Genomic DNA, 200,104 nt, shown 5'->3' with positions numbered 1-200,104 from the left:
CAGTGTTCACATCGGTGTTCACGTCGGTGTTCTCCGCAGTGTTCACATCGGTGTTGTCCGCGGTGTTCACATCGGTGTTCGAAACAACGACCGTGAATGAAACTTCGTCTGTAGACTCTTCGTCGTCGTCGCCATCGGTGGCAACGGCAGTATGAGGACCTTCGGTCAGGCCCTCAAACGTAGCCGTCCACTTGCCGTCGTCGCCAACAATGACTTCCTGAGCCGCTGCATCGTCGCCGTCGAGAGTCACAGTAATGGTCTTACCTGGCTCTGCCGTACCGGAGACATCGACAGGATCACCCTCGGTAAATTCCTGTCCATCAGTTGGTGTTTCAATGACCACTGGGGCTTCAGTTGGCGCTTCGTCCGCTGCGCGGACTTCCGAACGGGCGAAAGATACCTTGTTCGCAGCTTCGCCCATTGCTGGCAATAGCTCTACTGACAAAGCAGTGACAAAGTCACCCTCCTCAGTGGAGTCAGGATCGCTATTTGGATCGTCAATTACCGTGGTTCCCTGCTCGTTGACGGTAATCTCAACAATTTCGTTAAGCACACCTTCGATAACGGGTTCCAGAGGATCAGTAACGCCATCAACTACTCCGGTAATAACTCCTGGCAATCCGTCGATAACTGGGTTAACAACGGTACCCAATGCGTCGCCAACTACGCTTACAACACCTGCAGTCAGTGGGGTGATCAGCGAGCCTAGATTCAAGCCGGCCAGTGTCAAGTCAACGTTGGTAGTTGGTTCTTCTGGTACCAACCCCAGGAAGCTGGCAACGCTGCCTTCCACCGTTGCCGTACCGTCGGCGAGTGGAACGAGCAAGCTAGCTTCCAGACCGAGGTTGACCACAATGTCAATCTGATCAAGTGAAGCAACAAGGCTATCGCGAAGGTCAGTGACCAAATTGGACAGTGCGAGAGTAATCTCGTCTGCGATTTCTTGAACAGCGGTCGCGCTTAGCACTTCATAGTTGGCCGGCTTGCCGTTGAGCCCACCGGTGGTGATCTTGGACAGATCGACGCTGATGTCACCCGTACCGAGGTCGATGCTCACCAAGCCGGTATCCGAGGTAATAACACCCGTAAGGATGTCATCCTTGACTTGCTGCAGTGCAGCGTCGACGCCATTGAGCGCAACCGTGGAATCAGTGACACCAATGCGGGCCAGCGGGCGCAAATCAATATCGATCGCGTCAAGACCCGAAGTGATGGTGCCGAGCACACCATCGGAAGACAGAGCCGTGTTGAGCGTAGTGCCCAGACCATCAACGACAGTTCCCAACGAGCTGGTCAGACCGCCAACAGCGGGGCTGCTAACGGTTGCAGTGGCACCAGCAACCAAGTAGTCAGTCGACAGGGTTCCGTCAGTCTTGTCGGCCTTGGACCCGAGGGCGCCGATTTCCAATGATGCTTCATCTACAAGCTGGTCAGTTAGCCCGCTGACTTGCAGCTGATCCAAAAGCCTAGTCAAATCAACATTTGCAGTCATCGCGCCAGAATTTGCCGAATCGACGGCAATCGTTCCGTCCGAGCTAACTGCACCAGCTGCTGATTTTGCGCTCGTGGAGCTAGGCGCCTCAGCATACGAGCTGAGCAATCCGGCTTCGCCCAGAGTCAGAAGTCCTGACCCGTCGGAATTTATTAGTGGAAGTGCACTTAGTCCTGAACCCAGGTTCAGGTTCAAAGCTCCCAGCGCCTCAACGTTCAGAGGGTTATGCTTTGCATCTGGCGAGCTCGGGTTTCCCGCGTATGCGAACCCCGCATCGGCAACAGGAATGTCTAGAAGATTTAGATCGAGGACTCGTCCAAGAGCCTCAGAGCCATCGGCTGGTGCCGCGTACGCGGCTGTTACGGTCGGCGCCACGAATAGGCTGGCCACTACCGCCCCAGAAAGTACGCGCCTCGCCGTACGGCGACCGGTTCCCTTCGATGGTGGCAAATTAATCGCTTGCACCAATGTCCTCCAAAAGTTGGTTGTGATCTTGAACCCTTGTTAAAGTCCCTATTTGACTCTACGGAAGCACTGCTTGCACTCACAGGATTCTTTCAGCTATTTCTTGGCATACTCAGGTCAATTTTTTTGACCAAACGGCCATTTTCGTTAGCTTTCAGGTCATACCGGTCAGTAATTTATTATCTACTTTTTGTAAGAATCCAAGTTGATATGGGACTTGACCTAAGGATTTACTAGAGGTTCCACTTAAAACAGTTCCGATTGTTGTCAGATTGTTACTCATCAAGCAAAACAACTTGTCTAACTGGTTATAAACTGGGCGTACCTGCAGACGACTAGCTAAGCAGGGGTACGGTTGGGGTTTCCGACCAGGTTTGTAGCTTTTTAGGACGAGGTTTCTTGAATGTCGCGTATTCGCGTTCATCTAGCCGATAGCGATTATTTTTCGCGTGCAGGCATCTCCACGGTTCTCTCCAACACTGAGGACTTCGATCTAGAAAACATCACGGACTCAATGGCAGATGCCATCGCTGGAGCCCTTGAACAGAAGCCAGACATTATCTTGATTGAGTCGACGCTGGACGGCCAGAACCTATACAGCGCCATTCGCGAGATCTCTGAAGCAACACCGCAAACAAAAGTAGTCGTGATGGCTTCGCGCTACAAGCGCAGTGAACTCGCGCAGGCTTACGATGCCGGTAGCGCTGCGCTCATTTCCAAGAGCTCAATCAGCTCAGAATTGCCTTGCGCACTGCGAATGCTTGTCGCGGGATACCAGCTCTTCGCGGCGCCAACTGACGGTTGGGAGCCCGCTTCACGCGTCGTTCGCCGCTCAATTCATCAAGAAGCGTTCCGCGAATTAGGAGACCGGGATCGCGGATTAGTTCGCCACGTTGCGGCGGGCCTGACCAATGCTCAGATTTCGCGTCTTGCGCATATCTCCGAGGGATCGGTCAAGCTTCACCTTGCCCGTGTCATGGACGAGCTCAGCGTTTCAAATCGCGTTCAGTTGGCAGTCATTGCGGCCGAAGCAGGCCTGGTTACCTCGGCTGATCTCAAAATCGCTTAATAAACCGTCCGCAATTGGCTGGCGGGGATCCACATTTCCTCGCCATCGCGATCAATACGGCGCCAAGCACCCTGACGCGCCACGATAACGACTGCAGTGTCCGCAGGAAGAATGCGTACGAGCGAGTAATGGTCGCCCGGTCCGCGACGGGCATTAAGACGAATTGTGGTTAGCGCCCGCTGATTGGGTACTGCGATCAAGCCGCCCTTGGCGGGTCTCGAAGGGATCTCTTGCAGATACATGCTGGGAACCCAGCCTAATAGCTTGCCTGCCTGGACCTGAGACCATAGGCCTTGCTGAAGCATGGAACGAACCTTGCTTCCCTGGTCAATGACCTTGAGAACCGGATAACCGGTCCCGCTGCCCTTGCGCAAGTTCAGAGTGGCCGTAGTGACATGAGTGGCCTCAATCAGCGAATAACGCGAGAGCACAGGTTCTGCATACTCGTCGTCTTCGTCGGCAATGGCCGGTTCATCAAAAACCTCAGGAATTGGCTCCAGGTAGATCTCCGGCAGCCAACCGTAGGTTGCGTGAACAAAGACATGAGCCCATGAGCCTTTGACTTCGATGAGGGCAAGTTCGGTGCCGTGGGCAAGGTTGCTCTGGACAACATAGTGCCGACCTGCGCCTTTGCGCAGTTTGAGCGAGGCAGTCGTCCGATGCGTAAGTGCTACTGACGACGTCAAAGCCGATTTTTGTGGTAAGCCCACTTGGTTCACGACCACCTCAAATGAAAACTTAGGGAAGCAACCACCGGTTGCTTCCCTAAGTTTATTCCATTTTTAGAAGATGCGTGCTTCTTAGTCCGCTAGTCGCCTGAAGAACGCGAACCGAGCTCTGCATCCAAACGCAGGAGGCCACTTCCATCGTTGCCGATTAGCTTCACGCGATCCAGAATTTCAGAGACGGTTGCTTCTTCCTCAATCTGCTCGTCGATAAACCAGTGCAGCAATGGCAAAGAGTCGATGTCACCTTCGGTCTGAGCCAGTCGGTACAGTTCGCGAATGGCTTCGGAGACTTTCTGCTCATGAGCCAGCGAAGCGGCAAAAGCGTCAGCGACGTTCTTGACATTCACTTCTGGCGCTGGCTGCTCGCCAATCTTCGGGTGAGCTGAACGGTCGGTCATGTGCGTGATGAACTTTTCCGCGTGGACGATTTCCTCGCCAGCTTGCGCACGGAACCATCCAGCAATGCCGGGAAGGCTCATGACGTCCATTTCAACTGCCAGCTGACGGTACACCGTCGCTGCGGTTAGTTCGAGAGTTACCTGGGTGCTGAAGGCTTCTGCCAGTTTTCCTGTAAGGTCCATGTCTTTAGACTAGGTCTCTTTTGCCAACTTGTCACCGAAGTTTGGACACACTTAGTCCAACTTGAATTAGGGAATCGCCCCACGTTGACAGCAGGTTAACCTAGCCGATGCTAAAAAAGGTTAGGTAAACCGAAGCCACCTTAATTACCGGTTCAGCCCAGCACGACGCAGCGCTTCTGCCACAGCAGTATTACCCGATGCCGAAGATTTAGGTTCTTGATTCCCCTGCCTGCGGTTTTGGCCGCTGCGATTCTGCCCATTGCGAGCGCCGGAAGCGCCTGCGCCTGCGTGCCGACGCTCTCGCGGAGCAGCACCCTTGGCCGCTTCACCGGCCACCGGCAATTCATCATCCAGACGCAAGGTTAGTGAAATGCGCTTCCGTGACGTATCGACTTCCAGAACCTTTACCTTGACGATCTGCCCGGAACTGACCACTTCGCGTGGATCAGAAATGAATTTGGTGCTCATCGCCGAGACGTGAATGAGTCCGTCCTGATGAACACCTAAATCAACAAAGGCGCCAAAGGCAGCGACGTTGGATACGGTGCCTTCCAGGATCATTCCCGGCTTGACGTCGCTGATGGTTTCAACGCCTTCCTTCAGCGAGGCCGTGACAAACTCGCCACGAGGATCTCGAGCTGGACGACGCAATTCAGAAATCACATCTCGAATGGTGGGCTCCCCGAATTGCTCGGTCACAAAGTCCTGGGGCTTCAGCTCTTCCAGCCTGCGGCCCTGCTCCTGGGCGGTTTTCTGCAGCGTCTTGGCCAATGCATAGGCTTCCGGGTGCACCGAAGATGCATCCAGCATTTCCTTGCCTCCGGTGATCCGCAAGAAGCCGGCGCACTGCTCAAATGCCTTCGCGCCCAAACGTGGCACCTTGAGCAGGTCCTTGCGCGTGGCAAAGGGACCATTGGCATTTCGGTGATCAACAATATTCCGGCTCAACAGCGGTCCGACTCCGGCAACCCGCGACAGCAATGCCGGCGATGCTGTATTCACGTCAACGCCCACCGCGTTCACACAGTCCTCAACCACAGCATCCAACGCACGATCCAGCTTCGATGCCGTGACGTCATGCTGGTACTGGCCGACGCCAATGGACTTCGGATCAATCTTGACCAGCTCCGCCAGCGGATCTTGGAGGCGGCGTGCAATCGACACCGCTCCGCGCAGGGAAACATCCATTCCGGGCAGCTCCTGGCTGGCCAGCTCGGAGGCGGAGTAGACAGATGCTCCAGCCTCGGAAACGATCACCTTGCTGATCCCGGAGCCGCCAAGCACCTTGATGACTTCAGCTGCCAATCGATCGGTTTCACGCCCTGCTGTTCCGTTGCCTACCGCGATCAGGGTTGTGCCATGCTTCTTCGCCAGCCGGGCCAAGGTGGCCACCGACTCATCCCACTTCTTGGCAGGAGCATGCGGGTAGATCGTGGCTGTCTCAACAGACTTTCCAGTGAGGTCGACTACCGCAACCTTCACACCGGTACGCAGGCCCGGATCCAATCCCAGAACGGCCTTGTTTCCCGCGGGTGCTGCCAACAGGACGTCGCGAAGATTCGCGGCAAAGATCTTAACCGACTCGTCTTCCGCTGCTTCAAACAGCCGCGAACGCAAGTCTGACTCGAAGCGCGTGAGCAAACGGGCCTTCCAAGCCAAGCGAACAGTTTGGGAAATCCAGGACGCCGTCGCCGCACCCGCTGGTACGTTCAGGCCCAATGATGCGATTATGGCATTTTCGAAACCCTGGCGTGCCTGGGCCAGAGCATCCTCGTCACGCGGATCTGCTTCAGCCAGCTGGAGGTTCAGGACTCCCTCGCGTTCACCGCGCAAGAGCGCCAAGACCCGGTGCGAAGGCAGTCGGTCCAGGTTCGCAACATAGTCCAAGTAATCGGAGTATTTCCCCTGGCCTTCTGCGGTGGCAGTACTGGAAACACTGGCACTGATCTTGCCCTTGTTCCAAAGGCGTTCACGAAGTTCGCTTGCGAGCACCACATCTTGGGAGACTCGTTCGGTCACGATGGAACGTGCACCGGAAAGAACATCAGCTTCGGTAGCGAATCCTGCCTCTGCGTTGAGGTATCCGGCGGCAGCCTGCAGGGGTTCGGTGTCCGGGGTGGAAAGCAATAAGTCCGCCAACGGTTCCAAGCCTGCTTCGCGGGCAATCTGCGCCTTGGAGCGACGCTTGGACTTGAACGGCAGGTAAATGTCTTCAAGTTCAGCTTTAGTGGTGGCCGCGGCAATCGTGGCGGACAACTGCTCGGTCAGCTTGCCGGACTCATTGATCGCGTCGAGGATCGTGGCGCGGCGATCTTCCAATTCACGCAGGTAGCGCAGGCGTTCTTCGAGCAAACGCAATTGGCTGTCGCTGAGCATGCCAGTTGCTTCTTTGCGATAGCGGGCAATGAACGGAACCGTTGATCCCGAATCGAGTAGTTCTACGGCTGCCTTGATCTGCCAGACGGCGACCGTGGATTCAATGGATAGCTCCTGAGCCAGCTGGGCGACAATTCGCTCTTGGATGGCACGGTCATTGCTGGTGTTCTTCTGCTCGCTGTTCACCGATCCATTGTGCCTCACTGGCTGCAAAGTTCAGATGATCGACTCGGTTGGCATTCAGCAGAAATTCAACATTAATGGTTAGGATTTAGTTCCATGGGGAAAGTTAAAGTTCGTAAGGCAGCAACACTGTTTGCCATCACATCGGTGGTGGTTCTCAGCGCCGGATGCTCCGTTGTCCAGGACACTGCATCGAGCGCAGCCAATCAGCTCACGGATGCCGCTAGCAAGGAGATTGTTCGCCAGGCCTGCGCTCCAATACAGGATGGCACCATTGACTCCAGCGAGCTGCGTGTCTTGTCTTCCATCGTGAAATCAGTGGATGGCGGCGGACTGCCCGAAGAGATGGTCCAGGTACTTAACGACCTCGCTGATGCCGGCGACCAGGCTCCTGTCGCTTTGCAGGACCGGCTCAAGGAAGCTTGCGACAACGCTGCAGCTGAAAGCAACTGACTGCGCCCTGGCCACTATGCCGGTGTTCTAGACTTTTCTCATGGTTGAGATTCCCACCAGCGGCAAAGTCAGACTCGATGCCTGGTTGTGGTCCGTGCGAATTTACAAAACACGATCCGCAGCGACGGCTGCGTGCCGCGCAGGTCACGTGCGTTTAAACGGCGACCCGGTCAAGGCTTCCCAGACTGTCGTTGCAGGTGACCGCGTCCGTGTGCGCAAAGATGGATTTGACCGTGACCTTGAAATCACGGGCCTGCTTTCCAAGCGCGTTTCAGCTCCCGTGGCCACCAAGTGCTACTTGGACCATACGCCGCCCCGAGAACGTGTCGTCATACCGCAGGTTCCTGTGCGCGAACGCGGCGCAGGGCGCCCCACCAAGAAGGATCGCCGCGAAATGGATCGCTTGCGCACTTCCTGGCAGGAGCCCGACACCGAGCTGTAGTTCCCCACAGCGCCCGCGTCTAGGATAATTCGATGGCTGGAACGTCAGCCTCGAAATCAAAGATTTGCGAGTAGAACGCCAACGAGCTTTCCAGCGCCCGCACAATATTTTCAGACTTTCTGAAGCCATGCTGTTCGCCTTCAAAAAGGATGTACGCATGAGCTATGCCTCGTTCGGCGAGCGCGTCAGCGACCACTTGCGACTGAGCTGGCGGAACCACTTTGTCTTCATCACCCTGCAGGAGCAAAACCGGGCAGGAGATCTTTGAAACGTGGTTGATCGGTGCGCGCTTCTCGTAGAGATCCGCGGCCTGCGGATATGGGCCAACCAGTGAGAACATGTACTGGGATTCGAAGTCGTGGGTGTCTTGAACCAGACCTACCAAATCGGAGACGCCATACCGGCTGATGCCAGCGGTAAAAACATCCGAGAAGGTCAATGCGCACAGCACGGTCCATCCTCCGGCACTTCCGCCTTCGATGCCAATGCGTGCCGGGTCAGCAATCTTTTGTCCGACCAAGGCGTGGATTACGGCGACCGTATCGGAAACGTCAACAACACCCCAGGCTCCACGCAATCGGTTGCGGTATTCGCGGCCATATCCCGTCGAGCCACCGTAGTTCACGTCCACCACGCCAATGCCGCGCGAGGTGTAATAGGCCACCGCCGCGCTCAACGTCGCCGAGGCCTGGCTGGTTGGTCCGCCGTGGACAAAGGTGACGAAGGGTGGCAGTTCACCGTCCATCCCGGCCATGCCGTCTTGGGCCGGACGATAGAGCAATGCGTGCACCGACTGTCCGGCAAGGTTCTTGCATTGGAATTCTTCAACAGATGGCAGCATCCCTGCTTCTGGCAAGTTCTCCATGGACCGGGTCACCGCGTGGTGTTCCAAGGATTCGAGGTTGATCAGGGTGATCTCTTCGCCATGGGTCATCGATGAGGTTCCGGCCAACAGCCAGTCATCGTTGACGGCAAAAGGCCGGACACGGGTGAAGGGCAATTCAAGATCGTCTAATCCCCCGGTGTCCGAATGCACGCGGGCCAGGGATGTGGTTCCTGTTCCGTAGGAGCACAACAGGGTGTGTTGATTTTCGACCAGGTACCAGCTGGTCCCGACCTGCCATAAGGGTCCGGCGAATTCTGCCGGGCGGTCAACAAGGCGAGTGGTACGCGAAGAACCGTTCTGGTACACATAGGGGTTCCACCAGCCGCTGGCATCGGAGATGAATGCCAGCCGGTCATCGTCCAGCCATTCGGGCTGCATGACGGATTCTTCTGCTCCGCCGGCAATCACTTCGCTCTCCAGCACTCCGGTTTCGGAGAATCCAGCCAGGTGCAAATAGGTGGAATCCCAAGGCATGTTCGGATGCTCCCAGCTGATCCAGGACAGCTTCTGGCCATTGGGGCTGAGCCGCGGGGCAGCCACAAATCGCGCAGGTTCGCTCAGGATCCTGATATTGGAGAGCTCTTGAGCTGCACTGCCATCGAGCGGGATTTGCACGATATGGCGCACGGGCTCGCCGCGAAGGTCTTCCATGATGGCAAGGATGCTGCCCTCGGGGCCGCGGGTGAATTCTGCAAAGCGCAGTTGCGGGTCGCCCTCGACCGTGCTGGCCGGGGTCAACGGCGCCGGTTGATGCTCGCCAATGCCTACCGTGTACACGCGTTGGTCGGCAAAATTGGAGAAGATGATCTTGCCAGCTCCCGATTCGTCCAGCATCCAGCTGGAGCCGCCATATTCGTGAACCCGTGAGCGGACGTTATACGGTGCATTGACCAGTTCTTTGCCGTGTTGGCCATCGGTGCCGTATTCCACCAGCGTGATTCGGCCGCCTTCTGCGGGGCGCCCTTCCTGGACTATGACGCGGTCTTTGAAGAAGCAGGCGCCGCCTAATGGTTTAGTCCCCGCTGCAACGTCTTGAGCCGTGATTGATGAGGGCCAGGATCCGAAAGGCAAGTGCATAGGCATATTCTTGATCCTAGCGATCTTTGGGTTGCAGAACGACCCTCCGAAAGTATGATTCCGACGAGCTGGGATAAAACGATGAGCAAATATGCCGTGTTCCTCCGGGGCGTGAATGTTGGCGGCGTCAAGGTGCTGATGAAGGACCTCGCGCTCCTGCTTCAGGACGGTGGGTTCAGCGACGTCAAGACGCTGCTGGCGAGCGGCAACGTGGTGCTCGCCTCCGACATCCCGGATCCGTTGATAATCCAAGGCCGGTGCAATGATCTTTTGCGCACGTACTACCAACGAGAAATCCCAACCCTGGTTTTCACCCAAAAGGAGATCGAGGACTTGGCTGGGCCATTCGGGCTGCCGTTGCCCGAACCCGTGGAGCAGCATCATGGTTATCTCACCTTGTGCCATAGCGCGCAGGATGCCCAAGAGCTGGGGCAGGCCATCCAGGCCCTGGATGATCCGCGCGGCTTCTTGGTCACGGGTCGTGCAGTGCAGTGGATCGCGTCCAAGGGAACCAGTACTACCGATCCAGTGGCGAAGCTGGTTCAGGCCCAGGCCAAGCTACGGGTTCTGACTACCCGGAACCACAACACCCTGGCCAGGATCGCTAAGATTCTTTGCTGATCGGCACTTCGGGTAATAATTGGTCATTGACCACACGTCGCCGACCCCGCTTGAGGCACTGGAATGTACATCCTGATTGAACTCGTCGGTATTTTCTTCTTTGCCGTGGCAGGATCCTTGATGGCCGCCCGCAGGGGATTCGATATTCTGGGATCGGCCTTCCTCGGCGGAGTGTGCGGCTTGGGCGGAGGGCTGGTCCGCGACGTGATTCTCAATCAGTCGCCGGCAACCTTTGAACACCCGATCTATTTTGTACCTCCGGTCTTGGCCGCGCTGTGCGTCTATGCGTTCACGCCCGCCGTTCAGAAGCTGCACCGCCTGGTTCAGCTTTTTGACGCTGCCGGGCTGGGACTGTTTTGCGTGACCGGGACGTTGAAGGCCCTGGAGCATCAGTTCAATCCGGTGACGGCAGTGTTGCTGGGCGTGATCACCAGCGTTGGCGGTGGACTGCTGCGAGACGTCATTTCCAATGTGACTCCAGACCTCTTCAACCCGCGCGATATCTACGCGCTGGCTGCCATGGTGGGATCTGGGCTCACCGCCATCGCGTGGCATCTGGGATTCATGAGCGTTCCGGTGGGTGCAGCGATCGCGGCGTTGGCCTTCCTCATTCGTGTGGCGTCACTGCGTTTTGGCTGGTCGGTTCCGCTGGCTGCCGGCCACTGGCACCGTGCCCATCAGAATCCTCCGGCGCCGGATGGTCCCCAGCGGCACTTCTAGGGGCAGCTGCGGATGCTTCTGGCTTCTCAGTCGATGCGCTCGAGCTTTCCCAGATCTTCGGTGCTCGGGGAATCGTCCTCGATAGTGCGTGGCGGGTTGATGATCACCGCGCCGATGAGCATCACAACCACACAGCCAGCGAGCATTGAGAATGCGGCACCCCATGAATCCGTGGCCTTTTGCACCAGGCCAAAGAGCATCGGCACGATGGCCGCCCCGGCGTAGCCCAGGCCCTGGGCAAAGCCCGAGAGCACGCCCGAACCGTAGGTGGTGCGTGAACGCAGGTTCATCATCAGCAAGGCAATGGCAAACGTTCCCTGGCCCAGTCCGGCAGCGCAAACCCACAGCGCAGTGTTATGGGTTGGCGACAGGAAGATGCCCAGGTGTCCGATGATCCAGCAGGCAGTGAAAATCAGCACCGCGACAATCGGGTTTTTCAGCCGGGGAACCCACAGTGGAACCAGCAGGCTTACTGGCAGGCCGAGGATGGCAAACAGGGCAAGCATATTTCCTGCGGTCAATTCGTCGAGGCCACGATTTTGCAGGTATGGCGGCAGCCAGGTGAAGTACACGTAGGTTTGAGCCGAGTTGCCGGCAAGGTAGATGGCAAGGCCCCAGGCAACTTTGGACTTCCATGGATTGATTTTGGCAATGGGGTGCGCAGCCCCGCTCGCATTGACCGGGTGTTCCGGACGCTTGACGCCACGGTCAGCAAAGAGCTGCACCATCCACGGGATCAGCACGAGGCTGGAGAGCAGCGCCCAGGAACCGATGGAGATTTTCCAGTTGCTCAGGTTGGCCATCGGGACTGAGAATTGCGGCGCCATCCAGGTTCCGATGGCCAGCATCGTGACATAGCCGCTGGTGACCAGCCCGATTCGTTCAGGGAAATATTTCTTCACCAGCGGCGGCAGAACCACGTTGCCCATGCCATAGCCGGCAAGGGTGACAATCGACAGCGCCAGGAATGAGTACACCTCGGGCATGAAGACGCGGGCCAACTGGCCCACCACAGCCAGCGCAAGCGAAATGATCAGCGTTTTTTCCAAACCGAAGGATTTGATCAGCCTTGGGGTGAGCAAGCCGAAAATCGCAAAAGCGATCGGTGCCAGCATGGCCAGCAATCCCGTGGTGAATTCGGTGAAGGGAATGTCGGCTTCAATGCGGGCCAGCAGCGGTGACACCGAGACAACAGCGGCGCGCAGCGATAGGGCCAGCAGCAGGATGCCAAGTAGAGCTCCTATCCGTGAGCGGATGGAGGTAGCAACGCTGTCTTTCGCCATTGAAGTCTTTCTGCTCAGTGTTCGTTGAGATTTCCCAACTTTTTTAGTGTTGAGACCAACTGTAGTAACCGATCGAGCTCACCATCAAAATTACGCTGGTACCATGTGCCCGGAAGCGAGAGCTCGGCATAGAGCCCTTCACCGGTGAGCATGACCAAATGAGCCAGGTCCTTGCTGCCAACGTCATCGAGAATGCTCCGGTACCAGCGTTCGTTGGTGCTTTCAATTTTCTCGGTGGCATTCACGACTCCTGCCTGAGCCAATCGGTGCAGGGCGACCAGATGACGGTCTAGTTCCGTGTCCACTTCGGAGCTCGTGCGGATGAAGTAGGCGGCCCCGCCTTCCTCCGCGCTGCTCATGGCTTCCACGTCTCGAGCTATATGCACTTCAGCCTCTTCGATAACGGCTTCTGCCAGTGCATCTTTGGAAGCGAAGTGGTAGAGCAGGCCCCCTTTGGAAACTCCGGCACGAGCCGCAGTGGCATCCAGCGTCGCCGCGCGCTCCCCTTCTTCGCATAGCAGCGCAATATAGGCGTCCAGCACTTTGCCGCGGGCAGCTGGTGGGCGGGCCATGGTTCTCCGTTCTATTGGGTGGTGAGCGATTTAACCTTATCGCCAATTGTAACTGTACCGTCTGGACGGTATAGTTAACGGGAGTGGTCATCTCCACCGTCCAATCACGAAACCCCAAAGGGTGAAAGCCATGAGCTCAAACATCTCCGAACGCGCCACGGTTCTCAGCAAGCCGCGCCGCTGGGCGGCGTTAGCTGTTCTCATCTTCCCGGTCCTGCTCATTTCCGTGGACAACACCGTCCTGTCATTCGCAGTACCTGCCATTACCGCCGCGCTCTCCCCCAGCGGCAACCAGCTGCTGTGGATCATCGATATTTATCCTCTGGTCCTGGCAGGCCTCTTGGTTCCAATGGGTTCGTTTGGAGACCGCATCGGCCGGCGCCGGCTGCTATTGATTGGTGCCACAGGATTCGCTCTGGTCTCGGCCGTCGCGGCCTTTGCCACCAATGCCGAACAGCTGGTGGCAGCCCGTGCACTGCTTGGCATCTTTGGCGCCATGCTCATGCCGGCAACCCTGTCGCTGATCCGCACCATCTTCCCGGACGCCACCGAACGCCGTGCAGCCGTCGCGGTGTGGGCGGCGGCATTCTCCGGTGGCGCGGTCCTAGGCCCGATTGTCGGCGGCCTGCTGCTGGAGCACTTCTGGTGGGGATCAGTCTTCCTGATGGCCGTGCCAATGCTCTTGCCGTTGCTGATCGGTGGCCTGATTCTGGTGCCTGAATCCAAGGACCCGAATCCGGGACGCGTTGATCCGCTGTCAATTGTGCTGATCATTTTCGCGTTGTTGCCCTTCACCTACGCCATTAAGTCCTTCACCACCGCGCCATGGTTTGTCCTGGTTGCTGCGGTGGCCGTGGCTGTAATTTGCGGTGTGGCCTTTGTGCGCCGCCAGCTGAAGCAAGAATCCCCGATGCTCGACGTGCGCCTGTTCAAGAACGCCCCGTTTTCCGGAGCCTTGATGGTTAACCTCATCGGCGTGTTCTCGCTGGTCGGTTTCATCTACTTTGTCTCCCAGCACCTGCAGCTGATCGCCGGCCTGAGCCCGATTGAAGCCGGGCTGTGGATGACTCCGGGGCTGGTGCTCACCATGCTCTTCGGGCTGGTGGCCGTCGCCCTCTCCCGCCGCTTCGGATCGCCGAACATCATGGCCGTGGGCCTGCTTTTCTCGGCCATTGCCTATGTGCTGGTCATGGTGGCTGGCGAGGGGTCCAATGCTGTCCTGCTCATGGTGGCGTTCGCGCTGCTGGGAACCGGCATCGGCATGACCGAGACCCTGTCCAACGACATGACCTTGGCGGCTGTTCCCGCTCCCAAGGCCGGGGCCGCATCAGCAATTTCGGAGACGGCGTATGAGATTGGTTCGGTCTTGGGCGTGGCAGTGCTGGGCACCATCTTGAATTCCGTATATTCCTCGAAGCTGCTTGTGCCTGGTTCGCTGAGCCCGGAGCAAACCGAACTGGCCAGCGAAACACTGGGCGGGGCGCACCAGGTGGCGTCGTCCCTGAATGGCAGCGACGCGCAGGCGCTCATTGAGTCTGCCGCGCAGGCCTTCGACCACGGTGTATTACTCACCTCGAGTATCGCCAGCCTGTTGTCATTGGTGGCTGCAGTTCTCGTATTGCGCGTCATCAAACCGGCAATTCGGTGAACTCAACGAACCACTTAACCAAATTTTTGATTAATTGGTTCAAAGTTATTCAATTGTCGACGGCAAACACGTAGGCTAGGCAGAGTAGTTCCAAAGTAATTCGCGAAGTACCCGTTAGAAGTATGTGAATGTCGAACCACCTCGGTTGACGCGAGCCCCCTTCTAGACGTGAAGTGAATGACTTGGCTGCTTCGCAAGAATAGCTGTCCTCCACGGGTTGCAGCACTTGCGTAGATTACAACCAAGCTCGCCAACAAAAAACTGGCGAGGAACGTCTGAAAGGACCAAAAAGTAATATGGCAACCGGAATCGTAAAGTGGTTCAACGCTGAAAAGGGCTTCGGCTTCATCGCTCCAGACAGCGGAGACCCAGATGTCTTCGCTCACTTCACCGCCATCCAGACCCAGGGCTTCCGCACCCTGGACGAAGGCCAGAAGGTCGAGTTCGAAGTTGTAGAGGGTCCAAAGGGTCTGCAGGCTGCAGACATCCGCGCTCTCTAAAGAAGGTCTTTGGCTAACGCCTGACTTTTCAAAAGATGGCCACCCACTGGGTGGCCATCTTTTTATATTGAGGCGGTCACTTCCCGGAATACTTTATTGCACACGCTGGTTACATTAAAGGTGAAGCTTTCAATTCTGGATCTTGCCCCGGTCGCACCCGGGCAAAGTATTTCCGACTCTTTCAAGTCCTCCGTCCGACTGGCGCAAACCGCTGAACGCCATGGCTACGAACGCGTCTGGTATGCCGAGCACCACAACATGCCGACCATCGCCTCCAGCGCCACCTCGCTGGTCATCAGCCACGTAGCCCATCACACTGAAACCATTCGACTGGGTTCAGGTGGCGTCATGCTGCCCAACCACTCACCTTTGGTGATTGCTGAACAGTTCGGCACCTTGGCCTCCATCTACGGGGATCGCATTGATTTGGGCCTGGGGCGTGCGCCGGGCACCGACATGACCACGTTGCGCGCATTGCGCCGCGAGCCTTCGGCCGCCGATTCCTTCCCCCATGATGTTCTGGAGCTCCAGGCCTACCTGGCTGGCGAGTCGCGCATTCCCACGGTGCAGGCAACCCCGGGCGCCGGGACCAACGTCCCCCTGTACATCCTGGGATCCTCGCTATTTGGCGCAAAGCTCGCCGCCCAGCTGGGCCTGCCCTACTCCTTCGCCTCCCACTTCGCTCCTGCGGCCCTGCATGAAGCGATCCGCGTCTACCGCGAGGAGTTCACCCCATCGGCCCAGCTGGCCGAGCCTTACGTCATCGCCGGGGTCGGCGTAGCCGCAGCAGAAACCGCCGAGAAGGCCCATGAAGTGCTCAACGTTGCCAAGCGTCACCGCGTGGCCAGCTTCCTGGGCCGCAATGCCAAGAAAGACTTCACTGAAGCAGAAGTAGATATGCTCATGGACACTCCCCAGGCGGAGCAAATCCTCGACATGATGCGATACACGGCGGTGGGCACCGGCGAGCAGGTGGCAGACTACCTTCAGCATTTCGCCACAGCCGCTCAGGCAGATGAGCTGATTACCATCCATTACCCCACTGCAGAGCAAGATCGGCTGGACTCGGTCATGATCACGGCCAAAGCCAGCGAGCTGGCCGCAGCCAAGTAAGTCGTTAAAGCACTATGTCCCGGCAATTGGCCGGGACATAGTTTTTTAAGGCTAGTTTTTGGAGCGCTGCGAGACGATAGCCCACAATCCCAAGCCGGCAGCCAGCACCGAGCAGCAGATGGCGAAAACCAGAATGCTGGCTTCTTGGCCGAAGACTCCCACAGCCCAGCCCAGGGCAATCACCGGTACTGCGCTGCCAAGGTAGGTCACCAGGTAAATGGTCGACACCGTCTGGGCATGCTGCCGGTCGCTAACGGCATCGACTGCCCGGCCAAAGGCCGTTCGGAAACTCATTCCCTGGCCCAAGCCAAGAATCACCAAGGCCAGCAATGCGAGGAACAACAGTGTGTGTTCAGCGGCTACCGCCAGCAAGACGGTTGATACTGCCATCAGGCCCAAACCTGCGGGCAAGAGTTTTGCGCCGCCGCGCACCACCACCTGCGAGAGCGCCGAGACGCCCAAAGGCAGCCCGGCAATCAGCCCGATGATCCACAGCCCCTCCAGGTCAAAGGCTTGCGCAAAGTATCCCGGAGCGAGCGAGAGCACAAATCCGAAGATTGCGAAGCTCAAGAAGCCCACCATTGCTGCCAGCCAGAATTGGGAACGCGCGGTGCTGGGAATGCCCAAGCGCCGCGGCGCCAGCGCCTTGCCGCGCTGGCCGCGTTCAGCCATGGCGATTGCCGGTCGGGCCTGGAGTGTGCTCAGCGGAATCATCACCAGCACCAGGAGCACCGCCTGGAGCATGAACACGGTGCTGCGTCCACCAGGAAGGTCAGCCAGCAAGCCGCCCAGAGCCGGGCCGAAGGCCACGCCGCCGGAAGAAGCCAGCAGGGTGAAGCGCGATGCCCACTCAGGCTTGGATGGCAGCAGCTCGCGCAGCGCGGCGGCACTGGCACCAGTTGCCAGGGCGACACCGGCTCCTTGCAGTCCACGACCGACGCACAGCTCAAGGAGACTGGAAGCCGAACCGAAGACGAAGGTTCCGGCCAGGGATACGAGCACTGCGATCACCAGGGCGGCACGGCGGCCGATGTGATCGGACCAGTGGCCCACGGTGCACAAGAAGAACATCAGCGAGCAGACGTAGCTGGCGAAGGCGACGGTCGTTCCCATTGCCCCAAGGTGCAGTTCTGCCTGCAGTGCCGGATACAGCGGGGTGGCCAGGTTGGCGCCAACCAACAGCAGGAAACTGACCGCTACCGTGATAACCAGCCGTGTGGTTAATCCGGGATTCCAGGATAGGGTGCGGTGTCGCATGGGTTGCATGCGCAGTTCGCTGATGACTGACACGTTCACTCCCGGTATCAAATTAGCTGAGGCCTTGGCGCCCAGGATCGTCCTGAAAAATTTTTACCGGTGGAGCCACTCGCTGCCCCACCGGTGAGTTGAGCGTTCTGCTTGAGTTTGTCTACTGCAACAGATCGTTCTTTCACTAATATCCCTGCTTTCAAAGCAAGCCGAATGAATTCTTGCTAGGATTTGAGCAGTTTGGTCAAAATAGTGGCCTTCGAGAGCGCCTGGAGTGAGCATATAGTGCGATTAGACGACGTAGACCTCAAAGTACTGCTTGCCCTCATCAAGGATCCGCGCATCCAGATCTCTGAACTGGCTGATGAGGTTGGCATTGCCCGCAACACGGCGCAGTCAAGGTTGCGCCGCCTGCAGCGTTCGGAAATTCTGCGTGATGGCGGACGGGACATCGACCTCGCCAAGCTAGGCTACGACGTGCTCGCCTTCGTCACCCTGGAAGTTAATCACCGGGACCTTGATACGGTGATCACCGCGCTGCGGCAGATTCCCAATGTCCTGGAAATCCACGAGACCTCCGGGCGCGGCGATGCCTGGGTCCGGCTGATCGCCACCGACACCCACCAGCTGCAGTCTGCACTGCGTCAAATTTTGCGCATCAAGGGCGTCACCCGCTCGGAAACCACCTTCGCGTTGCACACGCATTTGGCCTATCGCGCCTCTCCGCTGCTGGAGCACTATTCCGAACACGATCATTAATAAGTCATTCACTCCCTGACCGATAAAACAAGACTTTCGTTTCGGGTTTTACGGTCCTACGCTGGTGCTACGAGAAGTCACGAGGAGAATCCCCCGGCTTCCTGGCGGATCCCTCGTAAGAGCGAAGGAGTACGTCATGAGCAGGGAATTTGAACCGGCAGAGTTCGCGCCGGAATTCGGCAACGACATCTATGAGCCAGATGATGGCCGTGATTCACAGGCCTACGAGGGCTCCAGCGACATGCCGGAGACCATGAGAAATCATGACCCGCTGGCCCAGCGCCAATACCTCTATGATGACGATCTGGAGACCGAAGAAGATCTGGATAATGAATTCCCCAGCGATGATTCGGAAGACGGTGAAGACGAGCGGTTTGAACCAGAGGACGAAGACTAGCGTCGCGGCTAAGCAAATCTTGGGCTAAAGGCCATAGACTTTAGAAGTGATTAATCCAGTTCACCTGCGCACCCTGCTTGAAGTAGTCGCGCATCGTTCCTTTGCCACGGCCGCGACACGCCTCGGCTACACGGCCAGTGCTGTATCCCAGCAGATGACAGCGCTGGAACGCAGCACCGGGACTACCTTGTTCGTCCGCGGCGCCCGTTCGATCACCCCCACCCCGGGAGCCATGCGCATGGTCCGCCACGCAAAGCGCGTGCTGACCGACCTTGACGCACTCATGGCCGACGTCGCCACGATCTCTACCGATGCCACGGATCTTGAAGAAATCAAGCTGGGCATCTTCCCTTCGCTGGCAACCTATGCGCTGCCGCAAATACTCAAAGCCCCCGATTGGGCCTCCCTGGGCGTCAACCTGCGCTTGTGGATCGGCGAACCGCAGCAGACCGTCGCCGGCCTGGGCACCGGCGGCGATCTCGATCTGGCCCTGATCTTCCAGGTAGGACCCGGCGGGCTGTCCTGGCCGGCCTCGCTGGAACGCACCTGGCTGGGTGATGACCAGTTCCGCGTGGTGATCCCCGCGTCATGGCCCATTGCCGACGACTCCCAGCTCACCGTGGACCAGCTGGCAGAGTGGCCGTGGATCTTCCATCACCCGGGCACCTCGGATGCGACATTGATTTCCCGGCTGTTCTCCTCGTACAACATCCATCCCCAGGTGGCAGCCTACTGCGACGACTTCAACGCCTCGCTGAGCCTGGTCTCCTCGGGACTCGGTGCGGCACTGGTCCCAGACCTGGCCATGGCCAATGCCCCCAAGGGCATCCGCATTGTCGACGCCCCGGAAATCCGGCTGGCGCGTTCCATCTTTGCGTTGAAGCCAGAAAATTCGAAGAAGCCGAAAGTCGCACTGGTTCTGGACCGACTAGCCCAAATCCTGGCCCAGTAGTTCTCGCCCATTCCGCCGGCACCACAGGTGCCCGATCATCTACGAGGAGTCAACCGTGGAATCTCGTCGCGCGCCCGCCGGCAAGGCAACGAATGTCGTTTCCCGCGTCTATGGCCCCATCGGCCACATCGAGCTGGATCGGCCGGCTAAGCTGAACGCGCTGACCCTGCAAATGCTCACCGAATTGACCCGCGTGCTGGCTGCATGGGCCGAGGATTCCTCGATTTCCCTGGTCCTGCTGACCGGTCGCGGCGAACGGGCCTTCTGCGCAGGAGGGGATATTGCCGATTTCCATCGCGCCATCACCACCGGACGCCATCAGGAATTCATCGACCTGCTGGCCATGGAATTCGATCTGGATTACCTGATCTCCAGCTATCCCAAACCGCTGATCAGCTTGGCTCACGGCATCACCATGGGCGGCGGTGTGGGACTGGCTTCCCATGCACCGGTGCGCCTGGCGACCTCCAGTGCCACCATGGGCATGCCAGAAGCGAAAATCGGTTATACCCCCGATGTGGGTGGAACCCATTTGCTGGCCAACGCTCCCGGGCATTTTGGCGAATACCTTGCCATGAGCGCAGCCTCCTTTACCGGCGCCGACGCGGTCTACCTCGGGTTTGCTGATGTCGTGGTCACCGATTCCTTCGCGGAAAATATCCTGGACGAGCTCGATGAGCTGGTGGGGCTGTCCGCCGCAGAAATCATCTCGGCCGTCGAGGTGCTGCATGGCGCTCCGGAATCCCATGCCTTGGAGCTGAGCCAGGGCTGGGTGGATCACGCCTTCAGCGCCGATAGCCCGCAAGAGGTGCTCGAACGGCTGGAGCAGATGGTGCACCCGGCAGCACGGCAGGCAGCCCAATTGCTCTTGGCCAACTCGCCCTCCAGCGTGAGCTCGGCGTTCTACACGGTGCGCCAGGCACGTGCCGAGCAAGACCTCCGCTCGGCGCTGGAGAGGGAATTGCGCATGGCCCGCCATCTGATGCATCAGCCCGATCTTGCCGAGGGCATCCGTGCCCAGGTGATCGACAAGGACCGCAACCCGCGCTGGTCGCCTGCCCTCATGAGCGAAGTCGATCACCACGGATTGCGGTTGCTGGCCGAAGGCCCGCAGGCCTAGCTATCGGCGCCGGGCTTGCCTTCGGGGCGGGTGACATCAGCATGCACCGGGCGGACCTTGGCAGAATCCTTGGGCTCGATGCGTGGTGCGCTGACCGCATCTTGGGGTTCGCGCACCGTGGCCGGTTCGATGCCGACACCTTGGGGCACTTCAAAGTGCAGTGGCGCGTGCTCGCCGAAGTGGTCGGCATCGGCTTCCTCCCAATCCTCTTTCCACGATCCTGGGGCGTCCTCCAGTAGTTCGCCGGGGCGCAGCCAGTGGAAGAGCGTGGCGTAGGAGCGGGTGGACTGCAGGTTCACGCGTCGACGGAGCATTCTCGTATTCAGCTGGGTGGGGCTGCTCAGTCCCATGGACGCCATGATTTGCGCGCATTCGGTCACCGTCAAGCGGTGGTAGTTGTAGACGCGGTGCCCCTTGTCCTCGACATCCAAGGCACGCATCAGGCGCTTGTTCTGGGTGGCGACGCCGACCGGGCAATGGTTCGTGTGGCATTGCTGCGCTTGAATGCATCCGGTGGCCATCATCATGGACCGTGCCGAGAACGTGAAATCCGCGCCCTGGATGAGCCTTTTGATGATGTCGGAACCATTGGCAACCTTGCCGGCTGCGGCCACCCGGATTTCATCGCGCAATCCGGCACCCACCAAGGTATTGTGCACCAGCATCAATCCCTCGGTCAGCGGTGCACCCACATGGTCTTCATACTCCAGCGGCGCCGCTCCGGTACCGCCTTCAGCACCGTCTACGGTAATGAAGTCAACAAGAATCCCGGTCTCCAGCATGCCTTTGCAGATGGCCATCACGTCGGTTCGGGAACCAACGCAGAATTTGATTCCCACTGGTTTTCCGCCGCTGAGCTCGCGCAGCCGTGCAACAAAGTGCATCAGTTCGCGCGGGGTGGAGAATTCCGCATGGCTGGCTGGCGAGATGCAGTCCACGCCCATGGGAACATCCCGGGCCTCGGAAATTTCCGCGGTGACCTTGGCAGCTGGCAACACGCCGCCCAATCCCGGCTTGGCACCCTGGGACAGCTTGATGGTGATGCCTTTGACGTTTTCGTGCTTGGCCTTGGCGGCGAAGGTCTCCGGGTTGAATCGGCCCTCTGGTGTACGGCAGCCGAAGTAGCCCGAGCCGATTTCCCAGAAAAGGTCTGCTCCGTATTCCAGATGATATTTGGTGAGTCCGCCTTCACCCGTTTCGTGAACGAACTCTCCCATTTCTGCGCCCTTGTTCATCGCCAAAACTGCGTTGGCCGACAAGGCGCCAAAGCTCATGGAGGAGATATTCATCAGCGAAATATCATAGGGGTGGGTGCACTGGCTGGAGCCGACCTTGACCCGGAATTGGTTGGAGGGCGCTGCCACCGGTGCAACCGAATGCAACAGGTACTCGTGGCCAACCGCATTCACATTGCGCTCGGTGCCAAAGGCCTTGTGGCTGTCGGCGCCTTTGGCTCGCGCATACACCAGGGAGCGGGTGTCGCGGTCAAAAGGCTTGCCGTCGGTATTCCGCTCGATGAAGTACTGCTGGATTTCCGGGCGGATGAATTCAAAGAGATACCGTGCATGCCCGATAATCGGGAAGTTGCGCAGGATTGCATGCTTTTTCTGCACGAGGTCATGGATCCCCAGCAGAACCAGCAGGCCGGTCAGGGCCACCAGGATCCACCAGACCCAGCCGCCGGAAGCACCGGCCAGGATCGCGGTGACGACAAACCCTGTAGCGAGGACGCCAAGGAACAGCAGAACCACAATTCTCATCATGGTGCGAGCCTAGTAGCTAACAGCGCACTTGTCAGGCATCTAGCCCGGCAGGATCCGATCCACCTCGCGAATGGCCATTTGGGAGAAGAGCGAATCTGCTTGGGCCAACAGTTCGGACGCATTGCCGCGTTCGGCAACAACGCCTTCATACAGGACCACGATCATCTGCGCCTGCCCGACGGTGGCGAGGCGGTGGCTGATCATCAGCACGGCCATTCCCTGTTGGCGGCGGCGTTCAACCGCCTCCAGCACGCATTGCTCGGTGGCTGCATCCAGCGCGCTGGTCGATTCATCCAGGATCAGGACGGCTGGTTCGCGAATCAGCGCGCGGGCTAGCGCCAAGCGCTGGCGTTGCCCGCCCGATACCCGTGCGCCTCGGTCACCGAGACGCGTGTCGAGACCCGACTTTTGCTGGGCTAGCCACGTCGCCAGGCCCAGCTCTTCAAGCACGGCGACCAGTTGGCCATCGCTGATGCCTTCCATGCCCAGCAACAAATTATCGCGCACCGTGCCGCGCACGGTCAGGGCCTCCTGGGAGACGAGGATGACCTTGCGGCGCAGGTCTTCGAGGCTTGCCGCGGTGATGTCGACACCGCCAAAACTGATGGTGCCGGTGTATTCAAGCGCGCGTACCATCGCTGAGGCGACTGACGATTTTCCTGAACCGCTGCCGCCAACCAGAGCCACGGCTTCTCCGGGGTGCAAAGCCAGATCTACGCCCTGCACCACGCTGCTCGACCCGTAGCTGATCCCGAGCCCCTGGATCAAAAGCTCTCCGGTTTCCGGCAACGGCTCGGGGCGTGCAGGGCCGGTGACCGCTGGCTTGCGGGTAGCTGTGTCGTGCAGCCGGCGAGCGCCCGCCAGTGAATCCTGCAACCCGAGGATGAATCCATCTACGGCTCGGACTGCTTCGAATGAAGGGACCAGGGCACAAGACAAAATGACCAGCGCACCCAATTGCCCCTGGGTGCCAAGGACAATGAACAGCGCCAGCAGGGTGCCCCACATGATCATTTGAGTCAGGGCAGCTCGCAGTGCCGTGATCTTCCCCGTGCTCAGCGCAGCGGTGCCCGCTTCACTGGTACTGTCGCGTAGCCGCTGCATGGTCTTGTTGCCGGCGTGGAAGCCGTGGAGAACTTCTACACCAGCCATGGCTTCGGCGAGTAGCTGGTTTTGCGCGCTGCGCGACGCGGCGATGATAGTTGCGTCGGAGCGCAAGGCGCGCACGCCCAAGGCGGGGATAATGACGCCAATGAGCAGGTATGCGCCAAGCACAATCAGCGCTGGCTGCTCTCCGAATTGGGTCCATGTTGCCCACGTGGCCAAGACGCTGACCGCTACCGCTGACACTGCGGGCGGCAGGGTGTGGGCAAAGAATACTTCGACTTTATCGATATCGCTCGTGGCTCGGGCCAGGAGGCTTCCAGAATTCCTGGTGGCCGCGCTAAACGGCGCCTGGTGTTCGAAGGCCGCATATATTCGGCGGCGCAGACGTGCCAAGGAGAGGAATGCAACCCTGTGGCCGACATATTGTTCCAGATAGCGCAGTACGCCTTTGGCCAGACCCAGAATAATGATGAGTCCAGCCATCTGGCCCCAGCCCAGGGACTGCAGCGCCGCGATGCCCTGCAAGTCGAGGACTTTGACCAGCCCAGCGCCAGCCAGGACATAGATGCCCAAGGAAATCAGCCGTGTCAGGCAGGAGAGGATGCTGGCCAGCGCGAGCGGCGCCAGCAGATCTTTGGTGGTTCCAATCAGCCAGAAGATAGTGGCAGCAGTGTGCTTCTTTTCGCTGTTCATGCTTGCCCCTCCTCGAGTGGATTCAGACCGCTGGATCGCAGCCGCGCGGTGCGCAGGTTCAGATTCTGCATGGCGTCCTTGAGGTAGCCTTCTTGCCCAAGGAGCTCCTGGCGCGGGCCTGCTTGAAGCACTCGTCCGTGGTCCATGACCACCACGTGGTCATAATCGGCCAGCAATCCCAAACGATGGGTGACGGTGATGATCGTGGTGGATGGGTCCAGTTCACGCAAGGTCTGGATGATGCCGGCTTCGCTGTGCACGTCCAGTGCGCTGGTGGGTTCATCAAGCAGCAGAATCGGCCGGTCGGCCAGCAATGCGCGGGCCAGGGACAGGCGCTGGGCTTGCCCTCCAGAGAGCCGGGCGCCACCCTCGCCAAGCTGCTGGTCGAGGCCCTGCGGTTGTGCTGCGAGCCAGGTTTCCATTCCCACCTGCTTGATGGCAGCGAGCAGCTGGCTGTCCGTGGCGGCCGGGGCTGCCAGTTGCAGGTTTTCGCGCAGGGTCACGCCAAAGAGCGTGGCCTGTTGTTCAACGACGGCGCTGTTGGCCTTGAGAGTGGCTGGTCCCATGGGCTGGCGCCCATCATGGATTATCCCCGAGGTGGATTCGAGTTGCCCTTGGAGCACGCGGATCAAAGTGCTCTTGCCGCTGCCCGACGCCCCAATGACAGCTGTGCGGGAACCTGCGGGGAATTGCAGATTGATGTCGTCCAAGGCAAGATCGCTGCCGCTATAGCTGGCGCACAGGTGTTCAATGAATAATCCGTTGCCAGCGAGGTTCACCCGCAGCGGGTTGGCCATGGACGGATGCATCGAAATGTCTTCAATTTCGGCCAGCTTTTTCTCCGCCGCTTTCCCGGTCATCCCGATGTAGAAGAAGCTGCCTACATAGTTCACCGGAGCCAGCATCAGGTAGCTCAGGATGACGAGTGCTATGGCAGATCCCGGCGGTATGGCCCCGCTGCCCGCACGCCACCACGCCAGCAACGAGGCGCTGGCCAATAACAGCACGGCAAAACTGGAATCAATGACCAGGAGGATCAGCTGGTTGCGGGCCAGCAATTTCATAACATGCTGGCGCACCTGCTCGGTGGCCGTATTAATGGCCTTGCCCATCCAGGAACTGCCACCGTTGAGTTTGAGCATGTTCAAGGAGCGCAGCGCATCCAGGAAGGTGGCTGAGAGGATGCCTTGGGCCCTGCGGTATTGTCCGTTGGCTGAACCGAAGCGACGTTGAAAACCAAGTACGATCACCGGAACCAGGGCTGTGGGAATCACGAGGAGTATCGCGCTGAGCGGGTCAACAAAAAACGCGATGAACATCAGGATCAACACCGGGGTGGCCACGGCGGCACTGGCTGGCCCAATGAAACTCGAACGATACTTCACCGATCGTTCCACCGAATCCATGGCCGCGTGCACCAGCTCCCCTTCGCCAGCACGGCGTACGGCCAAGGGCCCAATGGAGAGGTAGTGCTTGAGCAATTTGGACCGGTGATAACTGGTCAGGGCTTGGCTGTCATGGGAGATCACGACGGGGATCAAGAAGGTTGCGACGAGCAAGGCCAGCAGTTCACCGGCCACGCCGATATACCACTGGGCGTCCAATGATGAGCCGGTGTGCAGCCGGTCAAATCCCTGGCCCAGCAAGACCACGAGTCCCGCGGTTCCAGCGGCGGCAATGAGGCTGAGCGCCACGACAATTGCGGTTGCTGCCGAAAAAATTCCAAAGACCCTACGCACACCACTATCCTAGGACAGATCCGGTCGCGCCCCGCAGGGTGCTTGTCACACATTGCCGGTGGCGAGCCAAGTAGGCGAAACTGGAATGCATGAGCACTTCGGAGCTGAAACAGCGCCCCCATTCCGTCACCCTGCGATTCCTCGCAGCCCCGACCGACGTAGATGTCACCGGGATCGTTCCTGCAGGCACCGTCCTTGAATGGGTTGACAAGGCTGCTTATGCGGCCGCCGTCGGCTGGTCTTCGAGCTATTGCGTCACCGCGTACGTGGGCAACATCCATTTTGCAGACCCCATCCATTCGGGCGATCTGGTGGAAGTCACCGCATCGGTGGTTTATACCGGCAGCAGCTCCATGCATATCCATACCGAGGTGTCCTTCCAAGACCCTCGTGAATTGCGCCCGGTGGCATCCAGCAACTGCCTGGTGATTTTTGTTGCCGTCGGCGACGATGGCAAGCCAACTCCGGTTCCCGGCTTCATGCCTGGCACGCCGCGGGAAATCGAACTGCGCGAGAACGCTTTGGCGCGCATCGATATCCGCGAACAAATTGTTGCCTCGATGAAGGACCAGCAGTACACCGATGAAGGCACCGCTGAACGCGTGACCCTGCGATTCATGGCTTCGCCGACCGATGTGAACTGGGGCGGCAAGGTGCACGGTGGCATGGTGATGAAGTGGATCGATGAGGCCGCGGAGCTGTGCGCGGCGCGATACTGCCAGCAGGAGACCGTTGCGGTCTTCTCCGGTGGCATTCGTTTCTACCGGCCGCTGCTCATCGGCCATCTGGTGGAAGTCGAAGCGCGGCTGGTCTACACCGGCAACAAGGGCATGCACATTGCGGTGCATGTGCGCTCGGGCGACCCGAAGACTCGCGAAATGAACCTGACCACCTACTGCCTGACAGTGATGGTGACCCGTGATGAGACGGGTACCGCGGTGCCTGTTAAGCCTTGGGTGCCGGTCAGTGCCGAGGACCAGCGGCTGTGGGATCACGCTCGTGAATTGGTGGCCATCAGGGCCAATGCCCCTGGCGGCTATACCCCGGTCCACCTCGGCGGATCGAGCGCTTCATGAGCCATCGCGCGCCTTTTGTGAAAGTCTGCGGGCTGTCTACCGCGGAGGATGTGCAAGTAGCCGTGGCTCACGGCGCCGATGCGATCGGCTTTGTGCTGACGGCCAGTGCCCGTGAGGTTTCCCCGCAGCACGCCGCGCAGCTGGTGGCCTTGATTCCGGAAGGCGTTGCCTCCGTGGCCGTGTTCCATGCCGAGGATCTGCCGACCGTGCTCGAACGCGCCACGGAGGCTGGAGTCGGGTGGGTCCAGCTGCATGGCCAGCGTTCTGCCGAAGATGTGAATCGTGCCCACGCTGCGGGCTTCAAGGTCATCCGCGCAGTCCGCCGCGATGCAAACGCAGAGGAATTTGCCCATTGGGGCGAGGACCTCTTGCTCATTGATGCTTCTGTTCCCGGCAGCGGCAAGAGCTGGGACTATGCCGCGGTTCGTGAATTGGCAGCCGGTCGCCGCTGGCTGGTAGCCGGCGGGCTGACCCCGCAGAACGTCGTCGAAGCCTTGACGCTGTCCGAGGCTACGGGAGCTGATGTCTCCTCGGGCGTTGAATCCTCACGGGGTGTCAAGGATCCTGCGCTGATTGCGCAGTTCGTTGATGCTGCTAAAGGCGCCTAGGTTCTAGCGGATCCAGTTGTGCGGGGCAGGCTTGCGGGAGCCCGGCAGGGCGCCCTGCTCGCGCCACTGGTGAATCCATTCCGGCACGACGCGATCTTCAGGAACTTGCAGTCCCACCGCGGCCAGGATTTCTTCGTTGGAGACCGCGCCCTGCTTGGAGGTCATGCGGGTGGCGATATACGCCCGGGCGTAGATTTCGCCCTCGACCACAATCCGCTGTTCAAAGTAGATGCACTTGTCATCCAGGCCCAGCAGTCGAGTTTCCTGCGAGAATCTGGTTCCCAGGCGCACTGACTTGCGGAAGGTGATGGTCTCGGTCTGGACCACCGGAGTCCATTTGTTTTTGCGCATGATCTCCCAGACGCCGGAGCGGAACATCAAATCAAACCGGCCCAAATCGAAGATCGAAAAGTACATGCCGTTATTAATATGGCCGGCGAAGTCGATGTCGGTCAAGGTCGCTCGCATGCTCACCGAGCTGGTATCAAACATGGAGAGCCTGGTGGATTTTCTGCTGTTCAAGAAGACCATGAGGATTCGGAAGATCATGTGCATACCATCACATTACCGCTCAGTAACTTTTCTGCCTAACTCCCATGCCGCTGCTTAAACCTTTGACGTAGGCCTTGCGGACCATGCCTGCCCTGCGGCAAAGCGGTATGGTCAAAGTGCTAGCCTCCGTTTTACTCCGTCTAGGATCTTGATGCGCAGACTTCCCGATGTACTTCACCGGCGCCTACCTTCCTTGCCGCCGGCAGAGTGGGAGCGCCCTGCACCTGAGCCAAAAGGACTGCGCAGGGACGTAATCCTCGCACTGGCTTTTCTGCTTTTGGCATTGCTGATGCAAGAACTAGTCCTTTCGCTGACCGAAAAAGAGGATGCGGTTCAGCGTCCGCTCGCGTTCTTGATCCTTGCCTCGTTGATCCTGCCGTTGATGTTCCGGCGGCGTTGGCCAATTCCAATGATGCTTATCGGTTCCGTCGCTTTCGTGGCCAGCGGCGGCTCTGAAACCTATACGGTGACCATGCAGCTCTGCGCCCAGCTTGCCTACTTCCTTGGTCTTTATACCGCAGTGACCTGGGCCAGGAATCGCCGAGCACTGTGGACGTCCCTGACCGTAGTGCTTCTGGCCATGGCCGTATGGATTGTCGTCTCATTATTCACCTCGGATCTTTATGCGGCGACCGGCATGAAAATGGTGGAGGATCCTGCCGGGCTGTTGCCGGTGGAGGTCGCCTATTCCCTCTATAGCTTCCTCGTAAACCTGATGTATTTCGGTGGCGCAATCTTCCTTGGACTGATCAGCTGGTCCAATGCCTACTCCAGCGAGATCGTCAAGGAACAAGCCCAGCGAATCGCTGACCAGGCACAGCAGCTGGCAGATCGAGCCGTCAACGAGGAACGCTTGCGCATAGCCCGCGAACTCCACGATGTCATCGCCCATCACATCGCCTCGGTGGGCGTGCAGGCGTCGGCCGCCCGCTTGGTTCATGACCGGGACCCGGATAAATCCTTGGAGTTGATGCGCGGCATCGAGACTTCGGCACGCAGCGCCGTGCAGGAAACTCGCGCACTGCTCGGGGTGCTGCGCGAGAACAACACCACCGAGCTGCACCCGGAATCCGCTGACGGGACACGAAACCCGGAACCTTCGATGGCACGCCTCGGCGAACTGATTACCGCCAGCAAACTCCACGGGCTGACGGTGAACCTTTCGCGCGATGAGCACCAGCCAGGTTTCATCGATGGCTTGCCTGCAGGGCTATCACTGGCTCTCTACCGGATCAGCGGTGAGGCCCTGGCCAATGTCCGCCGCCATTCCACCGCCCATCGCGCAACACTGTCGTTGCGTTCAGGATTGGATGAACAAGGTGCATGGGTAGAAGTCGAGGTCACCGATGACGGGCGTCCACGTCCTGATTCCTCTGGCACGGGATTCGGATTGCGAGGCATTCGCGAACGGGCCAATTTGCATCATGGACTGGTGGAAATTGGTCCCCGTATTCCGCGCGGTTGGCGCATGCGCGCCAGGCTACGTGTTCTCACGCATCCCGAAACGAAACCGGTCCCATGAGCAAGATATCCGTAGTGATTTGCGATGATCAGTCCCTGATCGTTTCCTCTCTCAAACTCATCCTGGAGACAGATGAGCACATTGAGGTCGTCGGCACCGCCGATAACGGTTCTGCCGGTATTGAAATGGTCCAGAAGCTGAACCCGACGCTGGCACTGATGGACATCCAAATGCCTCAGATGGATGGCATCGAAGCCACGGCAAAGATCGTGGCCGACACCGCTACCAAGGTGATCGTGCTGACCACTTTCAACCGGGACGACTATCTCTTTGACGCGATGGATGCCGGAGCCAGTGGATTCCTGCTGAAAAACAGCGAACCAGAAACGTTGATCACCGCGGTTCACCAAGTGGCCGCCGGCAACGGGCTGCTCTCCCCCGAAGTCACCCTGAAGCTCATCAAGCGTCGTACGTCCAAGGCCCTGGATCACGCCGGCATGCAGGCAAGCCCGGAATCCGAGCAGCTCAAGACCCTGACGGAGCGGGAATTCCAGGTGCTGCACGAGTTGGCCAAAGGCAAGAACAACCAGGAAATTGCCGCTTCACTGGCTTTGTCCGAAGCAACAGTCAAAACCCATCTCTCCAATCTGCTGGCCAAGCTCCACCTGCGCGATCGGGTCCAGGGAGTGTTGTTTGCCCATCGTGCCGGACTCATCCAATAGTTTGAGCCTTCAGATTGATCACTTAGCCGGTCTCATTTCCTAGGCTGATGAGTATAAATATTATTCGGTGGAGGAAAACTTGCTTGAGTTGCAGAACGTCTCACGCTCATTCTCGGAGCACCAGGTACTCGACGATGTCAGCTTCACGGTGCCCGGGGGCGCTTTGACCGGATTTGTCGGTGCCAATGGTGCCGGCAAGACCACCACCATGCGCATCATCATGGGGTTGCTGGCCGCGAATTCAGGAACCGTCAGCCTCAATGGCGTCGAGCTGTCATCGGATACCCGGCCGAATTTCGGATATATGCCCGAGGAACGAGGGCTGTACCCCAAGCAGCCAGTCATTGACCAGCTGGTCTACCTGGGACAGCTGCACGGCTTGGCGCGATCCACGGCTCGTTCACGGGCGATGGACTTGTTATCCCGATTCGGATTGGAGTCGCGTTCCAAAGCCAAACTGGAGTCGCTCTCGCTGGGCAACCAGCAACGGGTGCAGGTTGCCGCTTCGCTGTTGCACGAACCCGATGTCCTGATCCTTGACGAGCCTTTTAGCGGGCTCGATCCCATCGCCGTGGATGCGATGAGCTCGATCTTGCGGGATTACGCTTCACGAGGAGTTCCCGTGCTCTTCTCATCGCACCAGCTGGATCTGCTTGACGTGCTGGTTGACCACTTGGTGATCATCCAGAACGGCAGGATTCTCGCTAGCTCTTCAGCCGATGACCTGCGGGCCTCCCAGGCGTCGCGCCATCGGTTGTCCTTGGGATCGGATGCCGGTTGGCTGCGCAATGAACCAGGTGTCACGGTCATCGATATTTCCGGGCCGGACGCGCTGGTCAATTTCGATTCCGAAACGACGGCGCAACGGGTGCTGTCCCAGGCCATGGAGCGCGGCACGGTGAACGAGTTCTCCATCTATCGCCCTTCCTTGGCCGACATCTACAGGGAGATCATCCGATGAAAACCACGACCCCTGCTTGGCTGATCGTCGCCCTGCGAGAAGTTGAAACGAAACTACGCGACAAAGCCTTCATCATCAGCACGATTGGCACGTTGCTGGTGATCATTGGGTCGATAGTTGTCTCCAGCATTCTTGGCAGCCGCACTGCGGAATTTGCCGTGGCCGCTACCGATGAGTCCAGCTATGAGGTGCTAGACCAGGTCCAGAAGGACAAGCCTGGCGACATGCGCTTGAGCATTGCCAAGGCCACTGAACCAGAAGCGCGGCAGCAGCTCGCCGATGGCGAATTGGATGCGATGCTTTCCAGCAGCAACGGCTCCCAAGAGTATTCGCTCACCGGCTATGACGGAGTTGACGAGCAGCTGAGCCAACTGGTTGCTGACGGAGTCGACACCGTGCTCACGGATCGGGTGCTCTCTTCAGCCGGCCTAGACGCCACGAGCTTGCCCGCTGCCGATGCGCTGGCCGTCTCCCAGCTTCAGGGAGACGCGGACCGGAATTCAATGGTCAAGGCCATGGGCTTCCTCTTCTCCTTCTTGTTCTACATGGCTGCGCTGCTCTTTGGCATGCCGATTGCCAACTCGGTCATCGAAGAGAAGCAGAACCGCGTGGTGGAAATTCTCGCCAGCACCATTCGACTGCGCCAATTGCTCACCGGCAAGATCATTGGCAACGTCATTCTCGCCATGATCCAGCTCCTGGTCTTCCTGGGTGTTGGGCTGCTCGCTGCCTACCTCTCCCCACTCGAGATCCCGTTCCTTGGCGTTGTTTCCCAGGTTGCCGGATGGTTTGTTGTCTTCTTCTTTGGCGGCTTCCTGGTCTTGGCCGGGGCCTGGGCAGCGCTTGGCTCGTTGGCAACGAGAACCGAAGACCTGCAACAATCCAGCGGTCCGGTGGTGACAGTGCTCATCGCGGTGCTGTTCATCGGGCTCTATGCCAAGGACGGCTTCCTGGTTGCGGCCTCGTACGTTCCCATCGCCTCATCCGTGGCCATGCCTATCCGGCTGCTATCTGGCGAGGTTGCGCTGTGGGAGCCGATTCTTTCATTGGCCGTCCTCTTGGCCACCTGCTGGGTAGTGCTGCTCTTCGCGGAGAAGATCTACCGCCGCGCAGTCATGCATACCGGCGGCTCCTTGACCTTGCGCAAGGCCCTGAAGCTTGAAGTCTAGGATAAGAAGCTCTTCCGCCACAGGCATGCCCCATCCCTAGCCAACCGGTTCTGGGAATCCGATATTCATTCTGAAGTCGATAAGGCTTTCCAAGAGCAGTGCAGCCTCAAAGACAGTTTTCTCGTCCCACGGCTGACCAACGATTTGGACTCCGACTGGAACATTGTCTCGTCCAATGCCACATGGAATGCTCAAGACGGGACGGTGATTGGACACGTTGAATGGGCTGGTCATGTGCCCTTCCCAATAGTGACTCAATTTCCTGCCAGACACTTCAATTCCATTAAGGTAGTTCCCCGTCGCGGACAGATAGTCAACTGCGTTCGTTGGGCAAAGGAGAACGTCCACCACAGACATCGCATCGCTCAGTTGGGCGTTCAGAGTCGCATCTTTGCGCAACGAATCCAACATCGATACAGACTGTGCCTGTGTCAGCGCATCCCTGATGAATTGATCTGTGTACGCGGCCCGCGGTTCGTTGGAGTCGCCAATTGCCTCAACCATTGCCGGAGCAAGAATATGCCCGAAGTGAGCGAATATTGTTTCTCGTATTTGGTCGGTGGTCCATGGCAGTTGAACTTCAACCACATTGAATCCTGATTTTTTGAGGGACTCGATCAGTCGGTCAAAGGACGATAACACCGACTCAGTTACTGGATAGTCCCCCAAATTGCGGCTGACTCCGATGCGTAACTGCGAGTTTCGGAGATTGCCAACCTTGATCAGTTCCCCCGCAGACCCCCAGGAATTTGCATCTGCTGGATGTGTTCCGCTGATCGCAGCGGCCATCAGCAAGACGTCGGCAACTGAACGGCCCATAGGGCCATCGCCACGGTAACGGTCAGATGCAAGCTCACCTGCGCCAGGGATCCGGCCATAAGGTGCCTTATAACCAACGGTTCCAGTAAATCCGGCCGGGATTCTAGTAGATCCGGCAATGTCCGAGGCTGTTGCCAAGGTAGTGAAACCAGCAGCCAATGAGGCTCCCGCTCCACCGGATGATCCACCCGGAGACATTTCTAGATTCCAGGGGTTTCGGGTTACGCCCCACATCGGAGAGTGAGTGACCGTCGCACAACTAAACTCGGGGCTGGTACTACGAGCATGAATTATTGCTCCGGCGATTCGAAGACGATCGATGATTGGATGATCTGTCTCCGAAACGTCGCGTTTGTGAGCGAGCAGCCCCAAAGACAGCGACTTCCCTTTAAGTGCGTGCTTTTCTTTGGCCGCGACACTCACCCCAAGCAATGGAGGCAAACTGCCAAGCTCACCGGTTGAACGCGCTCTTGCATAACGGTCTGTTGCCGCTTTGGCTTGCGCTCTGGATTCATCCCAGAAAATTTCTGTAAGAGCATTAACGCCGCCATCACCTCTACCATTGTCCGCTTCGCAATTTGCCAGTTGCTCTCCGAGTACATCTGCCGGGGACAACGTCCCCTCGCGGAAAGCACGTAGCTGTTCAGTCGCGGTCAAGAACGCAAGACGGTCAGTCATGCTTTCACGCCTTGCGCATATTCGTCAGTGCTGCGTTCGTGGACGTCTTTTTCCCTAAGAGCTCCCAAGCTCATCTCCCATCCGATGTCAGCCAAGACATCCAACCCATGGAGCATGTCTTCGTCGGTCGAAAATTCTCGCTCGCAATGACTCACGCCATCAATGGAAGGAATGAACAACATTACAGTGGGCACGATACGATTCATTGCCACCGAATCATGGCCTGCCATGGTTCGAATCCTACGAACGCTCTTTCCTAGATTTGCTGCCACTTTTTCGACAAGTTCAAGGCCTTCCTCTGGATAGTATTGAATTTCTCGAACGTCGAAGTCTGCAACGTTAATCTTGATTTCGTGTTGTTCTGCGATGCGGGCAATTTGGTCGATCAGAATACGTCGGGCTTCAAGGACATCATGTTTGTTTTCAGCTCTCAGATCTGCAACTAAGTGAACTCTGCGAGCTACAACAATCGGGGAGTTCGGTTCTAGCGTCATTCGGCCAACAGACGACACGATGCTTCCTTCAGGAAAACTCTCCACGACATCGTGCACCTTAAGTACGACCTTGCTGGCAGCAACAAGTGCATCATGCCGATCTGCCATCGCTGTAGCTCCTGTGTGCGATTGCTCGCCCAGAACTTCGATGTCCAGCTTTTGCGTATGCCATGAATAATCAACGGCGCCAATATTGATTTGTTCCCGTTCGAGAATTCGTCCCTGTTCGATATGTATTTCTGCGTATCCGGCGACTTCTGGCCGCGCGTCCGTGCCAAGATAGCCGATGGATTCCAACGCTTGGGCTACCGATATTCCTTCCAGGTCTTCGACTTTGAGCATTTCGGATTCATCCATTGATCCAACGAAGACTGAGGAACCCATGATTGATGGGGCAAAGCGTCCGCCTTCCTCGTTGAACCAGTTCACGACACCCAAATTGAATTCTGGAACCACCCCTTCTGCATCCAACCGGTGTTTGATGTTCTTAGCTGCATGCAGTCCAGCGATGACCCCGTATGCACCGTCATAGCGTCCACCCAATGGTTGCGAATCCAAATGAGACCCGAGAAGAACGTATGGTGCACCAGGCCTGGTCTCGATCAATGCGAACATATTGCCTATATGGTCGACGCGAATTTCCCAGCCCTGATTTTTCGCAAACTCGGCAAACCAGTCTCGGCTCAACTTGTCCTCTGGAGTTGCGGCCTGGCGATCAACTCCATTACGAACCGTTGCCCCGAATTCTGCAACGTGGTGGAAGTCAGTGAGAAATTCTTGATTCAAGGTCATTTCCTTTCCGGGAAACTAAACGGCGTGAAAATTAGTTTGTTGCTTTCATTGCCTCGTTGGCGCCATGCAATGGATGAGTTTCCGGAACTGGAGTAAAGAGCAGCAGACACAAAACGACCAAGGCAGCTGCGGCCATATAGAAGCCCGGGAACATCGAAATACCGGTGGCGGATACCAGCCATGTCCCAACGAAAGGTGCAGTGCCGCCAAAAATGGCATAAGCGACGTTGTAGCTAATGGCCGAGGAGGTGTAACGCGTTTTCGTGGTGAAAATTTCAACGAAGAAGGTGTAGCAGCCACCACCGTACACACACATTGGAACAACAAAGATTAGTTGTCCCAGAATTGCCAGTCCGAGCGAACCGCTGGTTACCAGCATGAAGCAAGGAACACTAAGAACTAGCAACGAAGCTGCTCCTGCAATCAGCATGGGTTTGCGTCCGAATCGATCCCCAAGCCGACCACCGATCGGCAATAGGACAGCGTAGCTAGCCATGGCCAACGCGTTCGCGGCCAGGGACTTCTCCAGGCTTAGGTTTCCAGTGACTTGTACGTAGGAGACGAAGTAACCAGAGAGAAAATAGAAGCCCATAGCCGTCAGTGCCATCACGAAAATAACTTGCAACATGCGCAGCTTATTTTCTGCGAAGGTTTGCTGCAAAGGACTGTATTCCTTGTGCTCATTTTTCTTGAGGACTTCTTGGAATGCTTCGGATTCTTCGGTCTTCGCCCTAATCCACAATCCGAAAAGTGCAAGCGGCAAAGCTAGTAAGAAAGGGATTCGCCATCCATATGCCTGAAAATGCTCCGGCTCCATTGTGGTGGACAGGACTAGGATCAGAGTTCCTCCAACGACAGACGGCAACGCGGTCGCTGCCAAGGTGATGTTGAGCCAGAAACCCCTGCGATTGACCGGTGCATGTTCAAATACGAATGCAGGCGCGCCGACGGATTCACCTCCTGCGGAAAAGCCTTGAATGAGCCTGCAAAGCACCAGCAATACCGGCGCGAAGACACCGATCTGTGCATAGGTCGGGAGCAGACCAATGCTGAATGTTGCCAGGCCAATCGTCAGTAGAGTAATGAATAGGACTTTGCGACGGCCGACTTTATCGCCGAGCACCCCGAAAAAGAGTCCGCCCAGTGGACGGATAAAGAAAGCGACACCAAAAGTCGCGAAGGTTGCCAGCAAACCGGCCAGCGTATTCTGCGAAGGGAAAAATAGAGACGACAGCGTTACAGCTGACAAACCATACAGCGTGAAGTCATAAAACTCGATGAACTGACCGACGCTACCGCCAGCGAGAACTCGACGCTTCATTTTCCTCTCGTGTGAAGGCGTTACGGCTTTCGATTCGGTCTTACTCAAAGTCATGAGATTGCCTTACTTCGGAATTAGCGACGTGAACACTTCAGGAAGGTGCTACTCAGGGAAGGATAGGACGTTTAGTCCGTTCTCTTAGTAGTCCACTTTCTGCGACCAGGCGCTTATCCGTCCAACGCAAATCTCTTATTAGATTGATCGATAAAAACGATTAGAAATCATCCGTCGTTCAAAATTTCTCGGGCAAGCTCAGCAAAAACCCTGGCTTTCCGCGTCATGGGCACCTCTTTGACATGCGCCACAACCACCGAAATCGGGATCACGGGCTCTGCTATTGATAAGGGCACAACCGCCGAGCCGGTATAGGTCAGGTTGTGAGGCATCCGCCTGTTAAGAATGGAATACCCCAACCCCATGGCTACATAAGATCTCACTGTTTCGTATCCGGAAACCCAATACGCAACGTTCGGTTCCAGATCCAAAGAGGAAAAGAGCTTCAAGAAGTACTCTCGCGAATGGACCTGGTCGAGTAATACAAGTGGCTCTTCGACCAGCTCCGATAACGAAATTGGTTTTTTGCGTTCAGCTAAGCGATGGTTCTCCCCGACAATAATGTGTGCTCCCAAGCGGTCTACCGACTCCATCGAAAATTCGGCCCCCACACCCAGGTCATACATCAAGGCAATTTCACATTCGCCCTTCCCCAACGCCTCAAGTACTTGCTGCTGTTCGCCCTCGACAAACTGAAGTTCGATTTTGGGGTACCGTACTCTGAAGTTACCCAATAGCCTGGGCGCAATGAAAGGGGCCAGCGGCGCAAAAATGCCAACCCGCAGCTTTCCACTGAGCTGGTCATCATGACCGCTTAACGATGTTTGAAGAGTCTCAGCATCTTCGAGAAGGATCCGTGCGCCTGCAACTAGTCGTTTGCCATCTTCCGAAAGTTTTAGTGCGCGATTAGGCAGCCGAAGAAACAGCTGCGCTCCAAGGTCATGCTCCAGCTGACTCAAAGCAGATGAAAGAGTCGATTGCGATACGTTCAACGAGGTAGCAGCAGCACGCATATTTTCAAGTCTGGCGATCTCAATGAAATAACGAAGTTGTACCAATGTAAATGTGCGAGCCATGCTCCATTCTATCTAGCAGTCGATTTTGAGCGCTCTTGAATGGACGAGAATGCTCGACCAAGTCCGCGCACAGCGAGCATTACTAGACTTGGCCCAGTGAGCGAAGAAAAACCCCTCTTGCAATTGCCCGCCCGGTTGATCGGCGTATGGCTGCTTTTGATCGTCTGCATCGCGGGCTCGACCATGTTGGCAACCGCCCATTACATCACCGGCGGAAGCCTGCTGATCATCGTGGCGCTGTGGGCCACCCGCTGCCTCGCTATCGCCAGCCTGTGGTTCCTGCCCGGACGCAGGGACACCAAGATCTTTGCCATGGCCTTGGTACTGCTCGCGCAGATCCTGGACGTCGTGCTGAAACTGCCGGTGATTGATTCCGTCGAATATGGCGACTGGTTCATGGTGTCGGCACTGGACTTCACCGGCCAGTACTCCGGCTACTTCATGGTCTGGGGCCTGCTGCTGCCGGTCATGTCCTTGGCCGGCTGGCTTGTGTTGCGTTCGCGTTCACTCGCCGGGTGGATCACCGGCTTTGTTTCGGCCATCGGCATGGGTTTTGTTGCTCAGGCCGCCATTGCCTCGGAGCACGGCTCGCTGCCTGCCTTTGTCCTGGCAACATTGGGCCGCTACGTTATTCCTGCGCTTTTATCCGCTATGGCAGACTTCCTGATCCGCAAATACAAGAAATCCAAGAACTAGTTCCCCCAGAGAACACAAATGCAGCCAGCATTCCTTATATAAGGAATGCTGGCTGCATCAGCTTTAGATGGAGGCTAGACCAGTCCGTCGCTCAGGTGGTTAGGAGTACCAAAGCGGTGGGCGGTGATGGACACTGCCTGCTCGTGCAGGAACGGCAGCAACTCCACACGCCCGGCAGCGGTCACCGGCGAAGCGTAGATGGCAACATCCGGCTTGCCATCGGTGGCTTCGGCGACGGCCTTCACCGATCCGCCAATCAAGCGGATGCGAGCGGCCGAGTCCGGGCCGGTCTTCGCAGCAAGCTTGGCTGCGTGGGCTGCGAACTGGTCGGCGCTTTCGCGGACCACGGTAACCGAGTTCTCGGCCAGCAAGGTGCGAAGTTCACGTGGAAGTTCAGCATCCAGGGACAAGCGGACACGCGAACCAGCGGTCACACCGGCAGCCACCACGCGCAAGGCCTCAGCCAAGCCATGGCCACTGGTCTCCTGCTCGAAGCGGACAGTGACATCCACCGAGCAGTAGCGGAAGACGTTGCGCTCCGAGACCAGTCCCGAACGGTCCTTGGCCTGGTTGAACTCGGTGTTCCACCAGAACTTGTCGCTGCCCAGGGCCGAGGCCAGCCACTGCGCCCGCGATTCATCAAGCTGCGCTGCACCCAGCAACCGCTCGTCGAAACGAGACAGGGCTGCGGTGTCCTTGACCGGCGCATCAACCCAGCTGCCCATGCCAATCAGGTAGTTCGGGCCGCCGGCCTTGGTGCCGGCGCCAATGGCCGACTTCTTCCAGCCGCCAAATGGCTGGCGCTGAACGATCGCGCCGGTGATGCCGCGGTTGACGTAGACGTTGCCAGCCTGGATGTTATCCAGCCAGTAGGCCATTTCGCCACGGTCCAGCGAGTGCAGGCCCGAGGTCAATCCGTAGTCCACCTCGTTGACGATCTCTACTGCTTCTTCCAGCGTCGCAGCTGTCATCACGCCCAGGATCGGACCGAAGTATTCGGTCTTGTGGTACTCGCTGCCACGCTGCACGCCGTAGCGCACGCCTGGCGAGTAGAGCTTGCCCGAATCGTCGAGCTGCTTCGGCTCGATGGCCCAGCGCTCGCCCTCGCCCAGGGTGGTCAAGCCGCGCTTGAGCTTTTCGCCTGGCTCGCCAATCAATGGGCCCATCTGGGATTCGGGATTCCATGGGTAGCCGACCTTCAGCGACTTCACCGCATCGATCAGCTGGTTGTTGAAGCGGCGCGAGTCGGCCACCGTGCCCACCAGGACGACCAGCGAGGCGGCCGAGCACTTCTGGCCGGCGTGGCCGAAGGCTGACTGCACCACGTCACGGGCTGCCAGATCAAGGTCGGCGTGCGGGGTGACGATGATGGCGTTCTTGCCCGACGTCTCGGCCAGCAGCGGCAGGTCCTTGCGGAAGGAGCGGAAGAGCTCAGCGGTTTCGTAGCCACCGGTGAGGATCAACCGGTCAACACGCTCATCGGAGACCAGCTGCTGGCCCAGGGTGCGATCGCCCACGAAGACCAGCTGCAGAACATCCTTGGGAACGCCTGCATCCCAGAGGCACTGCACCATGACCGATCCGACGCGAGCAGCCTGGGTGGCCGGCTTGATGATCACGGCCGAGCCTGCGGCCAAAGCCGAGAGGGTGGAACCGGCCGGGATGGCCATCGGGAAGTTCCATGGCGGGGTGACCACGGTCAGCTTCGATGGCACGTACTTTGCGCCGTCGACCTCATCGAGCTCGCGGCCCAGCTTCGAGTAGTAGTGGGCGAAGTCGATGGCTTCTGAAATTTCCACGTCGCCCTGGTCGATGGTCTTTCCGCATTCGGAACCCAGGACTTCCAGGAGGGTGGCACGGCGTTCTTCAAAGAGCAGTCCGGCACGGTGCAGGATCTCGGCGCGCTGCGCCGAGCCCATTGCCTGCCACGCCTGGGAAGCATCCACGCCCATGGCGATGGCTTCATCCAGTTCGCCGGCGGCGTTGATGGTGTTGGCCTTCACCAGGTCCTTGCCCAGGGGCGATGCTTCCATCTTGGCCAGGATCTCGCGTCCCCAGGTGCGGTTCTGCATCAGGTCCGGGTCGGTGTCCGGGGTGTTGAAGAATTCCGTGGAGCCATCGGCGAATCCCTCAATGCGCGCCGCGAGCTCCGGATCCTGGACCTGGCGGTTCTGGATGCGGTGCGGGGCAGGGACCTTGTTGGTCAGTGCTTCGAGGGAAGCGAGGAAGCGGTTCTTCTCGCGTTCGAAGAGCTGCTCGTTCTTGGACAGCTCGAAGACAGCGGACATGAAGTTGTCCTGGCTGGCGCCTTCTTCCAGGCGGCGGATCAGGTAGGCGATAGCCACATCGAATTCCTGCGGGTGCACCACTGGGGTGTACAGCAATAGCGAGCCGACTTCGCGGCGCACTGCTTCGGCCTGGCCGGTGGCCATGCCCAGGAGCATTTCGAATTCGATGCCGCCGGTGACGTTGCGGGCCTTGGCCAGCAGCCAGGCCAGCGCCACGTCGAAGAGGTTGTGTCCGGCGACGCCGATGCGCACGTTCTTCACATGCTCGGGGCGCAGGGCATATTCCAGCACGGACTTGTAGCTGGTGTCCGAGTCCTGCTTAGTGTGCCAGGTAGCCAGCGGCCAGCCGTGGATGTCGGCTTCCATGGTCTCCATTGGCAGGTTTGCGCCCTTGACCACGCGGACCTTGATCGGCGCGCCGCCGTCGGCCACGCGGGCTGCGGTGAATTCCTGCAATTCGATCATGGCGGACAGCGCGTCAGGAAGGTAGGCCTGCAGCACAATGCCGGCCGGCAAATCCTTGAACTCGGGCTTGGAGAGGATCTGGGTGAAGACCGCAATGGTCAACTCCAGGTCCTTGTACTCTTCCATGTCCAGGTTGATGAACTTCTTCTTGGGGCTGCGTGCGGCCAGCTCGTAGAGCGGGCTGAGCTTCTCGACAATGTGCTCCACGGCTTCGTCGAATGCCCAGTGGTTGTGCGGGGCCACGGTAGAGGACACCTTGATGGAGACGTAGTCCACGTCGTCGCGGGCCAGCAGCGTGGTGGTGCCTTCCAGGCGGCGGGCGGCTTCGCCCTCGCCGAGGATGGCTTCGCCCAGGAGGTTGACGTTCAGGTTGACGCCTTCGCGCTTGATCTTCTTGATCGCGCCGCCGAGCTTCGCTTCGGAGGCATCGATGATCAGGTGGCCCACCATCTCGCGCAAGACCTTGCGCGCGATCGGGACGACAACCTGTGGCAGAACCGGTGCCATGACGCCGCCGAGGCCCACAGCCTTGCGCATGTACCACGGAAGGAAGCTTGGAACCTTCGGGGCCAGCTGCTTGAGGTTGGCAGCGGCAACGCGCAGGTCTTCGGGACGGATGACTCCGTCAACAAATCCCACGGTGAAGTCCAAGCCGTTGGGATCCTTGAGCACACCGGCCAGTCGGGCTGCCGCGGCATCAACAGGATAGCTGGACGCCTCGGTGAGCCAGCGGCGCACCAACGCGATGACATCTTCGGCGACATCTGCCGGAGAGGTAAGCGGGTTGCCCGCAGCATCAACTGCTGCCGGCACGGTGTGCTGGGTGGAGATTGAAGACACTTATTGGTCCCTTCGATGCAAAGTTGTTCAGTCTGGGTTCGGCACCGAACGCTAATGTCGTTGTGGCTTTCTGCGCGGTGATCCCCGCGGAAAAAAGCTGTGTGCAAATTCGAGTATGACCCCAACTTGCGTTAAGCAAAAGCGAACAAAACCGAAGATATTTGTTCGGGTTTGCTAATGTATTGAGACGCATCACATCCAACCCACAGGAACGGCGGAAAACCGGTGCTTGAATTGCGACGATTGCGGCTGCTCCGAGAGCTCAGCATCCGCGGAACCATTGCCGAAGTTGCCGACTCGCTGAGGTACTCACCTTCCTCGGTTTCCCAGCAGCTGAGCCAGCTGGAGGCAGAAGCCGGGGTGCCCTTGCTGCGCCGCACCGGGCGCACCCTGAAACTCACCGCCCAGGCCCAGCTGCTGGTCGCCCACACCGAAACCCTGCTCGAAGCCATGGAACAGGCCGAAGCGGATTTGGCTGGCACCATGTCCACGGTTGCCGGCACCGTGAGGCTGGCCGTCTTCCAGACCGCAATGCTCGCCCTGATGCCGCCGGTCTTGCGGGAACTGCGCGAAAAATACCCGGAACTCCGGGTGGAAATGAGCCAGCAGGAACCGGCCGACGCGCTGCAGGAAACGAGCAGCCGCAGCTTTGACCTGGTCGTTGCCGAACAATACTCCGGCCATTCGGCCCCGCACTACGCCAGCCTTGACCGCCGCATGCTCACCCACGATCCCATCCGCCTGGCCCTACCGGCGCGTGGAGCGGCAGGCAATGAGGATTTCGACCGGGTCACCCTGCTGGAACATGCCGCCACCTTGCCCTGGGTGGTGGAACCAGATGGGGCCGCCAGCCGGCATTGGGCCCTGCAGGCCTGCCGGCTGGCGGGCTTCGAACCGGACCTGCGCTACGAAACCGCCGATCTCCAGGCCCACGTGGAACTGGTCCAGACCGGAAATGCCGTGGCGATGCTCCCGGATCTGGTGCTGCGCTCGAACCACAGCGCCTTGCGCACCGTCGATTTGCCCGGCACCCCGGCGCGCACCATCTTCACCGCAATGCGGCATTCTTCGACCAAGTCACCGGGGATTCAGGCGGTGCGCAACATGCTGCACGCGCAGCCGGGAATGAGTGACGCAGACGACTCCGTAATTTTGGCTACACCCAAAGACTTCGATACGGTCGATTAGGAAAACAAACCATCCCGAAAATTTCGGCACTTGCGACAAACTGCGCAATTCGTGTCATAGTGGTGACTCGCACCACTAGAATCCGCGTCCCGGATCACCCCAGCGATCCGGGACAGCAACGGTAATGAGGAACTATGTCCGACCAGACTTTCCAGCTGATTGCGATTGCGATCTACATGGCCGCCATGCTTGGCATCGGCTATGTGGCGTATCGCCGAACCAACAATATCGACGACTACATGCTGGCCGACCGCGGCCTGAAACCCTGGGTTGCCGCGCTCTCTGCCGGCGCCTCCGACATGTCCGGCTGGCTGCTCATGGGCCTTCCCGGCGCCATCTACCTGGGCGGCCTGCACGAGGCATGGATCGCCATCGGCCTGCTCATCGGTGCTTGGCTGAACTGGAAGTATGTCGCTCCGCGACTACGTTCCTACACCGCCATCTCCGAGAACGCGATCACCATTCCCAGCTTCTTCGAGAAGCGGCTGAAGGACAATGCGCACCTGCTGCGCATCGGTTCTGCCGTGATCATTCTGGTGTTCTTCACGTTCTATGTCTCTTCGGGCATGGTGGCAGCCGGCAAGTTCTTCGACGCATCCTTCGGCTGGCCCTACCTCTCGGGCATGTTCTTCGTCGCTGTCATTACCTTGCTCTACACCCTCTTTGGCGGCTTCCTCGGCGCTTCGCTAACCGACATGGTCCAGGGTGTCCTGATGTTCCTTGCCCTGATCTCTGTCCCAATTGTTGCCGTGATCAACATGGGCAACATCGGGGATATCGGCACCAAGATCACCTCCTTGAACCCGGATGCGTTCAACCTGTTCTCGTCGTTCAATGACAACAGCGCGATCCTGGCGGCAGTCGCCATCTTCTCCACCGCCGCGTGGGGCCTGGGCTACTTCGGCCAGCCGCACATCATCGTGCGCTTCATGGCCTTGCGCACCCCAGGCGAGGCAAAAACTGCCCGCCGCATCGGCATTGGCTGGATGTTCCTGACTACCTTGGGCGCCATCCTTACCGCTTTCATTGGAGTCGCGTACTTCGCCGAGAAGCCGCTGGACAAGTCCAGCAGCGAAACCGTCTTCTTGCTGCTGAGCCAGACCTTCTTCCACCCGTTGATTGCCGGCCTGGTGCTCGCCGCTGTTTTGGCAGCGATCATGTCCACCATGTCATCGCAGCTGATCGTTTGCTCTTCGGCACTGGTAGAAGACCTGTACAACATCACCGGCCGCAAGGCTTCGCCGAAGGCACTGGTCAACCTTGGTCGCTCCGGCGTGCTGCTCGTGGCTATCATTGCCGCAGTTCTGGCCTTGGACCCCGGATCGTCCATTCTAAAGCTGGTTTCATTTGCTTGGGCAGGCTTCGGTGCCGCCTTCGGCCCGATCGTCCTGTTGTCGCTGTACTGGCGCAAGCTGACTGCTGTTGGCGGATTCGCCGGCATGGTTTCCGGTGCAGTAGTGGTCTTCATTTGGGGAAATATCAAGCCGCTGTCCTCGGCCATGTATGAAATCGTTCCTGGTTTCATCGTTGCCCTGCTGGTCGCCTGGCTGGTCTCCCGAGCCACCTTCCGGCCAAACCCGACCATCGATGCGGAATTCACCGAGATGGAAAAGGAAGTCGGTTCGAAGGTCACCGCCTAGGAATCCACTGATCAAGCTTCCCGCAGCTGCAAACCATAATGGTGAGCAGCTGCGGGAAGCTTTTTTCATACCCCGCAGGCCTTGATGTCGCACCTGCATAACCGTCCCGGGCGCAGTAGCCTTGAGCTATGCCCGATGTCCCGAGCTGGAAGGAACTTTCACGATGAGCACCCAGAATAAATTCACCCACTGGCAGCGCACCGAAACCCAGTTCCTGGCCGCAGATCCCAAAGCCGTCTACTCCATCGTCGGCAACCTGTCCCAAACCGGCCTGTGGATGAAAAGCTTCGACGGCTTTGTCGTCCATGACGACCAGCGCGGAGTTGGCACCAAGGTAGATCTCCTGCCGCCTGGCAAGCTGTTTGGCCCCCTGCACCGGAGCACCGCACCGTCCGGAAGCATCACCCGGCGCAACCATCAAACTCGAATGGTCGAGTTCACCCAGCCGCAACCGGCAGGCGAAATGTCCTTGCGCTGGCAGGTTGACGAGCATGAAAACGGCTGCCTGGTGCACTTCACCGTTCGCCTCTCCGGCCCGGGCACCGCAGCCTTCAAATTCACCGTGGCCAATGCCCTGTGCAAGGACTTCGCTGTTGCCGCAGCACGCCTGTACAAGATCGTGGCTCCGACCGCGCACCGCAAGCGCGATGCCCAGATCGTCATTTCCGGCGGCCGCGGATTCCTTGGCCGCAACCTCGCCGCCGACCTTGTATGCCGGGGATTGTCGGTGGCGGTCCTCACCCGCAAAGCCGAGACCGACTTCCCGGCCGAGCAATTCATCTGGGATGGCGTGCACCAAGGGCCATGGACCGGCGTGCTGCACAGCGATCACCCGGTTCATCTGATCAACTTGGCTGGCGAGCGTGTGGACAAGCGCAATACCCCGCAGAATATTGCGGCCCTCACCGATTCACGCGTGACCTCCACACAGACCTTGGCGCAGGCCGCAGCGGCAGCGCCAACGCTGGCCACCTGGATCCAGTCGAGCACCACTGCGATCTTTGGCGATGCCGGTGAAGCCGAGCTGACCGAGTCCAGCCCGATTCCTACCGACCACCGTGCGCTGCCGGAAATGACCGGCGTCGCCTCGGCCTGGGAGCAAGCCTTCAACGAGGCCGAGGTGAACGCCGCCCAACGCTACATCCTGCGCACCTCCCTGGTCATGCACCCGGATGCCCCCTTGCTCGGTCCGCTGAACATGCTGGTCAATACCGGCCTGGGCGGCCCCATGGGCAATGGCCAGCAGTGGTTCAGCTGGATCGGCTTGCAGGATTGGCTGCGCCTGATTCGTTGCATGCTCGGATTTGAATCGCCTCAGATTCCCGCCGGCTTGGTTCATGGAACCAGCCCTGTGCCCTTGCGCAATGCGCAGGTCATGGCTGCACTGCGTTCAGTCGCCGGCCTGCCGGGGCTGCCCACCGGCTCGGTACTGCCCAAGATCGGCGCGGCCGTCATGGGTTCCAATGCGCGCGTCGCATTGACCGGGCGAAAGGTCACCAGCGAGGTTCTGGACAAGGCGGGATTTGAATTCCAGGAAACGGATTTCACTGCCACCATCGCCGGCTAAACTATCGAAATAGTCAGTAACGTTGCCTGCTTATTGGCCCCGTGTTTTTATCTTTTTCCTAGTCATAGGTCAAAGACGAAGATCCGGGGCCAATGTTCACCGCGCGTTCACCGCAAAAGCCACTGTTGCTCACGATGGGACTTGAGCATGAAACTGTCACGCATTCTCTCGTGCCATCGCCCCTCCTTCAGACAGTTTCAAAGGACAGCAACACATCATGGCAAATATCCTTGAAGCCCACGCCCCGGCTTCTCGTTCCCGCATGCCCAAGCCAAGCGATTTGGACAAACTGCGCCATAAGGCGCGCACCGCTACAGATCATCTGAGCGCCAACGTCGCTGTTGATGCCGCCTACAATCAGGAATTGCCTGAGGAGATCTCCTCCAGGGTCCTGCCCTTTGAACGCAAGCTGAAGAACATGAGCGAAGTGCGCCATTTCTTCCGCACCAACAGAACTCCGATTTTTTTCCTCGGTGCTACCCCGGTCAATCTGCTGGGACTGGACCGCTGGGTCCGCAAGTTCAGCTACATCACCTACTACGACGGTTGGGATGGCCACCATCCCCGGGTCTTCACGCCAGCTGAGAAGCCGTACATCGAATTCCAAAGCGCTGAGGAAATCAACAACTGGCTGCTGGAAAACCCCGAAGTCCGCGAATACATCGATTCCCAGTGCACCCCCGGCGGCCCACGCCCCAAGATCGCCATGGTGTTCTTCGACGAGGACACCGAAGCGATCTGCGAAGAGCTCGGCTACGACCTGATACTGCCTTCTGCCGCCCTGCGCGAGGAACTGGATTCAAAGATTGTCACCACCAAGCTTGGCAACGCCGCAGGTGCTCCTTCGGTTCCCAACGTGCTGGGCACGGCATCCAGCTACGAAGAGCTCATGGAGTTGGCTGATGAAGCCGGACTCGGCGATGACCTGGTAGTTCAAACCCCATATGGCGACTCGGGCAAGACCACGTTCTTCATTGATTCCAAGCAGCAGTGGAAGCAGCACTCCAAGAACATCATCGGCGAAGAGCTGAAGGTCATGAAGCGGATTAACAACCAGCCGGTTGCCGTGGAAGCAGTGCTCACCGGCTGCGGCACCGTGGTGGGACCGATCCTGACCGAACTCGCCGGCTACAAGGAATTGACGCCGTACAAGGGTGGCTGGTGCGGCAACGAGATGCACCCCGACGTGCTCACCGATTCGCAGCGCTCGCGCACCATCGATCTGGTCCGCAAGGTGGGCAACGGCTTGCAAAGCGCGGGCTACCGCGGATTCTTCGAGGTTGATGTCCTCGTTGACACCGATACGGACGAGGTATACCTCGGTGAGCTGAACCCGCGAATCTCCGGTGCCAGTGCCATTACCAACGTCACTGCCGGCGCCTACGCGGACATCCCGCTGTTCCTCTTCCACCTCCTTGAATTCTTGGATCTCGAATTCGACTTGGATGTGGATGAGATCAACGCCCGCTGGGAAGAGATGAGTGGAGCAGATGTCTGGAGCCACATGATCATCAAGGAAACCGATGACATTCTCCAGTACATTACCCACGCACCGCGCACGGGAAAGTACTTCCTTGATTCACGGGGCAAGCTGCAGTTCTCTCGTTCCGCACTGGACTGGCATCAACTGCAATCGCATAAAGAAGCATTCTTCCTGCGCATTTACGGCGTAGAAGACTACCGCTGGAAAGGGGCCGACCTTGGGGTCCTGGTCACCAAGGCCAAACTTCAGTACGAAGGCAAGAAGAAAACCAAGCTCAGCATTGATGCCAAGCACTTCATTGCCTCGATCCGCTCCCAATACAAGGGCATTGACGTTCCAACGGCAGAGCATGGCAACTGAGGCCACCGATGCCGCCGCGCCGCAGTCGGCCAACACCTCTGGCAACTCCAGCACTGCGCTGAACATTGCCACCTGGCAGTACCCGCAGAACATCAAGCGCTCTTTCCAGAACATCGCCCGCATCCACCCCACCGTAAAGGTCTCCCGCGGCGACGGTCCGATTGTGAAGCTTCATTTGGCCGAAGAAAAAATGGGAAAGCTGGAAGTAGCCAAGGCCAGTATTACCGACCCGGCGCTGACCGTGCGCGGGGTGATGCATGCGACCAATACCGATGCGGTGCTCATCATGCACAACGGCAGGATCCTCTGGGAAAAGTACTACAACACCATGACCTCGCTGACCGACCATTTGCTGATGTCCGTGAGCAAAACCCTGGTCGGCACCTTGGCAGGTGCACTGATTGATGCAGGGCTGCTGGATCCCGAACAGGAAGTCACCACCTATGTTCCAGCGCTGGCCACCAGTGGCTACGCCGGAGCACGGGTGCGCGATATTTTGGATATGCGCTCGGGCATCAAATTCTCGGAAGAGTACCTGGACCCGGGCGCGGAAGTACGATTGCTCGAAGAGGCCATCGGCTGGGCACCCGCCCACGGAACTGTCGGCCCCATCGGCATGTACGAATTCTTGCGGACCTTGCAGGCCAAGTCGGCTCACGGTGGCGCTTTCGAGTATCGCTCTTGTGAAACCGATGTTCTGGGCTGGGTGCTGGAATCTGCTGGTGGCGCGCCGATGCAAGAGCTGCTTTCGGAGCGCATCTGGTCAAAAATTGGTGCACAGCAAGACCTGGTCATGGGCGTGGACCAATTCGGAACAGGAATGTTCGATGGCGGTTTTAATGCCACGCTTCGCGACCTCGCGCGCTTTGGGCATATGTACGTCAACGGCGGCAGGGCCTTGACCGGAAAACAGGTCGTTTCCGAAGACTGGCTTGCCGACACCTTCACCGCGGACCCGATGCAGATGCAGGCTTTCGTCCAATCCCCCACCGACAACATGATGCCTGGCGGCCGATATCGCAACCAGATCTGGTTTCCCAACCCTGCCACCAATGCCGCGGTGGCGTTGGGAATCCATGGCCAGATGATCTACATGGATCCGGCAACGAAGTTGGTGGCTGTGAAGCTATCGAGCTGGCCCTTGCCGCAGGATGCTTCCAAGCTCTTCCCCACCATCAGGGCTTTTGAAGCAGTCTCAAACTATTTGGCCGCCCAGCAATAACGGCTCGATCCTTAACGTGAATGGCACCCGCTTTCGCGGGTGCCATTCACGTTTTGGAGCCTACGCCGTTGAGCTGGCTGGTTTCAGCTCTTCCAGGGATTCATGGGTGAACACCTGGTACCCGAGATCCTGGTGATAGCCATGGATCTCGCGGGTATCCAGCCGGTCCATGTAATCCAGGATGTTCAAGGTGACTACCTGGCCTGGCACCAGCACCGGGAATCCTGGCGGATAGGGAGTGACAAACACAGCCGAAACGATCTGCTCCCCCGCGATAATCCTTGCGCGGATCTGTGCCGAAGACAGGAAGTGCGTCGCCGGGTCCTGATAGGTCAAGTAATAGGCTTTGCGCAGATCGCCGCTGCCGCCCCCGGTATCGAATTCCGGCGCGAAGAAACTGAAGTCCGGAAGGCAGATCTGATGCTGATCGGCCGTCTTGCCCATGGCCAGCACTCGCCCGTCAAGGCGCTTTTTCCGTTCCAGCTCCTCGGCGATTTTCACCAGGACTTCAATCAGGTGGGCCACGGCGGAACGGGTGGTTCCGATATTGGTCATCAGCAGCACCGAGGTGCGGCTGGTCTTGTTGACCTGGATGGAATGCCCGTCCATCAGGTACTGGTGCTTGAAGGTATCCCCGTCCACCCCGGTCCTGCTGATATCCAAGGTCAGTCTCGAAGGATCCACCACGAACTCGTCGTTTTGCCAGGCCTCATCCCAGGCGGCCAATCCGTCGCGGACCGGCATCGCGCTGGTAGAGCACCGATACTCGGCGGGAATCAGGTCCTTGGAATCCAAGATCCGGAAGTACTTGCCCAGCAAAGTGTTGCGGCCCATGGCCCGGCAGATGGACTGCGCCAAATCCACCTGGCGCTGCACCAGGGCATAGCCTTCCAGCTCCGCCTGGCGACGGCCGATATCCAGCGACGCCAAAATCTGGTAGTTCGGCGAGGTCGAGGTGTGGGTCATGTAGGCCTCGCGGAAGGCGTTGAGATTGCGCATCGCGAAGTCCTGGTCAAAGACGTGGATCATGGATCCCTGGCGCAGCGAGGTCAGCGTCTTGTGCGTGGATTGGGTGGAGTACACTCGCAAGCGAACCCGTTCCGGATCTGGAATCAACCGCGTGTTAAGCCATGCGTCATCATTCTCAGGCCGGTCGCTGGTGCCAGGCGCTGGCAGGTCCTTGGCTTGCCGGGCATGGCGCTGCTGGTATTCCTGCGTTTCCATCTCTTCTTCCAGCACCTTGGCAACGCTCATCGCGGTGCGCTGCCGGTACACCGGGTGGAAGCTGGCGAAGGCAAACCACGCTTCATCCCACAGGAAGACCAGATCCGGTTTGATGGCCAGGCACTCTTCCATGACCCTGCGCGGGTCGTAGATGATGCCGTCGAAGGTGCAGTTGGTCAGGGTCACCATTTTGACCTTGTGCAGCAAGCCTTCGCGCCGCAATTGCAGCAACCGGGCCTTGATGTCCCGCAGTGGAACAGCCCCGTACATGGAGTGCTCGTTCAGCGGGTAGGCCTCAAGGTAGCTCACGTGGGCACCGGCGAGCACTAGCGAATAGTGGTGGGACTTGTGGCAGTTGCGATCCACCAGGACGATATCACCCGGTGCCAGGATCGATTGGTGCACGATCTTGTTGGCTGTCGAAGTTCCGTGGGTGACGAAGTAGGTGCGGTGGCTTCCGAAAGCGCGAGCGGCCAGCTCGTGGGCCTTCTTGATTGAGCTCTGCGGATCCAGCAGGGAGTCCAGCCCGCCGGAGGTTGCCGAGGTTTCGGCCAGCAACAGGTTCTTGCCATAAAAATCCACCAGGTCCCGTGCCCACGGTGAATTTTGCACCGACCCGGCACGCGAGATGGGCATGGCGTGGAATACGCCGCCGGGCCGTTTGGCGTGCTTCTGCAGGGCGTTGAAAAACGGCGTGTGATAGCGCTCGATCACTTCGGCGATGATCGACAGGTGCAAGTCCATGCCGTCGTTGCGCGAGAAGATGCGGCGGAACCGCCCGGTGATCTCATGGGCAATGGATTCCAGCGCGACACCGGCCATCAGGTAGACCGGGATCTGCGGATGCAGCTTATCCAGGATCTCTTCCAGATCCAGCAGCCGCTGGATCTGACGAGTCGACTCGAAGTAGCCGGCGGTGCGGTTCACAATGAACTTATGCAGTGTTGACGAAAGCCTGCGCCGCGTGGCCAGTTCAAAGCGGGCTGTGAGCACCACTCCTTGAATGCTTGGATTGATCAAGACGGCGGCGAGGGCGTCTTCGACGCTGGGCGCCACGATGAAGTTGTAGTGGAATGGATCGGTGCGCTGGCGTTGTGCGGCCAGTTCCTCGGTGAACCGCGCAATCTCATCGGCTGGCCCATTATCCAGCAGCAGGATCTCGACCATCGGCACGTAGGGTTTCGTCCCGCCCGGGGTGCTGGTGCCCGGTTCGTCGGTTTCTGCCTGGATGCCTTCGTGCCCTTCAAGATCCACGTACTGCGTAATGGTCCTGAACGACTGGTTGGCTTGATAGACCAAGCGCATGGCGTCGGCGTAGTGGCCGCTGGACATGAGTCCGGATACTTCGTTGAAATAGTCCAGGCCGGGGTTTGCCCAATAAGGTTCAATGGAGGCCAACAGCCCCAGCAACCTGCCGGCTTCTAGTTCATGTTCTTTGCGGCCGGGGCCATCCTGGTGTTCAGAGGAAATCTCGCTCAGCACGTAGCCGAGGTGTTCCCACGCGTCTTTGCGTTTTCGCCATGCACTTTCTGGAGTCGCGACGGCTTGGTTCTCCCCGAAGGTCAACCTCTTGCTCACGGTTGCCGGTATTCCTTTCACCCTGCTTGGTTAACTGGTTGTTAACCTTCTGAGTGGTTTTCAGAGCACTCAATAGAGCGAGAGTATGTCACTACCCGACGGTAGCAAGACGAAAATTGGCATATTACGCAGATTGCCCGTAGCCGTCCCGAAAGTTCATCTGGCATTTACGCAGGTGGCGACCAACAGCGAAATATGACTCTCCGGCAGTTGGAATCCAGGTTAACTCCGAACCGCCTCCGGGGTTCCGTTCCGGCTTCCGGTCACTTGCTGATCAGGCGCCCGCCACGTTTTCGCGCGTCCACGACCAAAGACGTCTTGATCTGGATCATCGCCCCGGCCCATCCAATGCCGGATATGAATTCGTAGAGTTCAGCATGGTTGGCAACTGTCACGTCAACCACCAGCTGGCAGTCGCCCGCCACGGCCGCCGCATAACGCACTTCGGGGCGCGTGGCCAGATGCTGGCCCAGCCTCTCGACGTCTGAAGATGTTGTAGAAACCCATAGCATTGCTTCAACGGCAAGGCCAACCACGGCTGGCTCCACGAGGGCACGAATAGAAATTTGTCCCGTGGTCAGCAGCCAGTCGATTCGCCGCGCCACCGAGGTCTCGCTCATGGCTACTCGCCGGGCAATTGATTCAAAACTCGCCCTGCCGTCTTCTTGCAAGGCGGCGATGATCTGTTCGTCCTTCGGGTTCAGGTTCGGCTGGATCTGCCAGCTCGTCACATCCGGGCCCGTCTGAAGCGCCGCTTCTTCTGCGGGCTTCAACGAGCCCAGGCGCCATCCTCGAATGGTCTTGAAGTACTTCAATACCGGGTACACGACGATCGATGAAACGCCGGGCGTGGCAGGAAGTTCCAGGGTCAATACCTCCGTCACATCTCCGGAGTAGTGCATTTCCACTATGAGGTCTTCCCTGCCAGTGACCTGATACGCGAAGCTCGTATCCGGTCGCGACGACAGCGATGCGCTCGCAATCCGTCCTGCACCCGGAGCGCAGGCACAGGCGATGAGCAGCGAGTGCTCGCGGTGGCGGATGCCTGCCACCGTGACCACCCCATTCTCGAGCAGCCATGCACCATGGCGGGATACCGAGCGTTCGGGCAAATCCAGGGCCGAAGCAACCTTCCTCCACGTGGCCCGCCCGTCCACCTGGAGCGCAGCAATGATTCTGCGCTGAACCGTGCTGAGCTCAATCATCGCTCCAGCTCCCTCCACCATCTAGCGGCATCTTTGCCTGCGGATTGCCCACGGGGTCCGCTGGAAACAGCGCTCGCAGAATGCCCTTGTGAAACCCCCACCTGCTCAATCCTTGCACGTCTGGACCTGGTTGTGGCTGACCAGTGCACATTTCGCGCTTGCGGAACCCGCCGGCAGCAGTGGCACGTGACGGGGATGCGCACTGCCTGCACGGCCTGCCTTTCGCCAATTCTTCTTCAGAGAGTTGCCGTCTTGATTTCGCTGGCCGCTACCGACGCCGGATCGGCCACCAGGCGTGGCAGCTGATCTGCAAAGCGGGTCTGCTCTTCGTATCCGGCGGCCCAATCGAGCAGCTGGACATCGTGGTAGTGATTCGCGGCCATCTGCCATCCCACCGGAATCCCGGATTCGGTGAAACCGCCGGGCATGGATATGACCGGCAAGCCCGTGGCGGAGAGCAGGCAGGCCGAGCGCATCCAGTCCAGGTAAGTCTCGGCCGGGGTGCCAGCGATCCGCTCGGGCCAGCGCTGGGTGGCGTCAAAGGGCAGGACCTGGGCAGCCGGGGAGAGAAACAGGTCGTAGCGCGAGAAATAGTTCTGCACTGCATGCTCCAGCCGGGTGCGGGCCGCCATGGTTGAAATCATGGCCGCAGCGTCAAGCTCCAGCCCCTTCTTCACGTTCCAGAGGACTTCTGGCTTGATCAGGGATTCATGGCTGCGGACCAGGCCACCGAGATTGGTTGCGAAGTCGAAGGCGCGGACGTTGCCGAAGACTTCATCTGCATCCGAAAAATCCATGCAGGCCTCCTCGACAATGGCACCAGCCAGCTCGAACAACGACAGCTGGCGCTGCAGGACCTCGATGACTTCGCGCTCCACCGGGACACCGATTCCGAAGTCGAAGCTGTAGCCAATTCGAACCCCGCGCAAATCCGGGATCGGCGTCTTGAAATCACCTGGAGTTAGGTTGTTCGGGGTCGCTATTGCGTGGTCACCGGTGCTGGCCCGCATGAATAGCGCGATGTCCTCCACGGTGCGTGCAATGGGCCCAGAGCGCGCTAGCCACGAGTATGCATTGGATGGCGCTTCCAAGGGGATCACCCCGTATGAAGGGCGGAAGCCGATGACGTTGCAGAAACTCGCGGGAATGCGCAGCGAACCACCCATGTCCGAACCGTCACCGAGCGGCTGGATCCGGGCAGCGACCGCGGCGGCAACGCCCCCTGAGGAACCGCCCGCAGATCGATCCACGGCATAGGGATTTGTGGTGGTGCCGTAGACCTCGTTGAAGGTATGCGATCCTGCACCGAATTCCGGGACATTGCTCTTCCCGGTCCTGATCGCACCTGCGGCGGCAAGTCGGGCGATTTGCAGATCGTCGTGCTCCGGGACGTTGTCCTTCAATGCGAGCGAACCCTGCGTAGAGAGCAGGCCAGCAGTATTGAACGTGTCCTTGTGCGTCATGGGCAAACCATGCAGCACCCCCGTCGGCTCATTTCTGGCAGTGGCCTCATCCGCGGCCGCCGCAAGTGTTCGCGCACGATCAAAATCCGTGATGACCACGGCGTTGATCTGGGCATTAACTTCCCCAATCGCCTGGATATGGCTCTCCAGGGCTTCACGGGCCGAAAGTTCGCGGCTGCGGATCTTCCCCGTCAATTCAGTCGCGCTCAAATGTTGAATCTCGTTCATGGCCGTTTCCACCTAGCTGTTTCGATATTGCGATTTGTGCCACAATCATCCACTTATGCTGACCGTAAACGGAATAGATCTCGCGAAAACTTTCCAGATTGGGGTATTTGGCCAAAAATGTGGCCGATTCACACATTCCTTGCCAAAGGATCACCCCACAGGGAACCTTGATTGAAATGAGATGCGCGTCACGTCAAGCAACTAAAACCTAAGGAGTTCCGATGCATTTCCCGCTTTCAGCCGGAGATCCAGGATCAACCGACATCCTGGCTATCGCCAACAACCCTTTCCTGTGGTTCTGCGCCCTGGGCGTTTTTGCGGTGATCTTCATCCAGACCATCCTCTATGTCCGAGCCGCCAAGGCTGCAGCACCACATGTGGATATGCCGCTGCGCGAAGTCAAGGAAGCCTTCCGCGCCGGTGCCGTCGCATCGATCGGGCCTTCCCTCTCCGTGGTCCTGGTGGCTATCGCCTTGCTGGCGCTTTTCGGTACCCCAGCGGTCCTCGTGCGCATCGGGCTGATCGGTTCGGCTTCCACGGAAACGGCCAGCGCTAATCTCGCAGCCCAATCCATGGGAGCCATCCTCGGCGGGGAGAACTACACCCAGCAGGTTTTTGCGGTGGCCTTCATGGCCATGAGCCTTTCGGGCGCCATGTGGATGCTGTGCACCCTGCTGCTGACCCCGGTGCTGAAGCGCGGCGGCAAATCCTTGGCCAAGCGCAATCCGGCGGCAATGGCATTGATCCCCACGGCGGCTCTGCTTGGAGCCTTCAGCATGCTGACCATCGCTGAAATCCCCAAGTCCAGCATCCACATGATGCTGGTACTGATCTCGGCAGCTTCGATGGCCTTCTTCCTGTTCCTCGCCAAAGTGCTCCATGCCAAATGGCTCAAGGAATGGGCCTTGGGATTCGCGATCCTGATCTCCATAACCGCCGGATATCTGATGCATACCGCATAGCCGGCATGAAAGGACAGAACTCATGAGCACACCAACATTGACCAACGCCGATGCCTCGATGGCCCGTTTCGAGAGCCAGACCACGCGCTACGGATCGCTGACCATGACCGCGGGATTGATCCTCTCCCTGCTCGGCCCCATCTACCTCGTCTTCTTCTCAGGGCTCCAGATCAGTCCTTCGATGCTCTTAGTTGCCCTGGCTGCGGTCGCGGCCACCTTCGGAGTCTTCTGGATTGTCGAGCCGCTGACGTATTTCCCGATTCTCGGATCAGCGGCGATGTACCAGGCCTTCATGATCGGCAATATTTCCAATAAGCTGCTCCCGGCAGCAATCGTGGCCCAGTCCGCGATCGATGCCAAGCCCGGCACCCGCCGCGGCGACCTGGCTGCTGTCATGGCCATCGGCGGAGCAGCTACCGTCCACCTGACCAGCCTCCTGGTGTTCGTCGGAATCTTCGGATCGTGGCTCGTATCGGTCATCCCCACAGAAATGATCGAGGTTGCCCGCGTCTATATCCTTCCCTCGCTCATGGGCGCGGTGCTGGTCCAGGCGATTGTCGCCATGAAGCAGGTTCGCCCCACCATCGTGGCCATTGCGCTCTCGCTGATCATGTACTTCGTCGTAATCCCGCTTCTTCCATCCCTGGCCCTGTTCGGAACGGCACTCGTGGTGCTTTTTTCGATCATCGTTTCCTGGATCGTGCGGGACCGCAAAGCAATCCACACCCCCGCTGCCGACTAAGAGGAGTCATCGTGAATACCGAATCCCCCACTGCCTTGCAAACCGCCCTGACCGCCGAGCAGGCTGCGCACATGCATCAGATGTACCGGCATCTGCATGCCCACCCGGAATTGTCCATGCAGGAACACCAGACGGCCGCCTATATCGGCCAGCAGCTCGATGCCCTGGGCATCGAAAACTTCCTCTGCGGAGGAACCGGAGTGGTTGGCATCCAGCGCAATGGCGAAGGCCCGGTCGTCGCTTTCCGTGCCGATACCGACGGCCTGCCAATTGCCGAGGATACGGGTGCCGACTACGCCTCGACGGCTCGCGGCCAGCTGGCCGACGGCACCGATGTACCTGTGATGCATGGCTGCGGCCATGACACCCACGTCACTGCGGCCCTCACCGCGGCCGCCCGGCTTGCCGAGCAGACTGCAGCATGGGGCGGAACCATCGTCTGGATCTTCCAGCCGGGCGAGGAAACCAGCGCCGGGGCCAGGGCAATGCTCGATGACGGACTATGGGACAAGGCCCCCAAGCCATCGGTCATCCTCGGGCAACATGTTTTCCCCTTCCCCGCCGGCACCATCGGGTTGACCAGCGGCCCTGCCATGGCCATGGCCGACTCGCTCAAAGTGACCCTGCACGGCAAGCAGTCCCACGGCTCACAGCCCCAGGACTCCATCGACCCCATTGTCCAAGGTGCTTACACCATCACCCGCCTGCAGTCCCTGGTCTCGCGTGAACTGCACCCGCAGTCTCCCGCGGTGCTCACCTGCGGGTCATTCCACGCCGGGCTGAAAGAGAACATCATTCCGGACCGCGCGGAATTCACCTTGAATATCAGGACGTTCGACGAGGAAACCCGCACCCAGGTGCTGGACGGAGTCACTCGCATCGTGCAGGCAGAAGCGGCCGCTTCGGATGCCCCAGCACCTCAGATCGAAGCCCTGAATTCCTTCCCCAAGCTGCACAACAACCCCGAGCACACGCAGCGTGTCAAGCAGGCGCTCATCGGCGAACTGGGCGGCGAGCAGGTCGAGGATCTGCCCGCGGCGATGGGTTCGGAGGATTTCGGCGCGCTAGGCGACGAGATCTCGGTTCCCTACGTGTACTGGTTCTTTGGCGGGTTTCTCCCGCGGGAAGACGCTCCGCCGGTCAACCACTCGCCCTTCTTCCTGCCTGACTACGAGCTTTCCCTGGCCACCGGGGTGCGCGCCGCCTTGGCCGGGCTGGGGCACTACCTGGCTCGGTAGCCAGCCGGAAAGCCGCTGCCTGCTAAAGCTGCGTGCGCCCTTCGAGGTAGGCACGCAGAACCTGCAGGACACCGTGTTCGGTGTTCGCTGGCGCAGTGAAGTTCGCTGCTGCTGCCACCTCGGGATGGGCATTGGCCATGGCGAAGGAGTAGGTGGCTGCCTTGATCATTTCCAGATCATTGGGGTAGTCGCCAAACACCACCGTTTCGTCATCGCTGATGTCCAACTCCTTTTGCAGGGCACCCAGCGCCAGCCCCTTGTGCACCCCGTGGTTCATGGCATCCACCCAGTGGCTTCCGGAGATCACCACCTGCAGCGGCACATCGAGGGCGTCCGCCATTTCCTGGACCTTGCTGGTGCCCACGTTCACGGCCATCTTGATGATTTCGTCCTCAACGTCGTTGAGGTTCTCCACCACCTGCACCGCGCGGTAGTACGGGGCGACGGCATCGGCGAACTTCTGGTCCGGGCGCTCCACATAGGCTGTGCGGCGGCCGCACAATACAAGTCCGGCATCCAGGGCGCCCTGCTGCCGCACGGTCTCGATCACCGAGTTCACCAAAGCGCGATCAATGATGTTGGAGTAGATCTCATTCTCCCCATCCATGACCACTGTGCCGTTTTCGGCGATGATGGCGATCTCCCCGAGCTGGGCGAATTGCTCGCGCAAGGTAGCGAACTGCCGTCCAGAAGCGGGCACGAACTTGATGCCGCGCTGCGCCAGCTGGTCGATCACGCCCCAGGCTTGATCCGGGATTTGACCGTCACCGTCCAAAAAGGTGCCGTCCATGTCGACGGCAACGAGCTTGATCTGGGCGTTCGGGTCAATGGTATGCATGTGCTTCCTAAGAGCCCGGATGCATGGCGCGTTGCGCGGCGCCCAACACCCCGGCGGCGTTGTTGAATTCTGCGGGAATGAGTTTTGCCCTCACATCCAGCTTAGGCAAGAAGTGCTCGTGGTCCTCGGAGATTGCGCCGCCGATGACAATCAAGTCAGGGCTGCAGAGGAATTCCACATGGGACAGGTAGCGTTGCAGGCGCGCAATGTACTCGTCCCAGCTCAGGTTTTCTTCGCGCATGACGCGTGCAGCGGCTTTGCTTTCTGCATCGAATCCGTCGATTTCCAGGTGCCCGAATTCCACGTTGGGGAAGAGCACCCCATCGCGGAAGAAGGCCGAACCGATTCCGGTGCCCAGGGTCAGCAGCAGGGTGCTGCCCTTCAGCGGCGCACCGTCCTTGGAGCCGGCGCCTGCGTACACCTCTGCCATGCCGGCGGCGTCAGCGTCATTAAGCAGGTAGACATCGCGGTCCAGCACCTTGCTGAACATGGCGGTGGCATCCAATCCGATCCAGGCCTTGTCGATATTCGCGGCCGAATGCACTACTCCGTCGATGACGATGCCAGGCACGGCTACCCCAGCGGGGATGCCCGCCAGATCCTCGCCAGTGGCCTCTTGCAGGTCGCGGACAATCTGCGCCATGACTTCGGCGACGGCCTCTGGATGCGCGCCCTCTGGGGTGATCGCCTTGTTCAGCGTGCTTTCGACAAGTTTTCCGTCAGTTCCGACCAAGGCGTACTTGATCGATGATCCGCCCATGTCAAGGCCGATGGCAGCGAACTGCGACTTGGATGCCGGTGCGGCAGATGATGCCATCAGGATTCTCCCCAACGTTGCAAAGAAATTTTAAGGACTCTTTACGATATATAGCTTCCGGCGTTTGGTCAACGTTCCCGGTAGTTTTCCCAAAGATTTTCCAAGGCGATGTCCCGGGCTCCGGCCACCGCACCATGGGCGGCCGACTGCACGCCAAGGGACGAGGGGCGCACGGTCACTGGCACCAGCAATCTGCCATTGACCTCTTCAGCCAGCGCCGCGCATAGTTTTTCGGTCACTGCCGGGCCGGTGACAACCAGTTGCTGCGGGTCCACGAAGCCGACCAGATTGGCCACGACCTGGCCCAGCGGCCGCAAGAAGACCGGCCACGTTCGCTGGTCGGCCAGTTTCTCCCAGAGAATCCGGGTCTGGAACATTCCCAGCTCGTCCAGAACCTCGCGCAGGTTCTTCTCGCCTAGCAACTGGTTCTCCAGTTCGCCGGCCGTGCCATGGCGTCCGCGGTGAAGTTTTCCGTCGATGACCAGCCCGGCCCCCAAGCCAGCTCCGATGTACAGCATCATCAACGACCCATCGGTGCTTTCGGCCTCGGCAACGGCCATCCAGTTCACGTCGTTATCCAATACCACCGGAACGCTGGCATCAAACAGCCCGGCCAAGTTGGCACCAGAGGCAGGGAAAATCACGGTGGGAACCACGCGTTCTGCATCCTCGCGCAACACCGGTGCGGCCTGGCTGACCGCGGCGGCCAGTAACGGCGAGCGCAGCTGCTTGCGCACCCGGGCAATTTCGGTGGCCGCCATCTTCTCCACTTCCCCGGCACTGATGTGCGGGGTCAACGGGTAGAGGCGATCAACCAGGATCGTTCCCGATAGATCGGTAGCCCGAACCTGCAGGGATTCTGCTTGCAGGCACAAGGCCAGCACATGCCCGTACTCGCTGCGCAGCGCGTACCGCTCAGGGGTTCGACCGCGCTTGGTCTCCGCCGGACGGTCAATGGCGATCGCCAGCCCGTTCTCCTGCAGGCGGGAGATCGCCTGGGATGCCGTGGGCTTGGAAATTCCCAGGTCCGCGGAAATCTGGGTGCGTGTGGCCGGAGCGGCACACAGGTAGTCGAACACCCGGATATCGGTCAGAGTTGCCAGTGCCCGTGGGCCGGCGGTCGAATCAGTCACCCCTCGATTCTACTAGTCACGGCAGCAGCACCTGGCGCACCGAGCGTCCTTCGGCCAGTTCGTCCAGCGCCTCGTTGATCTGTTCCATGGGCCGGGTGCGCACCAGCTTCTGCACCGGGAGCCTGCCCGCCCGCCAGAGGCCCTCATAGTAGGGAATGTCGTTGGCCGGCAGGGCCGAACCCATATAGCTGCCGATGATGGTTCGCGCCCCTGCGGTCAGGGACAGCGGCTCGATAGCGCTCATTGCCCCGGGGGCCGGCAGCCCGACGGTCACCAGCGTTCCGCCCACGGCCGTGGCAGCCAGTGCGGTTTCAAAGGCCCGTGGGTGCCCGGCGGCTTCTATGGCAATTTCTGCGCTGCGGCCAGCCACCTCTTGCGGTGTGCAGGCCGCATCGGCGCCCAGTTCCAGGGCCACGGCCAGCTTGTCCTCATTGGCGTCAATAGCCAGGATCTTGCCGGTGGTGCGCTGCCCCACGGCCACTAATAACGCGGCCATGCCCACTCCGCCGAGCCCGACGATGGCCACATCTTCGGACCCGCTGGCACCGGCGGCATTGCGCAGGGCACCGCCACCGGTGAGCACCGCGCAGCCCAGCACAGCTGCAACTTCCGGCGGCACGTCGTTGCCGACGGCCACCAGGCTGCGCTCATCCATCACCGCATAGTTGGCGAAGGCTGAAACCCCTAAATGGTGGTGGACCGGCTGTCCGTCCATCACCAGCCGGCGAGCGCCGGTGAGCAGTGTTCCTGCCGTATTGGCTTCGGTGCCGGCGGTGCAGGGCAGCTTGCCTCCGGTGGCACAGGCAGCGCAGTTTTCGCAGCGCGGCAGGAATACCGAAATCACCTGCTGCCCCAGAGCGAGTTCCACCCCGGGCCCGACCTGTTCAATAATGCCTGCCGATTCGTGGCCCAGGACCATGGGCACCGGGCGAGACCGGTTGCCATCAATCACCGACAGGTCCGAATGGCACAGCCCCGCCGCGGTGATCCGCACCAGAACTTCGCCGGGACCCGGTTCCTGAAGCTGCACTTCGCGCAGTGTTAGCGGCCGGTGCTTGGCATAGGGTCGCTGATTCTCCTGCTGTTCAAGGACGGCAGCCTGGATCCGCATGCTAGCTGGCCTTCTCGGGGTCCCACCCACGAACCGATTCATCGGGCAACAGGTTCTTGACGATCAGCGAACAGTCCCTATCCCCCAGCCCTTGGGCGATCAGCTCATCAAAGTGATCCCTGGCCAGGGTTGCCGCGGGCAGGCGCACCCCGGTGCTTTCGCCCGCGTCCAGCGCCAGGCCCACATCCTTGCGCGCCAGATCGGTGCGGAAGGTGGCCTCGAAGTTGTTGTTGGCCGCGGCGGTATCGATGACATCCGGCACCGGGTACCAGGTCTGCTGGGCCCAGGACCGTCCCGAGGAGACCGAGGCGATCTCCCAGAACACCTTGGGATCCAATCCGAGCTTTTCGGCCAGTTGCGACCCTTCGGCACTGGCCATCAGGTCGATGAAGAGCATCATGTTGTTGCAGATCTTGGCGGCAATGCCCATGCTGGCGGCCCCGGCGACAATGGTCCGCCCGCTCATCGGGGCGATATAGCCAGTGGCTCGCTCCATGAGCTGTGCCTCCCCGCCGAGCATGAACGCCAGGGTTCCTGCCGCCGCGCCGGAAATCCCGCCGGAGACCGGTGCATCCACAAATTTCAGCCCACGCTGCGCCGAGCCTTCGTGGATGTACCGGGAGGTTTCGATGTCCACGGTGGAGGAATCGATCAGCAGCATCTGGTCCGTGGCGTGGGCCCAGATCCCTGCTTCGCCCTCATAGACCGCGCGCACATGCTGGCCCTTGGGCAGCATGGTGAAGACCGCTTCGACGCCCTCCATGGCCTCGGCGATGGATCCGGCGATCTGAACCCCGCCCTGCGCTGCCGCGGCGCAGGCTTGTTCGTTGAGGTCGAAGCCTTTCACCGTGTGCCCGGCCGACACCAGGTTGGCGGTCATTGGCCCGCCCATATTGCCCAGTCCGATCCATGCGTAGCTGCTCATCGGTTTTCCCCTCGCCATCGAGTTTTGTCTTCTCAGGCCAGCGTAGGTTCTTGGATGCAGGGCGCTCAATGGTTCGAAGCATGCCAATTGCGCAGGTGCGGTGTGCGCCAGCGCACATCGCGCATGGCAGACTGGTGCCATGGACCGCCAGATCGATTACCGCCACCTTGAATCCCTGATTGCCTTGCTCACCGTGGCCCGCTTGGGCCGGTACACCGCGGCGGCAGCGGTTCTCGGGGTGAACCACTCGACGATCTCCCGGCGCATCGACGCTTTGCAAAAGGCCATGGGCGGCCACCTCCTGGCGCATACCCCCAATGGCTGGGAGCTGACGGATTTGGGCCGCCGGGCCATGGCCAGTGCCGAAGCCATCGAGCAGGCAGTGGCCGCCATCAGCACCGAAGAGGATTCCCCCACGCTGACCGGGCATGTGCGGCTGGCAGCACCCGATGCCTTCAGCGCACATCTGGCGGCGCCCGCCTTGGCGAAGCTGCAGGCCAAGCACCCGCAACTGGTGTTCGAAATAGTCTCGGAAACCACCCGCGCCCGGCAGACGCGCACCGGCATGGATCTGGAGATTGTCATCGGGCAGCCCAGCGTGCGCAAGGCAGCTTCCACCAAGCTCATGGATTATGAATTGCGGCTGTACGCCACGGCCGAATATCTTCAAGCCCACGGAACCCCGCACCAGCTGTCGGAACTGGCAGGCCACAGCTTGAATTACTACATTGATACGGCGTTGACCGTGGACAAGCTGGACGAGGCAACCAGCCACCTGCCGCCAATGCACCGTGCGATTTCTTCGACCAGCATTGCGGTCCAGTACGCGGCAACCATGAACCATGCGGGGCTTGGGCTGCTTCCGGTCTTCCTCTCCAAGCACTATCCGAATCTGATTCCGGTCTTGCATGACCAGTTCAGCTACCTCTCCGAATATTGGCTCGTGGGCCGCGAAGAGGCGCTGCGCAGCAAGGCGGTTCAGGCAACCGTGCGGGCGCTGAATGATGCAGCAGCCAATGGGGATTGGTTCATACTCCCCTCCGGCAACCAGGTTCCCAGCTAAGCACCGCGTCACGCAGCTCGTGCACGTTGCTCGTGCTGTCCAGGCGCAGCACCGGTCGATCCAAGGTTTTCAGCCAAGCTTCGTGCCGTGCGCGGTTGCGCCCGCTGAATTCTGGATCGTCATAATTGCTGGCCCAGGCCAGGAATTCGCCAAAAGCCCCGGCATTGATCTCCTCGCCGGCTCTTCGGATGATTTCTCGCTGCTTAATACGCCGCAGGCGTTCTAGTGCACTGAGCGTCAAGAACACCACGGCATCGCATCGTTGCAGGATCTTCTCTCCCCAGCCGCTCATCGCGCCGGAAAGCACCCAGGCCGAACGCCGCGCAAAAATCTCCAGCATCAATTCCACCCTTCTGGCAGGGTTTCGCTGCTGCGTGTAGGGCGGGTCGGTAGGTACCCAGAAGTAGTCGTCCGAATCCGCATGGGGAACAGACCAGGCATCGGCGATGGAACGGCCCAGTGTGGTGGTTCCGCTCCCGCTGCCACCCACAATATACAGTCTGCACGGTTGCATGGGTACTCCTTATTTGGGTTGTGGCCCCAGGCGACGATTCTACGGCTCCTCCATCGCAGACGGAGGAGCGTACGACGCGGGGAACTGCGCACATTGCCCCTCCTCCAAAAGTAGGATTCATTTTCTTATGACACCTCGCTAAGCTCTAAATAAGACAACTGAATGACTAAGTAGTCTTTTGAATGATCACAGGCAGGAGCATGATGCTGAAGTATTTTGGGCTGGTCAAAAGCGAAGACGACTCTGAGACAGGTCAGATCCCGCTGTGGCAGGGAGTAACGAAACGACAACGACTCCTTTCCATCGCCATATCCTTGACGCTGACCATCATCATGTATTTCGCAACAAGCTGGCTGCTAGAAAGCTCGGAAGGCTTCGCCCGATATATTCCAGGCATGCTGGCCTGCCAGACTCTTCTGCTGTGCGGCGTCATCTCCGAGCGGGCACTGCTGCGAGCCAATTAGCGCGACAATGGCCAGCCCTGCAAGGGACTGGCCATTGTTCTGCGGCAAGCGGGAAGCTATTTCTTCGCATTCATCTGCTGTGCCGCTGCGCCATCGCCTCCGGTGGCCAAGCGGTCCGCTTCATCGATCGCACCCAAATCGGCGCCCTTGGTTTCCTTCATGAAGTACACAGCTACCAGGGTGACCAGTGCCGCGAAGACAATGTATCCGGCCACCGGCACCCACGAGCCGTAGACCTTCAGAAGCCAGGTGGCGATGATCGGCGCCATGGAACCGGCCACGATCGAGGTGACCTGGTAGCCCAGCGATACGCCCGAGTAGCGCATCCGGGTCGGGAACATCTCGGCCATGATCGCCGGCTGGCCGGCATACATCAGGGCGTGCACCGCCAGCCCGAGCACGATGGTGGACAGGATGATCGCGTGGTTGGCGGTGTTGAACAGCGGGAAGGCCGCCACGCCCCAGATCATCATGAGGATCACGCCCGTGCCATAGACCGGGCGGCGTCCGCGGGTATCGGTAAACCGGCCCACCAGCGGGACCAGGATCGCGTGGATCACGTGGGCAATCAGCATCAGCCCGAGAATCGTAGAGGTATCCATCTTCAGCTGCGTGGCCATGTAGGTGATGGAGAAGGTCACCACCATGTAGTACATGATGTTCTCGCCAAAGCGCAGGCCCATCGCGGTGAAGACGCCGCGAGGGTAGCGCTTGAAGACTTCCTTGACGCCATATCCGGCGGCGGCATTCTGTTCCAGCTCCGCCTTGGCCTCCTGGAAGATCGGGGCATCGGACACGCGGGTGCGGATGTAGTAGCCAACGACCACGATCACTACCGAGAGCCAGAAGCCCACGCGCCAGCCCCAGGCCAGGAAGGCCTCGTCGCTCAGTGCCGAGGAGAGCACCAGCAGGACGATCGTGGCCAGCAGGTTGCCCACTGGCACCGCGGCCTGCGGCCATGAGGCCCAGAAGCCGCGTTCCTTGTTCGGCGCATGCTCGGCCACCAGCAGCACCGCGCCGCCCCATTCGCCGCCCACGGCAAAACCCTGGGCGAAGCGCAGGACGATCAGCATGACCGGTGCCGCGTAGCCGATGGAGTTGAAGGTGGGCAGGCAGCCCATGAGGAAGGTGGTGGCGCCGACCAGCACGATGGCCACCTGCAGCAGGTGCTTGCGCCCGTACTTGTCGCCGAAGTGGCCAAAGACGATGCCGCCGATCGGCCGGGCGATGAAGCCCACCGCGTAGGTCAGGAAAGCCTTGATGATGTTATCCAGGTCGTTGCCGTTATCCGGGAAGAAGATCTTGTTGAATACCAGGGTGGCAGCGGTGGCATAGAGGAAGAACTCGTACCACTCGACGACGGTGCCGGCCATGGAGGCCGCAACGACCCTGCGCAATCCTTTGCGCTCAGACTTTGATGAGGTTTCACTGACCACAGTGGGTTCCTTCCGCCTTTGCTAGTTGCCCCGGTGGAACTAGCCTTCAACAGCGAGTATGGCGCGGATCACATCGCCAAAGATACCCAAAACGGTGCATAGTGGGACACAGATTGTGCACATTCGGCGTGCTTTTTTGCACAAGCGCAACAGAATCGGCAGGAGGCTCCATGGAAACAGGCGTGAAATTGCGCGGGGTGCAGATGGACGGGCAAACCCGCTGCGCGCACTACCACCAGCTGCGCGACGTGATTGCGCTCAAGCACTTCTGCTGCGGCACCTACTACCCGTGCCACCTGTGCCATGCCGAATTGGCCGGCCACCGGGCCCAGCCTTGGCCAGCGCACTTATTTGACCAGCCCGCGGTGCTGTGCGGCGTCTGCCGCAGCGAGCTGACCGTCAACGAGTATCGCAGCGCCTCCTGTTGCCCGCACTGCCAGGCGCTGTTCAACCCGGGCTGCGCCGCCCACGCGCACCTGTACTTCGAGGTCTAGTGCGAACCGCGCAGCGGAACCACGAGCACCGGGCGCTGCTGCTTCTGGGCCAGGGCCAGCGCAATGGAGCCATCGAGCAGTTCTGCGACCTTCTGGCGCAATCCCGAGCGCCGGGTGCCCACCACGATCATCCGCGCGTCCTGCTGTTCGGCCACCGCGGCCAGGACCTTGGCGGGGTCCCCAGCCACGGCATAGCTTTCGAAGCTCGTGCCGGTAATCGACAGCGACAGCTCCCAGGCCAAGTCCTCGCCGACCGGATCGGCGGAGTCCAGCAGATCCCCTTCGGCGAGCTTCTCGGTCACATAGCGGCCGCTTTGCGCGTGAACGCAGATCAGCCGGGCCTTCAGATCACGGGCCAGCTCCGCGGCGGCGACCAGCACCCCCGACGGCATTCCCAATTCAACACCCACCACAACGGTGCTCATCAGCCGCACCTCCCCCTTCTCTTCGCCGGCGTTACAGGTCAGCGAGCTCGATCCGCGGGTCGGCCAGGCGCTCGGCCGGGATTTCCCGCCCCACCAATTCCCGCAGGCCATCATTGACATCCCAGATATTCACATTGGCGGCCGCGGTGATCTTCTGCCCGTTCTGCCAGAACACCAGGAACTGGCCGCTCTCGACATCCCCGCGGATCACCGTCTCGTCGCCCGGATCGCTGTACCCCACATATTCCATGCCCAGATCGAACTGGTCCGTGAAGAAGTAGGGCAGCCAGTCATAGGACTTCTCCTGGCCCAGCAAGGTGGCGGCCGCCAGCTTGCCCTGGCGAATGGCATTGTCCCAATGCTCCACCCGCACCCGCCGGCCCAACACCGAATGGGCGGCCTGCGCGATATCCCCGATGGCCAGGATCCGCGGGTCGCTGCTGCGCAACGCGGCATCCACCAGCACCGCCTGGTCCACTTCGAGCCCCGCCGTTTCAGCCAGCTGCACATTGGGCACGGCGCCGATGGCCAGCAGGACCACATCGGCCCGCGAGGAACCGGCATCGGAGAGCACCTGCAGGTGCCCGTCCACCTGCTCGATGCCCTGGACCTTGGCGGTGCGCACATCAACCCCGTGGCGCTGATGCAGCTCCAGCAGGTGGTGGCCGAAGCGCTCGCCGAACACCGAAGCCAGCGGCACCTTGGAGGAGGAATAGACGGTCACCCGCGCCCCGAGCTGGCGGGCGCTGGCGGCAACTTCCATGCCGATCCACCCCGAACCCACAACGGAGACCCGTGCCCCGTCGGTGATGTGCGCGCGCATCGACTTGGCATCGGAGAGCTTGCGCAGGGTGTGCACCCCGGGCAGGTCGTAGCCGGCAAGGGGCGCGTCGCCGCCGAGATTCGCCCGCGATCCGGTAGCCAGAACCAGCCGGTCGTAATCCACAAAGCTGCCATCGGCGAGCAGCACCTGGCGCCGGGCGGCCTCGACGCTGATGGCTGCCACCCCCAGCTTCAGGGTGATGTTGTGTTCCTGGTACCAGGCGGCATCATGCACCGTGAAGCCTGCCGGCACCTCGTTGCCTTGCAGGAACCCCTTGGATAGCGGCGGGCGCTCATAGGGCAGCTCGGTTTCGTCGCCGATCAGCGTAATCGGCCCGGCAAATCCCTGGTCGCGCAGCTCGGTGACGGTCGTGGCGCCGGCCAGCCCGGCACCCAGAACAACGATCGATTCTTCAGCCAAGAGAACACCCCTTTGCTTTGGTCCACGGCCAATGGGCAGTACCTGTCCTTTGATACTCACACCCCCGGGCCACCTTTGGCAAGCAGCTTTTGCGCCGTTCACCGTCCGCGGAGGAACGTGGCCGGAACCACGCTTGACATAAATATCTGAGTGCACTCATAATTGACTTGAGTCACCAATTTTCGCAGGAGATCAGCCGATGAAAGCTTTTGTTGTCCGGAAGTACAAGGAACCACTGCAGCTGGCGGAGGTCGCCGAGCCTGGCGTGGGCGAGAACGATGTCCTCGTGAAGGTTCTGGCCGCCGGAGTGAACCAGCTCGACGAGAAGATCCGCGACGGCGAGTTCAAGGCCATCCTGCCCTACAAGCCCTCCTTCATCCTGGGCCACGATGCCGCCGGAACGGTGCTGGAGGTCGGCTCCAAGGTCAATGGATTCAAGGCCGGCGACCTGGTCTACGCCCGCCCGCGCGATCACCGCATCGGCACCTTCGCCGAACGCATTGCGATCCACCAGGATGATGTCGCCTTGGCGCCGGCCACCATCAGCGCCACCGAGGCCGCCTCGCTCCCCCTGGTCGCCCTCACCGCGTGGCAGGCGCTCGTGGTGCGCGGCAAGGTCCAGCCGGGCCAGAAGGTCCTGGTCCATGCCGGGGCCGGCGGCGTGGGGACCATCGCCATCCAGCTTGCCAAGCACCTCGGTGCCCACGTGGCCACCACCGCTTCGGCAAAAAATGCCCAATTCCTGCAAGAGCTGGGCGCCGACCAGGTGATCGACTACCGCAGCGAAGACTTCGAAAAGGAACTGTCGGGATTTGACCTGGTCCTCGACAGCCTCGGCGGCGAGAACCTGGAAAAGTCGCTGCGCATTCTGGCACCGGGCGGGAAGGCCGTGGGCATCACCGGCCCGCCGGATCCGGCATTTGCCCGCAAAGCGGGGATGAATCCCCTCGCCCGATTGGCCATTGCCGCGATGAGCGCCACGATCCGCAAGCAGGCCAAGAAGCTCGGCGTGGGCTACGAATTCCTCTTCATGGATGCCAGCGGAGAACAGCTGCGCGAGATCGCCGCGCTCGTTGATTCCGAGGTGCTGCGTCCGATCGTGGGCAAGACCTTTGGCTTCAGCCAAGCGCCACAGGCCCTCAGCGCGCTGGCCCAGGGCGGCGTCCGTGGAAAAGCGGTGATCACCGGTGCCTAGCTGCTACGCCGAAGCTCCAACCAGCTTTGTTTCGGCAAATGGCGTGCGCTTCGCCTACCGCGAGCTCGGGCCCCGGGGCGGGATTCCGGTGGTGTTCTTTGTCCATCTGGCCGCCAATCTGGACAATTGGGATCCGCGTATCATTGAGGCCATCGCCCAGCACCGCCATGTGATTGCCTTCGACCAGCGTGGCATCGGGGCCTCTTCGGGCCGCGTCGCCGGGACCATCGAGGCCGCGGCCGATGATGCCTATGAGTTCATCCGGGCACTGGGATACGGGCAGATTGACGCTTTCGCCTTTTCCATGGGCGGGTTCATCGTCCAGGATCTGATCGTCAAGCACCCGAAACTGGTGCGCAAGCTGGTGCTCACGGGCACAGGGCCTCGCGGCGGCCGCAATATCGACAGGGTTGCGGCAGTGACCTGGCTGGATATTCTCCGCTCAGCCACGGCTCGCGCGGACCCGAAGGAATTCCTGTTTTTTGAGCGCAACCAGGCCGGAAAGCGGGCGGCAAAGGACTTCATCCAGCGCATTAATGAGCGCACCTCACATCGCGATGCCAAGGTCGGACTCAAAGCCCTTCGCACGCAGCTGAAGGCCATCGAGCGCTATGGCCGCTCCGCCCCCTCGGATCTTTCGGTGTTCACCGGAACCGCGCTGATCGCCAATGGGGACCGGGACCGGATGGTCCCCTCGATCCTCTCGGTGGATCTGCACCAGCGGATCAAGGGCTCCGAGCTGGTCATCTACCCGGATTCGGGGCATGGCGGAGTTTTCCAGTACTGGGAAAAGTTCGCCCCTCGGGCCGCGGAATTCCTCGCGGGCTGATTAGCCGGGCAGGATCGCTTCGACCTGCGCCCGGATGCCCTGCAGAATCTCCCCAACCGCAGCTGGAGCATTAGCGGATGCGGCCATGGAAAGGAACATGATCGACGAGACGACCTGGGCCAAGGTGGCCGCGGCGCGCTCATCCAGCTTTTCGCGTTCGCGCAGCAGGCCGGTCATGGCCTGCTGTGTTTGCGCAACAATCTCCAGCGCTTCTCCATGGTGCGGCTCGCTGGGGTCGCCGAACACCATTTCCCGCAGGTAGGTGCGGCCATTCTCGGTGTGGACCCGATTGCACTCCACGATCGGCTCCAGCAGCGCCATCAGCCCGTCCAGGGTCTTCGTGGTGGCGGCCGCGGCCTGCACTCCGCGCTCCAATGCTTGCGCGTAGTGGATGTTCTGCACCAGCAGCAGCAGTTCGCCCTTGGTCCTGGCATAGAGGAACAGCGTGCCGGTTCCGATATCGGCGGCTTCGGCTATTTGCTGCGTGGTGACCTCATCGACACCGTACCGGGCAAAAAGCTCGCTGGCGGCTTCGGTAATGCGCTCGAGCTTTTCTAGCTTGTTGCGCTCGCGCCGCCCGGCGGGTTGGGGCACCACAGGCATTGATGTTCCTCCAGCAATAAACGATGACTACACTCACTTCTGATTGTAGTCACCATCTGGCGGGTTGGGAATTCCCCTGGCGCGACGCTCCGGCAAGCCGCTGGGCGGCGCCAGGTAAAAGCTTGCTGGAGTTTGTGCCCGAGCATGGTTAATTGTCCCGGGCCCCTTGTACAGTGCGAAGTACCCGCAAGGGCCGCGTCCCCGAACCAGCAAGGAGCCAGCCATGTTCAGCACCCACTCACCCGGCACGGCAGCCACCGAAGTTCCCGACCGTTTTGTGCTCATCTTCGATGCCCCCGACGCCGCCACGGCCGGCATCGCCGCCCAGGCGCGCGAGCAGGAAGTCCCGCAGCTGTTGCGCGAACAGGGCTATTCGATCAGCGAGTACTACCCGGCCCTGGGCATCGCGGTAGTCACCAGCAAAGCCGATCAGCTCGAGGACTTCCGCCAGCGCTGTGCCGGGCACCATTTGCCGCCGGCGGTCGTGCCGGAACTGGTCTACCGGATCCTGCCCGAAGCCGGCGCCAAGGATTCCTACGCGGACACCGAGCAGTTCACCTGGGGCCTGCAGGCGGTGGGCGCGGATTTGAGCTCTTTCACCGGCCAGGGCATCAATGTGGCGGTGCTGGACACCGGTTTTGATGCCGCCCACCCTGACTTCGCCGGGCGGACCATCACCGCCAAGTCCTTTGTCGAGGGCGAAGATGCCAGCGACGGCCACGGCCATGGTACGCACTGCATCGGCAGTGCCTGCGGACCACGCACCCCGGAACAAGGACCGGGCTACGGGGTCGCCAGCCAAGCCAATATCTTCGCTGGCAAGGTCCTTGGCACCGATGGCTCGGGATCCGACTCGACGATCCTGGCCGGCATCAACTGGGCGCTGGAAAACAAGTGCGAGATCATCTCGATGTCCCTGGGCGCGGACGTGAAAACCGTGCACCCGCCCTATGTCACCGCCGGGCGGCGCAGCCTGGAACTGGGGTCGCTGATCATTGCTGCGGCCGGCAATAATGCGCAGCGTTCGGCCGGGAACCCCGGCTTCGTGGGTGCCCCGGCCAACAGCCCGTACATCATGGCGGTGGCGGCGCTGGATTCGAAGCTGGCCGTGGCCGACTTCTCGGCGCAGGCGCTGGCCACCGAGGGCGGCGAGGTGGATATCGCCGGCCCCGGAGTCGATGTCTACTCCTCGTGGCCCGGCGCCCAGCGCTACAACACCATCAGCGGCACGTCCATGGCCACCCCGCATGTGGCCGGCGTAGCCGCCCTGCTGGCAGAATCCACCGGGCTGCGCGCCCAGGAGCTGTGGGACAAGCTGGTGGCCGATTCCCGCGACGTGCAGCTGCCCGCCGCGGACGCAGGAGCCGGGCTGGCCCAAGCCCCGGCCGGCGCGGAAGGCTAGCGCCATGTCCAGCGCCCAAGTGCACATCTACGTCATCACCCTGGTGGCCGATGTCCAGCCCGAGGACATCGTCGATGAGCTGGCCGCCCACGGCTTGCGGGTTAAGCAAGTGCTCGCTGCCCTGGGCCAAATCATTGGCGAGGGCAGCGAGCAGGTTGCCGCGCAGCTGCGCGGCCTGGACGCGGTGGTCTCGGTGGATGCCCAGCGCACCTATCGGGCGCTGGGCGATGAATCCTAGTCCACCGGGTCGGAGGCGAACTCCAGCATCGCGTCGATCATCCAGTGCACGGTGTGCTCGGTGAAGGAGGCGCGCGGCATGATCCGCCAGCTTTCCTCGCCGGTGCGCCACAGCAGCACCGGAATGCCGGCCAGCGAGGTGGTGATCGCCTGGTTCACCGCGAAGCTGCGCGGGTGCAGGTCTGCCGGGCAGCTCTTGCGCAGCACCAGCGGGGCGTTGGCCCCGGAGAGCTCGAGCACGCTGCGGTTGGCCGAGAGGTCAACGACCTGCCCCGGCTCCTGGCCCAGGGCCGCCTCCAGCCTGGAGGCCAGGGCGGCATCTTCCGGCGCGGTCACCAGGAACTCATCCGGGCCCAGCCACAGCACCCCCACGCCGCCTGCTTCGCCGGCGACCTGGCCGACCTTTTCCGGCAGGCCCACGCCGGTGGCCTCGGCCAGCGCGCCGTAGCCGGCGCTGCCTGGCGCGCAGCGCACCGAGACCTGGGTGGTGAAGGCTACTTCGCCCAGGCTCAATCCCCCGGCGACACTGGCCTCGGCCATCAGCTGCTGCAGGTGCGCGGCGGGCGAACGGCGGGCTTCAATCAAGGTGTTGCTAGCCATCTCGACGGCTTCCTTCCGGGTCAAAGAGGACGGTTTCTGCGATGGTGACCTCGGCCAGCTGGCCGTTGATCGGGGTGCGCAGGGTTTCACCAATGCGGTTGCGCCCATTCTTGATCAGCGCCAGCCCGAAGGTCCGGCCCAGGGCCGGCGAATTGTACGAGCTGGTCACCCAACCTTCCATCGGGGTGATGCCCTCGGCGCCAAGTTCTTCCACCGACACCAGCGCGGCGCCCTCTGGCAGATGCAAGGTCTTGTCCACCGGCAAGACCGAGACCAGGTGCTTGCGGTCTTCGCGCTGGTTGTCGACACGGGAGTAGGAGCGGGAGCCCACAAAGTCCTTGACCTTGGAGACGACCCAGTCCATGCCTGCATCCTGCGGGGTCACCGTGCCGTCGGTGTCCTGGCCGACGATGATGAAGCCCTTCTCGGCGCGCAGCACGTGCATGGTTTCGGTGCCGTACGGGGTGATGTTGAATTCCTGCCCGGCGGCAAAAACATCCTCCCAGACCTTCAGCCCGTGCCAGGCCGGGATCGCGATTTCGAAGGCCAGCTCGCCGGAGAAGGAAATGCGCGAGATGCGCGCTTCGATCCCGGAATCCAGCACCACGTCCTGGAAGGCCATGAACTTGAAGGCCTCGTTGGACACGTCCACCGAGGAGGCGACCTTGGCGATCACTTCGCGCGAACGCGGTCCCACCACGGCCACGGTGGCCAGCTGCTCGGTCACCGAGGTGCAGGTGACATCGAGCTCGGGCCATTCGGTCTGCAGCCACTCCTCCAGCCAATCCAGCACGGTGGCCGCATTGCCGGTGGTGGTGTGCATCAGGAAGCGGTCTTCGGCCAGGCGCAGGGTCACGCCGTCGTCGAAGATCATGCCATCTGCCTTGCACATCACGCCGTAGCGGCCCATGCCGACCTTCAGTTTGGTGTAGCCGTTGGTGTAGATGCGGTTCAGGAATTCGGCCGCATCCGCCCCGCGGATCTCGATCTTGCCCAGCGTGGTCGCATCGAGCATGCCGACCGAGTCGCGCACGGCCTTGGCTTCGCGGTAGACCGCGGTTTCCATGTCCTCCCCGGCCTGCGGGTAGTACCAGGCGCGCTTCCACTGCCCGACGTCCTCGAATTGCGCCCCGTGGGACAGGTGCCAGGAGTGCATGGCGGTGATGCGCGCCGGGTCCAGCTGGTCCCCGCGGTTGCGCCCGGCCAGAGCCGCGAAGGCCACCGGGGTGTAGGGAGCGCGGAAGGTGGTGGTGCCCACCTGTGCCGGGTTCTCGATGCCCAGCACCGCGGCAATCACGCCGATCGCTGCCACGCCGGAGGTCTTGCCCTGGTCGTTGGCGGTGGAGATCGAGGTGTACCGCTTGATGTGCTCCACCGACTGCATGCCGGCCCCGGTGGCGCGCAGCACGTCGGCCACGGTTTGGTCGCGCTGCAGGTCGACGAAGTGGAACTTGTAGTTCGCGGCATCATCGCCGAAGCGCGAAGGAACCAGCCAGACCGGGCGGGTTTCGCCGGCAGGAACCGGCAGCGCCTCGGGAACCCGCGCGATGGTGCTGTAGCCGGCGGCGGTGGCTGCCGCCGCTCCGGTGGCGGCACCGGTGGACAGGGCGCTGGCGGTATCCAGCCGCCCGGTCAGCGCACCGGCAAGGTGCTGGTTGGCGACCGCATCAGCAGGCACGAAGGCATGGATGGCGGTGTCCCAGTTCAGCTTGCCCTGGCGCTGGGAGTGCAGGTGCACCACCGGGTTGAAGCCGCCGGCCACGGCCAGCACGTCGGCCTCGATCCGGGACACTTCGCCCAGCTCGCGCTGCTCGTCCAGCTCGGCCACGAAAATCGCTGAAAGCTCCCCGGACTCGTTGGCTTCGGTGTCCACCACGGCGGATCCGGAGATCACCTGGACGCCGTCGGCCACGGCCTGGGCGGCCACGGCGGAAATACTTTGCCGCGCATCGATCACCGCGACCACCGAACCGGAGGCAGCCAATTCGCCGACCAGCTCGTAGGCCGAGTCATTGGTGGTGAATACGGCGATCTTCTGCCCGGCGCGCACGCCGTAGCGGTTCAGGTAGCTGCGCACGGCCCCGGCGAGCATGATGCCCGGGCGGTCGTTGTTCTCGAAGACCACCGGACGCTCGTGGGCGCCGGTAGCCAGCACCACCTGGCCGGCACGGATGTGCCAGATGCGTTCGCGGGAGACGCCCGGGGCCGCAGGGCCGTCGTGGTGCCCGGTGCGGCGCTGGACTGCGACCAGGTAGTTGGCATCGTAGGAGCCGAAGACCGTGGTGCGCTGCAGGTGGGTGGTTTCCCCGGCCTGCGCCAGTTCTCCGACCACCGATTCGATCCAGGCGGTGGAATCCACGCCGTCGATCTGCTCGCCGGCGGTATCCAGCAGGGTGCCGCCGGCCTCGGGCCGCTCATCGAGCAGCATCACCCGGGCGCCGGAGCGCGAGGCTTCGCGGGCCGCGGCCAAGCCGGCCGGTCCTGCGCCAACGACCAGGACATCGGTGTGCACATGCACGTGGTCGTAGTACACCGAGTCGGTTCCTGGATCCAGCACGCCCAGCCCGGAGAGCAGGCTGGCCGAGGTGCCCTCGGCCACCGAGACGGTGGTGGCAGGCAGCATGGACTCGTTGACCTCGCCCTCGTGGCGGGCGGCCACGGTGATCAGCGCGTTGGGCTCTTCCACGCCGGCGGCAAGGATCCCGCGCGGGCGCTTGAGGTAGAGCGAGGGGCCGCACTGGCGGATCTGGTTGGCCAGCATGGCGCTGGCGACGGTGTCCCCGCGGAAAGCGGAAAGCTGCTGCCCGTCGATGCTCAGGGCCAGAGGCTGATCGCTGTCGATCCGGGCGCGTGAGCGCAGTTCAACAGGTAGTCGCTGCGGCTTGCTCATCGGGTGCCTCCTTGAAGTGTGTCGATCTGCGGTTGCGCCTCGCCGGCGCCGTATACGGCCAGGAATTCGTAGCTGACGGTGTCGCGCAGGGCGTTGAACCACTTGCGGCAACCGCCGGCGTGGACCCAGCGCTCGGCGAAAATGCCTTTTTTATTGCCCCGGTAGAACAGGTAGCGGGACCATTCCTTGTCGGTGAGTTCCGCCGGATTTTCCGGGTAGGCCACGTGGGCTTCGCCGCCGTAGTTGAATTCGTTTTCGTTGCGTGGCCCGCAGTGCGGGCAGTCGATTAGCATCATGATGGCTGCTCCTAGTGTGCGACGGCTGCGGCGCCGTGTTCGTCGATCAGGTGGCCGGTTTCGAAGCGCTCCAGGCTGAATGGGGCATTGAGCGGGTGCGCCTCGTCGTGGGCGATGGTGTGCGCCAGGGTGAAGCCGGCGCCCGGGGTGCCCTTGAACCCGCCGGTGCCCCAGCCGCAGTTCACGTACAGGTTCTGGATCGGGGTCTTGGAGATGATCGGCGAGGCATCCAAGGTGGTATCCACGATGCCGCCCCAGGTGCGCAGCACGTGCGCCCGGGCGAAGATCGGGAAGAGCTCCACGGCCGCGGCCATCTGCTCTTCGATTACGTGGAAGGCGCCGCGCTGGCCGTAGCCGTTGTAGCTGTCGATCCCGGCGCCCATCACCAGTTCGCCCTTGTGGGCCTGGGAGACGTAGACGTGGATGTGGTTGGACATGACCACCGTCGGGTGGACCGGCTCGAACAGCTCGGAGACCAGGGCCTGCAGCGGGTGGGACTGGATCGGCAGTTCGAATCCGGCCATTTCGGCCAGCACCGAGGAGTGCCCGGCACCTGCCAGTGCGACCTTGCCGGCGTTGATGGTCCCGCGCGTGGTCTTCACGCCGGTGACCTTCTCGCCGTCCTTGATGAAGCCGGTGACTTCGCAGTTCTGGATGATGTCCACGCCCATCTCGTTGGCCTTGCGGGCGAAGGCCCAGGCCACATGGTCGTGCTTGGCGATGCCGGCGCGTGGCTGCCAGGTGGCGCCCATGACCGGGTAGCGGATGTTGTCGCTGGTGTTGATGATCGGGCAGGCTTCCTTGACCTGGGAAGGGTCGAGCCATTCGGCGTCCACGCCGTTGAGCTTGTTCGCCTCCACGCGGCGCACCGATTCGCGCACGTCGCCCAGGGTGTGGGCCAGGTTCATCACGCCGCGCTGGGAGAACAGGAAGTCGTATTCCAGGTCCTCGGGCAGCTGCTCCCAGAGCTTCAGCGACTTCTCGTAGATGCCGGCCGATTCATCCCACAGGTAGTTCGAGCGGATGATGGTGGTGTTGCGGGCCATGTTCCCGCCGGCCAGCCACCCCTTTTCCAGGACTGCGACATTAGTGATGCCATGGTTTTTCGCGAGGAAGTACGCGGTAGCCAGGCCGTGGCCGCCACCGCCGACGATCACAACGTCGTAGGACTTCTTGGGGTCCGGATTCGCCCACAGGAACTCCGGGTGTTCAGGCAGCAGATCAGCCACAGTGAATCTCCAATCTTCGACAGTAACGCGTGCAATGTATGAATTGCCGACAACTGATATATCAATCTGCGATTCACTGTATGATAGAAAGCGAAACCCGGTCAATGGGTACGCGAAAATTACTTTGATGCTACGCACCGCAGGAGGAGCCCCAATGAGCGAATCCCTCTCAGATCGCGCCTACCAGATACTGCGCGATCGCCTGATCATGATGGATATCGCCCCGGGCGAGCCGATCAACGAGGCCCAGCTGGTCCAGGAGCTCAATATCGGCCGCACCCCGCTGCGCGAAGCGCTCAAGCGGCTCGAGGTCGACCATCTGGTCCACTCCTACCCGCGCCGGGGAACCTTCGCCACGCGCGTGGACATCACCGAGCTCGCTGCCATTACCGAAGTGCGCCTCGCCCTCGAGCCTCTTGCGGCCGATCGGGCCGCCGCACTGGGTGGCGGTCACGTCCGGGCCGAAATCGAGCAGACCCTCCACACCATCTCCCACCTCACCGGCGACGAGACCCGGCGCAGCCTCATGGAAAACGACCTGGCCGTGCACCGCCTGATCTACCAGGCAGCCGCCAACCACCATCTGGAAGAGACCCTCATCCGTCTCGACAACCTCGCCACGCGCATCTGGTGTCTCACCCTCGATCGTCTGCCGAGCATCGACGCGCATATCGCCGAGCACCAGGCACTGCTCAAAGCAGTCCTCGATCAAGCCCCTGAAACTGCCAGCACCCTGGCTCGCGACCACATCGCAAGTTTCGAAGCTTCGGTCCGCGCAGTGCTCTAGCTCCGCACAAAATCACGCACTCGCACCCCCGGCCACCCTGCACAGAAACACGAATAATCAACTTCTGACCTGCAATATTGCCGTATCCTAAAAGTTATCCACCTGTAGCCAAATTATCGAAGACATATTCGATTTAGCGGCGTAAAGTTGGAATATGTCCGAAACAATAGTCCCTTCCTGGGACTGGCCCAACCCACCGGACCACGGCAGATTCACCGCCGTGGTCACAGCGTTGGAAACTGATCTGGCATCACTTGAAGAACACGGCAGCAAAAGCGAGTGCGCCACCGCCATCGCCGACATCGAATCCACGATCTCGTCCCTGCGCTACCATCAGGCAGCTCTCTCCCATCAACTGGAAATCGATCTGGTCCGCACCAATACTGAGAGCAATTCTCGCAGCAAGGCACTCAAGCAGCTGAACCGCGGGGCCGCCGCGGCCATTGCCCTCGCCCGGCATACCGACTCCCATGGCTACGGTGCATATCTGGAGAACTGCCGAATCCTCTTCGAAAGCACTCCGCATCTGGCCGCAGCCTACAGCCGCGGTGAATTCACCGAAGATCAAATGCGGGCCATCCTCACCCCGCTGCGCTCCGTCAAAGCAGAACGTCGCGCTGAATTTGATGACCTGTACGCGAAGAACCCGAAAATGCTTGAGAATCTCGGGAACAAGAAAATCAGTGACACGGTCAAAGACTTCACCCTCACCTATGCCTCGGATCAGCAGTGCAAGGAACAGAAGACCGCAGAGGAACAGCGCTTCATCAAGTTCACCCCGAATGCCGAGACAGGGATGATGCGCGTCAACGGGAACATTCCCATCACCGCCGGACTAGCGATGAAAAATGAGATGAAGGCCAAAGCCCGCAGCCTCAAAGCAAAAGGCGATCCCCGCACGAGGACACAGATCGAAGCGGACTACTTCGCAAGTTTCTGCACCCACCCGGAAGCAAAAATACCGGTCACTTTCACTCTGGGATTGGTCATGACCGATAAAACCCTGTTCCTCGGAGACCGGGATCCTGCCAACCTTGAGGGTTATGGCACCATTGCGCCACAGTACGCTCGTGAACTAGTTGCGGGCCAGGAGATCCTGAACAATATGACCCTGGCCGAGATGGCCGCCACCCGGTCCCCCGCCTTTGTCGAGACCATGGAAGCCACCATTGAACTAATCAGGTTATATACGGCTCCAGGAGATAAAGACTTGATCGCGATGGACTCCAAAGCGCGGATCTTCCCTGAGAAAATGAAGAAGTTCATCAAGATGCGCGACCGGCATTGCCGCACGCCATTCTGCGATGGATTAATTGAAGAGATTGATCATGTCACCCAGGCCTATTTAGGTGGGCATACTTGTGTGACTAATTCCGATGGCCGGTGCAAGTTGTGCAATCAGGCAAAAGAAACCCCTGGCTGGCAGGAAATTGTCATTAAGCACGGGCCGCATTCCATGTTGATCAACACGGGAATGGGAACGGTGTATCGATCCACGGCGCCGCCGGCGACGGGGTTTGCGCATAAACCCTATCCGCAGTGCATGAGTGAAGCTGACTGGGTGCGCTCTTTCGAAGAATGGCTCAACCGGCCACCGGACACGGGGAGCAGTCCGCGCAACGGCGATGAAAAACCACCGGATATCGAGGATATTCCCGCCTAATGGCAATGATGAGCTACCTACCAGGAAACAAGACACGGTTTGATGCAACGGACGCCCGGATACGGCCTGCCGCGACTGGAAACCTTTCGCGTACTCCTGATGGCGGCATCGTGAAGAACTTACATATTCGAACTTCATGGCAGATTACCTCCAGCCACAGGGGCTAAGAAGATTCCGCATTCCAAAAGAAAATGCATGAGTCCACGCAATCCAAGTTATCACTGCGAGCAATTTTTGGACGCGCCACCCGTAAGCTGCTCAAAACCGTACTCTGCTGTGAAAGACCAGCGCCAACCCCCGATCATGACCCTTACTATTGCCGCTTCAGTTCCACCCCTGAGGCGGTTGGTTCAATCTGCGTCTGGCCCATGAACAGATGCCCCCGACCGTGGCTTCCATGTTCAAAACATGCCACTGAACTAAAGGCTCATGGGGCTCGATAGCCACCCACCAACATCACCTGAAGAACCGCCAGGACGACCACTCTGCACGCCCTGTGCGTGCATCGCTTCCTCCACGCTGCGAGCTCAAATTACAGCGATTCTTGGGTTGCCGTTCCGCGCCTTCGCGCCATGTTTTCACGCTCCAAAACCCCACCCAATCTAGGTGTAACACGTCAGAAACAACCTTTAATTTGACGCTTGACTTGAACTTATGCGAATTTTTCGAGCTCGAGAAAAATTTCTCTTGACAGCACCAAATCGCAACCATAATCTTAATGCAACGTCGTTGCAATGAATGCAACACGAATCAAATTCTCCGGTGATTCCCAAGAATCTCGCCATCCAATGGATCGCACCGGCCTCCCCCAACTTTCAATTTCTTATGAGGAGCCATACCCATGACAAGCGTAGACATCGCCGCCAACGTCGCCGATCTGGCCCGGCTCAAAACGCTGCACAACGGAACCAAGCAGCAATTGACTTTTTCGGACGCCGAGTTTGAACGTCGTCTCGCAGGCCTTCGGAACATCATGGCCGCCAAATCCTTGGATGCAGTCATTCTTACGAGCTATCACGGCATCAAGTACTACTCGGACTTCCTCTACACGACTTTTGGGCGCAACTACGCATTAGTGGTGACGCAGAATAGCTCTACAACCATCACCGCGAACATTGACGCCGGCATGCCTTGGCGAACCAGTTATGGTGAGAACATCGTGTACACAGACTGGAAGCGAGACAACTTCTACTACGGTCTTCAAGATGCCGTTAAGCGCAATGGAGTGACACCTTCACGCATCGGAGTGGAAGACGACTTCCTGCCGGGTCTAACCCGCGACAAAATTGCTGCGGCCTTTGACTCAGCGACCCTGGTTGATGTCTCGCAGGATGCCATGCGTCAGCGCATGATCAAGTCAGCTGAGGAAATAGAGGTCATTAAACACGGCGCACGCATTGGTGATCTAGGCGGCGAGGCCATCAAGGCTGCCATCTGTGAAGGGATTAGCGAGTACGAAGTTGCGTTGGTTGGTACCGAAGCGATGGTGCATGAAATCGCCAGAACTTTCCCACACCGAGAAATTCGTGATACCTGGGTCTGGTTCCAATCCGGAATCAATACCGACGGAGCACATAATTGGGCTACCACTCGCAAACTGGAGCAAGGAGATATTCTCTCGCTGAACTGCTTCCCAATGACTTCGGGCTATTACACCGCCTTGGAACGCACGCTCTTCCTCGGTGAACCAGACGCCCGATCTCTGGAACTTTGGAATATCAACGTTGAGGTGCACAAGCGCGGTTTGGAACTAATCAAGCCCGGCGCGGTTTGCAAGGACATCGCCGCAGAGCTCAACGAGATCTACATTTCCCACGGTCTGCTGCCCAACCGCACTTTCGGTTACGGACATTCCTTCGGCGTTCTCTCGCATTACTATGGGCGAGAAGCTGGGTTGGAACTGCGCGAAGATATCGACACCATTCTAGAGCCAGGCATGGTTGTCTCGATGGAACCAATGATCACTGTTGCCGACGGCGAACCAGGCGCTGGCGGTTACCGCGAACACGACATTCTGGTGATCGGCCAAGACAACAGCGTCGAGAACATCACCAAATTCGGCTTCGGCCCGGAAAACAACATCATCTAAGCCAACGGGCCTTCCACAATGGTGGGGCGGGGACAACAACCCGCCCCACCGTTGCATTATCAGGCAACACCGACGCGACCCCAAGAGCTAGACGCTTCTCGTCGCTATTCCCAGAGGATCTTCACCATGAACCCCCTTCGCAACTCTCATCGCAGTGCACCACTTGCCGCTGCGCAGAGCACGCCAACCACTCCCGAAACTGGTTCAATCGATATCCAAACACGCCGCAAGGTTGTCATGGCCAGCTTCATCGGCAACTTTGTTGAGTGGTTCGACTACGCCGCCTACGGATATTTGGCCGTAACTATCGCTGCGGTATTCTTCCCCACCGAAGACCCCAAGGCGGCGCTACTCATGACCTTCGGAGTCTTCGCCATTTCCTTCCTCATACGCCCCGTTGGCGGTTTCATTTGGGGTCACCTCGGCGACAAGATTGGCCGGCGCTCTGCGCTGTCCTTGTCGATCTTGCTGATGACAGGAGCCACTTTCTGCATCGCATTGTTGCCGGGCTATGCGTCCATTGGCTTCGCCGCTCCAATACTCCTTCTATTGTTTCGCGTTGTCCAAGGTTTCTCCGCCGCAGGGGAATACGCAGGTGCGTCGGCTTTCCTGGTCGAATACGCGCCGGCCAATCGGCGTGGGCTCTATGCAGCGGTTGTTCCGGCAAGTACTGCTACCGGTCTGCTCTTAGGTTCATTGCTTGCAGCCGGACTGACCAGCTTGCTTTCCACTGAGGCATTGGAATCCTGGGGATGGCGCTTGCCGTTCTTGCTGGCTGCGCCAATGGGACTCATCGGTCGATATATCCGTACCAAGCTGGAAGACTCACCTGCCTTCCGCGAAGCGTCCAAAGCGGTTGATAATGAAGGTTCACCAGTGCGATCGCTACTGAAGAACCACTGGCGTCAGCTGCTTCTCGCAGCTGGTGCAGTCCTGCTCAACGCTGTTGGCTTCTACGTGATCTTGTCGTACATGCCGACCTATTTGTCCCAAGAGCTAGGTTTGGACGCCACGCGCTCTTTCCTGGCAACGACAATCGCTCTGGTCACTTACATCGGATTCATCTTTCTCACGGGAATGCTCTCAGATCGTTTGGGACGCAAACGCGTATTGATCACGGCTTCAATCATGTTCGTAATGCTGACTGTTCCTGCCTTCATAGCCCTAGATTCAGGAAGTTTCCTGATCATCGTCCTGGTGCAGATCTTGCTCGGTGCCATGCTGACGTTGAATGACGGAACCCTTCCAAGCTACTTGGCTGAAATGTTCCCGACCAAGGTTCGCTATTCAGGATTCGCGGTTTCCTTCAACGTTTCAAACGCATTATTCGGCGGTACCGCACCATTTGTGGCCACACTGCTTATTTCCGCTAGTGGAAACCTGCTGGCGCCGGGATGGTACCTAATGGGCGCGGCCGTAATTTCATTGATAGCGGTCATCTGCTCGGCCGAGACCAGCCGGAAACCGCTGGGATAGCCGTAGGATAGTAGCGATCAAGGAGGCGAAATGACCGAATTACGCAGTGAAGCCCGAGGGACTTCAGTGATAGTCAACGTACTGGATGTGTTGCGTTGTTTCACCGTGGAACGTCCACTCATCGGAGTCACGGAGATTGCTGAACAAGTAGGGCTCCATAAGTCGAGCATTTCGCGCATACTTTCAACTCTCGAACAAGAACGAGTGGTCGAACGCGATGAGCAAACTCGCAAATATCGCTTGGGAGTAGGACTCATTGCCATTGCTGGCCCCTTGTTGGCTAACCTTGACGTTCGGCAAGTCGCCTACCCGATCCTGCAGGAATTGCGCGACTCTACGAGCGAGACCGCTGTCCTGAATATCTGGGATGGAAGCGAATCCATCTCCGTTGAACAGATCCCTTCCAACCGCCTGGTCAAGCACACCTCGGTCATGGGTTCCCGGTACCGTTCAGCGCTCAGTGCCTCGGTACAGATTTTCTTGGCTCACGAAATCCCCGAGCGTTGCGCACAGCTCTTGGCCTCGGGCGAAATCGAATTGTCGGGTTTGAGGGTAGAGGAATATTGTGCACGCTTAGAGCTAGTGCGCGAGCGCGGCTACGCCGTAAATTATGGCGAGACATCAAGGGAAGAAGTTGCGGTGGCTGCAGAAATTCTGGATCACCGTTCAGAAGTGGTTGCCTGCGCCATGATCGCTGCCCCGTTTTACCGCGTTGGGTCCTCCGAACTGGAAGAACTGAGTTCTGCTGCTGTCACAGCAGCACGCAAAATTAGTCAGCGGCTGGGTTACCAGTCCAATAACCGATAGGCGGTAATCCGCTCCGTTGCGCAATACAGATCATTAACCAGCTTGCTCCTGATGCGCAGGGCTCAGCATCTGAAGAAAACAAAAAACCTCCCGGTTAATGACCGGGAGGTTTTTATTCGATTTTGTGGAGGTAAGGGGATTCGAACCCCTGACCTTCTGCATGCCATGCAGACGCGCTACCAACTGCGCCATACCCCCAAAAGAGCTGGTCTCGCCGGTATTTCTACCGCTGAACCGAGATAAAACTCTACCGGAGGAGTTGGGAAAATACCAAATCGACTATCCGAGACGCTGATCACATCCGCACTATTCTATTTGTCCGCCGGCGGTGGTAAGAATGGATTCGGGGCCGATCGGTTCCACTAAATCTTGAGTGAAAGGCGCGACCCCATGGCCATTGGATTGACCCCATACCTTCGCTTCGCCGGTGATGCCCGCGAAGCCATGGAATTCTACAATGCAGCACTCGGCGGCGAGCTATCGATGATGACCTTCCAGGAAGGCATGAACGACGGCAATCCTGCCACCGCAGACCTGATCATGCACTCATCGCTGTTCCTGGAACGCGGCATCCACCTGATGGCCTCGGACAGCACGCCAGAGATGACCGTCACCAGCAATGGCGCTGTCGCCCTGAGCAGCGATGCCACCGATGAAGCCGACAACGCAGTTCTAACCAAGTGGTGGGAAGCGCTGACGGCCGGCGCAACCATCGAGGTGCCGTTGGAGAAGGCCCCGTGGGGCGACTCCTTCGGCCAGCTTCGCGACAAGTTCGGCGTAGTGTGGATGTTCAACATCTCCGCTGTACAGGGCTAGCAGCTAGTCGACGACGGTGTGCTCGTGGGCTGCAATTGCATCGCGGCCCACGAGCAGGCCAATCTTCTTGGCTCGCGCCTGGGTGATCATGGCGATCAGCAGGCCCAAGGCCGCCAGGCCTGCGCCCACCATGGATGGGGCGCGGTAGCCGAAACCAGCTGAAATCACCACAGCCCCCAAAGCTGCACCCAAGGCGTTAGCGACATTCAAGGCCGAGTGGTTCAGCGAAGCAGCCAGCGACTGGGCGTGCGGCGCCGAATCCATGAGCAGTGTCTGCAGGCTCGGGATCAATAGCGAACCGACGGCTCCCAGCACGAACACCATGATCATCGTCGGGATGATCCAGCTGGCCACCGCCGCGAATACCAGCATGGTGGCTGCCATCAGAACGCTGGAAAGCTTGATGGCGCCAAAGACCGACCAGTCCGCGAGGCGCCCACCAATCAGCGAGCCGACCACCATGCCCAGCCCGTAGAGCGCCAGGGCGATCGGTACCAAGGTGATCTTGAGTCCCGATTCTTCGGTCAGCGTTGGAGAGATGTAGGAATACACCGCAAAGAAGCCGCCGAAGCCCACGATGCCGGTGGCCATGGCCAGCCAAACCTGCGGGCTTTTCAGCGCCGTCAGCTCGCGTCGGATGCTGGCACCTGGTTCAGCTTTGCGCCACGGAATAAAAAGCGTGATCAGTACCGCGGTAATCAGCCCGATGAACGCAACGATGTAGAACATCGAACGCCAGCCAGCCTGCTGTCCCAGCGTCGTAACCAGCGGCACGCCAATGACGTTGGCGACCGAAAGGCCGAGCATCACCCAGGCGATAGCGCGGCCGCGCATGGTTCCAGGAACCAGGCTTCCAGCCAGCACGCCGGCCAATCCGAAGTAGGCGCCGTGAGGCAACCCGGCAAGGAAGCGGGTAATCAACATGGTGTTGTAGTCGGGCGCGAACGCCGAGGAAAGGTTCGCGAGGGTAAAGAAGAGGATCAGCAGCTGCACCGCGCGCTTGCGCGGGATCTTCGCGGCCATGGCAGTGAGCACCGGAGCGCCGACCACCACGCCGATGGCGTAGGCGCTGATCATCAGGCCCATCTGCGAGTTGCTGACATCGAGGTCGAGGGCGCCTTCTTGGAGCAGGCCCATCATCGAAAATTCGGTAACGCCGATGCCAAAGCCGCCCATGGCCAGAGCGAGGATCGCCAATAGTAGTTTTCCGCCGGATAGGTAGGCAGTCATTCAGTTCTCAATTCTAGGCAGGTGCATGATCGCGGCATCCTCGGCGCGCTATTTCCATCGTAGTGACTATGGGGAATCGCCGGGGCACTTCTCCAGCTGAAAATTACGATTCCCACAGTATTTTGTGCCACTGTTTAAGTCCTATGTCTCATGCATCGCACCAACGCCTTTCGGCCCCGCTGATTATCGCGAGGGTCTTCTTTGTCCTGCTTTGCTTAGCGCTGGCAGGGCTGATGGTATTCCATCAGCAGGTCCCCGACATCCTGGGCCTTGGCCTGGTCGTGGACAACCTTGCGCCCTGGGCAGGCTTGGGGATCCCCGTATTGCTGGTCATTGCCCTGGTGGTGCGCGGACGAGCCAGCTTCATCGGATTGCTGGTTCCCGTGGTGGTGTGGTCGGTGCTTTTTGGCAGCAGCTTCATTCCGCATGCAAAGTACGCGCCGCAAGCCTCGCTAGAGGTGGCCACGCAAAATGTCCACGAGTCGGCTGGGCTGCAAGCGGCCCGGGAACTGGCCGCTTCCGGGGCGCAGGTCATCACTCTGCAGGAGATCGGACAGGACCAGGAAGAGCAGATCAGCCAGGAGCTGTCCCAAACCCACCCTTACCGGTACATGGTCAGCACCGTGGGTGTATGGAGCGCCTACCCCTTGAAGAATGCGCAGCCGCTGGATCTGGGGCTGGGCTGGAATCGCGCCTTGCGTGTTGATGTCAGCACCGAGCATGGCGACGTGCGGCTGTACGCGGTGCATGCCGCTTCGGCCCGGCCTACCGGTCATCATGAACGCGATGCCATGCTCGCCTCGCTGGCCAGCTATGTCCAGGCCGATGATTCAGCGAAGATCATTGCCGCCGGCGACTTCAACGCCACCAGCACGGACCGGCACTTTGCCCCGGTCCTGGACGCCTTGGACGAGGCGGCCTACAGTGATTGGGGGCTGGCGATGACCTGGCCGCGCTCCCCCGTCCCGGTGCTCGGGATCGACCACATGATGCTGCGCGGAGTGGCCTCGTCCGATCTGAAGCGCCTGCCGATCGGCGATTCGGATCACTACGCCCTGCAAGCCACCATCGATCTGGACAACGCGCAGTAGCCCAGCTGGCAAGCCTAAATGGTCTGCAGGCCGGTTTGGCGCAGGGTGATGTTGATGCGCCCAGCACCCAGATGGCAACCGGCAGGGGCCGTTGAAGGGTGGATCCTGGTCACCCCGTGATAGGCAAAGCGTGCCGGGCCATCAAAGATGAGCAGGTCCCCGGAGGCCAGGCGCAGGTCTTGCCATGGCCGGTTCCGGTTCTCGGTGTTGCCCAGGCGGAAGGTTGCCGAGTCGCCGATGGACAGCGAAACCACCGGCGCGTTAATGCGCTCGTCGGCATCTTGGTGCATGCCCATGGTGGCCTGGTGGTCGTAGAAATTCACGATGGCGGCGTCGGGAAGATAGGCTGCGGCGCGCTGGGCATCGCCGGTGGCTTCGGCCACGGCGTTCTGGCCCAGTCGCACCAGCCATTGTTCCATCGGCGCCACCGGTGCGCCGCCGAGGTCGTCGGCGGTTTTTGAATAGCGGTTCGGGCTCCAATGCCAGCCCAAACTCAGCGATTGCACACTCATGGGATGGCCATTGATGTGCGTGCGGTGGGGCGGGACGGGTCCGTGTCCCCACTGGAAAAAGCGTGCAACGATCCATTCCTGCGCGGCGGGGCTGAGCCAGCCGGGCAGATGCCACACCCCGGGTCGCACTATTCCCCCGGCGCGGGCCAAGGCGCTGTCATCAAAAAGCGATTCCATGCACCCAGCGTGCCCGTTGCAGGCATCGGTCGGCAAGCTCCTGCGTATTCGCTCACTGAATTTTGCAGGTTGCCGGCCCAGTGCCTTGCAACACTACTGACATTAATGACCTAGTGTTTCATCCCGCCGACTCGAACATTTCCAGAAGGTTAACCTTTATTCGATTTATTACACCTGAAACATTTGCGATACCTACGGGAAAAGCTGGAGCCCTACGCTGGGTAGCACCCACTTATTCCAAGGAGCACCCCATGTCATTCAGGAAAATCCAGCAAGGATCGAAGCAATCATGATCGGCATAGACCTCGAGCTTTCCCAGTGCATGGTGCTGATCGCAGGCAGCCGATCCGCCAGCAAAACCACCGCCGACCGCTTCAGTGCCGAAGGCTGCAGCCTCCTGTTTGCCGAGGACGCGCAGCAGGCGCTGGGGCAGCTGGAACAGGCGGGCCTGCTGGTGATTTGCGATCACCGTCCCGAGCGCTTTGACCAGGTGGCCGCCGCGGCCAAGGTCCCGGTGCTGCGGGCTGCCCCGTCCGCTGGCACCGGCTCGATCACCTTGCTCGGCGGCGGACCAGGCGCCTTGGACCTGATGACCCTTCGCGGGGTGCGCGCCCTGGCCGAGGCCGAGGTGGTCTTCGCCGATCGGCTCGGTCCCAGCGAGCATCTTGCGGTCCTGGCGCCGCAGGCCACCATCATCGATGCGGGCAAGCTGCCCGGCCACCACAAGCTCACCCAGCGCCAGATCGAAGCGCGGATGATCGAGGCGGCGCAGGCCGGTGCCAAGGTCGTCCGGCTCAAGGGCGGGGACCCCTTTGTTTTCGGCCGCGGCTTTGAAGAAGTCGCCGCAGCCACCGCGGCCAAGATCCCGGTCAGCGTGATTCCAGGGTTGAGCTCCTGCATCACCGTGCCGGCCGCCGCCGGCATCCCGGTGACAGCCCGCGGGGTGAACACCATGTTCACCGTGGTCTCCGCGCACGATCCGCTCGGCGAGCAGCAGCTGGAGCAGTTGGCCAAGCTGGGCGGCACGATCGTGATCCTGATGGGCATGGGAACCATCGAGCAGACCGTCTCGGGGCTGCTGCGGGTGGGAATGGCCAAGGACATGCCCTGCGCCATCGTCCAGTCGGGCACCACCGATATCCAGCGCACCAGCCATGCGCCGCTCTCCTCCCTGGCCGAGGTGGCCCGCGCACACTCGAATCCGGCCGTGATCGTCATCGGCGAGGTGGCGCAATTGCCGCAGTCCTTGCTCGATGCGGTGCCGGCCGCCAGTACCGAACCTGCCTTGGAGAGAGCCTCATGAATATCGCGAAACCCTTGGCTGGATTCCGCATCGCCGTAACCAGCGATCGGCGTTCAGCCGAATTGATCGAAGCTTTTGAACGGCGTGGCGCTGAGGTTACCCACACCCCGCTGCTGCGCCTGGCCCCGCTGGATGACGAGCAGCAGCTGCTGGCGCAGACCCACAAGCTGATCGAGGCCCGGCCGCAGGTCGTGGTGATCACCACCGCCTACGGGCTGCGGCGTTGGCTCGATACCGCCGAGGCGGCCGGGATCGGCGACGAGTTGATCTCCGCCTTCAGCCAGTCCGACCTCTATGTGCGCGGGTCCAAGGCCCATGGGTCGGTGCGGGCGCTGGGCCTGGAGCCGGCCGGCGTGGCCAAGGACGGGCGCAGCTCTTCGCTGCTTGAGATGCTCAAGGGCAAGCTTGCTTCAGCCACCGTGGCCCTGCAGCTGCACGCCGACTCGGATCATGGGATGCCGCAGCAGATGCGCGAATTCGGGGCGCGGCGGGTGATCAAGGTCGAGCCCTACCGCTGGCAGGACACCAGCAGCGACACCGGGATTTCGGCTTTGGTGGAGGGCTTGTGCGCGGCGCACTTCGACGCGGTGACCTTCACCAGCGCACCGAGCGTGCACGCGCTATTTGCCGCCGCCAATGCGCGCAATCGGCTCCCCGCCCTGCAGCGTTCCTTGGCCGAGCGCGTGGCCGTGGCCACCGTTGGGCCAGTGACCGCTTCCCCGCTGGAAGAAGCCGGCATCAATCCGCTGGTTCCCGAACGCCACCGCATGGGCGCGATGATCGGCCAGCTGGTTGAGCATCTGGGTTCGCTGGGCACCTTGCAGGCGCAGACCGTGCATGGCCAGGTGCAGCTGCGCGGGCGCACCTTGTCCATCCAGGACCAGAATTGCGAGCTGACTCCGGGGCAAGCCGAGCTGGTGCGCGCGCTGATCGAGGCCGGCGGCAGCGTGCTCTCGCGCGATGAGCTCAGCGCCGCCCTGCCCGAGGTCAGCTCGCGACACGCGTTGGATATGACGCTGAGCCGGCTGCGCCGGGCCTTGCCCCAGCCTGAAATCATCAGCACGGTGATCAAGCGCGGGTACCGGCTGAACGTCTAGCGAGCATTTTCTGCCCGGGTTACGTAGGATCGAAACCATGGTTTCAATTCAGGTTGCCGGCGAGGCATTGGTGGACATCGTCAACTCCGTGGCCCATCCCGGAGGTTCTCCGCTGAATGTCGCGGTGGGTCTGGGCCGGCTTGGCCATGAGGTCACGCTGGCCACGGATCTTGGCACAGATGAGCATGGGCAGCTGATCGCCGATCACCTGCAGGGCTCGGGAGTCGAGCTGGCTGAAGGATCGCAGTCGGATGCGCCAACCTCCACGGCCACCGTGGTGCTCGATGAGTCCGCCAATGCCAGCTACGAATTCGAGTTGAACTGCAGCTTGGGCAAGCTGGCCGCGAGCGAGGCGTCGCTGCTGCACACCGGGTCCATCGCCGCCTTCCGCTCCCCCAGCGCGCAGAAGCTGATCGACCTGTTCCTCGCCGCGCCGCCCAACCAGCTGCGCAGCTACGACCCGAACCTGCGTCCAGCCCTGGTTGAGGACCGGGCCAAGGCCATCAGCCATATCGAGAAGCTGAGCTCCTTGTCCCATGTGGTCAAGCTCAGCGACGAGGATTCAATGTGGCTGTACCCCGGGTGGGACACCGACCGCGTGCTGGAGCATCTGCTGGACCTTGGAGCTTCCTTGGCCGTGATGACCTTTGGCGCCCGCGGCGCCGAAGCGCGCACCCGGAATTGCGAAGTCGTGGTCCCCTCGCTTTCAGTGCCCACCGCTGACACCGTGGGTGCCGGGGATGCGTTCATGGCCGGGCTGCTGCATGGAATCGTTGATGGCCCGCTGGCCCAGAACCTGCGTGATGGCAGCACGCTGGATCGCGCCGAGCTGGAGGCGGCATTGCAGATCGCGGCCGCTTGCGCGGGGATGACCGTTGCCCGCACCGGCGCCAACCCGCCGACGCTGAGCGAGCTCAACGAGTTCATGGCCGGGGCCGGGCGCTAGAATTTGTCGCAGAACATGATCCGAACTGTGCCAAGGAGGCCACATGGGTAGCAAGGTCCCGGCATCGGATAACACCCTGAGGATCCTCCAGCTGCTGGCCAGCAGGAAGGCTCCCACACCGGCAGCCATGATTGCCACCCTGCTCGATTTGCCCCGCTCCAGCGTTTACCAGCTGCTCGCGGTCATGAACGAGCGTGGATTTGTCACCCATTATCCGGAGGACAAGTCCTATGGCTTGGGGATCGCGGCTTTTGAGCTTTCCAGCGCCTACACCCGGCAGGAACCGCTGGCCCGGCTTGGCGCACCGCTCATCGCCCAGCTGGTGGACAAGGTCGGCGAGAGCGCGCATCTGGCAATCCTGCATGGATCCGATGTCTTGTACATCGTGGAAGAACGCGCCAAAGGCCGCCCGTCGCTGGTCACCGATGTAGGGGTGCGCTTGCCTTCGCATCTGACTGCTTCGGGAAGGGCCATCTTGGCGGCCTTGCCCAAATCCCAGGTGCGCGCGCTGTATCCCAGCGCGGCCAATTTCTCGGATCGCGTGGAACGCTCTTCGATCACCGGCTACGCGCAATTGCGCCGCGAGCTGGAGCAGTGCTCGCAGCGCGGCTACGCAGTGGAACGAGGGGATGTCACCCCGGACTTCCACTCGCTCGCGGTGGAGATCCGGGATGCCGGCAACTGGCCGGTGGCCGCCGTGGCAGTCACCTTCCTGGCAGACCGGGTGCCCGAGGAACAGTGGGACAAGCTGCTCAAGCAGATCCGTTCGACCGCGGCACTGATCACCACGCGAATTCAGGGAAAGCGTCCGGCGGGCCCCTCGATCCCCGGCTAGCGAAGGCGGCGCCGAAACACGATGATGCCGCCTTGCCCTGCGGTCCCTCCCGGCAGCCTGCCGCACAGGATCGCCGTGGGATGCGGCGCCACGCAGCACCACGCTCAACCCACGGATCTGAAATACCAGACAAGTCCGGTGATTGCGAGGTACTCAGCGGCTGCTCGATGGCCAATGATGTAAGTAGTTAGCTAGATTACATCGTTAGGAATCTTCATGAGCCACGAACCACGAGTTGTCCGCGCACCACGCGGCACCGAACTGACCGCCAAGTCCTGGGCCACCGAAGCCCCACTGCGCATGCTGATGAACAACCTCGACCCCGAGGTGGCAGAGCGCCCCGAGGATCTTGTGGTGTACGGCGGCACCGGCAAGGCTGCCCGCTCCTGGGAAGCATTTGACGCCATCGTTGAAACCCTCAAGGACCTGGAAGACAATGAAACCCTGCTCGTTCAGTCGGGCAAGCCGGTCGGCGTCTTCAAGACCAACAAGTGGGCTCCGCGAGTCCTTATTGCGAACTCCAATCTGGTCGGCGACTGGGCCAACTGGGAGCACTTCCGCAAGCTGGAGGCCGAAGGCCTGATGATGTACGGCCAGATGACCGCTGGTTCATGGATCTACATCGGCACCCAGGGCATCCTGCAGGGCACCTACGAGACCTTTGCGGCAGTTGCCAAGAAGCGTTTCAACGGCACCCTGGCCGGCACCCTGACCCTGACCGGCGGTTGCGGCGGCATGGGCGGCGCGCAGCCGCTATCGGTCACGTTGAATGGCGGTGCGGTGCTGATCATCGACGTGGACGAGTCCCGTCTGCGCCGCCGCGTTTCCAAGCGCTACCTGGACGAGGTGGAGCTGGATTTGGACAAGGCGCTGGAAAAGGTATTGGCCGCCAAGGCCGAAGGCCGTCCGCTCTCCGTAGGCTATGTCGGCAACGCCGCCGAGATCTTCCCCGCACTGCTCAAGCGCCACCAGGCCGGCGAGTTCGCCATCGACATCGTCACCGACCAGACTTCGGCCCACGATCCGCTGAGCTACCTGCCGACCGAATACACCATGGAACAGTGGGACGCCGAAGCCAAGGCAGATCCAATCGGCTTCACCAAGAAGGCCCAGGCTTCAATGGCAGCCCAGGTCCAGGCTATGGTCGAGTTCCAGGATGCCGGCGCAGAGGTCTTCGACTACGGAAACTCGATCCGCGACGAGGCCCGCAAGGGCGGCTACAACCGCGCCTTCGAATTCCCGGGCTTCGTTCCTGCCTACATCCGCCCGCTGTTCTGCGAGGGCCTGGGCCCATTCCGCTGGGTTGCGCTCTCCGGCGACCCGGAGGACATCCGCGTTACCGACGAAGCGCTGAAGGAACTGTTCCCGGAGAACGAGCACCTGCACCGCTGGCTGGATGCAGCCGCTGAGAAGGTCGAGTTCGAGGGCCTGCCGGCACGCATCTGCTGGTTGGGCTACGGCGAGCGCCACAAGGCCGGCCTGCTCTTCAACAAGCTGGTTGCCGAAGGCAAGGTTTCCGCACCGATCGTGATCGGCCGCGACCACCTCGACTCCGGTTCGGTAGCTTCGCCATACCGCGAAACCGAATCCATGAAGGACGGCTCGGATGCAGTCGCCGACTGGCCACTGCTCAACGCCCTGACCGCTACCAGCTCAGGCGCTTCGTGGGTTTCGATCCACCACGGCGGCGGCGTAGGCATGGGCCGCTCGATCCACGCTGGCCAGGTTTCGCTGGCCGATGGCTCCGAGATGGCAGCAGCCAAGCTCGAGGCGCTGTTGACCAACGACCCAGGCATGGGCGTCATCCGCCACGTGGATGCAGGCTACGAACGTGCAGAGGAAGTGGCAGCGGAGCGTTCCGTGCGCATCCCAATGCAGGGCAAATAAGTCCATTAGGCGGTTCGCGCGCCTTGTCTGCTGATCAGCTGGCAAGGCACGCGGACCTCTTGCTTTAACCGTCCTTTAGTGATTGAAAATTGCCCCTGACATGGGTGCAGTGAACGTTGCATTAACTTGAAATGGCAAATGCCTCAGAGCTTCCAGTTAAGCCTTGTAGGCCATTTTTCGCTTGCTTAGCGTGGATCACGTCAGAAACGACCGACCCACGGAGGACATCATGTCTGAGCAGGATTCAAACGAGCAGTTCGGCAATTTCGAGAACGTCCAGTCCGAGGAAAACGCCGGGTACGGCTCATCGGATGAGCAGCAGTACAACGAAGGACAGTCGTACAGCGACAGCAACGAAGAGCAATCGTACGGCGGTAACAACGAAGGACAGTCCAGCCAAGACTCCTTCGGCGACGACAACGAAGAACAGTTGTACGGCGACAGCAATGTGGGCGAGTCCTACGGAGACAACAACGAAAACGCAGTGCAGGACTTCGGCGATCTGGGCCAAAGCGAAGGGTTCTAGTCTCCGACTCCGAGGCTATTGGCTTTGCATAGCAATGTTCCCTGGTTCTACAGAACTATCTTCCGCAGAATAAGTTCCATGCAGAGAAATCGCTGTTCCCATTGAACATGGGGAACAGCGATTTCTCTGCGGTCAGCGTGGGTCATTTGCACCGAATACGGATGCCCGTCTTCTACGGACGACGGGTTTCAGCACTGATGAACCATGCCTGCTGCTCAAGGTCAGCAATATATTGATGCAAGATGTCGGCCGTTGTCGGATCTTCTTCATCGACCGGATCATGCACGTCGCGGATAACACCTACGGTGGACTGAACCGCTTTTACAACCATGTCGACGGCGTCCTTGGTCAGAATTTCCCCAGTAACAGGTTGTTCCAATTTTGTGTACTTGGTGATCGTGGAAGCTAGCCCGTCTGGAGTGGCGTGCAATGCGCGCATCCGCTCGGCTATTTCATCGGACCCCTTACGAGCAATGCCGACGACCTCATCCAAGTTTTGGTGCAGATCGCGAAAATTCGGGCCTACAACATTCCAATGAATCTGTTTGCCAACCAGCTGAAGGTCCAATAGCTGGATGAGCACTAATTGCAGGGCATCTCGGAGTGACTCTGAAGCCACAAATCCGTGTTCGGCGTTTTCTTTCGTCGTTTTCTTCGCGGTGGTCGTCTTGATGTCCGTCATGGCATCCCCCTTGAATTGAAGTTGACGTTATCGGCACCGGCGGATTTCCGATGCACTTCTCCAAACGCTACTTCTGGGTAGATCCAATTCCGAATCAAGCTCGCTTCTTTTGAGCAGGCATTCAGGTCACGGTCACGTGATGCAAAGGTTGCAGCATTCTGGCGAACACCATGTGCTCGCCAGAATTCCCTATGATCCCGCGTCGGTTCCACCGTGAGGGTGGTCCAAGGAAGATGGCCCGACAATCAACCTGAAGAGCCCCCAGCACATGGCAAGTCCGCCCCAGATGATTCCGAGCCACATGGGGGTCATGGCTTGCGCATCAGCAGCTGGTGTGATGAGTATGAACATGAGAAACAAGGCGACGATGATTCCGCCGCCAACAACGAGACCTAATCCAAGAGATTTCTTAGGCATCTTTCACTCCAGTGATCTTTCATAAACAAATGAACCGACCTGACTGCAGCGACTTGTCCACGTCTACTGCTAGCCGGCGAATTCTCTGACGCGTGTTCCCACATTGCCTCCTAAACGTGCGCGCATCAGCACACGGTATTGTCGATAGATACAGAGTAGGCCTGTTTCATGCGCAACTCCAGTGTCTTCTGACCTCAGAATATGCGTGAATTCCCGGTCATCTTGGTGGTCTATTCCAGCAGTAGTTTCTGGTGACCGTGCATTAGCGACCGCACTGCAGGACAATAGCCAATAGGTTCATGCGAACCTGGGGACAATTTGCCGACACGACAGGATGGACATGTATTCTCACCTCGCCAAAGTCTGTGGACTATCCCTTGCGACCGGGCTCCTGGCTGCTGCCCTCGCCGGGTGCGTGAGTATTGAATCCTCGAATGATGGGCAGAGTCCGTCAAGTTCACCCACGACTGCACCCGCCAAAAACACTCCACCCATTGAGGGGACTGTCACCCCGAGCGCCAAGAATCCTGATGGTAAAGCAACAGGCAGTGGCACAGTACCGAAGGAGACTGCTGGGGATTCCTTCTCTCAGGCCTTCGGAATCATAGAAGCCAAAGCCATCGAGAAAAAGTGCACCGGAAAAATGACTCTCGACTCGGATGGCGAGATGGTCAAGCTCATCGGCAATTGCCAACAGGTGGAAATCACAGGCACTGGAAACATGATCGTCGGCGGCCGCATTAAGGATCTGTCCATATCCGGAAACGGCAATATCGTGGCAGTGAATAATATTGAGGACGTCAGTGCCAGCGGGGTTGGCAACTCGGTAGCGTGGCGGAACGACAACGCTTCAGCCCACGACTCCGGCCAGTCGAACCGTCTTGGCCCGGATGCCCTTTCCGGCGTGGATCTAGGCTACTGAATCGCCTGTCGATCGCGTCCGGTATTTCGGACACATCACCCAGTTATCGGCCACCAGCTAATCTCAACTGCCGAACAATGGAAGCTAGAGACTTCCTTGTACCGCAACGATTGGATTTGATTGCCATGGCTTCCGCTCCTCAAATAACACTTGGCCTAAGTGGCGCAACCGCAGACGACGTTATCGCCGTTGCCCGCCACGAAGCCCGCATCAGCATTTCTCCGCAAGTACTTGAGGAACTGGCTTCCGTCCGAGCACATATCGATGCACTGGCATCTGCTGATACCCCGGTTTATGGCATTTCAACCGGCTTTGGCGCGTTGGCAACCCGCCACATCGCACCCGAGGATCGCGCCAAGCTGCAGCGCTCCCTCATCCGTTCCCACGCTGCTGGCATGGGTGAACCGGTGGAGCGCGAAGTGGTCCGCGCATTGATGTTCTTGCGTGCAAAGACCTTGGCTTCCGGCCGCACGGGCGTTCGCCCGGTCGTCCTTGAGACCATGGTCGGCATGCTCAATGCAGGCATCACTCCGGTAGTCCGCGAATATGGTTCACTGGGCTGCTCCGGTGACTTGGCTCCGCTGTCGCACTGCGCATTGGTGCTGATGGGCGAGGGCGAAGCCACCGATGCCCACGGCAATATCCGCCCGGTACCGGAACTGTTCGCCGAGGCCGGATTGACCCCTGTCGAACTGGCAGAAAAGGAAGGCCTGGCTCTGGTCAACGGCACCGACGGCATGCTCGGCCAGCTGATCATGGCATTGGCGGATCTCGATGAGCTGCTGGACATCGCCGATGCCACCGCTGCCATGAGCGTTGAAGCCCAGCTGGGCACCGATCAGGTATTCCGCGCAGAACTGCACGAACCACTGCGCCCGCACCCAGGCCAGGGCCGCAGCGCCCAGAACATGTTCGCCTTCCTGGCCGACTCGCCAATTGTTGCCTCGCATCGCGAGGGAGACGGCCGAGTGCAGGATGCCTACTCGCTGCGTTGCTCGCCGCAGGTCACCGGTGCCGCCCGCGACACCATTGCTCATGCCCGCCTGGTCGCCACCCGCGAACTGGCTGCGGCCATTGACAACCCTGTGGTGCTGCCCAGCGGCGAAGTGACTTCCAACGGCAACTTCCACGGCGCACCGGTAGCCTACGTGCTGGACTTCCTTGCCATCGCCGTGGCCGACCTCGGCTCTATCGCCGAGCGCCGCACCGACCGCATGCTCGACCCAGCCCGCTCCCGCGACCTGCCGGCATTCCTGGCCGACGATCCGGGTGTGGACTCGGGCATGATGATCGCCCAGTACACCCAGGCCGGCTTGGTGGCAGAAAACAAGCGGCTGGCAGTTCCTGCCAGCGTTGACTCCATCCCATCCTCGGCCATGCAGGAAGACCACGTTTCCCTGGGCTGGCATGCGGCGCGCAAGCTGCGCACCTCGGTAGCGAACCTCCGCCGCATCCTCGCAGTGGAAATGCTGATTGCCGGCCGCGCCCTGGACCTGCGGGCCCCATTGAAGCCTGGTCCAGCGACCGGTGCGGTGCTTGAAGTATTGCGCAGCAAGGTTGCAGGCCCCGGCCAGGACCGCTTCCTTTCCGCAGAACTGGAAGCAGCCTATGACCTGCTGGCCAATGGCTCGGTGCATAAGGCCCTCGAAGCTCACCTGCCTGCATAACCTGTAGCGCAGGTCGCCGCAAGGCGTCGTCAAGCGTCCCCGAAGAACCTACCGGTTCTTCGGGGACGCACTTCTTAACTACCACCTATGGACACCCCGGGTGCCAGCTGCTGGCCGCAGGCCTGATGGCACTCGCCGCGTTGTCCTGGCCACAAGGTCAAAGCGTAGACTTGATGTTCGAAAGACTACGCATCATCCAAGGACGTCTGATTCCATGCAACGCACCATGTTCAAATCCAAGATCCACCGGGCCACTGTAACGCAAGCGGATCTGCACTACGTCGGTTCGGTGACGGTGGACTCCGACCTGCTTGCCGCCTCGGACATCTTGCCCGGTGAACTGGTCAGCATCGTCGACATCACCAATGGCGCCCGCCTGGAAACCTACACCATCGCTGGCGAACCCGGCAGCGGCGTGATCGGCATCAACGGCGCAGCAGCGCACTTGGTCCACCCGGGTGACCTGGTCATTTTGATCAGCTATGCGCAGATGGAGGATGCCGAAGCCCGCAGCTACGTTCCCAGTGTGGTTCACGTTGATGCCGATAACCGCATCATCCACCTGGGCGATGATCCTGCCGAGGCAGTCGCCGACGGCGTGCAGACTCCGCCATTTGCCCAGCTGCGCAGCAGCTAGCTGACAGCGCTGGCGGCTTGGCGGCTTGACGGCTTGACGGCTTGACGGCTTGACGGCTTGACGGCTTGACGGCTTGACGGCAAGGATTTTCCATGGCGGTCAAGCCGTTGTGCCGGTTCAGCGCTCCCGCGTTTCACCTGCGGCAGTCCTCTTCGGGGCATCCTTGCCAGGTTTTCGAGAAGTACCCGACGATCTCCAGGGTATGGCGCAGCGGGTAGATCTCGTCGACTCCGCCATGGATCGGCTTGGCAGCCTCTTCTACTGCGAGCTCGAAGAACCGGCAGACCTCGTCATGCATCCACACGGCCGCAGTGAGCTCCGTGAGTTCTTCATGGGTCAGCATGCGTGAAGGCTCCAGGCCAATTTCAATCAAGGTCTTGAAAACAAAGTCTTCGGTCAGCTCATGGTCATCCCCGCAATCGCACCAGGCGAGACCGCGATTGGGCATGGACCACACATCCTCAAAGCCTTCCGCGGAATGGATCCAGTCGGGAAGACTGCCCCCGGAACTGTTTTCTTGCGCCATGGCCATCGCCTCTGTCCTCTCCTAGCCCGATGTGCCCAATGTAGCGGGCAGTGCCGACAGTATGGACGAGCAGGCCTAGTCAGTTGTTGCCAGATGACCCAAGGGTTGGCATAGTTCGAGGCATCAGCCAATAGCCGCTTTCCAGCCAAGATCGCTCCAGGAGTTCTCCCATGAACACACGGTCCCACCCGGATACCAGTGATGGTGCCGCGCACCGGCAGTGGAACGAATTGCTCCAGGAAATGCGGGTCATGCAAACCGGCGTGCAGATTCTCGCTGCGTTCTTGGTGGTGCTGCCGTTTCAGGCGCGCTTCGAGATGCTCAGCCGATCCGATGAAACGATCTACATCGTCTTGTTGGTTGCTGCCACGCTGCTGATTTTGCTGCTGATCACCCCGGTAGCAGTCCACCGATACTTCTTTGGCCAGCGTCTCAAAGAGCAGACGGTGGCCCTTGGGCACATCGTGCTGAAAATAGTGGGCGTCGGCGTTGGCCTGCTGGTCTCGGGTTGTGTGTGGTTTGTCCTGCAGGTGCTGTTCGGCTGGCAGCTGGGCGCGTGGATCGGTGGCGGACTGGTGCTGGCAACCTTGTTCCTGCTCTTGGCATTGCCGCGCATTCTGCTTCCGGCCCGCGCGCGGGACGCTGGCTGATCAGTGCTGGCCCGGGGTCATCCGGTCGACGTGGCGAAGCATGATCTTCATCGGAAGATGCCTGATAGGGGTAGGCAGGACCCGGCTCGCCATCCGGGCCGCGGCAATGGCCACCGCGTTGCGCCGATGGACCTTCTTGCTTAGTTCATACCCGAATTGATCGCGCACCAGCGCTGGCAGCTGGGCGATGGTGACATCCCGCATCAGGGGCAAGCAGGCGCGGATCCACCACGGCGCATTGCGCGCGGCAAAAAGGTCTTCGGCAAGTTGCCGGGTCCGGCCGGTGGTGCTGAGAGCTGCCAGCGCCTGCTCCAGGTACTGGTCGAAATCCTGGATCGTGGCTGGCCACAAATCCTTGGGCATCTGCAAGGCCTCGCCCAGCAACGAGTACTGCTCGTAGAGCTCTTCGTCGTGGGCACCATCGCCAGCCAGTACCTGCCGGGCAATGACACGGGCCGAGTCGAAAAGCGTGGCGGCAACCCATAATTGCAATCGCGGATCCAACGCCGAATAGGCCGGGGTTCCTTCTGCTTCGTTCCGCGTTCCGCGCACGGTTCGATGCGCGCCGTTGACGTAGGCGATCATGGTGCGCTGTTGTTCCGCATTGCCGTTGCTCAAGGCATAGATGTAGCCGAGCGTGTGCATGAGCCGGCTCAAGGGATTGCTGGCGAAGTCGGAGTGCTGGGCAATGGCCTCGCCAATTTGCGGATGGGCCAGTTGCATCAGGATCGCCCGCCCGGCCCCGAGGAGCAAGCCGGCTTCTGGGGCAACGCGGGAGAATGCGCTTGGCTCACCAGTTTTTCGAACGTGCCTGCTCATGCTTTCGATCTTAGGCGGTGTGCCTGTGCCTCCGCATTAAACAGCGCGATGGATGCCGCCACGCACTATGCTCCGTGGCAGCATCCACCGTATTGTCCGTGGTGCATCTCCTACCGGGTGGCCGAGGTGAACATCGATGGCTCGAGCTCGGTGACCTTCAGCGACTTCAGCTTCGCGGTGCCGCCATGGGCGAAGACTCCAAGCCGGTCAGCCCCCTGGTTCGGGAAGACCTGATCGGTCAACGTGCGCTGGCCGTCCTGGGCGAATACCTCAACCGACGAACGGTCCAGATAGACCCGCAGTACCACCTCGCCATTGCTGTTCAGCTTCACTGGCATCTGCTCAACCGAGGCGAAGCCGGGATGGAATCCGGTATTGCCCGAGTTGCGGCGGTCAACGTAGGCCTTCTTGCTTTCGGCGTCATAGCCGATCACCGTGGAGCTGGTGGCATCGCCGTGGACCGTAATGCCCGAGGTCTTGGCGGTGCCCGGGTCGAGAACCAGGTCCACCCGTGCAATGGAGCCGGAGGCCGCCTGCGGCAGCGTGCGGGTTCCCTCGCTGATGGATTTGTTGTGTTCCATGTACTGTGGCTTGCCGCCCAGCTTGCCGACCTGTTCCACCGGCGCCTGGGTGAGGCGAGGCCCCTGCGCGGTCTGGGTCAACTCCACCTTTCGAGGCAGCGACATGGCGCTGCGCCATGGAGAAGTCGGAATGTCGTTGGCATAGTCCCAGTTGTTCATCCATCCGAGCATGATCCGCTGGTCCTGGGGCATGTTGGCGAAGGAAACCGACGCGTAGTAATCGCGCCCGTAGTCCAGCCAGTCATAGCTTTCCAGCGATGATTGCGCGGCGGTATCGGACTGGGTGAACTCATCGGCCAGGATGTGCCCCCATCCTTCGCGGTTGTTATCGACAATCTCGATTTGGGCTTGCTTGCCGGCAAATTCCTTCACGTTCCATGAGGCGAAGTCCAGGCTCTCGCTGTTGGATCCGGTAATCGTGCGAACCGTCTGGTGATCGACCACGAGGTTGACTGTCGTTTCATCCGAGCGTGGCACTACTTCTTCGTCGGTCTGCACGATGTGGTCCAAGGTCAGGTGTCCCCACCCGCCGGTAGCTTGGTCGACGACGCGAATCCGGGCGTTCTGCCCGTTATACGCCTCGGTATCAAACGACTTCCAGTTCATGGCTTCTGCATTGTCGCCTGCCAGGGACTCGACCACGGCGCCATTGACCAGAAGCTGGACTTCAAGCTTCTGGCTTGGATCATTGCGCCGGTGCCCGCCGCCAATGAGCATGCCGATGCGCTTCTTGGTGATGGCGAATTCAGGCGAGGTGGCGGTGCCCATTTGGTCATCGCCGCCAGCTCCCACTTCGTAGGTGTTGATGACATGGCTTCCAATGGCCATATTGCCGCCACCGGCGAAGGGCAGGTTTTCGGGGACCAGGGAACCGGTGCCGGTCCAGCCATAGTCCGACAGGTCGGAGCCTTCGGGAACCTCGAACCCGTCAAAAAGCAGCTCGCCTGCCGGGGCCTTGTTGTCGCGCTTGTCGCTGACACGGGGATGCTTTCCGCCGCCGACCAGGAAGTTCAGATAATCCTGTTCAACGGTGAAAGGGTCCGACAGCATGGTGCCGGTCGGCTGGTCGAAGCCTAGGAAGGAGTTGACCAGCCCGGCGCCCTGGTAGCCGGTGACTTCCTGTTGCCCTGGAATCGTGCCGCCTGCCGGCTTGGCACCGAACGGTCCTCCTTCGCCGCTGGCCGGATCATTGGTGACGGTCCAGCCGTTGTAGGTTCCGTCGTTGAATCCAGCCAGCAGCTTGCCTTCCGGCATGGTGGGTGCTGGCTTGGTTGTTTCGGAGGTGAAGGTGGTTCCGTCGAAGTCGCCAACGAAGTATTGTCCTGCGGAGCCGCCCGAGACTCCTCCGGGGTTCATGTTGATGACCATGACCCATTTGACGTTCTCGGGGTCGCCATCGACCGCCAGCGGGAACAGGTCAGGGCATTCCCAAATGCCGCCGGTGGCGTTGGCCGGTCCGAATTCGCTGAGCTTGGTCCAGTCCTTGAGGTTCTTGGACTTGTAGAGCACGGCCTTGTGATCTGCTGCCTCCACAGCGGTCATGACCCAGTAGCCTCGACCATCATCGCCGGAGTACCAGAAGACCTTGGGGTCCCGGAAGTTTGCCGAATTGCGGTTGAGCACCGGATTGTTCTTGTATTTGGTCCAGGTCTGCCCTTCATCCAGGCTGTAGGCCAAGGATTGGGCTTGCAGTCCGGCGTATTCGGAACCCTCCTTATACGCGCTGGTGTATATGGCTATCAGTGGCGGGTTCTTGGTTGTGCCGAGTCCCGAGGTGTTGTTCGTATCCACGACAACGCTGCCCGAGAAAATGTCCTCTTCTGCATCTCCGGCAATGGCCAGCGGCTGCTGTTCCCAATGCACCAGGTCCTTGGACGTGGCGTGCCCCCATGACATGTTGCCCCAGACGTTGCCCTGGGGATTGTGCTGGAAGAACAGGTGATAGACGCCCTTGTAATAGACCATTCCGTTGGGGTCGTTCATCCAGTTCTTTTCCGGGGTGAAGTGGATGCCGGGGCGGTAGGGTTCGTCGCCTAGTTCGGCGGCAGCAGCTGGCAGGGCGCCAGCTAGTCCTACGCCGAAGCACAGGCTGGCGGCCGTGGCAAGGGAGATTGATTTTTTGGTTCGCGCAGTACATGGAGGCATTGCTGGACTCTCTGATTGAAGGGCGACGTTGTAGACAACGTTGTCGACAGCAAGGACTGTAGGCGAAGTCCAGCAGACAATTCAAGAGTCCCGAAAAAGTATTATTTTTACAGATCAGACAGGGTTTTAGGCACGGCAATTGGCCCCGCCGGGCAGTGCCAGCGAGGCCGCTTTGTGCAGCTACGGCGAATTATTCAACTGGGCGAAGCCACGTCAGCTCCGAGGCATCGGACTCAATATGCTCAGCGAGTTCGGCGTTGAAGACCGCTCCGTAGTCGGCGGTGATGTGCTCCTGGAAGGCTTGCTCATCGGCGTAGATCTCGAAGACGAAGTATTCGCGAGGCCGCTCCTCGCGCACGTAGGGAAGGAAGAGGATGTTCCCCGGCTCCTCGCGCACCTTTTGTGCGAGGTCATTCATCATTTCTGCCACGCGTTCTTCACTGCCTTCCTTGACGGTGAATTCTGCATAGAGGGTCTTCTGGTCCACGGATTTTCCTTCCATAGTGGGTGAGGCGCTTAGGCTGCGGGCGGGATTTCCCCGGAGCCGCGAATGATCATGGTGGTTTCAACGATGTAGGTTTTTGGCGGCTGGGCATCGCCTTCGATTCTGGCCATGAGCCGCTCGGCCGCCAGCGCGCCGATTTTCTCCGGGTGCTGGGCAATCACGGTGACTCCGGGATCCACCATGTCCGAGAGCGTGAAGTCATCGAATCCCACCAGGGCCACCGTGTGGTTCAGCCCCAGTTCGCGCAAGGCTCGCATGCACCCGAAGGTGACGAGGTTCTGGCTGGAGAACAGGGCCGTAGGCGGGTTCTCCGAGGTGAGGATTTCAATGGCGGCGAGCCTGGCGCTTTCGACATCGTGCAGGTTTTCCCGGACGGGAATGCTGGCGGTCGAAATGCCGAGCTCGCTCAGCGCATCTATGAATCCCCGCCGGCGCTCGCGAGCGGTTTGAATGTCCGTGCGGTCACCGAGATAGCCGATCTTCCGATGGCCAACTTCGTACAGGTGCTGAGCCGCTTTGGCGCCACCGACCGCATTGTCCGTGACCACCGCGTCCGCCTTGAGCCCCACCGGTTCGCGGTCAATGAAGACCACCGGCAAATCCCTGGAGTGCTCCGGAATTACATGGGCCTGGTTGCTGGCAATTGGCGTGAGCACCATGCCGTCAACGCGGCGCCCGAGGAACGCGCGGACCATGGATTCTTCCCGTTCGGGTTCATCGTCCAGGCTGGCGGCGAAAACCGCAACGCCTTTGAGGCTCAGCGCATCTTCCATGGCCCGGTGGATTTCGGCGCTGAACGGGTTGGAGACGCTGGGAAGCAGCAAGCCCACAGTTTGGGTCCGTCTGCTTGAGCGACGCAGGCTTCCTGCTGTCACATCCAATTCATAATTCAACTGCTTCGAGGCCAGCAGGACTTTTTGCCTCGTTGACTCCGAGACCCCGGGTTCCTCGTTCATGACGCGTGAAACAGTTTTAATGCCAACGCCGGCCAAAGCTGCCACATGTCGCATAGTTGGGCGGGATTTGGCACCGCCGCCGACATTGAGTTCTGACATCGTTGTCAAATTCTTTCTTCTTTCTATTGACTACCGCTTGTGATCCAGCTTACATTCTACATGATCACGTTGTCAGGGCAGCAGAGAAGCCCACTCGCAAAGGAGCACCAAATGGCAAGTTTCAGCACTCGTCGAACCCGCACCACCCGCATGCTGGCAGCAGGAGCAGTCTTGGGGCTCGCCGCCCTGTCGCTCTCGGCCTGCTCGGGCGATTCATCTGCAGACGCATCGGGCGACGGCAATGTCGGTGTCTCGCTGATCGTGAAGACCACCACCAACCCGTTCTTCGTTTCCATGCAAGACGGTGCCAAGAAGGCAGCGGAGACCAGCGGTGTGGACCTGAAGCTGGCCGCCGGCAAATCCGATGGCGATGAAGCCACTCAAATCCAGGCCATCGAAAACGCCATCTCCGACGGCGACAAAGGCATTCTCATCACCCCCAACGGACCATCGGTGGTTGACGCACTGAAGAAGGCCCGCGATGCCGGCCTCTACGTCATCGCCCTGGACACCCCGCCGGATCCTGCCGACGCCGCCGACATCACCTTCGCGACCGACAACTTTGCCGCCGGCGAGCAGATCGGCCAGTGGACCGCCGAAAAGCTGGACGGCAAAAAGGCCGTCATCGGCATGGTCGACCTCTTCGACGACAAGATCGTTTCCGTTGACTACACCCGTGACCAGGGATTCCTCACGGGCATGGGCATCGACGCCGCCGATGACAAGGTCAATGGCGACGAAGCCAAGTCCGGCAAGTACACCGGAGGCAAGGGCGGCGACTACGAAATCGCCGGCAACCAGGCTTCCCAGGGCGCCGAAGACGGCGGCCGCACCGCCATGGAAACCCTGCTGGCCGGCAACCCGGATATCAACGTCGTTTACACCATCAACGAACCAGCTGCTGCCGGCGCCTACGAGGCACTGAAAGCCGCCGGCAAGGAGAAGGATACCCTCGTGGTCTCCATCGATGGCGGCTGCTCAGGTGTCTCCAATGTGAAGCAGGGAATCATCGACGCAACCGCGCAGCAATACCCGGTGAAGATGGCCGAACTGGGCGTCGAAGCCATCACCAAGTTGGCCGAGACCGGCGAGAAGCCAGAGACCACCGAAGGCCTGGACTTCTTCAACACCGGCAGCAAGCTGGTGACCGAAGAAAAGATGAGCGGTGTGGAAAGCATCGACGCGGCAGAAGCTTCAAAGATCTGCTGGGGCAAGTAGCGCCCGAGGACTGCACCTACCAATAGATCAGGATTTATCGTGACACAGCAACATACCGACAGTCCCCCGAACTCCGGGAAGGTCGACCTCGCCGAAGAATTCCTTGACCGCCAAACGACGCTGGGCAAGGTGCGCCAAACACTGCACCGCTATCCCGCATTGAGCCCGGCGCTCGTGCTGATTATTTCGGTGATCGTCTTCGGGCTGCTCAACGAGCGCTTCCTGCGCGTGGAAAATCTGTCGTTGATTACCCAGCAGGTCTCGGTGGTCGGCACCATCGCCATTGCCCAGACCCTGGTCATTCTCACCGCCGGCATTGATTTGTCGGTGGGTGCCGGCATGATCTTGGCATCGATGGTCATGGCGCAGACGGCTGTAAATCAGGGAATTCCGGCCCTTGTGGCCCTGCTGATCGGTCTGCTGGCTGGTCTTGCGACAGGTGCAATCAACGGCTTCCTGGTCACCAGGCTCAAGCTGCCGCCGTTCATCGTCACCCTCGGTACGCTCAATGTGTATCTGGCCTTGACCTTGCTGTATTCCCACGGCGCCACCGTGCGCGGCAGCGATATGCCGGGCCTGCTGACCTGGACCGGCACCACCTTCCCGATCGGTTCGGTGCGCATTTCGGCCGGCGTGATCGTAATGCTGGCCCTGTACCTGGTGATCGCCTACATCCTGGGCAGGACCGCCTGGGGACGCCACGTCTACGCGGTGGGCGATGACAAGGAAGCGGCCCGCTTGGCCGGTATTCCGGTCAACCGCGTGCTGATGAGCGTTTACCTTGCCGCCGGCGCGGTGCTCGCCATCTGCGCCTGGCTGCAGATCGGCCGCACCAACTCGGCCAGCCCGAATGCGGGCTTGGACCTGAACCTGGACTCGATCACCGCAGTGGTGATCGGCGGAACCAGCCTCTTTGGCGGTCGCGGCTCAGTCTGGGGCACCCTGCTCGGCGCACTGATTGTCGGTGTCTTCCGCAATGGCCTGTCGCTGGCCGGGCTGGACGTGCTTTACCAGACCCTGGCAGTAGGCATTCTGATCATCGTAGCTGTGTCCGTGGACCAGTGGATTCGAAAGGCAAAGTCATGACCATGACCGACTCAGCTGCTGCCAAGGCAGAAACCCGCGAACCGATCCTGCGGGCCCGCAATCTGGTGAAGACCTTCGGCCGCGTCGTTGGCCTGGATGGCGTGAGCCTGGATCTCTACCCCGGCGAGGTGCTGGCGGTGATCGGCGACAACGGCGCCGGCAAGTCCACCTTGATCAAATGCCTGACCGGCGCCGAGATCCCGGATTCCGGCGAGCTTCACGTTTCCGGGCAGCAGGTCTCCTTCAAGCGCCCGCAGGATGCCCGGGCCCATGGCATTGAAACCGTGTACCAGAATCTTGCGGTCTCCCCCGCCTTGGATGTGGCTTCCAATCTGTTCCTGGGCCGCGAAATCCGCAAGCCGGGGCTGCTGGGCAGCGTATTGCGGATGCTTGACAGCAAAGGCATGCGCAAGCAGGCCCGCGAGGAGCTGACCCGTCTGGGCATCTCGACCCTGCAGGATGTGACCGTTCCGGTGGAGAACCTCTCCGGCGGCCAGCGCCAGGCGGTGGCCGTGGCCCGCGCAGCGGCCTTCGGCTCCAAGGTGGTGGTGCTCGATGAGCCGACCGCTGCACTGGGCGTGCGCGAATCGAACCAGGTGCTGCAGCTGGTGCGCGACCTGCGCGAGCGGGGCCTGCCGGTGATCTTGATCAGCCACAACATGCCGCACGTTTTCGACGTGGCCGACCGGATCCACATCCAGCGGCTGGGCAAGTGCGCTGCGACCATCACCCCGCAGTCGCACAGCATGACCGATGCGGTAGCCATCATGACTGGTGCCGCCACCGCCTAAGGCCAGCTGGCGCCCAGCACTGTTCATGGGCACTGCGCACGGAACCACACACCGTGCCCAGTGCCCATTTCTCCGCCATTTTCTTCCTCAAGACACTTCGTACAGTAAAGAGATCCCTGATGAATGCTTCCAGCCCGCACACTGATTCCCACGAGATCCTGGTCATCGGCGAAGCCCTGATCGATATTGTCGCGACCGAGCAGGGAAGCATCGCCCACCCCGGCGGATCCCCTGCCAATGTGGCCTTCGGATTGGGCCGGCTCGGGGTGGATGCCGGGCTGCTCACCGCGCTGGGTGATGACGAGTTCGGCGCAAAGATCCAGGCTCATCTGGGCACCGCCAACGTCAAGCTGCTGCCCGGATGCTTGAACCTGGAACGCACCGCTTCGGCCACTGCGGTGCTGGCCGCCGATGGTTCGGCCCGCTACGAATTTGATATCACCTGGGATCTCGCGCCCCACGAACTGGACCACATGCCAAAGATCGTGCACACCGGATCCATTGCCACGTTCCTGGAGCCTGGCGCCGAGGCTGTGGCTTCCCTGCTGGCCCAGGCCAAGGGGCAAGCCCTGCTCACCTATGATCCGAATATCCGGCCGGCATTGGTCGGAGAGCATGGCAAGGCACTGGAAACTTTTAAGCGCATGGCGGCCTTGTGCGATGTGGTGAAGCTCAGCGATGAGGACGCCCGGTGGCTATACCCGCAGCTCGAATTGGAGCAGGTGTCCGATGCGATTCTGGAGCTTGGCCCCACCTTGGTTGTGCTCACGCTCGGTGCCGAAGGGGCGCTGCTGGCCACGCGCAGCGACCAGGTGAGGATAAAGGCGGTGCGCAGTGAAGTGGCCGATACCATCGGCGCCGGCGACTCGTTCATGTCATCGCTGCTCCAGGGCCTGCTGGCCCACGGGAGCGCCGAGCTGTCGACTGCCGAGCTGGAGCATCTGGGGCGACGGGCGGTGGCCGGTGGGGCGCTGGCGGTTCGCCGTTCTGGTGCAATGCCGCCAACCCTTGAAGAGTTGACGGCATTGCTGGAGGAACAGCACTTGGCTGCAAGCTAGCTCGGCCAGCCTAGAAGGCGACCCCGCAGTGCAGGATCACGTTGGCATAGGGGGTCGATTCGCCGGTGCGGATGATGATCTTGGCTGCCGGCAGTTCTGCTTTGAGTTCCTCGTGGGAAATGAACCCGGGTTCCAGTCCCCTGCTTGTGCACAGTTGAAGGACCGGGCCGTCCTTGGCTTCGGCGGCCAAGGTGCTGTGCTCGATCACCATATTGCGGGCCAGCACATCAAGCACCTGCTCGAAGCTGGGCAGCCCCTGCACCAAGGCCAGGTCGATCACTACCGGCCCTTCAGGAATGGGCAGGCCGCAGTCGGCGATGACCACGGTATCGGTGTGGCCACAGGTGGCCAGCGCGCCAAGCAATGGCGCGTTGAGAATTTCGGATTTCAGCACGAAGGCTTCCTTCTTGGTCTTGCCCGGTTGGTTCTTTAGAGGTTCTCAAGGGATCGCGGGTAGGATGCCTGGGCTCCGTGGGCTTGCACTGTCAGCGCCGCGAACTTGCCGGCGAATTCGGCTGCCTGAACCAGGTCCTCGCCGTTGGCCAGCCGTGCAGCCAAGGCGCCGGTAAAGGCATCGCCGGCACCGGTGGTATCCACGGCTTTGACTTTGGCTGCTGGCAACGGGCGCACTTGGGCCCCGCCATTTTCTGCAGGGAATTTGTCCGCCACCAGGCACCCCGACGCGCCGAGGGTAATGACCACGCTCGTGATTCCCTCCTCGATGAGCATCGCTGCAAGTCGCTCATAGCGGCCATTGAACCGAAGCCCAAGATGCGGGTTCAGCTGATGTAGCACCGCTTCGGCTTCATGCTCATTGACCACCAGCGGGTTGGCCTTGAGCAGGTAGTCGCGATCCAGCTCGATCACCGGCGCCAGGTTCAGCACGATCCGATCGGTGGCCGCATCCATGGCGGCCTTGATGCCCGAGGCAGGGATTTCACCCTGCAGCACGAGAATTCCGTCGATGGCTCCGGCGGCCTTGACCGCTTGATCGGTCACCGTGGAATTGGCTCCCGAAACCACCGCAATCGAGTTCTCCGCACCGGAGTCCACCTGGATGATGGCTACCCCGGTCGGCTGGGAGCTGCGAGCCACGCGGTCAAGCTTGACGCCTGCCCCATCCAGCTGCCCCAGCGCGACCTCGGAATGCGAATCCTTGCCTACGGCACCGATGAATTCGGTGGCCGCCCCGGCCAGCTGCGCGGCCAGCGCCTGGTTGGCCCCCTTGCCGCCGGGCGAGAGCTGGTATGAATCTGCCAGCACGGTTTCCCCGGGTCCGGGCAGACGTGCCATCAACGCGGTGATGTCCACATTGCTTGAGCCCACGATGGTGACCTGGATGTCCTGCTGCATGGTTATTCCTTCTGCTGCTCTTCGCCCGGCGTCCAGTAGATGCCGGTACCTTGAATTGATACTGCTAGATGAAGATTACTCGCCTGCGTACTCGGCGATGTTCTTCTCATCGACGGTATCCACGGCAACCTGCACGTTGGCTTCGACTTCTTCGCCCTTGATGGACTTGGACAGGATCTGCACCGACTGCTTGCCCAGTTCTGCTGGGTTCTGCGCGATGGTGGCCACCATGGTGCCAGCTTCTACGGCCTTGAAGCCGTCATCGGTGCCGTCGAAGCCGACGACCTTCACGTCCTTGCCGGCCTTGTCGCCCAGGGCCTGGATGGCGCCCAAGGCCATTTCATCGTTCATGGCCAAAACGCCCACGGCGTCAGGGTTGGACTGCATCAGGTTGGTGACTACGTCCAGGGCTTCGGCACGGTCGAAGTTCGCGGTCTGCTTGGACACCACCTCGATGTTCTTGAACTCTGCCAGGCCCTTGGTGAAGCCTTCACCGCGCTCGTTGGTCGCCGAAGCGCCGGGCACGCCTTCCAGCACGATGATCTTGCCCTTGCCATCGATGGATTCGGCCAGCGCCTTGGCTGCCTGCTCGCCACCGGCCACGTTGTCCGAGGCGACGAAGGAGGCGATCTTGGTGTCGCCCACCGCGCGGTCCACGGCCACAATCGGCAGCTCGGCCTTCACCACGGGGGCCAAGCCGGCTTCCGCGGTTTCGGTGTCCACGGCGTTGATGATCACGCCAGCCGAACCGTTGGTTGCTGCGGTAGCCAGCTGGTTGGCCTGGGTGGCGGAGTCGTTCTGCGCGTCAACGACCGACAGGTCGATGCCCTGGGCGTCTGCCTCTTTCTGGGCGCCGTCGCGCAGGTCGACGAAGAACGGGTTGTTCAAGGTTGACACGGCCAGGGTCACCGATGCCCCGTCGGCGGCGGTTTCGCCGCGGTTGCAGGCTGCCAGCGAAGCGGCAAGTCCCAGGGACAGGGTGATGGCGGCGGTGGTGCGGATCAGTTTTTTCATGGGATGTTCTCCTTTGAACAGGGGTGGTTGGTGGGGGAAATCAGTGCTTGACGTTCTTGCGGCGCAGCACGTCGAAGCCGACAGCGATCGCGATGACCGCGCCGATGACGACCTGCTGCCAGAAGGCGGAAACCGAGAGCAGGTTCAGGCCATTGCGGATCACGGCCAGGACCAGTGCACCGATCAGGGTGCCGGAGATGCGCCCGACACCGCCGGAGAGCGAGGCTCCGCCGATGACTACGGCGGCGATGGCGTCCAGTTCATAGCCGGAGGCCAGGGTTGGCTGGGCCGAATCCAGGCGCCCGGCCAGGATCATGCCCGACAGCGCTGCAAAGAGCCCGGAGATCACGAAGACGGTGACCAGCACCTTTTTGACCGGGATGCCCGAGAGGCGCGCGGCCTCGGTGTTCCCGCCCACCGCGAAGGCGTTCTTGCCGATGACGGTGCGGTTCAGGACGAAGGCCGCGAGCAGGCCGGAAAGCAGCAGGATGATGATGGGCACCGGGATGGGGCCCAGGTCATCGCCGAGCCAGGACACCGAAGCGCTGGTGGAAATCGGGCGGCCGTCGGAGATGACCAGGGTCAGGCCGCGCACCACGGTGAGCATGGCCAGCGAGGCGATGAAGGTCGGCAGCTTGCCGTAGGCGCTCATCGCACCGGTCACCCAGCCCGAGAGAGCACCGATAGCCAGGCCGACCGGGATCGATAGCCCATCGGGCAGTCCCGCGGTGGTGACGGCGTAGGAGGAACCCATCGCGGAGAGGGCGGCGACCGATCCTACCGAAAGGTCGATGCCGGCTGCCACGATCACAAAGGTCATGCCGAAGGCCATCACCGCGATGGTGGAGACCTGGATGCCGATATTCAACAGGTTCGGCCCGGTCAAAAAGCGCGGCGTGGCGATAAATAGCGCCAAGCAGAGGATGACCAAGCCCACCAGAGCGCCGTTATTGGCCAGGAATGCCTTGAAGTCGAAGCCCTTCTTCGGGGCAGTAGCTACGCTGCTCATTTACTTGATTCCCATTTCTTCTTCACGATGCACATTGCTGATGGCCAGGGCCATGATGGCATCCTGGGTTGCTTCTTGCGTGGCCAGTTCCCCGGCGATGCGCCCCTGGCTCATCACCACGACGCGGTCTGACATGCCCAGTACCTCGGGCAGTTCGCTGGAGGCCATCAAGACGCAGCCTCCAGAGGCGGTGATCTCATTGATCAGTTCGTAAATTTCCACCTTGGCGCCGACATCCACGCCTCGGGTCGGCTCATCGAGCAGCAGCACCTTGGCTCCTGCGGTGAACCAGCGCCCGAATACCGCCTTTTGCTGGTTGCCTCCGGACAGGGAGCGGATCGGTGCATCGATGCTGCTCATGCGGATGCGCAGGCGCTCTGCAACCTTTTGCGCGCGGGCTTTCTGTCCCTTGCGGTCCACCAGCCCGTTCTTGGCGGTGGCGGCCATGGTGGCGTAGCCGATGTTCTCTGCCACCGACGCATCCAGCACCAGGCCTTGGGTTTTGCGGTCTTCGGGCACGTGGCCGATCCCCGCGCGGGTGGCAGCCGCGACATCAAAGCTGGCCAGCTTCTTGCCGGCGACCTTGACGGTTCCCGAGCTGTACTTGTCGGCTCCGGCGATGGCGCGGATCAATTCGGTCCGCCCGGCCCCCATCAGGCCGGCCAGTGCCACGACTTCTCCGGGGCGGACTTCCAAAGAGATGTCCTTGAGCTGGTCATCGCTGAGGTTTTGAACGCTCAGCAGTGGCTGCTCGCCTGGTTCGGTGGCCACGCGCGGGAACTGGGCATCGATGTCCCGGCCAACCATGAGCCGGACCAGTTCGCTTTCATCGGTGTCTGCCGGGACGGTGGCGATGAATTTTCCGTCACGCAGCACATTCACGAAGTCGCCGATGGCAGCGATCTCATCGAGGTGATGGCTGATGAACACCATCCCGACGCCCTGGTCCTTCAGCTGGTTGACTACCTTGAACAGGTGCTCGATCTCGGTGGTGGTCAGCGCGGCCGTGGGTTCATCCAAGATCAGTACGCGGGCATCCAGGCTCAAGGCCTTGGCGATCTCCACCAGCTGCTGCTGGGCCAGGCCCAGTGCTCCGACCGGGGTGTTCACGTCCAGGTCGAGTTCCAGCTTGGCCAAGGCGTCACGGGCGATCTTGCGCATTGCACGGCGGTTGATGATGCCGAATTTGCGCGGCGCACGCCCCAGGGTGATGTTCTCGGCGATGGTCATCGACGGGACGAGGTTCAGCTCCTGGTGGATGGTGGCGATGCCCAGTGCCTCGGAGGTCTTGGTGTCACGGATCCTCACCGGCTGTCCGTTGAACAGGATTTGCCCGGCATCTGGTTCGTGCACGCCCGCGATCATTTTGATCAGGGTGGACTTTCCGGCGCCGTTTTCGCCAAGCAGCACCGAGACTTTTCCTTCATGCACTTCAACGGTGACGTCTTCGATGACCTGCACCGGGCCGAAGGACTTGCAGACCTTGTCCAGGACCAGCAGAGCGTCGTTACTCATTCTTGTTCCTTCCATCACCTAGGCACCGGCTGCTTCCGGAGCCTGGGCAAGGGATGCCCTGGCGGTGAATTGGCTGATAAATTCTTGGGGTTCTGGCTCGCTGCCGGCCATCACGGATTGCAATGCGGTGACAGCTGCACGGCCCATCGCGCGCAGGTCGTGGCTGATGGTGGCAATCGGCGGGTGGTGCATGAGCATCGCATCCACCTCGTCAAAGGCGATGACCGACAGTTCGGGGCCAACCTGGATTCCTGCTTCCCGCCAGACGGTCAGTGCGCCAATGGCCATCGGCGCATCGGCAATGATCACTGCGGTTGGCCGCAGTTCATGCGCTAGCAGCCAGCGGGCGCCTTGGGCGCCGGAGGCGGCCTGGAAGTCGCCGGCGAAGTGCAGCTTCTGATCTGTCTCCAGCCCGTTGGACACCAGGGCCGCGTCAAAGGCGCGGTGGCGTTCGCGCGCGGTGGAGGCGTGGGCAGGTCCGCCAAGGAATGCGATATGCCGATGGCCCAGGGCTTTGATCTTGCCAATGGCTTCATCCAGGGCGCTGGCGCTGGATGCCGAGATTGACGGGATCTCCAGTTGAGGCAGGGTTCGGTCGACAAAAACCATCGGCGTTCCGGAAGAAATGATTCGCTGCATCATTTCGCTGGGGTGGTCGGCGTCTTCGTCCAGGCCTTGCGGCACTACAAGCAACCCGTCAACTCGGCGCGAGAGCATCGCGGCGAGGAACTGGTCCTGCTGCTGGGTATCTTCGTTGGCGTTGCCGATGAAAGTCATCATGCCGGCTTCGTGGGCTTGCTGCTCTACGGCGTGCGCGAGGTCCGAGAAGTACGGGTTGCGGACATCGGAAATCAGCAAGGCGATGGTGTCGGTTTTGGTGGAGCGAAGCGAGCGGGCCTGGGCGTTGGGAACAAAGCCGAGATTCTTGGCGGCTGCTTCGACTTTCTCGCGGGATTCGGCCGAGGTGGCGGAGTGCCCGGAAAGCACGCGCGAGGCCGTAGCCGAAGATACTCCGGCGGCTAGTGCCACGTCTTTGATGGTGACGGCATTCATCCCGATAAGCCCCTTTGCTTACGTGTAATCGATTCCATGGAATCGATTACACAGTTTTCACTACCTTGAAAATATTGTCAACACCGCAAAACGGCCACTCCACTATCGCCCATTAATTCATCTACTGATTTTGCGGTTTGACATGATAGTTCGTACAGAATGCCGGACAGTGAACCCAATAATTCAGATTTAAAGTTGGCAGCTATCCGGTGGATCTCCGGCCGCTTCAACACCACCCTACTTCAGGTCGCTAAGATGGAAGGCGTGTCGGTTAATCAGCTCTCAGATAGTGCGCAAAACTATCTCAAGATCATCTACGGACTGAATGAGTGGTCCAACGAGCCCGTGACCGCTAGCGTCATTGCGACGAAAGCGGGGATGAAGCTTTCCACGGTTTCGGGGGCGCTGAGCAAATTGCGCCAACAGGGCTTGCTGGACCATGCACCATACGGTGCAGTGACGCTTACTGCCCTGGGCCGGGACTATGCCATGACCATGGTCCGCAGACACCGGCTGATCGAAACTTTCTTGGTCCAGATGCTCGGGTATCGCTGGGACCAGGTGCACGATGAAGCAGAAAATCTGGAGCATGCGGTCTCCGACTTCATGGTCCAGCGCATCGACAATCTTCTCGAGCACCCCACACGCGATCCCCATGGGGATCCCATCCCGACCGCCGAGGGACGCATCAGCATTCCCCCGGCTATCAATTTGAGCGATGCTGCCGATGGAAGCAAAGTCATCGTCGAACGAATCGCTGACGATGACTCGCAGCTATTGCAGTATTTTTCCGATCAAGGCATTCGCGTGGGCGTTGAACTCAGCGTGAGCGCTGCCGAGGATTTCTCGGAAACGATCAATGTGCGCGTCGCTGGAAAAAAGACAGCCCTGAGTCTCGGCTCCCGGGCTATCAACGCTGTCTGGGTCTCTGCCGGAAAATAACTGGCATCTTCCATAACCACGAGCGGCTTTCCTGCATTTCAACGCGAGCCTCTCGGCGCCTAGCAGTACTTTGGACAAGACCGACGCTTATTTGTCGGATTGTGGATTAGAGTGAATAGCAACCGTACTTGCTGGAAGGTTCAAGTTTCTTGAATTGAGAGCCCCACCAGTAAGTTTGGGCCATCACTTGCATCCCTTCTTGCACGAAAGAATCCCCCATTGCCACGGAAAATCTTTGCGCTGCTTTTCGCAGCGATTCTGGTACTGACCGGCTGCAGCGTTCCATCCGGGCAGTCCGCCTCAACGGCTTCGATTTCTGAAACCTTCCAGGCCCCATCGGCCACCGATCAAGACCTCATCATTGATCTAGCCTCGACCACGACCAAGAAGGTCAACCCTGGTGCCAAGCTCAACGGACCCCAGGCCTTGAACATGCTCAAGGCTCTTCCGGTCAAAGGCAAAGCACCAGCCACGGGCTATAACCGAAACAAGAAATTCGGCAACGGCTGGAAAGATTTTGACCGCGACAAGTGCGACGAACGCCAGGACACACTGTCCCGGGACATGTCCAAGGTGAAGTTCAAGGATCGCAAAAAGTGCGCCGTTGCTTCAGGCACCTTGCACGACAAATACACCGGCAAGAAGATCAACTGGAAGGTCAAGTCCGGCAGCGTCGACATCGATCACGTTGTCGCCCTGAAAAATTCCTGGATCTCAGGGGCACAGAAACTGTCACAGGCCCAGCGCCAGGCTCTGGCCAATGACCCACTGAATCTCATCGCTGCCGACGCTTCTGCCAACCGCCAGAAAGGAGATAAAAACGCTGCCGAATGGCTGCCCAGGAATAAGAGCTTCCGCTGCCAGTACGTCGCCACCCAGATCAGCGTCAAGAAAAAATACGCGCTGTCGGTAACCAAAGCCGAAAAGAACGCGATGACCAAGGTTCTCAATACCTGCCGCAACCAGAAGGGCGCGAAGGTTACGGCAATCAAGCCCGCCGGAAACCAGAAGAAGGCGGCGCCCAAGAAGTCGGCTTCGACCGTGAAGGGCACCGTTCATCCCGGTTCCTACTGCAAGAAGGCCGATAAAGGAAGGCACGGAAAGGCCAAGTCCGGCAAGGTCTACACCTGCAAATACGACGCCAATGGCAAACTCCGCTGGCGTGCCTAGAACATCATCATGGGATGGCGGAAGTCGCAGACTTCCGCCATCCCATTTCTGGCCCCGGGGCGGCACATCAGTAACAGCCCCTTGTGGCGTTAGCGAACAGCGGCCAAAGACTTCCGCCGCTCCTTGGCTGCGAGCTTCGTGGCGATCAGCCCTTGGCGGGGACTGAAAAGATAGACGGCAGCGAAGATCAGCGCTTGAGCGAGGACGACCATGCCTCCCGTGGATGCGTCGAGGAAGTAGCTGGCATACACCCCGAGAATTCCAGCGCAAGCCGCCAGTGCCGGGGCGATGACCAGCATCTTTGAAAACTTGTCGGTCAGCAGGTAGGCAGTAGCTCCAGGGATGATCAGCATCGCCACCACGAGGATCACTCCCACGGCCTGCAATGCAACGACCGAGGTCATGGCCAGCAACCCCAGGAGAATCGCACCGATCAACCGCGGGCTCATTCCCAGCGCGTGGGCGTGCGTCTGGTCAAAGGCATAGAGAGTGAAGTCCTTGCGCTTGAGGATCAGAATTGCGAAGGTCACGGCTCCAAGAATCAATACCTGCCACAAGTCTGCCGAGGAGACTCCCAGCAGGTTGCCAAAGATGATGTGGTTTAAGTCGATATGGCTGGGAGTAACCGAAATGAGTACCAGCCCGAAGGAAAACAACGTGGTGAAAACAATTCCAATGGCGGCGTCTTCCTTCAGCTTGGTGGTATCTCGCACTCCCCCAATCAGCGCCACGGCCAAAAACCCGAAGATGAGTGCGCCCAGGGCAAAAGGAGCCCCGACAATATAGGCCAATACGACGCCGGGCAGCACCGCATGGGAGACGGCATCTCCCATCAGCGACCAGCCGATGAGCACCAGCCAGCAGGAGAGCAGCGCGCAGAGCACCGAAGCAATAATCGTTACTGATAAGGCACGGATCATGAATGTGTAGCTCAGCGGCTCCGCCAGCAATTCAATGAGGTTCATGATGCATCTCGTTTCATCGGGTCCAGGCCGAAGGCCAAAGCCAAGTTTTCTGCACGCAGGACGACCTCGGGCCGCCCATGCATCAGGACCTTGCGCATCAATAGGACCGCCTCATCGGCCAGGTCCGGAAGGGCATGCAGGTCATGGGTGGAAATCAGCACGCTGCCACCCTCATCTGCCACCTCTCGCAGCAGCTTGGTGATGGTCGCTTCGCTGCGCTTGTCCACTCCGGCAAATGGTTCATCCAGCAGCATGATGCTTGCTCCTTGGGCGATGCAGCGAGCCACAAAAGCACGCTTCTTCTGCCCGCCCGAAAGCTGCCCGATTTGCCGGTTGGCAAAGTCCGTGAGCTCTACGCGTTCCAGGGCTTCATTCACTGCCGCATGGTCTTTTTTCCTAGCACGTCGGGTCCATCCCATCTGGCCATAGCGGCCTGTCATCACGACGTCGCGAACAGATATCGGGAAGTTCCAGTCAACTGCCTCGCTTTGCGGGACGTAGGCAAGCTTTCCGCTTTTGCGGGCTTGCTGCGGATCGGTTCCACTGATTTTGACGCTTCCGGTATCGGGCTTGATCTGTCCCATGATGGTTTTGAATAGCGTTGATTTTCCGGAACCATTCATTCCCACCAGTCCGCAGACAGTTCCCTGCGCCAATTGCAGCGAGGCGTGGTCTAGCGCCTGGACTTGGCCGTAATGCACGGTAGCATCGGTGACATTGATGGCCAGATCGGCGTTGCACTGTGTATTCATGATGCTTGGCCTTTCAATGCTCGGGCGATTTGCTGGGTGTCATGGGTAATCAGCTCGAGGTAACTAGGCACTGGTCCACCAGGCTCGGAGAGGGAGTCCACATACAGCGTTCCGCCAAAATGCGCATCGGTGGACTCCACAACTCTTTGCATGGCGGCATCGGAGACGGTGGACTCGCAAAAGACCGCCGGGACATGGTTGTCTCGAACATAGTCAATCGCCGAGGCGACTTTGCGCGGCGTGGCTTGTGATTCCGAATTGACTGCCCAGAGGTATTTTTCTTTCAGTCCGGCATCTCTCGCCAGATAGCTGAAAGCGCCTTCGCAGGTCACCAGCACACGTTCCCGTTGCGGTATGCCCTGGAGTTCGGCAGCCAAGTCGTCTTGCACTTTCTGCAATTTCGCCTGGTAGGACTTGGCATTTTCCCGATAGGCCGACGCGTTGGCTGGATCCAGCTCGCTAAAGGCCTGCGCAATGGTTTGAACGTATCGCTGTACGTTGACCGGGCTCATCCAGGCATGGGGATTTGGCTTCCCCGCTCCCTCGCCCTGGACGATGCCAATGGGTTCGATGCCTTCGCTGACCGTGATGTGCGGGGCGGAGTTCCCTTGGACAAACTGGGCAAACCACGCTTCAAGGTTCAGGCCGTTGTCCAGAATCAGATCTGCATGGGAGGCCCTGCGCAAATCATCCGGCGTCGGTTCGTAGCCATGGATTTCTGCTCCGAGTCGGGTGATTGATTCCACCCGCAGGTGCTCGCCAGCGACATTCTGGGCGATATCTTGCAAGACTGTGAAGGTTGTCAGAACCACAGGACGCGAGTCGGCCGGCCCGGTTCCGATAGCATTCTGGCTTTTGGCCGGCGCGCATCCGGTGACAAAAAGGAGCAAGGGCGCAACAAGCATGGCCAGCCAGCTCGCTGCCCTGCGTCGACCGGTCATCTTTTTCACTCTTGCCCTCATATCCTGAGCTTCGCTCCGTTGCCTCTGCCTCTTTGCAAGACAACAGGAGCGAAGATCTTCGCTCACTCATAGGATAATGTTTGAGGGGTCAAACAATCAATCTGTGTCGAAATTACCCCAGGGCAATTTCATAGATCAGACGGGCAGCGCTGCGTGCTGTACGAGAGTCGACATCGTAGCGGGGATTCAGCTCGACAACATCGGCAACCGCAAGTTTCCCGCTGGCGACAACCTGCCGGCATGCCGCCAGGATTCGCTCGAAGGGAACTCCGAAACCTGCGGGGGCACTCACCCCAGGCGCCACGCTTGCTGGCAATACGTCCAAGTCAATAGTCAGATATAGAACGTCGATGCGCTCAAGGAAAGCAGCGACAAATCGACTGACCTGCTCTGGCTCGCAGTGCTCGTCCAGCAAGTAGGGAACGCCGAGCTCGTCTGCCCTGGCGAAGAGCGCCGCGGTATTGCCGGGACGCGAGATTCCAAGCACTGCGTAGTGGAATTCAAGGCCTTGCTCCTGCATTTCTTGATGCAGATCCAGAAATGGGGTGCCACTGGTTCGCTGCCCCTCGTCCCGCAAGTCGAAGTGCGCATCCAGATTCAGGATGCCGATCCTCGTGGAATTATCATCTGCCAGGTGCTGCAATAACCCCAGGCCGGTGCCATAAGCGGTCTCATGCCCACCGCCTAGCACGATGGGCAACGCTCCGGTGCCCAGTGTTTGCGCCACCGCATTGGCCAAGCGCTCCTGGCCTGATTCCAGCTCGTCGCCTTCAACGACGACATCTCCGAGGTCCACCATTGCTCGCTGCTTATGGATGGCCATGGGGCTCAGCGCAGCGCGCAACGCTGCCGGTCCATCAGAAGCGCCAATGCGGCCCTGATTGCGTTGCACCCCGGCATCCGAGCGGAAACCAATCAGTGCCACCGCATCGTTCAGATTCTGGGAATTTTGCGCAGCAATCTGTTGATGCCAGCGCAGGTGCTGCACAGCAGAACCGTCTACCCGGCCCGACCACCGCTGCGCTTTTTGGTCGGTCTCAATCTCTATTGTCTTGCCGTTTTCGCCCATAAGACCAGCACAGCAGATCAGACCAACGCGGTCTAGCAGAAACAAGAAGGTGCTGTCCGGCATTCCGGACAGCACCTTCTTGGCTGGCTAGTGTTCTTGAATGTAGACGAAAGCCGTCGTGGACCCTGGCTCAATTTCAGTACGGCCTGCGTCTTGAATCACCGGGCCGCTGGCTCGTTCAGAGAGGGCCTCAAAATCCTGGCGCGATAAGTGCCGAATTCCCACGGGCGCATGAACCTTGAGCCACTCCTCGATCCCCTGGCCATCAGATTCAGCCAGCCAGGCAAAAAGCGCGTGGGCGCACTGTGCGGCGGCCTTGCCAGTGGACATCTGCAGTGAATCATTAACCGCGATATTCACCGTGGAGCTCAGTACCTCATCGCTCTTGGGAAGCTCGGTCCCAGAGACCTGCAATTTCGCGACGAGCTTGGGGAGATTTGCCGCGGGCAGTGGCGGCAAGCCGACGGCCTGCGCTTTGCCCACCTCGCTGACCATCTGGTCGGGGTACATTTCCAGGACCTTGGCAAACATCTTCGGATTGGCGCGGCGAACCGATTTGGCGAAAGCCTGGGACGCCCATTGCTGCCAGTCCGGGTTGTGGGGATCTTGCAGATAGGCGATGACCGCGGCACGCGAAACTGCAGATAATCCTTCGTCTTCGGTAGAAGGATCCTCTTTATCGATGCGCAGGATAATGGGCTGGACTAGTTCTTCGGGATCGCGTTCGCGCAGTTCATCCATGAACTCATTCTAGATTGCGACGTGGGCTGAAAATTGCCAGATTGCCGGAGCTGCACTTCACTGCCAAGGTCAGCGCCGGCGCACCTTGCGGACTATCACGATAACGACACTGGTAAGCATGGCGGTTGCGAGGCTGACAATCAGCGGAGTTTGCCAGTCGAGCTCGACTATTAAAGCACTGAATTCCTTGCTGAAGGCGCTCGCTGCCGGGCCTATTTGGGCTTCGGACTGTATTGCTTTGGCCGAACTTTCCACCACGGCTGGCATCACCCATTGGAAAGCCAGGGCCACCACCCAAAAGACCAGGTTGATGGCGCGCAGGAATCCAACAAATCCAAGGATCAGCCCCAAGATCAACGGCCCGGCATACCAAAGGTATACGTAGTAGGACTGCGCTCCGGCAATGAGCGAGGCGACGATCTGCAGCCAATAGCTCACGCTGACCGTCATGGTGGCATAAAAGAGCGCCGCCACGGGAAGACGCAACTTTGCGCTCAAAAAATACCAGGCCAGGCTCAGGACCAGCAAGGATCCGAAGACCCATAGTTGAGTTACCGAGGCTTGCGTGAGTTTCCCGCTGAAAGCCGAAGGATTCGTGGCATATATTCCCTGTGCCCCTAATCCGAGCATCCCCAGGAATATTCCCACGGCGGTCACAACCGCGAACCCAGTTCTCCCGCGGCCCACGCGACGCACTAGCCAACTGCCCAATAGGGCGGACAAGCTGGAGACGACAATCAGGCCAAGCGCATCGTTGCCAGCGAGCGGCAAAATCGAGCGGTCTTCTTCCCCGATCCACAACCAGGGCATCACAACTATAACCACAGTTAATATGCCGCCGGCAATTTGCATCCACCAGTTTTGCCAGACGCGCCTCATTGAACTCACAGTGCTCCTTCGTGTTCCTACGCGCTCATTGTTCCAGAGCAGAGCCGGCGCCGCGCTAAAGGCACGGGGCATGTCCATGAAATCGATGTCCACTACATGAACGAACCAGAAATGGCCACGCAGACGCAAATGGCTCGCGAGCGTCCACCTAGGTGGGATGCTCACGAGCCATCAGAATTTTGCTTTCACCACGCTTTGGCATGGATGGCCAAAACATTTCAGCGATGCAGATTCGGGTGGCCTGCACTCGCGATAGGTCATTGCTGGATCAGGCGGTAGCCTTTCCAGCATCATCTGTTTTCATTGAACACCAGAGACTTCATCCTGCGCAAACGGCAATGCATCTACTGGTCAATATGATCAATCAACCGAAAAATAGCCTCAAAATATCCAGCATTTTGCCATGAGGCCTGAATCACATTTTGAACCAGCATCGCAATTTTCGACGCCTTGACATTGACGTAGCGTCAACCTGTAGCTTGAGGAACATGAACAATTCAACGGTGGGTCCAGTACCCGCGGAATACTCGATTTCCTACCTTTCGCGGGTCGCTGGAATCAGTAGCCGCACCTTGCGCCACTACGACCACATCGGGTTGCTGGTACCGGACCATGTTGCCCAGAACGGCTACCGCTTCTACACCCAAAACCAGCTGGTGCGGTTGCAACGGATCCTGCTGCTCAGGGACATGGGCCTGAAGCTGGAGAGCATCACCGAAATTCTGGATGACCAACGCGACGAACGAGAAGCGCTGGCCGAACATGTCCAGCAACTACAAGCACAGCGCAGAATCATCGATCGCCAGATCACGACGCTGGAACGCACGATTTCAGCATTAGAGAACGGAGAAGAAATGAAACCCGAAACCAGCTTTGACGGCTTCAACGAACAATACAAGGAAGAAGTCACCCAGCGTTGGGGCGCCAAAGCCTACAACGACTCCAACCAGTGGTGGCGCAGCAAGAGTGCAGAGGAACAAGCCGGCTTCTTCCAGCAAGTCCGCGAATTGAACGAAGCGTGGATCCGCGCCGGAGAGCAGAACGTGCGTGCCGATAGCGATGATGCGCAAAGCTTGGCCGCGCGACATGTTCAGTGGCTTCGTTCGGTTCCAGGAACGCCACTGGATTCCGCTGATCTGGAACAGCGCCGCGCCTATGTCAGTTCATTATCGGAGATGTATGTCGCAGATGAGCGGTTTGCCGAGAATTACGGCGGCCATGCGGAACTAGTCCGCGACGCATTGAAAGCCTATGTCCAGAAAGCTGCGGACCTCTAGGATTGCGAGTCGTTGGCAATCTCTTCGCGTGTCTGGGCGTAGCGTTGCTGGATGTAGTTTTCCAGTTCAACGCGCTCCACGCGCCACATGCCCCGTCCACCAATTTGGATGGCTGGCAGTTCCCCGCTTTTGACCAGGGCGCGAACTTGAGGAAGCTTTACATTCAGCTCCTCTGCCACATCTTCCAAACGCAAAAACCTCATAGGAACAGGGTACTGTGCTTGGCCTTCGAATGAGGGCCAAGCACTACTTTGTGGACAAGCGGCATGGATTCGCGCCATAGCAGTTGGCGGAGCGGCTGCTTCTGGCTCGCCTGCAACAATATCGGTCAGTTAGCGCAACACATTTGGGGGGAACTGGTCATATTGACTAAAATCTGTAGGAGGTACTTACGCACGCGCACCACAACCTGTCACAGGAGACCAGCACATGAATTCGGATACGTATCAGCTCGATGAAACCGACCGGCGTATCCTCCTGGCACTCGATGCCGACCCCCGTGTGCCCATCATGATGCTCGCGCAGCAACTTGGCCTGGCCCGCGGCACCGTTCAAACCCGCTTGGAGCGCTTGGCCCACTCCGGAGCGTTGCGTCCGAACACCGCCCGCATCTTGCCTGCATCCATGGGTCGCGGTGTCAGCGCCTTTGTGAGTGCCGAACTGAACCAGGCTGCGCTCAATGATGCCATTGCCGCATTACGCCAGATTCCCGAAGTCCTCGAATGCGTTGCTCCAGCGGGCGATACTGACCTTTTGATTCGGGTCTCCGCTACGGACCCCGATGACCTGTACCGCGTCAGCGAGGAAATCCGCCTCTGCCCCGGCATTACCCGTACGTCCACCTCGATGATCTTGCGTGATGTTATTCCCTACCGCACGACCGAACTCTTGAAGAAACTGAGCAAAGACCAGCACTAGCTCAAAGCCAGCAGTTACCTGCTGACTTCCTCCAGCCCGGCTCTCGGCAGGTGACCGCGGGAACGATAGACCAGTGCGATTGATGCCAGGCACAGCAACGCCAGGATAGCGATGAACAGCACCGGGTCGGCAATAAGGCGCCACGAGGCAAATAGCGTCGGGAACGTAAAGCCAACAAAACAAACCATGTAAAAGCGCCCGGTCAGTTTGCCGACATCCGCCGAACCGGCCAGATCCAGCACCTGGCTCAGCCCTGCCACCAGCAAAATGCCATTGGCTGACCCGGAAACAATAAACGCAACGACTCCCAGCAGCTCGGAGCCGGTCAACGAGACGGCAATCATCAACAGCAGGGCGGCCAGCGCCGTCACCAAGCCAGCGATCAGCAATGAAATCTTGCGGACATCGTTGTACCGCCGGACGAACGGCTGGATGATGGTCCCCATCCCCATGGTCACGGCGACCGCGACGGTGGAGTAGAGCAGGCTAGATCCTCCAGGGCCATCGCTTAATGCCGGGACTACCGCGAAACCGGTGGCGGCCATGCCAAAGACCCACGGAGCGGAAGGCAAAACCACGCGGTTGAACCGGCGCCGGTTTTCCAGCGTTGTTTCACTGCCGGTAGCGGTGGCCTCCTGTAGTTGAATCCGGGGTTCCTCGGAGGCCACAACAAGCAAAACCAGCCAGGCAATAGTGGTGAGCGCATGAACCAGATACGCAATCTCGGGGTGTGCGCTAAAACCGACGATGGCGCCGGAAACGATCGGCCCCACCGCGAATCCGAGGGATGTGCATAGTGCCGCACGGGTAGCGCCAGCTGGACCAGGGCTGAGCAATTTGACCCAGCTGGTGATAGCCACCATGGCCAGCCCCATTCCGAGCCCGCTGAAGACGCGGCCCGCATAAAGCCCGGCAACGTTCAACGCTCCAGCAGCCATGATCAAGGATCCGACAATGGAACTGCTCAAAGCGATCAGTGAAAAGAGCTTGCGTCCGAGGCGATCCGCCAGCGGGCCGCCGAAGGCCAGCGCAGGAATCATGCCCACGAGATAGCTGCCCATGACCAGCATGGCCTCGACTTCGCTCAGGTCACGAAATTGCTGGTACCAGTTGATCAGGGAAACGTACTGGTTGGCGCACCACCCGGTCAGCACCAAGCAAACGCCCGGCAGCCACCACGGTGTGGCACCGGTGCGCAGGATTCGTCGTGAAATTTCTACTGCTCCATCTCGTGGAAGAGCCCGCGAACCCGCTCAGCGATCTCATCCCTGATGATATTCATGCGCTCGGCTCCGGTGATCCCGTCTTCGCTGGGCTCATAGGTGACCCAGCGTTCGACGGCGACCGACGGGTCCAGTTGCGGATGGGCATCGGTGCCGAGAATGACGACGCGGTCGACTTTCTCAACCACCTTCGGATCAATGCCCTTGGGCTCGCCATGGGACATGTCTGCCCCGGTCTGTGCCAACGAGGCCACCGATTCCTGGTTGATCCCTGTGCCTGGATTGGTTCCGGCGGAATAGCTGGTGATCTTTCCAGCAGAAATGTAGTCCATCAATGCGGCAGCCATCTGCGATTTGCCGGCATTGCGTGAGCAAATGAAAAGTACCGAGTTAGCCATGAACCTATTGAACCACCCGCGATGGACTCGCGGGTGGTTCACTACTCATGAATCATCGGATCATTACTTGAGCAATTTATAGGTCTTGATGGTTTCACCCTTGAAGAAGGCTGGCTGGGTGATCCTCATGTAGATCATCACCACCATGCCCAGCAGGAGCACGCCGACACCCAGGATGAACACCATTCCCACTCCCCCGATATTCGAGCCGGATCCGTAGTCGGGATTCATGGATTCAAAGGCAGTGGCAAAGAACATCACCAGAAGGACCACTCCGCCAATCAGCGGCGCCATGAACTTGAAGATGATATTCCTTGGACTGGCAAATAGCTCCCCTCGGAAGTACCAGACACAGGCCAGGGCAGTCAGGCCGTAGTAGAAGCAGATCATCAGGCCCAGCGCGGTGATCGTATCCCACAGCGCGTTTTCCGAAACCAGCCGGGTTATGACGTAGAACGCGGCGGCGGCAGCGGCCGCAGCGAAGGTGGCTACCGATGGCGACATGAAGCGCGGCGAGATCTTCGAGAAGCTCTGCGGCAACGCCTTGTAGTAGCCCATGGCCAGCAGGGTGCGTGCCGGCGAGACCATGGTTGACTGCAGCGAGGCTGCCGAGGACGAGAGAATAGCCAGGGACATCAGCAGTGCCAGCGGCCCCATCACCGGACCGGAAAGCACAGCAAAAATTGATTCCTGATTATCCGGGTTGCCGGCGCCTAGTCCGGTGGTCCCGACGCCGGCCCAGTAGAGCACGCCCAGGGATACTGCGACATACAGGGCCATGATCAGCAATACGGTCCAGGTGGCGCCACGGCCCGGCACCTTCTTGGGGTCGGTAGTTTCCTCATTCATGGTCAAGGTGACATCCCACCCCCAGAACACGAAGATCGACAAGGAGATGCCTGCGGCAAAGGCCGAGAAGCTCTCCACGCCTGCCGGGTTGAACATCTGCAGGCTAATGGGCGTCTGGTCGAAGGGCTGGTTCGAGGTGAATGCCATGACGGCGAACAGCAAGAGCACGGCCACCTGGAACGCAACCAAGCCGTATTGGAAGGCCTTGGTCGCGTTCAAGCCGCGGTAGGAAATATAGGAAGCCGCGGCGATGAATACCAGCGTGGTGGGGATGTTGATCCACAGGTTGGTGGTCAGCTCCGCGATTTCCGGGTGGCCGGTGATCTGCGCCAGCAGGATGTAGAAGAAATCCACGGCGACCGCCGCGAGGTTGGAGAGCACAATCACCGTCGCGGCCACCAGCCCCCAGCCGCCCATCCAGCCGATCATCGGGCCGAAGGCGCGGGTAGCCCAGGTAAAGGAGGTGCCCGAATCGGGCATCGCATTATTCAGCTCGCGGTAGCCCAGTGCTACCAGCAGCATGGGCAGGAATCCAGCCAGCAGGATGGCCGGCAGGCTGGTGCCTACCTCTGCCACGGTTGCGCCCAGGCCTGCGGTGAGGGTGTAGGCCGGGGCAATGCTGGAAATTCCGATGACCACCAGGCCAAGAACACCGACGGTGCCCTTGGAGAGGCCTTTTTCGTGCAAGCCGCTCTCGGCGGCTGCAGGATGGTTATCCTGCCTCAGGTCTTGCGACATGTTGGTTTACCTTTAGCTTTAGTGAGGCGTGAGCGCGTCGGTCAGAAGTACCGCGCCACCTTTCCACCAGGGGGTCTGAAATATGAAGGGGCCGGAAGCCGGACAAGCCGAAACGGCTAGCTGCTGGATCCTGGATTGGGGACAACTCCCATGGGGACCGACAGCTTGCCGAGAATTCTTTGGGCCTTGGGCCCGATGAAGAGCCTGCGGGCTGCGGCCAGCCGCGCCGAGCCGAGCAAAGCGAGATCGCCGCCTTGCCAGGAGAGCTGCCCGGTGGCTTCATCCAGGTTCCGGCCAACCACCACTTCGATGCTGGCTTCCAAATCCATGGACCGGGTCAGCTCGGCCAGGTAGGAACGGGTGTTCTCCACATGCCCTTCCAGATCCCGTTCCGGGTCTTGGACGTCGAAGGGCAAGACCAGAGTGACCACGCGCAACGGCAACGAGCAGGCTGCGGCCAGGCTCGCCGAGTGCTCAATAACGTCCTTGGCTCCGGGCCGGTCCCCCACAAAAGCGGTCAGCCGGGTCAGTTTCCCGTTGGCGGACCGCAAGGTCTCCAAGGCCGCCGGCGAGGACATGAACACCGACACCGGCGAGGAGTGAAGCAGCGCGTTGGCGATGGCTCCGGGCAGGAAGAATCCCGCGCGGTGGCGTTTGCGTCCGCCAAGCACAATGCCATCAGCCTCGTACTGCTGGGCGAGGCCGATCAGCCCCTCGGCCACCGATGGCACCGAACGGGCTGCCACGGTGGCGTGGATCCCAGCGGGCACCAGGGCCAGGGCCTGTTCGGCCCACTGGTCGACCTGGGCGGAGAGGATGCTGGAGTATCCGTGGTCCCCGCCCGGGTAGACCGCGTTGAACGGTGCAGCAGCTGGCAGGACAATGGCGATCTGCAAGGCCGCGCCGGGGGTCCCGGATACCAGGGCGCTGGCCAGTTCAATGGCTTCGGCGCCGCGGTCATCTGCGGTGTAGCCTACGAGCAATTTCATGGTCTAGGCGCTGACCTTGTCCTCGATGATGGTCAGTGTCTGCACGCCGTCGTAGCTCTCGTCATAGCTGGTTCCGTCCAGCTCGGCGATGATGCGCGCCGCGGAGCGGCGCCCCATGCGCACCGCGCCATCCACATGCTGGAATCCTTCGCCAGCCAGGTCCGATGAGGAGAAATAGATGGGGCCGATGTTCTGGTTCTGCGCCGGCCCAAACCGGTGCAGGCCACCGAGGTCGTAGCTGGTGGCGTAGGCGCCGCGGGTCCATTCCTCGGCGGCGAAATCCGAAAGGTAGAAGACCTTCGGATCCAGCGCTTTTTCGCCCAGGTAGGCGGCGATGCCCTTGAGAATGGCGGCACGGCGGGCCTCGTCATCCAGTTCCCACATGGCATCGGCCTTGGCATCCGAGATGAAGCCCACCAGGGTTCCGGTGCTTTCGCCGATGTAGGTGTTGTCGTAGAGTTCCTGGACCAGCGCGTCGGGGCCAAAGCAGGTTCCCGAGAGCCCTTCTTCGCGCCAGAACGGGGTGTCGTATACGGCGTGGACCTTGATGACCAGGCCCATGGACTGGTGCTGGTGGGTGACGTGCTGCTTGCGCGGCAGTGCTGGAATGTAGCTGATGCGGGAGTACAGGTTGGGAGGAATGGCCACCACTACCTTTTTGGCAGAAACGGTTACCGACTGGCCATGGGCCACCACTCCGCCGTCAAACCATTCCAGCTTGAGCACGGGGTTGTCCAGGAAGACGATGCCCTCGCCCAGGCGCGCGGCGACGGTCTTGGATACTCCCTGCATGGTGCCCACAATGCGGCGGTCAAGGATGAAGTCTTCATCAACCAGGTTGTCGAAGGATCCTGCCGAGGAGGCCATCAGCACTGCTTGCAGCGCGGAGAAGGTGTGGGCTGGCTTGGTGAGCATGCCGCCGGCAATGAACAGCCCCACGTTATTGCAAGCCAGCTCGTCGTTCGAGTTCTGGCGCAGGAAGTGGTGGAAGGAGATCTTGTCCAGTTCTTCTGCCTGCGGGTGCTCCCATGGCTTATCCGGATTCATCTGCGCGGCCAAATCATTCATGAGGCCGATCAGCTTGTTCATCTGCGCCACGGTGTTCTGCGCGACAGGGAAGTCCTCGCCGGAGTAGATGACGGCTTCGCCCTGCTCGTTGAGGTAGACGCTCTTGCCTGCCTTGTAGCGTTCGAAGGTTTCGATGCCCAGCTCTTCGATCAGCGAATAGAGCCCGGACTGGTCCGGGCTGATCCATTGGCCTCCGATTTCGATGGTGGCCCCGTCCATGACGTCGGTCCAGGTGCGTCCGCCGACGCGGTCGCGGGCTTCGAGCACGGCTACGGATTTGCCTGCCTTGTTCAGCTCGTAGGCTGCGGTCAGGCCCGATGGGCCGGCACCGATGACTACTACGTCGCGTTCCAGATGTTCCATGAACAGCTCCCTCAAACAATAAAATGAATTCAGTTCATTTACTTGTCATATAGCATAGGGGAAGAACATCGACTTGTGAAGCAACCCACGTCAGGAAGTGAAACGCATGACCGAATCGGGCACCCGGCGCGCTGGCAGACCGCGCAAAGCGGTACTCACTCGCGAACGCATCACCGCGAACGCGCTAGAACTGGTTTCCGACAGCGGGTACGAGTCCCTGACCATGCAGCGTCTGGCCAAGTCACTGGGGGTCTCGCCGTCGGCCCTGTACAACCACGTGGACTCAAAACATGATTTGATGCAGTGGATCCAGGAATTGGTCATGACCGATATCGACACCACAATTTTTGATGCCGAACCGCTCAAGGAAGCCCTGGTGCATTGGGCGACGAGCTACCGCGATGTGTTCGCCCGCCACATCCCCTTGATCCCGATCATCGCGGTGCTTCCGGTCTCGGATTCCCCGCGCACCCTCGGCATGTACGAGCGGGTCGCCGAGGCGCTGAAAGACTACGGCCTGGCTGAAAACGAGATCATTCCGACCATCGTTGCCTTGGAATCATTCATCTTCGGCTCCGCAATGGACACCGCGGCACCGCACGATATTTTTGATACGACGAACCACACGGACCTCACCCCGCACTTCACCCAGGCTGTGGCGGCGCAACGAAAAACGCAGATCAATACCAGCGACGATTCTTTCCAGCGAGGACTATCGGCCATGATTGCCGGCCTGCTGGGCACCGGCAGCGCATCATGAGTGAAGAGGATCGCAAGCCACGGCGCATCGCATTGAATCCGCGGCAGTGGGCGGCCGTCGCCCTGGTGGTCGTTGCGCTGGTTTTCATCCTGCAGAATCTGACCTACGTTCGCGTGGAGTTCTTCCTCATCCACACAGCTGCGCCGCTCTGGCTGGTCCTGCTGGTGACCCTGGCGGCAGGCTACGCCATTGGCTGGTTCTCAAAACGACGGGACTAGTCGCCCAAGATGGCCCATTCCCCGACTTCTTCATTCTGCGAGTCGTAGACATCCTCTTGGGCGCCGGGTTCCAGCGGGTACATGGCCACGCGCTGCGACCAGTCGCTCAAGATGCGCTGGAGCTCCTCCATCGGCTTGAGCTGCATGTTCTCGGTATCAAAATTGACTTCCAAAACAAAACGCATGGCCCGCTCCTAGTTCTTCCGGTTGCCGCCATCCTATGCCCGAGCCCGAGGAAAAACGAGAGTTATTGATAGCGCGCCGTCGCGAAAGTTCTATGGGAGCAAAGAGAAAAATAGCGAGCACCCAAGGAGCCTTGGATTCTCGCTATCGGAAGGTGCAGCAGGCAGCTACTGGACGCCACCCATGTAGGCCAATGACTGGAGCGCTTCATTGCCGCCCACCTTGTACAGGGCCAAGACCAGGCCGCCAAAGACGATCCCCATGACGGCGCTGAAGCCCAAGGAGATCTTGATCAGGGAGCGCACTTCACCGCGGCTGACTTCAGCTTCGTCGTTGAGGTACTTTGCAGCGCCCTGGCTGAAGCTCGCGGCAGGGGTCAGCACCCCAGCGGAGACAGCCAAGAGGTTCGAAGCAGAATCGGTCTGGCCATCGCGCAGGAAGGCAATGGTTTCCCGGTTCTTACGATCCTGGCGAAGCTTCACGATGTTGGCGCCATGGCGCGCCAAGAGAATATCTTCACCCAGTGGGATCGTTGCCATTGCTTTGCTCCTCATTAAAATCCATCACGTCTTTCCAGCACTTACAATCATTTCTGAAACGTTTTATCGCCGGAACCCTTTTGTCGAGAACCACACACGCTCCTGTGATGCAATCCGCATGATTCTGGGGCAAAATCGACCTTTCAGGTGACGGGGAGCATAGCCAAAAGCAAAAATCTCCTGCTCAAGCATTCGAATTTGGGCATAGCAAAACCCCGGGGCAAAAAAATTCGCCCCGGGGTCATTTCACTGCACTTGAAAACGCCTAGGCAGTTTTCAAATCGTTGTTCTTGTTCTTTTGCTGGCGCTTGGCCTCGCGGATCTGAATACTCAGATCCTGGTTCGACAGATCTTCCGGTGAAGCGACACCGTACCTGCGGGCCTTGACTACCAAGGCTTGGCGAATTTCTGCTTGGTGGTCTCGCTTGTAGCGGATCACCATCATGACGCTGACGATTGCCAAAACAATCAGGGTCACCACTGCGGTAAGAATCGTAGTTTCCAAATTCATCGTCTTCTCGACCTCCCCATCTGTATAGTCCCTGCTGCGCTCTGCCCTATTGGTTTTGCCGGAGAATACGATTCAACGGCCAAGGGTTCACAGCATTGCTAAGAGAAGAACATCAAGTTTAGCATATTTCTTCGAAGAATGCCCGCGGGTATCGCTGACTCCTACGATAAAAATCGGCTTCAAAGCCATCTGTCACTGAGCCTAGAATTCACCCTGGCCCTGGCCGTGCTCGAAGACCAGAGACGTTTGAGTTGTTGCGACTGCAGGATTCGCAGAGAGGTTATCAAGGACGAACTGCCGGACATCGGCGGAGTTGCGGACTGCCACATGCAAGACGAAATCATCAGCGCCACCGAGAAAAAACAGCTGCTGCACTCCCGGCTTGGTTTTCATCTCATTGGCGAAATTTGCCATGAGGTGGCGTGCGCCAGGCCGGATCTTGACGAAGATCAGCGCTTCGAGCTCGCGCCCCAGAACCTGTGGATCCACCTCGATGGTGAACCGGGAAATCACGCCGGAATCACGCAAGGCGTTCAGGCGTGCCAGACAGGTGGACGCGGCAATCCCCAGCTCTTCGGCCAGTGAATTATTGGTCCGTCGAGAATTCTTGCTGAGCAACGCCAACAGCCTGCGGTCGATCTCATCGAGTTGCACGGTGCGGTTCTCGCGCTTCGATAGATTCAACGACATGGCGCCGCACCTGCTCTCTGGTATCGAGGATCGCTGAAATCATCATACGACCGTTCAGCAATTGATTTCGGAATTCTCCGGCTCCGGGTTGCCCCTGGCCGCTTGCTTTCGAATTCTCATTCGCAGCACGGCAAGAACCACAGCACCCACGGCGAGCAGCCCTGCCACAACCCACGGCCAATCCAGTGCCAGCCAGGCGTAGAACACGGCCATGCCCACGGTGGTGTAGATCAAGGACCACAGCAGCGCTCCCAGCGCCACCGCCGGCAGGTACCGCCGCAGGGGCATTCGGCTGATTCCAGCAGAGGCATTGACCGCGCTTTGGATTCCGATGGTGAGGAAACTCAGCGGCACCGCAAACACGCCCCAACGGCCAATGAACTTCTGCGCCCTGCGGTAAACGGCGCCCTGCAGATGCCTCTGGAAGCGGGTCCGCTCGACACCCTTGGCGATCCCCCGGCCTACCCAGTAAGTGGCATTCCCCCGGGCGAAGGCGCCGAGGAAAAAGGCAATGAACGTCACGCCAAAAGGCGCGTCGTTGATCAGCCAGGAAACCGTCTGCGCCATGGTTATGGAACGCTCTTGATCTTGCGGACCAGCACCGCGCCAAGCAAGCTCACGACAACCGAGCACAGGAACAGCGTCGGGTACCCGCCCAGCCATGTCACAGCCAGCCATGCCACCAGCGGGGCGACCACCTGGGGCAGCGAATTAGCGATGTTGATCATGCCCAGATCCTTGCCTCGTGAATCTGCGGTAGGCAATACCTGCGTCAGCAGCGCAAAGTCCACGGCGAGATAGGCGCCGAATCCGATGCCCAAAAGCACGGCAGCGATGATGGCCATGGCGAATGTCGTGGACAAGGCCATGACTCCGGCGGCGCAGGCGACGATCACCGAAGAAATCATGACGTACTTCTTGCGCCGGCCATCGCGATCCGACAGCTTGCCAGAGATGACCGAGGAGAAAATCACGCAGAAGGCGTAGATCGCCGTCAACACCAGCACGCCTTGGGCGGGATTGGGATGCCCGATGGCGTCTTGCAGGAAGTACAACAGGTACACCAAGCACAGCTGGCTGCCCAGATACAGGAGGAATCGGGTCAGCCAAGCCCACCCGAAGTCCTTGTGCTTGACCGGATTGATCCAGAAGCTCTGCAGGAACTGCAAGGCGCTCAGCGGCTCCAGCGTCCCCTTGGGTAATGGCGTATCCTGGCGCATCAGCACAAACGGCACGGCGCAGATGGCTACAGCCAAGGCAACCAGCGCATATCCGAAGACCAGGTTGCCAGCGGCAACCATGCCGATCACCGCGCCAATCAGTGAACCGCAGGTCTGGCCGAGCGCCACCAGCCCGCCGACCACGCCGCGCTGTTCCACCGGGACCCGGTCCGGGATCGCGGCGAAGATGGCTGCTACCGCCGCATTTCCGGCCGCCTGCATCAGTGCCCAGCCCAGGACCAGCAGGCCCACGGTGTGCGCGGTCGACATCAGCAACAGGGCCAGCGCACCGCAGATGGTTCCGCAGAAGACCCACGGGATGCGGCGCCCGAACTTCGAGGTGCTGCGATCGCTGAGCGCGCCAAAGAGCGGATTCGCCACCAGGGAGACCGCCGCGCCGACACCGGTCACCAAGGAAAGGATGGCACCCTTCTGGCTGGCATCAAGCTGCTCAGCGTGCAGGCCGAGCAGCACCTGGATCGGCGCAAAAAAGCCGACGTTGATGCCGATGTGAACGGTGACCACCGCGGCAATCCATCCGCGGCTGACCCGCCGGGTGGGCACCTGCAAGGCCAGTGGCATCTTCGCGGGTTCGGCTGTGCTCATCGTTCGTTCCGCCCTAATTCACGGGGACCCACGCTCGGGTCTTCCAATTGTTCAATGCTCGGTCTGATGCCTCGTGCGATCAGGCGCTTGACGGCCTTGGCCATGAGCCCGCCGTCGACCATGCTGGCGGCAACCAGCCTGCCGCCATGGTCCAGGCCGAACACCGTCTGGATCTTGCCTCGGCGATTGCGCCGGATGATCGTGGTGGCTGCCTGGCTGAACTCCCCCACCGTTTCCACATGCATCTCGTGGCGGTCGGTCCAGAACCATGGCACCGAGCGCTGCACCGGTGCCGCATTCATGATGGTGGCGGCGGCTTGGGCGGCATCTTCCATGGCCGCTTCCCAGTGCACCGCCCGGCGAGCGCCCTGCACGCGCGCCGCGTCGCCGATGGCCAGCACCTGCCGATGGCTGGGCGAACGCTGTTCGCCGTCCACCACGATGCCATCATCTATGCCCAGCCCGAGGGCGGCGGCCAACGAGGTTTCAGGCTGCACGCCGATGGCGCTGACGATCAGCTCGGCGTCCAGGCGTTCTCCGTCAACCACTGCGTGGTCTGCTTCGATGCTGGCCACGGTGCCGGTGATCGTCCTGATGCCGCGCTGGGCATGGTCCGCATGCAGCTGCTGGGCCAGGTCTTGGCCCAGGACCGAGGCCAGCGGCGCATCGGTATTCGACACGAGGGTGACCTGCGCCCCGAGCATCTTGGCGGTGGAAGCGAATTCCGCCCCGATCAGTCCCGCTCCGATCACCAGGACCTGCAGGCCGAACATCGAGGAGTCCAGCACCTGCGCCAGTGCGGCGGCATCGGCCGCGGTGTGCAGGGTGCGGGCGTGCTGGGCGCCTGGGACCTGCAGCAGTGCCGGGGTAGTGCCGGTGGCAAGGACTACCCAGTCGTCTTCCGAGTCGGGAAGCGGCAGATCCTCTACCATTTCCGGCAAGAGGCTAATGCCGTGCTCGGCGTACCAGGCAGCGGGGGCGAATGGCTCGGCCTGCAGCGTTTTGCTCAGTGGCGGCCGGTCATAGGGCAAGCCCTGGGGGTCGCTGATGGTGATGGTTCCGGCGTAGTTGTGCCGCACCAGTTCCCTGGCCAGCGTGTAGCCCGCGACTCCGCCGCCGATGATATGCACTGAAGACATTTAGATGTCGAGCTCCAGGACACCGTCAACCACGTTTACGGTGTAGGTGCGCGCATCCACGGTGGCCGGCATGCACTGGACCCGCCCTGTTTTCAGGTCAAAGGTCGAGGAGTGGATGGGGCACTCCACCGAGCAGCCTTCAATCCAGCCGTCGGACAGCGAGGCGACCTCGTGGGTGCATTCGTCTTGCAGCGCATAGAAGTTGCCGTCTTCGGCATGGAAGATCGCAATGTCCTCGGCAGCTCCGCTATCGCTGGCGCTGACCAGCAGGGACTCTCCCTCGGGCACTAGATCCGTGGAACCGACTCGGTAGCTCAAGATAACTCCTTAACGCTTGACATCATCGTTCCTATCTTGTCATTGATCCACGCCCAGCGCATTGCCAGCTAGCTGGCGGAGACCAGCTGCCACAGCGGATGATCGCTGGTCAACGAGGCGAGGACCTGTGCCCCGTCCAGGCCGTTGCCAACTGCGGGAACCAGTTCCAGGTCCGGGTCCAGCGCCTGCAGCCGGCGGGAAAACTCGCCACGCAGCAGGCCGTTGCGGAACACTCCGCCAATTGCGGCCACGCGGAACGGGCCATGGCCTGATGAGCCCACCCGTTGTGCTGCCGTCACTGCGCTGAAGGCCAGCTCATGGGCGGCGTCCTGGCTGATCTGCGCGGCCAGGGGGTCGTTTCCCGCGCAATCGGCGACCGCCTGGGCCAAAGATGCCACCTCGGAGACCGCATCGGGCGAGGACTGCAACTGGATATAGGCTTCGTCCAGGTCCGGCCATTTTTCCTGCACTGCGCGGCTCAAAAGGGTCTTGGCTCCCCTGCCGTCATGGGAGCGCATCACCGCATCCAGCGCCCGGCGGCCAATCCAATACCCGCTGCCCGCGTCCCCCATGATGTGGCCCCAGCCATCGACCCGGGCCACCGAGTCGGCTCCCACGCCCAGGGTGACGACGCCGGTTCCGGCCGCGGTGACCACTCCGGGCCCGCTGCCAAGCGCACCGAGATAGGAGGTGAGCGAATCATGGGCGAGGATCACCCGCTGCACCCCGTCGACGCCCAGGGCATCGTGCAGCGCCCTGGCATCATGCTGGGCGCGGGTGAGCCCCGAGAGCCCGACGGCGATGATCTGCGGGATGGTTCCGGTCTCCTCCATGGCGCGGTGCAGGGCGCCAGCCACCTGGGCGATCAGCGGCTCATCGGTGCGCACCCCCGGGCTGCTGAGCTCGCGGCCGGTTCCGGCGCCATCCACTGCGCGGATCTTGATACTCGTTTGGCCGCCATCCAGCGCCATGATCGGCAATTGCATGCTCTCGCTCCGCATCGTTGTGGGCTCAGCCGGCGTGCCAACGGGATCGGGGCCAGCTGCGGGATCCCAGAATATCGTTTCCCGCCGCTAGAACAGCAGCAGCCGGGCTATCAGCAGCACCGAGCCGAAGATCGAGAAGCCCAGTGCCAGCTTCCTCTGCCGGGCTGCGTCGATAGACCTGTTGAGCCACCCGGAGAGCAAGAAGCCGAGAATCACCGCGGGGCACATTGCGGCCAAGGTGATCAGCACCTCGGCGCGCACCTGGCCGGCGATGGCCAGCATGAGCACCGAAATGACGGAGCCAGCCAGGAAAAACGCGCTCAGCGTGCCGCGCACCCGGGCCGGTTCCTGGCCTTGCAAGACGATGGCCATCGGCGCGCCCCCGGTAGCTGTCGCGGTGCCCATGATCCCGGACAGGGCGCCGGCAGCCAGCAGCGACCGCCGATGCGCCACGGGCTTCCACCCGATGAACGATGCGGCAACAGCCGCGAGCACGCTCAGCGCCACGGCCCAGGTCAGCATCTCCAGCGGCAGCATGACCACCAGCCAGGTCCCCATCAGGCTGCCCGGAATCCTTCCGGCCATGGCCCAGCCGGCGCCCCGGATATCGATGGCGGCCCTCTCCCGCACCACCGAGAGCAATCCGATCACCGCGCCAAGGCAGATGACAAAGGCCGGAAGCAGCGTGGGCTGCAGCATCCCCACCACCGGGGCCGCGACCAGGCCTGCGCCAAATCCAATGGATCCCTGCAGTCCGGCCGCGGCAAAGAGCGTCACCGCCAAGATCGCATACTCGGCGGGGGCCACGCTACGCTCCGGCCGGAACGAGGCCAGCTTCCCGGGCGCTGGTGACCGGGAAATGGCATTGCGCGCTGTGCACGCCGGGTTCCGGGGCCCTGCCGGGCATGCCCAGGCTGATCGATCCGCTCTCGTCGCGCACCTGGTCGCCGGGCCGCTGCGCCGAGCAGATCGGTTGCGCCTTCCAGCAGCGGGTGCGGAAGCGGCATCCCGAGGGCGGGTCCAGCGGCGAGGGGAGCTCGCCGGCCAGCACGATCCGCTCGGCAGGCCGCTGCGCGGGATCCAGTTTTGGCGAGGCGGACATGAGCGAGGCCGTGTAGGGGTGCATCGGCGAGTCGAAGACCTGCTCGGTGCTGCCGGTCTCGATGATGCGCCCCAGGTACATCACCGCAACGCGGTCGGTGACGTGGCGGACTACCGACAGGTCATGGGAGATGAAGATGTAGGACACCCCCAGGCGCTGCTGCAATTCGTTGAGCAGGTTCAGCACCTGCGCCTGCACCGAAAGGTCCAGCGCGGATACCGGCTCGTCGAGGATGATCAGATCGGGATTCAGTGCCAGGGCGCGGGCAATGCCGATGCGCTGGCGCTGGCCGCCGGAGAACTCCTGCGGGGACTTGGACGCATCGGTGCGGCGCAGGCCGACCAGGTCCATCAGTTCCCCCAGCCGCGCATTGCGCGCTGCCGATCCGGAGTAGAGGTCCTTGTGCGTGGCAAAGGGCTCGGTGATGATCTGCCCGGCGGTCATCCGCGCATTCAGCGACGCGAAGGGGTCCTGGAAGACCATTTGCACCCGCCGGCGCCAGCGCAGCAGCTCGCGGCCCTTGAGCCCGAAGGGGTCCTGCCCGTCGAAGGAGATCGTGCCCGAATCGGGGGTCTCGAGCATCATCAAGGTGCGGGCCAGGGTGGACTTGCCGCAGCCCGACTCGCCCACCAGGCCAAGGGTCTGTCCGCGCCCGACCTCCAGATTGATGCCGTCCAGAGCCTTGAGCGCGCGCCCGCCGGCCACCTGGTAGGTCTTGGAGAGGTCCTTGACTTCCAGGACGGTGTCGATCGCTGGCGCTGCAGGATTAATGTTGTTCATGGTGGCTCAGGCTCCTTCGGGCATGGACGACGCAGGGTTCTGCGCCGAGGCAGCCAAGTCGTTCAGGGGGAAGTGGCAGGCGGCCTGCTGGCCCTGCCCGGTAGCCCGCAAGGCCGGGCGCTCGTCGCGGCAGATCTGGGAGGCCAGCGGGCAGCGTTCCTGGTAGACGCAGCCGGCGGGGATCTTGGACAGTTCCGGGGGCGAGCCGGGGATCGAGGACAAGCCGCTGCCGCGATGGGCATCGGTGGGCACCGAATCGAGCAGGCCCCTGGTGTAGGGGTGGGTCGGGCTGGCGAAGACCTGGGCTACCGTGCCCTGTTCGACCACGGTGCCGGCATACATTACGCAGAGGTCATCAGCCTGTTCCGCCACCACCGCCAAGTCGTGGGTGATCAGCACCACCGCCATCTGCGCTTCCTTGCGCAAGGTGGCCAGCAGGTCCATGATCTGCGCCTGGACGGTCACGTCCAGGGCGGTGGTCGGCTCATCGGCGATCAGCAGCCGCGGCGAGAGCGCAACGGCCATGGCGATCAGGATGCGCTGGCGCATGCCGCCGGAGAATTGGTGAGGGTAGGAGTTCACGCGGGTCTCGGGTTCCGGAATGCCCACCCGGCGCATCAGCTCGATGGCTTCGGCCTTGGCCTGCTTCTTGTTCAGGCCGCGGTGGATGCGGAACGCCTCGCCCAGCTGGGTGCCGATGGGGTAGACCGGGTTCAGCGCGGTCAGCGCGTCCTGGAACACCATGCCAAGGACCGGGCCGGCGACGGCGCGGCGCTGCTTCTCGCTCATCTGGTTCAGGTCCCGGCCTTCGAGGATCGCCTGCCCGCCGGCCACATGGGCCACCGAGTCCAGCAGCCCGGCCACGGCCTTGGCGGTCATGGACTTGCCGCAGCCCGACTCGCCCAGCAGGGCCAGGGTGCGTCCGGCCCGTGCGGTGAAGCCGACCTGGGAGACCACGCGCACCACGCCCTTGGGGGTGCGGATGTCCACGTCCAGGCCCGATACTTCCAGCACTGCTTGCGCGGTGGTGTTCTTCTCAATCGTTGACTGGCTCATGATCCCTGCCTCGCGTCCTTGATGCTGCTCTTCTTCATCGATTTCACTGCCTGCTTGTCCACCGTCAGGCGCCAGCGCTGGGCCGGGTCGGTGGCAATGCGCATCCATGCGGCCAGCACGTTCGCTGCCACCGCGGTCAGCACGATCGCCAGGCCCGGCAGGATCGACAGCCACCATGCGGTCTGCAGGTACTGGCGGCCCTGGGCGACCATCAGGCCCCAGGACACATCCGGCGGCTGGATCCCGATGCCCAGGAAGGAGAGCGAGGATTCGGCCAGCATCACGAAGCAGAATTCCAGCGTGGCCAGGGTCAGCAGGGTCGGAATGACCACCGGCACCACATGCCGGGCAATGATCGAGGCCGGCCTGGTGCCAAAGGTGCGGGCCGCGTCCACGAAGGTGCGCGACTGCAGCTCGGCCGACTCGGCCCGGGCGGTGCGCATGTAGATCGGGATGCGGGTAATGGCCAGGATCAGCACGATATTCGCTGCCGACGGGGAGAAGACGAAGAGCACCACAACGGCCAGCAGCAAGGAGGGGAAGGACATGATGATGTCGGCGATGCGCATCGAAATCGACTCGCGCCGCCCCCGGTGGTAGCCGGCCCACACGCCCCACAGCGAGCCGATGACCATGGCTGCCAGCACTGCCGGCACCGCCACCAGCAGCGTGGTGCGGGTGGCGACCACGATGCGGGCCAGCATCGAGCGGCCCAGCGCATCCGAGCCCAGGATGTACTCCCAGCCGTTGGCCGGGTCGAACGGGGCCCGGTTCATGAACATCAGGTCCTGCTTCACGGCAATGGAGCCCATCAGCATCGGGCCGAAAATGGCCACGAGGACAACAAAGGACAGGAAGAGTGCCGCGACGGTGGCGAACTTGTCGCGCAGCAGCATCTTGAACATGGACGGTTTGCCCGCCCGCAGCGCGCGCCGCGCCTCTGCCTTGGACGGCAGTGCGCTGCCGCTGGCAGCAGTGGTGGTGGTGGTTTCACTCATGGTCTGCTCCCCCTTTTCCGCTAGGCCCGCACCGGTGCCGCGACACCGGCCTGATCGTTGTCGTCGCTGTTATTGCCCGCAGTGGCAGCCTGCAGTTGTGCCCGGGCCGCACGGCGCCGGCGCCGGCCCGCCGACGGGCGAACCCGCGGGTCAAGCAGCGCATACAGCACGTCGATGATGATGTTCAGGATGAAGATCGCCACCGCGGTGAGGAAGACGCAGGCCTGCAGCACCGCGAAGTCGCGCTGCAGGATCGAATCGATCATCAGCTTGCCGATGCCCGGCCAGCCGAAGATCGACTCCACGACCACCGCGCCGTTGACCAGGCCCACGGTCAAGTCGCCGGCCACGGTCAGCGCCGGAGCCGCCGCGTTGCGCAGCGCATGCTGCCCGACCACCCGGTACTGGGTCGCGCCCTTGGCCCGCGCCAGCTTGATGTACGGCTCGGACAAGGCCGAGACCATCGCCCCGCGGATCACCTGCACCAGCGTGCCGAACGGGCGCATCACCAGCGTGGCAATGGGCAGCACCCATGCCCCGGCCCCGAGCACCCCCGAGGTCGGCACCCAGCCCAGGGTGATCGCGAAGACCCAGATGCCCACGATCGCCAGCCAGAAGTCCGGGATCGAGGCGGCGATCATCGAGGCAAACGAGGCGATGCGGTCCAGCACCCCGTTGGGCTTCAGCGCGGCGGCCGAGCCGACAATGACCGCCAGCAGGATGGCGATGACCATGGTGAACGCCGCCAGCTGCAGCGTGGCCGGGAAGGCGCGCAGCGCCATGAAGGCCGCATCCTCGCCGGTGCGCATCGAGGTGCCGAAATCCAGATGCAGGATCCCGCCGAAGTAATCGAGCATCTGTGCCCAGATCGGCTGGTCCAGGCCGTTGCGCGCCGCGAAATCGGCGCGCATCTGGTCCGTGGCATTCAGCGGAAGATACAGGGAGGATGGATCACCGGTCATGCGCGCCAGTGCGAAAACGCCGATGATCACGACAATCAGCGGAATCGCAGAGGAGATGATCCGCTTGCGAAGATAAGTCAGCATGGAACTACGGGCTTTCCCTAGGTGTGGTGGTCATACCGGCTCAGCAGCAGCTGCTGCTAGCTGGCAGGGGTGGCTTCGGCCAGGCGCAGCTCGTCGCCCGAGGAGGAGTTCGGCTCGTAGCTCACCGACTTCGAGATGCCCAGCATGCCGGTCTGGTGGCTGATGTGCGCGAACTGGACCAGCTTCTCGTTCTGGTACTTGAAGACCTCCTCGAAGTCCTTCTGCCGATCCTCGCCAGTAGCCTGGTCGGCCTTGGCGATCAGCTTGTCCATTTCCTCGTTGCCGAAGGCGGACTGGGCTCCCTTGGTGGTCATGTACTGGTCTACGGTGAAGGCCGCGTCGCCGGCCTGGTTGCCGTGCTGGATCATGACCATCAGGGCGTTATCGGATTCTGGGAACGGGCGCACCTGGTATTTGAGCTGCTGGCTGGTTTCCAGCATCTTCAGATCCACTTTCAGCCCGATGTCGCTCAGGTTCTGCTGGATCACCTGGGAGAGCTCCTGGATGCGCGGGAACTGTGCGGTGCGGACCACGAATTCGATCGGCGCGGAGGTGTCCACGCCATCTGCCTTGGCTTCTTCCACCAGGGCCTTGGCCTTGTCCAGGTCGTAAGGCCAGATCTGCAGGCTGTCGTTGTGGCCCACCACGCCTTCCGGAACCAGCTGGGCGGCCGGCTTGTCACGGCCGCCGTACAGCGACTTGGTGATGGTTTCCTGGTCAATGGCGTAATTCACGGCCTGGCGGATGCGGATGTCGTTCAGCGGAGCGGCATTGTCATGCATGCGCAGGGCCACGGTCTCATTGTTCGGGTAGGCGACGCCCAATTCGCCGATGTTGTCCTCCGGGCTCAGGCCGGTGGCGATGTCTGCTTCGCCGGCGGTGACCATCGAGGCCCGCACGCTGGCTTCCGAGCGCCACTGGTAGTTGGCCTTCTTGAAGGCCGGCTGCTCGCCCCAGTAGTCGGCGAATGCCGAGACGTCGATGGACTGGCCGGCCGTCCACTGATCCAGCTGGTAAGGGCCGGTGCCGATGGGCTCGCGGACCTTCTCGGTGGCGGAGGTCTCGGCTGGAACCACTTCCAGGAAGGACAGCCGCAGCGGGAGGATCGGGTCCTTCTTCTTGGACTTGACCGACAGGGTGTAGTCGTCGACCACCTTGGCGTCCAGGTCGTCATCGCCGAAGACGTAGCCCTCGACATCGCAGCCGATCTTGGAGTTCACCGCGCGGTCGATGGTGGCCTTGGCATCCTCGGCTGTGAAGTCCGATCCGTCGTGGAACTTCACGCCCTCGCGCAGCTTCAGGGTGAAGGTCTGGTCGTCATCGCTGCTCCACTCGGTGGCCAGCTTCGGCTCCAGCTCGCCCGAGGTCGGGTTGCGCTCGATCAGCGGCTCGGTGATGGTGGATCGGTCCACGATGCCGGTGGAGGTCAGGTTGGCGTCGCAGGCTTCGAGCGTCGGTGGCTCCTGCTGCAGGACTACGCGCAGGGTGTCGCCGGCCGCTGCCGGGGCGCCGCTGCCGCCACCGGCTTCCCCGGAGTTGGCCACCGAGCAGCCGGACAGCGCGCTGGTGCCCAGCAGTGCGCCTGCTGCCACTGCCAGGGAAAGCTTGCGGGCCCGGCTCGAAATGCGTTGTGCGTTGAACATCATTGTTTCCTTCGAGTTGCGAGTGTGATCGGCAGCTGGATGTGATCGGCGCCACCTTGCCTGTCCCACAAATATTCAGCCCGCCCAATGGCCGGGTCAAGGCGTTGGGGCCGGTGCAGGCGGCAGCCATCGCGGCATGGCATCCACAGCGAGATGTGAAGCGCCTGTGACTTTCCCTACATTAGGCACCAGAATGGGAACCAATGCTGAAGGGGTATTGATCTATGCAATCTGCATGTTGGACGGCATCAGTGAGTTCTCCCTACGATGCAGGTATGAGCTACGAGAACCCCATTACCGGAGACCAGATCCTGCGCGTCGGACCGGTCAACCCAGCAGTTGCCGCCATCCTGGCCGACGAATTCCAGGCCACCGTGCTGCCCGGAGCCGAAGAACGCAATGCCTGGCTGGAGGAACACGGCACAAGAATCCGCGTGGCGGTCTGCTCCGGCAAGATCGGAGTGGACAGCGATTTGATGAAGCAGCTGCCGAACCTCGAAGCGATCGTGAACTTCGGCGTGGGCTATGACGCCACCGACTTCGGCCAGGCCGCCCAGCGCGGCATTCTCCTGAGCAACACCCCGGATGTGCTGACCGACTGCGTTGCCGACACCGCCATGGGCCTGTACCTCGACACCCTGCGCGGGCTGAGCGCCGCAGAGCGTTTTGTGCGTGCCGGCACCTGGGCCAGCGGCCAGAACTTCCCTTTGGCCACCCGCGCCACCGGCCGCAAGGTCGGCATCCTGGGCCTGGGCCGCATCGGCCAGGCGATTGCCGATCGGCTTGAGGGCTTCAAGACGGAAATCCACTACCACTCCCGCAGCCAGAAGGAGGGTGCCGCATACCAGTACCACGCTTCGGCGAAGGAGCTGGCCGAAGCAGTGGACGTGCTGATCGTCGCCGCGGCCGGCGGCCCGGATTCTGCCAACCTGGTTGATGCCAGCGTCCTGGCGGCCCTGGGCGAAAACGGCTTCATCATCAACATCGCCCGCGGCTCGGTCATCGACGAGGCTGCCCTGGTCACGGCCTTGCAGCAGAAAACCATTGCCGGCGCCGGCCTGGATGTCTTCGCAAGGGAACCGCATGTACCGTCCCAGCTGCTGGAGCTGGATAATGTGGTGCTGCTGCCGCATCTGGGCTCGGGCACCGTGGAAACACGGGCCGACATGACCTCGCTGACCATCGAGAACCTGCGCTCCTACTTGAAGGACCGTGCGCTGATCACCCCGATTTCCTGATCTGCCAGGAATTCGCGGAACCCCGCAACGCCGCTTGACCCGTCCCTTGCCCGGATGGGTCCAGCGGCGTTCTCGCGGGATGGAGCCGGGCCTACCAGTCCAGCTTCAGGCCCCGGGCAATCTGGGCCCGGACATGGGCCAGCGCCTGCGGATCGTCATTGAGCGTTGCGCCCAGATGCGGCAGCTGCCCGCGCAAGGCTTCGAGCCAGCGCCCGAAGTGCTGCGGGAAGGATGCGGCGAGCAGATCCAGCACCACCGAGACCGAAGCCGACGCGCCCGGGGATGCGCCAAGCACCGCCGCCAGGGTCCCGTCCGCGCTGAGCACCACCTCGGTGCCAAACCCGGCAATGCGGCCTTGTCCATCAATGCGCTTGGCCAGTTGCACCCGCTGGCCCGCCGTGATCAGTTCCCAGTCCCCGGCATGCACCTCTGGCAGGAAATTCTCCAGCTCCTTGAGCCGGCTGGCTGGAGTGCGCAGCAGTTCGCCGATGAAGTAGCGCAGCATTCCGGTGCCGTTCTGCGCGGCCTCCAGCAGCGTGCGCAGGTTGTGGACGGTCACCGATCCGGGCAGGTCCCACAGTTTCCCGGCCTTCAAGAAGCGTGGCGAGAAGGCTCCAAACGGACCGAACACGAGGTATTCGGTGCCGTCCATGACCCGCAGATCCAGATGCGGCACCGACAGCGGGGGCGCCCCGGGCGCCGGATGGCTATAGGCTTTGGCCCGGTGGCGTGCCACCAATCGCGGATTGGCGGTGCGCAGGAATTGGCCGCTGATCGGGAAGCCGCCCATGTTCCGGGTTTCGGCAATGCCGGCCTGCTGCAGCAAGGGGAGGGTGCCGCCGCCGGCAGCGGTGAACACGAAACCGGCGTCCAGCGTTTCGCCCGTGGACAATTCCGCCCTCCAGCGGCCGGCCGCGGTGTGCTGCAGCCTGCGCACCGAAGTGCCCAGCTGCACCGCGGCCCCTTGTGCCCGGGCGTGATCCAGCAATCTCCGGCTGAGCGTGCCATAGTCCACGTCGGTGCCCAGGGTGCTGCGCGTTGCCGCAATGCTGCTGAAATCGGTGCGCTGTTCAAACATCGCCGGAAGCCACCGTTTCAGCGTTTCCGGATCGCGGCTGAATTCCATGTGCTCGAACAATGGATGGGCACTCAAGGCCCGGTACCTGGCTTCCAGGTAGGAGGCCCAGTCGACGGTATGCGCATAGGAGTTGTGGTCCACGCTGCGAATGAAGCCCTCGGGCTCCCCCAGCTGGCCATCGGCGGCCAGCCGGGCCCAGTACTGGGCCGATACCAGGAATTGCTCGTGGATGCGCAAGGCAGCGGCGGGGTCCACCGAGCCGTCGGCGGCGGCCGGCGTGTAATTGAATTCGCACAGCCCGGCATGGCCGGTGCCGGCGTTGTTCCAGCCGTGGGAGCTCTCCAGGCCTGCCGCGCCCAGTGCCTCAACCACCAAGATATCCCACTGCGGCTCGAGCTCGGCCAGCAGCGAAGAAGTGGTGGAGCCGATAATGCCGGCACCGATGACCAGCACGTCGACGCGGCGTGGGACATGGGTGGAAGCCATGGCTGTTATCTCCTGAAAGGCACGGCGGCGGATGCTAGCCGAAGGACTTGTGGCTGATTCCCGATTCCCGCTCGAGTCGCTTGATGGAATTGGCCAAGTGCAGGCGCATGCACGAAGCAGCCAGCAGCTGGTCGCCTGCGGCTATGGCCTCCCGGATGGACTCATGCTCCTCGGCGACCTGCCGCAGGCGCGGAGTGAGCTGGCCTTCGGGCTCGTCAAAACGCTGGCGCGGCATGGTGATCATGGCCGGGCCGAAAGTCTCGATGGCCTGGACAAGATAGGGGTTGGACGATGCGCGGGCAATGGCAAGGTGGAACTCGTAGTCGCAGCTCATGGTCTGCGAGGCGTTGCCGCCCGAGGCGCGGAAGGCCGCGAGCGCAAAATCCATGTCGGCCAGCGCGCCCTGGGGCAGGTGGCGGGCCGCGGCGGAGGCGGCCTGGGATTCAAAGCCCATGCGGAATTCCAAAAGCTGCCGGCGTTCCTCCAGGGTCCGGGGCACCTTGCCGGCGGACGCATCCGCTTCATCCCTCGGAGGGGTCAGGGCAAAGCTTCCCGAACCGCGGCGGGTGTGGATCAGCCCTTCGGCCTGCAGGCGCATGATGGCCTCGCGCACCACGGTGCGCGACACGCCATGCTCGGCAATCAGCGTATTTTCGCTGGGCAGCTTGTCCCCGGGCGCGATCTGTCCGGTGCTGATCAGCTCGCGAAGGAACTCGACCAGGGTCGCGGTCCGGTTCGTCTTACTTTTTTGCATAGCTATAAGAATAAGCGCGGAAGCATCCGTGGTGCAGGTTGCTTCCGCGCTTGCTCCTTCCCTGGGGAAAAAGGGGATGCGGGCAGGGCTTATGCCTTGCCGAACTCCACGGTTTCGGTGGTCCAGGCGCGGGCCTGGTCGCTGAGGGAGAAGCCAAGTCCCGGACGGTTAGGCAGCAGCATGCGGCCGCCCTGGGTCTCCAGGCGCTCGTTGAACAGCGGGTCCAGCCAGTCGAAGTGCTCAACCCATGGCTCGCGCGGGTAGGTGGCGGCCAGGTGCAGGTGGATTTCCATGGCGAAGTGCGGTGCCAGGTCCAGGCCGGCCTGGTCAGCCAGGGTGGCCAGGCGCATGAACTGGGTGATGCCACCAACGCGCGGTGCGTCAGGCTGGATGATGTCGCAGGCGCGGGCTTCGATCAACCGCTCGTGCTCGGCCACGGAGGCCAGCATTTCACCGGTGGCGATCGGAGTGTCCAGTGCGGCGGCCAGCTGCGCGTGGCCCTCGGCGTCGTAGGCATCCAGCGGCTCTTCGATCCAGACCAGGTCGAATTCCTCAAGGCGGCGGCCCATGCGCAGCGCGGTGGCGCGGTCCCACTGCTGGTTTGCGTCAACCATCAGCGGCACATCCGGGCCAATGTGCTCGCGCACGGCGGCGACACGGCGCAGGTCTTCCTTGGAGTCCGGCAGGCCGACCTTGATCTTGATGCCGCCGATGCCTTCTTCGATGGACTGGGTGGCGCGGTCCTTGACCTCTTCGATGGAGGCATTCAGGAAGCCGCCGGAAGTGTTGTAGGTGCGCACCGAGTCGCGGTGGGCGCCGAGGAATTTGGCCAGCGGCAGGCCTGCACGCTTGGACTTCAGGTCGTAGAGGGCGTTGTCGATAGCGGCCAGGGCCTGGGTGGCGACACCCGAGCGGCCCACCGAGGCGCCGGCCCAGAGCAGCTTGGTGTAGAGCTTGGCGATGTCATTGGGGTCCTCGCCAATGATGGTCTCGCCAATTTCCTTGACGTGGGCGAACTGGGCGGGCCCGCCGCCGCGCTTCGAGTAGGAGAAGCCCAGGCCTTCATGGCCCTGCTCGGTGGTGATTTCAGCAAACAGGAAGGCAACTTCGGTCATTGGCTTCTGGCGTCCGGTGAAGACCTTGGCGTCGGAGATCGGAGTAGCCAGCGGAAGACGTGCGGTGGAGAACTTGACGTGGCGAATCGCGTCAGGAGTGTAGTTCATGGAAGTAGCCCTTCAAGGAATGTGCTGTGCGTCGATGCACTTGATTCATAACTTATAGTACAAGTTGTTCATTGCTCTAACAAGTAATTTTCAGGGAAAAGTCAAAAGAATCTTCAACGGCTGCGCGCAGGAACCAGACAGCAACCGCCCGGGATGGCCGGAAAGGCGCCAGAAGCGGAAAGCGCCTGAGGCCAGCGGCCGGTGATGTCGCCAGCAAGGCAACAGGTTCCGGGCAATTAAAAAGCTGGCTGGCACCTTTCGGTGCCAGCCAGCTGGATTTTTGCCCCTTGGCGAAGTTCTAATCAGGCAGGATTTCAAGCTTTCGGATCAGGCCATCGTCCACGATGAATCGCATCGGACCGGTGCCGTTGTGCCCATTTCCGCTGACTGACAGCGTCACGTTGAAGACGTTGGCTTGCTCTTCAAAAAAGTCCACGAGCTCGAATTTGCTCTGCACCCCGATGTTATCGGTGCTGTCCCAGGAACGAATTGCCACCTTTCCTCGGTACTTGCTGCCCCAGTCATCGAGTACGGCGTCTTCAGCAAAAGCATCAGCAAACTTGGTGCTATCAGCTGCATTGGTGGAATCGATGAATTGCTGGATTGGTGCTGGAAGCTTGTCCATGGCCATTGCCTTTCCGAAGTAATACATGCCTGAAAATATGAATTGCCGCGGCCTGCCTTCCAGATCCCAGAGGACAGGCCGCAGCGCGATGGCGCTAGAGCGAGCTGTTTTCGCCCAGCAGCTCCTCGAAGCCGATCCGTCGATAGAACTCGGCGCGGATGCGGTCATAAACCGCCGACACCACTTCGCTGCCGTCCTTGCTTGGATCGACATGCACACGGAAGGGGCGCTGCCCATCCGGCAGGCCAATCACGCTGGCGATCTCGTCTGCCACTTCCCCGGCCTCATGGCCTTCGGGGAAGATGGCGGCGAGGCTTCCAGCCATGTTTTCACGCAGCTGCCCATACAGCTCGTCGTATTCGCTTGCACGCGCGTGATCATCGGGAGCACCAGAGTGGGCAAAGTGGTTCGTACCCGAGGTGTAGGCTCCGGGCACGACAATGCTGGTTTCCACGCCGAACTTGGCCAGTTCCGCTGCGTAGCTTTCGGCGAGCGCGTCCATGCCGGCCTTCGCCGCGAAGTACGGGGCGAGGAATGGCGGGTGCCCGCCTCGGGTGGAGCTTGAACCGATCCAGATCACCAGGCCGCTGCGCTGTGCACGCATGATGGGCAGTACGGCGCGGTTGACGCGCTGGGTGGAGACCACGTTCACGTCGTACTGGGCTGCAATCTGTTCCGGGGTGAACGCCTCGGCCGGCCCCAGCACCATATGCCCGGCATTGTGGATCAGTACATCGATGCGCTGGCGCTGCCCATGGATGTCCGCAACCGCGGCATCGATGGAGGTTTGGTCCTGGACATCCATTTCGATGCCCTGGATGCTGAGGCCTTCGGAGGCCGCCAGCTGGTCGAGCTGCGCGGCCTTGTCGGCGTTGCGCCCGGTAATGGCTCGCATGCCCGCATAGACCGTGTGGCCTGCGCGAGCCAGGCGACGGGCCGTGAGGTTGCCAAATCCGGAGGAAGCCCCGGTGATGACAATGACTTTGGGTTCGCTCATGAGCGTTTGCCCCCTTTCGTGTGGCTGCCTGCTAGGCCAGTCCGCCATTGGTGAAGATGGTTTGGCCATTGACCCAGCGGGCCGGGCCGGCGAGGAAGGCCACGGATTCAGCAATGTCTTCCGGGTCGCCCAAGCGCTCGAGCGGAACGGCTTTGGACAGGCCGGCGATTACTTCTTCGCTCTTGCCGTCGAGGAACAGCGCGGTGGCGGTTGGACCGGGCGCTACGGCGTTCACGGTGATGTTCTTCCCGCGCAGCTCGCGGGCCAGGATCATGCTCAACCCTTCGACTGCGGACTTGCTGGCTACATAGGCGCCATAGTTCGGGAACTGGGTGCGGGTCACGGAAGTGGAGAAATTGATGATGGCACCGCCTTCGCGCACCCGGCGTGCTGCCTGCTGGGAGACGACGAAGGTACCGCGGACATTGGTGCGCATGATCTTGTCGAAGTCATCGAGGTTGAAGTCGGCAATGGGGCCCAACCGCATGATGCCGGCAGTATTCACCACGACATCAATGCCTCCGAAGGCTGCCTCGACCTGGTCGAACAAGGCGCTCATGGCGGTTTCATCGGCAACGTCGCCGCCTACTGCCAGAGCGCGGCCACCGGCTGCGGTGATGCCCTGGACGAGCGCGTCGGCCTTGGCCTGGTTCCCCGCGTAGTGCACGGCCACCGCAAAGCCCTCGGTGGCGAGCTTGTCGACTACCGCCTTGCCGATGCCGCCGGAGCCACCGGTAACCAGTGCGACGCGGGGAGTGTTTTCTTTGGAGTTCATTGCAATACGTCCTTTACTTGGTCTTGTTGCCGGCTTGGAAGCGGTCAAGCCATTCATTGAGCAGATAGGCTTCTGCGGGCGTGAAGTCGGATGACTCTGCCAGTTGCGCCCGCAGCGTGGTGGCGGCCTGGGCTGCCGGGCTTGCGGAGGCTTCAGCCCCGGAGAGGATGCCGCGCAAGGTGGCCTCCCTGGACTGGTAGCTGGCCTGCTTCGGATCCTGGTCTGCGTCGCCGCGCAGGATCAGTCCGAGGGCCAGCCCGCTGTTGGCCGCCATGATCACCCGCGCCGCCTGTTCCGGCCCCAGCAGCAGCCTGCCCTCTGCGGCGAGCCTGGAAGTGATGCCAACCAGGAGCTTCATGGCCTCCCCCATGGCTGCCGGCCGGGCCGCAAGCGCGGTGCCGAATACGAGCCGGTAGGCATGGGGATTTTCCAGAGCGAAGGCCGTGTGGTTATCCCAGCCGCGGCGCAGGTCTTCCAGTGCATCATCGGAGTTCTTGGTGGAGCGCTTGGCGGACAGGTAGTTTTCCCATACGTGGTCGGCCACCGCCGCCAGCAGCCCGTCCTTGTCGCCGAAGTGCCGATACAGGACCGGCTGGGTTACCCCGGCGGCTTCGCAGACTGCCCGGGTGGAGATGTCGCCCGTGGCCGATTCAGCCAGAAGCCGTTCAGCACTATTGATTATCACTGTTCTCGTTTCCACATAACAACGATAACACCGCTTTCGTATCAACGCAATGAACTTTTCATATCACTGATATGAACTGCTGGTGCAACAGGTCGGCGCCCGATCACGGCCGCCCCTCCACTGGAGCGCAACCAGTCCCCGCCGTGCCGCGGTGAACATGAGGCCATCAGCATGGCCTTTGATGCTCCGGCGGGCGGTGGCCAATTGGCACTCGATGCTGCCTTCCCTGCTTGGGATGCGGCTCTTAGACTCTCTCTCCCTCTTTCAATTGTTCGACCGACAGGGATCCGCTTCAGGAATGCATGACAAAGACCCCAGGGCATCTGCCCTGGGGTCTTTGTCATGGCTGCTGGAGACTAGCCGATGAATGTGCTCAGCAACAGCACGCCGAGCAGGCCGAGAACCGCCAGTACCGTGGTGTACGTGGTGCGCACCGCGATGGCCTGGCCGACGTTCAGGCTGAAGTATTCCTTGAACATCCAGAAGCCCGGGTCATTCACGTGGCTGAAGGCCAGGGAGCCACAGGCTGTAGCCAGCACCATGAGCTCAGGCGAGGCACCGGTTGCTGCAACAATCGGGGCCGCGATGCCTGCCGCGGTGGATACCGCAACAGTCGCCGAGCCCAGCGCGATGCGCAGGATGGCTGCGATCAGCCAGGCAAGGATGATCGGGTTCAGATCCCAGTTGTTGGCGTGATGGGCGATGTAGTCGGCAATGCCTGCGGAAACCAGCACCTGCTTGAAAGCGCCACCGGCACCGATTACCAGAATGATCATGGCCATCGCACGAGCGCCTTCGCTCATGGACTTTCCCACCTGCGCCATGGTGCGGCCCTGCGCCGGCCCGAAGGCGATGGTGGCAACGATCAGCGCGATCAGCAGGGAGATCTCGGGAGAGCCGAACATCTTCAAGACGTGATGCCAGGCGTCGTCGCCCTCGCCGATGGCCATGAGGATGAGCTCGGAACCTGCGATCAGAATGACAGGCAGCAGCGCCACGAAGAAGGACATGAAGCCCGAAGGCAGGTCCTTTTCCTCGAATTCCTTGTCGGACAACAGGCCGCCGGGAATTTTGGGGTCAAGCTTGCGCACGAATGGCAGGCGCGGCCAGAGCATTGCCATCAAGGCGCCAGCTGGAACGGCAATCATCAGCCCGTAGGCCAGGGTCATGCCCACCGAGGCGTCATACAGCCCGGCGACAGCCGTCGGACCCGGGTGAGGAGGCAGGAACGAGTGCATGGTGGACAAAGAGATGGACATCGGCAGGCCCACCCACAGCAGGTTCACCTTGGTGGCGCGCACCAGGGTGAAGGCCACCGGAACCAGGATCACGAAGGCGACCTCGTAGAACATGGTCACGCCGATCAGCATCGATGCGACGATCATGGCCCACTGCACGCCCTTGGCGCCAAAGACGCCCAGGATCTTGTTGGCGATGCGCTGGGCGGCACCGGCGTCGCCCATGACGCGGCCGATCATGGCGCCAAGGCCGACCACTACAGCAGTTCCGCCAAGCTGGCCGCCAATGCCGTCCTTGATGACTTCCGGGATCTGAGCCAGTCCGGCACTCTCCCCGTCGACGGAAAAGTTGCCAGTGGCAACTGCCCAGAAGGCCACCAGCGCTGATACAACCAGCAGGGAGATGAACCCGTTGAGCTTGAACTTCATCATGAGGACAAGCAGTACGACGACTGACAGCCCAACAATGACCATAGGCATATGTAGGCGCTCCGATCTTCTTGCAAAATTTGTGGTGCCTGAATTGGCAATCGGGCACTTATCTCGGTCTTGTTGACCCACGAGACACCGCTTGCGGATTTGTGCCAGCAATCACGTTATCCATGCCACAAGTGCCTCGTCCAAGACCGCACAGGCATGCAGTAATACCCATCCAGCATGACCCGCGCGCACGGCAAAGTGGTTCCAGGTCACAATCCCCGGAACTATCTGTTGTTTTACGCCGTATTCGCCCCTGGCGCTTCCCTGCGGATGACCGGCTTCATGCAACCAGTGTGAGATAGTTCACCCCTGGTGCGCCGTTGTGCACCGGTCCACAGCTCCATGGCCCGACCGCTCCCCCGATGCTCGATGAACCGTGGAGGCCAGCACCATTCCTTTTGGGCATGGCAAAGGCCCGTTGTTGGGCACCGTTTCTGGTGCCCAGCAACGGGCCTTTCAGCTGCGCCTAGGGCTAGGCAGAGGCCTTCACTGCCAGCACAGGACGATCTGCCTGCAGCAGGATGCGCTGGGCGTGCGAGCCCATGATGAACTTGCCCACCTGGGTGCGGTGGCGCAGTCCGATCACGATCAGCGAGACATCCTGCTCGGAGGCGATGCGCAGGAACTCCTCGGTCAGATCATCGCGGTACGTGGACTCGATGATCTGGCTTTCGATGCCGGCGGCGGCGACCGCGGCATCCACTTCGTTCCAGTCGTCCATGGACGCGGTGTTCTTGTCCACCAATGCGCCTTCACGCGAGGAGTTGACGATCAGCAGCTCCTCATTGCGAAGCTTGGCCTCGGCGATGGCGGCGGCCAGGGCGGCCTTGCCTACCGGGGTGGGAACGTATCCGACGATGATGCTCATACTTTTTCCTTTTCGGTCGCTATCTGTGCCGCCAGCGGCTTCTTCTTGTTCTTGACGATGGCGCCCTTGGCGATCGGCCAGAGCGCAACGAAAACGAATACCACGAGCAGCGTGGCCGAAATCGGTCGAGTCAGGAAGCCGCCCAGATCACCTTCCAGCACCAGCAGCGAGCGGCGCAGATTCGATTCCAGCAGGCTGCCCAGCACGAAGGCCAGCACCAGCGGGCCCGGTTCAAAGCCGAACTTCTTCATCAGGTAGCCCAATGCTCCGAAGACGACGACCATAAGCACATCGAAGATCGAGTTGCGGATGGTGTAGGCACCCAGCATCGTGATCAGCGCAGTAATCGGGGCAAGAATCGCAGCTCGGATGCGCAGGATGCGGATGAAAACACCGACCAGCGGGATGGACATCAGGAGCAAGAGGATGTTGCCGATGTACATGGAGTTCACAACGCCCCAGAACAGTTCGGGATCTTCGCCGATCAGCTGCGGACCCGGGGTGATTCCTTGAATCAGCAGTGCACCGAAGATGATCGCCATGGTTCCGTTGGCGGGGATGCCCAAGGTCAGCAGCGGGATGAACGAGCTGGTTGCCGCGGCGTTGTTAGCCGTTTCCGGACCGGCAACGCCCTCAATGGCGCCACGGCCGAAGCGGGATGGATCCTTGGCGGTCTTCTTCTCCACGGCGTAGGACACCAGCGACGAAATCGTGGCACCGCCGCCGGGAAGGATGCCCAGGAGGAAGCCGAGAACCGACCCGCGGCCCATCGCCGGGGCAGCCTGCTTGATGTCCTTGCCCGAAGGCCAGACGCGCTTGACCTTGACCGGCGCACTGGCCGCACGGTGGCGGTCTTCAAGGTTGTAGAGGATCTCGCCAATGCCGAACAAGCCCATGGCCAGCGGCGCGAAGTCAATGCCGTCGGCCAGCGACAGGTTGCCGAAGGTAAAGCGCTCGGCTCCGGTGAAGATGTCGCGTCCGACCGTGGCAAGAAGCAGGCCCACCGCGGCGGCAATGATGGCCTTGTTCTTGGAGGATCCGGAGATCGTGGCCACCAGCAAGATGCCCAGCAGCGCCAGCGCCGCATATTCCGGCGGGCCGAAGTCCAGCGCGAAGCTGGCCACCAGCGGAGCCAAGAAGGTCAGGCCGATGATGGAGACCGTCGCACCGGCAAATGAGCCGATAGCTGCAATGCCCAGGGCAGTCCCGGCGCGCCCCTGCTTGGCCATGACATAGCCGTCGAAGACCGTTACTACCGAGCTGGCCTCCCCCGGCAGCCGCAGCAGCACCGAGGTAATGGTGCCACCGTACTGGGCACCGTAGAAAATGCCGGCCAGCATGATGATGGCCGTGACCGGTTCAATGCCATAGGTCAGCGGGAGCAGAATGGCGATTGTTGCCGCTGGGCCCAAGCCCGGAAGCACGCCGACCAGCATGCCGATGACAACACCGACCAGGCAATAGAGAAGGTTGGTGGGATCCAGAACGGTTCCAAAACCGTCCAGGACTGGTCCAAAGAAGTCCATAGTTTGTCCTTATTCTTCCGTCGCTAGATCAAGTGCGGAATGCTGGTGCCCAAGGCGACAATGAAGATGAGGTAGAAAATCACTACGACAATCAGCGAGTAGAGCGTGGCTGAGCGCCAGCGTTCGCCGCCCAGCCACCTCATCCATACGAAGCTCAATAGCAGCGCTGGCACTTCGAAGCCAATGACTGGCATGAGGATCACCAGCAGAATCAGCGTGGCGAATCCGATCAGCGGGAACCAGCTGTAGCTGCTGAATTTTTCGCCGTCTTCGCCGCCCCTGCGCCCCACCAGGAGCTGCACCAAGGCCATGACGCCAATAATGATGCTGACGATGAACGGCCACATGCCGGCTTTTGGTGTCTGAGGAGTTCCCAGATCCAAGCCGATGGACAGGATGACTCCTGCCACGGCCAAGGCCAGAACGACCAGGCTCGAGGCCGCATTTGCGATTGGCCCTGACTTGGGAGGCGCTTCGGCATCCCAGAGTTCAGCCAGTTCCTCCGGCGTCGCGGCATCGAGCTCGGTGTCGGCTTCCGGCTCCGGCGCTTCAGGCGCTTCTTTGTGCTTTTGCATGGGTGTTTACCTTAAATTGTTCTCGCGCGTGCTCGTGAAACAGTGCGGAGACTACTGGCCCGACACCAGGGAGATGCCCTCGTCCTCGGTCAGCTTCTTGTACTTCGCGGCCAGCTCGGTCCACTCGGACACGACTTCCTCGCCCGAGATCTCATGCGGGGTCAGCAAGTTGTTCTTGTTGAACTCCTTGTAGGCGTCGGTCTGGGTTGCAGCCTCGATGGCGCTGGTCAGCTTCTCCTTGACCGAATCATCCAGGCCCTTTGGCACGCCGACTGCGCGGAACTGGGAGACAGGAACGTCGTAACCGAGTTCAGTGGCGGTTGGCACGTCCGGGAGGAAGTCATTGCGCTCGGTCGAGAAGACCACCAGCGGCACCACGGTGCCGGCATCAATCTGCGGCTTGGCCTCGCCCAGCTGCACGGTGGAAATCTGGACCTGGTCGCCCATCACCGCGGTCAGGGCCGGCGAGCCCGAGTCGAATGGAACGGTGGTGCCCTCGGCATCGGCCTGGGCCAGGATGACTTCCTGTGCCAGCTGCGAGCCGGTGCCTACGCCGGTGGTGCCGAATGACAGCTTCTTCTCGCTCTTGGCAACGTCCTCGAAGGATTTGATGCCGGACTTCTTGCTGGCGATCATGACGTAATCGTCCTGGGAGAGGCCGGCGAGCACGTCAACATCGTCAATGCTCATGGCTTCATCGTCCGAAACCGCCAGTGGAGTAATCGTAAACAGCGAGGCGTTCAGCATGACCAGGTTCTGGCCGTCCGGAGTCATCTCGGCAACTTCCTTGGTGACCAGGCCTCCATTGGCACCGGGCTTGTTCACGGCCGGAACTGCGACGCCGAGCTCATCGGCCATTCCGTCGGCCAGCGCGCGGGCAATGAGGTCGGTGGATCCGCCTGGGGCGGCACCGACATTAAAGGTCACCGGTCCGTTGGGGAATTCGCCTTCGCTGGAGCTGCCGCCAACATTGCCGCCGCAGGCGGTGAGGGACAGGGCCACGGCAGCTGCCGATACGGACAACAGCGTCCGGCGGAAAGTGCGAGTCTTCATGAGAATGTCTCCTGGGTAATCGAGTGCGGTGTAGTTCATGTCATGGGGGTGTGTGAACCACCTCACTGACACGAGTACTAGACAAGAGTAGAAACGAGTTACGATACATGTCCAAGACCCTATCCGCATGGCATGATACCCGGAAGGTAAAACTTGTTTACCCTAGATCAGGCTCGCAGCTTTGTCGCTGTCGCCGAAGAGCTGCATTTCGGCCGGGCCGCCGAGCGCCTGCAGATAACCCAACCCCCGTTGAGCCGCCAGATCCAGAAGCTCGAACGGATCGTCGGCGTTGAACTGCTTGAGCGCGACAATCGCCGCGTCGCCCTCACCGCCGCTGGCGAAGCCTTCCTTTCCGAGGCCCGGCGGCTGGTCATTGCCGCCGAGCGGGCACCGGAGAGCGCCCGGCGCATTGCCAGCGGCCAGCTTGGCGCCCTGCGCATCGGCTTCACCGCTGCCACCGGCTTCTCGATGCTCGGCTCATTGCTGGAAGAAATCGCGGTCAAGATGCCTAACGTGCATCTGGAGTTGACCGAACTGGTCACCAGCGAACAGGTCACCGCCTTGCTCGATGGCGACCTGGACCTGGGCCTGGCCCGTCCGCCGTTCGACGAAAAGCTCTTCGGTTCCACCCTGCTGCTCTCCGAGGGGCTGTTTGTCGCGGTGCCTTCCAGCCACCGGCTGGCCCGGCTGCAGCGGGACCTGACCGCAGAGGACCTGGCCGATGAGCCGCTGATCATGCACTCGCCCACCAAGGCCCGCTACTTCTACGACCTGGTGGTCCGCCAGATCGAGATCGAGCACAAGAACGTGCGCCATACCGTCAGCCAGATCCTGACCATGATCTCGCTGGTTGCCGCAGGGCGCGGCATTGCCTTTGTGCCCGAAAGCGCCAAGGTGCTCGGCGTCCAGGGCGTGTCCTACCTGCGGCTGATCAGCCCGACGGAGCATCCCGTGGAGCTGCATGCCATCTGGAATCGCGAATCGCGCAACCCAGCCCTGGCGCGCATGCTGCAGATCATCAACTCCGATCCACTGAACTAGAAATCTCGCCGATTTTGCGCAGGTCACCTATGCATTAGCCAGATGCGGCACCTCTTATGCCGTGAAGGTATCAATCAATACAAATTAGGCCTTGGACAGGCATAAATCCTTTTCCTAGTCTTGAGTCAACAGGAATTCGCTTCCGATCACATACTCCTCCGCGCTACCCGTCTTTGGACCTGCGGATCAAGCAAAGGACTCGCCATGACTAAGTACACCCCAGCTGAACTTGCCAACAAGCTCAAGGACGGACTGCTTTCTTTCCCAGTGACCGCGTTTGATGCAGACCTGCAGGTCGACGAGGCCGCTTACCGCAAGCACCTGGACTGGCAGTCGAGCTTCAACGTCGCCGGCCTCTTTGCAGCCGGCGGCACCGGCGAGGGCTTCTCGCTGACCACCGAGGAATCCAAGAACGTCGTGCGCATGGCCGTCGAGGAAGCCGGCGACCGCGTTCCTGTGCTGGCTTCGGCCGGCGGCTCGACCCGCCAGGCCATCGAGCAGGCGCAGAACGCCGAGGAAGTAGGCGCAGAGGGCCTGCTGCTCCTGCCTCCATACCTGACCGAAAATGACCAGGAGGGCCTGTACCAGCACGTTTCGGCCATCGCCAAGTCCACCAAGGTCGGCATCATCGTCTACAACCGCGCCAACGCCATCTACTCGCCGGACACCGTGGCGCGCCTGGCCGAGAACCACGAGAACTTCATCGGCTTCAAGGACGCCATCGGCGACATCGAGCACAACACCAGGATGTACGCCAAGAACGGCGACCGCCTGTTCTACCTGGGCGGCCTGCCCACCGCGGAAACCTTCGCCCTGCCGCTGCTGCAGCTGGGCATGAGCACCTACTCTTCGGCCATGTACAACTTCGTTCCAGAGTTCGCGCTGGACTTCTACAAGGACGTGCGCAACCTGGACCGCGTGGCAGTGAACGAGAAGCTCAACCGCTTCGTCCTTCCATACCTGGATATCCGCGACCGCGTGAAGGGCTACGGTGTGTCCATCGTCAAGGGCGGCATGAAGGCCATCGGCCGCGACTGCGGTTCGGTGCGCACCCCATTGCAGGACATGTCCGAGCAGGACCTGGCGGATCTGTCCACCCTCATCAAGACGGCAGGCATCGTTCCTGCCGGCGCCAGCCTGTAACTGCGCAGTCCACGACAAATCTTTTCATCTGTTGACCAGGGAGCTCCTTTGACTAGCATCACCCAGAACCTGACCGGCCAGTCCATCCTCGCAGGCGTGCGCACTGCGGGCAACGGACGCGAAGTTCACGGCTACAACCCAGCAACCAACCAGCCGTTGGAACCTGCCTATAGCCTGATTGACGAAGCCCAGCTGAAAATCGCCACGGCCGCTGCCGCGGAGGCTTTCACCTCGTTCCGCGCCCTGGTACCGGCCAAGCACGCCGATTTCCTCGACGCCATTGCAGCAAATATCGAAGCTGTGCGCGAGGAGCTGGTAGCCCGCGCCATGGCCGAAACCGGCCTTCCCGAGGCCCGCCTCAACGGCGAAACCGCCCGCACCGCCGGACAGCTGCGCCTGTTCGCAAGCGTGGTCCGCACTGGCGACTTCCACGGCGCCCGCATCGATCCAGCCCTGCCAGAGCGCAGCCCGCTGCCGCGCGTGGATATCCGCCAGCGCAAGGTGCCGATGGGACCGGTTGCGGTCTTCGGCGCCTCGAACTTCCCGCTGGCTTTCTCCACCGCCGGCGGCGATACCGCCTCGGCACTGGCGGCCGGCTGCCCAGTAGTTTTCAAGGCCCACAACGCCCACCCGGGCACCAGTGAAATTGTCGGTTCGGCCATCACCAAGGCCATCGAGGAATTCGACCTGCACCCAGGAGTCTTCTCCCTGGTCTACGGCCCAGGCGCGTCAATCGGCCAGGCACTGGTTTCCGACCCGGTGATCAAGGCCGTAGGCTTCACCGGATCGCGCTCCGGCGGCGTGGCACTGATGGAAACCGCGGCCAAGCGCCCAGAGCCGATCCCGGTCTACGCCGAGATGTCCTCGATCAACCCGGTGATCTTCTTTGAAGGCGCCCTGGCAGATCCCGAGGCGCAGGCCAAGGCCTACCTGGGATCGCTGACTGGTTCCTCCGGCCAGCTGTGCACCGCACCGGGACTGGTCTTTGTTCCGGCTGGCGGGGCAGGCGACGCCTTTGTGGCAGCCATTTCCGGCAATGCGCCATCGCACAGCGGGCAGACCATGTTGACCGCGGGCATCTACACCTCGTGGGTCGCAGGTGTCGAGGCACTTGGCGCCCAGGAAGGTGTTGAACTGGTTGGCCAGGGCACCGAAGGCTCCACCGAAAACGCTCCTGCGCCACGGGTCTTCGCTTCCGGTGTCCAGCAGCTCAACGAGAACCCGGTGCTGCAAGACGAGATCTTCGGCGCCGCTTCGCTGGTGATCCGCTACGAGTCGGTGGAAGAACTCGACTCGGCGCTATCCAAGCTGGAAGGCCAGTTGACCGCTACGTTGCAGCTGACCGAAGCCGACTACGCGCAGGCCGCGGGAATCATCCCGACCCTGGAGCTGAAGGTTGGACGCATCCTGCTCAACGGCTGGCCAACGGGTGTCGAGGTGGGCCACGCGATGGTCCACGGCGGCCCGTTCCCGGCAACCTCCGCTCCGCAGACCACCTCGGTCGGGTCCCTGGCCATCGAGCGCTTCCTGCGTCCGGTCGCCTACCAGAATTTCCCCGAGGCCCTGCTGCCCAAGCCAATCGCGCAGGCCAATGAGTGGAACCTGAACCGTCTGGTCGACGGCACCATGACCGTCGCAGGAGAGTAAGCGCATGAGTAACCCAACCATTGTTTCGGTCAAGGTCATCCCAGTTGCCGGCCATGACTCCATGCTGCTGAACCTTTCCGGCGCCCATGGGCCGTTCTTTACCCGCAACATCGCCATCGTCACCGATTCCGACGGCCGTACCGGCCTCGGCGAGGTGCCTGGCGGCGAAGCAATTCGTTCAACCATTGAAGAAGCAGGGGCGCTGATTTCCGGCGCTCCGGTAGCGACCTACCGTTCGCTGCTGCGCAAGGTGTCCTCCCGTTTCGCTGACCGCGATGCGGGCGGTCGAGGCGCGCAGACTTTTGATCTGCGCACCACAGTGCACGCCGTCACCGCCCTGGAATCCGCGCTCCTAGACCTGCACGGGCAATTCCTGGGCGTGCCGGTGGCCGAGTTGCTAGGCGATGGCCAGCAGCGCGAGGCGGTACCGATGCTCGGTTACCTCTTCTACGTCGGCAACCCGGATATCACGGACCTGCCTTACCTGCGCGAACCGCAGGGTGCAGATGACTGGGAACGCGTGCGCCGCGAAGAAGCCATGACCCCTGAAGGCGTGGTTCGCCTGGCCGAAGCCGCACAGGCCCGCTACGGGTTCAAGGACTTCAAGCTCAAGGGCGGAGTGCAAGCGGGCGACCTGGAAGTTGATGCGGTCACCGCCTTGAAGCAGCGCTTCCCCGAAGCCCGGATCACCCTGGACCCCAATGGCGGCTGGCTGCTTGAGGACGCAATCCGCTTGGGCAAGCGCATGAAGGGCATTGTCGCCTACGCAGAGGATCCATGTGGCCCCGAAGGGCGTTTCTCCGGCCGCGAGGTCATGAGCGAATTCCGCCGGGCCACCGGGCTGCAGACCGCAACCAACATGATCGCCACCGACTGGCGCGAAATGGCTCACGCGGTGCGCACCAACGCTGTCGATATCCCGCTGGCAGACCCGCACTTCTGGACCATGTCCGGCTCGGTGCGCGTGGCCCAGCTGTGCAACGAGTTCGGCTTGACTTGGGGTTCGCACTCCAACAACCACTTCGATATTTCGCTGGCCATGTTCACCCAGGTAGGCGCCGCCGCTCCGGGCGAGATCACCGCCTTGGATACCCACTGGATTTGGCAGGACGGCCAGGATCTGACGCAGAACGCGCCACAGATCGTGGACGGTGAAGTAAAGGTTCCAGAAGCCGCCGGCCTGGGCGTCACGCTGAACATGGACCGGGTCAACGAGGCGCACGAGCTGTACAAGGAACATGGCTTGGGTTCGCGTGATGACGCGGTCTCCATGCAATACCTGATTCCTGGTTGGACTTTTGATTCCAAGAGCCCTGCCCTGGTGCGCTAGCGCAATAGAGCAAGTACAAAACACACATTGCCCAGGGGGCGGTGGATGCCTGAATCGGACGATGGCATCGGCCGTCCCCCTCGGTGTGCCGCAGCGCAGTGCGGAAACACGGTCGGGCGTTTGCGGCTTGGAGGCCTGATGCAGGGAGTCTTACAGGGCTTTGCGGTAGTGATCATCCTGATTGGCATCGGCTTCTTCACGGCACGGTATATGCCGCGGCACCGCGAAGCCATCGCCAAGGGCTTAACTCCGCTGATCTACTACATCACCAACCCCGCGCTGATGTTCATCCTTCTTTCGGGCACCGATCTGCACGCGGTCGTTGGGGTATTCACCCCGATCGCCTTGATCACCGCGGTGGTGACCGGCGGCGTGTTTGCGCTGCTGGCCAAAGTATTTTTCAAAACACCGCTGCAGCGCATTCCGGCCGGAGCCATGGCCACCAGCTACGTTAATGCTGGGAACATTGGCGTGCCGCTGGCCTTGTACGCCGTGGGAAGCACCACCCCGGTGGTATCGGTGCTGGCAGCCCAGCTGCTGATCATTGCGCCCCTGTACATGTGCCTGTTCGCCCTGGTATCGCGCCACGACGGCGCGAACGATTCAACCCCGCTGGGGCGCACTATTCTCAAATCCGTGGCCAATCCGGTCACCATTGCCACCTTCATCGGTGCGCTCTTCTCATGGTTCAGCTTCAAATTGCCCGAGGTGCTGCACTCCCCCGTGCAAATGCTCGGCGACTCTTCCATCCCGTTGCTGCTCATGGCATTCGGCATGTCGCTGTACGGGCAGAAGCCCTTGGCGGATAAAGCCTTGCGCGGCGAAGTTCTACTTGGCGCAGGGCTCAAGGTGCTGTTCATGCCGGTCGTCGCGTTCGTGCTTGCTAAACTGGTGTTCGGATTGCAAGGCACGGATCTGCTAGGTGTAGTTATCATGGCTGCCCTTCCGACAGCTCAGAATGTGCTGCTTTTTTCCCAGCAGTTCCGGCTCAACCCGGTAGTTCCACGAGAAGTAATCCTGTCCAGCACGCTGCTCACCCTTCCGGTGGTTTTACTAGCCACGTTCTTGCTGACGTAGAAGAGTGAGCATATATATAGCCATGCGATCATTGGCCCAGTTCACGGCTGCTGGCTCAAGCGTTGCCCTCCAACCACTAGGAGAATAATGTACGGCGTCATCGAAGGATTCTTCGGTATCTGGGTCATTATCGGTGTCGGCTACTGGTCGGGGAAAAAGAATCTCTTCGGGGACAACGGACGCTATATCCTGAACCGGCTGACGTTTTTTATCGCTTCCCCGACACTGCTATTCACCACCATTTCCGCAGCCAAGCCCCAACAGGCGCTGGGGCCGCAGCTGTTTATTGCCGGGATTTCGGCCATGGTTGTTTTTCTGGCTTACGGGATTTTCTCCCGGCTGGCATTCAAGCGCACCCCTGGAGAACGAACCATTGGCGCGATGGCAGCCTCGACGGTCAATGCAGGCAACCTGGGCCTTCCCATTGCCATCTATGCGCTGGGAGACATTTCCCTGGCGGCTCCGATTGCGCTCTTCCAGATGTCGGTGATGACCCCGCTCTCGCTGTCGCTCATGGAAAAAGCCACTGCCAAGGGCGGAACGAAGTTCACCGGAGTTCTTTGGCGCACGATCAGCAATCCGATGATCCTCGCTTCGGTTCTGGGCCTGCTCTGCTCGATCTACCAGTGGCAACCACCGCAGATCATCATGACCCCGATTGAGCTCTTGGCTGGCGCTTCGATCCCGGCCATGCTGCTCGGTTTCGGCTTGTCCCTGGTCGGGTCCCGCCCGCTGCAGCGCAGCTCCCAGCGCAGGACCGAGGTATGGGTTGCCACCTTCAGCAAACTGGTGTTGCATCCGCTGCTGGCCTGGGCGCTGGCCGCCTGGGTATTCCGGCTTGACTCCACCGGACAATACATCGCCGTCATCATGGCCGCGCTGCCCACTGCACAAAATATCTTTGTTAATGCAGACCGGTACGAGTCTGGCATCACCATCGCCAAGGATACGGTTCTGTTGACTACAGTGCTGGGGATCCCGGCAATGCTTGGATTCGCGGCACTGCTGCTGCACCTCGGCTAGTGGCCATCGACCTCTCCTGATTCGGGCGAGACCAAAGGCGCGCCGAGGCCATTCGCTCCAAGCAAGACCGAGCCAAAAACACAGCCCCTCATTCTCTGTGCAACTGGGATTAGCAACTGCGATGTGCCTGATTTCAAGCGCACGAGTCGGTGAAGCCAATATGTTTCCCGCGGGGCCTACCGCATGTGGAGCACCTGATCCTTAGGCGGCTAAACATCCATTTTGGGCGCTGGTTGGCATCTATCCAGCACCACGGGCATATCCGGTCAGCTGGCAACATTTGCTTGGCTCATCGACAAGCCGAACTGCGGCATCTCCAAAGTGCCGTTCCTCCGCAACCGCAACAAGATTTCCAGCTGGTTCACGGCGAACATGCGCTTAGCCTCGATTGCCCTTGATGGCCGGACCTTCGACGGTCTGAATCGACTCCAGGTAAATTTCCTTCAGGCGTCGAGCCGCGGGGTTGGCGTTGGTCTCTTCCATGGCCAGAACAATGTCAGATTGATTCATTTCTTGAAGTCCCGAAGGTCCCACCAATTCTTCAAAGGCTACAGAATCCGGTGAATACTGCATCGATCCAGCAGGAACAAGTGAAACCCCCAGCCCCACCGCTACCAGGGATATGAGCGCCGGTATCTGGCTGGCGATTTGCGTGATGGTCGGCTTGGCTCCCACCGAGTCGAAGAGTCTCAACACAAGTTCGTGGAAATAGCGCCCCTCCGATGTTGAATACATCATCAACGGCAGGCCCTCCAGTTCCTTGATCAGCACCCCTTTGCCGGTGACCAGGTAATGATCCTTGGGCAATGCGACTACCAACCGGTCTTTTTTCACCAGGGTCGTTTCCACGCCGGCGCGGTTGGTGAACGGTCGCAGCAGTCCCAGGTCCAGCGTGCCCTTGCTCAGCCCATCCAGCTGCTCTACGGAGACGGCCTCGCGCAGCACCAAGGAGACCCCGGGCAGTTCTCGGGCCGCAGTAGCCAAGAACTCTGGAAGGACGGATTGCCCAGCGACTGCTGTGTAGCCCACGACTACGGTTCCGAAGTCCCCAGTGGCCACCCGTGATACTTCCATGCTTGTCTTGCGGCTCATGTCGACGATGCGCCGGGCATTCGGCAGCAGCACTTTTCCCGCGGTAGTCAGCTGCACTGTGCGTGATGTGCGGGTGAATAATTTGGCTTGCAGTTCACGCTCAAGCAGCTGGATTTGCCGGCTCAGCGGTGGCTGCGTCATGTTCAGTCGTTCAGCGGCTGCGCCGAAATGCAGCTCTTCGGCTACCGCGATGAAGGATTCCAATTGCACCAGAGAAAACATCAATGCGCCTTTTGAATTGAATCTTGCACTTTTTAGCTTGGACAGGTATCGAACTTTCATCATACTGTGATTCAGAACGCAATCTAGAATTGGAGCTTTTTTCATGTCCACTCCCCGTGCACTCATCACGTCGGTAGAGGTTACCCCGGTAGCTTTCGCCGATCCTCCACTGCTTAATTCGGTCGGGGTGCACGAGCCGTATGCGCTGCGAGCCATCGTCGTGGTTCGCACGGACGCTGGACATTACGGGTTGGGCGAAACCTACGGGGATGAAACGCACGTCGCTCGGCTGAAACGAGCCGGCGAGTTCCTGGTCGGCACGGACGCATTCAACATCAACAAGATCGCCGAACGCGTTGCAGAATCGCTTGCCGACGACAGCGGCCAAGGCGGACACGGCACTGGTGGCATGGTCACCACGACGTCGCTCGAAGACCGTGTGCTTTCAGCTTTCGATGTCGCCGCATTGGACATCCAGGGCAAAGTGCTCGGTGTTCCCGTCAGCACCCTGCTTGGCGGAGCGGTCCGCGATGAGGTGGAATTCAGCGGCTACCTGTTTTACAAGTGGGCCGGGCATCCTGGCTACGCTGACGATCAATGGGGCGCCGCGCTGGACCCGAGCGGCATCGTGGCGCAGGCTCGCAAGATGGTCGACCAATACGGATTCAAAGCCCTGAAGCTCAAAGGCGGAGTCTTCCCTCCCGATGAGGAGGCAGCTGCCATCGAAGCATTGCGCGAGGCATTCCCGGACATCCTCCTGCGCATCGATCCCAATGGCGTGTGGAACGTCGAGACTGCGGTGCGCATCGGCCAGCGCCTGGAACCGGTCCTGGAATATCTGGAAGACCCCTGCCTGTCCATCGAGGACAATGCCCAAGTGCGCAAGCAGGTGAATCTGCCGCTGGCGACCAACATGTGCGTTGTCGCCTTCAACGACTTGCCCCCAGCGATCAAGGCCGAGGCAGTGGATGTTGTTCTTTCGGATCACCATTTCTGGGGCGGGCTGAACCGTTCGCGCCTGTTGGCTGGCATTGCCCAGACCTTCGACTTGCGCCTGTCCATGCACTCGAACTCGCACCTGGGCATCAGTTTCGCCGCGATGATCCAGCTGGCCAGCGCCACCAAGAATATTGACTATGCCTGCGATACCCACTGGCCATGGAAGAAGCCGGAAGATGACGTGATCGTCCCCGGTGTCTTGTCCATCGCCGAGGGCAAGGTGAAGGTCCCCACCGCACCGGGGCTGGGCGTGGAGCTGGATGAAGCAGCCCTGGCACGCATGCACCAGCAGTATCTCGACGCGGGTTTGACCAAGCGAGATGACACCAGCTACATGCAGTCCATCAATCCGGAGTACGAGCTCCAGGTGCCTCGTTGGTAGCTCGGCTGCAGGTGGTGGTGACCGATCCGATTTTGGAGCGGCTCGCCGACGATTTCGTGGAGCAAGCCGGGCAGCACGACTGGCATTTCGCCTCTGCACTTTCACCGGAACGGCAGCAAGTCCTGCTGGCATCCTGCGATGTGCTCGTGTGCGCGCGGCTCACTCCTGAGCAGGCGCGGGGTTGCGGTGCGCGATATGTGCACATTACCGGTATCGGTGCCGACCGGGTTGCGGTAGCCCATTTGCCTGCCGGAACTATCGTTTCCCGCACTGGCCATCATGAGCGTTCCATCGCGGAACATGTAGTGATGGTCTCGATGGTCCACCAACGCCGGCTGCTGGAGACCAGTCGGGAACTGCAGGCTGGAATCTGGCGTACGGTAGCGACAGCTCCCCAGACACCAATGAATCCAACTTTTTCGGGACTGACCTTCGGATTCGTGGGCCTTGGCGGTATCGGCGAACAGGCGCTGGCACTGTGCAACGCCCTGGGGGCGCGGAGCGTCGCGGTGCGCCGGTCTCCCGGTGGAGCACTGCCTGCCGGGCTGGAATGGGCCAAGACCATGGATGCGTTGCCAGAGCTCCTCTCGGCCAGCGATGTCGTCGTGCTCGGCGTGCCTCTTACGGCCGAAACCACCGGGCTGATCGGCGCAAGCCAGCTGCGCCAGATGCGCCCGGGCGCGCTGCTGGTCAACGTGTCGCGCGGTCCGGTAGTCGACCAGGACGCGCTGTTCGAAGCGCTGGTCAATCAATCAATTGGTGGCGCCGCGCTTGATGTCTGGTGGGACGCGCCTTCCGGCGTGGTAGCGCCTGAAGCAGTCCGCAGATTTGCCCAGCTGCCAAATGTCATCGCCACACCGCACAACTCAGGACATACACTGGATACCTTCGGTTCCAGGGTGGGTGAAATCGCTCAGAACATCACTGCTTTTGCCGACGGCCGGAGCTTGAGCAACCAGCTTTAGGGCCGCGCCAAGTCAACGGCAGGTCGCAATGAAGCAACCAAGACGCGTCCGTGTCGATGATGCTCCGTAGAATAGTAGCCATGCAAGATGAAAAGCTGTTGCAAACGGTTGAAGAAGAGTTCACCGCCATACTTCTGCACGCCCGGGATATGCTCATTCGCCGTGCGAAGGCCGTACACCCGGACCTGCAGGCACCAGGCTACCGGGTATTGGCACTGGTCATCCGTGATGACGCCCAACAGCAGGGCGTCCTAGCAGAAAAACTCCGCCTGGATAAGGCGACCATTTCCCGTTTGGTTCAGCATCTGGAAGCCCTTGGACTGGTCACCCGAACCCAGGACCCTTCCGATGGCCGGGCGCAGCTGGTCTCCGCGACCCCGCTGGCCCATGAGAAATGGCTGGCTAGCGGCAACACCTTGCGTCAAGAACTGCGTCGGCAGCTCACCGAATGGGAACCGGGCGAGCTGCAGAACTTCGGTGAATTGCTGCACCGATTGAACATCAGCTTCGGCGAACTTGCCTAGACGGCAAGGCAGTTAGCTCATCAGGGCCAAGAAGTCATCTGCATTCAGGGCTGCCTGCTGCCCTGCTTGGGCTTCGTCGCCAAGGACATCATTAAAGAGCTGCGTCTTCTTCGCTTGAAGTGCCAGAACCTTGGATTCGATGGTGTCCTTAGCGACGAGGCGATAAACATAGACCGGCTTCTCCTGGCCGATGCGATGCGCGCGGTCAATAGCCTGGGCCTCGGCAGCCGGATTCCACCAAGGGTCCAACAAGATGCAGTAGTCCGCCGCCGTGAGGTTGATGCCAAAACCGCCTGACTTCAGCGAGATGAAGAAGACCGGGAACTGGCCATCTGTGAACCCCTCAATCAATTCCTTGCGCTTGGCGGCACTTGTCGAACCGTCCAGGTAGCCATGAGCAATGCCCAGCTCTTCGGCTATCTCCTTCGCTTTGGTAAGGAAGCTGGTGAACTGGCTGAAGATCAAGATCTTGTGTCCTTCTGCCACGGCATCGCCAATCATTTCACGCAGCAATTCGAGCTTCGCGCTCGCTCCGTCCCCTTCTCCGACCAGTGACGGGTCCAGGGCCAGCTGACGCAGCAAAGTGAGCGACTGGAGGATTTTGAACCGGTTCGAATCGACGTCGTCAACCAAGCCGAGCACCTCTTGGCGCACGCGCTGGAAACGCCGGTCGTAGGCTTTGCGGTGGTTTGGTTCCAGTTCCACCTCCAAGATTTGCTCCGTCTTGGCAGGAAGTTCGGGAACAACCTGTTCCTTGGTGCGCCGAAGGACAAAGGGGCGCAGCCGGCTCTTGAGCCGTTCAAGCCGTTCCTTGTCCCCGTCGGATATCTGCTTTTGGTAGTTGTCCTTGAAAGCGTTCTGAGCGCCCAACAGCCCAGGGGCTGCCAGCGAAACCAGGGCCCACAGCTCCAGCAGGTTGTTCTCCATCGGAGTGCCTGTGACCACAAATTTGCAGGGGACAGGCAGTTGCCGGGCCTGCTTATATCCCTTGGAGGCATGGTTCTTCAGCTGTTGGGCTTCATCCATGATCATGACCGAGAACCCTGCCGCTTCGAACTCTTCATAGGAGAGCCGGAAGATCGCATAGCTGGTCACGATCAACTGGGCATCGCCCAACTGGTCTGCGACTGTTTGCCCTGCCTTCTTGGCGGTAGAGGTAATCCCCCGCGTCTTCAGATTGGGAGTGAACCGGTGTGCTTCATTGATCCAGTTGCCTACGACCGAGGTAGGTGCCAGAACCAGGAATTTTTGGCCCGGGTTCTCGATGCGTGCCTGTTCGAGGCACGCCAGCAATTGGACGGTTTTACCCAGGCCCATGTCATCTGCCAGAACCCCTCCCAGCGAGTGGGTTCGCAGGAAGTTAAGCCACGCGAGCCCCTGTTCCTGGTAAGGGCGCAAGTTGGCCTTGAAACTCTCGGGCAGTTCCACGGGATTAAGCTCTTCGCCGCTGGTGAGCTCATTCATGTTCTGCAGCCACTGGTTATGCTGGGCTTCGATAATGCCCAGATCCAGCAGTTCCTTCCACCAGTCGATGCTCAGTTTGTGTACCCGAATTGTATTGCCTTCGACCTTGCCTAATTCACCGGCCTCGTCGATCAGCTGACGCAGCTGGGCGAAGTCTTCTCCGCCGATGGGAATGACGGTCAGGTCCTCAAGAACCAGATAATCCAAGTGCAGCGTGAGCGCAGCTAGCAGTAGCGCAAATGGCACCTTGATGTCATCGATGGTGACCTCGACTGTCAGATCAAACCAGTCTCCAGTGCTTTCACCAGCATCGATGGCTACCGTCGCAGGAGAGTCGATAATCCGATACTTGGGAAGCTGGTTCTGGGCTTCAATCAAGATATCGGGATGTTCTTCCAGTAACGGCAAGGTGTAGACCAAGAAGTCGATGGACTCATCCATCGTCAGCTCTCGATCTTCGTAGATCCCGTTCGATTTCACCTGTCCCAAGGCAGAGTCGTCGCCCAATTTGTCATTGATCGAAGCGATGATTTCCTTTTCAACACTTCGCTGGCGTTGGGCCTTGGCTGCGTACTTCCATGAATAATGCAGGCTGACGCTGTCGGCAGTGCTTGAAACGCGCAGTCGCAGCACTGGTCGTGGAGGGTCGGGGATGGCGTAGGAAACATCCGCGCTCTTCAATGGCGCCAGCTGGCGCACCCTGTCCAGATGGGTTTGCTCAAACCGGCCTACTTCAGAAGACGGAATGAACTGGACACCGGAGGCAATAAACGTGGCGAGCTCTGCTGATACCGGATCAGCAAATTCTGCCAGGCCCCAGGTCTTGGATTTGGCCAACGGCTGGGAGGAAAAAGCCACAAAAGCAGGGGGATTTCCTACGGGCAACAGGTGCGTGTGTTCAGGTTCAGGACCATGAAGCACGCCTTCGACGGTCAGGCCGTTTTCCCCTTGACGGAAATCCACGTATGCATGGGCCAGTTTTTCACTGAAGTTCACCGGCGGCTTGGACGCAGAACCGCCATTAATAATGGCAACGCCTGCATCCTTGAGATCCTTGAAAGCGGCCAAGAGATCCTTGCCAGGAAGTTCCATCAAGGAAATCCAGTCTGTGGTTTCCCAGAAATGACCGTACTTCACCTTTTCGGCATGTTCCCGCAGGCGGTTCAATTCCACGACTGCGCGGCGTTGCGCCCTGGAAAAGTGCTCGTCAAAGGCGACCGATTTCCAGCTAATGCCGGTCTGCACCCACGGGCTCTTGGTTCCTTGCTTTGCCGGCCTCGCTTGGAGAGTGAGGACATCTTCTCCTCCGTACCGTGGCTCTGTGACGACCTTCAAAATCAGGCCCAGCGGCTCTTCGACAATGTCGGTTTCTACTTCAACGACGGGCAACAACCGATTCAGGTTTCGTTCCCATTGGGGAACCGCATTGCGTTGCCAGCCATAAGGGTCGGCTGCCTGATCCGAGACGTAGAGCGGGTCTTCGGCGTCGCTGACTATCTCCAGCAGCAGTGCTGCGACTTCCGGGCAGGAGTACTCAGATGGATGTTCGGTGCAGAAAGAGTGGAATTCTATGCCCTCGTTGCCGATCCGAAACCCGACCATGACCTCGCTGTTGCGAACCAGCGCAGTGACTCGGGCGTTCCCCCGTTCACGATGGCGTTCAACATCCTGGACTTTTCCGGATTCGAAGAAGAATTGCCCGATGCGAAGTTCTTCCTCGGACACTAATGAGTTCACTGAGGAAAGAGTCAGCTGGAATTCCATCATCGCCATCCATGGGTAGTGCGTTGGAGCGGATTGCTACCCACCATCCTATCGACGCTAAGGGACAGGACAGCCATGACGAAACGTTAAGTGGATACTTTACCGATCCGCTTGCCACACGATACAAAGGAACCACTGAATCACGAGTTCCACTCATCACAGCCCTGGCTGAGTGGACGGCAACCCTTTAGGCCATTGTGCGGGGTGCCCCAGGTGACGATTCGACGCATCTTGAAATCCAGGATCGTAAACGATGGCGCCCCTGCGCCAGAAAGGGGATGAATCCCCATGCCTCACGCAACAGCCAAGCTATCCGTGGCCGAAGACCGCTCGCAACGCCTGCAAGAAGCCGGTGCCGGTTGGGGCGAACGGATTTCCTCCGCTCCGCACAGTGCCCAGTTGACTTTCACTGTCCAGGGCGAGGGCTTTGCTTCGGTCGCCAGCAATATTCGCGCCGGCAAGCACACCTTCACCGTCGATGAACCAGCAGCGCTCGGCGGTAACGACATCGCCGCCAGCCCCGTTGAATACGCATTGGCAGCCTTGGTCTCATGCCAGGTCGTGGTCTATCGGCTCTACGCCGAGAGCCTGGGCATCCAGGTTGATGATGTGCAGATTACCGCTGATGGGCAGCTCGATGTTCGCGGACTATTCGGCATCGACGCGTCGGTGCGTCCCGGTTTCTCTTCAGTGGAATTGAAAGTCCAGATAGCTGGTCCAGAATCCGTCGAGCGCTACGAGGAATTGCGCCAAGCAGTTGATTCCCACTGCCCAGTCCTCGATCTGTTCGCCAACCCGGTGCCAGTGGCCACCTCGCTGCATCTTGCCGAGGCCAACTAGCACCTGCTTAATAGCAAAGACGCGGTGGCGGCCCTTGTTATCAGAAGCCACCACCGCGTCGTTGTACTGGGAGGGATTACCGCTCCAGGAAGTTCAGCAAGACCTTGCCAGACTTCGAGGAATCCTTGGCTGTTTCAAAAGCTTCAAGGCCATCGGATACCGGGAACTCGTGGGTGACGGCCGCGCCGATGTGCAGGGAACCGTCGGCCAGCGCATCGATCACCTGGTCGATTTCGTCGTTGAAGCGGAAAGAGCCGACAAGTTCCAGCTCGCGGGTGATGGCCAGCGAAATCAGGGCAGGTTGCTCGCCGGAGGGCAGCAGGCCGACCATGACGACGCGTCCGCCACGCACCGCGCCGCGAATGGCAGAGGCCAGGCCGCGGTAATTGCCGCTGGCCTCGATCACCACATCGGCGTTGACCTTGGCGATTGCTTCCTGGTCATCGGCGCGCAGGGTTGCGGTGGCACCGAGTTCTTTGGCAATGCCCAACGGCGTTTCGTGCATGTCCACCGCGATGATTTCGCTGGCACCGGCGCGCTTGAGCACCGCTACGGCCAGCGCTCCGATCGGGCCAGCGCCAATGACCAGAGCTTTTTTGCCGGAGACGGTGCCGGCACGCGAGACCGCATGCCAAGCCACGGCGGCTGGCTCGGCCAGCGCAGCGTCACGCAGCGAGAGGCCGGCGGGCAGTTCGCGCAGCATGCGTGCAGGCAGATTCACCTCGCGGGCAAAGGCGCCCTCGGTGTGCGGGTAGCGGGCAGCCGAGCCCAAATAAGTGCATCCGGGTGAAAGGTTCGGGCGGTCAGAAGGATAGGGTTCCCCGGTGTCTCCCGGTGTTGCCGGGTGCACCGCGACTTTGCTTCCCGCGCCCGGGCCGCTGCCATCAGCGGCCGCCTGGATAACGGTGCCGACGATCTCATGCCCGAGAACCATCGGGGCCTTGAGGATGGACTCCCCGGCCGCTCCGTGGCTCCAATAGTGCAGGTCCGAACCGCAAATGCCGCCATAGGCGATGGCGATTCGTGCTTCATCCGCAGCGGGTGCGGGCAGGTCGATCTGCTCGATCCGCAGGTCGCCAGCGGCATGGGCGACGACGCCCAGGGTCTTGTTGGAAAGGGTGCTAGACGACAACGCTCATGCCTCCGTCGATGAAAATGGTTTGCCCGTTGACGTAGTTGGATCCGTCCGATGCCAGCCATACCGCTGGACCGGCCAAGTCCTCGACTGAGCCCCAGCGGGCAGCCGGGGTACGGCCCAGGATCCAGGAATTGAACTTCTCGTCGTCCACCAGGTTCTGGGTCATTTCGGTGTGGATGTATCCCGGTGCAATGCCGTTGATCTGCAGGCCCGCGCCAGCCCATTCGGCGGTCATCGCGCGGGTGAGGTTGCGCAGGCCGCCCTTGGCCGCGGTGTAGGCGGAGATGGTGGGGCGGGCGAGGTCGGTTTGCACCGAGCAGATGTTGATGATCTTGCCTTCGCCGCGTTCCACCATGCCGCGGGCGGCTTCTCGGCCTACCAGGAATGCGCTGGTGAGGTTGGTATCAATCACACGCTGCCAGTCGGCCACGTCGAGGTCCAGCATCGGCACGCGGTTCTGGATGCCGGCGTTGTTCACCAGAATACGGATGGCGCCGATGTTCTTTTCGATGGCTGCGATGTTCTCGCGCACGGCGGCGTCGTCGGTGACGTCAAAGCAGGCGCTGTGGATTTTTTCGGCACCGTAGCGGGTGGCAAATTCGGCGGCGGTTTCGGCCAGACGCTGCTCATCGCGGCCATGCAGGATGATCGTGGCGCCGGCATCTGCCAGGGCGCGGGCAAGTTCGCGGCCGATGCCGCGGGAGGACCCGGTGACCAGGGCCAGTCGTCCGGACAGGTCAAAAAGTTGGCTCATGAATTCCCTCGCATGAAGTGTCGATGGTACATCGACGGGAACTCATCACCGGTGTAAACCAACTGACGTATCCGAAATGCAGCCCCGTCGCCTACTGAAAACATATCAGATATATGAGGAGCTAAGGGTAATAAAGTCCGACTTATTTAACTGGTGCTCTTGCTACCAGATCTAGCGGGTCTGCGAGTAGAACCAGGTGATGTGCTCTTCGAGCAGCTGGGCTGCGCGCTCGCGCTGGCCGGTGGCAAAGGCATGGTGGATGGCCTTGTGCTGGCGGCGCAGCACCTTGACCACCGGTTGCCAGGCTTCGTCGTCCGGGATGGACGCGGCAACATAGTCACTGATCGAGTTGCGCAGGGATTCCATCATGGATTCGACCACCGCGTTGCCCGCCATGGATGCGAGCAAAACGTGGAATTCGGCATCAATGCGGTGGAAGGATTCGCGCGAGAGCTGCGCATCATCCATGCGCATGATCAGCACCGCGGTCCGATCTATGACCTGCTGGGCATGGATGGGGTCGCGCGGCGTCATCTGGGCTGCCCAGGTTTCCAGCAGGATGCGCGATTCAACGATCTCGCGGACGTTGATGCCCTTGGCCGCCAGATGCAGGCGCAGCGCCTGGGAAATTCCCGCCGCGGGATTGGAGATGATCACGGCGCCGGAGTTCGGCCCAGATCCAGTGGAGGTCCTGATAATGCCCATCACGTCGAGGATGCGGATGGCATCGCGCACCGAAGCGCGGGAAATCCCATGCTGCTCCGCGAGCGCACGTTCGCCAGGAAGCTGGTCCCCCACGGACAACTTCTCGGTACGCAGATCTTCCTCAATGGCCTGAAGCACGATCTGGTACGCACGCGGAGCTGGGTTAATTGGCATCGGAACTATTTTAGCCGTTCAGCACCCTATGGAAGCATCCATGAAAGCACCGGGGTGGACTGCAGGTAGACCAGGACGCACAGCACCAGCAGCATGCCCACCGACCAGCCGGCGACCTTCTTGAGGATCACCGATTCCTGGCCTTCCATCTTCACGCTGGTTGCGGCAATGGCCAGGTTCTGCGGGGAAATCAGCTTGCCGACGACGCCGCCGGAGGTATTGGCCGCCACCAGCAGATGCGGATCGATCCCGGCATTCACGCCGGCGGTCTGCTGAAGCTTGGCGAACAGCGCGTTGGCCGAGGTATCCGATCCGGTCACCGCGGTGCCGATCCAGCCCAGGATTGGCGAGAGGAAGGCGAAGAACCCTCCGGCACCGGCCAGCCAGGTTCCCACGGTGATGGTCTGGCCGGACAGGTTCATCACGTAGGCCAGCCCCAGGACCGAGAGGATGGTCAGCGCGGCGAAGCGCATGTTGTAGATGGTCTTGCCGATCTCCGACAAGCCCTCGCCGAAGGTCATGGCGTACTTTCCGCCGCCGGTGTTCTTCGAGTACACAAAGGCGACGATCACGCCGGTGATCAGCAGCAAGGTGCCCGGCGAAGACAGCCAGGAGAAGGTGTACATGGTCGAGGAAACCGCCTTGCCGCTGGCATCCACCACCTGCCCGTGCAGGCCGGGCCAGCCGAACTTGATGTCGGTGCTGGCCAGCCAGGCAGGGATGTCGACGCCCAGCTTCCAGAGCTTGGCCAGGCCGAAGACCACGATCACCAGCAGGTACGGGAACAGCGCCATCCAGGTGTTCGCGCCGTGCAGCTTGGTGCCTTGCTGCACCGGCACGGCGGCGGCTTCGGCGGTCAGCACGCGGGCCCGAGCTTCGTCGGCGCCCTTCGGGGTCCAGAAGCGCAACAGGATCACGGCCGCTGCCAGGCCGACCAGCGATGCGACGATGTCGGTCAGCTCGTAGGAGAAGTAGGTGGAGCACAGCCACTGGGCCAGGCCGAAGGAAATGCCGATGACCAGGGTAGCTGGAAGCACCTGGCGCACGCCGCGCCAGCCATCGAGGATCAGCACCAGGATGGTCGGGACAAACAATGCCAGCAGCGGCGACTGGTGGCCAACCACGGCGCCGATTTCATGGGCCGGAATGCCGGTCAGGGCTCCCGCGGTGGTGATCGGAATAGCCACGGCGCCAAAGGCCACCGGTGCCGTATTGGCAATCAGCACGGCGCAGGCCGCACGCAGCGGCGAGAGGCCCAGGGCCAGCAGCATGGTCGCGGTAATGGCGACCGGGGCGCCGAATCCTGCCAGCGCTTCGAGCAGTCCGCCAAAGCAGAACGCGATCAAGACGGCCTGGATGCGCACATCGCCGCCGCCGATCACGTCGAAGACCCGGCGCAGGTCTTCAAAGCGTCCGGACTTGACGGTGACCTGGTAGAGGAAGATGGCCATCACCACGATCCAGACGATCGGGAAAGCGCCAAAGACCATGCCCATGGCCCCGGAGTTCAGGGCCATGGCCACCGGCATCTTCCAGCCGAGAATGGCGACGATGATGGCCACTGCCAGCGATCCCAACCCGGCCCAGTGGGCCTTGGTTTTGATCACTGCCAGCAGCACAAAAAAGGTGACAAGAGGAATCAGTGCGATCAGCGCAGAGATCGCAACACTTCCTGCTATCGGTTCAGTTGAGGGAGTAAACACGGTGTGGGCGTCCTTGCTCGAGTATTGGTCTGACCATATGTGGTCCGACCACCAAGGGTACAAGGGTGAGTGGCATCACAACAAGTCTTGACTATCGCGAAAATAATCGCATAGTATGGTCAGACCACACTTGAAAGAGTCTTTAATCATGCGAATCGCCCTCTTTGCCACGTGCATAGTCGACGCCATGTACCCGGAAACGGCCAAGTCGACAGTGAGAATCCTGGAACGCTTGGGCCACGAGGTCATTTTCCCCAAGGCGCAAGCCTGCTGCGGGCAAATGCACATGAACTCCGGCTACATGCCAGAAGCACTGCCCGTTGTCGAAAACCACATCAACGCCTTCGACACCGACGACTACGACGTCGCGGTCGCCCCCTCCGGCTCCTGCGTCGCCTCCATCAAGCACCAGCACCCCTATTTGGCGCAGCGCCTGGGCAAGCCAGAACTCAAGGACCGGGCCACTGCTGTCGGTGCCCGCACCTACGAGCTGACCCAGCTGCTGGTGGACGTTCTGGGCATCAGCAACGCGGCCGAGCAGCTGGGCAGCTACTTCCCCGAAACCATCACCTACCATCCCTCCTGCCACGGCATGCGCTCGCTGGGCCTGGGCGACCGCCAGCTGGATCTGCTCAAGACCGTCGGCGGCATTACCGTCAACGAGCTTCCCGAAGCAGACCAGTGCTGCGGTTTCGGCGGCACCTTCTCGATCAAGAACGCAGACGTCTCCTCGGCCATGCTCGAAGACAAGGTCAAGAACATCTGCTCCACCGGCGCCTCGGCCTGCTCCGGCGGGGATGCCTCCTGCCTGATGCACATCGGCGGCGGCCTCTCGCGCACCGGCGCCAAGCCGAAAACCCTGCACCTGGCCGACATCCTGGCCAGCACCATGGAAGAGACGGTGTCACTGTGACCCAGGTATTCCTCGGCATGCCCGCCGGAGGACAGGGCAACCTGTTCGAGACCGAGCCCTTCCCCCAGGCGGCGCACCTCGAACTGGGCAACACCCAGATGCGCAAGAACCTGCGCCATGCCACCCACACCATCCGCGACAAGCGCTTGAAGGTCGTGGGCGAGCTTCCCGACTGGGAGGCGCTGCGCGATGCCGGCAGCGCCATCAAGAACAATTCCATGGCCACCCTTGAAGAGCGCCTGTTGGAGTTCGAGAAGAACTTCACCGCCCGCGGAGGCGTGGTGCACTGGGCCCGCGACGCTGGCGAGGCGAACAAAATCGTCACCGATCTGGTCAAGGCCACCGGGTCGACAGAGGTGGTCAAGGTCAAGTCCATGGCCACCCAGGAGATCGGCCTGAACGAGCACCTGGAAACCGAGGGCATCGATGCCTTCGAAACCGACCTCGCCGAGCTGATCGTCCAGCTGGGCCACGACAAGCCAAGCCACATCCTGGTTCCTGCCATTCACAAGAACCGCACCGAGGTACGCGACATCTTCCTCAGCCAAATGCCGGTGGTGGATCCGAACCTGACCGATGAGCCGGCCAAGCTGGCCGAAGCGGCACGTTCCCACCTGCGCAAGAAGTTCCTGGCCGCCAAGGTCGCGATCTCCGGAGCCAACTTCGCCCTGGCCGATACCGGCACCCTGGGCGTGGTGGAATCCGAAGGCAACGGCCGGATGTGCCTGACCCTGCCCGAAACCCTGATCACCGTCATGGGCATCGAAAAGGTCCTGCCGCACTGGGAGGACATCGAGGTCTTCATGCAGCTGCTTCCCCGCTCATCCACCGGCGAGCGCATGAATCCGTACACCTCCTTGTGGACCGGTGTCACCGAGGACGATGGCCCGCAGAACGTGCACATCGTCCTGCTGGATAATGGTCGCACCCGCGCGCTGGCCGACCGCTTCGGGCGCACCGCGCTGAATTGCATTCGCTGCTCGGCCTGCATGAACGTCTGCCCGGTCTACGAGCGCACCGGCGGCCATGCCTATGGCTCCACCTACCCGGGCCCGATCGGCGCGATCCTCTCCCCGCTGCTGACCGGCATCGAGGTCGAGGAAAACGGCTCCCTTCCCTACGCCTCCTCGCTGTGCGGTGCTTGCTACGAAGCCTGCCCGGTGAAGATCAACATCCCGGAAATCCTCGTGCACCTGCGTGGCGAAGATGTGGATGCCAAGCGCGCCAAGCACAAGCTGCCAACCCAGATGGACCTGCTGATGAAGGGCGGCTCCTGGGCCTTGGGCAAGGGAAAGAACCTTGGCCTGCTCGAAAAGGCGCTGCCGCTGGGCCGGCTGGCTGCGGGCAAGGACAAGAAGATCAAGAAGCTGCCGGGCATCGCTGCCGGGTGGACGCAGAGCCGCGACATTCCGGCCCCGCCGCAAAAGTCCTTCCGCGACTGGTGGAGCGACGAAAAGGAGTCCAAGTGAGCGCGAAAGAAGAAATCCTGACCAGGATCCGTTCAGCCCTAGCCGATACCCCGGCGACCGAAGAGGTTCCCCGCAGCTACCGCACGGCTTCGACGCTGGGCAAAGAGCAGCTCATCGAGTTGCTGGTGGACCGCTTGGTGGACTACAAGGCCGGCGTTGAGGTGATCGAGGCGGGGCAGATTCCACAATTTGTTGCCGCCAAGCTCAAGGATGCCTCCAGCGTGGTCTACCCGCAGGGACTGGATGCCAGCTGGCTTTCGGCGCTGGGCCAGAACGTGGAACAGCGCGTTGATGCTCCCGGCGCCCGCTTGAGCGTCGCCGAATTGGATGCCACCAGTGCCGTGGTGACTTCTTCGGCGGTTTCCGTTGCCGAATCGGGAACGATCATCCTTGATGGCCAGCCCGACCAGGGGCGCCGCGCTATTTCGCTGGTTCCCGATCACCACGTGTGCATTGTGCCGATCTCCACGATCGTGCAGCTGCTGCCCGAGGCCATGCCGCGCCTGTCCATCACCCGGCCTCTGACCTGGATCTCCGGCCCTTCGGCAACCAGCGACATCGAGCTGGAACGTGTTGAAGGGGTGCACGGACCGCGCACCTTGGATGTGCTGATGGTTCGCGGCCTGTAGCAACTCGCGCTAGGCATTGTGGCCGGTTCCCCCACCTGGAAAGGGCCGGGGAACCGGCCACAAGTTTTTATCGGTCTGGCGCTACTTGGTGGTCACGGCCATTTTTCGAATACGTTTCAGCACTATCTGAGCGAATTCAGGGCAGTTAGCGTCGCGCAATGCTTCCGGAAGTTGCTTGCCGTCACGTTTCGCCCAATACGGAGCTTGGAACTCGATAACTTTTTGGACGGCTTGTGGATCAGATTTTTCGATCTCCACAAAAAACTCGTCGCAGGAGTAAACATCATAAAGCGCCAGATCAGAAGAAAATCCAGAGTCCTGTGTAAGTAAAATATCTGCACGGCTTGCTTCTGCCGCATGGTGAACATGCCAGTCTCCGGAATCTGCCATACCGTCGACTTTGCCCCCGGGGAAAACCTCAATAATCTCGTCAAAAATATCTTGGATCTTTGACATCAATGAGGAGATTCCTTCGCCATCCCACTCAGGATGATCATCTCTTAAACGGGTTCCCGCTTCATTAATGACATCCCACGAAGTATGTATCTGAAAAAGTCGGCCGCGCGATTCAATCCGCAGCAGAAAGAGCCAGTCATACAGGGTTCTGCTAAAGAGAACATTCGCATCAACAAAAACACGTTGGGCCATGGCGCTATTCCTACCATGGCCCGACGTGCCTGATTCCTAGAAAGTGCTACTTGTGATTTTCGATTTCATCACGAATCTCTAGAAGGTCCATCATCGCGGCCTTTCGCGCAACTTCGCGTTTGGCCTTGAGATTCATAACGTCATCTCGCTTGAACCTTGTATGACTACCGACCTTGAATGAATCGATATCTCCGGCTTTTGCCATTTTTAGCAGAGTAGGCCGGGATACCCCCATAACTTCAGCAGCGGTATTGCTAGTAAGCTCGTCGGGCAAGGAACCCACAGTGACACTTCCATTTAGGGCAAGTGTGCGAATTACTCGAGCGATGATCCTCGAAAGTTCCGGAGATAGCTCGCGTGTTTCACCGTCAGCCATGATTGCGGCAAACCCAGCGATGCCGGCTGGAGCGATATCAACTTCGTGCCGCACCGATATGAGCTCCTCAGCACTGACCATGACGTCAGCCTTGGATAGCACAGCACTCATCTTGATCCCCCATGTTCTCTACAGCTCAAAAATATCACTTTTCACTTATAAGTGAAAGGGGTAGTCGTGGTAGTTCCAGACCGCCATTCAAGGCATCGCAAAACTCGATGACACCGCGCTGTACTTTGCCCGCCCTCCGGTGCGTTCGGCTAAGCACTGTCCGTCAATATTTCATCGCGCCCAGAAGGCACGCAGGTATGCGGTCGAGGAACCGGCCAAAAGTATTTATCAGGCTGGCGCTACTTGGTGGTCTCGGCCATTTCGTTGGGCTCGGAATCCAGGAGCACGGAGGTGCAGCGAAATTATCTGATCGTCGCCCGCGTTTGACTCAAGGCCCAGCCCCGCGCTACCTCCCACAAGTCCTGCTTTATGCGCCGGGTACTGCCGTCATCGATAACAGCACGTTCGGGGTGAGTCTGCTTACATGAGTGGGTAGGCTGAAGCATTTTCCGAAGGACATCCATGGCTGAGCAGCACCCACAGGTACCGGCGCATTCGGTTCCCGATTCCGCCCTGCGCTTCATCGGATTCCTTTCGTTTTTTGACCGCTACGGCACTCCGCCGATGCTGCTGGCACTCTCGCTGGGCACGTCTTTGGACTTCTCCCAAGCCGTTCAGCTTGTCACCGCCTACTCGTTGTTCTACGCCATCGGGCAACCGCTGTGGGGACTGGCCAGCGATCGCTTCGGACGACTTCTCGTCCTGCGTTCAGCGCTCATTGGTGCCGGTGCCGGCGCCCTGGCAAGCATCATGTTCAGCGATTATGCACCTCTGCTCATTGCACGATGCCTCACCGGACTGATGTTCGGCGCACTCTATCCGACGCTCCTGACCTTGCTCGGCGACACTCGCCACGGTGTTGAACGGGCACGCGGGCTATCGGATCTTCAGATCTATTCGTCCTTGGGCACCACCTTGGCCACGCTCTCGGCAGGAGCGCTCGCTACCTATCTGGATTGGCGCCTGGTCTTCGCGCTTCCAGCGCTAGGGAGTGTCGCTGCGTTGTATTCCTTGCGTCGTTTGCGAGAGCCACAGCATTCGCGCAGCAGTTTTAGCCTTGCAGCGGCATTGCGTCCAATGAATTTGGCCTTGTACGCCATCGTCTTTCTGGAAGGCGCGCTGCTGATGGGTCTGCTGACCTACGTTGTACCCGCCTTGCAGCGCTCGGGTGCTTCCATTGGAGTAGCGGGCGTCTTGGGGTGCGGTTTTGCAGTGGGAGTAATTTTGGGCGCGCGGTTGATGCGACGGCTGGTGGCGCGAATCTCGCGGACCTGGCTGATCGGTGGAGGCGGATTGCTGCTCTGTGGAGCTTTCCTGCCATCCGCGCTCTGGCCTTCAGCCGGTTCATATACCGCCACTGCCCTGCTCCTGGGAGCCACGAATGCCATCATGCACTCTTCGATGCAGGGCTGGGCCACCGACATCGCACCGGATGCTCGGGCGACCACGGTATCGTTCTTCGTGTTTTCGCTCTTTGCCGGCGCCTCGGCGGCCACCTATGTCAGCGCCGCCACCGCAGAACAGGGACATTACGCGCAGATTTTCGGTTACGGCCTAGTCTTCAGCCTCGTATTAACTGTTCTTGCGACCACTACTCATGCGCTATGGCGCAAGAAGACCCCAGGCAACTAATCTGTCCGCGGCTTGGCAGCACAAACAGCCTATGAATGGGCAACGCCTTGCTGCACTTTGAGCGGAGCCTACTTGAACGCGCTGATGATCACGCCGGCACCCATCAGGAACAGCGCCGCACAAGCCGTCCACTCCAAACGCAGAGCGATCTCTGGTCGCTTGAACCAGTGCATTGCCTTGGACGCAGCAGTGCTCAAGATCAGCATGTAGCCGAAGCCTACCGAAGCGAAAATTGCACCTAGCCCCATCCCCCAGAGGAAAGTATTGGAATCCTTCGGGATGAAACTTGGCATCATGGCAAGAAAAAGCAAGCCCAGCTTTGGATTTAATGCAGCAGAAAGCATGCCAGCGGCAAAGGTCTTTCCCAATGAGTGAACTTCCCGACGATGCCCCTCACGAGTTTCAGTGCGAGCGATCGCGCTATCAGCCTTGGCAACCGCTCGCGATTTCAGGAAGCCGCTGAGCCCCAGATACGCCAGATACAGCCCACCGAGAATGGCGATAACGGTTTCAACCACGGGAAACCGCTGAATTACCGAAGCCGCGCCAGCTCCCGCCAAGGTAGCCCAAGCGAAAATGGCGACCATCATTCCCAGCGCTGCAATTATTCCGTGCATCTGCCGCACCAGCGAATAGCGCAGCACCAAGAAAGTATCTGGTCCAGGTGAAAGTGTCACCATCACGCAAACGCCAAGGTATGCGCAGAACGAAGCCCAAGTCATAATGCACCAGTTTAGAAATGAAATTGCTACATCGGCGAAACGGTGACGATGGCATCAACCAGTTTCACGGTTGGCAGTCGCTGTTCTCGATAAGGGCTTCTGGGGCTCGAGCAGAACATTTTCTCCAGTTTGTACGAGAATTGACCCAAGCATTGATTTAATAGACTCACCATCAAGTTTGAAAGCAGGCGGCAATGTCTACTCCGAATGGCGAACCGCAGAATCCGTACACTGCGGGGCAGCCAAACCAGGGCCAGAATCAGCGGTTCGGTCAGCAAGGGCAATACCAGCAGTCGCAGTATCAACAGTCCCAGTACCAGCAGTCTCCGTACCAGCAGACGCCTTACCAGGCTGGCTATCCCGGATACCCAACGCAGGCGCAGTTCGAGGGAAGCCAGCTGGCCCAGACCTCCATGATCCTTGGCATTCTTTCGATCTTTATCTTGAATGTAATTTTGGGTCCCATAGCAATCGTCAAGGCCAACCGGGCCGAGCGCGAGTTTAATACAGCGGCAACCGTGGGCAAGGTGACTGGCTGGATCGGCACCATTATCGGCTTGTTCTGGGTTCTTGGCTTCGTGGGCATGATGGTTCTGGCAATCTTCGCGCCAGAAATGTCCTACGACACCTACGACAACGGCTTCTAGGCTCACTAGAAAATCCGCTTAACGACAAAAGCCTCCGAACCATAACTGGTTCGGAGGCTTTGCCGGTATCGGCCCTCATACCGCCAACCCCATGGCGGTTCTCGGGAAGCTATTTAGGCTGCGGCAGGCAGTACGAAGGAAGCATCAAGCTCGATCTTGACCTTGTCGCTGACCAGAACGCCACCGGCTTCCAGCGCTGCGTTCCAGGTGATGCCGAATTCCTTGCGGGAGATGGTGGTGGATGCGAAGAAGCCAGCGCGGGTTGCACCAAAAGCATCGACAGCCTGGCCGCCAACTTCAACTTCGAATTCAACTTCCTTGGATACGCCACGGATGGTCAGGTCGCCAACCAAGATGAACTCGTCGGCACCGCCCTTGAGGCCGGTCGACTTGAAGGTCATGGTTGGGAACTGCTCGGCGTCGAAGAAGTCAGCGCCCTTGAGGTGGCCGTCGCGGTTTGCATCCTTGGTGTTAACCGAGCTGATCTGAACGGATGCTTCAACGCTGGAAGCTTCCAGGGTCTCTGCGATGTTCAGGGTTGCATCGAATTCGGTGAAACTACCGCGAACCTTGGAGATGCCAGCGTGGCGGACCGAGAAGCCAACCTCTGAGTGCGATGCGTCAAGGTTCCAGGTACCAGCGGTCAATGCAGTTGCAGTCATGTCTAAATCCTTCCGTTGCGCCAACAAGTAGTTGACGTTTCAATTTGTTTCGATGACACCAGTATTGCACCAATTAAGTTGAAGCGTCAATGAGTTTTCTCAAAAAAAATCCCCAACACGCACGCGTGCGACCAGAATTCGTATGTTGACCTCAATCTTTAGGCTACAAAATTCTTTTTGAACTACTTTTGCACTCGACCGGTCTTGGCTCAATGCGGCGATTTGGGTGCAACCCAGCCCATTCATTCTGCAACCACGGCTGAACCGGGGAAACCAACCCTGGATGAACCTTCAATGGCAAAAGCTGGACCCCGACTTCCAAAGAAGTCGAAGCCCAGCTTGCGAGGTCATCCACTATCGAACGCTATATCAAGGCTTGGAAACCAGCCCTTGATCAACCATCCATTCAAAGGCAACGTCTGCTGGCTCGCGGCCAACGACATCCACCTGGTAGTTCAGTTCCATCAGGACTTCATCGGTGAGCAGCGGAGCGATCTGGGCCATAATGCCTTCAACTTCCGGATGCTCTTTCAAGAATTCGCCATTAAAAGCTGGAGCGGCGTTGTAGCTCGGGAAGTACTTCTTGTCGTCTTCCAATACCGTCAAGTTCAAAGCCTTGATTCGGCCATCGGTGGTGAACACTTCGCCGAAGTTGCAAGCACCGTCGGCTGTTGCCTGATAGATAGCGCCAACGTCATAGAGGCCAATATTGCTCTCCGGAACCTCAGCCCCGCGGTCAATGCCATAGTGCTCCAGCATTGGCGTCAGGCCATCGCGGCGCGAATTGAATTCAGGATCGACACAGAAGGTCAGATCCTTCGGATCCACATCTTTCAGCTCTGAAAGCTTGGTAACTCCCAGGTGTTTTGCCGTCTCTTCATTCATTGCCATGGCATACGTGTTGTTCAGTGGTGCCGGATCGCCCCAGTCGATGCCATTGGGAATATCGTCCTTTTTCACCGCTTCCCACTGTGCCTGTTCTCCATCGACCGGTTCTTCATGGCCAAGATATGTCAGCCAAGCGGTGCCGGTGTATTCCCAAAGCACACTAGCGTCCCCGGAGAGCAATAGCTGCCGGGCGGGCTGGGAACCTGGCACGTTGGTCAAGTCGGTGACGTCGTAGCCGGCGGCTTCCAAGGCGATCACGGTGATCTTGCCCAAGAGCAGCTGCTCGGTGAACGACTTGGAAGTCACCGTCACCTTCGACTTTTCCTGGCCATCAGCGACCGGCTGGATTTTTCCGGGCCCCACCGCGGGGACGGTACCCGTTGACGGGCTCAGGCCGCAACCGGCTAAACCGATCACCGCAGCGATCGAGACCAGGGACAGTTTCATTGCGTTTTTCATGACAGTCCCTTCGGCCGTGCAACCTGTTCCACGACGCGTCCCAGCCAATCGATGGTCAAGGCCAGCAGCGCAACCAGAAGCGAACCGGTAATCAGTACGACGTTGAGGTTGAGGTTCACCCCGGTGGTGATCAGGATGCCCAATCCGCCACCGTTGATGAAGGTCGCCAAAGTGGCAGTACCCACCAGGAGAACCAGCGCGGTGCGAATGCCGGACAGCATCACGGGCACGGCCAAGGGCAGCTCCACCTTGAACAGCACTGCCATCAAGCTCATGCCAATGCCTCGCCCGGCCTCGACGATGCGCTGGTCTACCTGTTGCAAGCCCACGATGGTATTGGACAGCACCGGCAGAATGGCATAGATCACCAACGAGACGATCGCGGTCTTGGCGCCGAATCCAAGCCAGAACGCCAACAGCACGACAACGCCAATAGCCGGAGCTGCCTGGCCGAAGTTGGCAATGGCCCGCACAACCGGCGCCGCACGGCGCAAGCCCGGACGGGTCAGCACAATGCCCAGGGGAATGGCGATGATCAAGACGATCACCGTGGAAATCACCGTCAGCTTCAGGTGCTCCAGGGTGTATCCCCAGATCGTGGCCGGATCCAGTGTCTGGCGTTCGGTCTCGGTCAGATCAGCGGTCAGCAGCCACACCATGAGCACCGCGAAGGCCGCGGCGATGGCCACGATTTGCCATATAAGGGTTCGTTTTTCTGCGCTCATACAGGTTCACCATCCGAATTGGCGGCCCCGCTATTGATGTCCACGATGTTGATAGCTCCAGAGTTCAACCCGACCGGTGCCGAGTGGTCCCCGTCTTGGGCGCCATTGGCCGCAGCGATGGCTTCCATCACCGTCTGGACGGTGATGGTGCCCAGCAGCACGTCTCGCCGGCCGGTGACCAGCGCCGATTCGGAACTGGCCACCAGCATGGTGTCCAGGGCATCGTTGAGCGTTGCCTGCTCGCCAACGACCGGAAGGCTCTGGTCATAGGTGCCGTCGATGATCTCCGCACGCGAGAGCTGCCGGCGATCCAGCCGGCGCAAGGGACGCCCGCGTGAATCCAGGACCACCGCGTACTTGCGGCCGGCGCCTTGCACTTGCGAGAGCACATCGGAAGCCCGCTTGCCCGGCGATGTCGTGATCGCTTCTTCCAGGTCCACCTCGTTGACCCGGGTCAGCGTCAGCTGCTTCAAGCCTGCGCCGGAGCCAATGAAGTTCTCCACGAATTCGCTGGCCGGATTGGCCAGGATCCTTTCGGGAGAATCGTATTGCTCCAGCTGCGCGCCTTCGTTGAAGATGGCGATCCAGTCCCCCAGCTTCACCGCTTCGTCAAAGTCGTGGGTGACGCAGACAATGGTCTTCTGGACCTCGGACTGGATGTTGAGCAGCTCATCTTGCAAGCGCTGGCGGGTGATCGGATCAACCGCGCCGAAGGGCTCGTCCATGAGCAATACCGGAGGGTCAGCCGACAAGGCGCGGGCCACGCCAACGCGCTGCTGCTGGCCACCGGAAAGCTCCTTCGGGAAGCGGTCCCGATACAGCTCGGGATCCAGCGATACCAGCTCCAGCAGCTCATCGACACGTGCCGCGATCTTTTCCTTGGACCACCCCAGCATCTTGGGAACCATGGCGATATTGGTTGCCACGGTCATATGCGGGAAGAGCCCTCCAGCCTGGATGACGTAGCCAATGCGCCGGCGCAGCTCGTCGCCATTCATGCCGGTGACGTCTTCCCCGTTGATCACGATTTTTCCGCTGGTAGGCTCGATCAGCCGGTTGATCATTTTCAGGGTCGTCGTCTTGCCGCAGCCCGAGGGCCCAACGAACATCACGATGGATCCGGCGGGGATCTCCAGGGTAAGGCCGCCGACTGCGGATTTCTTCTGCCCGGGGTACGTCTTGGTCACTTCTTCGAGCATGATCGACGCGCCAGTGACATCCTGTGCGGTCATGGTTTCGGAATTCTTATTTTCAGACACGGATACCTCGCGGGGTAGTCAGTCGGCCGATGCCGAGCAAAATCAAGTCAAGAATGAGCGCAAGAATCACGACGCCGGCCACGCCGGTCACGACAGATTCCAGGGAGTTGGCTCCGCCAAGGCGGGAAAGGCCCTGGAAAATGAAGCCACCGAGGCCCGGGCCCAGCGCATAGGAGACGACAGCGGCTACGCCCATGACCATCTGGGCCGAAACTCGCACGCCGGTCAGGATGACAGGCCAGGCGATGGGCAGTTCCACGGAGATGAGGGTTTTCAGCCGGCTCATTCCGATGCCCTTGGCGGATTCGACAATGGACGGTTCGATATTATTCAGGCCCACGATGGCATTGCGCAGAATTGGCAGAGCAGCGAAGAACGTCACCACGATCACCGCTGGTGCAACGCCGAAGCCAAAAGGAACAATCAGCAAGCCAATCAACGCGAAGGACGGGATGGTCAGCCCGATGGCGCTGACGGAGTTGGCGATGCCGGAGAGGGATTTATTGCGGTACACCAGGACGGCAATAAAAACAGCAATGACAGTTGCCAGGATCAGGCACTGAGCGACCAGCGAAAAGTGCTGCCACGAGGCGAAGAAAATATGGCGATATCGCTCGCCAAAATAGTCACCCACATTAAAACCTACTTCACTTTAGTTACGTATCCAGATAGATCTCAGGGCAGCAAAACTGCCCCGTTCATATCCTGAGCTTACCGGGGGTAATTCAGGTCACCAAGATTATCGGGGCTGGGCACCGCGCCCCGCACCATGTTCTACCGGGCAAAACAATCCTTGTGGGAAGCTGAAACAGGGTGTGAATTCGACCCGAAATGTAGTGAGATAGAAACATGAAACTTGCTACGCTCCGCCTCGCCAGCGAACCCGGCCATACCACGGCAGCTCTCATCGACGATGGCAGGGCCTACTATCTGGACAATCTCGACACCGTGCAGCGTTTCCTTCGGCTCGATCCCGAAACCCAGCAGGAAGTCATCGCCCGCGCGCTAGTCGGCGAGTCCATTGCAGAGGGCGAAGCCGACTACGCCCCCTTGATTCCCCAGCCGTCGAAGATCTATTGCATCGGCTTGAACTACAAGTCGCATGCGGCAGAAGTCGGCGAGGAACTGCCCAAGTACCCCACCGTATTTGCCAAGTTTGCTTCATCGCTCTGCGGCGCAAACGACGCGGTGGAGATCCCGGTAGAAGACCATCGCGTTGATTACGAGGCTGAATTGGCCATCATCATCGGCGCACCGGGCCGCCGAATCAGCGAGGAATCCGCCCCGGAACATATTGCCGGCTACGCCGTTTCCAGCGACGTTTCCATGCGCGGATACCAGGGGCGCACGCAGGAGTGGCTGCAGGGAAAGATCTGGGATCACTCCACTCCCCTTGGTCCGTGGCTGGTGACTCCTGACGAACTGGATCCAGCAGCAAAAATCACCAGTTCCGTCAACGGCACGGTAGTCCAGGAGGCCCGGATCGACGATTTGATCTTCTCCGTGAGCGAGCTGGTTTCCTACCTCTCGACCTTCAACGAGCTGCAGCCCGGTGATGTCATCCTGACCGGCACCCCTGCAGGTGTAGCACTGGGACGACGCGACGAAAATGGGCGCCACCCGTGGCTCAAGCACGGAGATGTGCTGGAGACCCGGATTGAGGGTCTGGGAATGGCCCGGACAACGTTCCACGCACCACAGAACTAGCCATTTAGCTGCAATGGGCCTGCCAGTTGAACTGGTGGGCCCATTGCCTTGCGATCACCTCTCCGCTTGTTATTGAGAATCATTCTCATATAAGCTGAATGGTGTGAAAGTCATAGTTCTCTCTTCCCTCGACACTTCCTGCCGCGACGCAGGGCTTAAGCACCTCTTGGGCCACCATCCGCAGGCCGTGGTGCTTTCCTACGACTTCGTCGAAGGCAACCGCCTGGTGCGCACCGTCTCAGGAAATGCCTCCGCAGAATACGGCGAGGCGGTTCTCGAGCATCCGTGCATCGGCTGCGCGGTCAAATACGAGATTTTCCCTGCCATCCAGCGGCTGGCGCCACGACATGCCGACGCCACAATGCTCCTGGGCCTGCCAGCAACTTGGCACAGTGGTTCCGTGCTTGAAACCCTTGCCGAAAAGCTGGAGCTGGCAGGCATCAGCGTGGGCAGCAATGTCCTGTCCTTGGATCCTGTCGAACTCGAAGACCAGATGTGGGATCGGCACACGCTCTGGGAATCGGGTTTCAGCTCCATGCAGCAAGACCAGCGGACCCCCGGCGAGTATTTCTTCACCGAGCTCATGCAAGCTGACACCCTGATTCCGGTGGAAGGGATGCAGACTCAGCTTCTTGAAGCGCCTGACAGCCCCCGCCGCGATGGCGGAAAGGACTTCATCGCCGGGTTGGAGCTCGCCCAGCATCTGGCCCCGCATGCCGCTTTGTGCCGCCATGGCAGCGAACTCGGATCCTTCAGCTATGAGGCCGTCCAATGGCGAACCCGTGCAGGCCACGTTCCGATGGCCCGCCACCTCGCCCCTTCTGGCAGGGCTCCCCTTCACTTGCATGCTGAACGCCCGTTGCACCCGCAGCGATTCCGCGAAGCGCTCTCCGAACTTGCCGCGTCCTGCACTTGCCTTCGGGGCCGGCTTTGGGTGGCCAGCGCGCTCAGTGAGCGAGTGGCTATTGGCGGCGCCGGGCCACGCATCTGGATGGAAAATACGGGTTCATGGTCGACAGAAATTGCCGCCTCTGAACTGATGCTCTACGGCTCGGAACATGAAGCCGGACAGATCGCCAAGATCTTCGAGAACTGCCAGGTCACCGAGGACGAGCTGCAAGACCTGTTAACAACTGCTCCAGCTCCAGGCAACAACCCTGATCTGCAAGGAGGTGAATGAAATGAAGGTTCGCAACTCACTGCGCTCGCTGAAAAACGAGCCAGGTTCCCAAGTTGTCCGCCGCCGCGGACGCGTGTTTGTCATCAACAAGAAAAATCCTCGGCTCAAGGCCCGCCAAGGATAGCCGCCTGTCCTGCCAGCAAGGCCATGCAACTTGCTGGCAGGAAGACCGCCCAACGCGTGAATCACGCCACCCACCTGCGCATTCAGTGACATGGGTCGCACCCTGCCTTAGGATGTGAGCTATGAAAGCTTGGGCTTTCGTGTCATCACCCACTCGCGCAAAGGATTGTTGAGCTTATGGAAGCGTTGGGAACACTCTTCGGAGATATTTCCTCATTTATTTGGGGGCCTTTTTGCCTCATCCCGCTATTGCTGGGCACCGGCCTGTACCTGACCATCAGGCTCGGCGGACTGCAATTCGCCAAGCTTGCAGCTTCCCTTCGCCTCGGGCTGCTCAAGCGCAAGGACGACGGCGCTGAAGGCGACGTCTCCCAGTTCCAAGCACTGACCACTGCACTGGCGGCCACCGTGGGAACAGGCAACATTGTCGGTGTTGCCACCGCTATTGGCATCGGCGGCCCCGGCGCCCTGTTCTGGATGTGGGTCACCGGCCTGCTGGGCATGGCTTCGAAGTACTCTGAAGCATTCCTCGGAGTCCGCTATCGCGGCACCGACGCGGCCGGCGAAAAATCCGGCGGCCCGCAGTACTACCTGCAACGCGGTATCCGCGGCCCGCTGGGCAAGTTCCTTGCCCTGTTCTTTGCCATCGCCGCCACCCTGGCCAGCTTCGGCATCGGAAACATGACCCAGGGCAATTCCATCGCGGCCAACCTGGACAACTCCTTCGGCGTCACGCCTTGGGTTACCGGACTCGTCTTGACCGTCCTGTCCTTGGCCGTGCTTGTTGGCGGCATCAAGTCCATCGGCAAGGTCACCGCAGGCTTTGTGCCAGTCATGATCGTTTTCTACGTTGCAGCCTCGATCTTCATCCTGGTCTCCAACGTCGCTGGCATTCCGGCAGCCTTCGCCGAGATCTTCTCCGATGCCTTCACCGGCACCTCGGCAGTTGGCGGCTTCACCGGCTCGGCCATTATCATCGCCGTTCAGTACGGTGTGGCTCGCGGTATCTTCTCCAACGAATCCGGCATGGGTTCGGCAGCTATCGCAGCTGCCGCAGCACGGACCACCCACCCGGTTCGCCAGGGCCTGGTATCGATGACCCAGACCTTCATCGACACCATCATCGTTGTCACCTGCACCGGCCTGGTCATCATCACCACCGGCACCTGGAACAAGATTGATGAAGCCACCGGCGAGCAGGTTTCGGCCGCGCTAATGACCGGCGAAGCCTTCACCCACGGCCTGCCCGGCCAGTGGGGCCACTGGATTGTCACCATCGGACTGGTGATGTTCGCCTTCTCGACCATCCTGGGCTGGTGCTACTACGGTGAACGCAATATCGAGCGCCTGATCGGCCGCAAGGCAGTCATGCCATTCCGCGTGCTGTTCTCGCTGATCGTCTACGTAGGTTGCACCACCGAGCTGACCGCGGTATGGAACTTCTCCGACATGATGAATGGCTTGATGGCCCTTCCGAACCTGATCGGCCTGCTGATCATGTCCGGCCTGATCGCCCGCGAAACCCGCTGGTACCTGAAGAATGATCCCCAGCTGGAAGCCGGCAAGGCCCAGATCGAGGACTTCATGAGAGACCGCGATGGCTGGAGCGAATGGAAGTCCGGCGATGTCGTGGGTTCGTCCCACAGGCGCTAGGACTTCGGCGCACCCCTCATAAGAATCATCCCAGCGAGACCCTTGATTCGGGGTTTCGCTGGGATGATTTCTATGTTCAGCGCAGTGCGGTATCTACCGCTCTGCGGCTACGCGTTCCACAGGCCGTAGGAGTCTGCCAAATCCGCGATCTTCTGTGCACGGGCCAGGCGCGGCAAGTACGAGCCGTCGCCCACCGAGGCGCCAGCCGCGTGGGCTTCGAGCAGTTCCATTGCCCAGGACAGCTCGTCCTCGCTGGGAGCCAGGGCGGCATTGATGCCATCAACGTGATCTGGTGAGAGCGAGAGCTTGCCGGTCATGCCCATGGATGCAGTGACCCGGGTTTCCTCGGTGACCTTGGCAGCGTCGGAACCAGCTGGCGGCGGGCCGTCAATGGCGCCGGGCAGCTTTCCGACGCGGGAGGCGATGACCAGCTTGCCCCGGGCATAGGCCAGGGCCAGCGGGTCGTCGGAGACACCGGTGTCCTTGCGGAAGTCGTTGACACCGAAGGCCAGGCGGAAGGTGCCTGGGGCTGAAGCGATGGACGTCGCATTCTCGATGCCCAGTGCGGTTTCAATCAAGGCAAGGACCGGAGTGCCTGCGCGCAGGCGCATGGCGCTGTAGGTCACCTGCTCTGGCTGCTCGGTCATGGCGAGCATGATTCCGCGAAGGCCCGGAGCTTCGGAGAGTGCTGCGAGATCGTCAGCCCAGAAGTCGGTATCAATGCCATTAACACGCACCCATGCGGTCATGCCATTGGACAGCGCGCGGACGACATTGTCGCGGGCTTCAAGCTTCTTGTCATCCGGAACGGCAGCTTCCATATCGAAGATGACCGAGTCCGCTTCACAGGCAAGAGCCGGCGCGAAGTCCTCCTCTTTTGCTGCGTTCACCAAAAGCCAGGAACGGGACAGTTTTGCTGGGAGAGCCGCTGCTCGACGATTTCGAAATGCCATAGTTCCCAGACTACTCACTCGTGCCATGGTGCTTCCACTAGGCATGTACACTATTTGCCTCAAATCGGCTGGAATCGACTCCCAGTGTGAGAGCAATTACAAGTTGCCGGCCCATTTCCGGTAATGTCACACGATGGCGGTCTTTTATGACCGATCACCATCGAGTTTTACGCTTCAGTGGAAGCCGCACGACAAAGGACCCTGCGTGGAAACAAAAGAAACAATTACCCCCGCAGAGACTGGACCCGAGCTGAAAAGGGCATTGTCCAATCGACATATCCAGCTCTTAGCCATCGGCGGTGCCATTGGCACTGGCCTGTTCATGGGCTCGGGAAAAACCATCTCTGTTGCAGGACCATCGGTCATCCTGGTCTACATGGTCATCGGATTCATGCTCTACTTCGTGATGCGAGCTATGGGCGAATTGCTGCTTAGCCGGACCGATTACCGCAACTTCTCCGATTTTGCCGGGGATATCCTTGGCCCTTGGGCCTCCTTCTTCACCGGCTGGACCTACTGGTTCTGCTGGATCGTGACCGGCGTTGCCGATGTCATCGTGATCGCCTCGGTGTATGTCACCTATTGGCTTCCGCTCATCCCGCTGTGGATTCCGGCCTTGGCCGTCATTGTGCTGCTGGTCCTGCTTAATCTGCCGTCAGTGCGCGGATTTGGCGAGACCGAGTTCTGGTTCGCGCTGATCAAGATTGTCGCCATCGTGCTCTTGATTGTCATTGGGCTGATCCTGATTTTCACCGGCTTCGAACATGACGGCGCCAAGGCATCGTTCCTGAACTTGTTCAACGTCGAGGGCGGCTTCTTTGGCGGCGGAGTCATGGGCTTTGTCATGGGCTTCCAGATTGCCGTATTCGCCTTTGTCGGCATCGAGCTCGTGGGCACGGCTGCTGCCGAAACCAAGAACCCGGAGCACAACCTTCCGAAGGCCATCAACGCCATCCCGGTCCGCATCCTGTTGTTCTATGTCGGCTCGCTGGCCATCTTGATGGCCGTCGTCCCCTGGAATCGCTTCACCGCTGACGAGTCGCCGTTCGTGATGCTGTTCTCGCTCGCCGGCTTGGGAGCAGCTGCCCATCTGGTCAACGCCGTTGTGCTCACGTCAGCCACCTCGTCGGCCAATTCGGGCATCTACTCGACTTCGCGCATGGTCTTCGGACTGTCCACTGAGGGCAATGCACCAAAGATCTTCAGCAAGCTCACGAGCCGACAGGTTCCCCGCAACGCGCTATTCCTCTCCGGAGTGGTGCTGCTCAGCTCGATTGTCCTGCTGATATTCGGCCTGAATAAGTCGACCGGATTCTCGATTGTTACGACGATTTCCTCGCTGTGCTTCATGTTCGTCTGGACGATCATTCTGGTGAGCTACCTGGTGTATCGCAAGCGCCGCCCAGAAGCACACGATCTGTCGGTGTTCAGAATGCCTGGCGGCACCTTCATGCCGTACGTGGTGATGGCGTTCTTCGTGTTCCTGCTTTGGGCATTCACCCGCGATGCAGACACCTTGGCGGGCTTGATCGCGACGCCTATCTGGTTTGTCATGGTAGGCATTGGATACCTGTTGCTGCGCAACAATCCCCAGCACCACAAGCTGCGCCAAGCGCATGAGGCACGTGTAGCCGAAGAGAAGCGCGAGGCGGCTGCCTACCTGGCTTCCAAGCAAGGCTAAGAGCTGCCTGCATCTGTACGCCGGCGAACCGGGGCGATCCATCAATATGAGGATCGCCCCGGTTTTCTGCTCTCCGGATGGCTCTTTAGTTAATACGCCGCGACAGGCAGCTGTAGGGAAGGTCCCTGCCAAGAAAAAGTATTTCCAGCAGGCTCATGCTCTCGCCGTAGCGGCTGTAGGCCCACGGTGCCTCATGGCCAATCCGGGACGAGATCTTCGCGAAATACAAGATCGTATCCTCATCCCAGCGGCATGTATGACCATGGGCGAACACTTCGTTGTGCTCCAGCACTGCTCCGGAGAGCCCGTTCAGCATTTGCACGCTGTCCTGGTTGCCCAACCCCCGAACCAGGAATTCCGGATGTCCTACGAGGCTTAGCCCGATGGTGTACGCGAAGGGCTGGTCATATCGGCCAGGCTCCACGAACAGCACCTGCCGCCCGTAATCCCGGATGCATTGATCGGTTCTCGCATCAGCTTCTTCGATGCTCATTCCGTCACAGATATCGCACATGGTCCGTCTCCTCTCCGTGGCCCGCGACTGCCGAAAGCCGCTAGGCGGCGCTGCGGAAATCCTGGTCCTGCTCATTGGCATTTGTCGAACCGGCGTTCACCGGTGCCTCGCAAAGGATCCATTCCGGATCCAGGCCCTGAAGCGCCTCATCGAAAAAGCCCAAAAAGTTCAGGTCCAAGTCCAATTCCCGGAAATTCAGCTCCTTGAAAAAGGGCGTTTCACCCCGTCCTATATCGAAGGACTGCTGATGGACGGTCACCTGTTCCGCCAAGTGCCGCAAGAAGGCGAGCACCTCTTCCACTGTGCCGGCCGTGCTGGCGATTTCAGGGTGGCCCAGCCAGCTCAATCCCAGCGTTGTCCCGATGACTCTCTGGGAGTGCGGCAAGCGAAAAGCGGTCAGGGCATAGCCATTTTGCTCGATTTCAGCGTTGAGGCTCAGAGCAATTCGATCCTCAGCAGATAGAGTCCACTTGATCCAGAACTCCATGTTCTCGAAGTCTTCCACGGCATCCTCCCAAGATGCTTTGCTTTGGGCTAGTCTCACGGCAAATCAGCTCATCAGCGTCTCGGATTCAGCGAAGTGTGGAAAACAAAGAACGCGCCGCCTGCAACCACAATTGGTTGCCGGCAGCGCGTTCAGTGCAACACCGCCAAGCGGTGCGCCGGAAGCTACTGGGCGGACTGCGCCTCAGCAGCCACGGCAGCCGCCACAGCTGGCATCACTCGCTCATCGAGGGCAGAAGGCACGATGTAATCTTCTCCAAGATCCTCGCCGACCAGATCAGCAATAGCGTGAGCAGCAGCGATCTTCATGCCTTCGGTGATCTTCGTGGCACCCGAGTCCAAAGCGCCGCGGAAGATGCCTGGGAAAGCCAGAACATTGTTGATCTGGTTGGGGAAGTCGCTACGTCCGGTAGCAACCACCGCAGCGAACTTCTTCGCATCCTCCGGCATGATCTCAGGAGTTGGGTTGGACAGCGCAAAGATGATCGCGTCCTTGTTCATCTTTGCCACGGCTGCCTCGTCAAACTTCGACGAAGACAAGCCAACAACCACGTCAGCTCCGTCCAAAGCCTCAGCCAGACCGCCCATGACGTCGTCACGGTTGGTGCGGCCGGCAAGTTCAGCCTTGATCGGGTTCAAATCATCACGCTCGCGGTTGATGGTTCCCCGCGAGTCGAGCACGATCACATCGGCGACGCCGGCCTTGAGCAACAAGTTCGTGACGGCAACCCCGGCCGATCCTGCGCCGGAAACTACAACCTTCAGCGAGCTGATATCGCGCTTGGTCTGGCGTGCAGCACCAATCAGCGCTGCCAGCACCACAACCGCGGTGCCATGCTGATCATCGTGCATCACTGGGATATCCAGGGCTTCGATCAGCTTCTGCTCAATTTCAAAGCATCGCGGCGCTGAGATATCTTCAAGGTTTACCGCGCCAAAGCTTGGGCGCAATCGCACAATCGTCTCAACGATTTCATCAACATCGGTCGTGTCCAGCACCAGCGGGATGGAATCCAGCCCGCCAAACTCCTTGAACAGTGCGCACTTGCCTTCCATCACGGGCAGCGACGCTGCTGCCCCGATGTTACCCAGGCCCAGGACCGCAGTTCCGTCCGAAACTACGGCTACCAGGCGTGAGGCCCAGGTGTGCGTGGAGTGCTTGGCTGGATCATCGGCGATCGCTTGGGAAACCTTGGCTACTCCGGGGGTGTACGCAATCGACAGATCGCGCTTGGTGTTCAGAGGCATCTGCGACTGGACAGAGAGCTTGCCGCCAATGTGGGCGTCAAATACTTCTGCGTCGGTGATGGTGGACAGGTCTTTGGTGGATTCAACAGACATTGAATAGCTCTTCTTTCAAGAAAGTTCTGAATGACGAAAACGCAGTACCCACGAATTGGGTGGCAGAGCGTAGGAACGCGCATGACCATTCATCCGACCGCAATGGAGCTTGACCCGCACGCAATTAAGGAGGGCGTCAGGCTTCCATGTACACAGTTCCCAGATGGGCTCCGCCGGGTAAGGCTGAAGGCTCCCTCGTGGTGTGCCGGAAGATGGCTGGTCAGTACTTTCTTTAGACCTACAATTTCCACCATACGGGAAATGTTTGTCGCAAATCAACCCCTTTTCTACTATTCGGGACAATATGACCTCCGTAGCAATGCACCCAGATCACCAGCATTATGTGCGGTTATCCTCCATCTCGGGCAAAATAAACCTCATGGCATCACCGACTTCAGCTCTGGGCAGGGTCCGTACGTTCGAAGCGCTCGACGACAAGACGACAGCACGGTTGCGGCGCGCCCTGGATGAATCGAATGACACCACAATATTTGTGAACGGGACGGCACTGCAGCTGCCAGAGGAAGCGCACGAAGCGCTGATCGAGGTGCTCTCGCGCTTTGCCGATGGGGAATCGGTCAGCATCGGCACCCCGGAGTTGCTTCTTAACACCTCCCAGGCGGCCCAGATGGCTGGCATTTCCAACAGCTACCTGCGCAAGCTCGCCGATGCAGGAACCATTCCAGTGGAATATCGCGGAACGCACCGCCGGATTCGCCCCAGCGCCATCCAGGCTTGGCTGGATTCCCGAGCCGATAACAGCT

Annotated in this window: 189 protein-coding genes, 1 tRNA gene and 1 riboswitch (1 of these 191 cut by a window edge); of the genes, 83 read left to right on the top strand and 107 right to left on the bottom strand. The window is 60.4% G+C overall.

The features are described 5' to 3' along the window. Nucleotides 1-1,867: choice-of-anchor G family protein (locus H6F58_RS03635; RefSeq protein ID WP_206693406.1), on the bottom strand; the 1,867-nt coding region annotated here is incomplete at its 3' end. Nucleotides 1,868-2,360: 493 nt separating this feature from the next. Between H6F58_RS03635 and H6F58_RS03630 the strand changes: the two genes are divergently transcribed. Further along, nucleotides 2,361-3,026 carry a response regulator transcription factor gene (locus tag H6F58_RS03630; RefSeq protein ID WP_060702488.1) on the top strand — a complete coding sequence of 222 codons (666 nt, stop codon included), beginning with the start codon at nucleotides 2,361-2,363 and terminating at the stop codon, nucleotides 3,024-3,026. Here the strand turns inward: H6F58_RS03630 and H6F58_RS18390 are convergent. From H6F58_RS18390 to H6F58_RS03615, 3 genes are all read right to left on the bottom strand, one after another. Then, on the bottom strand, nucleotides 3,023-3,745 hold the full coding sequence (locus H6F58_RS18390; RefSeq protein ID WP_146276100.1) for an SH3 domain-containing protein: 723 nt from the start codon (nucleotides 3,743-3,745) through the stop codon (nucleotides 3,023-3,025). The two genes, H6F58_RS03630 and H6F58_RS18390, sit on opposite strands and share 4 nt — an antisense overlap. Nucleotides 3,746-3,834: 89 nt before the next feature. Further along, complete coding sequence (locus tag H6F58_RS03620; RefSeq protein ID WP_060702490.1) at nucleotides 3,835-4,335, bottom strand: ferritin; 501 nt, start codon at nucleotides 4,333-4,335, stop codon at nucleotides 3,835-3,837. Nucleotides 4,336-4,479: 144 nt separating this feature from the next. Next, a complete protein-coding gene (locus H6F58_RS03615) occupies nucleotides 4,480-6,897 on the bottom strand; it encodes a Tex family protein (protein ID WP_195181097.1) in 2,418 nt (805 codons plus the stop codon). Between the two features lie 93 nt (nucleotides 6,898-6,990). Here H6F58_RS03615 and H6F58_RS03610 point away from each other — a divergent pair, with 93 nt between their 5' ends. Then, on the top strand, nucleotides 6,991-7,347 hold the full coding sequence (locus H6F58_RS03610) for a hypothetical protein (RefSeq protein WP_060702492.1): 357 nt from the start codon (nucleotides 6,991-6,993) through the stop codon (nucleotides 7,345-7,347). Between the two features lie 40 nt (nucleotides 7,348-7,387). Next, nucleotides 7,388-7,789 carry an RNA-binding S4 domain-containing protein gene (locus H6F58_RS03605; protein WP_171919640.1) on the top strand — a complete coding sequence of 134 codons (402 nt, stop codon included), beginning with the start codon at nucleotides 7,388-7,390 and terminating at the stop codon, nucleotides 7,787-7,789. A 19-nt stretch (nucleotides 7,790-7,808) separates the two neighbouring features. On the opposite strand, the gene H6F58_RS03600 is transcribed toward H6F58_RS03605, so the two are convergent. Next, complete coding sequence (locus H6F58_RS03600) at nucleotides 7,809-9,758, bottom strand: prolyl oligopeptidase family serine peptidase (protein WP_195181096.1); 1,950 nt, start codon at nucleotides 9,756-9,758, stop codon at nucleotides 7,809-7,811. 75 nt (nucleotides 9,759-9,833) lie between these two features. On the opposite strand from H6F58_RS03600, the gene H6F58_RS03595 reads away from it, so the two are divergent. Together H6F58_RS03595 and H6F58_RS03590 are read left to right on the top strand one after the other, a co-directional pair. Next, nucleotides 9,834-10,373 carry a DUF1697 domain-containing protein gene (locus tag H6F58_RS03595; RefSeq protein ID WP_195181095.1) on the top strand — a complete coding sequence of 180 codons (540 nt, stop codon included), beginning with the start codon at nucleotides 9,834-9,836 and terminating at the stop codon, nucleotides 10,371-10,373. Between the two features lie 63 nt (nucleotides 10,374-10,436). Then, complete coding sequence (locus H6F58_RS03590) at nucleotides 10,437-11,093, top strand: TRIC cation channel family protein (protein ID WP_060702496.1); 657 nt, start codon at nucleotides 10,437-10,439, stop codon at nucleotides 11,091-11,093. A gap of 26 nt (nucleotides 11,094-11,119) precedes the next feature. Here H6F58_RS03590 and H6F58_RS03585 read toward each other — a convergent pair whose 3' ends face one another. Continuing rightward, nucleotides 11,120-12,376, bottom strand: coding sequence for an MFS transporter (locus H6F58_RS03585; protein ID WP_195181094.1), 1,257 nt, complete (start codon nucleotides 12,374-12,376; stop codon nucleotides 11,120-11,122). Nucleotides 12,377-12,390: 14 nt separating this feature from the next. After that, the gene (locus H6F58_RS03580; RefSeq protein ID WP_195181093.1) at nucleotides 12,391-12,948 is read right to left on the bottom strand and encodes a TetR/AcrR family transcriptional regulator; all 558 of its coding nucleotides are present in this window, start codon (nucleotides 12,946-12,948) and stop codon (nucleotides 12,391-12,393) included. Between the two features lie 130 nt (nucleotides 12,949-13,078). Here H6F58_RS03580 and H6F58_RS03575 point away from each other — a divergent pair, with 130 nt between their 5' ends. The 3 genes from H6F58_RS03575 to H6F58_RS03565 all read left to right on the top strand — a co-directional run bounded on the left by H6F58_RS03575 (nucleotide 13,079) and on the right by H6F58_RS03565 (nucleotide 16,209). After that, entirely contained in the window at nucleotides 13,079-14,596 is a 1,518-nt protein-coding gene (locus H6F58_RS03575) for an MFS transporter (RefSeq protein ID WP_146276114.1), read from the top strand. 296 nt (nucleotides 14,597-14,892) lie between these two features. Continuing rightward, the gene (locus H6F58_RS03570; protein WP_028268826.1) at nucleotides 14,893-15,096 is read left to right on the top strand and encodes a cold-shock protein; all 204 of its coding nucleotides are present in this window, start codon (nucleotides 14,893-14,895) and stop codon (nucleotides 15,094-15,096) included. 120 nt (nucleotides 15,097-15,216) lie between these two features. Next, nucleotides 15,217-16,209 carry an LLM class flavin-dependent oxidoreductase gene (locus H6F58_RS03565; protein ID WP_098945515.1) on the top strand — a complete coding sequence of 331 codons (993 nt, stop codon included), beginning with the start codon at nucleotides 15,217-15,219 and terminating at the stop codon, nucleotides 16,207-16,209. A gap of 51 nt (nucleotides 16,210-16,260) precedes the next feature. Here H6F58_RS03565 and H6F58_RS03560 read toward each other — a convergent pair whose 3' ends face one another. After that, the gene (locus tag H6F58_RS03560; protein WP_195181092.1) at nucleotides 16,261-17,499 is read right to left on the bottom strand and encodes an MFS transporter; all 1,239 of its coding nucleotides are present in this window, start codon (nucleotides 17,497-17,499) and stop codon (nucleotides 16,261-16,263) included. A gap of 240 nt (nucleotides 17,500-17,739) precedes the next feature. Here H6F58_RS03560 and H6F58_RS03555 point away from each other — a divergent pair, with 240 nt between their 5' ends. The 4 genes from H6F58_RS03555 to H6F58_RS03540 all read left to right on the top strand — a co-directional run bounded on the left by H6F58_RS03555 (nucleotide 17,740) and on the right by H6F58_RS03540 (nucleotide 20,685). Next, entirely contained in the window at nucleotides 17,740-18,216 is a 477-nt protein-coding gene (locus H6F58_RS03555) for an Lrp/AsnC family transcriptional regulator (RefSeq protein ID WP_060703478.1), read from the top strand. A 136-nt stretch (nucleotides 18,217-18,352) separates the two neighbouring features. Then, nucleotides 18,353-18,613, top strand: coding sequence for a hypothetical protein (locus H6F58_RS03550; RefSeq protein ID WP_060702500.1), 261 nt, complete (start codon nucleotides 18,353-18,355; stop codon nucleotides 18,611-18,613). Between the two features lie 46 nt (nucleotides 18,614-18,659). Next, nucleotides 18,660-19,565, top strand: coding sequence for a LysR family transcriptional regulator (locus tag H6F58_RS03545; protein ID WP_146276121.1), 906 nt, complete (start codon nucleotides 18,660-18,662; stop codon nucleotides 19,563-19,565). A 55-nt stretch (nucleotides 19,566-19,620) separates the two neighbouring features. Beyond that, nucleotides 19,621-20,685 carry an enoyl-CoA hydratase/isomerase family protein gene (locus H6F58_RS03540; protein WP_146276123.1) on the top strand — a complete coding sequence of 355 codons (1,065 nt, stop codon included), beginning with the start codon at nucleotides 19,621-19,623 and terminating at the stop codon, nucleotides 20,683-20,685. Here H6F58_RS03540 and H6F58_RS03535 read toward each other — a convergent pair. From H6F58_RS03535 to H6F58_RS18385, 3 genes are read right to left on the bottom strand one after another with little or no spacing between them, the layout of a single operon-like run. Then, nucleotides 20,682-22,445, bottom strand: coding sequence for an FMN-binding glutamate synthase family protein (locus H6F58_RS03535; RefSeq protein ID WP_206693450.1), 1,764 nt, complete (start codon nucleotides 22,443-22,445; stop codon nucleotides 20,682-20,684). The two genes, H6F58_RS03540 and H6F58_RS03535, sit on opposite strands and share 4 nt — an antisense overlap. Before the next feature lie 42 nt (nucleotides 22,446-22,487). Then, a complete protein-coding gene (locus H6F58_RS03530; protein WP_146276127.1) occupies nucleotides 22,488-24,248 on the bottom strand; it encodes an ABC transporter ATP-binding protein in 1,761 nt (586 codons plus the stop codon). Beyond that, nucleotides 24,245-25,987, bottom strand: a complete 1,743-nt coding sequence (locus tag H6F58_RS18385; RefSeq protein ID WP_195181090.1) for an ATP-binding cassette domain-containing protein — start codon at nucleotides 25,985-25,987, stop codon at nucleotides 24,245-24,247. The genes H6F58_RS03530 and H6F58_RS18385 overlap by 4 nt, the downstream gene beginning before the upstream one ends. Nucleotides 25,988-26,076: 89 nt before the next feature. Between H6F58_RS18385 and H6F58_RS03520 the strand changes: the two genes are divergently transcribed. Next, nucleotides 26,077-27,063: an acyl-CoA thioesterase gene (locus H6F58_RS03520; RefSeq protein ID WP_060702506.1), complete on the top strand. Its 987-nt coding sequence runs from the start codon at nucleotides 26,077-26,079 to the stop codon at nucleotides 27,061-27,063. Further along, nucleotides 27,060-27,671, top strand: coding sequence for a phosphoribosylanthranilate isomerase (locus H6F58_RS03515; RefSeq protein WP_146276131.1), 612 nt, complete (start codon nucleotides 27,060-27,062; stop codon nucleotides 27,669-27,671). Before H6F58_RS03520 ends, H6F58_RS03515 begins: the two co-directional genes overlap by 4 nt. A gap of 3 nt (nucleotides 27,672-27,674) precedes the next feature. Here H6F58_RS03515 and H6F58_RS03510 read toward each other — a convergent pair whose 3' ends face one another. After that, on the bottom strand, nucleotides 27,675-28,226 hold the full coding sequence (locus tag H6F58_RS03510) for an acyl-CoA thioesterase (RefSeq protein WP_171919566.1): 552 nt from the start codon (nucleotides 28,224-28,226) through the stop codon (nucleotides 27,675-27,677). 148 nt (nucleotides 28,227-28,374) lie between these two features. Here H6F58_RS03510 and H6F58_RS03505 point away from each other — a divergent pair, with 148 nt between their 5' ends. From H6F58_RS03505 to H6F58_RS03490, 4 genes are all read left to right on the top strand, one after another. Continuing rightward, nucleotides 28,375-29,745, top strand: a complete 1,371-nt coding sequence (locus H6F58_RS03505; protein ID WP_171919565.1) for a sensor histidine kinase — start codon at nucleotides 28,375-28,377, stop codon at nucleotides 29,743-29,745. After that, nucleotides 29,742-30,407, top strand: a complete 666-nt coding sequence (locus tag H6F58_RS03500; protein ID WP_171919564.1) for a response regulator transcription factor — start codon at nucleotides 29,742-29,744, stop codon at nucleotides 30,405-30,407. The genes H6F58_RS03505 and H6F58_RS03500 overlap by 4 nt, the downstream gene beginning before the upstream one ends. A 79-nt stretch (nucleotides 30,408-30,486) precedes the next feature. Beyond that, nucleotides 30,487-31,368 carry an ATP-binding cassette domain-containing protein gene (locus tag H6F58_RS03495; RefSeq protein WP_171919563.1) on the top strand — a complete coding sequence of 294 codons (882 nt, stop codon included), beginning with the start codon at nucleotides 30,487-30,489 and terminating at the stop codon, nucleotides 31,366-31,368. Beyond that, nucleotides 31,365-32,537 carry an ABC transporter permease gene (locus H6F58_RS03490; RefSeq protein WP_146276137.1) on the top strand — a complete coding sequence of 391 codons (1,173 nt, stop codon included), beginning with the start codon at nucleotides 31,365-31,367 and terminating at the stop codon, nucleotides 32,535-32,537. The genes H6F58_RS03495 and H6F58_RS03490 overlap by 4 nt, the downstream gene beginning before the upstream one ends. Before the next feature lie 36 nt (nucleotides 32,538-32,573). Here the strand turns inward: H6F58_RS03490 and H6F58_RS03485 are convergent, their stop codons facing one another. The 4 genes from H6F58_RS03485 to H6F58_RS03470 form a co-directional block, all read right to left on the bottom strand. Further along, nucleotides 32,574-34,034, bottom strand: coding sequence for an amidase (locus H6F58_RS03485; RefSeq protein ID WP_146276139.1), 1,461 nt, complete (start codon nucleotides 34,032-34,034; stop codon nucleotides 32,574-32,576). Continuing rightward, nucleotides 34,031-35,320: a M20 family metallo-hydrolase gene (locus H6F58_RS03480; RefSeq protein WP_146276141.1), complete on the bottom strand. Its 1,290-nt coding sequence runs from the start codon at nucleotides 35,318-35,320 to the stop codon at nucleotides 34,031-34,033. The genes H6F58_RS03485 and H6F58_RS03480 overlap by 4 nt, the downstream gene beginning before the upstream one ends. A gap of 31 nt (nucleotides 35,321-35,351) precedes the next feature. Further along, on the bottom strand, nucleotides 35,352-36,695 hold the full coding sequence (locus tag H6F58_RS03475; RefSeq protein ID WP_244652232.1) for an MFS transporter: 1,344 nt from the start codon (nucleotides 36,693-36,695) through the stop codon (nucleotides 35,352-35,354). Between the two features lie 167 nt (nucleotides 36,696-36,862). Further along, nucleotides 36,863-37,771, bottom strand: a complete 909-nt coding sequence (locus H6F58_RS03470; protein ID WP_146276143.1) for a LysR substrate-binding domain-containing protein — start codon at nucleotides 37,769-37,771, stop codon at nucleotides 36,863-36,865. A 96-nt stretch (nucleotides 37,772-37,867) separates the two neighbouring features. On the opposite strand from H6F58_RS03470, the gene H6F58_RS03465 reads away from it, so the two are divergent. After that, on the top strand, nucleotides 37,868-38,467 hold the full coding sequence (locus H6F58_RS03465; RefSeq protein WP_146276145.1) for a hypothetical protein: 600 nt from the start codon (nucleotides 37,868-37,870) through the stop codon (nucleotides 38,465-38,467). Between the two features lie 74 nt (nucleotides 38,468-38,541). Here the strand turns inward: H6F58_RS03465 and H6F58_RS03460 are convergent, their stop codons facing one another. Further along, nucleotides 38,542-42,060 (bottom strand): bifunctional proline dehydrogenase/L-glutamate gamma-semialdehyde dehydrogenase, encoded by a 3,519-nt coding sequence (locus tag H6F58_RS03460; protein ID WP_171918885.1) that lies wholly within the window; start codon nucleotides 42,058-42,060, stop codon nucleotides 38,542-38,544. 225 nt (nucleotides 42,061-42,285) lie between these two features. Between H6F58_RS03460 and H6F58_RS03455 the strand changes: the two genes are divergently transcribed. From H6F58_RS03455 to H6F58_RS03435, 5 genes are all read left to right on the top strand, one after another. Next, a complete protein-coding gene (locus H6F58_RS03455) occupies nucleotides 42,286-43,248 on the top strand; it encodes a LysR family transcriptional regulator (RefSeq protein ID WP_146276149.1) in 963 nt (320 codons plus the stop codon). 134 nt (nucleotides 43,249-43,382) lie between these two features. Continuing rightward, entirely contained in the window at nucleotides 43,383-44,888 is a 1,506-nt protein-coding gene (gene putP / locus H6F58_RS03450; protein WP_195181089.1) for a sodium/proline symporter PutP, read from the top strand. 163 nt (nucleotides 44,889-45,051) lie between these two features. Further along, nucleotides 45,052-46,455, top strand: coding sequence for an NAD-dependent epimerase/dehydratase family protein (locus H6F58_RS03445; protein WP_171918883.1), 1,404 nt, complete (start codon nucleotides 45,052-45,054; stop codon nucleotides 46,453-46,455). A gap of 217 nt (nucleotides 46,456-46,672) precedes the next feature. Continuing rightward, nucleotides 46,673-48,298, top strand: a complete 1,626-nt coding sequence (locus H6F58_RS03440) for a biotin carboxylase (protein WP_146276155.1) — start codon at nucleotides 46,673-46,675, stop codon at nucleotides 48,296-48,298. After that, nucleotides 48,288-49,520, top strand: coding sequence for a serine hydrolase (locus H6F58_RS03435; RefSeq protein WP_146276157.1), 1,233 nt, complete (start codon nucleotides 48,288-48,290; stop codon nucleotides 49,518-49,520). The genes H6F58_RS03440 and H6F58_RS03435 overlap by 11 nt, the downstream gene beginning before the upstream one ends. A 60-nt stretch (nucleotides 49,521-49,580) precedes the next feature. Here H6F58_RS03435 and H6F58_RS03430 read toward each other — a convergent pair whose 3' ends face one another. From H6F58_RS03430 to H6F58_RS03420, 3 genes are all read right to left on the bottom strand, one after another. Then, entirely contained in the window at nucleotides 49,581-52,322 is a 2,742-nt protein-coding gene (locus H6F58_RS03430; RefSeq protein WP_195181088.1) for an ornithine decarboxylase, read from the bottom strand. 263 nt (nucleotides 52,323-52,585) lie between these two features. Further along, nucleotides 52,586-53,527 (bottom strand): Lrp/AsnC family transcriptional regulator, encoded by a 942-nt coding sequence (locus tag H6F58_RS03425; RefSeq protein WP_146276161.1) that lies wholly within the window; start codon nucleotides 53,525-53,527, stop codon nucleotides 52,586-52,588. 236 nt (nucleotides 53,528-53,763) lie between these two features. Further along, on the bottom strand, nucleotides 53,764-55,218 hold the full coding sequence (locus H6F58_RS03420; protein WP_146276163.1) for an amidase family protein: 1,455 nt from the start codon (nucleotides 55,216-55,218) through the stop codon (nucleotides 53,764-53,766). Between the two features lie 221 nt (nucleotides 55,219-55,439). Here H6F58_RS03420 and H6F58_RS03415 point away from each other — a divergent pair, with 221 nt between their 5' ends. From H6F58_RS03415 to H6F58_RS03405, 3 genes are all read left to right on the top strand, one after another. After that, nucleotides 55,440-56,180 (top strand): DUF5058 family protein, encoded by a 741-nt coding sequence (locus tag H6F58_RS03415; protein WP_146276165.1) that lies wholly within the window; start codon nucleotides 55,440-55,442, stop codon nucleotides 56,178-56,180. A gap of 22 nt (nucleotides 56,181-56,202) precedes the next feature. Continuing rightward, on the top strand, nucleotides 56,203-56,922 hold the full coding sequence (locus tag H6F58_RS03410; protein ID WP_060702520.1) for a hypothetical protein: 720 nt from the start codon (nucleotides 56,203-56,205) through the stop codon (nucleotides 56,920-56,922). A 71-nt stretch (nucleotides 56,923-56,993) separates the two neighbouring features. Continuing rightward, the gene (locus tag H6F58_RS03405; RefSeq protein WP_146278191.1) at nucleotides 56,994-58,160 is read left to right on the top strand and encodes an amidohydrolase; all 1,167 of its coding nucleotides are present in this window, start codon (nucleotides 56,994-56,996) and stop codon (nucleotides 58,158-58,160) included. 22 nt (nucleotides 58,161-58,182) lie between these two features. Here the strand turns inward: H6F58_RS03405 and H6F58_RS03400 are convergent, their stop codons facing one another. The 5 genes from H6F58_RS03400 to mmsB form a co-directional block, all read right to left on the bottom strand. Further along, a complete protein-coding gene (locus tag H6F58_RS03400; RefSeq protein WP_146276167.1) occupies nucleotides 58,183-58,998 on the bottom strand; it encodes an HAD family hydrolase in 816 nt (271 codons plus the stop codon). A gap of 7 nt (nucleotides 58,999-59,005) precedes the next feature. After that, nucleotides 59,006-59,815, bottom strand: a complete 810-nt coding sequence (gene ppgK, locus H6F58_RS03395) for a polyphosphate--glucose phosphotransferase (protein WP_060702522.1) — start codon at nucleotides 59,813-59,815, stop codon at nucleotides 59,006-59,008. A gap of 68 nt (nucleotides 59,816-59,883) precedes the next feature. Next, nucleotides 59,884-60,948 carry an ROK family transcriptional regulator gene (locus H6F58_RS03390; protein WP_146276169.1) on the bottom strand — a complete coding sequence of 355 codons (1,065 nt, stop codon included), beginning with the start codon at nucleotides 60,946-60,948 and terminating at the stop codon, nucleotides 59,884-59,886. A gap of 16 nt (nucleotides 60,949-60,964) precedes the next feature. Then, entirely contained in the window at nucleotides 60,965-62,059 is a 1,095-nt protein-coding gene (locus H6F58_RS03385; protein ID WP_146276171.1) for an alcohol dehydrogenase catalytic domain-containing protein, read from the bottom strand. A gap of 1 nt (nucleotide 62,060) precedes the next feature. After that, entirely contained in the window at nucleotides 62,061-62,984 is a 924-nt protein-coding gene (gene mmsB, locus H6F58_RS03380; protein WP_146276172.1) for a 3-hydroxyisobutyrate dehydrogenase, read from the bottom strand. Between the two features lie 139 nt (nucleotides 62,985-63,123). On the opposite strand from mmsB, the gene H6F58_RS03375 reads away from it, so the two are divergent. Further along, on the top strand, nucleotides 63,124-64,047 hold the full coding sequence (locus H6F58_RS03375) for a LysR family transcriptional regulator (RefSeq protein WP_146276173.1): 924 nt from the start codon (nucleotides 63,124-63,126) through the stop codon (nucleotides 64,045-64,047). On the opposite strand, the gene H6F58_RS03370 is transcribed toward H6F58_RS03375, so the two are convergent. Beyond that, nucleotides 64,013-64,561: a hypothetical protein gene (locus H6F58_RS03370; protein ID WP_195181086.1), complete on the bottom strand. Its 549-nt coding sequence runs from the start codon at nucleotides 64,559-64,561 to the stop codon at nucleotides 64,013-64,015. The two genes, H6F58_RS03375 and H6F58_RS03370, sit on opposite strands and share 35 nt — an antisense overlap. Nucleotides 64,562-64,761: 200 nt before the next feature. Here H6F58_RS03370 and H6F58_RS03365 point away from each other — a divergent pair, with 200 nt between their 5' ends. Then, the gene (locus tag H6F58_RS03365; RefSeq protein WP_171920424.1) at nucleotides 64,762-65,025 is read left to right on the top strand and encodes a hypothetical protein; all 264 of its coding nucleotides are present in this window, start codon (nucleotides 64,762-64,764) and stop codon (nucleotides 65,023-65,025) included. 56 nt (nucleotides 65,026-65,081) lie between these two features. On the opposite strand, the gene H6F58_RS03360 is transcribed toward H6F58_RS03365, so the two are convergent. Continuing rightward, on the bottom strand, nucleotides 65,082-66,461 hold the full coding sequence (locus H6F58_RS03360) for an MFS transporter (RefSeq protein ID WP_195181085.1): 1,380 nt from the start codon (nucleotides 66,459-66,461) through the stop codon (nucleotides 65,082-65,084). A gap of 170 nt (nucleotides 66,462-66,631) precedes the next feature. Between H6F58_RS03360 and H6F58_RS03355 the strand changes: the two genes are divergently transcribed. Beyond that, on the top strand, nucleotides 66,632-66,955 hold the full coding sequence (locus tag H6F58_RS03355) for a CHY zinc finger protein (protein WP_146276177.1): 324 nt from the start codon (nucleotides 66,632-66,634) through the stop codon (nucleotides 66,953-66,955). Here the strand turns inward: H6F58_RS03355 and H6F58_RS03350 are convergent. Together H6F58_RS03350 and H6F58_RS03345 are read right to left on the bottom strand one after the other, a co-directional pair. Next, nucleotides 66,952-67,380, bottom strand: a complete 429-nt coding sequence (locus H6F58_RS03350; protein WP_171920363.1) for a universal stress protein — start codon at nucleotides 67,378-67,380, stop codon at nucleotides 66,952-66,954. The two genes, H6F58_RS03355 and H6F58_RS03350, sit on opposite strands and share 4 nt — an antisense overlap. A 31-nt stretch (nucleotides 67,381-67,411) precedes the next feature. Next, the gene (locus tag H6F58_RS03345) at nucleotides 67,412-68,623 is read right to left on the bottom strand and encodes an FAD-dependent oxidoreductase (RefSeq protein ID WP_195181084.1); all 1,212 of its coding nucleotides are present in this window, start codon (nucleotides 68,621-68,623) and stop codon (nucleotides 67,412-67,414) included. Nucleotides 68,624-68,822: 199 nt separating this feature from the next. Between H6F58_RS03345 and H6F58_RS03340 the strand changes: the two genes are divergently transcribed. Next, the gene (locus tag H6F58_RS03340) at nucleotides 68,823-69,818 is read left to right on the top strand and encodes an NADP-dependent oxidoreductase (RefSeq protein WP_195181083.1); all 996 of its coding nucleotides are present in this window, start codon (nucleotides 68,823-68,825) and stop codon (nucleotides 69,816-69,818) included. Continuing rightward, complete coding sequence (locus H6F58_RS03335; RefSeq protein ID WP_171919501.1) at nucleotides 69,811-70,647, top strand: alpha/beta hydrolase; 837 nt, start codon at nucleotides 69,811-69,813, stop codon at nucleotides 70,645-70,647. The genes H6F58_RS03340 and H6F58_RS03335 overlap by 8 nt, the downstream gene beginning before the upstream one ends. Here the strand turns inward: H6F58_RS03335 and H6F58_RS03330 are convergent, their stop codons facing one another. Continuing rightward, a complete protein-coding gene (locus H6F58_RS03330; protein WP_195181082.1) occupies nucleotides 70,648-71,250 on the bottom strand; it encodes a TetR/AcrR family transcriptional regulator in 603 nt (200 codons plus the stop codon). It abuts the gene before it with no gap. Between the two features lie 223 nt (nucleotides 71,251-71,473). Between H6F58_RS03330 and H6F58_RS03325 the strand changes: the two genes are divergently transcribed. After that, on the top strand, nucleotides 71,474-72,652 hold the full coding sequence (locus H6F58_RS03325; protein ID WP_060702536.1) for a S8 family serine peptidase: 1,179 nt from the start codon (nucleotides 71,474-71,476) through the stop codon (nucleotides 72,650-72,652). Nucleotides 72,653-72,656: 4 nt separating this feature from the next. Continuing rightward, nucleotides 72,657-72,890, top strand: a complete 234-nt coding sequence (locus H6F58_RS03320; RefSeq protein WP_146276191.1) for a hypothetical protein — start codon at nucleotides 72,657-72,659, stop codon at nucleotides 72,888-72,890. Here the strand turns inward: H6F58_RS03320 and soxG are convergent. From soxG to H6F58_RS03300, 4 genes are read right to left on the bottom strand one after another with little or no spacing between them, the layout of a single operon-like run. After that, nucleotides 72,887-73,489 carry a sarcosine oxidase subunit gamma family protein gene (gene soxG, locus H6F58_RS03315; RefSeq protein WP_195181081.1) on the bottom strand — a complete coding sequence of 201 codons (603 nt, stop codon included), beginning with the start codon at nucleotides 73,487-73,489 and terminating at the stop codon, nucleotides 72,887-72,889. The two genes, H6F58_RS03320 and soxG, sit on opposite strands and share 4 nt — an antisense overlap. Beyond that, a complete protein-coding gene (locus tag H6F58_RS03310; RefSeq protein WP_195181080.1) occupies nucleotides 73,482-76,379 on the bottom strand; it encodes a sarcosine oxidase subunit alpha family protein in 2,898 nt (965 codons plus the stop codon). Before H6F58_RS03310 ends, soxG begins: the two co-directional genes overlap by 8 nt. Next, nucleotides 76,376-76,675: a sarcosine oxidase subunit delta gene (locus H6F58_RS03305; RefSeq protein WP_195181079.1), complete on the bottom strand. Its 300-nt coding sequence runs from the start codon at nucleotides 76,673-76,675 to the stop codon at nucleotides 76,376-76,378. Before H6F58_RS03305 ends, H6F58_RS03310 begins: the two co-directional genes overlap by 4 nt. An 11-nt stretch (nucleotides 76,676-76,686) precedes the next feature. Next, nucleotides 76,687-77,904: a sarcosine oxidase subunit beta family protein gene (locus H6F58_RS03300; protein WP_060702540.1), complete on the bottom strand. Its 1,218-nt coding sequence runs from the start codon at nucleotides 77,902-77,904 to the stop codon at nucleotides 76,687-76,689. Between the two features lie 154 nt (nucleotides 77,905-78,058). Between H6F58_RS03300 and H6F58_RS03295 the strand changes: the two genes are divergently transcribed. The 5 genes from H6F58_RS03295 to H6F58_RS03275 all read left to right on the top strand — a co-directional run bounded on the left by H6F58_RS03295 (nucleotide 78,059) and on the right by H6F58_RS03275 (nucleotide 84,726). Next, on the top strand, nucleotides 78,059-78,691 hold the full coding sequence (locus tag H6F58_RS03295) for a GntR family transcriptional regulator (protein ID WP_244652231.1): 633 nt from the start codon (nucleotides 78,059-78,061) through the stop codon (nucleotides 78,689-78,691). A 154-nt stretch (nucleotides 78,692-78,845) separates the two neighbouring features. Beyond that, nucleotides 78,846-80,354 carry a DUF222 domain-containing protein gene (locus tag H6F58_RS03290; RefSeq protein WP_146276199.1) on the top strand — a complete coding sequence of 503 codons (1,509 nt, stop codon included), beginning with the start codon at nucleotides 78,846-78,848 and terminating at the stop codon, nucleotides 80,352-80,354. A gap of 841 nt (nucleotides 80,355-81,195) precedes the next feature. Beyond that, nucleotides 81,196-82,443: an aminopeptidase P family protein gene (locus H6F58_RS03285; protein ID WP_146276201.1), complete on the top strand. Its 1,248-nt coding sequence runs from the start codon at nucleotides 81,196-81,198 to the stop codon at nucleotides 82,441-82,443. A gap of 237 nt (nucleotides 82,444-82,680) precedes the next feature. Then, complete coding sequence (locus H6F58_RS03280; protein WP_244652293.1) at nucleotides 82,681-83,919, top strand: MFS transporter; 1,239 nt, start codon at nucleotides 82,681-82,683, stop codon at nucleotides 83,917-83,919. A gap of 30 nt (nucleotides 83,920-83,949) precedes the next feature. Further along, the gene (locus tag H6F58_RS03275) at nucleotides 83,950-84,726 is read left to right on the top strand and encodes an IclR family transcriptional regulator (RefSeq protein WP_171919509.1); all 777 of its coding nucleotides are present in this window, start codon (nucleotides 83,950-83,952) and stop codon (nucleotides 84,724-84,726) included. 125 nt (nucleotides 84,727-84,851) lie between these two features. Here H6F58_RS03275 and H6F58_RS03270 read toward each other — a convergent pair. Then, nucleotides 84,852-84,924, bottom strand: a tRNA-Ala gene (locus tag H6F58_RS03270). A 192-nt stretch (nucleotides 84,925-85,116) separates the two neighbouring features. Here H6F58_RS03270 and H6F58_RS03265 point away from each other — a divergent pair. After that, complete coding sequence (locus H6F58_RS03265; protein ID WP_146276207.1) at nucleotides 85,117-85,542, top strand: VOC family protein; 426 nt, start codon at nucleotides 85,117-85,119, stop codon at nucleotides 85,540-85,542. A 3-nt stretch (nucleotides 85,543-85,545) separates the two neighbouring features. Here the strand turns inward: H6F58_RS03265 and H6F58_RS03260 are convergent, their stop codons facing one another. Then, on the bottom strand, nucleotides 85,546-86,772 hold the full coding sequence (locus H6F58_RS03260; RefSeq protein WP_195181077.1) for an MFS transporter: 1,227 nt from the start codon (nucleotides 86,770-86,772) through the stop codon (nucleotides 85,546-85,548). Between the two features lie 143 nt (nucleotides 86,773-86,915). Between H6F58_RS03260 and H6F58_RS03255 the strand changes: the two genes are divergently transcribed. Then, nucleotides 86,916-87,863: an endonuclease/exonuclease/phosphatase family protein gene (locus tag H6F58_RS03255; protein WP_195181076.1), complete on the top strand. Its 948-nt coding sequence runs from the start codon at nucleotides 86,916-86,918 to the stop codon at nucleotides 87,861-87,863. 14 nt (nucleotides 87,864-87,877) lie between these two features. Here the strand turns inward: H6F58_RS03255 and H6F58_RS03250 are convergent, their stop codons facing one another. After that, on the bottom strand, nucleotides 87,878-88,552 hold the full coding sequence (locus H6F58_RS03250) for an alpha-ketoglutarate-dependent dioxygenase AlkB (RefSeq protein WP_195181075.1): 675 nt from the start codon (nucleotides 88,550-88,552) through the stop codon (nucleotides 87,878-87,880). Nucleotides 88,553-88,841: 289 nt separating this feature from the next. Here H6F58_RS03250 and cobA point away from each other — a divergent pair, with 289 nt between their 5' ends. The 6 genes from cobA to H6F58_RS03220 all read left to right on the top strand — a co-directional run bounded on the left by cobA (nucleotide 88,842) and on the right by H6F58_RS03220 (nucleotide 95,146). Continuing rightward, entirely contained in the window at nucleotides 88,842-89,855 is a 1,014-nt protein-coding gene (gene cobA, locus H6F58_RS03245) for a uroporphyrinogen-III C-methyltransferase (RefSeq protein WP_146276214.1), read from the top strand. Then, the gene (locus H6F58_RS03240; protein ID WP_060702547.1) at nucleotides 89,852-90,952 is read left to right on the top strand and encodes a uroporphyrinogen-III synthase; all 1,101 of its coding nucleotides are present in this window, start codon (nucleotides 89,852-89,854) and stop codon (nucleotides 90,950-90,952) included. The genes cobA and H6F58_RS03240 overlap by 4 nt, the downstream gene beginning before the upstream one ends. A 37-nt stretch (nucleotides 90,953-90,989) precedes the next feature. Beyond that, nucleotides 90,990-91,898: a carbohydrate kinase gene (locus tag H6F58_RS03235; RefSeq protein ID WP_146276216.1), complete on the top strand. Its 909-nt coding sequence runs from the start codon at nucleotides 90,990-90,992 to the stop codon at nucleotides 91,896-91,898. A 43-nt stretch (nucleotides 91,899-91,941) separates the two neighbouring features. Beyond that, nucleotides 91,942-92,733 (top strand): IclR family transcriptional regulator, encoded by a 792-nt coding sequence (locus H6F58_RS03230; protein ID WP_146276218.1) that lies wholly within the window; start codon nucleotides 91,942-91,944, stop codon nucleotides 92,731-92,733. 216 nt (nucleotides 92,734-92,949) lie between these two features. Further along, a complete protein-coding gene (hutU, locus tag H6F58_RS03225) occupies nucleotides 92,950-94,620 on the top strand; it encodes a urocanate hydratase (protein ID WP_060702550.1) in 1,671 nt (556 codons plus the stop codon). Between the two features lie 229 nt (nucleotides 94,621-94,849). Then, nucleotides 94,850-95,146, top strand: coding sequence for a hypothetical protein (locus H6F58_RS03220; RefSeq protein ID WP_146276220.1), 297 nt, complete (start codon nucleotides 94,850-94,852; stop codon nucleotides 95,144-95,146). Nucleotides 95,147-95,318: 172 nt separating this feature from the next. Here the strand turns inward: H6F58_RS03220 and H6F58_RS03215 are convergent, their stop codons facing one another. Together H6F58_RS03215 and H6F58_RS03210 are read right to left on the bottom strand one after the other, a co-directional pair. Further along, complete coding sequence (locus tag H6F58_RS03215) at nucleotides 95,319-95,828, bottom strand: DNA starvation/stationary phase protection protein (protein WP_146276222.1); 510 nt, start codon at nucleotides 95,826-95,828, stop codon at nucleotides 95,319-95,321. 189 nt (nucleotides 95,829-96,017) lie between these two features. Continuing rightward, nucleotides 96,018-96,245: a hypothetical protein gene (locus H6F58_RS03210; RefSeq protein WP_146276224.1), complete on the bottom strand. Its 228-nt coding sequence runs from the start codon at nucleotides 96,243-96,245 to the stop codon at nucleotides 96,018-96,020. A 415-nt stretch (nucleotides 96,246-96,660) separates the two neighbouring features. On the opposite strand from H6F58_RS03210, the gene H6F58_RS18380 reads away from it, so the two are divergent. The 3 genes from H6F58_RS18380 (at nucleotide 96,661) to panD (ending at nucleotide 99,471) form a co-directional block, all read left to right on the top strand. After that, nucleotides 96,661-97,167, top strand: coding sequence for a DUF3060 domain-containing protein (locus tag H6F58_RS18380; protein WP_186468108.1), 507 nt, complete (start codon nucleotides 96,661-96,663; stop codon nucleotides 97,165-97,167). A 125-nt stretch (nucleotides 97,168-97,292) separates the two neighbouring features. Then, nucleotides 97,293-98,834 carry a histidine ammonia-lyase gene (gene hutH, locus H6F58_RS03200; RefSeq protein ID WP_146276228.1) on the top strand — a complete coding sequence of 514 codons (1,542 nt, stop codon included), beginning with the start codon at nucleotides 97,293-97,295 and terminating at the stop codon, nucleotides 98,832-98,834. Nucleotides 98,835-99,048: 214 nt separating this feature from the next. Then, on the top strand, nucleotides 99,049-99,471 hold the full coding sequence (gene panD, locus H6F58_RS03195; RefSeq protein WP_146276230.1) for an aspartate 1-decarboxylase: 423 nt from the start codon (nucleotides 99,049-99,051) through the stop codon (nucleotides 99,469-99,471). Nucleotides 99,472-99,604: 133 nt separating this feature from the next. Here the strand turns inward: panD and H6F58_RS03190 are convergent, their stop codons facing one another. Continuing rightward, nucleotides 99,605-99,997 carry a hypothetical protein gene (locus H6F58_RS03190; RefSeq protein ID WP_195181073.1) on the bottom strand — a complete coding sequence of 131 codons (393 nt, stop codon included), beginning with the start codon at nucleotides 99,995-99,997 and terminating at the stop codon, nucleotides 99,605-99,607. A 170-nt stretch (nucleotides 99,998-100,167) separates the two neighbouring features. Between H6F58_RS03190 and H6F58_RS03185 the strand changes: the two genes are divergently transcribed. Next, entirely contained in the window at nucleotides 100,168-100,647 is a 480-nt protein-coding gene (locus H6F58_RS03185) for a DUF6328 family protein (RefSeq protein ID WP_060702557.1), read from the top strand. Here the strand turns inward: H6F58_RS03185 and H6F58_RS03180 are convergent, their stop codons facing one another. The 4 genes from H6F58_RS03180 to H6F58_RS03165 all read right to left on the bottom strand — a co-directional run bounded on the left by H6F58_RS03180 (nucleotide 100,648) and on the right by H6F58_RS03165 (nucleotide 105,707). Further along, entirely contained in the window at nucleotides 100,648-101,466 is an 819-nt protein-coding gene (locus tag H6F58_RS03180) for an oxygenase MpaB family protein (protein WP_146276234.1), read from the bottom strand. Between the two features lie 110 nt (nucleotides 101,467-101,576). Beyond that, nucleotides 101,577-104,192, bottom strand: a complete 2,616-nt coding sequence (locus H6F58_RS03175; protein WP_146276236.1) for a GH32 C-terminal domain-containing protein — start codon at nucleotides 104,190-104,192, stop codon at nucleotides 101,577-101,579. A gap of 190 nt (nucleotides 104,193-104,382) precedes the next feature. Then, complete coding sequence (locus H6F58_RS03170) at nucleotides 104,383-104,679, bottom strand: antibiotic biosynthesis monooxygenase (protein WP_257720410.1); 297 nt, start codon at nucleotides 104,677-104,679, stop codon at nucleotides 104,383-104,385. 29 nt (nucleotides 104,680-104,708) lie between these two features. Continuing rightward, nucleotides 104,709-105,707 carry a LacI family DNA-binding transcriptional regulator gene (locus H6F58_RS03165; protein WP_146278192.1) on the bottom strand — a complete coding sequence of 333 codons (999 nt, stop codon included), beginning with the start codon at nucleotides 105,705-105,707 and terminating at the stop codon, nucleotides 104,709-104,711. A 156-nt stretch (nucleotides 105,708-105,863) separates the two neighbouring features. Between H6F58_RS03165 and H6F58_RS03160 the strand changes: the two genes are divergently transcribed. From H6F58_RS03160 to H6F58_RS03145, 4 genes are all read left to right on the top strand, one after another. Beyond that, on the top strand, nucleotides 105,864-106,970 hold the full coding sequence (locus H6F58_RS03160) for a substrate-binding domain-containing protein (RefSeq protein ID WP_146276238.1): 1,107 nt from the start codon (nucleotides 105,864-105,866) through the stop codon (nucleotides 106,968-106,970). A 39-nt stretch (nucleotides 106,971-107,009) separates the two neighbouring features. Further along, the gene (locus tag H6F58_RS03155; protein ID WP_060702561.1) at nucleotides 107,010-108,056 is read left to right on the top strand and encodes an ABC transporter permease; all 1,047 of its coding nucleotides are present in this window, start codon (nucleotides 107,010-107,012) and stop codon (nucleotides 108,054-108,056) included. Beyond that, entirely contained in the window at nucleotides 108,053-108,847 is a 795-nt protein-coding gene (locus tag H6F58_RS03150) for an ATP-binding cassette domain-containing protein (RefSeq protein ID WP_146276240.1), read from the top strand. The genes H6F58_RS03155 and H6F58_RS03150 overlap by 4 nt, the downstream gene beginning before the upstream one ends. A 119-nt stretch (nucleotides 108,848-108,966) precedes the next feature. After that, on the top strand, nucleotides 108,967-109,905 hold the full coding sequence (locus tag H6F58_RS03145) for a carbohydrate kinase (protein ID WP_195181072.1): 939 nt from the start codon (nucleotides 108,967-108,969) through the stop codon (nucleotides 109,903-109,905). 10 nt (nucleotides 109,906-109,915) lie between these two features. On the opposite strand, the gene rbsD is transcribed toward H6F58_RS03145, so the two are convergent. From rbsD to H6F58_RS03115, 6 genes are all read right to left on the bottom strand, one after another. After that, nucleotides 109,916-110,299, bottom strand: a complete 384-nt coding sequence (gene rbsD / locus H6F58_RS03140) for a D-ribose pyranase (protein ID WP_146276244.1) — start codon at nucleotides 110,297-110,299, stop codon at nucleotides 109,916-109,918. A 35-nt stretch (nucleotides 110,300-110,334) separates the two neighbouring features. Next, on the bottom strand, nucleotides 110,335-111,258 hold the full coding sequence (locus H6F58_RS03135; protein WP_195181071.1) for a ribokinase: 924 nt from the start codon (nucleotides 111,256-111,258) through the stop codon (nucleotides 110,335-110,337). A gap of 75 nt (nucleotides 111,259-111,333) precedes the next feature. Then, nucleotides 111,334-112,272: a substrate-binding domain-containing protein gene (locus H6F58_RS03130; RefSeq protein ID WP_146276248.1), complete on the bottom strand. Its 939-nt coding sequence runs from the start codon at nucleotides 112,270-112,272 to the stop codon at nucleotides 111,334-111,336. 40 nt (nucleotides 112,273-112,312) lie between these two features. Further along, nucleotides 112,313-113,281, bottom strand: coding sequence for an ABC transporter permease (locus H6F58_RS03125; protein ID WP_146276250.1), 969 nt, complete (start codon nucleotides 113,279-113,281; stop codon nucleotides 112,313-112,315). Further along, nucleotides 113,282-114,796: a sugar ABC transporter ATP-binding protein gene (locus H6F58_RS03120; protein ID WP_195181070.1), complete on the bottom strand. Its 1,515-nt coding sequence runs from the start codon at nucleotides 114,794-114,796 to the stop codon at nucleotides 113,282-113,284. A gap of 18 nt (nucleotides 114,797-114,814) precedes the next feature. After that, entirely contained in the window at nucleotides 114,815-115,849 is a 1,035-nt protein-coding gene (locus tag H6F58_RS03115; RefSeq protein ID WP_195181069.1) for a LacI family DNA-binding transcriptional regulator, read from the bottom strand. Nucleotides 115,850-116,113: 264 nt separating this feature from the next. On the opposite strand from H6F58_RS03115, the gene H6F58_RS03110 reads away from it, so the two are divergent. Then, a complete protein-coding gene (locus H6F58_RS03110) occupies nucleotides 116,114-116,791 on the top strand; it encodes a metal-dependent transcriptional regulator (RefSeq protein ID WP_060703488.1) in 678 nt (225 codons plus the stop codon). A 219-nt stretch (nucleotides 116,792-117,010) separates the two neighbouring features. Beyond that, nucleotides 117,011-117,961, top strand: coding sequence for an HNH endonuclease family protein (locus H6F58_RS03105; protein ID WP_195181068.1), 951 nt, complete (start codon nucleotides 117,011-117,013; stop codon nucleotides 117,959-117,961). Between the two features lie 89 nt (nucleotides 117,962-118,050). On the opposite strand, the gene H6F58_RS03100 is transcribed toward H6F58_RS03105, so the two are convergent. The 6 genes from H6F58_RS03100 to H6F58_RS03075 all read right to left on the bottom strand — a co-directional run bounded on the left by H6F58_RS03100 (nucleotide 118,051) and on the right by H6F58_RS03075 (nucleotide 123,338). Next, nucleotides 118,051-118,926, bottom strand: a complete 876-nt coding sequence (locus H6F58_RS03100) for a metal ABC transporter permease (RefSeq protein WP_195181067.1) — start codon at nucleotides 118,924-118,926, stop codon at nucleotides 118,051-118,053. Further along, a complete protein-coding gene (locus H6F58_RS03095; RefSeq protein ID WP_171919255.1) occupies nucleotides 118,923-119,678 on the bottom strand; it encodes a metal ABC transporter ATP-binding protein in 756 nt (251 codons plus the stop codon). Before H6F58_RS03095 ends, H6F58_RS03100 begins: the two co-directional genes overlap by 4 nt. Beyond that, nucleotides 119,675-120,619 carry a metal ABC transporter substrate-binding protein gene (locus H6F58_RS03090; RefSeq protein ID WP_171919254.1) on the bottom strand — a complete coding sequence of 315 codons (945 nt, stop codon included), beginning with the start codon at nucleotides 120,617-120,619 and terminating at the stop codon, nucleotides 119,675-119,677. Before H6F58_RS03090 ends, H6F58_RS03095 begins: the two co-directional genes overlap by 4 nt. A 133-nt stretch (nucleotides 120,620-120,752) precedes the next feature. Continuing rightward, nucleotides 120,753-121,709 carry a formimidoylglutamase gene (gene hutG, locus H6F58_RS03085; protein ID WP_171919253.1) on the bottom strand — a complete coding sequence of 319 codons (957 nt, stop codon included), beginning with the start codon at nucleotides 121,707-121,709 and terminating at the stop codon, nucleotides 120,753-120,755. A gap of 87 nt (nucleotides 121,710-121,796) precedes the next feature. Next, a complete protein-coding gene (locus H6F58_RS03080) occupies nucleotides 121,797-122,450 on the bottom strand; it encodes a peptidyl-tRNA hydrolase (protein ID WP_171919252.1) in 654 nt (217 codons plus the stop codon). Between the two features lie 69 nt (nucleotides 122,451-122,519). Next, nucleotides 122,520-123,338, bottom strand: coding sequence for a hypothetical protein (locus H6F58_RS03075; protein WP_195181066.1), 819 nt, complete (start codon nucleotides 123,336-123,338; stop codon nucleotides 122,520-122,522). Nucleotides 123,339-123,826: 488 nt separating this feature from the next. Here H6F58_RS03075 and H6F58_RS03070 point away from each other — a divergent pair, with 488 nt between their 5' ends. Further along, a complete protein-coding gene (locus H6F58_RS03070) occupies nucleotides 123,827-124,615 on the top strand; it encodes a MerR family transcriptional regulator (protein WP_060702574.1) in 789 nt (262 codons plus the stop codon). On the opposite strand, the gene H6F58_RS03065 is transcribed toward H6F58_RS03070, so the two are convergent. Then, the gene (locus H6F58_RS03065; RefSeq protein ID WP_060702575.1) at nucleotides 124,612-124,818 is read right to left on the bottom strand and encodes a helix-turn-helix domain-containing protein; all 207 of its coding nucleotides are present in this window, start codon (nucleotides 124,816-124,818) and stop codon (nucleotides 124,612-124,614) included. The two genes, H6F58_RS03070 and H6F58_RS03065, sit on opposite strands and share 4 nt — an antisense overlap. A 226-nt stretch (nucleotides 124,819-125,044) precedes the next feature. Here H6F58_RS03065 and H6F58_RS03060 point away from each other — a divergent pair, with 226 nt between their 5' ends. Beyond that, nucleotides 125,045-125,533 (top strand): Lrp/AsnC family transcriptional regulator, encoded by a 489-nt coding sequence (locus H6F58_RS03060; protein WP_060702576.1) that lies wholly within the window; start codon nucleotides 125,045-125,047, stop codon nucleotides 125,531-125,533. Between the two features lie 14 nt (nucleotides 125,534-125,547). Here the strand turns inward: H6F58_RS03060 and H6F58_RS03055 are convergent, their stop codons facing one another. From H6F58_RS03055 to H6F58_RS03035, 5 genes are all read right to left on the bottom strand, one after another. Continuing rightward, nucleotides 125,548-126,687, bottom strand: a complete 1,140-nt coding sequence (locus tag H6F58_RS03055) for an MFS transporter (RefSeq protein ID WP_348536366.1) — start codon at nucleotides 126,685-126,687, stop codon at nucleotides 125,548-125,550. A 62-nt stretch (nucleotides 126,688-126,749) separates the two neighbouring features. Further along, nucleotides 126,750-127,154, bottom strand: coding sequence for a low molecular weight phosphatase family protein (locus H6F58_RS03050; protein ID WP_195181064.1), 405 nt, complete (start codon nucleotides 127,152-127,154; stop codon nucleotides 126,750-126,752). A gap of 63 nt (nucleotides 127,155-127,217) precedes the next feature. Further along, a complete protein-coding gene (locus H6F58_RS03045; RefSeq protein ID WP_195181063.1) occupies nucleotides 127,218-128,741 on the bottom strand; it encodes an APC family permease in 1,524 nt (507 codons plus the stop codon). 116 nt (nucleotides 128,742-128,857) lie between these two features. After that, on the bottom strand, nucleotides 128,858-129,730 hold the full coding sequence (locus tag H6F58_RS03040) for a universal stress protein (protein WP_195181062.1): 873 nt from the start codon (nucleotides 129,728-129,730) through the stop codon (nucleotides 128,858-128,860). Between the two features lie 3 nt (nucleotides 129,731-129,733). Further along, complete coding sequence (locus H6F58_RS03035; protein WP_195181061.1) at nucleotides 129,734-131,161, bottom strand: NAD(P)/FAD-dependent oxidoreductase; 1,428 nt, start codon at nucleotides 131,159-131,161, stop codon at nucleotides 129,734-129,736. Nucleotides 131,162-131,267: 106 nt separating this feature from the next. Here H6F58_RS03035 and H6F58_RS03030 point away from each other — a divergent pair, with 106 nt between their 5' ends. Continuing rightward, nucleotides 131,268-131,921 (top strand): TetR/AcrR family transcriptional regulator, encoded by a 654-nt coding sequence (locus tag H6F58_RS03030; RefSeq protein WP_060702582.1) that lies wholly within the window; start codon nucleotides 131,268-131,270, stop codon nucleotides 131,919-131,921. Next, nucleotides 131,918-132,139 (top strand): LapA family protein, encoded by a 222-nt coding sequence (locus tag H6F58_RS03025; RefSeq protein ID WP_060702583.1) that lies wholly within the window; start codon nucleotides 131,918-131,920, stop codon nucleotides 132,137-132,139. The genes H6F58_RS03030 and H6F58_RS03025 overlap by 4 nt, the downstream gene beginning before the upstream one ends. On the opposite strand, the gene H6F58_RS03020 is transcribed toward H6F58_RS03025, so the two are convergent. The 15 genes from H6F58_RS03020 to H6F58_RS02950 all read right to left on the bottom strand — a co-directional run bounded on the left by H6F58_RS03020 (nucleotide 132,136) and on the right by H6F58_RS02950 (nucleotide 144,959). Then, entirely contained in the window at nucleotides 132,136-132,324 is a 189-nt protein-coding gene (locus tag H6F58_RS03020) for a hypothetical protein (RefSeq protein ID WP_060702584.1), read from the bottom strand. The genes H6F58_RS03025 and H6F58_RS03020 overlap by 4 nt on opposite strands. Before the next feature lie 165 nt (nucleotides 132,325-132,489). Continuing rightward, on the bottom strand, nucleotides 132,490-132,861 hold the full coding sequence (locus tag H6F58_RS03015; RefSeq protein WP_060702585.1) for a hypothetical protein: 372 nt from the start codon (nucleotides 132,859-132,861) through the stop codon (nucleotides 132,490-132,492). A gap of 265 nt (nucleotides 132,862-133,126) precedes the next feature. Further along, a complete protein-coding gene (locus H6F58_RS03010) occupies nucleotides 133,127-133,372 on the bottom strand; it encodes a hypothetical protein (protein WP_146276281.1) in 246 nt (81 codons plus the stop codon). 201 nt (nucleotides 133,373-133,573) lie between these two features. Continuing rightward, on the bottom strand, nucleotides 133,574-134,062 hold the full coding sequence (locus H6F58_RS03005) for an Lrp/AsnC family transcriptional regulator (protein WP_060702587.1): 489 nt from the start codon (nucleotides 134,060-134,062) through the stop codon (nucleotides 133,574-133,576). A gap of 54 nt (nucleotides 134,063-134,116) precedes the next feature. Then, on the bottom strand, nucleotides 134,117-134,629 hold the full coding sequence (locus H6F58_RS03000) for a VTT domain-containing protein (protein WP_146276283.1): 513 nt from the start codon (nucleotides 134,627-134,629) through the stop codon (nucleotides 134,117-134,119). Between the two features lie 2 nt (nucleotides 134,630-134,631). Then, nucleotides 134,632-135,888: an MFS transporter gene (locus H6F58_RS02995; protein ID WP_146276285.1), complete on the bottom strand. Its 1,257-nt coding sequence runs from the start codon at nucleotides 135,886-135,888 to the stop codon at nucleotides 134,632-134,634. Next, nucleotides 135,885-137,027 (bottom strand): FAD-dependent oxidoreductase, encoded by a 1,143-nt coding sequence (locus tag H6F58_RS02990; protein WP_195181060.1) that lies wholly within the window; start codon nucleotides 137,025-137,027, stop codon nucleotides 135,885-135,887. Before H6F58_RS02990 ends, H6F58_RS02995 begins: the two co-directional genes overlap by 4 nt. Then, complete coding sequence (locus H6F58_RS02985) at nucleotides 137,028-137,345, bottom strand: non-heme iron oxygenase ferredoxin subunit (protein WP_060702591.1); 318 nt, start codon at nucleotides 137,343-137,345, stop codon at nucleotides 137,028-137,030. 68 nt (nucleotides 137,346-137,413) lie between these two features. After that, nucleotides 137,414-138,331: a BadF/BadG/BcrA/BcrD ATPase family protein gene (locus H6F58_RS02980; RefSeq protein ID WP_171919244.1), complete on the bottom strand. Its 918-nt coding sequence runs from the start codon at nucleotides 138,329-138,331 to the stop codon at nucleotides 137,414-137,416. An 87-nt stretch (nucleotides 138,332-138,418) separates the two neighbouring features. Further along, on the bottom strand, nucleotides 138,419-139,138 hold the full coding sequence (locus H6F58_RS02975; protein ID WP_195181059.1) for a sulfite exporter TauE/SafE family protein: 720 nt from the start codon (nucleotides 139,136-139,138) through the stop codon (nucleotides 138,419-138,421). A gap of 1 nt (nucleotide 139,139) precedes the next feature. Further along, entirely contained in the window at nucleotides 139,140-140,213 is a 1,074-nt protein-coding gene (locus H6F58_RS02970; protein WP_171919242.1) for an oligopeptide/dipeptide ABC transporter ATP-binding protein, read from the bottom strand. Between the two features lie 6 nt (nucleotides 140,214-140,219). Continuing rightward, nucleotides 140,220-141,269: an ABC transporter ATP-binding protein gene (locus H6F58_RS02965; protein ID WP_195181058.1), complete on the bottom strand. Its 1,050-nt coding sequence runs from the start codon at nucleotides 141,267-141,269 to the stop codon at nucleotides 140,220-140,222. After that, a complete protein-coding gene (locus tag H6F58_RS02960; RefSeq protein ID WP_084793278.1) occupies nucleotides 141,266-142,267 on the bottom strand; it encodes an ABC transporter permease in 1,002 nt (333 codons plus the stop codon). Before H6F58_RS02960 ends, H6F58_RS02965 begins: the two co-directional genes overlap by 4 nt. Before the next feature lie 20 nt (nucleotides 142,268-142,287). After that, nucleotides 142,288-143,313, bottom strand: a complete 1,026-nt coding sequence (locus tag H6F58_RS02955) for an ABC transporter permease (RefSeq protein WP_084793279.1) — start codon at nucleotides 143,311-143,313, stop codon at nucleotides 142,288-142,290. Nucleotides 143,314-143,369: 56 nt separating this feature from the next. Further along, nucleotides 143,370-144,959, bottom strand: a complete 1,590-nt coding sequence (locus tag H6F58_RS02950) for an ABC transporter substrate-binding protein (RefSeq protein WP_244652230.1) — start codon at nucleotides 144,957-144,959, stop codon at nucleotides 143,370-143,372. 272 nt (nucleotides 144,960-145,231) lie between these two features. Here H6F58_RS02950 and H6F58_RS02945 point away from each other — a divergent pair, with 272 nt between their 5' ends. Then, entirely contained in the window at nucleotides 145,232-146,194 is a 963-nt protein-coding gene (locus tag H6F58_RS02945) for a 2-hydroxyacid dehydrogenase (protein ID WP_098945516.1), read from the top strand. A 91-nt stretch (nucleotides 146,195-146,285) separates the two neighbouring features. Here the strand turns inward: H6F58_RS02945 and H6F58_RS02940 are convergent, their stop codons facing one another. The 12 genes from H6F58_RS02940 to H6F58_RS02885 form a co-directional block, all read right to left on the bottom strand. Next, nucleotides 146,286-147,758 carry a malate:quinone oxidoreductase gene (locus tag H6F58_RS02940; protein ID WP_195181057.1) on the bottom strand — a complete coding sequence of 491 codons (1,473 nt, stop codon included), beginning with the start codon at nucleotides 147,756-147,758 and terminating at the stop codon, nucleotides 146,286-146,288. A 34-nt stretch (nucleotides 147,759-147,792) separates the two neighbouring features. Further along, nucleotides 147,793-148,512, bottom strand: a complete 720-nt coding sequence (locus H6F58_RS02935) for a FadR/GntR family transcriptional regulator (protein WP_060702598.1) — start codon at nucleotides 148,510-148,512, stop codon at nucleotides 147,793-147,795. A gap of 89 nt (nucleotides 148,513-148,601) precedes the next feature. Next, nucleotides 148,602-149,735 (bottom strand): mandelate racemase/muconate lactonizing enzyme family protein, encoded by a 1,134-nt coding sequence (locus tag H6F58_RS02930; protein ID WP_146276299.1) that lies wholly within the window; start codon nucleotides 149,733-149,735, stop codon nucleotides 148,602-148,604. 298 nt (nucleotides 149,736-150,033) lie between these two features. Next, entirely contained in the window at nucleotides 150,034-150,387 is a 354-nt protein-coding gene (locus H6F58_RS02925) for a nuclear transport factor 2 family protein (RefSeq protein WP_236995198.1), read from the bottom strand. Between the two features lie 67 nt (nucleotides 150,388-150,454). Continuing rightward, complete coding sequence (locus H6F58_RS02920; RefSeq protein ID WP_195181056.1) at nucleotides 150,455-151,357, bottom strand: SDR family oxidoreductase; 903 nt, start codon at nucleotides 151,355-151,357, stop codon at nucleotides 150,455-150,457. A 31-nt stretch (nucleotides 151,358-151,388) separates the two neighbouring features. Beyond that, nucleotides 151,389-152,132: an SDR family oxidoreductase gene (locus tag H6F58_RS02915; protein WP_060702601.1), complete on the bottom strand. Its 744-nt coding sequence runs from the start codon at nucleotides 152,130-152,132 to the stop codon at nucleotides 151,389-151,391. Between the two features lie 13 nt (nucleotides 152,133-152,145). Next, nucleotides 152,146-152,817: a TetR/AcrR family transcriptional regulator gene (locus H6F58_RS02910; RefSeq protein ID WP_060702602.1), complete on the bottom strand. Its 672-nt coding sequence runs from the start codon at nucleotides 152,815-152,817 to the stop codon at nucleotides 152,146-152,148. Nucleotides 152,818-153,173: 356 nt separating this feature from the next. Then, nucleotides 153,174-154,535, bottom strand: a complete 1,362-nt coding sequence (locus H6F58_RS02905; protein WP_060702603.1) for a gluconate:H+ symporter — start codon at nucleotides 154,533-154,535, stop codon at nucleotides 153,174-153,176. Nucleotides 154,536-155,007: 472 nt separating this feature from the next. Further along, the gene (locus H6F58_RS02900; protein WP_060702604.1) at nucleotides 155,008-155,403 is read right to left on the bottom strand and encodes a universal stress protein; all 396 of its coding nucleotides are present in this window, start codon (nucleotides 155,401-155,403) and stop codon (nucleotides 155,008-155,010) included. Further along, nucleotides 155,400-156,929: a tripartite tricarboxylate transporter permease gene (locus tag H6F58_RS02895; RefSeq protein ID WP_060702605.1), complete on the bottom strand. Its 1,530-nt coding sequence runs from the start codon at nucleotides 156,927-156,929 to the stop codon at nucleotides 155,400-155,402. Before H6F58_RS02895 ends, H6F58_RS02900 begins: the two co-directional genes overlap by 4 nt. A 23-nt stretch (nucleotides 156,930-156,952) precedes the next feature. Beyond that, on the bottom strand, nucleotides 156,953-157,504 hold the full coding sequence (locus tag H6F58_RS02890; RefSeq protein WP_195181055.1) for a tripartite tricarboxylate transporter TctB family protein: 552 nt from the start codon (nucleotides 157,502-157,504) through the stop codon (nucleotides 156,953-156,955). Nucleotides 157,505-157,555: 51 nt separating this feature from the next. After that, complete coding sequence (locus H6F58_RS02885) at nucleotides 157,556-158,557, bottom strand: tripartite tricarboxylate transporter substrate binding protein (protein WP_060702607.1); 1,002 nt, start codon at nucleotides 158,555-158,557, stop codon at nucleotides 157,556-157,558. A 153-nt stretch (nucleotides 158,558-158,710) separates the two neighbouring features. Here H6F58_RS02885 and H6F58_RS02880 point away from each other — a divergent pair, with 153 nt between their 5' ends. The 6 genes from H6F58_RS02880 (at nucleotide 158,711) to H6F58_RS02855 (ending at nucleotide 165,818) form a co-directional block, all read left to right on the top strand. Next, complete coding sequence (locus tag H6F58_RS02880; protein WP_060702608.1) at nucleotides 158,711-159,598, top strand: LysR family transcriptional regulator; 888 nt, start codon at nucleotides 158,711-158,713, stop codon at nucleotides 159,596-159,598. A gap of 204 nt (nucleotides 159,599-159,802) precedes the next feature. Next, entirely contained in the window at nucleotides 159,803-160,741 is a 939-nt protein-coding gene (gene kdgD, locus H6F58_RS02875; protein ID WP_060702609.1) for a 5-dehydro-4-deoxyglucarate dehydratase, read from the top strand. A gap of 57 nt (nucleotides 160,742-160,798) precedes the next feature. Continuing rightward, nucleotides 160,799-162,388, top strand: a complete 1,590-nt coding sequence (locus H6F58_RS02870; RefSeq protein WP_195181125.1) for an aldehyde dehydrogenase (NADP(+)) — start codon at nucleotides 160,799-160,801, stop codon at nucleotides 162,386-162,388. A gap of 4 nt (nucleotides 162,389-162,392) precedes the next feature. Beyond that, entirely contained in the window at nucleotides 162,393-163,718 is a 1,326-nt protein-coding gene (locus H6F58_RS02865) for an enolase C-terminal domain-like protein (protein WP_060702611.1), read from the top strand. 138 nt (nucleotides 163,719-163,856) lie between these two features. Next, nucleotides 163,857-164,795, top strand: a complete 939-nt coding sequence (locus H6F58_RS02860; RefSeq protein ID WP_060702612.1) for an AEC family transporter — start codon at nucleotides 163,857-163,859, stop codon at nucleotides 164,793-164,795. 87 nt (nucleotides 164,796-164,882) lie between these two features. Further along, nucleotides 164,883-165,818 carry an AEC family transporter gene (locus H6F58_RS02855; RefSeq protein ID WP_060702613.1) on the top strand — a complete coding sequence of 312 codons (936 nt, stop codon included), beginning with the start codon at nucleotides 164,883-164,885 and terminating at the stop codon, nucleotides 165,816-165,818. A gap of 378 nt (nucleotides 165,819-166,196) precedes the next feature. On the opposite strand, the gene H6F58_RS02850 is transcribed toward H6F58_RS02855, so the two are convergent. After that, nucleotides 166,197-167,132: a LysR family transcriptional regulator gene (locus H6F58_RS02850; RefSeq protein WP_060702614.1), complete on the bottom strand. Its 936-nt coding sequence runs from the start codon at nucleotides 167,130-167,132 to the stop codon at nucleotides 166,197-166,199. Nucleotides 167,133-167,235: 103 nt separating this feature from the next. On the opposite strand from H6F58_RS02850, the gene H6F58_RS02845 reads away from it, so the two are divergent. From H6F58_RS02845 to H6F58_RS02835, 3 genes are all read left to right on the top strand, one after another. Then, nucleotides 167,236-168,513 carry an enolase C-terminal domain-like protein gene (locus H6F58_RS02845; protein WP_060702615.1) on the top strand — a complete coding sequence of 426 codons (1,278 nt, stop codon included), beginning with the start codon at nucleotides 167,236-167,238 and terminating at the stop codon, nucleotides 168,511-168,513. Nucleotides 168,514-168,530: 17 nt separating this feature from the next. Next, nucleotides 168,531-169,478: a 2-hydroxyacid dehydrogenase gene (locus tag H6F58_RS02840; protein ID WP_195181054.1), complete on the top strand. Its 948-nt coding sequence runs from the start codon at nucleotides 168,531-168,533 to the stop codon at nucleotides 169,476-169,478. Nucleotides 169,479-169,558: 80 nt separating this feature from the next. After that, a complete protein-coding gene (locus tag H6F58_RS02835; protein ID WP_060702616.1) occupies nucleotides 169,559-170,002 on the top strand; it encodes a MarR family transcriptional regulator in 444 nt (147 codons plus the stop codon). 12 nt (nucleotides 170,003-170,014) lie between these two features. On the opposite strand, the gene H6F58_RS18375 is transcribed toward H6F58_RS02835, so the two are convergent. Next, nucleotides 170,015-173,203: a DEAD/DEAH box helicase gene (locus tag H6F58_RS18375; RefSeq protein ID WP_206693402.1), complete on the bottom strand. Its 3,189-nt coding sequence runs from the start codon at nucleotides 173,201-173,203 to the stop codon at nucleotides 170,015-170,017. A gap of 165 nt (nucleotides 173,204-173,368) precedes the next feature. Then, nucleotides 173,369-173,489: riboswitch (SAM riboswitch) on the top strand. 29 nt (nucleotides 173,490-173,518) lie between these two features. Between H6F58_RS18375 and H6F58_RS02825 the strand changes: the two genes are divergently transcribed. Then, a complete protein-coding gene (locus tag H6F58_RS02825; protein ID WP_195181052.1) occupies nucleotides 173,519-174,070 on the top strand; it encodes an OsmC family protein in 552 nt (183 codons plus the stop codon). A 76-nt stretch (nucleotides 174,071-174,146) separates the two neighbouring features. On the opposite strand, the gene H6F58_RS02820 is transcribed toward H6F58_RS02825, so the two are convergent. The 4 genes from H6F58_RS02820 to H6F58_RS02805 all read right to left on the bottom strand — a co-directional run bounded on the left by H6F58_RS02820 (nucleotide 174,147) and on the right by H6F58_RS02805 (nucleotide 178,544). Further along, nucleotides 174,147-175,202 (bottom strand): L-idonate 5-dehydrogenase, encoded by a 1,056-nt coding sequence (locus H6F58_RS02820; RefSeq protein ID WP_195181051.1) that lies wholly within the window; start codon nucleotides 175,200-175,202, stop codon nucleotides 174,147-174,149. Further along, nucleotides 175,192-175,962, bottom strand: coding sequence for an SDR family oxidoreductase (locus H6F58_RS02815; protein ID WP_195181050.1), 771 nt, complete (start codon nucleotides 175,960-175,962; stop codon nucleotides 175,192-175,194). Before H6F58_RS02815 ends, H6F58_RS02820 begins: the two co-directional genes overlap by 11 nt. Nucleotides 175,963-176,133: 171 nt before the next feature. Continuing rightward, nucleotides 176,134-176,841, bottom strand: coding sequence for an FCD domain-containing protein (locus H6F58_RS02810; RefSeq protein WP_060702620.1), 708 nt, complete (start codon nucleotides 176,839-176,841; stop codon nucleotides 176,134-176,136). Nucleotides 176,842-176,867: 26 nt separating this feature from the next. Beyond that, the gene (locus H6F58_RS02805) at nucleotides 176,868-178,544 is read right to left on the bottom strand and encodes an L-lactate permease (protein WP_146276317.1); all 1,677 of its coding nucleotides are present in this window, start codon (nucleotides 178,542-178,544) and stop codon (nucleotides 176,868-176,870) included. 148 nt (nucleotides 178,545-178,692) lie between these two features. Between H6F58_RS02805 and H6F58_RS02800 the strand changes: the two genes are divergently transcribed. The 3 genes from H6F58_RS02800 to H6F58_RS02790 are packed head-to-tail and all read left to right on the top strand — an operon-like array spanning nucleotide 178,693 to nucleotide 181,555. Further along, a complete protein-coding gene (locus tag H6F58_RS02800) occupies nucleotides 178,693-179,457 on the top strand; it encodes a (Fe-S)-binding protein (protein ID WP_060702622.1) in 765 nt (254 codons plus the stop codon). Next, nucleotides 179,454-180,926 carry a LutB/LldF family L-lactate oxidation iron-sulfur protein gene (locus H6F58_RS02795; RefSeq protein ID WP_348536363.1) on the top strand — a complete coding sequence of 491 codons (1,473 nt, stop codon included), beginning with the start codon at nucleotides 179,454-179,456 and terminating at the stop codon, nucleotides 180,924-180,926. The genes H6F58_RS02800 and H6F58_RS02795 overlap by 4 nt, the downstream gene beginning before the upstream one ends. Beyond that, nucleotides 180,923-181,555 (top strand): lactate utilization protein C, encoded by a 633-nt coding sequence (locus tag H6F58_RS02790; RefSeq protein ID WP_060702624.1) that lies wholly within the window; start codon nucleotides 180,923-180,925, stop codon nucleotides 181,553-181,555. Before H6F58_RS02795 ends, H6F58_RS02790 begins: the two co-directional genes overlap by 4 nt. A gap of 81 nt (nucleotides 181,556-181,636) precedes the next feature. Here H6F58_RS02790 and H6F58_RS02785 read toward each other — a convergent pair whose 3' ends face one another. Both H6F58_RS02785 and H6F58_RS02780 read right to left on the bottom strand, forming a co-directional pair. After that, entirely contained in the window at nucleotides 181,637-182,203 is a 567-nt protein-coding gene (locus H6F58_RS02785) for a hypothetical protein (RefSeq protein ID WP_060702625.1), read from the bottom strand. A gap of 46 nt (nucleotides 182,204-182,249) precedes the next feature. Beyond that, entirely contained in the window at nucleotides 182,250-182,690 is a 441-nt protein-coding gene (locus H6F58_RS02780; RefSeq protein ID WP_060702626.1) for a helix-turn-helix domain-containing protein, read from the bottom strand. A 462-nt stretch (nucleotides 182,691-183,152) separates the two neighbouring features. On the opposite strand from H6F58_RS02780, the gene H6F58_RS02775 reads away from it, so the two are divergent. Then, nucleotides 183,153-184,322 (top strand): MFS transporter, encoded by a 1,170-nt coding sequence (locus tag H6F58_RS02775; RefSeq protein ID WP_060702627.1) that lies wholly within the window; start codon nucleotides 183,153-183,155, stop codon nucleotides 184,320-184,322. A 68-nt stretch (nucleotides 184,323-184,390) separates the two neighbouring features. Here the strand turns inward: H6F58_RS02775 and H6F58_RS02770 are convergent, their stop codons facing one another. After that, on the bottom strand, nucleotides 184,391-185,002 hold the full coding sequence (locus H6F58_RS02770; RefSeq protein ID WP_195181049.1) for a LysE family translocator: 612 nt from the start codon (nucleotides 185,000-185,002) through the stop codon (nucleotides 184,391-184,393). A 236-nt stretch (nucleotides 185,003-185,238) separates the two neighbouring features. Here H6F58_RS02770 and H6F58_RS02765 point away from each other — a divergent pair, with 236 nt between their 5' ends. Beyond that, nucleotides 185,239-185,691: a DUF4190 domain-containing protein gene (locus H6F58_RS02765; RefSeq protein ID WP_060702629.1), complete on the top strand. Its 453-nt coding sequence runs from the start codon at nucleotides 185,239-185,241 to the stop codon at nucleotides 185,689-185,691. Between the two features lie 113 nt (nucleotides 185,692-185,804). Here H6F58_RS02765 and H6F58_RS02760 read toward each other — a convergent pair whose 3' ends face one another. The 5 genes from H6F58_RS02760 to H6F58_RS02740 all read right to left on the bottom strand — a co-directional run bounded on the left by H6F58_RS02760 (nucleotide 185,805) and on the right by H6F58_RS02740 (nucleotide 190,318). Further along, a complete protein-coding gene (locus H6F58_RS02760; protein ID WP_060702630.1) occupies nucleotides 185,805-186,353 on the bottom strand; it encodes a YceI family protein in 549 nt (182 codons plus the stop codon). 369 nt (nucleotides 186,354-186,722) lie between these two features. Next, the gene (locus H6F58_RS02755; protein ID WP_060702631.1) at nucleotides 186,723-187,700 is read right to left on the bottom strand and encodes a glycine betaine ABC transporter substrate-binding protein; all 978 of its coding nucleotides are present in this window, start codon (nucleotides 187,698-187,700) and stop codon (nucleotides 186,723-186,725) included. After that, complete coding sequence (locus tag H6F58_RS02750) at nucleotides 187,697-188,425, bottom strand: ABC transporter permease (RefSeq protein WP_060702632.1); 729 nt, start codon at nucleotides 188,423-188,425, stop codon at nucleotides 187,697-187,699. Before H6F58_RS02750 ends, H6F58_RS02755 begins: the two co-directional genes overlap by 4 nt. Beyond that, a complete protein-coding gene (locus tag H6F58_RS02745) occupies nucleotides 188,422-189,657 on the bottom strand; it encodes an ABC transporter ATP-binding protein (RefSeq protein WP_195181048.1) in 1,236 nt (411 codons plus the stop codon). Before H6F58_RS02745 ends, H6F58_RS02750 begins: the two co-directional genes overlap by 4 nt. A gap of 19 nt (nucleotides 189,658-189,676) precedes the next feature. Next, nucleotides 189,677-190,318 carry an ABC transporter permease gene (locus tag H6F58_RS02740; protein ID WP_060702633.1) on the bottom strand — a complete coding sequence of 214 codons (642 nt, stop codon included), beginning with the start codon at nucleotides 190,316-190,318 and terminating at the stop codon, nucleotides 189,677-189,679. Nucleotides 190,319-190,533: 215 nt separating this feature from the next. Between H6F58_RS02740 and H6F58_RS02735 the strand changes: the two genes are divergently transcribed. From H6F58_RS02735 to H6F58_RS02720, 4 genes are all read left to right on the top strand, one after another. After that, the gene (locus H6F58_RS02735; RefSeq protein WP_060702634.1) at nucleotides 190,534-191,391 is read left to right on the top strand and encodes a fumarylacetoacetate hydrolase family protein; all 858 of its coding nucleotides are present in this window, start codon (nucleotides 190,534-190,536) and stop codon (nucleotides 191,389-191,391) included. Nucleotides 191,392-191,494: 103 nt separating this feature from the next. Further along, nucleotides 191,495-192,571 (top strand): GTP-binding protein, encoded by a 1,077-nt coding sequence (locus H6F58_RS18370; protein ID WP_146276329.1) that lies wholly within the window; start codon nucleotides 191,495-191,497, stop codon nucleotides 192,569-192,571. 1 nt (nucleotide 192,572) lies between these two features. After that, nucleotides 192,573-192,695 carry a type B 50S ribosomal protein L36 gene (gene ykgO / locus H6F58_RS02725; protein ID WP_060702636.1) on the top strand — a complete coding sequence of 41 codons (123 nt, stop codon included), beginning with the start codon at nucleotides 192,573-192,575 and terminating at the stop codon, nucleotides 192,693-192,695. 176 nt (nucleotides 192,696-192,871) lie between these two features. Beyond that, nucleotides 192,872-194,347, top strand: coding sequence for a sodium:alanine symporter family protein (locus H6F58_RS02720; RefSeq protein ID WP_060702637.1), 1,476 nt, complete (start codon nucleotides 192,872-192,874; stop codon nucleotides 194,345-194,347). A 107-nt stretch (nucleotides 194,348-194,454) separates the two neighbouring features. On the opposite strand, the gene H6F58_RS02715 is transcribed toward H6F58_RS02720, so the two are convergent. Beyond that, nucleotides 194,455-195,300 (bottom strand): CoA ester lyase, encoded by an 846-nt coding sequence (locus H6F58_RS02715; protein WP_060702638.1) that lies wholly within the window; start codon nucleotides 195,298-195,300, stop codon nucleotides 194,455-194,457. 205 nt (nucleotides 195,301-195,505) lie between these two features. Here H6F58_RS02715 and H6F58_RS02710 point away from each other — a divergent pair, with 205 nt between their 5' ends. After that, on the top strand, nucleotides 195,506-196,981 hold the full coding sequence (locus H6F58_RS02710; RefSeq protein ID WP_348536362.1) for an amino acid permease: 1,476 nt from the start codon (nucleotides 195,506-195,508) through the stop codon (nucleotides 196,979-196,981). Between the two features lie 85 nt (nucleotides 196,982-197,066). Here the strand turns inward: H6F58_RS02710 and H6F58_RS02705 are convergent, their stop codons facing one another. From H6F58_RS02705 to H6F58_RS02695, 3 genes are all read right to left on the bottom strand, one after another. After that, nucleotides 197,067-197,495, bottom strand: a complete 429-nt coding sequence (locus H6F58_RS02705) for a DUF4262 domain-containing protein (protein ID WP_195181046.1) — start codon at nucleotides 197,493-197,495, stop codon at nucleotides 197,067-197,069. 40 nt (nucleotides 197,496-197,535) lie between these two features. Then, nucleotides 197,536-198,039, bottom strand: a complete 504-nt coding sequence (locus tag H6F58_RS02700; protein WP_195181045.1) for a hypothetical protein — start codon at nucleotides 198,037-198,039, stop codon at nucleotides 197,536-197,538. 125 nt (nucleotides 198,040-198,164) lie between these two features. After that, nucleotides 198,165-199,340, bottom strand: a complete 1,176-nt coding sequence (locus H6F58_RS02695) for an NADP-dependent malic enzyme (RefSeq protein ID WP_060702642.1) — start codon at nucleotides 199,338-199,340, stop codon at nucleotides 198,165-198,167. A 379-nt stretch (nucleotides 199,341-199,719) separates the two neighbouring features. Between H6F58_RS02695 and H6F58_RS02690 the strand changes: the two genes are divergently transcribed. Continuing rightward, nucleotides 199,720-200,104: the 5' portion of a helix-turn-helix domain-containing protein gene (locus tag H6F58_RS02690; RefSeq protein WP_060702643.1), read on the top strand. Its footprint extends 2 nt past the window's final position; only the first 385 of its 387 coding nucleotides appear in the window; its start codon is at nucleotides 199,720-199,722; only part of the stop codon is in view: it crosses the right edge, with 1 base visible at nucleotide 200,104.

The sequence above is a fragment of the Glutamicibacter sp. FBE19 genome (assembly GCF_015524875.1).
Classification (GTDB): domain Bacteria; phylum Actinomycetota; class Actinomycetes; order Actinomycetales; family Micrococcaceae; genus Glutamicibacter; species Glutamicibacter halophytocola.
Note: the sequence above shows the minus strand (reverse complement) of the source record. Positions and strands in the feature narration are given on the sequence as shown.

Excerpts from the sequence above, each read along its gene's own strand:
- H6F58_RS03330 (WP_195181082.1), bottom strand. The coding sequence starts at position 71,250 with ATGCCTGTGGTGCCCCAACCCGCCGGGCGGCGCGAGCGCAACAAGCTA.
- H6F58_RS03005 (WP_060702587.1), bottom strand. The coding sequence starts at position 134,062 with ATGTCGTTGAATCTATCGAAGCGCGAGAACCGCACCGTGCAACTCGAT.
- H6F58_RS03285 (WP_146276201.1), top strand. The coding sequence starts at position 81,196 with ATGACAAGCGTAGACATCGCCGCCAACGTCGCCGATCTGGCCCGGCTC.
- H6F58_RS02810 (WP_060702620.1), bottom strand. The coding sequence starts at position 176,841 with ATGCCAATTAACCCAGCTCCGCGTGCGTACCAGATCGTGCTTCAGGCC.
- H6F58_RS03125 (WP_146276250.1), bottom strand. The coding sequence starts at position 113,281 with ATGAGCAGCGTAGCTACTGCCCCGAAGAAGGGCTTCGACTTCAAGGCA.
- H6F58_RS03405 (WP_146278191.1), top strand. The coding sequence starts at position 56,994 with ATGCATCAGATGTACCGGCATCTGCATGCCCACCCGGAATTGTCCATG.
- H6F58_RS03500 (WP_171919564.1), top strand. The coding sequence starts at position 29,742 with ATGAGCAAGATATCCGTAGTGATTTGCGATGATCAGTCCCTGATCGTT.
- H6F58_RS03475 (WP_244652232.1), bottom strand. The coding sequence starts at position 36,695 with ATGACTTTGAGTAAGACCGAATCGAAAGCCGTAACGCCTTCACACGAG.
- H6F58_RS03510 (WP_171919566.1), bottom strand. The coding sequence starts at position 28,226 with ATGCACATGATCTTCCGAATCCTCATGGTCTTCTTGAACAGCAGAAAA.
- H6F58_RS03000 (WP_146276283.1), bottom strand. The coding sequence starts at position 134,629 with ATGGCGCAGACGGTTTCCTGGCTGATCAACGACGCGCCTTTTGGCGTG.
- H6F58_RS02860 (WP_060702612.1), top strand. The coding sequence starts at position 163,857 with ATGCAGGGAGTCTTACAGGGCTTTGCGGTAGTGATCATCCTGATTGGC.
- cobA (WP_146276214.1), top strand. The coding sequence starts at position 88,842 with ATGATCGGCATAGACCTCGAGCTTTCCCAGTGCATGGTGCTGATCGCA.
- H6F58_RS03290 (WP_146276199.1), top strand. The coding sequence starts at position 78,846 with ATGTCCGAAACAATAGTCCCTTCCTGGGACTGGCCCAACCCACCGGAC.
- H6F58_RS03600 (WP_195181096.1), bottom strand. The coding sequence starts at position 9,758 with ATGCCTATGCACTTGCCTTTCGGATCCTGGCCCTCATCAATCACGGCT.
- H6F58_RS03610 (WP_060702492.1), top strand. The coding sequence starts at position 6,991 with ATGGGGAAAGTTAAAGTTCGTAAGGCAGCAACACTGTTTGCCATCACA.
- H6F58_RS02785 (WP_060702625.1), bottom strand. The coding sequence starts at position 182,203 with ATGGCCCAACGTGTTTTTGTTGATGCGAATGTTCTCTTTAGCAGAACC.
- H6F58_RS03550 (WP_060702500.1), top strand. The coding sequence starts at position 18,353 with ATGAGCAGGGAATTTGAACCGGCAGAGTTCGCGCCGGAATTCGGCAAC.
- H6F58_RS03585 (WP_195181094.1), bottom strand. The coding sequence starts at position 12,376 with ATGGCGAAAGACAGCGTTGCTACCTCCATCCGCTCACGGATAGGAGCT.
- H6F58_RS03375 (WP_146276173.1), top strand. The coding sequence starts at position 63,124 with ATGGACCGCCAGATCGATTACCGCCACCTTGAATCCCTGATTGCCTTG.
- H6F58_RS03340 (WP_195181083.1), top strand. The coding sequence starts at position 68,823 with ATGAAAGCTTTTGTTGTCCGGAAGTACAAGGAACCACTGCAGCTGGCG.
- H6F58_RS03025 (WP_060702583.1), top strand. The coding sequence starts at position 131,918 with ATGAGTGAAGAGGATCGCAAGCCACGGCGCATCGCATTGAATCCGCGG.
- H6F58_RS03280 (WP_244652293.1), top strand. The coding sequence starts at position 82,681 with ATGGCCAGCTTCATCGGCAACTTTGTTGAGTGGTTCGACTACGCCGCC.
- H6F58_RS03135 (WP_195181071.1), bottom strand. The coding sequence starts at position 111,258 with ATGCAGCAGGACATCCAGGTCACCATCGTGGGCTCAAGCAATGTGGAC.
- H6F58_RS02780 (WP_060702626.1), bottom strand. The coding sequence starts at position 182,690 with ATGAGTGCTGTGCTATCCAAGGCTGACGTCATGGTCAGTGCTGAGGAG.
- H6F58_RS03060 (WP_060702576.1), top strand. The coding sequence starts at position 125,045 with ATGAATTCGGATACGTATCAGCTCGATGAAACCGACCGGCGTATCCTC.
- soxG (WP_195181081.1), bottom strand. The coding sequence starts at position 73,489 with ATGGCTAGCAACACCTTGATTGAAGCCCGCCGTTCGCCCGCCGCGCAC.
- H6F58_RS03150 (WP_146276240.1), top strand. The coding sequence starts at position 108,053 with ATGACCATGACCGACTCAGCTGCTGCCAAGGCAGAAACCCGCGAACCG.
- H6F58_RS03370 (WP_195181086.1), bottom strand. The coding sequence starts at position 64,561 with ATGCAACCGTGCAGACTGTATATTGTGGGTGGCAGCGGGAGCGGAACC.
- H6F58_RS02980 (WP_171919244.1), bottom strand. The coding sequence starts at position 138,331 with ATGCAATTGCCGATCATGGCGCTGGATGGCGGCCAAACGAGTATCAAG.
- H6F58_RS03415 (WP_146276165.1), top strand. The coding sequence starts at position 55,440 with ATGCATTTCCCGCTTTCAGCCGGAGATCCAGGATCAACCGACATCCTG.
- panD (WP_146276230.1), top strand. The coding sequence starts at position 99,049 with ATGCAACGCACCATGTTCAAATCCAAGATCCACCGGGCCACTGTAACG.
- H6F58_RS03320 (WP_146276191.1), top strand. The coding sequence starts at position 72,657 with ATGTCCAGCGCCCAAGTGCACATCTACGTCATCACCCTGGTGGCCGAT.
- H6F58_RS02800 (WP_060702622.1), top strand. The coding sequence starts at position 178,693 with ATGCGAATCGCCCTCTTTGCCACGTGCATAGTCGACGCCATGTACCCG.
- H6F58_RS03620 (WP_060702490.1), bottom strand. The coding sequence starts at position 4,335 with ATGGACCTTACAGGAAAACTGGCAGAAGCCTTCAGCACCCAGGTAACT.
- H6F58_RS03100 (WP_195181067.1), bottom strand. The coding sequence starts at position 118,926 with ATGAACCTCATTGAATTGCTGGCGGAGCCGCTGAGCTACACATTCATG.
- H6F58_RS03035 (WP_195181061.1), bottom strand. The coding sequence starts at position 131,161 with ATGGAACATCTGGAACGCGACGTAGTAGTCATCGGTGCCGGCCCATCG.
- H6F58_RS03215 (WP_146276222.1), bottom strand. The coding sequence starts at position 95,828 with ATGACGGACATCAAGACGACCACCGCGAAGAAAACGACGAAAGAAAAC.
- H6F58_RS02760 (WP_060702630.1), bottom strand. The coding sequence starts at position 186,353 with ATGACTGCAACTGCATTGACCGCTGGTACCTGGAACCTTGACGCATCG.
- H6F58_RS03175 (WP_146276236.1), bottom strand. The coding sequence starts at position 104,192 with ATGCCTCCATGTACTGCGCGAACCAAAAAATCAATCTCCCTTGCCACG.
- H6F58_RS03580 (WP_195181093.1), bottom strand. The coding sequence starts at position 12,948 with ATGGCCCGCCCACCAGCTGCCCGCGGCAAAGTGCTGGACGCCTATATT.
- H6F58_RS03485 (WP_146276139.1), bottom strand. The coding sequence starts at position 34,034 with ATGACTGACCGTCTTGCGTTCTTGACCGCGACTGAACAGCTACGTGCT.
- H6F58_RS03530 (WP_146276127.1), bottom strand. The coding sequence starts at position 24,248 with ATGAACAGCGAAAAGAAGCACACTGCTGCCACTATCTTCTGGCTGATT.
- H6F58_RS02715 (WP_060702638.1), bottom strand. The coding sequence starts at position 195,300 with ATGGCATTTCGAAATCGTCGAGCAGCGGCTCTCCCAGCAAAACTGTCC.
- H6F58_RS03185 (WP_060702557.1), top strand. The coding sequence starts at position 100,168 with ATGAACACACGGTCCCACCCGGATACCAGTGATGGTGCCGCGCACCGG.
- H6F58_RS02940 (WP_195181057.1), bottom strand. The coding sequence starts at position 147,758 with ATGGCTTCCACCCATGTCCCACGCCGCGTCGACGTGCTGGTCATCGGT.
- H6F58_RS02885 (WP_060702607.1), bottom strand. The coding sequence starts at position 158,557 with ATGAAGACTCGCACTTTCCGCCGGACGCTGTTGTCCGTATCGGCAGCT.
- H6F58_RS02930 (WP_146276299.1), bottom strand. The coding sequence starts at position 149,735 with ATGAACTACACTCCTGACGCGATTCGCCACGTCAAGTTCTCCACCGCA.
- H6F58_RS02920 (WP_195181056.1), bottom strand. The coding sequence starts at position 151,357 with ATGAGCGAACCCAAAGTCATTGTCATCACCGGGGCTTCCTCCGGATTT.
- H6F58_RS03210 (WP_146276224.1), bottom strand. The coding sequence starts at position 96,245 with ATGCCTAAGAAATCTCTTGGATTAGGTCTCGTTGTTGGCGGCGGAATC.
- H6F58_RS03050 (WP_195181064.1), bottom strand. The coding sequence starts at position 127,154 with ATGGCTAACTCGGTACTTTTCATTTGCTCACGCAATGCCGGCAAATCG.
- putP (WP_195181089.1), top strand. The coding sequence starts at position 43,383 with ATGTCCGACCAGACTTTCCAGCTGATTGCGATTGCGATCTACATGGCC.
- mmsB (WP_146276172.1), bottom strand. The coding sequence starts at position 62,984 with ATGAGCAGCTACGCATGGATCGGACTGGGCAATATGGGCGGGCCAATG.
- H6F58_RS03240 (WP_060702547.1), top strand. The coding sequence starts at position 89,852 with ATGAATATCGCGAAACCCTTGGCTGGATTCCGCATCGCCGTAACCAGC.
- H6F58_RS03295 (WP_244652231.1), top strand. The coding sequence starts at position 78,059 with ATGAGCGAATCCCTCTCAGATCGCGCCTACCAGATACTGCGCGATCGC.
- H6F58_RS02995 (WP_146276285.1), bottom strand. The coding sequence starts at position 135,888 with ATGAGCACAGCCGAACCCGCGAAGATGCCACTGGCCTTGCAGGTGCCC.
- H6F58_RS03115 (WP_195181069.1), bottom strand. The coding sequence starts at position 115,849 with ATGAATGCCGTCACCATCAAAGACGTGGCACTAGCCGCCGGAGTATCT.
- H6F58_RS03400 (WP_146276167.1), bottom strand. The coding sequence starts at position 58,998 with ATGCATACCATTGACCCGAACGCCCAGATCAAGCTCGTTGCCGTCGAC.
- H6F58_RS03425 (WP_146276161.1), bottom strand. The coding sequence starts at position 53,527 with ATGATTGAGCTCAGCACGGTTCAGCGCAGAATCATTGCTGCGCTCCAG.
- H6F58_RS03230 (WP_146276218.1), top strand. The coding sequence starts at position 91,942 with ATGGGTAGCAAGGTCCCGGCATCGGATAACACCCTGAGGATCCTCCAG.
- H6F58_RS03570 (WP_028268826.1), top strand. The coding sequence starts at position 14,893 with ATGGCAACCGGAATCGTAAAGTGGTTCAACGCTGAAAAGGGCTTCGGC.
- H6F58_RS03265 (WP_146276207.1), top strand. The coding sequence starts at position 85,117 with ATGGCCATTGGATTGACCCCATACCTTCGCTTCGCCGGTGATGCCCGC.
- H6F58_RS03065 (WP_060702575.1), bottom strand. The coding sequence starts at position 124,818 with ATGAGGTTTTTGCGTTTGGAAGATGTGGCAGAGGAGCTGAATGTAAAG.
- H6F58_RS03520 (WP_060702506.1), top strand. The coding sequence starts at position 26,077 with ATGAGCACTTCGGAGCTGAAACAGCGCCCCCATTCCGTCACCCTGCGA.
- H6F58_RS03010 (WP_146276281.1), bottom strand. The coding sequence starts at position 133,372 with ATGAATTTGGAAACTACGATTCTTACCGCAGTGGTGACCCTGATTGTT.
- H6F58_RS02970 (WP_171919242.1), bottom strand. The coding sequence starts at position 140,213 with ATGAACAACATTAATCCTGCAGCGCCAGCGATCGACACCGTCCTGGAA.
- H6F58_RS02770 (WP_195181049.1), bottom strand. The coding sequence starts at position 185,002 with ATGGTGACACTTTCACCTGGACCAGATACTTTCTTGGTGCTGCGCTAT.
- H6F58_RS03445 (WP_171918883.1), top strand. The coding sequence starts at position 45,052 with ATGAGCACCCAGAATAAATTCACCCACTGGCAGCGCACCGAAACCCAG.
- H6F58_RS03070 (WP_060702574.1), top strand. The coding sequence starts at position 123,827 with ATGAACAATTCAACGGTGGGTCCAGTACCCGCGGAATACTCGATTTCC.
- H6F58_RS02965 (WP_195181058.1), bottom strand. The coding sequence starts at position 141,269 with ATGAGCCAGTCAACGATTGAGAAGAACACCACCGCGCAAGCAGTGCTG.
- H6F58_RS03045 (WP_195181063.1), bottom strand. The coding sequence starts at position 128,741 with ATGTCGCAAGACCTGAGGCAGGATAACCATCCTGCAGCCGCCGAGAGC.
- H6F58_RS03190 (WP_195181073.1), bottom strand. The coding sequence starts at position 99,997 with ATGGCGCAAGAAAACAGTTCCGGGGGCAGTCTTCCCGACTGGATCCAT.
- hutU (WP_060702550.1), top strand. The coding sequence starts at position 92,950 with ATGAGCCACGAACCACGAGTTGTCCGCGCACCACGCGGCACCGAACTG.
- H6F58_RS02705 (WP_195181046.1), bottom strand. The coding sequence starts at position 197,495 with ATGTGCGATATCTGTGACGGAATGAGCATCGAAGAAGCTGATGCGAGA.
- H6F58_RS02990 (WP_195181060.1), bottom strand. The coding sequence starts at position 137,027 with ATGTCTTCAGTGCATATCATCGGCGGCGGAGTCGCGGGCTACACGCTG.
- H6F58_RS03410 (WP_060702520.1), top strand. The coding sequence starts at position 56,203 with ATGAGCACACCAACATTGACCAACGCCGATGCCTCGATGGCCCGTTTC.
- H6F58_RS03305 (WP_195181079.1), bottom strand. The coding sequence starts at position 76,675 with ATGATGCTAATCGACTGCCCGCACTGCGGGCCACGCAACGAAAACGAA.
- H6F58_RS03350 (WP_171920363.1), bottom strand. The coding sequence starts at position 67,380 with ATGAGCACCGTTGTGGTGGGTGTTGAATTGGGAATGCCGTCGGGGGTG.
- H6F58_RS03515 (WP_146276131.1), top strand. The coding sequence starts at position 27,060 with ATGAGCCATCGCGCGCCTTTTGTGAAAGTCTGCGGGCTGTCTACCGCG.
- H6F58_RS03095 (WP_171919255.1), bottom strand. The coding sequence starts at position 119,678 with ATGAATACACAGTGCAACGCCGATCTGGCCATCAATGTCACCGATGCT.
- H6F58_RS03535 (WP_206693450.1), bottom strand. The coding sequence starts at position 22,445 with ATGAGAATTGTGGTTCTGCTGTTCCTTGGCGTCCTCGCTACAGGGTTT.
- H6F58_RS03255 (WP_195181076.1), top strand. The coding sequence starts at position 86,916 with ATGTCTCATGCATCGCACCAACGCCTTTCGGCCCCGCTGATTATCGCG.
- H6F58_RS02775 (WP_060702627.1), top strand. The coding sequence starts at position 183,153 with ATGGCTGAGCAGCACCCACAGGTACCGGCGCATTCGGTTCCCGATTCC.
- H6F58_RS02765 (WP_060702629.1), top strand. The coding sequence starts at position 185,239 with ATGTCTACTCCGAATGGCGAACCGCAGAATCCGTACACTGCGGGGCAG.
- H6F58_RS03575 (WP_146276114.1), top strand. The coding sequence starts at position 13,079 with ATGAGCTCAAACATCTCCGAACGCGCCACGGTTCTCAGCAAGCCGCGC.
- H6F58_RS03220 (WP_146276220.1), top strand. The coding sequence starts at position 94,850 with ATGTCTGAGCAGGATTCAAACGAGCAGTTCGGCAATTTCGAGAACGTC.
- H6F58_RS02815 (WP_195181050.1), bottom strand. The coding sequence starts at position 175,962 with ATGAGCCAACTTTTTGACCTGTCCGGACGACTGGCCCTGGTCACCGGG.
- H6F58_RS03130 (WP_146276248.1), bottom strand. The coding sequence starts at position 112,272 with ATGAAAAAACTGATCCGCACCACCGCCGCCATCACCCTGTCCCTGGGA.
- H6F58_RS03275 (WP_171919509.1), top strand. The coding sequence starts at position 83,950 with ATGACCGAATTACGCAGTGAAGCCCGAGGGACTTCAGTGATAGTCAAC.
- H6F58_RS03165 (WP_146278192.1), bottom strand. The coding sequence starts at position 105,707 with ATGCGACATGTGGCAGCTTTGGCCGGCGTTGGCATTAAAACTGTTTCA.
- H6F58_RS02695 (WP_060702642.1), bottom strand. The coding sequence starts at position 199,340 with ATGTCTGTTGAATCCACCAAAGACCTGTCCACCATCACCGACGCAGAA.
- H6F58_RS03385 (WP_146276171.1), bottom strand. The coding sequence starts at position 62,059 with ATGCGGATCCAGGCTGCCGTCCTTGAACAGCAGGAGAATCAGCGACCC.
- H6F58_RS02895 (WP_060702605.1), bottom strand. The coding sequence starts at position 156,929 with ATGGACTTCTTTGGACCAGTCCTGGACGGTTTTGGAACCGTTCTGGAT.
- H6F58_RS02835 (WP_060702616.1), top strand. The coding sequence starts at position 169,559 with ATGCAAGATGAAAAGCTGTTGCAAACGGTTGAAGAAGAGTTCACCGCC.
- H6F58_RS03590 (WP_060702496.1), top strand. The coding sequence starts at position 10,437 with ATGTACATCCTGATTGAACTCGTCGGTATTTTCTTCTTTGCCGTGGCA.
- H6F58_RS03250 (WP_195181075.1), bottom strand. The coding sequence starts at position 88,552 with ATGGAATCGCTTTTTGATGACAGCGCCTTGGCCCGCGCCGGGGGAATA.
- H6F58_RS03080 (WP_171919252.1), bottom strand. The coding sequence starts at position 122,450 with ATGGATGAACTGCGCGAACGCGATCCCGAAGAACTAGTCCAGCCCATT.
- H6F58_RS03480 (WP_146276141.1), bottom strand. The coding sequence starts at position 35,320 with ATGACCTTGAATCAAGAATTTCTCACTGACTTCCACCACGTTGCAGAA.
- H6F58_RS02925 (WP_236995198.1), bottom strand. The coding sequence starts at position 150,387 with ATGTATTACTTCGGAAAGGCAATGGCCATGGACAAGCTTCCAGCACCA.
- H6F58_RS03145 (WP_195181072.1), top strand. The coding sequence starts at position 108,967 with ATGAATGCTTCCAGCCCGCACACTGATTCCCACGAGATCCTGGTCATC.
- H6F58_RS03435 (WP_146276157.1), top strand. The coding sequence starts at position 48,288 with ATGGCAACTGAGGCCACCGATGCCGCCGCGCCGCAGTCGGCCAACACC.
- H6F58_RS03605 (WP_171919640.1), top strand. The coding sequence starts at position 7,388 with ATGGTTGAGATTCCCACCAGCGGCAAAGTCAGACTCGATGCCTGGTTG.
- H6F58_RS03505 (WP_171919565.1), top strand. The coding sequence starts at position 28,375 with ATGCGCAGACTTCCCGATGTACTTCACCGGCGCCTACCTTCCTTGCCG.
- H6F58_RS03160 (WP_146276238.1), top strand. The coding sequence starts at position 105,864 with ATGGCAAGTTTCAGCACTCGTCGAACCCGCACCACCCGCATGCTGGCA.
- H6F58_RS02750 (WP_060702632.1), bottom strand. The coding sequence starts at position 188,425 with ATGAGCGCAGAAAAACGAACCCTTATATGGCAAATCGTGGCCATCGCC.
- H6F58_RS02935 (WP_060702598.1), bottom strand. The coding sequence starts at position 148,512 with ATGCAAAAAAGTAAGACGAACCGGACCGCGACCCTGGTCGAGTTCCTT.
- H6F58_RS02845 (WP_060702615.1), top strand. The coding sequence starts at position 167,236 with ATGTCCACTCCCCGTGCACTCATCACGTCGGTAGAGGTTACCCCGGTA.
- H6F58_RS02855 (WP_060702613.1), top strand. The coding sequence starts at position 164,883 with ATGTACGGCGTCATCGAAGGATTCTTCGGTATCTGGGTCATTATCGGT.
- H6F58_RS02745 (WP_195181048.1), bottom strand. The coding sequence starts at position 189,657 with ATGACCGCACAGGATGTCACTGGCGCGTCGATCATGCTCGAAGAAGTG.
- H6F58_RS02955 (WP_084793279.1), bottom strand. The coding sequence starts at position 143,313 with ATGCTGACTTATCTTCGCAAGCGGATCATCTCCTCTGCGATTCCGCTG.
- H6F58_RS03365 (WP_171920424.1), top strand. The coding sequence starts at position 64,762 with ATGATGCTGAAGTATTTTGGGCTGGTCAAAAGCGAAGACGACTCTGAG.
- H6F58_RS02825 (WP_195181052.1), top strand. The coding sequence starts at position 173,519 with ATGCCTCACGCAACAGCCAAGCTATCCGTGGCCGAAGACCGCTCGCAA.
- H6F58_RS03490 (WP_146276137.1), top strand. The coding sequence starts at position 31,365 with ATGAAAACCACGACCCCTGCTTGGCTGATCGTCGCCCTGCGAGAAGTT.
- H6F58_RS02950 (WP_244652230.1), bottom strand. The coding sequence starts at position 144,959 with ATGATGTTCAACGCACAACGCATTTCGAGCCGGGCCCGCAAGCTTTCC.
- H6F58_RS03030 (WP_060702582.1), top strand. The coding sequence starts at position 131,268 with ATGACCGAATCGGGCACCCGGCGCGCTGGCAGACCGCGCAAAGCGGTA.
- H6F58_RS02850 (WP_060702614.1), bottom strand. The coding sequence starts at position 167,132 with ATGTTTTCTCTGGTGCAATTGGAATCCTTCATCGCGGTAGCCGAAGAG.
- hutG (WP_171919253.1), bottom strand. The coding sequence starts at position 121,709 with ATGGGCGAAAACGGCAAGACAATAGAGATTGAGACCGACCAAAAAGCG.
- H6F58_RS02890 (WP_195181055.1), bottom strand. The coding sequence starts at position 157,504 with ATGCAAAAGCACAAAGAAGCGCCTGAAGCGCCGGAGCCGGAAGCCGAC.
- H6F58_RS03325 (WP_060702536.1), top strand. The coding sequence starts at position 71,474 with ATGTTCAGCACCCACTCACCCGGCACGGCAGCCACCGAAGTTCCCGAC.
- H6F58_RS03090 (WP_171919254.1), bottom strand. The coding sequence starts at position 120,619 with ATGACCGGTCGACGCAGGGCAGCGAGCTGGCTGGCCATGCTTGTTGCG.
- H6F58_RS02905 (WP_060702603.1), bottom strand. The coding sequence starts at position 154,535 with ATGCCTATGGTCATTGTTGGGCTGTCAGTCGTCGTACTGCTTGTCCTC.
- H6F58_RS03260 (WP_195181077.1), bottom strand. The coding sequence starts at position 86,772 with ATGACTGCCTACCTATCCGGCGGAAAACTACTATTGGCGATCCTCGCT.
- H6F58_RS03440 (WP_146276155.1), top strand. The coding sequence starts at position 46,673 with ATGGCAAATATCCTTGAAGCCCACGCCCCGGCTTCTCGTTCCCGCATG.
- H6F58_RS03310 (WP_195181080.1), bottom strand. The coding sequence starts at position 76,379 with ATGAGCAAGCCGCAGCGACTACCTGTTGAACTGCGCTCACGCGCCCGG.
- H6F58_RS02900 (WP_060702604.1), bottom strand. The coding sequence starts at position 155,403 with ATGAGCATCATCGTCGGATACGTTCCCACCCCGGTAGGCAAGGCCGCC.
- H6F58_RS03180 (WP_146276234.1), bottom strand. The coding sequence starts at position 101,466 with ATGAGCAGGCACGTTCGAAAAACTGGTGAGCCAAGCGCATTCTCCCGC.
- ykgO (WP_060702636.1), top strand. The coding sequence starts at position 192,573 with ATGAAGGTTCGCAACTCACTGCGCTCGCTGAAAAACGAGCCAGGTTCC.
- H6F58_RS03235 (WP_146276216.1), top strand. The coding sequence starts at position 90,990 with ATGGTTTCAATTCAGGTTGCCGGCGAGGCATTGGTGGACATCGTCAAC.
- H6F58_RS03120 (WP_195181070.1), bottom strand. The coding sequence starts at position 114,796 with ATGAGTAACGACGCTCTGCTGGTCCTGGACAAGGTCTGCAAGTCCTTC.
- H6F58_RS03420 (WP_146276163.1), bottom strand. The coding sequence starts at position 55,218 with ATGAACGAGATTCAACATTTGAGCGCGACTGAATTGACGGGGAAGATC.
- H6F58_RS03595 (WP_195181095.1), top strand. The coding sequence starts at position 9,834 with ATGAGCAAATATGCCGTGTTCCTCCGGGGCGTGAATGTTGGCGGCGTC.
- H6F58_RS03020 (WP_060702584.1), bottom strand. The coding sequence starts at position 132,324 with ATGCGTTTTGTTTTGGAAGTCAATTTTGATACCGAGAACATGCAGCTC.
- H6F58_RS02735 (WP_060702634.1), top strand. The coding sequence starts at position 190,534 with ATGAAACTTGCTACGCTCCGCCTCGCCAGCGAACCCGGCCATACCACG.
- H6F58_RS02865 (WP_060702611.1), top strand. The coding sequence starts at position 162,393 with ATGAGTAACCCAACCATTGTTTCGGTCAAGGTCATCCCAGTTGCCGGC.
- H6F58_RS02720 (WP_060702637.1), top strand. The coding sequence starts at position 192,872 with ATGGAAGCGTTGGGAACACTCTTCGGAGATATTTCCTCATTTATTTGG.
- H6F58_RS02945 (WP_098945516.1), top strand. The coding sequence starts at position 145,232 with ATGAGCTACGAGAACCCCATTACCGGAGACCAGATCCTGCGCGTCGGA.
- H6F58_RS02960 (WP_084793278.1), bottom strand. The coding sequence starts at position 142,267 with ATGAGTGAAACCACCACCACCACTGCTGCCAGCGGCAGCGCACTGCCG.
- H6F58_RS03040 (WP_195181062.1), bottom strand. The coding sequence starts at position 129,730 with ATGAAATTGCTCGTAGGCTACACCGCAGATGACCGCGGCGCCGAAGCC.
- H6F58_RS02755 (WP_060702631.1), bottom strand. The coding sequence starts at position 187,700 with ATGAAAAACGCAATGAAACTGTCCCTGGTCTCGATCGCTGCGGTGATC.
- H6F58_RS03630 (WP_060702488.1), top strand. The coding sequence starts at position 2,361 with ATGTCGCGTATTCGCGTTCATCTAGCCGATAGCGATTATTTTTCGCGT.
- H6F58_RS03470 (WP_146276143.1), bottom strand. The coding sequence starts at position 37,771 with ATGGCTCGCACATTTACATTGGTACAACTTCGTTATTTCATTGAGATC.
- H6F58_RS03355 (WP_146276177.1), top strand. The coding sequence starts at position 66,632 with ATGGAAACAGGCGTGAAATTGCGCGGGGTGCAGATGGACGGGCAAACC.
- H6F58_RS02915 (WP_060702601.1), bottom strand. The coding sequence starts at position 152,132 with ATGAACTCCAAAGAAAACACTCCCCGCGTCGCACTGGTTACCGGTGGC.
- kdgD (WP_060702609.1), top strand. The coding sequence starts at position 159,803 with ATGACTAAGTACACCCCAGCTGAACTTGCCAACAAGCTCAAGGACGGA.
- ppgK (WP_060702522.1), bottom strand. The coding sequence starts at position 59,815 with ATGGCATCATCTGCCGCACCGGCATCCAAGTCGCAGTTCGCTGCCATC.
- hutH (WP_146276228.1), top strand. The coding sequence starts at position 97,293 with ATGGCTTCCGCTCCTCAAATAACACTTGGCCTAAGTGGCGCAACCGCA.
- H6F58_RS03015 (WP_060702585.1), bottom strand. The coding sequence starts at position 132,861 with ATGGCAACGATCCCACTGGGTGAAGATATTCTCTTGGCGCGCCATGGC.